Genomic DNA, 230,686 nt, shown 5'->3' with positions numbered 1-230,686 from the left:
CGCTTTGATTCATTATTGACCGATGTATTTGATAAGCACCTATCAGAAGCTCAAGAGCGCGATAATCCACATACGCTCGAAAACGCTGTCAATCAACTAACAAACTATGCAGAGCTAAAAAAAGAAGCAAAAGACAAAAGTAGCGTATCGACTGACGGTGAGATGCCAGTCACGCATGAGTTAAATGATACGACAAATACAGAACCACAGACTGGTGATGCCAATCCCAATCACGGCTATGAGAGCGATGGTGATGTAGAAATGGTCAGTGAGCAAGATACTGTGCAAGAAGTTAAGTCACAGGCGAATTTTGAGAAATCAAATCCTGAAGCCGAAGCGCTTGATCATCGCTACCGTGATGCAGAGTCACACCTCAATGAGCGTATGAGTAACAACCACAGTCGCCACATTGCTCCACCTGATGAAGTCGACGAAAGCGCAAGTGATAAACACCTCCAAACCTCAGATGATCAGACGCATCTACCTCGCGAAGAAGATGACAAGGTATAACTAAAAGGTCAATTCAAACGCGTAAACTCATGAGTGTCGTGATTATTCATGACGATAAATATAAAACTTCAAAAGCCAGACTGTCCACACGCGACAGTCTGGTTTTTTTTGGATTTGCCAAAATGCAAACGTATTTTATAACATCAAAGTGATAACACTGGTTTAATATCAATAGTTTGATATATCCATTTACCCTAAAAACTCTTTCATGAATATATTGTTTCATATCAGAAACAAACCGTTTACAATAAATAATCACTATTTTATGGGCACATAGTTGTGACAGGGATTGTTCTCTTGGAATAAAATGATAAAAAAAATCTTGCAGTGCCCTTAACTATTCTTTTATATTGTCCTCGAAAATGTGACATCAAGCGACAATCACAAGAACTTAATAGTCATAACACGCATTATAGTTAGATTGGCAAACACGGTCACATAGATTTGGGTGACGCTGACTATAGCGCTGTTATGCACACAAAGGATATGGATATGTGGAAAAATATGGGACTGACAGGCAAGATTATCGTTGCCATGGTGCTCGGTATCATACTGGGTCTATTTTTAAACTACTCAGGATTAAATGGCGAAGGCAGCTTCGTTAATACTTACATCACAAATGGTGCCTTTGCTATTATCGGCAAGCTATTTGTTAACTCGCTAAAAATGTTGGTCGTACCTTTAGTACTTATCTCACTGATTTGTGGTGTGTGTGGCATTGGTGATATCCGTCTGCTAGGACGTATCGGTACCAAAACATTTATGATCTATATGATGACAACCGCGCTTGCTATTGCAACGGCGATTGGATTGGGTGTGCTATTTGGTATCGGTAAAGGCATGAATATCGAATCTGAAGCCACGTTTGAAGCCGCATCAGCGCCACCACTGCTTGATGTGTTCTCAAACATTATTCCCTCAAATCCCATAAGTGCGATGGCGAATGGCGACATGCTATCGATTATTTTCTTTGCCATTCTAATCGGTATCAGTATTTTGATGGTGGGTAAACCTGCTAAAGGCTTGGTTCAAAGTCTAGAGCTTATCAATGAAGTCATCCTAAAGATGGTGACCATCATTATGAACCTAGCCCCTTATGGTGTATTTGCGCTGTTAGCCAAGGCGATGTCTGAGCTAGGCTTTGAGTTAATTTTGTCACTGCTAAGCTATATGGCAGTATTGGTTGGGTCTTTGGCCTTCCACTTCTTCGTTACTATGATGATTGTACTAAAAGTCTCTTCAGGTCTATCTATCAAAACCTTTTTGGCAAAAATGCGCGAAGTACAAATCTTTGCATTTAGTACGTCAAGCTCAAACGCGACCATTCCGATTACCTTACGTACCGTTACCAAACGTATGGGTGTGAATAACTCAGTGGCTTCGTTTACTGTTCCTTTTGGTGCCACAATCAATATGGATGGTACAGCCATCATGCAAGGGACAGCGACCATCTTTATTGCCAATATTTATGGTATTGATTTGGGCGTGACCGAATATCTAACCGTTATCTTGATGTCAGTACTGGCCTCTGTCGGTACGGCTGGTGTCCCTGGTGTCGGCTTGATCATGCTGTCTATGGTATTTGCTCAAGTTGGCTTACCAATCGAAGGTATTGGTCTGATTCTAGGTGTGGATCGTATCCTAGACATGCTACGTACTGCCGTGAACGTTGGTGGTGATGCAGCAGTGACTGCTATCGTAGCAAAATCAGAAGGCAAAATGGATCTTGCTATTTATAACGATCCTAATGCTGGTGCCAAAGACGTGTTTGACGGTCATATCGATGAAGACAACGAGCGTGAATTCTCTAAAGTCATGAATGATGGCATCATGGGTAGTGAGTACGATGACGTTGATCGTCGCCACTAATCACCTCTGCTAGATAGACCTTCATAAAATAAAAAACCTCAGTCACATTGGCTGAGGTTTTTTTTGAGGTAGATCATGAGTGTGGTTACTCTCATTAGCCAAAAACGTATTTGGTCAACATTGCCAAACACACCAGTACAATCATCGGACGAATCAGCTTACTACCGCCTTTGACGACCATATGTGAACCAAAATAGGCACCGATGGTTTGTCCCACCATCATTGCTAGCCCCACTTTCCACAGTACATTGCCACCCAAGATAAAGAATATTAATGAGCCAATATTGGTCGATAGATTCAACACTTTTGCTGTGCCTGTCGCTTCAATAATCTGACGACCGCGCAATGCCACATTACCCAGCGCAAAAAACATCCCTGTGCCGGGACCAATATACCCATCATAAAAGCCAATCAAAGGTGCTACTCCTTTTTGCCACTTACCCTCTGATATACGGGGAGCGGCCTCTACCTCACCAAGCCTAGGGGCAAATAAGGTATAAATACCGATAGCGGCAATCAAAAAAGGAATCAGTTTTTCGAGCAAATCTGGCGGCGACATCTGCACCGCTATGGTACCCAAGACTGATCCGATAAACGCGGCAATAATAGCCACTTTAATACGCTGCGGTTTGACGACGCCCTTTTTTATCATAGTAATGGATGCGGCCAATGCGCCAGAAGCAGCTTGTAGCTTATTGGTGCCGAGCGTGAGCACTGGTGGGATATTGGCCAATAGCATCGCAGGTATGGTCAACAGACCGCCGCCGCCAGCAATCGCATCAATAAATCCTGCCAATGCTGCGACAGCCGTAAGCATCAAAATAATCTCTAGTGAGAAGGTTAAGTCCATAATGCTGACCTACAAAATATGGTGATAAGAGAAAAGGAAGCCTCAGATACTAGGCTAAAAACTTACTAATGACACTACTATCGTTGGTAATAGCTGTTATTGGTAATAGTAGTGATAAGACGATAAATTCCCTGAAAACTTCTTAAGACATGAGATAACGTCATAATGCGTCGATCATTATAGATATAAAACTGCAAAAAAAGCCAAAAACGTCACAAAGTCTGCTAGATTTAGCCAATAGTGTTCTAAATCTCTCATATAACGGACAGTTTGTTAAAAAGATTTAACGACTTACAACTATTTTGCTCATCACATCGCCTTTATAATGTCACTGTCATTGAGACGATATAATGGGCTAATGGCGTTATTTCAGCGTATTTTGTTGTCTATATTAATAAGAGTGTGAGAAACTGTTTTTATCTGCTTGCTATATCGTCATGAATAGTAACGTGGATATTTGAGATTATTTAGTAAATTGTACTTAGGAGATGAGGATAATATGGCAATACGAAGGATTAAGGCATTTTTTGAATTTGAGGCAGCGGGCGGTATCGTCTTAGCATTGGCTGCCGTTGCTGCAATGATCATTGCCAACTCCCCTCTTAATGTTTGGTACGAAGGTTTTATTCACGCACCAGTTGCCATTCAAATTGGTGAGTTTGCGATTGCCAAAGATGCTCACCACTGGATCAATGACGGTCTAATGGCTGTTTTCTTTTTCTTGGTCGGGCTTGAGCTCAAGCGTGAAGTATTGATTGGTGAACTGTCCAACGTCAAGCAGATTATCCTGCCAGCTGGTGCAGCACTGGGCGGTATGATCATGCCTGCGATTGTTTATCTACTCTTTAACTACAATGAGCCTGAATTTTGGAAAGGTTGGGCCATTCCTGCGGCAACGGATATTGCCTTTGCGCTTGGTATTTTGAGCCTTCTTGGCAACCGTGTACCCAACTCTCTAAAAGTCTTTTTGGTCTCTATTGCTATCTTTGATGATATCGGTGCGATTTTGATTATCGCTCTGTTTTATACTAGCGATTTATCATTAGAGTCGTTAGCATTGGCTGGCCTATGTCTGCCATTCTTGTACCTTCTTAATCGTCGTAACGTCACTAGCATCACGCCTTATCTACTTATTGGTATTATCATGTGGATTGCGGTGCTCAAGTCGGGTATCCATGCAACATTGGCTGGGGTGGTCTTAGCACTATTTATTCCTATGTTTGATCGCACTGACCCTGAGCACTCTCCGCTTGAAGAGCTAGAGCATGACCTACATAACACCGTTGCCTTTGGTATTTTGCCGATATTCGCTTTTGCAAACTCAGGTATCTCACTCGAAGGCGCAGGTCTAGCCGAATTATTCCATTCAGTACCACTAGGTATTGCCGCAGGTCTGTTCATCGGTAAGCAGTTGGGCGTCATGATTATGTGCTGGTTAATCTTTAAGCTTGGTATCTCAACCATGCCAAAAGGTATGAACTATAAGCAAATCTACGGCGCTGCGCTATTGTGCGGTGTTGGTTTTACCATGAGCTTATTTATCGGTGGCTTGGCGTTCGCTGGCGACACCACTATGTTTGATGAGCGCTTGGGTATCATCATGGGTTCTATCGTTTCTGGTATCGCAGGTTACATCATGCTCAAAGTGAGCTTGAAAGATAATGTCAGCGGCACATCAGTCGATTTGACTCGCTCTCATTAATAACAAAACGAGCGACTTATGAGCCTATTAGCTTATAAGTCGCTTTTTATTATCTGCAAAACCTGTTAATGAAAAATAGGTATTTAGCCAAGGTTGATTATTGTTAATGAACCAGCTGTAGCATTAGCAATAATTTTCATGTCGGCAGACGAGAATATCCAATGCATCATGTCTGCCCTATCGTTAGTATGAAAGACGCGCGTGCAAGACTGCTGTTCTTATCTGATGAAATACGTGACCTAAAATCTCGTATCAGTACGATACAAAGGCAACGAGATTCATTGAGTCCATCAATTAACGCTTATAAGTGATGGTTATGGATCGCTTATGCGATACGAATGTTGTTTTATAGCTGACTTATAAAGGTGTTTGATCATATGGATAAGAAAATCACCAATACTGCAAATATCCCCACCAATAAGACGCAGCATCCATCAACAGCGTCTTATTTGCGTCATGGGCGTACGACTGCTATCGATGACCATAGTGATTTGCAAGTGTTAAAGCGGATTAAGCGATATCTACTGCCAAAAGATTTTGCTATTTCGCCTGCGCTACTAGAGGAGATAGTCGCCGGCTACGATATTGGCGATCCACTCGCAGATGACTTGGCCGCTAACAATATCCGCTTTGCAAAGCCCCTACAACAGATTATCAGCGGCGATGGTCTAGACCTAAATAGCGATCTCGCAACCAATGCCTCATTTAACGCATTAACTGAGCAATTTAGCAGTCATCCTGATTGGTTCGACCCCAAACTCGCGCAAATCGGTGCGGTCGCCTATCGACGCTATCCGCTGATGCTCATTTGGCTATTGCGTAATGTCGCGCTGATGGCAGGTTATAGCATCCCAGCTCTATCACTACCACTCATTCAAACTGGCGCGTTGATGCACGATGCGCTACCACGGCTCATGCGTACCTATGCCTATATCTTGGCGGTGTCTGAGCATCCACAATCAGATATGAGCATGCGCAATCACTCTCAACCTGTCGATCAAGTATTGGCGATTGGCTCTGAGGGCTGGCGACAATCCATCAAAGTACGTCAGATTCATACATTGGTACGGCAAAACCTGCTCAAAGGTAAGGGCAATGCGGCAGCTGGCGTGATACCAAACGCCGACCAACATCATAATCCTGATGGTAGCTGGAACATGGCATATTGGGGCGTGCCGATTAACCAAACTGACATGATTGCCACCCATTTACAGTTTTCATTATTGATTATGCGCGGCCTACGACTGCTCGGCGCCCGTATTAGCCCTGAGGAAGCGGAAGGTATTTTGCACTTGTGGAATCTTGCCAGCTACTGGATGGGCGTTGATTTAGCGCGTCTGCCAAAAGATGAAGCGGCTAGCTGGGAATGGCTGTATACCTACCTATCGATACAGCAACTAGACTTTAAGATGGGGCAACCACTGGCGAAAGCCTTGCATGATCTGCCGCGTCAGTTAATGGGCGAAGACAATCGACGTGGACGTTTTGTGGAAATGGTCAATGCCAGTGTGACGCGCACCTTGGTCGGTGATGATATTGGTGACGGCTTAGCTTTACCAAAATCAAAGATACGCTTTGGCGTATTGTCTTCCGTGCCGATTCTGTTTGCCCTTGATACTGCGCGGCAGCACAATGCAACGGTCGCCCAAAAATTAGAAGCATTTCGTGCCAAGCGCCAAGACAATATGAACTGGTGGCTTAAGAAAAATGATGATTATTATAAGTAGATGATATCTATCAGCGTTTGTTTTCTACGCGGTAATACCATTCTAGCTGACGATCAAACCCTGTTTCTAATAAATTGGCAATGACGCGCCCTGTCAGTCCCCATACTGTCTCACCATCCACTTGCCAACTCGGCGTCAGTATGGTCGCGGTTTGTTCTTGCATTTTATATTCTACCGCATACTCCACCGTTGGCTGGTTAACTAACGACTCTAAATCCGCCCAAAAAATACGCGATATCTCTCCCACTTCAGGAACTAACACCAGACCTGGGGCGATGAGTGCGACAATTGGACGTACGCTCATACCGCTTTTGGACGTTTGGATCGGTAGTTGTCCCAGTAATTGCACTTTATTAGGTGGTAGCGCCGTCTCTTCACAGGCTTCACGTAATGCGGTTACGACGTTGTTGCCATCACCTATCTCGTGTTTGCCGCCTGCACAGGAGACCTCTCCCGCATGGCTGTTCATATGAGCGGCTCGGCGCGTCAATAATATTTTTGGTTTACGCTCATGAGTGATCGCGACCAATATCGATGCATCAGCAATGGGTGTCTGATATAAGCTGTCCAAAATGCGCGTGCTTTGTGAGGTGTTGCCACTCTCGTACATCGCCGGACTCGTAAGCGCGTTCAATGTCTCATGTTGTACTCGCTCGGCCAGTTTTCTGAGTGTGGGATGACGAATAAAGCTTGGGACAGCGACGCTAAACTTATTAAAAAAATCAATATTTTCGGGTACGGTCATTATCAAATCCTATGAGTGGTCATCTTCATATTACTCATGAAAATACCAGTGCCAGCATACTAGTATAACCTGTCTCTAGTATGGCAGCCTTTCTTATTAATCAGATTATCGCTTTTATAGATATATCTCATATTTATGCTATTTCCGACAAAGTGCGATTTATTGATTCATCAGCTGATTGCTATGCATATATGCGGCCACTAGGATAAATATAAAGCGGCTTACCGCTTGTGTATAAGCTTTGTTATGTAGACTGAGTCTCTATCCGAGTGAGCGTTTCAACTAAATGCCTATTTTTTGCCGCGTCTTTACACCTTTTTAAATTACTCAATATCTTGTACCGTCTGTCTTAGACGGTGATCGCTTTATTAATTAATATTTTCTCAATATCCTTTTTGCTTGGTATTTATTCATGATAGTAAGTATCATAACTGCATCTTTAAATTACCAAACATTAACCGAGTAATATTTCAAAAAATGCATTTGGGTATTATGATGACTGTTAGCAAGACTATGAGGCGGACATCCTAAAATAGCATTATAAAAATACTGATACCAGCGTCATAGGCTTGCTGTAATAACAATAAACAATACCTCAAAAGAACAAAGGATACAGATTATGACAGACCAGATCGACAACATGATGCCACCTGCTGAATATATCAATGATAACTATAAAGGCTCAGGAAAACTGGCTGACAAGCGCGTTTTGATCACTGGAGGAGACAGTGGTATCGGCCGTGCAGTGGCTTTTCATATGGCACGCGAAGGTGCCAAAGTTGCCATCCTTTATCACTCTGACGAAGAAAGCGCAAATGAGACACGTAAAGGTATTGAAGCAGAAGGCACAGACGCGTTGGTATTGCAGGGTGATACGGCAGATAGCAGTAGTTGCAAAGAGGCAGTAGAAGCTGTCGTGGCACAATGGGGCGGCATTGATGTGCTAGTCAATAACGCTGGTATGCAAAAACCGTATCATGATTTGTCTGAGGTCAGTGATGAAGACTGGCAACAGCATTTTGATGTCAATATGGCAGGGATGTTTTATGCAACCCGCGCCGCCCTTGAGCATATGAAAGAAGGCGATAGCATCATCAATACCACCTCAGTGAATGCGTATGTCGGCAACGATGTATTGGTGCCGTACACCGCGACCAAAGGTGCTATCGTTGGCTACACCCGCGCGCTATCGCAACAATTACTTAGTCGCGGTATTCGCGTTAATCAGGTAGCACCAGGTCCTGTGGTAAGCGAGATTCAACTGGTATTTAAAGACTTTGATAAAGATATTTTAGAATCCATGTCCTCACCAATGGGGCGTATGGGTCAGCCACGTGAGATGGGTGCTGCCTATGTATTTCTTGCTTGCCAAGACAGTAGCTTTGTGACTGGGCAGACCTTACACATAAACGGAGGCATGATTACCAATGGCTGATATCATGGATTCTCCTGACTCCTCTGATTTGCTATCTGTCTGTTGGGCAGATAGCAGTACTCATCGCCGTTGGTTGCTCGCTGAAGGGCAACGTTTGCTCGAACATTATGCCAAAGCGCGCGTGCTATCAGGGTTTGCTACTCTCGGTCACGATGGGAGCATGGTAGATGACACTGCAAAGAGCATCATCACTGCGAGGATGGTGCATTGCTATGCGCTAGCGGCACTAATGGGCATACCGGGTGCAGCAACACTTGCTGACCATGGCTTAGATGCGTTGCTCGATGGCCCATTACGAGACTCGGTACATGGCGGTTGGTTCAGTGATGCTTCTTCAACTCATGAAAACCCATCACGCAAAAACGCCTATCTGCATGCCTTTGTTGCTCTCGCTGGCGCGTCTGCCAGTATCGCAGATCGTCCGCGTGGTACAGAGCTGATGGAGGCTGCAATAACAATCATTGATCAGCATTTTTGGTTAGAAGATGAACAATCGATGCTGCCCTCTTTTGCGGCTGACTGGTCTGATCCTGAAAACTATCGCGGCGCCAATTGCAACATGCATACGACCGAAGCCTGCTTAGCACTGGCAGATGCCACGGGTGAGACGCGCTGGCTAGACCGCGCACTACACTTAGCCAAGCGTTTCGGTCATGATATTCCTAGTACTTACGATGGTCGCCTACCTGAACATTTTGATGGTGAATGGAATCTGTTGCCCGACTACGATGCGAATGAACCTTCTGATGATTTGAGGCCTTGGGGACTCACACCTGGTCATTTTGCAGAATGGGCAGGACTGCTAATCAAGGCTGAGTCTGCTTGTATCGCGCATGGTTATGACGTACCTGATTGGCTGCTACCTGATGCCGTTGCATTATTTGATAGCGCTATCGATCGCGGCTGGGCACCTGACGGTCAGTCCGGCATGGTCTATACCATTGGTTGGGATGATGAGATTTCAATACCAAACCGTCCTTATTGGGTACAGGCTGAGATGGCCAATACCGCACTGATGCTATCGCGCCGTACGGATGATCCACGCTTTGAACATTACTACCGCTTGGCTTGGGATTATATTGCCAGTACTTTGATTGATCTTGAGCACGGCGGCTGGCGTCATGAGGTAGATGCAGATGGCAACTTAAGTACGGTCGTGTATCCGACGCGCGAGGATCTTTATCATGACTTTCAAGCCACTGTAACGCCATTGATTCCTATCTCTGCCTCGGTAGCTGGTGGATTACGCACACAGATGCTCGAAACAAAAACCCAATTCCTATGACCTAATTTTTATAACCTAATTCCTATGTAGGATATACTCGATAAGATAAGAACGCTCTGATGGCGATTAAAATGTGCTTTCAGAGCGTTTTCGTTGTAACCATAAAAATTAAATAAAATAGCTTTTCTCATTAAAAGTAAAAGGATACCCTCAAAAGTATTTGTCACTATCGCTGCTGTATACAAAAGCAAACATCAGAACGGCAAAAAAACTTTTAAGATAAGTGGACACACAATATTTACTAATAAAGGTAGTTGGTATGAGCTATTGTCTCCAATGCGGTCATAAAGCAGAACGAAAAATCCCACCTACAGATAATATGCCGCGCTTGGTGTGCCCCAATTGTCACTATATCCACTACGAAAACCCAAAGGTTATCTGTGGTTCGCTAGTCGTACACGAAGACAGAGTGCTACTGTGCCGCCGGGCGATCGAGCCGCAATATGGGCTATGGACGATACCTGCAGGTTTTATGGAAAACGGCGAAACCATGGCTGAAGGCGCCGCACGCGAGAGCTACGAAGAAGCTGATGCCATCGTACTGAATCCGCATCTATACTGCATTTATGACCTACCAGATATTGGGCAGATCTACTCTATCTATCTAGCCGATCTAAAAGATGGTGCTTACGGTATTGGCTCAGAAAGCCTTGATTGTGCGCTGTTTAGCGAAGACGATATTCCATGGGATACGCTCGCCTTTGAAGCCATTCGCCTTACCTTAAAAAACTATTTTGCTGATCGTAAGCAGTACAACGAGTTGTCAGAATTCCCGATCCATCAAGACAAAATCGGTAAAGATTTGAGTATCAAAAGGTACTAAGCAAATACTACATACAAAAAAGCCAAGCATCATGCTTGGCTTTTTATATTTAACTTTTAATCAAGAACAAACCTAATTGTCTTAGCTCTTAATTCTACATACTTCAAAACCAAGACCTTTCACCGTCTCTTCTTTATCATAAGGTGCTAATACGGCACGTACATGGTTTTGACCTTGTAGATATTGCTTAGCAACGCGCTGCAAGTCATCGATAGTCACGGCTAGGATAGCGGCGCGCATTTTACGTTGCCAGTCAGCACCGCGATGATGCAAGTCGGCAAAGCACGCCTTAATCGCCTCCCCTGCAGGCGAGCCCGGTTTATCCATGCCTGAAATAATACCTAAAATGGCTTCTTCTAATTGCTCATCGGTTTGTGGCTCGTTTAAGATCCACTCGATACTGGCCTCAAAATGCTCAAAGGTTTCAGCGCACTGCGGGTCGCGGTAACTAAAGAACTTAAACGCACAAGCATTGGCGTCATAACCAGCACCGCCGCCATAGGCACCGCCGCGCTCACGAATGGCACTGTGCAAGTAGCCATTACGTAGGTAAGGCGCTAATACCATTAATGCGGCAGTATCAGGATGGTCAGCCGCTGGTACGGTATAAGCGCTGGCATTATGATAAACGTTGGTCGGTACTAACCATGCTAGATCTGCAACATCAAGTGCAACCCCACTTTCTAATGCTTTGACCGCGTCTTTTTCCCCATTTAGCGCGCTATCTAGATGTAGATTTGCAAATTCGCTAGGGATATTTGCTTCAGTATTGGTTACTTTTTCAGCAGAGGTTGCTGCTTGATTGTCTTTCCAACTATCGACGATCAGGCCACTCAAGCGTTCCGTTTGCTCTGATTCACAAATGATGACGGCATGCTTAGGTAAGCTGATTAAACGTTGATGCAAGTCCATCAAACTGGTCGCTAATTGATCCCACTGTGCATCATCGGTACTGGCATGACCCAAGAATGCTTTGAGTACATTTAGTGCTGGTAAACCGCTACGTACATATTCTAGCTGCGCTTGACGACTCATACCGCGGCTGGCCGTTTGCATCGCATATGAGTGACCAGAACCTGCCAAATTGGACTGCCAGCTGGCTTGACGCTGCTGCAAGATTTCTTTAATACGATCATGCTCAGTAAAGATACTGTGTTCCATCACTTCTTTGAGCAAATCAATCGCTTCAGGCTTGCGGTTGAGCGCACGCGTTGCCACGACAAAGTAGCTGCTAATCGATTGACTATCATCCACATGGGTACGCTGACTGATACGCGCGGTCACACCCGAAGAATGCGCTGCTTGCTTGGCCTGCATCTCATGAGCGCTGAGCGAGTCTGTACCCAGCTCAGACAGCAAGCTCAGATAGATAGGCAAGAGTGGATGATTGATCACATCATTCACTGGTAGCTCATCTGCGTTGCCGTTACCAATGGCTTCAGTGAGCGGTACAATCACCTGATAGTAATAAATACCGTTAGTACCTGCTTCGTACTCAAATAGCGTACTATCTTGCCCGCTTAAACGTACTTGTTTCTGCACACCTTCTTTGAAGCTAATATCTGTTGGTACGTCTTCTAGACCTACCTTTGGCAATAAGCTCAAATCATCAGGCGCTGCTTGGCGTGCGGCCAAATCTAGTGCTTGCTTGTGCAAGATGTCTTTGTCATCAGCAGTCAGATCCATCTCAATGGTATCTAGACGTACTTGCTCCGCTGCCGCTTGGCGCGCTGATTTTTCGCTATCTGGCGTCATTGTCACGCGCACACGGTGCTGATTATCCAATAAATGCGTTTTGATCAAGTTCGGTAGCCACTGCGGATCGACCACTTGCTCGCGCAACCACTGTAGATGCTCATCTACTTCCCACACATCGATAGGGTTACCATCATGAATAGCGGTACTAAAGCCTTCTAACATCAGGTTTAGACCATAAGGAATACTATCACCGCCGATATGACGCTGATCAATTTCAATCTGATGTAGAATGGTTTCGATCGTTTCATCATCAACTGGCGAGTTTGCCACCTCAGTCAGTAGATCAATAATGCCCTGCTCTACCGCCTCGGCATGCTCTGGATTGGAGCCACGCAGACCTGTATAAAAGACCATTTCGTAATGGCTGTCATCCAGTCCCAATAGTGGGCTTGGCGCTTTACCCAGTGGGTGACTGTCAAGATAAGCACGCAATGGTGAGCCTGAGTGCTCAACCAGCACCCCTTCTAGCAAACGTAATGCCAAACGCTGCTTAGGATCGGTAATCGCTGGCAGCAACCAAGCCACCACGTGATGGGTCTGATCGGGACCTGCTTCATCAGCCGTATACGTATCGACTGCACTGATGGGCGCAGACAAACGCTGCTCTGGGCGCGACACGTGTTTTTTACCTGCTTCAAACTGAATTAAGGCATCTTCATGTATTTTGGCCTGTGTCTCGGCAACAGGAATATTACCAAAGCTCATGATGACACTGTTTGAGGGGTGGTAATGACTCTCGTGAAAGGCCGTCAGCTCGGTATGCGTCAGGTCAGGAATCTGGGCAGGATCGCCACCTGAATTATAGTGATAAGTCGTCGTTGGGAATAGGTGATGCGCAACTGTGTGATAGAGCTGGTCGATCTCGCCACTCATGGCGCCTTTCATCTCGTTAAAGACGATACCTTTAAACTGTGGCTTATCGTTTTCGTCCAGCTCTACGCGGATGCCTTCTTGCGCAAAATCAAGCGGATGAATATTGGGGAAAAACGAGGCATCAAGGTACACTGAGAGCAAATTAAAATAGTCATTTTTGTTCTGCGTGGCATACGGATACGCCGTCCAATCTGCTGCGGTCATTGCATTCATAAACGTGTTCAATGAACGTTTGATCATTGAAAAGAACGGATCACGTACTGGGAATTTTTTAGAGCCACACAATGCTACATGCTCTAAAATATGCGCCTCACCTTTTGAATCCATCGGCTGGGTGCGAAAACCTACCAAAAACGCATTTTCATCACTCGGGTGCGCTAAATGATAATGCATCGCGCCTGTCTTCACATGCTGACTGATCAGCACATCCATCGATAGCGCCTCAATATGGCGATGCTCAAGCAGCTCAAATGCTGGATGCAACGTGAGATCAGCAGTAAATGGGGTATCAGTCATAGTTATCCTTATCGCTTACAATGCGTATCGTGTGCCCTGACTATCAGGGTAAATAGAGTGGTAAAAGTTATTGAACTATCAGTCGTAAAAATGGCTATTAAAACATTTTGACTTACAATTTCTGAAAAAACTGAATGCTAAAACCCGATATTGGCTTTTGAACTCAATTATGCAGGTATTTATAGTGACTATATTGGCTAAAAAAGAATTGGCTTAGCGCTATTAGTGGGGTTTGGTCGTTGATAAGTCAAGTCAGCAATCAGGCAATACTCTATAGCGTAGTCAACTTTGATATTTTGATCACCAAACATAATTCCAACAAAAGCCACATTCAAATGATGGTCATATCGCTTAACAGAGACCCTTTGCACTGCTACCATGAAGTTCACTACTAATAGGAGCACCTCATGAGCTACCAACATATTTTACTGGTTACTGACCTATTATCCGATGCGGACAAGGTTGCTCTAAAAACCAAACGTATACTCGCAGGCTCTCCTGAGGCCAGATTGTCTGTCCTGCATATTGTGGAAGACGATATGGTGCGCTTCGGGTATGAATTAGTACCTTCCTCTAGCCTATCAGGCGATGTCCATAATGAAAAATGGCAAAAAGCACGTGCTAAGCTGGCGCAGTTTCTGGAGCGTAACGAGCTAGAAGCAGTCAACTCTGAGGTGACAGCTGCTATTTCTAATAGTAAAGGCATTGTTGACTACTGTCATGAAAAAAAGGTTGACTTACTCATTATTGGGCGTCATGAACGTCACGGTATCGCTGCTTGGCTAGTCGGTGCAACTGCCGATAGTATCTTGCCAAACGTCCCTTGCGACAGCCTAGTCGTCAAGCTTGATGAGCCAGTATCAGAATAAGCGGTCTGGCCCAGCATTCGAGTTAACCTGTTATTTGTTAGCGCTGCACTAGAGTTTTATTCTATATCAAAGTCTATGTCGTAAAGATAGACAAGCATTACTTAACAGCGCTCTATAGTAGTGCTATAGTAAATACTATCTGACATGAGGAAGACGTTATGAGTTACGAACATATTTTACTGGTCACCGACTTACTCTCTGATGCGGATATCGTCGCGCAAAAGGCCAAGCGCATCGTTGAAAACCGTCCTGGTTCTAAGTTGTCTGTACTACATATTGTCAAAGATACCATGGTGGGCTTCGGCTACGAGCTGGTTCCTGCGTCAAGTCTTTATGATGAAATTGACGACGAACGCTGCCAAGAAGCACGGGCAAAACTGGCGCAATTCCTTGAACGCAACCAGCTAAACGCGGCAACGTCAGAAGTCACTACCGCTATCTCTAGCAGTGAAGGTATTGTCAGCTACTGTCATAAACACGACGTCGATCTGTTGGTAATCGGTCGCCATAAGCGCACGGGTATTGCCGCATGGATCAGTGGCGCAACAGCAGATAATATCTTGCCTAACGTGCCTTGCGATAGCTTTGTGGTGAGACTGGATAAACCGGTTTCGACGTAGTAATTTGCTTTGGCTATATGGAATTATCAGTTAACAAAAAGCGCCCTATCATGATTGATACGGCGCTTTTTTATTTCTCATATTTTGACATTGTCTCAGTTAATCTTGTTGGATAATATCTATAAAGGTTTGCCAAATGGGGCTTTGATGACGGGCTTTGTGCCAGACCAGCCACCATGTCCGCGACAGATCAATACCTGCAACGCTTACTTGCACCAGCTCCCCAGTAGCCAATTCTGTCTCAATCACGTGCTGTGATAGACAACCAAGACCAATATCTGCACTCACCATATGCTTGATGGCTTCTGATTGGTGTATGGCCTTTACCACTTCTGCATTGGGCAAATACTTTAGCAGCTGCTCATCGATAATCTGCCGTGTGCCCGACCCTGCCTCACGTACAAGTAGCGGCAACTGCGCTAACTGATTAATAGTCAGCTGATAGCAGTTCTCATCTTCGCTATAGATAGCGACGTTCTTTAGCCATTTACTATCACGTTTGGCAAATATCATCAACGTATCCGTGCGCCATTTGTGCTGCTCAATGGCTTTCATATCTATTGGACGCGGCATTCCTTCTACTAGCGCGATATCGATATTTAGTTGCTCAACCTCACTCACCACCTCCTGAGTATTAGCAATATACATATCGACATTGGCATCTGGTAGCGCCTTATATAACTTGCAAAGCAATGATGGCAGTACGTAATTACCAATCGTGGTGCTTGCACCGATATGTATCTGCCCCGCCTGATATTGGTGATAATGTTCAAGCGTGAGCGATTGCCCCAAGATAGCCTGAGCTTGTACATAGATAGGATGTGCATTGGGATGCTGATTAAGCCTGCGACCGACGCGCTCAAACAACGGCATCTGTAATCTAGACTCAAGCTCTGTCAGCGCACTACTGACCGCCGACTGTGACAAATGCAACTCCTTACTGGCGCGGCTGGTGCTACCTGTCTGATAAATACTGACAAAAACAGCGAGCTGCTTGAGTGTAATCTTTGGCAATGTCTGTACAGATTTTTTCATGTTATCGATGGTGCCTTATGTCAGTTTTTTAACCTGCTCTATCAAATAGACTTGTCTCTAACCGATATTAATGCTTTGAGCATAGACTATCACAATGATTGTTAACCTAAAAAATCGATAGTTTATATCTTATTAATCTGTTTTTATTATAAATGTAGAGGGCATATACTGTCTATTCATAAGCTTATGCTTATTTTAATATCAGCAATAGGATATGCCCCTTATGCATACACTAGCCAAATCAGTCAGTCGCTCAGTGAGTAACTACATTCCAAGTCAACGCCACTTGGCGGGATTGGCGATAGTTCTGATCGGTGGTTTGTTTTGCTTATGGTTAAACACGAGTTTGGATGTGTGGTCAAACGGGCGTATCGTTGGCTTATCCTCTTTAACGCTCGCGATCTTGCTGGGTATGATATTGGGTAATACCATTTATCCCAAATTCACTGAACGTTTAAATGGCGGTGTTTGCTTTGCCAAGGGTCAGATCTTACGGCTTGCCATTATGTTTTATGGGTTTAAGCTGACTATGATGCAAGTGGCGAGCGTCGGTATGCCAGCGATTATAACTGATGCGCTCGTACTGACGTCGACCTTTCTGCTGACCTATTGGTTAGGTACTAGATGGTTAAAAGTCGATAAAGAAACCGTCATACTCATCGGCTCGGGCGCAAGTATTTGCGGTGCTGCCGCCGTCATCGCCGCAGAGCCAGTGGTCAACGCGCAAGCCCACAAAGTTACCATCGCTGTGGCAACGGTCGTGGTATTTGGTACTATCGCGATGCTACTCTACCCTTTTTTATATCAGCTTGGTTGGTTACAGCCTTGGCTCAGTGCCCAGCAGTACGGCATGTACACGGGCTCAACTGTACATGAGGTGGCGCAAGTCGTGGTCGCAGGCAATGCAATCAATACTGAGATTGGCGATACGGCGGTCGTGACCAAAATGATACGCGTTATGATGCTCGCGCCTTTCTTGCTCGTATTATCGTTTGCGCTAACCAAAGATCGCACCGTAGATAATGCCGCTATAGAAGATGAGGGCAGTAAAAACGAGACAGCGTCATTTATGACCCGCGTCAAACAAGTCAAAGTGCCATGGTTTGCGTTTATTTTTATCGGTATTGTATTTCTGCATACTTGGATACCGATGTCTAAAACTATCGAGCATAGCATGATTATGCTAGATGATATATTGCTGACAATGGCGATGTTTGCGCTAGGTCTGACTACTCATCTAAGCGCGATTAAGCAAGCGGGCGTTAAACCTTTGATTTTAGGAGCGGTGATGTTTGGCTGGTTAATACTGGGCGGTGGTCTGATCAATATCGGTATTAGCTTTATATGATAAGCCGATTGATTACGCTTATTTACTTACATCAGCACCCAATACAAAAATGCCTCTAACTATCCATATAGTCGGAGGCATTTTTGCATCTGTCGTTTCATTCAACACCTAACGACAGACGAAAAAAAACGAACCCAAAGGCTCGTTTTTCTACATCTTTTCATCTATCTGTCTATAAAGACAAATTAGATAGCAACGATGTTATGTGCTTGTGGGCCTTTTTGGCCTTGAGTTACAGTGAACTCAACTTCTTGGCCTTCAGCCAAAGTTTTGAAACCTGAACCAGTGATTTCGCTGTAATGAGCAAAAACGTCTGCGCCAGTTTCTGGAGCGATAAAACCAAAGCCTTTAGCTTCGTTGAACCACTTAACTGTACCTTTTTGAACGTCTGACATAGTATAATCCTACTTTTAAATTTATTAATGGTCTAGTGACCGGTAACGCTTGCAAATAGCTACTGAACGATAAATATTAAAACGAAGGATTATAACTAATACTACGAGGTAATGATTTGGTGCAGAACTGCTCTTAAGCTTGGGCGTATTATAAGGGGTACATCCTAGTATCGCAAGCCTTATCTCATGTTTCGTGTAACCAACGTGGTTTATTGAGTGGATTTGGCTCAAATTGCAACCATTTTAGGCATTTGGCAAGCGGAACAAATATATCGCTACTCCACTACAAACAACGGCTACCAGCCATGCCACCCACATCATATCGGCAGATAAACGATAAAACAACATAATAGTTGACGCGGCCATCATGACCGTTGCCAAAACCTTGGCATACAGCGGCACGGCATGATTGTTTTCCCAATCGCGGACGAATTTTCCAAAGTATTTGTGATTGATAAGCCAAAAATGAAACCGCTTAGAGCTGCGCGCCCAGCAGCCTGCCGCTAGTAGTATAAAAGGCGCAGTCGGCATGACGGGCAGTAATATCCCAATAATACCTAAAATAAAAAATACCCAGCCAAGCGTCACAAAGGTCCAGCGTATCATCGGACTTCTGGATTGATTGGTCTTGGGCCTATGATAAAACGTTTTTTTATTATGGGTCATATAAATGATGTCATTGGACGGTATAGTAAATGGTTTGATTAGCCATTGAATGCGTATGCTTGGCTACTTGTATAAGTAACCAAGAATGCAATACCATTAAAGATTGCACAAGACTATTTATATAGGCTTTTTGCTATCGATCAGTATATTTGATTAGTGATCAGGTAAGTGCTGTCATAAGCTTATTTTAGCGTTCCAATGTCTCATTTATAAAACCTTATCAATAAGGCGTTGATCCCTCATATCTTTCTGATTTGGCAGTCCGATTCGCATATTTCAAAATCCAATTTATAGCGACCCCTCAATATCTCTATTCCCTTTCTTCTGAGCATGGCGTCATCTGTCGGCGAGAGAATAACTCTAGTAATGCTTTTCAAATCTATATGAACGGGTATATACGGAATAATCACGCCTGATTTCGACCGAAATTCAATCGACTTATCATGCTTATTGATGACCGTCAGTATCAGTCTTTTTTCTTTTTCATCAGAGAATTCTGGATTCTTTATCAGTGCAAACTCAGTCAACGCTTCGAGTATCGATGAAAATAATAAATCGGCCGTCGCGCTGTATCTATATTCTGCACTGGTTTTTCTGACAGCGCTATGCTCTCTGATACTTCTTACATTATTGACCAATGCCTGTTTTCTACTTAAAAAAACCTCTCTTAGTTTATGCTTATCAAAATACTTTTTTATGCTATTGGAGTAACTATAAATGATACTGTCAAATCGATGATGCGCTTGTGAGTGCCTATTAAATTTATTGAATTTAAAGCTATCTGACAGTAGGTGCTCATCAAACTCTATGCAGATACCGTCATTGTGCTCGCAATAAGAGGTCCATTGCCGCAGATAGTCTTTGTTATGAGTGAAAGATGCGACATAAAACTGCTGACTGAGTACCACCAGCATCTCTAGTAGATAGTTGGTGAGCGATATTTCACTATTAGGACTTAGCTCATAGTGATCGTCAAATATATCCTGTAGTTTTTCGATGATTTTTTGATAGTCCTGCGACATAGAGGGAAATAACTTTTCGTCTTTTAGATTGTTTCTGACGTAATCAATACCTTTTTTCATTTCTTGATAATCATTCAGAAAAAAGATATTGGTCGCCCATATACTTGAGTCGTTGACTATACCCAAAAATCCAGCAGTACTCGTATAATGATAGACTTTACTCATAGCTTAACTCATTAGGTCTCACGTATAGATGACAGAGCATTTCTATCTGTAATAACAAAGACAGACAAACTTTATTGTTATATTGGACTTAAGTTTACTAATAATACCTTTTTTTGCCAAGATTTTCGATCGCTTATCAAAGGTATAACATATAACAACTGCACAAAGCATACCAACTTATGATCCAATCCAACACCTTGCATTACCGCTCATAGGTCGTCTATGATGAGGCAGTAGCTATTTGGTAGTAACTATCGATAATAGCCGTTAGCAGTACCGATCAAAAATAGTAGTACTGATCAAAAATAATGTAACACCACTCAATCTTGTCGGGGTGCTTTGATTTGACGCTGTAAACACAGCCGACGTCATCGCTGAGATAGACCCGTGAACCTGAAGCAGTTAGCACTGACGTAGGAAACAAGCGTGACACGTTTTAATAAATCTTTTGGTGATGTGTGCTTATGATGGCGCATCTAATCTCAGGATTTTACCTTTCTTGTTTTGCCTTTTTTGTTTTATTTAAACAGCATCAGTCTGATTGTTTTCCATACCCAAAAAGGAAACAACCATGCAGTCGACCACCAAACTGACCCTCACTCTCGAATGGTTCTTGAACCCTGATCACCTGCCCTTTATCGCTGGTGTGACCACGGGCGCGTATGAGCAAGCAGGGCTAGATATCACTATCATTGAGCCTAATGACCACTATGATGGCTTTGCTGAATTACAGAATCAAAGTATCGATCTGCATGTGAATGAGCCAATTCATTTATTTGAGCATTACGCGCCTAACCTGCGTGCGCTGGGCTGCTTTTTTGAGACCGACGGCGGCATATTGATGCAGCAGTCCAGTATGGATAAGTTAAAAAACAATCAGCCGATTCGCATCTGTACCCCTGCCGCTGAAGAAAAGACCAATCGTATTGGCTTTGAGATATTGGCTCGCTATGCCAAGAAGAATGGCTTTAGCATCAGCCATGATAATGTGACCTTTGTGCAAAAAGACTTTTACCATGTAAAAAACCTGCAAGAAGACCCAAGCCTCGATGGCGCATGGCTGTGCTTTTATAATTTTGAGGGTGTTGAGGCAACTCATGAAGGATTGGACTTTACGTTTATCGATCAGCATCTGTCACCTTATCCGAACTTTTCGGCGTTAGAGATTCTCACGACGGATGAGATCTATAGCGCAAAAAAAGACGCGATAGATACCTTTATCCAAGTGACCAATCAGATGACAGAGCTGTGTAAAAATGATCCAGAGACTGCCCACCATATGTATTACAACTACAGTAAGACCGATGCCGATGCGCTGATGGATGCTATCATTGATAATACGTTGGGCAGATTGATCACGCCAATCACACCTGACGCAAATAAATGGCAAGCACTGCGCGAGATGCTAGCCGAGATCGATATCGTGACGCTGACGGATGAGCAATATCAGTCGCTGTGGGCGCTATAGACATTTTAGAAGTTAAGATATTTTGAATAATAAAAAACCGCCATAGTGTCCCTGTGGCGGTTTTTTTATTTGGTAATAATAGAATAATAGGACTATTGCTGCACGATACCAAGCTGCTTGGCTTCTTCTAGCCACATTGGAAACTCTTCTAGCATGTTCTCATATAAGGCTTCTTCGCTGATATCATCCAAATCATCTAATTCAAAAAAGTCGCAATTATCAATCACGCGCCCTGTCATGTCGTCTAGTTTTTTTAGGATGCCATAACCACGACCACCCAAGCCCACAAACTGCCAAAATATCGGCAGTTTCGCCGCTTCCGTCATGACTCTGGTGATACCACGATTGTCATTTACCCCGCCATCACTGATAAATAGCACGTAGACAGGCACATCTAAGCCGTCCTTTTGATAAAAATCCGTCACGGCTTTCATGACCTCTGCTTCGTTGTTGATACGCGGACCAAGTGCCCATTTGCGCCAGCCGCCATGAGCATTGTCAATGAAACCGTCATAGTTGCTCAGCCCAATCTCGCCCAAATACTGCGGATCTCGGGCAAACGCCCAACAGTCTAACGCTTGGTCGTCATCGAAGTTCACTGCCAATGGCAATATGCGATTGACTACCTCTTGCACGCGGCCTTTTTTGTACTGTCTGTTCATTGAGCCTGAAGCATCTAGCACCAACGCTACCTTTGCGGTTAATTGTTGTAGTTGGCGTTTCTCAAGCGATATCGTGGCTTTTTTGGCCAGATTGACCAGTTTTGGTGCTTTGTCTAGCATAACTTTTTCTAGCGATGGTTTTGTTTGAACTGGCGTTGCCGTTACGTCTGCTGTTTGCGAGCTGCCCTCTTCTACATCGCCACCGAAGTGCTGCACAATGGCGGCAAGTCCACCATTAAAGCCTTGCGCGACGTTAGATACTCGCCAAACGCCACCCTTACGATAAAGCTGCATCAGCATACTGGCTTGCTGCTGGGCAAAGTCGGCGGCTTGATACTCTGCTTGCGCTTTTTGCGATTGCTGCCAAATGCCAATCTCTAACGATTGAATTTGATTGAGCGGGGTATCGGCTGATAACACAAAAAACAAGCTGTCGACATTATCTGGCAGTTTGGATAAATGAACGTCAAACTCGGCTTGGATGCCTTTACTCACCGTTGGCTGCGACTCGTAATGGGTGAGCTTGATTTGCCCGCACGGTGAGGTTGGCTGATTATAAAACACCATGTAATCATCATTGATCAGTTTGCCCGCTGCGTCTAAGGCAAAGCAGCTGATGTCCATCTCTATCGGGCTTTGGCGAGTGAACTTGAGCGTGATGGGTGCGGTATCGTTGATAGCAAGGTTGCTTAAAGGCGCGCGTTGTCCGACGGTAAGATGGTTCATGGTGTTCCTTACGTTAGCGTGTTATTCCTTTAAAGATAATAGACTAATTACTGGCATTAAAAAACCGCTACAGCATGAGCTAGGGCGGTTTTTTAATGCCAGTAAGCTGGGAACTCAATGTTATCTATTAAGAATAAATTGCCATCTAATCAAAATAACTTTACATATACTATGCAAATTTGCACAACGCTTTATTCATGCATTAAATAACTAATTAGCTCGGCTGTTTCTTTTTCATCCAATAATGACCTATTCCAAACCTAACTTCATGAGCATGACAGACATAAACAGTCTGACATAGCGTACATCGACATTCATAGTCAGTTTCAGGATAAGAAACATGTTGGACTTTCTGTAATATCTCTATTAGTCCCAGACTTTCTTGCCCTTCTGGTGTAGGTTTAACATATCGATATTTTGAACATCGACAAGCACCCTCAGCAATATTATTTAGAAAAGTATTAAGCTTATCCATTGAACCTAAAATGTACTGCCTTGAACTGTCTTTTGGCCACGTTTCAGTCTTTTTGAGAACCTCAAATTTATCAATATGCTTTGCTATATCTTTTAGAATACTCATATCTGAGATACTCATTATCTCATAAGTATTTATTTCACTAGGCACAAGCACTTTATCATCAAATGTCTTATTTTTTATAGATTTTATGATGTCATCAGTTTCCATAGTTGTCTCTACTGTACATACAACTGATTAATTGTGTCACTCTATATACTATCAAATTTAATATTTTTTCTATAAAAATACTCCTAAGGAACTTTCTACAGAAATAGCCTTAGCTATAAAGTAATCGTGAGATTGCTTTATACTGAGCGCTGTCCGACAGTTAGATGGTTCATAATGTTCCTTTGATCTATTTGAGAGATTAGAAAATTTAGCTAAAGTTGAATGCGTAATCATTTAGCCTATTAAAATACCTTTTTAGAATGCTTATAAATTCAGATACATCTATGTAGAAGTTCGGAAAAGCCTTTCTCAAGTTAGTTAAATTTGTAATTTCAACGAATAAGACTTGAATTTGATCTGTATAATTCAATTCTTCTTCTAATCTAATATAAAGGTCATTAACAGTTTTAGATGCCGCTTTAGGATAAGTTCTCACTACACTTTCTTTTTTAATGTAGTCAATAAATATAATTGCATAGTCGTTCTTGGAAGTTTCATTTAGCTTATAGCTTATATCGGAGGTCATGTTATTAAGAAGCGCTAGTAGTTCTGTTATTTTTAACTCTAGCATTATCTCTTTAAGCCTTATAGAACCTCTAATTACTTCTTCCGCGTCATCTATAGTAAGGTGCTTACGACCACTTTCAAACTTCTCAAACCATGAAAATATATAAGAAGACTCCTTAAAAAAACTCTTCCAGTCTTTTTCGCCATCGCCCCCTTTGAAATCTACTCCCATATAGGTCCCTATAGTTTCTACCACAGTAGACCATGCATGCTGTGACTTCGTCCTAACTTGTAACTCAAATAATCTTTTGTACTCTACACCTTTATGGTTATTCGTTATTTCGAAAGTTATATGGTAACTTCTATATCCATCTTCTTTAGGTTTTTTTATATAATTAAACTCTCTAACGAGAGAAATATTTTTACCTAAAATTTTACCTTCTTGCAATAACTTAACTACTTTTGCTAGCTCTTTTAAATCATTGACTACAAGTCTTACACCTACGATATCCTGCATTTTTGTAAGTCTCATACCTTTACTTTTGACTAATTTCTGTTTTATTGACACTAGTCTTTTTAGTCGTTGACCTATGTAGCAATTCTTAAGATTTAGATTTTTGACAATTCTTTCTAATAGTTTTGAAGCTATATCCAATGTATAAATGTTGTGAGATCGCCATTCTCTTATCACTTCATGAGCCTGTCTGCTATTAAAGTCTTCAGATATAAGCTTATATACGTTGTTGTAGTATGTGTTGGACTTCATTCGAAGGTACTCACTATCGGATATAAATCTTGTTGTATTTTAAAAATACTAAGAAAGCTGTATTTATCACTGATTTCGGAAAACATTATTTACCGACTTCGTGTTAAATAACAAAGTAGTAGAAACATACAGTATGATGAATCATAACACACAGATGTTTATCAATAGCATATAGATGAAGTCTGAAGTAAAGAACTAACCAATAGACAATAAAAAACGCCATCACAATTGTGACAGCGTTCTTTGCTAATACAGATATCTACTTTTAAATTACAACGCTTTTAACTGCTCCATCTGCGCTGTCATCGCCGTCAACTGCCCTTCTAGCTCAGCCAGTTTCGCCTTCTCAGCATCGACCACGTCCGCAGGCGCTTTACTCACAAAGCCTTCATTACCGAGCTTACGCGCGATACCTTCGGCTTGACCTTTCAACTTATCATATGACTTACCCAAACGTGCCAGCTCAGCCGTTGGATCGATCAGACCTTTCATCGGTACGAGTACACGTAGCTGACCGACCATACTTGATGACGATAGTGGCACTTCATCGCCTTCTTTGACGATCTCTAAGCTCTCGACTTTGGCAAGCGCTTTGAACTGGTTTTTGATACGGGATAGACGCGCATCTTCATCATGAGAGACGTTCTGTAGTAGCACTGGCAGACGTACCGCATTACCCAGTTTCATCTCACCACGGATGTTACGGACGCTCGCGATTAACTCCTGTAGCCACGCCATATCGGCTTCAGTCTGCTCACTGATTTGGCTATCATCGGTCTGTGGATAGTCAGCGACCACGATGCTGTCGGTGTTTTTACGACCCAGTAGCGGCGCGATGGTCTGCCAGATTTGCTCAGTCAAATACGGCATGATTGGATGCGTAAAGCGTAGCGCCGTCTCTAGCACATGCAGCAGCACATAGCGGATTTGCGCTTTACGCTCGTCAGACACTGAGTCATCATTTAGACTGGCTTTGGCAAGCTCAACGTACCAATCACAGTACTCATTCCAGATAAACTCATAGATATCTTGGCTGACCATATCGAGACGATACTGGGCGAAATGCTGGTGAATGTCTTTGATGCTAGAGTTCAGACGACTCATGATCCATTTTTCTGGTAATTCCCACACGTCAGGGTTGGCCGCTTGGTCGATAGGCTTAGCATTGCTATCACCATCGACACAGTTCATCAGTACAAAACGGCTGGCGTTCCAGATTTTATTACAGAAGTTACGATAGCCCTCGACCCGCTTTAGATCAAAGTTAATATCGCGACCAGTACTGGCTAATGAGGTAAAGGTAAAGCGCAGTGCATCCGTACCATATGCTGGGATGCCTTCTGGGAACTCTTTACGCGTTTGCTTCTCAATCTTGGCCGCGTCTTTTGGATTCATCATATTGCTGGTGCGTTTTTCGACCAGCGCTTCTAGCTCGATACCGTCGATCAGATCGATCGGATCTAAGACGTTACCTTTTGATTTTGACATTTTTTGACCATTACCATCACGTACCAGACCATGCACATAGACAGTCTTAAACGGTACTTGCGGCGTGCCATCTTCGTTTTTCACGAAGTGCATGGTCATCATGATCATGCGGGCAACCCAAAAGAAGATAATGTCAAAACCTGTCACCAGCACGCTGGTTGGGTGAAAGGTATCCATCACGCGTGGATCAGCGTTGACGTCTGCCCAGTCAAGCGTACTAAACGTCCATAGACCCGAGCTGAACCACGTATCGAGCACGTCATTATCTTGGCGCAATACGACATCATCACTGAGACTGTACTTACTACGCACTTCGGCTTCGTCACGCGCGACATAGATCTCACCCGTCGCATCGTCATACCATGCAGGGATACGATGTCCCCACCACAGCTGGCGGCTGATGCACCAGTCTTGTAGATCGGTCATCCACGCCATATACATGTTTTTGTATTGGGCAGGGACGAACTCAATGCTGCCGTCTTCTACCGCGTCAATCGCAGGCTTGGCAAGCTCTTTGACCGCGACATACCACTGATCGGTCAACCACGGCTCAACGATAGCACCGCCACGCTCAGCACGTGGGGCTTTTAGTGCGTAGTCCTCGATGTCTTCTAGCCAGCCCTGTTCGCCTGCTTGCTCTACAAGAAATTTACGCGCAGCAAAACGCTCAAGTCCGGCGTATTCGCTAGGCGTAGTCTCTAGCTCTGGCTCACGCGTTTGCAAATCAGGATAGACTTCCATCGCGGGTAAGATATTGGCACGCTCATCAAGGATGTTGATCAATGGCAAATCATGACGACGACCCAATTCATAATCGTTAAAATCATGCGCTGGTGTGATTTTCACACAACCCGTACCGAAGTCTTTTTCGACATAGTCATCAGCGACGATAGGCACGACGCGACCAGTGATTGGCAAGGTAATGGTTTTGCCGACCAAGTGTGCATAACGCTCATCGCTAGGATTGACGGCGACAGCGGTATCACCAAGCAAAGTCTCAGGACGCGTGGTGGCTACGACCAGATAGTTTTTACCATCTTGAGTCAGTAGCTCTGTATCCGTGAAATGATAGCGGAAATGCCACAAGCTACCTTTTTCGTCGTGGTTTTCTACTTCTAAATCAGATAGCGCGGTTTGGAACTTTGGATCCCAGTTGACCAGACGCTTACCACGATAGATAAGGCCATCATCGAACAGACGCACAAACACTTCTTTTACCGCATTGGACAGACCATCATCCATGGTAAAACGCTCACGTGACCAGTCAACCGAGCTGCCCAAACGACGAATTTGGCTAGTGATATTGCCGCCTGACTCTTCTTTCCATTCCCATACTTTATCGATGAAATCTTCGCGCGTCATGTCACGGCGTTTGATGCCTTGCGCCTCCAAACGACGCTCAACGACCATTTGAGTCGCGATACCAGCATGATCCGTACCTGGTTGCCACAACGTATTATCACCATCCATGCGATGATAACGGGTCAGCGCATCCATAATAGCGTTGTTAAACCCATGCCCCATATGCAGTGAGCCTGTGACATTTGGCGGTGGTAGCGCAATAGAGAACGACTCGTCTTTGTCAAACGTCGGCTGAAAATAGCCGCTTTCTTCCCAGCCTTGATACATACCTGCCTCAACTTGTGCAGGGTTATAGGCGTTTTCTAATTGATTTAGTGCCGCTTGAATAGAGGCAGTTAGGTTGTGGTTACTCATAATGGCATTATCTTTTATTGATTGAATGTGATCAAAGTTAATTGAATTAAAGAGAATATAAAAATTAGGAAAATAATGAATAGAGTGATTTTAACGCAGATAGGCAGATTTTGTTAGATGGTAAGGCAATTTATAAAGCCTGAAGGTCATTTTTCATGCCGTTATCGAACAATTAATAACCCCAATCGGTTAAATGCTCAACAGAACCCGTCACTGTCATGCGCTAAAATAGTGCTGATATCTCTATATTAAAAATACTAAAAACGTTATCTAATCAATAGTGAGCCAACCTTGTCCCAAGATACCAAACACAACCAACAACATAACCAAAAGCATAGCGACAACGCTCAGGATACCCTGTCAGACAGCGAGCGCTTGCCCGCGAGTACCACAAATCATGTCCAGCAAAATGATGATGCGAACGATACGCTGAATGGTAACCATGAAAAAGACAACATGGAGCACAATCACACGCTACAGCACAGCCACTCTCCAGAAGACAGTCACGCCAACCCTCATGTGGACAGCCATCATCCAGACGATCATATAAAAGCCACCGAAGAGCTGGATAATGATGACCTACCAGAAGAAATCAGCGACGAAGACAAGGAAACCATTAAAAAAGTCGCCGGTGATGACAATCTAAGCCAGGCGAAAAGCTATGCCAGTATCTTGGTCGAGCAAGTCATCCATGCCAAAGAAACCTTTGAGCGCTCGCTTGGCTCGCTGTTTACCAGCGCCTTTACAGCGGGGCTTGAGATTGGTATTAGCTTTTTTGTGATTTTATCCGCATTTGCCTTACTTAATGACGTGCTGCCGAGTCGCTATGCGATGGTGCTGTCATCCCTGCTGTATCCGATTGGCTTTATTATCGTCGTTATCGGTCAATCGTTGTTATTCACTGAGCAGACATCCCTACTTAGTCTACCTGTGCTAAACAAGATTGAACCACTGCATAAGCTGCTGCGACTATGGGGCATCGTTATCGCTGGCAATATCGTCGGTGGCTGTTTGTTTGCTGCCTTGATGGTTGGCTTAGGGCTGCATATGCATCTGTTTACCGACCATGCTATCGATGCTTACGCTGAGCATATTTTGGGGTTTGAGTGGTGGGTCATCTTTGGTAGTGCGGTACTAGCGGGTTGGATGATGGGCGTGGCGGCATGGCTAGTCACATCCGCACGCGATACCTTTAGCCGTATTGTTTTGGTTTCCATTATCACTGGTAGTATCGGGTTTTTGGGCTTACACCACAGTATCGTTGGCAATATTGAAGTGTTTTCAGCATTGCTGTATGGCAATACGGTCAGTCTATGGCACTATTTGATATTTTTAGTCGTAGTATTGGTAGGCAATACGGTAGGTGGCGTGGTATTTGTCGCGGTGCTCAAAAACCGCACGTTCTTGTTTGAAATTGAAAGAGTCAAAGAACAAGCAGCCGAGGCACGAGCAGAAGTAGACAGGCGTAGATTTTAGCGTTGAGCAATGCTATCCGTATTGAATCGAATTACCCACTCTAAGAAACGGTGATAAACATAAAAGCCCACGATAACTCTCATCATAGAAAGTATATTGTGGGCTTATTTCATTGAGTCGTGCAATGCATACTTAGCAATGCACTGCGGCTTACATTCTGATTAAATTACATTCTCCGTGCGGCCAACACGCTATTTTCTCTTTCGACTCTATTCGCTTTATTGTGTTGCGCGGTAAATACTCTGACCATGATACCTGCGGTTAAGAACATGATTAATGTATAAATAGCTGGGGTTAACGACATCTTATAGTTAGCGAGCAGCGTCAATGCCATAAACATCGACAGCGTACTGTTTTGTAGACCCACTTCCATGGTGATTGATCTTCTCTGCGCAGGATTTAGACCGAACCATTTACTGGTGTAATAACCAAGCGCCATTGTCGATACGTTCAATATGAGCGACACAGGACCAGTGGCAACTAAGGCCTCGACCAAAATATCTCTTTGCACATATCCTAAGAAAATTACCAAGAAGCTCAAAAATATCACACCAAAACGAGACACCATAACCTGTGCTTTATCTGCGAAGCTCGCCGCATAGCGTTTGATGAGCATACCAATACTAACTGGCAGTATTGTTAGAGCAATCAAGCTGATCATGGTCTTGGCGACTGGCAACTGAAACTCACTACCGGCACCCATGAAGTACACGAGCGAAAAACTCAGTACGATAGGAATGGTAAATACGGTGATAACACTGGCAATCGCAGTCATCGTGACCGAAAGCGCGACATCCCCTTTTGCCAAATAAGTAAATAAGTTAGATGTCGTGCCACCAGGACACAGTACTAGGAGCATGACCCCGACGGCATACTCAGGCTCGAGTGACATAAAGGTTGCCAAGGCAAAACCCACCAGTGGCAAGAATAGTAGCTGATTGGTCAGTCCGATCGCGACTGCTTTGGGATATTTGACGACTCTTTTAAAGTCATTGGTAACTAAGGATAACCCCATTCCCATCATGATCAAAAAAATACTAATGGGAATGACTTTTGAATTTACAAACGTGACTAACTCCACACCTTCCATAACTACATCCTTGTAGATAGAACCCTTACACGGGCAGGTTTATGACAACGTTATGATGCTCAATCAGCCAATCCTGCTGATATCTTGGGTAAAAGCCACCGACATTGTCAGCGTTTTTATACGACACTTTGTACACAACATTTTTTGGAATCATCACTACTGACATACACCCAAAAAATGTCGAAACATTGAAAGTCAGTATATCGTTGTAAAAGTGTATGTATTTGATTTTTCTGACTACTGGTCAGTCAGCGTTGGGGTTTGTGCTGCGACAACCACAGAGGAGAATCTAAATAGCAGTACTACGAGGTACTAAGAGATGCTAGGAAGCGCAGAAGATACACGTGCAGGCGGTGTGTGTGTAGCAGAAACGATAGGTGTATGATCAGTACTGATGACTGCCGTGCCATAAGCAATGGCTTCTACCATACTGCCTAATTGGTTGATGTTAGTGACTTCTAGACGTACACCATAAATATGAGTGTAGCCTTTGACTTTCGCTTGTGTACGCATACGGACGATTGCCTCACGGCGCGCGCGATCAAGCAGGGTCTCATAGGTGGTTAGGTTTTTGCCAAAGAGACTAAGCACGCGAGCAATGATCATTTTAAAGTAATCTTGAGCAATAACGACGCTGCCAAGAACTAGCGCGCCCTCACTACCGACAGCCAGCTCAGGACGGTAGAAACGCTCGCTTGAAACCGTAATATCCCCCAATGCCTGCTCTGCTACTTTGAGCTGTGCCAAATGCTGACGCTCATGACGCGACCCAAAAAACCAACCAGCGGCGAATAAAAAGATAAACGGCCCATAATTGATAAGCACTTGCGTGAGTGAGTCATTCATGGCACGTTTCTCATAATAAAAAGTATTACGGTTTTTAGCATTGTTGTTTTTAGTGCTATAGCTTTTAAAGCGCTAAGATCAACCAAAAGGATTAAAACGCGGTAAATCATCTGACGCAGTTTGGGCTTGAGGATTTGGTGTTTGACCGGACGGATAGTGATTATCGCTTGGTGGGTTCTGGAGCTGCTGCGATACTGGTACCGCTTTGACCGCTGTCCCATACACAAACAGCTCAGACGCCCCTTGGGCGATACTAGAAGTAGAGAAACGCAAACCGATGACAGCATCAGCACCTAATGCCTCCGCCTTGACAATCATGCGATCGATCGCTTCTTGGCGTGATTCTTCCAACAGCTCAGTATAGGCGGTCAGCTCGCCGCCAACGATGTTTTTTAGCCCAGCAAACAAGTCTTTGCCCACATGCTTTGAGCGCACCGTACTGCCATACACAACATCAAGGCGCTCGGTAATTTGATAATTAGGTAAGTGTTCAAGATTGGAGAGTTGCACAGCCATAGTAAGACCTTATCGGTGACTTATAAAGTATCTAAAAGAATGACCAGAGCTGCGTGATGCAGTATAAATAAAAGACAGTACTACTAGCAGTACTGTCTTTTAGAATGACTAGTCATTGGTATGAAACAATAAAAACAGCTCGGTCAAATTGCCTTCGATGCTATTGGCCATTTGTACCATCTTATCTTCATCGCGACGCATTGCTTCTAGCTCTGGATCTTCATCATCAATGCCGCTCAGAACAATCATTGGCAAGGTCAATACAGCCACGTCTTCTGCTGTCTCTTCGTCTTCAAACCAATCACTTGCTTCATCGCCATACATAGCATCGACAAAACCAATCGACCAAGCCACAATATCTGACTCATCTGAAAAATCAACCGCCACTTCTTCGTCACCAGCATCTTCACCAAATGGCAATTCAATCGGTGTCTCATTTTTTAGCTCAGCCATGATCGAGTCACGCCAGCGCTTGATACCATCGATGACGTTTTCTGGGATTTCACTCACATGACCTTCAAAAAGCGCATCCATCCAGTTAGGGAGTGGACGACCGATGACCGTCGCTGTCAAAAAACCATGCGCCGCGACACTATCGAGCACGAACTGGCTCTCTTGGTTATCCAAATAATCTAGTAATTCATCAAAACTTAGTTGGTTACTCATGGCTTGGTAGTCCTTGAAAGATAGCTATCGTCAATCGCAGTGATCGATTGGTTAATGGCAAGATATTATGTTGTTTTAAAACAAAGGCTGCTTGAATAACCGTAACCAAGCAGCCTTTATAAAGTAGGTATTATTGAATAGAGCAGATTGCGAGCCATTGTAAAAAATAACAAACAGCGAGCAATCGGTACAACTGAGTAGATGATTATCAATTATTAAAGCACTTTAGTCAGCTGAGATGACTGAAGCCTATCAATTAAAAATCATCATCCCAATCGTCACCGTCTTCATCAAAATTGTCTATATCATCTAGATCGTCTTTTAACTCTTTAGCCAAACGCTTTTCTTCTAGCAAATTATCGATTAGCCGACGCTTCTCAAGACTACTTAAACGCGTACGTACACTTGTCTCAGCTTCTTCAACCATCTTTGCATCGTCATCGTCGACAAAATCATCATCAAAATCGTCGTCAATATCAGCGTCACTCATGACAAACTCCTATCATTTTTAGGCATGGGTATTAAAAATACATCAATATATATATGCCTTATAAAGTCTCTGTTGAAAGTTGTCAATCCTTTTTCTTAATATGTCACATTTAGCCCAAAGTGCCAAGACGAAGATATGAATTATCTAGCGGACAATTGTAGTATAAATTAACCAAAATAGTATCATTAAAAACAGCACTATTAAATAAGCGACTCATCTTCGTCTTCAATCATAAGAACGGCATTACGGACATCAGCTAAACGCTGGATGAGCGAATCGTTACCACCGTCGAATATCGCACACTCGCGCTCGTAGACAGTGGTTGGACGCATAATGCTGTGTACTTGTACATGGTTACTGATTTGTTTGAGACCAGCAGTTGGCAGTAATATCAACAGTTGCTCTTTTTTGCCGATGCTCTGTAGCAGATGAGTCATTGGCTCTGACTGTGCGTCATCGCTCACGCCTGCTTTTGCTGGTAGTGCAAAGCGCGAGAGCTCAATATGCTTATCATGAATGATTTTATTGAGCATCAAGTACAGCTTGGCAAGCATCACCCCTGCCAGCGCCACTTTTGCATGGCTATTATCTGCTTTTAGCACCACGCTTGCACCATCGTCCTCAAAGTGTGCTTCATTAGTCGCACTAACACCCAGTAGTAATGGCTGTTTGAGTAGTTCGGTCACGGCTTGATTGAGCAGTTGCGTACATAGGGCTAGATAAGGCAGGCGCTGCGCCGGTGCAAGGCGCTCAAGCATGTTGAACTCATCATGAAAGACGATTTGCACTCTCACACTATCGACTGCGCGTGTGGCAGACAATTTAGACGTCTGACCACCAGACTGCGAACTATGACGCTTCGCGGTACTAACAACCTTGTCTTCAGTATCTCCTTCAGATGCAGCTGTTAGACTACCAGTTTCATCCCCAGTCTCTTGGTTCTGCTGATTTCTAAGATATTCGTTGACTTCGTTGTGTACATTGAATGTGCGCGCGTTCGTTACTTTGTTCTCTGTAACGCTTTCAGAAGCACCACCAGATAGTTGACCATCAGCCGGGTTACCAACTGTGCCACCTGTGCCGCGCTCAAGGTCACGGCTGTAGCCGCGTTGATCGCCCTGATTGTACTGCTCGCGATACAAGTCCTGAATATTACGGCTCAGCGCACTGATTTGCTCTTTGGTAGGACGAGCAAGATAACCATAGATTAGCCAAAGCAATAAATGCAGCAACATAGTGCCAATCACAAACGGCCACTGCATCGCGATGATTTCACCTTTACTAACGTCTTTTAACGTCAATGCAACACTACCAATCACCGCATCGCCGTTGGTTGCGATTTGGCGAATTGTATCGCCTTGCTGCATCGGCGCGTTGCCTACAGGCACCAAAATATCGTCGTTGTTGTCTTTAATCAGTATCCGTGTCACGTCTTGCTCGCTAGTATAGCGATTGGCAATCACACTGAGACTGACACGGTCTTTGTTTTCTAAAGATAACCTTGCTTCATCAATCAGCTGGGCGACCATCTGCTCGCCTTTTAACGCACGACTTTTGCTCAGCTGTTGGTCGGTACTGATGACCAATAACAGCGTCTGCAAACAAAAACTAACCAGAAGAATAATGGCAAACAACCCTTGCCGCGGCGCTAAATACGTCATGATATGTTAAACTTTTTTGGAGAAAAGAAATTAAAAAACGAGTCTGTTGCTCATTTTTTGGCTAATTTTTAAACAATTGTAATGTGCGAATATTGATCGATATTCACGGAAAATCGATAGTATTTCATTGAAATCAGTCATCATATAAAATGCTACTACGTAGAATGACACTCATTTATTTAGCTAAATTTGAACGATGATACTATCGCGCGCTGCCTCATGATTATCGCTGCTATTTTTGCCACAGCATCGTTACCAAGTGGTCAGTTTAAGTCATCTACTATATCACCATAATAAGTCTTATAGCGTTAGTCGATTTATAAATTTATCATAATAACTTTGTTGCATTTCAGCAGACTTTACGCGCTGATAAGCATTTTTGGACACCCATGATACTTTGCATGTCATCTATAGGCGCTGCTCAGTAAAACTGTTATTATTCCCAATCTTATATGAGCATACAAGGGACAATTGAGCCATGCCAAAAAATACATCTTATTCGTTACCAAAAGACAGCAAAGCATGGCAACAAGCCGTCGACTCTATTGCAGAATTATTACCTGATGATACCAATCTGCGAGATTTTGATGCGCTACAGTCGCTGCCTGTTTTTGCGCTTATCGTCGTGCTGCCTACTCAAGTATCAGCGATGGACATTCATCAATATGTTCAGTCTTGGGTCGATGAACAGCCAAGCTGGCATTTGGTGACGGTCGCTGAGGATACTGAGGCGAGCTTTGTTAATATTACGGTTTCTGATACAGAGCCAACGGCAGCCGATGCACAGCGTCTACCCTTTACCAATGCTCAAGTATACCGCTATTTGTTGGTACCTGTGACAGACACGCTGATGCACCCTGGCAAAAAAACCGCCGCTGCTCACATCATTGATGATCAGCTGACCACTCGTCTGCGCCATGACTTATCTGAAGAATACAACCGCACGCGCAGCGCGGATAGTACAGGCAACCTAGATATCGTCGATTGTCACATCCTATCGGTCGGTCATATGCTACGTACTCACAAGCTTGCCTGTTTTGACATGGATTCGACGTTGATTGAACAAGAGGTCATTGTAGAACTGGCAAAAACGGCTGGTATTGGTGAGCAAGTCGAGGCCATTACTGAAGCGGCGATGCGCGGTGAAATTGACTTTGATGAATCATTTGCTCAGCGCGTGGCCTTATTAAAAGGTATCTCTACCGATGTGCTTGATGATATTTGCAACCGCTTGACGTTATCAGTCGGTGCCCGTACCACCATCAGTGCGTTAAAAGCATTGGGCTATCATACTGTACTGGTGTCAGGTGGTTTCACCTACTTTGCCCGCTATATCGCTGAGCAATTGGGCATTGACGAAGTTCATGCCAATGCCTTAGACATCGAAGAAGGCGAAGTGACGGGTCACATACAGTTGCCCATCATAAATGGTGCCAAAAAAGCCGCTATCGTCGAGCATACTGCTGAGCGCTTAGGTATTGAGATGTCTCAAGTGGTCTGTGTCGGTGATGGGGCTAATGATTTGCCGATGATGGCGCTTGCTGATTTAGGAGTGGCCTATCATGCCAAGCCCATCGTGCAAGCACGTGCCGATGCGGCGATCAATGTGACAGGACTTGAAGGAACGCTTTATGCGCTTGGCTATCCAGCGCTCGCTCCTACTCAGTAATCGTTAAGTATTCTAGATTATCCGCTAAGCTGGGTTAATGTCTGCTCATTAATCCAGCTTTTATGCGTTAGCGCATGTTTCATAAAATGATGTTGCTTTAATTTTTAACTACGCTCAGTTGAAATAACGCCAAATATTTATTTTTAGATAACACTTACTCTCAAATAATAAAGGACTGTTCATGACGGCACCACAATCTCCACGGCCAAACCAGCCGTCAGCAGCGCAGCCATTAGACGCAAGCACGGTCCCTGTCCCTGCCTCTGTTCCTGCGCATACGGATAACCCAAAAGAGCTGCTTGGGGTTTATGTCAAAGGCATGGCGATGGGCGCTGCTGATATCGTCCCGGGTGTCTCTGGTGGCACTATTGCACTGATTGCAGGGATTTATGAGCGCCTGATCAATGCACTCGGTAGCATTGGCCCCAACCTTTGGCAGATATTTCGACAAGACGGCGGAATCAAAGGACTGATTGCGGTTTGGCGACAGGTTGATGCGACATTTTTATTGTGTTTGATACTTGGTATTGCGACGAGTTTTGCTACCTTGGCCGGCATCATTAAATATTTGCTGGATAATCAGCCGCTGCTTATTTGGTCATTCTTTTTTGGATTAGTCGTCGCAACGGTATTTATCTTATTAAGTGAGATTACACGCTGGAATATAGGACGTGTGGCATTGTTTGCTGCGGGACTTATTGCTGCTGTGGTCATTAGTAGTCTGCCATTACTCGCGGCGACACCTAGCTTACCGTACTTATTTTTTGCAGGCGCGATTGCGATTTGCGCCATGATATTGCCTGGGGTCTCAGGGTCTTTTATATTGTTGTTACTAGGTGCCTACGACACCGTATTGGAAGCCGTACATACTCTCAACTTTACAGTACTATTGACTGTGATGGCGGGCATGGCAACTGGATTGTTATTGTTCACCCGTGCTCTAAAATGGTTATTAGCCCGCTACTATCAAGCCACCTTGGCATTACTGACCGGTTTTATTGCCGGCTCTTTGGTCAAGGTATGGCCGTGGAAAGTAGATGTATTAGGTGCTCTTAACAGCGAAGCGGTCAATAACGTTATGCCATGGCAGTATCCTACTGGTCCGCAGTGGCTGACCACAGTTGGTCTTATGCTACTCGGTGCTATTTTGGTGTCGTTACTATCTTGGTGGGGCAGACGGACCAATAAAGCTTAACTGTTGGTCACCCCTGTATAAAAACATCTGATTAAAAAGCTTTTGTTTAAACCATTATAACGGCTCCTACCCTCCCCAAAATAAGCACCCTTTTTTGTGGCGCTTAGCCTACCAGCTAACGATCAAAAATTGTAAAAGCTATCCAAAAAAAAGCAACTTTAATCTAAAAAATCAAACGTCAACGGTTGTCGCAAAGTCGCCTAGCGCCTCTTTAGCTTTGCTCAGCAACCTTTCATAATAGTCTCATTGGAGTTCACCTTATGAATAGCGAGATGAATGATGGCAATGACTATTTTTTCTTTTATTGGCGTAGAGACGTGGAGTAACGCGGCATGGCTAGGCTATAGCTTGCTAGCAGGTATGATCGTGGCGCTCGCTCTATCATCGCAGCGCTGGCTGTTGCTATATCTGTTTGGTGGTATGGTCTACTGGTTGGCTGTTGAGATGATACAGAATATCTTGGTAGGTCGTCCGATGCTGTCTGCGCTTTCGGAATGGCATCGTTATGTCATCGCGATGGGTATCAGCTGGTTACCTTTGGCAGGCTGGGTACTATACCGAGCATTACGCTACGAGGATGTGAGTCATGCAGTCAGTCGGCAGCGCGAGTTGGAAGCGGCTCGCTATGTCGAACATACACCTGTTTACGATGATGATTATAAGCCGCGCTTTCATTGAAATTGCCATATTGATATGAATACCCTATCCATAACAGTGACATTTAATGTTACAAGATACTTAACGCTTTCTACTTAAATCCTAAAGAGTTGAAATCACTCAGTAGTTTATAATCTAGTTATATATTTATCATAAAAACTGGTATAAAGTACGCTTTATTCTTATGCCCTACCTTTAGGAGTTCCACTATGTTCACTATTCCTGTATTAGATATCAAATCTGACCCATTAGACGCGTTGTTGGCCGTGGTTGGCTATCGTCTGTCGATGCTCGCTGATAGCGATAACGAAGACGTCAAAGCACTCTTTGCTGATCGTAATGTCACGATTGAGTTTGCCAGCACCGAATCTGATATCGCGCGTTCTTTTCGCTTTGATAACGGACAGTTTAGTCAACAAAGTGGTCATGCAAAAGAAGCAGATTTGACCATTACTTTCAAAGATTCTATGACGGGCGTCAAGCTATTAACCAAAGGCAGCCTGCCTGCATTTATGACTGCCGTGCAAGAAGGCAAATTAAGTATTGAGGGTGACTATAGCCTAATGATGTGGTTTAACAAACTTGCTAAGCATATCGTGCCAGCCGTACCAGAAGAGTGTAAACCATACCTCCAAAAAGCCAAGCCTTATGCGTACAAAGCACAGAAGTTTGCTGAGCATTGGGTGGGTTTTGCCAAGCATAAATTGGGTAAGTAAATAGCTGATCCTTTCTTATAAACGAGTAATGCATTGCATGATATTCACTGGTAAAATGGTTGAAATAGGATCAAATAGATAGTTACTATTTATATGCGCTATTGTGACATTTATACATACTCTCTAGCAGTGTTCTGATTTTCTAAAAAGGTTGCGGTATACTATACGGCAACCTTTTTTATTACCTTATAAATGACAATAGACAAATACATTGATATTACCTGATACCATTTAATTTTATAAAAGGATTTACCTTATGGCAGGATTGCTTAGCATCTCTGAACCAAACGCCGATAGCACAACTGACCTACTTAACCAGCCTGATACTCACACATACAGTCGTGACGACATCGCTCAGTTGTTTGATTTGCCTTTGATGGACTTGTTGTTAAAAGCCCAAACCATTCACAGAGAGCACTTTGTCGCCAACGAAATACAAATTAGTACGCTACTGTCTATTAAGACAGGTAACTGTCCTGAGGACTGTGGCTATTGCTCACAATCAGGTCATCATCGCGATACGACGAAACTGCAGGCAGAAAAACGCATAGAAGTGGATAAAGTCATTGCTGCGGCCAAACGTGCCAAGGCAACCGGTTCATCAAGATTCTGTATGGGTGCTGCATGGAAACACCCAAGCGCCAAAGACATGCCTTATGTGGTCGAGCTCATCAAAGAAGTAAAAGCGTTAGGACTTGAGACTTGCATGACGTTAGGTATGCTCGATACCAATCAAGCGACGCAACTCGCGGATGCAGGACTGGATTATTACAATCATAACCTAGACACCTCACGCAGCTATTATGAGCAAGTCGTCAGCACGCGTAGCTATGATGAGCGCTTAGATACCATCGAAAACGTACGCAACTCTGGTATCAATGTTTGTAGTGGTAACATCGTCGGTATGGGTGAGAGCCGTGATGACCGTATTGATTGGGTGCATGAGCTCCTAAAAATGCCTAAAGCCCCTGAGTCGATTCCTGTTAACCTGCTAGTCCCGATTAAGGGCACACCGATTGGTGATAAAGTATTGGCAGAAGGCCAGTTATCAGTGCTAGAGTGGATTCGTACCATTGCCGTGGCGCGTATTTGCTGCCCGACTAGTTATGTGCGTTTGTCTGCTGGCCGTGAAAGCTTATCAGATTCAGAGCAAGCCTTGGCATTTATGGCGGGTGCTAATTCTTTCTTTTATGGCGACAAATTGCTAACCACTGGTAATGCCAGTCAATCAGGCGACGATAGACTCATGCGTGAGCTTGGTCTCACCAAGCAGTTTGCCGCACCAAGAGCGCCCAAAGTATTGCCTGTGATGGATGCGATGAGCGGTCATCAATCGCAAATGGTATTGGCCGATTAGTTCGACTGTGCGCGGCTAACAAGAATGTATGAAAATAGCCTAATATTACACGGCTGATAATAAGAGATTAAATGATGGCAGATTATTTTAACTGGATTAAAGCTGCACACATCATCTCGATGGTATGCTGGTTTGCGGCGATATTTTATTTGCCGCGTCTGTTTGTGTATCATGCGATGAGTGACGATAGCATCAGCCAAGAGCGCTTTACTATTATGGAGCGCAAGCTGTATCGCGGTATTATGACGCCATCGATGATAGCGACATGGATATTCGGTCTATGGATGTTAGGACTGGGCTGGGATGTTTATAAAACCCAAGGCTGGCTACACGTCAAGCTATTATTGGTCGTACTGCTATCAGGCTATCATGGCGCTTGCGGATTTTATCGCAAAAAGCTGATTGATAACCCTCATTATAAATCTCATAAGTTTTGGCGCTGGTTTAATGAAGTGCCTGTTTTTGCCTTAGTGATTATCGTCATTTTAGTGGTCGTTAAACCATTCTAAAATCCAGCCGAAATGCTTATAACTGATGACATACCAATAAAAAGCGTCCGCCACTTCCATAAGTGACGGACGCTTTTTTATTTGTTTTTTGGACTTTCTACCAAATATTATAGATCAAACACTAGGGCGCATGATTTGATAGACATTGCTCAAATCATAAACACGATAACGCGCCGGCTCACGACGGTTTTCACCAGCATAGCTTAATATCAATGCTTGCTTAGCACGCTCATCGACCCAACCGACAAATAGTCCACTGTGCTCAATGCCATTGTAGCCATGATTGATATAATAAAGCCAGTCACCTGCCTCAATCTCACTGCTACTAGCATAAGGGCCTTGCGCATACGTGCCTTTGTGTATGGTATTACGCGAAACTCCCGCTCGATTAAACACCGCATTCAAATAATCCCAGCAGCCGCCTTTGATAATCGTCCGCTCGTTCAGTGCCATTTTACGTGCCATGCTGACCACTTCGCGGGCAGCCATACTGCTTTGCGTCTCCGCACTACTCAGTAGCGGTAAATACTCGCTATCGACATTGTCGTAACTCCCTGATAAAAATGCTGGCAACACGGTAGGTGACTGACGCTGGATTTCAGGGTAACGATAGGTGCTGTTCATCGTTGATTGATTGCCATCATTGCTCGTATTAGAGTAATTGTTATACGTTGGCGAAACTTCTGCATAGCTTCGAGATGAGTTAGCACGTTGAATGGTAGAGTGTGTACTGACTTTGACTGAGGGAACTGCTGGATAAGAAGATGTATAGCGCGCACTAGAGTTAGACTGGACGGACTTTTGAGCGATAAGGGCACTCATACTATCTGCATGGGCTTGTCCGATGATGCTACAAGTGAATAATAATAAACTGCACGACGCTGCGACTGACGACATAGGCAAACGCGACATGACTAACTCCTGATCAAAAAAGTATCAATGACAGTATGGATAATAGTAAAGACTGAATTTTGCAATCTTACTTATAAACCATTTAGACAAGCATCTGCAAGAACTATTCACCTTAGATTGGCGATAGACGGTATAAAAATCATGACGAATGGTCATAATAAAGAAGAGCGTTCAGAAGAGTCAAATAAGATAAAGCGCAGTAGTGTTAGATAGGATAGAGACTGGAGTGACTTTCTGATGAATCAAGCGACTGGGGCGTAAAAATACTAGTCACTACTCATTTTGATATTTACGTGGCGTTTTGTCAGTGCTTGCCCTTCTAATATGGCTTTAGTTACTTTCGCCTCTTGGGCACTCTCAAAACCAGTAATATGATATTTGCGTGCATCACTGCTATCGACAATCTGCAGCCCATCACCGATAAGCATAACTTTATCGTCGTCAGTCAAGTGAATATGTTCACGTTTGCCTAGATTGTCATGTACCAGCTCATCAGCTCGCACCCACAATGTACCACTGCTAATCATGCCACTCATGGCTTTTTTATGCTGCTGACGTTTTTTGTTAAAAATAAAACTACCGACGATAAGCAGTGCCAGCGCACCAATAGCCAATCGCTCAGACAATAAGCTCATTGCCATAGCGACTGCCACCGCCCCTATCAGTAATGCAGATCCAAACCAAAACATACCGTTGTCAGCATTATTTGGCTGACCCTGTAAGGTGATTTTAGCGCCATCATCAGTCAGCTTGAGCATGCATTGTTACCTATTGCGAAATGTAAAAAGTATTTTTTATGAAAAAACTGCCTATCAGAGACTAACAGGCAGTTATTAAAACTAAAAATAAAGACAGCAAGTTTTATCTAAATACTAGACTACCAGCCAAGTGCAGTCTGCTGCATTTTAATCAATTCAGCAATGCCTGTCTCAGCCAATGACAGCATAGCGTCTGCTTGAGCGCGAGTGAATGGCTTTTCTTCAGCAGTACCTTGAAGCTCAATAAACTCACCTTTTTGAGTCATCACAACGTTTAGGTCGGTATCACAGCTAGAGTCTTCTTCGTAGTTCAGATCCAGATAGGCTTCACCATCTTTCATACCAACAGAAACCGCAGCAACCAGTCCAATCAGCGGATCTGCTTTGAGTTTTTTGCTCTTTTGGATAGTCTCTAATGCATCAATCAGCGCAATTGCCGCACCAGTGATACTGGCTGTACGAGTACCACCATCCGCTTGCAACACATCGCAATCAAGATAGATGGTGTTTTCACCAAGCTTACTTAAATCAATCATGGCACGTAAGCTACGACCGATCAGACGCTGGATTTCTTGCGTACGGCCTGACTGCTTGCCGCGAGCCGCTTCGCGTTGATTGCGGGTATTGGTTGCGCGTGGCAGCATGCCGTATTCGGCGGTTATCCAGCCTTTACCTTTACCTTTGAGCCAGCGTGGTACACCAGATTCGACACTGGCCGTACATAGCACTTTGGTATCGCCAAAACTGACCAATACTGACCCTTCAGCATGCTTAGTATAGTGGCGCTCAAAGCTGATAGAGCGAAGTTGGTCAAGCTCACGATTGTCAATACGCATAAAAATTCCTAGTACAATATTATAAAAGCAGTGTCATAAAAGTACGCTATCAGTGGCTAATGAGCAGACCGACAGGTATTTGGTAGACTAAAATCTTAAGATATCCTAACGTGACAGCGGCGCAATAGCAAGATTCACACCCGCCATCGCGCCGTCAGTTAGGCAATAATGGACGATAGAATCTATTCTAATCCTTCCATCTTACGCAATTCTTTACGTAGGATTTTGCCAACGTTCGACTTTGGTAATTCGTCGACGAACTGTATGTGACGCGGACGCTTATAGCCAGTCAGTTGTTTTTTGCCGTACTCAAGCAGCTCTTTTTCGGTGACATCGCCTTTTTTGACTACAAATAGTTTTGGCTCTTCACCGCGCTCATCATTAGGCACACCAATGGCACCGCACTCTACCACAGCTGGATGCTCACTCATGGCTTCTTCGATTTCATTTGGATAGACGTTAAAACCAGATACCAAAATCATGTCTTTTTTGCGGTCAACAATTTTGATAAAGCCTTTTTCGTCCATGATGCCAATGTCACCGGTTTTTAGGTAGCCACTAGCGGTAAAAGACTCGGTCGTTTCTTCTGGACGGTTTTGATAACCAATCATCACTTGTGGACCCTTGACGCATATCTCACCGCGATCACCCAGCGCTACGACATTTTCTTCTTCATCGATGAGCACGACATCGGTGCTAGGTGCAGGAATACCAATCTTGCCAGTAAACTCTGCGATGGTCATTGGGTTGAAAGCGACTACTGGTGACGTCTCAGATAAACCATAACCTTCAACGATAGGTAGACCCGTGATTTTATGCCACTCTTTGGCAACGCTCGGCAATACGGACATACCACCGCCGATAGAAGCTTTTAGATTAGAGAAGTCTAGGTCTGCAAAGCTGTCTTTGTGCACCAAGCCATTAAATAGCGTATTCACAGCTGGGATAAAAGAAGGTTTGTATTTACCCATCTCTTTGATAAGCCCATCGAGATCGCGCGGGTTAGGAATAAGCAAGCCTGTATAACCCTGGTACATACTACATATACCGCATACCATAAATGAGAACACATGATACAACGGCAGTGCCGTCAAGATGACATCTCTACTGTCTATGTCATCTTCGAACGCACTATTCATCAGTGCACTAACCTGTAGCATATTGGCGACTAAGTTGCCATGAGACAGCATTGCTCCTTTCGCCACGCCTGTCGTTCCGCCTGTATATTGTAGTAATGCCACATCACTCAAGTTCAACTCAGGACGTTCATAATTACTGGCAGAGACTGCGCCCAATGCCTCCTTAAAGCTCACGCTATTTGGGATTCGATAAGGAGGAATCATTTTTTTGATATGACGAGCGACGAGGTTGACCACGACCCCTTTGACCGTACCCAGCATATCCCCAATTTTACAGACGACAACATGCTCAATCTGCCCTTTGTCTTCGGCATCTTGATAGGTTTTCGCAAAATTCTCAACGATAAATAAGGCTTTGGCACCACTGTCATGGAGCTGATGGGACAATTCGCGACTGGTATATAAAGGGTTTACATTGACGAGTATCATACCGGCTCGAATGACGCCTAACGCGATGATTGGATACTGCAAGAGGTTGGGCATCATGACCCCAACTTTATCGCCTTTAACCAACCCTAGCGATTGCAAATAACTGGCAATCTGTCGGCTATATAGGTCCAATTGCTTAAAACTAATCGAGGCGCCCATGCAGATATAGGCCGTTTTTTGGCCATAACGGCTAAAGTTACGCTCAAACACATCAAGTAAAGAGGTACTGTCCTCTGGCATCTCAATCGTAGCATCAATGCTATAACGCTCATAAGCGCTCAACCATGGACTATCACTGGCGATGCTCGGCATAGTAGGAAATGCATTGTCTTGATAAATATACTCAGATGCATTGCCTTTATCACTGGTGCCAGCGTTATTGTCTGTTGTCTCTTTATTGATATTGTCCGTCATAATTTTCCCTAAATATTACTGTTAAAAACATAGAATACTGTATATAAAAACTCTGTTTTTTTGATTGTGTAATGTTTGATACAGCATGGTGAAATCGTATTAAATGAGCTCACAGGTCAGCGTAGCTATATCATTTTTATCATAATCGCTTTGCAAGTCATATTGAGTAAAATCATCACTCTATTATAAATAAATGCAAAAACCTCTTGGCTGGCACTATAGCAGTTTTACTAAAAATTCTCTATCTATACTCCTTATGCCCCACTATTCACAACCAGCACAAAGACAAAAAATGATAAGGCAGCACGAGGCAACCTTATCATTTTGGTTATAACAATAACTAAATCTGTTTACTCGGCATATTACAAGTACCAATCAATCATAGAGGTATTTATAAATAGCCAGTGATAAAATCCTATCTAAAGATAAGCCTTCGTAGATTAACCGTGGTTTTTTTCTTCGAGTGCTCGTAAGTCTTTACGTAAGATTTTACCGACGTTAGATTTTGGTAGCTCGTCAATGAACTCAACATGGCGAGGACGTTTGTAGCCAGTCAAGTTTTCTTTACCGTAAGCGATGACTTCATCAGCAGTCAGGCTGGCGTCACTACGTACCACGTAAATTTTCGGTACTTCACCGCTCTTCTCATCATTAATACCGATCACACCACATTCCAAAATCTTTGGATGTGTCGACATGGCGTCTTCTACTTCATTTGGATAAACGTTAAAGCCAGAGACCAAGATCATGTCTTTTTTGCGATCGACAATCTTAAAGTAACCGTCTTCATCCATCACGCCAATATCGCCAGTACGGAAGTAACCATCCGAAGTCATGACTTCAGCGGTCGCATCTTCACGCTTCCAGTAGCCTTTCATCACCTGCGGGCCACGGATACTAATCTCACCACGCTCACCCAAGGCCACTTCATTGCCTTCTTCATCCAAGATAGCCATATCAGTGGCAGGCATTGGCAGACCGATGTTTCCTGAGAACTCGCCCGTACCATGTGGGTTTGCTGAGGCAACTGGCGAGGTCTCTGACAGACCATAGCCCTGAACGATGATATTGCCCGTGACCTGTTCCCATTTAGTCGCCGTGTCTTTGAGTACTGCCATACCGCCACCCATGGACATCTCAAGCTTGCTATGATCTAGCGATTGGAATTCTTCGTTATTGGCAAGCGCGGTAAACAAGGTATTTACTGCTGGGAAAAACGCAGGTGGATAGTCTTTATATGCTTTGATCAAGCTTGGTAGATCACGTGGGTTTGGTACTAGCAGACCGATACAACCACGATATAGGCCAAACATTCCGCAGACCGTAAACGAGAAAATATGATACAACGGCAGAGCCGTCATAATCACTGGCTGCTCATTACTCTTCTCAAACTTGTCAAAAGCATCGCCTAAGTAGGTATCGCTTTGGATCAGGTTAGCCACCAAGTTACCATGCGTTAGCATAGCGCCTTTGGCCACCCCTGTCGTACCGCCCGTGTACTGAAGTACAGCGACATCATCGAGGCTGATGTTATTAGGACGTTTATAGCTTTTAGCAGAAAAACGGTTCATTGCTTTTTTGAACTTGACGCTGCCTTTGATATGATAATCAGGCACCATTTTTTTGACGTGACGTACCACGGCATTGACGATAAAACCCTTGAGCGGGCTCATCATGTCACCCATTGAGGCAACTACGACATGATCGACGAGGTCTTGACCAATATCTTCATAAGTTTTGGCAAAGTTCTCAAGTAAAATCAAAACTTTGGTATCTGAATCTTTTAACTGGTGTGACAGCTCTTTGGTGGTATAAAGTGGGTTGACGTTGACCAATGTCATTCCAGCACGTAGCACCCCTAGCACCGCAACTGGCAGCTGTAAAATATTAGGCATCATCACTGCCACTTTATCGCCTTTTTGTAGTCCTAATGACTGAAGGTAAGCGGCAACTTGTTTACTATAGAGATCCAACTCTTCGAAAGATAGCTTAACATCCATACAGACAAACGCCGTTTTTCCTGCATGGTTGATAAAGTTTTGCTCAATGATATCAATCAATGAGGTGTTGGCTGGTGGCATATCGATATCATACTGAATGCCAAGTTTTTCGTATGTTTTGAGCCATACTTTGTCGTTGCGACGAATAAGGTTACCTTGATTTTCCATAATCTTTTCTCTCCTAGTAATAATACATTACCGTTAACTCATACAAATCACAGTGTGATAAACAGACGAAAAATCAGAGCGCAGTCTCACCATCGTGATGGTAAGTAAGGCTGCGATATAGTCGTAGGGTGATGAGCAAACAATATAGTGGTAAATAGCCCTTTGTTCATTAACATACACACTTTATATAGACTACTCAATACAAAAGATTGTTACACGAGTTCTCAAACTGGCTTGACGACTGATATTTTCATTAATATCAATTATTTATATTAACAAAAACTGGCCGTGTCACGGAATTTTACCCACGGTATCTCTTTTATTTTAGTCACAACATTTACATAATAAAACTCCGCTCATGTGTGTCTCTCAAGGGCATTAACTGGCTCAGTGAGCGGCGTAAAGTTATGGCAAGCTCCCTCTTTGTCACTGCTCGGTCGAGATGCGCTCATTCTTGTCACTAATTTGGCACTGTCACTCTGAGATATTTATTAAAAACAAAAAAACAAATGTTAGGTTTACTATACTTAACTTTATCTATAAAAGCCACGTACGAGAACATAGTAAGTAAAGTCTATAAAAGCCAGCATAAGCACGTCATGAGCTGTCGTATATTCTGATACATGTCTTTTTAATTGGACCAATATCCTTTACGATAGCACTATCTTATTTTTACGTGAGTATCGCGCCGAACCTAAATGAGCATACGGTGCGGTTCACATTCATACTATGCCTGACTATACAAACCATACTAATTAAAAACTCATAAGCGAAGTCTATTTTATGTCCGATGTTATTGATCCTACTGTTGCCCCAATCATTCCTAATGAGCCGATGGATACTCGTTCAGTGGCAGAGTTCACTGAGCAGGCCTATCTCAATTATGCCATGTACGTCATCATGGATCGGGCGCTACCAAATATCGCTGATGGCCTAAAACCTGTTCAGCGCCGTATTGTCTACGCCATGAGCGAGCTTGGGCTAAAATCCTCTGCTAAGGCGAAAAAATCTGCGCGTACGGTAGGTGATGTGCTCGGTAAATACCACCCACATGGTGATAGCGCGTGTTATGAAGCCATGGTACTGATGGCACAGCCGTTCAGCTATCGTTATCCACTCATCACAGGCCAAGGTAACTGGGGTAGCCCTGATGACCCTAAGTCCTTTGCGGCCATGCGTTATACCGAAGCCAAAATGTCAGCTTATGCCAATACATTGCTTGCAGAACTCGGTCAAGGCACGGTAGATTGGCAAGATAACTTTGACGGTACGATGCAGGAGCCAACCACTCTACCCGCCCGCTTGCCCAATATTTTATTGAACGGTACCACAGGTATCGCAGTCGGTATGGCAACCGACATTCCGCCGCATAACCTTAACGAAGTGGTACGTGCTGCCATTCGATTACTGAAAAATCCAGAACTATCGGTTAAGCAGCTCACTCAGTCAATACCAGCGCCAGACTTGCCAACGCCAGCTGAAATCATCACTAGCAAAAAAGACTTGCAAGCGATGTATGAGACAGGGCGTGGCAGTTACAAAATGCGCGCGACTTTTTATATCGACCCCAAAGAGAAGAATTTAGTCATTATCGATGCGCTGCCTTACCAAGTCTCAGGCAACAAAATCCAAGAGCAAATCGCCAAGCTTATGACAGACAAAAAACTGCCTTGGATTACCGATATTCATGATGAATCAGATCATGAGAACGCTTGTCGTATCGTATTGGAATTGCGATCAACGCGCGTCGATGTCGATCGCGTTATGAGCCATCTGTTTGCTAGCACTGATCTTGAGAGCAACTATCGCGTCAATATGAATATGATTGGCCTAAACGGTAAGCCGCAGGTCAAAAACCTAAAAGAAATCTTAGAAGAGTGGCTCATTTGTCGCCGCTCAGTGGTCACGCGCCGTCTGCAATATCGCCTCGACAAAATCGATAAGCGCTTACACATCCTTGCAGGCTTATTGATTGCGTATCTCAATATCGATGAAGTGATACGCATCATTCGTGAAGAAGACGATCCAAAAGCGACATTGATGCAAGACTACGACCTGACTGACATTCAGGCCAATGCTATCTTAGATATTCGTCTGCGTCAGTTGGCAAAATTAGAGGAAATTGAGCTACGCCGCGAACAAGATGAACTCGCTGCCGAACGCGCCATTATTCAAGAGTACTTGGACAATCCAGATAGTCTGACCAACTTGATGATTGAAGAACTCACCGCCGATATGAAAGAACACGGCAATGAGCGCGTGTCGCCGTTAGCAGAACGCGAAGAAGCACAAGCACTAAAAGAGTCAGACCTCGTACCGAGCGAGCCTGTCACCGCTATCCTGTCTAAAGCAGGCTGGATTCGCGCGGCCAAAGGCCATGACGTCGATGCCGCTGGTATGAGCTATCGCTCAGGGGACAGTTACCAGGCGCACGTGCGCGGCAAGTCCAATGAAAAAATCTACGTCCTCGATAGTACGGGACGTAGCTATAGTATTGATGCGCACAATCTCGCCTCCGCGCGTGGTCAAGGCGATCCACTGACCAGTGTGTTGAAACCGCCAGCCGGTGCGAGCTTTGAGCAGTTATTAACGGGTGACAACAATCAGCGCATTATCCTTGCCAGCTCCGCCGGTTATGGTTTTATCAATATACTGGGTAATCTTGATAGCAACCAAAAGGCGGGGAAAAATATCATTAACCTAGCAGCGGATAGTCGTCTACTTCCTGTCGCGCGCATTGATGCTCCAATAGATACGACTGTCAATGCCGACGGTGAAACGACTAATACAAATGTAGCGCCTGACCATGTCGCTGTGGTGACCAATGCGGGATATTTATTGATATTTGCCCTTGATGATTTGCCTGAACAGGCTCGCGGTAAAGGTAACAAACTGATCAAATTAAAAGACGATGAAGAAGTGCTCGCTATCACGCCACTCAGTTTACAAAACAGTCTCGTCATTACTGCGGGCAAACGCCATGTGACGCTAAAGCCAAATGATTTGGCTAACTATACGGGCACTCGTGGTAATCGCGGTGGGCAGTTGCCACGAGGCTTTCAGAATGTGACGAGTGTTGAAATAGCAGGATAATTCATAAGCTCAGTTCAGTAGAATGAATTAAGGAGTAGCAAAACATGACTTTAAACAATTATTCAGTCTACCTGCTTTATAGGTAAATCAAACACAGTTCATTCTCAGCAAAAAGCCGCCCATACACAATGTATAGGCGGCTTTTTTACGCTAATCAAAATAGAGAACCTACTTAAAACTTATTAAATTCGGTATCTTCAAAGATCGTTTTTAGGAAGCTTGTAATCTGAGTACTTTTCATGAGGTAAGGATTGAAGTCAGCACCTGCTGAGAAGCTTTTTAAGGTATATTCCTCATCTTCAGTGTTTGATGTTAAATATTTGATCAAAAACCCATTCCATCTTCGCACCTCTATCTCCTCAACTCCAATGATATGAGGCAATAAATGAGGATAGTCATTAATCAATATTGCTAAGACTTCATTGATAATAGGCCTTGAGCCTTCAATATTTTGAATTAAGTAATTATCATTAATAACAAGTGCAGAGGTTATATCACTTTTCTCATTGTTTCTGCGCCATCGCTCAAGAACTCTAGTTAACTCTATTCCGTTATTTTCTTCGCTATTTCTTCCGATATAAGTGAGACTGAGAAGAATATGCTCGCCATTTCTATTATTATTTTTTGAAGTATGGCTCGTCGTTATATGCATAAGCAACCTTATTTGCAAAACATTTTTCTAAACTAAAACAAATTTTAAACTCAAGTTATTCATCTCCAAATCTTGCTGATCGATCAGAATTACAATAACAGCTCACTCACATCAATTAAGTGCTTTTTCCATTGCTTAACAAGCCATTAATGACAGAAAATCAAAGTCAAATAACATCATGAATTCGTGGTTTTTTCTCATCAAAAATTGCTTTCAGAAAATTTTCAATCTGCGCACTTGTCATTAGATATGGATTATAGTCAGAACCTGCTGAGAAGCTCTTTAAAGTATATTCCTCATCTTCAGCGCTTGAGGTGAGATGTTTGATTAAAAAACCACTCCATTGGCGCGATTCTATTTCCTCTATATTAACGATATTTGGAAAGATGGTTGAATGCTCGTCAAATATCTTTGCCAAGGCAGTATTGATAGCAGGCCTTGTCCCTTGAAAACTTTGAACAAAATAACCTTCACTAATAACTAAAGCTGAAACGATATCATTTTGTTCAAAATATCTGCGCCAATACTCAAGTGCGCGAGTCAGCTCGATTCCTGAATTTAGCTCGACGTTTTTGGCGATATATGTCATGTGAATAAGAATATGCTCGCCATTTCTTTTCTTATTTTCTGGAGTATGGCTTGTCGTTATAATATTCATAAGGAACCCTATTTGCAAAATACTTATCTAAATTAAGATACACTTTATTATAAAATATAATCAATGAAATTGTTACGTTTTGAGCAGGTTTTTATTATCTGCCCTGACTTTCTATGGTTATGATATGAATATATTAATCAGATGCATATCAGCATTTTATCGTTGGATTTTACTACAACAGCTGATAAAAACTACATGACGCCGTTATTCCAATATCTTAAAACTCTAATCTATATTAGCCTATAACTTCTACTAAATTCCAAAATCCACATGGCTAAGTTTTTTCTATCAAGGCGGATGTTGCGAGAGCCTTTCATTGGATTTGATCTAGACAGTTCAAAATCAAATGCTGCTATCAATATCAGCTTAGGATTCTTTCTCCTCAAAAACTGCTTCTAAGAAGCCTGTAATTTGCTCTTTCTTCATCACATAAGGATTGAAATCAGTGTCTGCTGAAAAATGTTTTAGAGCATATTCCTCATTTTCAGTACCTGATGTTAAGTATTTGATCAAAAACCCATTCCATCTCCGCGTCTCTATCTCCTCAAAATCAATAATATGAATTAAGAGGTGTGGTCGCTCATGATTCACTCTAGTGATAAGCTCATTAATAGCAACTCTTGAGCCTTCAATGTTTTGAATAAAATAATGATCATTAATGACAAGCGCTGAAGTGATACCGCTTTTTTCATTATTTTTTCGTGCCGTCTCAAAGGTGCGAGTCAGTTTTATGCCATTATCTTTCTCACGATTTTTACCGATATATGTGAGGCTAACCAGAATATCTGCACCGTCTTTATTTCTACTCTCTAAAACTTCGGTACCAGATCCTGAGGTGTAGTCAATAACCTTATGCATAAAAGAGTCCAATGATCAAAAGCCGTTTTAAATTAAGATACCCTTTAACCTAAAGTACAATCAACAACATTTTGTATTTTTTAGTAGGTTTTTACCCGTTATCACTCTTTTATAGAGAGGCAACGTTGCAGTTTCACTAAGATAGCGTACTCTCTTCTCCTATCGCCACATCGTAGTACTACAGATTCTAGTACATTCAGTACGGTAGTCCTATCTGATAAAAAATAAAGCTAAACTATTTTTTTCTATAGCACTAATTCAGTCCCAAAATAGGAATCACCAAGTCTTCTTCATCAGTGAGGTGTTGCGACAGTAGCTCACTGGCATCAATTAAACGCTGACGCAATTGCTCACCCAGTGCTTCATCTTCAGTATTGTTTGATGCTAACCTACCATTTAGCACTTGCAACTCATTAAGTAGTGCATCCAAATGTACGTGGTCACGATCTAATATCTCAAACCCTGCTTTTAATTGAGGGTACATGCGAATGAACTGTGGAAAGTAGCCTGTATCTTCAATATTATGGTGCTGATGTAATTTAAAAATATATTGATTAATCCGTGGTGAGATTTGTGAGCGGTATTCTGACCATTCGATGTCACCAGCATGATAGGCGTCACTGATTTGGGTGAGAACGTGTTGGCGTTTACGTATATCAGCGTGAATACTTAGCCAAAATGATGTCTTATAAATATAGTCTGCACTGAACCATTGATTAGGCGGTAGCTTCTGGTATAAAAACAGCCAATCAGCCTCTAACCGACTGTCAGGATGACGTGGAGTCGGAGCAAGCAGCCCCTCGTCTGCTCTGTCTTGAGCGTTTGAGTTTTGAGCGGAAGCAGTCATAATATTGTCCCCATAAATTATTTTGCTTATTCAGTTTTCTCTATGAATGGTTAAGTCGTTATCAATAAACCCTCTTTAAAAATTGAGTTCAGAAAACGAAATCGTAATTCACTAGATACAACTCATTAGATAAACTAAAAAATATTTAATTTAAGTGTAGTCTATATATAGTGTAAACGTAAAATATCAACAGTATCTTCGGTAATACGTTAGCAATTTTATGAATCATTAAAGTTAATAGCGTAAGACCAATGCGTTACACAACTTAGTCAAAACTCTCATCGTTTTTGGCTGATGAGCCTGTAGGATAAAACGAATAATACAGTCGCTCAGGTATTAGTAATCAGCTACTATTAGCTTTAATAGTAGCGCTTAAAATGTAAAGGACAACCATGTTTATCGAAGATAAAATTGCTCAAGAAAGTATGAATACCAAAGTTTCTACACCTAAAATCATCTTTTTTGATATCGATGATACCTTGAGCCGCAGCGGCATCATCGCCGAACATAACAAAGCAACCCTTGAGCAACTGGCAGACACTGATATCAAGTTGGTGATTTCAACTGGTCGCTCCAAAGCCATATTGCCTGAGGATATTTTAGCACTGCTTGATGCAGATATATTGGATGCCATTATTTGTATGAATGGACAGTATAGCTTTGATAAAAATGGCCGTATCAGCCACTATCCATTGTCTGGTGAGCAAACAGATAAAATCGTGCGTCTGTGCCAGCAGAGCGACTTGATTCATAAGTTTGACTCTGCCACTCATATTGCTTGGTCAGGTGAAAATGATCGTTTGCGTGAATTCAATGCTGTCACACCCAACTCCATTCTTGACCCTGAGTATTACAAGTCAAATATCGTCTATCAATGCTCAGTATTTTTTAATAATCAACAAGAAAAAATGCAAGATATCGACTTTGCGCAGTATGATTTAAAACTGGTGCATTGGCATCAAATCGGTGCAGATATATTGCCAATAGAAGCATCGAAAGCGCGCGGAATCAAAGATGTCTGCGAGTACTATGCGGTAGATGTCAGCGAGTGCATGGCGTTTGGCGATGGTATGAACGACTTAGAAATGTTTGATTTGGTGGGGTTTGCCGTGGCGATGGGTGATGCGCAGCCTGATCTGATAGCGCGTGCTGATTTCGTCACTGGGACGATCGAAGAGTATGGCATACAGACAGTTCTTGAACCGTTCTACGCCACCTCGTCAACCAAATAAAAATCTTATTTGAGCATGTATTAAGTACCTACCAACATTCTGTTAAAGCATCGTTGAACTACCATCAACAGTCATTGAATCTTCGGTGATAGCGGCGCTCAGTCATCGCGCCGCATCCTTTGCTGTTCTGATGTGGCTAATTATTATCTTAAGTTCTAAGTTCTAAGTTCTTGGCGCTTGAATCTTCTCTTATCCTTACACTTGTAATAGCATAGGTCTATACGGCCATTATCTGCCTCATACTTGGCAATACTCTAGAAAACCCACTCAGTACTGACTGTCTTTAAACCAATTTTTATCACTCATTTGATTAGTATTATTAGCATAACTAAGCATCGTCTTGATAATAGCCCTTTAAATTGTACAAAGTAATAACCATAATAGTTTTATTAGCGACATTAGGCATTGACTGCCTTATTATTTTTGTCAACTTTTTGATTTGCATTATTTTTATTTAGGAGAGATATTTTGACCCATTTATCATCGTCCCATCCAGACAATCCAGCTCGTATCGGCCGTATGGTGCCAAAAGCATTATTAGCGGCAGCTATTGGCTTAGCTTTAGCTAGTTGTAGCAACTCTGACAATGCGGCAGATGGTAGCGCTGCGGCGAGCAATGAGACGCTCAATTTGTATAACTGGTCAGAATATATGCCACAAGAGATTTTGGATGGTTTTGAAGAAGAAACTGGCATCGCGGTCAATTACACGACGTTTGACTCAAACGAAGCGATGTACGCCAAGCTCAAACTGCTCGATGATTCGAGCCAGTATGATTTGGCAATTCCATCGACTTATTATGTCGAAAAGATGGCCAAAGAAGGGTTACTTCAAGAGTTAGATAAGTCTAAATTAAGTAACTTTAAAAACCTCGATACGTCATTTACTAACACCAAAGTCGACCCTGACAATAAATACTCTATACCGTACATGTGGGGTAGCACCGGTCTTGCGATCAATGGTGATAGTGTCGATCCTGCAACTGTGAATAGCTGGAACGACCTATGGGATCCTAAGTATAAAGGTCAGGTGATGCTTACCAACGATGTGCGTGAAGTGTTCGGTATGGCGTTACTGACGTTAGGCTACTCGGGCAACAGCAGCAATCCTGACGAAATAAAAGCGGCTTATGACAAGCTTACAACGTTAATGCCAAACGTCAAAACGTTCAACTCTGATGCCACCCGTATGCCGTACATCGAAGGTGAGACATCTCTTGGCATGACGTGGAATGGCGAAGCAGTCATGGCGAATGACGAAGGTCTAACGAGCCTAGCTTATAAATACCCAACTGAAGGCGCTATCTTGTGGATGGACAACTTTGTCATTCCAAAAAATGCCAAACAAGTTGATGCCGCACACAAATTTATTGATTACTTGCTACGTCCTGAAAACGCCAAAATCGTGAGTGAAGAAATTGGCTATGCGTCACCAAACCAGGCAGCACGTGAGCTGATGGATGAAAGTGTTCGCAACAATCCAACGATTTACCCATCTAAAGACGTGTTAGCAAAAGCGGAATTCCAAGAAGATGTGGGTGATGAGGCACTACAAGTGTATCAGCAATACTGGGATAAGCTAAAAACGGGTCGCTAATAGGCATAGTTTAATATTTTTAAAATAAAGTAGATATTTAAGAAAAAAAACGCTGATCCTAAATGGTCAGCGTTTTTTTGTGCGTTATAAATGCAAATCTGTCTCGCCGCCCTGCTCTTTCATCCGGCGCTGCTCACGGCGCTGATAACCCAGCCCAGATGCAGCAAACCAGTGTAGCTTAGAGGTTTGTAACAGATCGCTCAATTGCTGCAACTGAGTTTGCAACGTCTGTGTTAACCAAAAATACCCCTGCCACTCAAATGCTAAGTGCTGTACGCTTGGATATTCTGAGACAGCAATACGAGTAATCGGGCGGAACACTTCATCGCTTGGACTACGAAGTACCGCCGCCATATGCTGCATGGCTTGCGTCAATTCGTGCTGATAATGTATCAGTAACACATGGTTTTCTTCATCGATTTCGATATTCGCCAAGCGCGGAGCAGCACTTAATAATAAGTCAATCGTTCCGATAATATTACGATGGGTACGTTGAATTGTCTCTAGTGTCTCTTTTTCGATTCCTGACTCACTTGCTGTCGCAGCGATGTGTGGTCGCACAGCCAGCAGGCGTTTATTAATCTGTTGTAGCGCTGTTACCAACTTCCTATCAACAGGTACTTCTTTAATAGGAAAGTCGATTGGGTTTGATTTTTGAGTAGCGTTGTCCATTACCCCATCCGCTGCATCAATATGATGACCCACACTTGCATAGAGACTGCTACAAGCATCAAGGTTGCTACTCAATAAAAACCGCCACATCAACGTTGATTTGAGCGGTAAAATCAGTGTCACTGCTACCGAAACGCCCGTACCCAGCAAGATATTTAGCGCGCGATAGATGCCATCCTGGCCGATGCTGTTGTGACCCAAATCAGAGACAATCATCAACATAGTGATACCCGTTAGCAGCCCTATATACCCAAGCTTTCTAACGGCTAAATAGCCAATGATGCCACTGAGTAGACCAATGAGCGCGTAGTCCACCCATGGCCATGCACCTGCATTTTGAATGAACCACAGCACCCCAAGGGCCGTACCTATACCTAGTAGAGTACCCAAGACACGCTCTTTGGCTTTGGTATAGATAGCGCCTTGATACTGCAATAATCCCAAGATAATAAAAACCGTAATGGTCGTCCACTCCCCATGTGGCAGGTTGGTGAGTTTATTGACCAGTAGCGCCAGTATGACAGCCGTTCCTAAGCGAATGGCGTGCAAGACATCGGCATGTTGATAGCGAACATAAGGCTCAGTAAATGGAGCAGTAACACGCTGGTAAAGGGTTGATTTCACGCAAGGCTACTCTTTTTGGTTAATAAGCGAGATAAATGGTAATGCACATAGGTTACGCACAAACATGCTAGCAGTCGAGCCTCGATTTACAAAGTATTAATCAAAAAAAACGCCTTCTGTCTATCAAAAGACAAAAGACGTTCAAGCTCAAACCCTACTGATGAATAGCTAAGTTTGGAACAATCTCACTAAACCTCTAGAAAGTCTAGTATACCTTCCGCTGCTTCGCGGCCTTCCCAAATAGCCGTCACGACCAAATCAGAACCACGTACCATATCACCACCTGCAAAAATTTTGGGATTCTGGGTTTGGAACTTAAAGGTTTGTTTTTCTGCAGCCAACACACGACCAGAGCTGTCCATTGCCACTTGCTGCGACTCGAACCAATCAGCAGGACTTGGTCTAAAGCCGAACGCCATAATCACAGCATCACATGGGATGATTTCTTCAGAATTAGGAATCGGCTCAGGACGCTGGCGACCACGGTTATCTGGCGCACCTAAATGCGTCGTGACTACTTTTACCCCATTGACCTTGCCATTTAAGCCAATGATTTCAGTAGGCTGACGATTGAATAAAAACTCAACTCCTTCCTCACGAGCATTGACTACTTCGCGGCGTGAGCCAGGCATATTTTCTTCATCACGGCGATAAGCACAGACGACTTTTTCAGCACCTTGACGAATACTGGTACGGTTACAGTCCATCGCTGTGTCACCACCTCCTAGTACGACCACTCTTTTGCCTTTAAAGTCGATGTACTCTTCGGCATCTTTTTCCCAGTCATTGCAACGGTTGACGTTGGCAATCAGGTAATCTAGCGCATCATAGACGCCTGTCAGCTCTTCACCAGCAAAGCCGCCACGCATATAGGTGTATGTACCCATACCCATAAAGACCGCGTCATACTCAGCCAACAGCTCATCAATGGTGACGTCTGTACCGATCTCTGTCTCTAGACGGAATTCGATACCCATGTCTTCAAAGATCACACGGCGATTGCGCATGACGTCTTTTTCCATTTTGAACTCGGGGATACCAAATGTTAGTAAGCCACCAATTTCAGGACGTTTGTCAAAGACGACAGGCTTGACACCATTTCTGACCAAGATATCCGCGCAACCTAGACCTGCTGGCCCTGCACCAATGATAGCGACTTTTTTGTCTGTCCAAACGACTTCAGACATATCCGGACGCCAGCCAAGCGCAAACGCGGTATCGTTGATGTACTTTTCAACATTACCAATCGTCACTGCCCCAAAGCCATCGTTCAATGTACAAGCGCCTTCACATAAGCGATCTTGTGGGCAAACTCGTCCACATACTTCAGGTAAGGTATTGGTGCGATGGCATAACTCAGCGGCTTGGAATATCTGGCCTTCGGTGGCCAGTTTTAGCCAGTTAGGGATATAGTTGTGTACTGGGCATTTCCACTCGCAGTACGGGTTACCACATTCAAGACAACGATGCGCTTGCTGGGCAACAGCTTCGTTTTCGAAAGGTTTATAAATCTCAACAAACTCTGTTGAGCGCGTTGCAATGTCTTTTTTGGTTGGATCAAATCTCGGTACATCTAAAAACTGAAAATTATTTTCTAAGCGTTTTGCCATGGTGCTATCTCTTTTATATAAGGCTCTTTTGCAGTGGGTGGTGACAGTCAAGCGATGTGTTGTTTGTCTAAAATCTAAGACATATATCGCTGCTGTCACGTACCTGCTGAAAACCTGTGAGTTAAAACGTCTCTAAAAACGGAACGCTGGCTACCCTAATTAAAGTCATTGTCGATTCCTCAATACGATCTCTCAAGACAATTTATCGATACGACCGACAATGACAAATCGGCTACTGTGGGTCGGCCATGGTAGTTTTAAGAAGACTTGCAATGTTCGCCGCTTTTGGCTTCACCAAATAGAATTTACGAACATAGTGCTCAAAGTCGTCCAATATCGTCTGACCCCACGCACTGCCTGTTTTATCTACATGAGCTTCAATCACTTGTTGTAAGTGAATGCGATGCTCTTCTGTTTGCTCGCTTGAGATACGGTTGAGATCGATCAGCTCATGATTGCAACGATCAAAGAAGTCGCCTTCCATGTCGAGTACATAAGCAAAACCACCCGTCATACCAGCACCGAAGTTGAGTCCAGTACGGCCAAGAATCGTAACGATACCGCCAGTCATATATTCACAGCAATGGTCGCCTGTACCCTCGATGACTGCATGCGCGCCAGAGTTACGAACGCCAAAACGCTCACCTGCGGTACCGGCAGCGTATAACTTACCGCCCGTTGCACCATATAGGCAAGTATTACCGATGATAGCGGTTTCTTGTGCCGTAAAGTTTGAGTCTTTAGGTGGATAAATGACAATCTCACCGCCAGCCATGCCTTTACCCACATAGTCATTGGCATCGCCTTCAAGCTCGATGTTTAAGCCGCCAGCATTCCACACGCCTAAACTTTGCCCTGCAGTACCTGTCAGACGAAGCTTGATCGGCATATCACTCATGCCAAGGTTGCCCCATACTTGCGCAATCTCACCAGAGATCCGAGCACCAATAGAGCGGTCACAGTTGCCAACGAAATAGCTATAGTCGCCACCTGAGCCTTGGCGAATGTTCACAATCATATCGCGAATCATCTGCTCAGCAAGCAAGCCTTTATCAAACGGCTCATTACGCTCTACCTGACACGTTTGTGCCTTACCCACGCTGGCTGGGTGACTAAATAGCAATGGTGTTAAATCAAGATGACGCTGCTTGTCTGTATTACCTTCTAGAATATCTAGCAAGTCAGTACGACCGACCAGCTCTTCCATACTACGAACACCTAGCGCTGCTAACCATTCCCGTGTTTCAGTTGCGACAAACTTAAAGAAGTTAATCAGCATTTCTGCTTCGCCAATGAAATGCTCATCACGCAGTTTGGCTTTTTGAGTAGCAACCCCTGTTGGACAGTTGTTCAAATGGCAGATACGTAGATATTTACAACCAACCGCAATCATTGGCGTGGTACCAAAGCCAAAGCTTTCTGCACCAAGAATGGCGGCCTTGACGACATCCAATCCTGTTTTCAGACCACCATCAGTCTGGACACGTACCTTATCACGTAATCCATTCACTCGTAGAGACTGATGGGTTTCAGCCAGACCTAGCTCCCATGGCGAGCCTGCATGATGGATAGACGATAGCGGAGACGCTGCTGTACCACCATCATAACCTGAGATCGTAATCAAATCGGCATAGGCTTTGGCAACGCCTGTCGCGATCGTACCAACGCCCGGACGTGAAACCAATTTAACGGATACCAATGCATCTGGATTGACTTGCTTCAAATCAAAAATCAACTGCGCCAAATCTTCGATAGAGTAAATATCATGATGCGGCGGCGGTGAAATCAAGGTCACGCCTGGCACCGAATAACGCAAGCGGGCAATCAGCGCATTCACTTTACCACCAGGTAGCTGACCACCCTCGCCCGGTTTTGCACCTTGAGCCACTTTAATCTGCATCACTTCTGCTGAGCGCAGATATGCAGGTGTCACCCCAAAACGACCAGAGGCCACTTGCTTGATCTTTGAGTTACGCAACGTGCCATAACGCGCAGGATCTTCGCCGCCCTCACCAGAGTTTGAACGTCCACCGATGGTATTCATCGCCATTGCAATCGATTCATGCGCCTCAGGAGACAGCGCGCCTAGCGACATGCCAGCTGAGTCAAAACGCGTCAAAATCTCAGAGATATCTTCAACATCATCGACATCGATACTGTTGTCAGTCTTTAGTTGCAACAAGTCACGTAAAGTCGCGACTGGGCGGCTATTGACTAGATTGGCATAATTCTGATAATTCTCATAATCGCCCGTACGTACGGCCGTATGCAGGCTGTTAATCACGTCAGGGTTAAAGGCATGGTACTCTTTATTGAAGACGAACTTGAGCAAACCGCCCTGATCTAATGGCGCACGACGCTTGAACGCGTTGGCAGCCAGTTGCGCTTGGTCAGCGGCAAGATCTGCAAAGGTAGCGCCTTTGATACGGCTTTGTACACCTTTAAAACATAAGCTCACGACTTCTTCAGAGAGACCAACTGCTTCAAACAGCTGCGCACCGCGATACGACACAATGGTAGAGATACCCATTTTTGATAAGATTTTTAGCAAACCTTTATCCAAGCCTTTGCGGAAATTAACGCGAGCTTGGATCGGATCACCAAGCAATTCACCAGTAGCCACCAAATCATCGATGACATCATATGCTAGATACGGATATACACAAGTTGCACCAAAGCCAATCAATACCGCTATTTGATGCGAATCGCGCGCCAGACCTGTTTCAATTACCAAGTTAGCATCGGTACGGATGCCTTCTGCAATTAGATAGTGATGCACGGCTCCTGTGACCAGGATGGCATTAGCGGGTACTTTTTCTGCATCGATATTTTTATCAGACAGTACAATCAATGTGTTGCCTGAGCGGATGTTATCTGCCACTTCCTCGCAAATAGCGACGATAGCATCAGATAGCTCTAGAGTACGGTCATAGTTCAGATCAATGCGAGCCATCTTGAACGCTGGATCATCCAAGGTTTCAAGCTGCTGCATTTTGCTAGCTGACAATACTGGCGATGACAAAATAATACGGTGAGCATCTCTCGCAGATGGTGCAAATACGTTGGTTTCAGCACCCAGGCAGGTCTGCAATGACATCACGATTGATTCACGTAATGGATCGATTGGCGGGTTGGTCACCTGTGCGAATTGCTGACGGAAAAAATCACCGACATGGCGGATTTGCTGTGATAGCACTGCCATTGGCGTGTCATCACCCATCGAACCTACTGGCTCTTGACCGTTTTCAGCATTAGGACGGATGATCTCTGTACGCTCTTCATTGGTGATGTGATACATCTTTTGTAAGGCTTTGAGCTTATCGCCACGACAAGCTTGCGCTGCTAAGGTTTCCTCTAAGCGCTCATCATCACGGACACGTGTCGCTTCTTCACGCAGCCACTTTCGATACGGATGCGCATTTTTCAGCAACGTTGCAACAGCAGTCGTATCCATCACTTGACCTGTCAACGTATCAATAACCAGCATTTGACCTGGGCCGACACGACCTTTTGCCAACACATCTTGTGGTGAGTAGTCCCAAACACCAACCTCTGACGCAACCGTGATATAACCGTTCTTGGTCGTCACCCAACGTGACGGACGCAGACCGTTTCTATCAAGCATACAAACGGCATAGCGTCCATCTTGAATCACAAGCCCTGCAGGACCGTCCCACGCTTCCATATGCTGCGAGTAAAACTCATAAAACGCTCGCAAATCCATATCCATGCTATCGACGTTCTGCCACGCTGGTGGAACCAAAATCGACATCGCATGGAACAAGTTCATGCCGCCAGACATTAGCACTTCAAGCATATTATCTAGACTTGATGAATCAGAACCCGTGCTATTCACAAGCGGCGTCAATTCATTCAAGTTCGGCAGTTTGTCTGATTTGAGCTTTGGCGTGCGTGCTTTAGACCAGTTGCGGTTACCTGTAATGGTATTCAATTCACCATTATGAGCCAGATAACGGAACGGCTGTGCCAATGGCCAACGCGGCAAAGTATTGGTGGAGAAACGCTGATGGAAAACCACGATATGTGACGCCAAGCGCTCGTCTTGAAGATCCAAGAAAAATGCTGGCAGGTCTGATGGCATGACCAGACCTTTATAAATAATGGTCTGGCAGCTTAATGAACATACATAAAACAGCTCGTCATCTGTCAGGCGCTGCTCTGCTTTTTTACGTGCAACAAACAGCTTACGGTTAAAATCGTCAGCTGCTAGATCATCTGGTGCATTGACAAATACCTGCTTAAAATCTGGTAATGTCTCACGGCCGATCTCACCCACAATACTCAAATCAAGTGGCACATCACGCCAGCCAGCGACTTCTAATCCTTGGGCGGTAATCTCATCGCTCAATACTTGCTGGCTATGCTTGGCTTTATCATCATCCAAATTGACGAACACCATACCAACGGCAAAGTTGTCTGTAATTGCAAATTGCTGCTCATCAGCGATCTGTTTAAAGAAGTCGGTAGGGGTCGCTAATAGTAGACCGCAACCATCACCAGTTCTACCATCGGCCGCCACACCACCACGGTGTGTCATGCAACTTAAACTATGAATGGCGGTTTTTACCAAATTATGGCTGGCTTCACCCTTAATATGAGCAATTAGACCAAAACCGCAATTATCAGAAAAATCATCTGGCGTGGCCAGGTGTGTTTGCGAGGAAATCATTGACATAGCTTGTCCTTTTAAGTAGACGGGCAACTTACATCTCCAATGCGGAGCATAAGCTGGTACCCGTAAGCAGAACGGGCTGATAGTGGATATTCGGATAGTTGAATTAGTAAATGGTGCGAGGCTCAATCGACATCATGCTCTAAAAGCAAGTAAACCTTTGACCCTCCTGGTCATTAGATAATGTCGTGACATATACGTTGTATATTAGAGATAGTGAATGACAGCCCTTTGAAACAGAGTAATTTATACCCCTAAATGCCAATTGCCCAATCAGTAATACGTTATGTCGTTCGTTTAAGCATCGTTTGTTATGTTGTTATATCTAGCAATGAGAGCTGGACATCCAACCATTTAATAACCATGCATGTGGTTCGTCTTGAATATCTGACGCTCTGTATTCAAGCGCCTTATTCACTCTAAAAAGAGTGACAATAAGAGAGGTTGCGTCACTTACAAGCACTTTAACATAGCCAGTAAGTAGCCGCGCTTGAGACAACAAACCCTAGTAACACACCTTATAAATCATTGATTTGCTACTAAATGCTTGTTTAATAATAGTTTTTTACGATAACTATACAGAACGTCGCCCACAGTTATATTAGTTAATGATTCACAAAAAATCTAGTCTTTTCTATCGATTCATCAGCCATAATTTGTATAAGGTCTCATTACTATTCGTTATAGGACGATTAAAAACACATTAGAAATATGATGTAAAGCGCCTACGTAGGGTTGCATAAGGCAGTGGATGAGTTGTGTCTACCTTGAATACTTTGCCCCAAAATAGCGACAGTAGCCACTAATATATTGAAAAACGAAGTATAAAAAAACCCCACTAACCAATTAGCTAGTGGGGTTTTCGATGACAGAAAATGCGTATCAGTTGCTTTTATCTTCTATGAGCGCTTTTATACTGTCACTATTATTGTTTTTAGGAGTATTTGCATTATTACTAGCACCATTGTTACTTGTGCTTGGCGGTTTTGGCGCAGGTACGACGGGTGGTTTTTTGATACTGCTATTGTTATCCGTTCCCGATGCTACTGGTTTTTTATTATCCAGTTTGGGCTTGTTGGCATTGCCTTCGTTTTGAGTTGGTGCTTCAGAGACTGACTGTGACTCATTACCAACCGTCCGCTCTTCAGTAACGGATAACGTTTCAGAAGTATCAGCGGACTGGCGAATACTCTCCTCTGAAATACTTTCGTTAAAGCTTCCTTGACTATCGCGACTGGTATTACTATTGGCAGCTTGGTCATTGGCTGTATTGTTGACTGCTTGGGCTTGCTGACGTGCTGGTATTTCACGCTTAGTCGGTTTTAAATTGACAGCGCGCGTGCGCTTCGTACTTAAGTCTTTTACCGGATCAGGACGCTCGTAGTTATCGATAATACTGACGTATCGATTGATCTCCTCCGGTAGCACACGCACATTGGCAGGCAGTTTAAAATCTATGAGCTTTGCTGCCCCAACAGCCTCCTGTGGACTACTCATAATTCCGTAAGTCAGCATATAACGAACTTGATTTTCACTATCAAGATAGCGGAAATAAGCGAACTTATCACGATCTTCACGGCCCTCTAAATAACTGACAATCACGTCATTTTCAGCGACATTCATCACCTGCACAGTCCACTTACCCTTGTTGGCAAGTAGATAGCGCTTGTCTTTAAACTCGTCAGGATAATTACGCAAGTCACGGACAGTCGTATCAAAACTAATCGGCTGTACATCGGTATCCAGCTCGTGAAGTGACTCGATTTTTAAGGGTTGCTCAAACTCATCAGCCAGCATTTGCGGTGCTGATACTGGTTCGTTTTCAATTTTGGCACCCATCGCTGGCGTTTGGCTTAGCATCCAGACTAACGCTGTCACAATACCTAATAGTAACGTCGCGACCAGCCAGATCAAGGCTTGACGACTGTATGATTGGCCAGCGGTACGCGTCTTCGATTTTGATGCTGCCATGGGGAGGTCCTTGGTAAAAACATATTTAAGAGCATTACATCAATGCTCATTCAAATAGAAGTGCAGTCTGTGAATCTGCTGTACATATCAAGTTTTAGTACAAACACTCACTAAAATTTTGATACATTATGCGCTGTGTTGTGACAATACTTCGAGCAACAGATCGTTATCGAAATCATTGGTCAATACTGCACTCCCTATTGATTTTAACAAAATCAGCCGGATTTGTCCGTGTTTCACTTTTTTATCGTGCCCCATCAAGTTCAGAGCAGTTTGTACATCAATGGCAGGCGGTTTGGTTGGCAGGTTACCTAGCATTAAAACACGCTTAATGCGCTCAACCTCATCAAGGGTCAACCAACCAATTTTTTGGGACAGTTCCGCCGCTTGCATCATGCCCGCTGCTACCGCCTCACCATGCAACCAATTGCCGTAGCCTTGATGGGTCTCGATCACATGACCAAAAGTATGCCCAAAGTTCAACAGAGCACGCACACCTGACTCTCTTTCATCTTGAGCGACCACATCTGCTTTGTATTGACAGCAGCGCTTCACCGCTTCGCCAAGTACTGCCAAATCCAACGCCATCATTGCAGGTAAATTCTCTTCAAGCCATGTCAGGAATGCTTCATCCATGATAAGCGCATACTTGATAATTTCAGCGACTCCTGCTGACAGCTCACGTGCAGGCAGCGTTTTGAGCGTACTCATATCAGCGAGCACCATTTGCGGCTGCCAGAATGCGCCAATCATGTTTTTGCCTTGCGCATGATTGATGCCCGTTTTGCCGCCAACGCTAGAATCGACTTGCGATAATAAGGTCGTTGGAATTTGGATAAAGTTGACCCCGCGCATAAAACTTGCCGCAGCAAAACCTGTCATATCACCCACCACGCCGCCACCAAGTGCGATAAGCGTGACATCACGATTGAAATGCTCTGCCATTAGCGCATCATATATTTGGTCAATGCTTGTCTGGTTCTTATATTGCTCACCATCTGGTAACACGCAAACTTTTACCGTAAACTGCTCTGCTAGCTCATCTTTTAAAGCTTGCAAGTATAGAAGTGCCACGGTATCGTTAGTCACGATCAATACTTGGCAACCCTTAATGTAAGGTGCGACTTGCTTTGCCATACTGCTATTTTTTGACGTCGCATCTTCAGTAATAATGATTGGATAATCATGACTTTGCGTACGAACTGTTAAGCTGTCATGAAACAGTGACGTTGCCATGAGACACTCCTTAAGCATTTATAATTGGGTAAAAGTAGCTGAGTATACCTACCGATAATATCAATAGATAATATCGGTCTACTCTTCATTGTCTTTTAGTGTTGTGTCAGTACAATCAAAAAATGCGTTTAGCTGCTGCATTAGTTGGCTGACCATATGACGCGGATAAGTGTGGCCAGTGGGCATAATAATATGCGCGACCTGACGATATAATGGATCGCGAATACTATATAGATCTTGCAGTATTTTTCTAGGATTAGGCTGTTGTAAAAGAGGCCGTGACTTGTCTTTAGAAGTGCGGGCCATTTGCACATCGACTGGGGCATTGAGATAAACCACGATGCCACGCTGTCTTAAGAACTCTCGGTTTTCAGCAGCCAATACTGCGCCACCGCCAGTTGCCAATACAATTTGAGGGGTTTGAGTCAGCTCATCAATGGCACGCGTTTCACGCTCACGAAAACCCGCTTCACCTTCTTTGGCGAATATCCAAGCAATATCAGCACCGGTTTGCGATTCGATATACCAATCACTATCTACAAAAGTGCGACCTAACTGCTTGGCCAGTAACTTACCGATCGTCGTCTTCCCCGCTCCCATCGGACCCACTAAAAACACCGACGGCAATTCCTGCACCATAATACTCACTCAGCTAAATTAGCTATCATACAACGTCATTGATATTCTGGCTAGTAATGCGCTGTGATTATTGTTAGTAATATTTAGAGCTTATCGTCCATTAATCCATGCATATAGCTAGCAATATTAAAGATGCTAAGTTTATGCACAAAAAAAAGTAAGCACTAAGGCTTACTTTTTTAGTGAATAATCAACAAATTTATGATTAATTCAAGCGACTTGTACCATCATTGATCAATTTTGGTGTGACAAATATCAACAGCTCTTCCTTGTTGTTATTGCGCACATCTTTACGAAATGCACGGCCGATGTATGGTAAATCGCCTAAAAACGGCACTTTGTCCACGTTATTGTTAGTGCGGTTTCTAAAGACCCCACCCAATACTACCGTTTGACCATCTTCAACGATCACATTGGTTGAGATAGAATCCTCAGAGATAGCCACCTGATTGTTGATAATAGTCGGCGTACCATTTGTGATTACCAATTGTAGACCAATTTTGCCATCAGGGGTAATATTTGGCGTCGCCTCTAAACTCAGTGCCGCTTCTCTAAAACTGGTTGTGGTTGCGCCACTGGCTGAGGCTTCCTGATAAGGAATCTGGGTGCCAGAAGAAACTTTTGCGGTTTGCTTGTCGGCCGTCAACACTTTCGGGGTTGAGATGACTTCACCGCGGTTGTCTGCTTGTAATGCTGACAATTCAAGATCAAGCATCACATCAGAAAGGCTCAGTAAACCAAAGGCGATACTGCCAGCTGGATTAGCAACCCCTAAGTCAACGTTTAAGTTATCCGGACGACTGATATCATACGAAGGATAAGAAACCGTTTGCCCGTTGACAGTTGTCGTTTCTATATCAAAATCTTTAAGGTCTGCCAATGTCTGGTTGCTACCCCCAACTAACAAGCTACGGTTATTGGCTGCACCATTTGATAAGATTCCCCAGCGAACCCCAATCTCCTTACTAAAGCTGTCAGTTGCACTCACGATACGCGCCTCAATCATAACCTGACGTACAGGAATATCAATCTTGCCAATTAGTGTACGAATATTTTCAATACTATTTGCCACATCTTTGACGATTAAGGTATTGGTACGCTCATCAATCGTTACGGTTCCACGATCCGACAGCAACGTATTATTGTCATTTCCACGATTTGTAAGCCCGCTCGTGCCGCCTATACCGCTACTACCAGATGAGCCGCTTCCTTGAGAAATCAGAGTCAGGACATCTTGTGCTTTTGCATAGCTCAAACGAATATATTCAGTACGTAATGGCGCATAAGATTGAACGGCTTGCTGCGCTTCAAGCTCACGTGCTTCTTGTTCAGCGAGTTCAGTAGAAGGCGCAACCAAAATCACATTACCATTTTCGCGCTTGCCTAAATTTTTACTTTTTAGAATAATATCAAGTGCTTGATCCCAAGGAACATTGATCAAACGCAAGGTGATGTTGCCAGCGACTGAGTCACTCGCAACGATATTCATCTCGGTAAACTGCGCTAAAATATCTAACACGCTGCGAATTTCAACGTCTTGGAATTCCATGGATAGTGGCTCGCCGCTATATACTTTCTCCTCAAGAGTCGGTTCACGTAGCAGTTCAGGCTTGTTGATACTAATATTTAACTGATTGCCCGATTGGTAAGCTTGATACTCGTAATCATCAGACATGTTAATGGTGATGACACCATTTTGTCCTTGGTTTTTAGTATCGATGCTACTCACCAGACCACTATTAATATTTAATCGACGTAGCAAGTTTCTTGGGACCGTACTGCCTGTTAAACGTACGACAAGCTTATTACCTTGGCGTTGTACATCTACCGGAATAGCTTCGTTGGCAAGTACCATGCTGACGTTACCGCCACCATCATTACCTGCCGAAAAATTGACTGCACTGAGACCATCATAGCTGTACTGTTTACTTACTTGTGCAGAAGCAAGCTGTGGGTTCAACAATGGATTAACTCTCACCACCATCGTGTCAGCTGGCACGTCGTTTTTTACGACTGTCGTACTAGTGGTGCGAACAGCCGCAACAGGAACCGTACTAGTCTCGACGATTGGCGTGACGACTGCAGTGGTGGTGATGCCGCTAGAGTTATTAAGGACATCTTGTATAGGGTCACTAGTAATCACTGGGCGATCAGGATCTGTAATGGTCAGTAGTAGATCGTTACCCTCAATCGCTGTTGTATAATTGCCTGACTGCTTGAGGCCAACGATAAGACGCGTCGTACTATCGCTACTCAACGTGGTGACATCATTAACCATCCCGATATTGTATTCGTTGAAACGACTGGCAAGACCGTTTTGTACTTGTTCAAAATCTAATACCAAGCGGCTAGGATCATCAAGCTGATAGGCTGCAGGCAATACTGGTAAACCTGTGAACCCCAAACGCATTTGTGTCACTGCTGGTGCAGTTTGCACTACAGACACATTATTGATGCGCTGTGCAGCGTGTGCGCTACTACTTACTGCCACCATGCTGACTGCCAGTGCTGAAATGGCAAAAGCAGAAGAAACGCGGTTGCTCATCATCATTACCTTGTTATTGCGTACTGTCATTATTTATTCCTCAAAAAATCTGCCGACTTAGCTTATAGGGGATACCAGCGACTGGGGTTTTTCAATAAACCCAGCGCGGCTGTCTGGCACAATTTCAATCAAGTTGATCTGGGTCGGCGTGATTTCAACAATACGGCCGTCATTCAATCCAAGATAATCACCCACCTTCACACTAGCAACTGAACCATCAGGACGTTGTACCAGTGCGTATCGCTGACCTTCAGGCGACACTACCACGCCTCGAAAAACCAGTTGCGATAACTCGTATTGTTCAAGTGGTTCTTTTACACGTGTAATGTCTGGTCGCACGCCATCAATAGAAGTAGTAGGACCCTCTACATTCACCAAGCTCGGTGGTAAAAATGGGCTGCGCTGTGAGCTTGCACTATAGACGAAGTCTTCTACCAGTTCAGCTTTGGGTGGTGGTTCGATAGGCTGCGCTGGCTGGTTACGGATGTCAGTCATCGCTTGCTCTGCCATACCGATACGATCCGTACAACCAGTCATCGCTAGCGCTGCGATACTTAAAGTCAACAGCATGGGTAGTTTTTGCATACTCATTAGTTACCTCCTGCATTTGCATCAGTAGCGGCAGCATCACCTGCAGGAGCTGCTTCATCTTCAGGAGTCGCTTCTTTTGAACGATAGGTTTTGGTTTGCAAGACTAGATTAAGCTCAGGTAAAACGTCTAAGCTCGGCTGTGGATTACTCACCTCAAAATCATGCATAGTGATGATACGAGGTAGCGCTGCAAGGCCACTGATAAAACTACCAAACTGATGATATTCACCTAAAGCAGCAATGCGAATCGGCTGCTCAATGAAAAATTCATTTTCAATTTCAGGTTCGACAGAGATGTCTTGAAAACGAATATTACTGCCGACACCTGTCATATTGATACCTTCTACCAGCTCTGACACACGCGTATCTTTTGGCAACTGGTCTAACAAGGTATTAAACTCCGTTTCCATCTGAATGACCTGTGCTTGATAGGCTTCTAGGTGACGCGCACGCGATTCCTTTTCGCGATAGCTTTCAAGCAAGGTCTGTTGCTGACTTTCAGCAGCATTAATCTCATCGATTTTGCTACTAATCGGTAGCGCCCATGATAGGGCCGCTATAAAGGTAATAATAAGACCGATCACCGTCACCTTCACTGGTAGCGGCCAGCTGCCATAGTTTTCAGAGTCTAGTGACTCAAAACTGCGACGAAATTCATTAAGATCAAACTGCTTCTTTGGTTTTGAAGCACTTTTTTTGGTCTTAATTAGGCTTTTTTTACGGACAAGCTTCATAACTCCCCTCCCACACTATCTTCCGCAGGGACAGGCGTCTCTGATTGTACTTTAGTCGTCACCACGAACTGTACATAACTGTCTTCAGGATAAACTGGACGCGGTGGCTCACCAGCCGTAGTGACTGTATTATTCAGTACAGGGGCCGCTTCATAAGCGCTAATGTTCTGTTGAATATTGCTAACTGCTGAGTTACCCATCCATTTACTACTGTCCAAATTACGAATCAAGCTAGATACAATATTTGGGTTATCAGCCAGCCCAGTCAACGTTAATACATCGCCTTCGCGTTTGAGATTGGTTAGATAAAGCGCTGGTGGAATCGCTCTTGCCAGATCATCCCACAAGCGTACTGGTACAGGACGACGACCTTGCAAATCTTGAATGACCTGCATACGTGAGATAATATCTTCACGGCGCTGCTCTAAACTATCAATCTCAGTCAATGCGGTGTCTAAACGTGCATTTTCTTGCTCAATCAAGGCATTAGCATCAAGCTGTTCATCAAGCTCATTGTTAAAATAGCTCCATGAAGCAAAAGCCGCCAATAAAGTGAGCAAAGTCACTGCAACTATTAGAGTCATAAACTCTTTGTTGCGACGTTCGCGCTCTTCTTGTCGCCAAGGTAAAAGGTTAATACGAGCCATTAGTCAAAGCTCCTTAACGCAAGACCGCATGCAGCCATTAAGCCTGGCGCATCAATGGTCAGTTGCTCATTATCAATGTTAGGCGCAATGGTCATATTGGTAAACGGATTGGCAACACTAACGCTCACACCGAGTTTTTGCTGTGCCATCCCAGCAAGACCTGCAATGGAGCTACTACCACCCGCAAGTACCACATGGTCAATACTACTATACTGACTTGATGAGAAGTAAAACTGTAAGGAACGAGTGATTTGCTGAATGGTATTTTCTATAAAAGGGGTCAAAACTTCAGGATAGTAGTCATCAGGCAATGTGCGCTCACGTTTGCTCAGCGTTGCTTCTTCAGCTGACAGCCCATAACGGTTTTGAATCGCTTCTGTTAACTGAACACCGCCAAATAATTGCTCGCGACTATAAATGAACTCACCATTTTTTGCGATATATAAAGTGGTTTGATTATGGCCGATATCAACCAAAGCGACCAGCTCAGGCATATTTGGTAGATTGTCTGCCATCAGTCCAAAAGCACGCTCTATTGCATGTGACTCGATATCCATAACCTTGGTTTGCATGCCACCGAAGGCCAACGCATCAACACGCTGATCAACGTTTTCTGAGCGAGAGGCCGCAAGTAGTACTTGTACCATGTCCTCACTCACTAAAGATGGGCCTAGCACCTCAAAATCTAAATTGACATCTTCTAATGGATAAGGCACATACTGATCAGCATCCAAACGTATTTGTGCTTCACGCTCAACATCGCTTAGCATCATATCCATATCAATAATTTTGGTAATGACGGCAGATCCTGATACGGCGGTTGCAGCATTACTGCCCGCAACTTGGCAACGTCTTGCTAGACTCGCTATAATGTTGCCAACCGCCTCTGTATCAACTAGGAGTTTGTCGACGACTACACCTTCCGGTAGTCTCTCAATACCGTAGGATTTTAGGTGGAACATGCCTTGTTGACGTTGTATGTCCACTATTTTTACTGAAGTGGCACAAATATCCACACCAATCAAATGTCGACTTTTCGAAGTAAATAGCCTCACAAACTCTATACCTTATATTAAGTGTACAATCTGATAGTTATTTGTAATAATTGAATACAATACTTTACTTAATTGATAGATTCAAGCGTTTAAAAATATATTAAGGCCTACTTACACATTTATTATGACCTGTTGATTTTGTTCAAGGTATAATAAGTTATCCGCTACAAATTCTAATGAATAAGTCTTATTATGGCCAAAAAAAATGCTACCGCTCGTCTCATTCATTTCTTGGTGGGACTTTTTGTCGCTTGCCTAGCATTGGCAGTTATCTTAGCGCTTGCTGTACCTATTGGTTTTTATGGTATGGCGATGTATTTATCGCCAACTTTGCCAAGTATTCAAGAGATAAAAACTGCCAATTTAGAAATGCCATTGCAGATTTATAGTAGCGATGACAAATTAATCGGCCAATACGGCAATCGTTTATCGTTACCAGTCACATTTGATGAAATTCCTGAAGATTTGACTCATGCTTTTTTAGCGGCAGAAGATGCTTCTTTCTTTCAGCATAGTGGCATCAGTATTAAAGGTCTTGGGCGCGCAGTCACTGAAGTGGTGACTGATGATGACAGTCAGACTGGTGGCTCAACTATTACGATGCAGGTCGCCAAAAATTACTTTTTAAGTCCTGAGCGTACTCTAAACCGCAAACTGACAGAGCTGTTTGTAGCGCGAAAAATGGAAGATGAGCTCAGTAAAAATGAGATCCTTACTCTCTATGTCAATAAGATTTATTTGGGTGAAGGCGCTTATGGTATCCGCGCTGCTGCCAAAAAATACTATAGTAAATCACTAGATAATCTCACCATTGCTGAAATGGCAATGCTTGCTGGTTTACCAAAAGCCCCTTCTAAATACAATCCTGTTGCCAATCCTAGCCGCGCGTTGACTCGGCGAAACTGGATTATTGGCCGTATGCATGAGTTGGGCTATATCACAAAAGCTCAGTATGATCAGGCCGTCAACTCCCCTGTTGGCATTAAGCTGTATCAAGAAAAACTCGACGTTAATATGCCCTATTTGGCAGAAATGACGCGTGCGACTCTAGTCGAGCGTTACGGTGAGCAGGTGATGCATGGTGGTTGGCGTGTTCGCCTGACTGTTGATAGTAAGGCACAAACCGATGCAGAAGCTGCCATATTAGCAGGCTTAGTAGCTTATGAGCATCGTCATGGCTGGCGCGGCGCAGAGGCAAATGACGAGCCTCTTGAAAACTTTCAGCGCTATAGCAATATGTCTCCTGCCAAAGTCACTAAGGTCAACTCTCGTAGTTTTGAAGCGACATTACAGTCTGGTGAAAGTGTAACGGTCAATTGGTCTGGCATGAGCTGGGCACGCAAATACATCTCTGCCAATCGTATCGGTTACTACCCTAATAATGCTAGCCAAATAGTGAGCAAAAACGATATTGTCCGCGTGATACCTACCGCAAATGGTAATTGGCAGCTAGGGCAGATACCCAAAATACAAGGTAGTCTGGTTTCATTAAATCCAGAAACTGGCGCGGTCAATGCATTAGTAGGCGGTTTTGATTTCAAACATAGTAAATTCAACCGAGCCTTACAAGGATGGCGCCAACCTGGCTCAACCATCAAACCATTAGTCTATACCGCCGCTTTGGAAAAAGGCTATCATCCAGACAGTATTGTTTCAGATCGCCCTATTCAAGTAGGCGACTGGAAACCTAAAAACTCTGATGAACGCTTCTTAGGTGACATTACCTTACGTCGTGGTTTGTATTTATCTCGCAACTTGGTGTCTATCCGTCTCCTACAAGCTATTGGCATTTCTGATGCGCGTAATCTATTAGATGAGTTCGGCCTAGATAAAGAAAAACTACCCACAACTTTATCCTTGGCTCTAGGGGCAGGACAAGCAACCCCATTGCAAATGGCAACGGCGTATTCAACCTTTGCCAATGGTGGTCACCGCGTACAACCTTACTTTATTGAGCAAATTTATAACTATAAAAACGAGTTATTATTTCAGGCCAATCCACTTCAGGCTTGCGCCTTATGCTTCAATGAGCAACTTGAAGCGGTTAATAAAAATCTGATAGAAGAATATAATAAGTCATTAGAAGACGAAAACAGTACTACTGATAAATCAGCTACCGAAAGCACAGAACTAGAAAATAGTGAAAATGTAGAAGAAACGGATGAAGCAATCGACCTTACTGTCTATGACGCTGGTCCACAATCAGATCGCCTAAAAGCACCTGCCGTACAGTACATAGCAGCCAAACAAGCACCAAGAATATTAAAGCCTAGAGTAGCATTTGAAATGGCAGATATTTTACGTGATGTGGTGCAGCGTGGTACTGCAGTACGAGCAAAAGCCTTAGGCCGTGATGATATTGGCGGCAAAACCGGTACAACCAACGAAGCTAAAGACGCTTGGTTTGCAGGGTTTCATCCTACCAATGCAACGGTTGTATGGATGGGGTTTGATCAGCCAACATCTATGGGTCGCCGAGAGTATGGTGGTGTGGCTGCCCTGCCCGTCTGGATGGACTTTATGAAGGCTCAGCTCAAAGACACGCCAAACCAATGGGTATCTATCAATAACCGCTCAAAATCTAAAAAGCAGCAGCAGCAAATTATAGAAATGACCGATGATGGTATTATAACTGATGATGACGACATCTCTGACAACAACGCACCAGCAAAACCGGTCAAGACTCAAACTCAGCAGCGCAAACCGGCAGCCCCCGAGCCCACTGCAGACACTAGCAGCTCATCAGTAGCTCAAACAAGTAGCAGCCGTAGCAATGATAGTGTGCCGCAAAATCCTTTATCGGTCACACCGGTCCAGCGTATGCCCCCGATGCCAGAATAATCTACCAGTATCTCTAATTACCGATATAAAAAAAGGCTTGTTCAGTCATCACTGAGCAAGCCTTTTTTGTAGATATTATATTTCAGACAGACTCATCTTGCTAAAACTCAACCATCCCTGCACGTAGTTGCTCGATCAGCTCTAAAAGCTGATTACGCCATTCTCTTATCGTTGCCTCATCAGGTAACCATTGATTTGACAAAGTAACGACATTCACAATAAGGTCGGGCGCGGCTAAATCGCTACTTGGTTTTTCATCCACAACCGTATCTGGTGGTACCGCATAAAGACAACGCTCATAAGCGCGCTCTATATTTGCAATAAAGCCTTGCTGCTGCAATTGCTGCAAGCGCTGAATCTCAGGAGATACCTGTGTGCGCTCGCTTAGTGCTTGCTCAATATCTGACAAAGTTGGTGCGGTCATATTTAAGCTATAAAAATGACCCAGCTCTTGAGTAAATGCCAGCAGCGCACCATGTAAATGAAAAATAGCGGTTTCGCAATAGGCTTGATATAGCTGCTTATCGCTAGTATTGCCTGCTGTTTGGCAGGATAGACGACAAAAATACAGTTTTTGATTGGTACGATCTGCTTGATATTTGGCAACGCGAGTTTTACCTGCCATTTGCGACTTATCCTTCTATAGATAGTAAATTGAGGCTTGTTTTCCAGTGTACTATTTTTTTAGATAATAGCACCATGCCTTTCTCAGTTTTTATACACACAAAAAAGCCAGCGACTTAGGCTGGCTTTTTCTTACATTGGGAATGAATCAAAATACTCAATACGATTAATTATTTTGATTTAACTCTTGAGCAAAGGCTTCATCAAAGCTTGCAAAGTCTTTGCTATCAGTGCTTGCTGTCATATCAAACGCTGCATTAAGATCATTGTCTTGTAGCTTCTGATCCGCTTTCTCTTTGCGTGCCTTATGATAAGCAAGACCCGTACCTGCAGGAATCAAGCGACCAACGACCACGTTTTCTTTCAGACCACGTAGCTCATCCACTTTACCAGTCACAGCAGCCGCAGTTAGTACGCGGGTTGTTTCCTGGAAAGAAGCGGCTGAGATAAAGCTTTCAGTTGCCAGACTTGCCTTAGTGATACCTAGCAATTGACGCTCGAACTGTACTGGGAATTTATCTTCCGCTTCTAGTTTCGCATTCAACGCTTTGATATCTGCATACTCGACCTGATCACCTTTGAAGTGGCTTGAATCGCCGCCATCAGTGATTTCAACTTTACGCAGCATCTGACGAATAATAACTTCGATATGCTTATCGTTGATTTTTACACCCTGCAAGCGATAAACGTCCTGTACTTCGTTGACGATATAATCAGCAAGTGCAGTCTGACCTTTCAAACGTAAGATATCATGTGGGTTCTGTGGACCATCAGCGATCACTTCACCACGTGCTACCGTCTCGTTTTCAAAGACGTTGATTTGACGCCATTTCGGGATTAGCTCTTCATGTACTTCACCGTCTTCATTGGTAATAATGAAGCGGTTCTTACCTTTAGTCTCTTTACCAAAGCTTACGACACCAGTCATTTCTGCCATGATGGCGTGATCTTTTGGACGACGTGCTTCGAATAGATCAGCAACACGTGGTAGACCACCGGTAATATCTTTTGTACCAGAAGATGCTTGTGGTACACGGCCTAGAATCGAACCTGCTGCTACTTTTTCACCATCGCTCACGCGGATGATGGTTTCAGCTGGTAAGAAGTAAACCACTTCTTTACCTTCGTCAGTGTTCAAGATAATCGCAGGACGTAAGTCTTTTGCTGAGCTTGAACGGTCACGAGTAGCTAGAATCTCAAATGAACTCATACCAGTCGCATCATCAACTTTCACGGTGGCAGTCATACCGTCAGTGATGTCACTGAAGCGTGCTGTACCAGCAAATTCTGTGATGATTGGATGCGTATGCGGATCCCATTTAGCGATAGTTTGACCGCCTTCAACCTGCTCTTCGTCTTTTACAAGTACGCTTGAACCATACGGTACTTTATAGCGCTCACGCTCACGGCCAAGCTCATCGGTCAACGCGATTTCAGCTGAACGCGACACGATGACTAAGTGACCATCGGTATGCTGTACTGTTTTCATGTTTTCAAAGTGCGCTTGACCAGCATTACGTACAGAGATGCTGTTGTCTACAGATGCTGAACTCGCAGCCCCACCTACGTGGAACGTACGCATGGTCAACTGAGTACCTGGCTCACCGATAGACTGAGCGGCCATAACACCAACTGACTCACCAATGTTCACTTTATGACCACGTGCAAGGTCACGACCATAACACTGTGAACAAACACCATGCTCAACATTACAAGTAATAACTGAGCGTACCCAGATATCATCAATTGCATTGCTGTCAAGGACGTTAACCCAATACTCATCAATCAAAGTACCAGCTGGAACCAATACTTTATCAGCATCATCGTTATACGTCACATCACGTGCAGTCACACGACCAAGTACTAGCTCACCTAGTTTCTCAATGATTTCACCACCTTGGATATGTGGCTTCATGAGTAGGCCTTCTTCAGTACCACAGTCATCACTCGTGATAACCAAATCTTGTGCCACATCAACCAGACGACGAGTTAAGTAACCCGAGTTAGCTGTTTTTAGTGCTGTATCTGCTAGACCTTTACGTGCACCGTGAGTTGAGATGAAGTACTGTAGTACCGTCAAACCTTCACGGAAGTTCGCTTTAATCGGAGTTTCAATGATTGAACCATCTGGTTTCGCCATCAAACCACGCATACCAGCCAACTGGCGAATCTGTGCCGCACTACCACGAGCACCAGAATCCGACATGATAAAGATCGAGTTGAATGATTTCTGCTCGTCTTCTTCGCCTTGCGCATTGATAACTTTATCTGTTGCCAAGTTATCCATCATCGCCTTAGCGACTTTGTCATTGGTACGTGACCAGATATCGACTACTTTGTTATAACGCTCACCAGCAGTTACGAAACCTTGCTCGAACTGATCTTCGATTTCGCGAACTTCGCCTTCTGCCACTTCGATGATTTGCTTTTTCAGTGGTGGAATAACCATGTCGTCGATACCGATAGACACGCCAGATAGCGTCGCTTGTGCGAAACCAAGATACATCAATTGGTCAGCAAACATAACGCTTTCTTTGACGCCAACTTTACGGTAACAAGAGTTGATCAAACGAGAGATATTTTTCTTCGTCATCTCTTGGTTACACTCATCAAATGTCATACCTTTAGGCATGATGTTCCAGATAAGCAAACGACCAGCAACCGTATCTTTAATACTGGTTTCTTTGGTCTCGTTACCGTCTTCATCAATTTGCGTCTCAGTGACACGCACTTTGATCTTGGCGTTTACATGTAGGTCGTTTGAACCAATTGCACGCAATGCTTCATTAACGGTCGCAAAAATCATGCTCTCGCCTTTGGCATTGATAGACGAGCGACTGATGTAATATAGACCTAGTACAACATCCTGTGATGGTACAATGATCGGATCACCGTTCGCAGGTGACAAGATGTTGTTGGTAGACATCATCAACGCGCGTGATTCAAGCTGTGCTTCTAGGGTCAATGGCACGTGAACGGCCATTTGGTCACCATCGAAATCGGCGTTGAATGCAGTACAAACAAGCGGATGCAACTGGATGGCTTTACCTTCGATCAATACTGGCTCAAATGCTTGCAGGCCCAAACGGTGAAGTGTTGGCGCACGGTTAAGAAGTACTGGATGCTCACGGATAACCATGGCCAGCATATCCCACACTTGTGGTTCTTCACGCTCTACCATCTTTTTGGCAGCTTTAATCGTCGTTGCCAAACCATGAGACAATAGTTTGTTATAAGTAAATGGCTTGAATAATTCTAGTGCCATTTTTTTAGGTAGACCACACTGATGTAGACGTAGCGTTGGACCTACAACGATAACCGAACGACCAGAGTAATCGACACGCTTACCAAGTAAGTTCTGACGGAAACGACCTTGCTTACCCTTGATCATATCTGCCAAAGATTTCAATGGACGCTTGTTACTACCAGTGATGGCACGACCGCGACGACCGTTATCAAGCAACGCATCCACTGACTCTTGCAACATACGTTTTTCGTTACGTACGATGATATCAGGCGCGCTCAGCTCAAGCAGACGCTTAAGACGGTTGTTACGGTTGATCACACGGCGATATAGATCGTTTAGATCTGACGTCGCAAAACGGCCACCTTCTAGCGGTACTAGCGGGCGCAAATCTGGTGGTAGTACTGGTAAGATGTTCATTACCATCCACTCAGGCTTATTATTAGAATCACGGAATGCTTCTAATAATTTAAGACGCTTAGACATCTTCTTAAGCTTGGTCTCAGAACCTGTTTGCGGAATCGCTTCACGCAGCTCATCAATCTCAAGATCCATATCGATATCTTTCAATAGGTCTTGTACAGCCTCAGCACCCATTTTGGCAGTGAATTCATCGCCAAACTCTTCAAGGGCTTTGTAGTAATCTTCATCATCAAGCAATTGGTACTTCTCTAAAGAAGTTAGACCAGGCTCAGTCACGATATAGCTTTCAAAATATAGAACGCGCTCAATATCACGTAGCGTCATGTCTAGCAATAGACCGATGCGGCTTGGTAATGATTTTAGGAACCAAATATGCGCCACAGGACTTGCTAGGTCGATATGACCCATGCGGTCACGACGGACTTTAGCAGTGGTGACTTCAACACCACATTTTTCACAGATTACACCTTGGAACTTACGGCGCTTATATTTACCACATAAACATTCGAAATCTTTTACTGGGCCAAAGATTTTGGCACAAAAAAGACCGTCACGCTCAGGTTTGAACGTGCGATAGTTGATGGTTTCAGGTTTTTTTACTTCGCCGTGCGACCATGACTTGATGACGTCAGGTGAGGCTAAGGTAATTTGGATGCTATCAAACTCTGTATTACCGTTGCCGGTAGGGCTTTGCATGATATCGAGTAAATCTTTCAAGTTGCTTCTCCGTTATCTTTATAATCATCTGACAGCGTACCATTGACGCAGATAAGATGAATGAAGGCAATGAATAGGGTTGAGACAAATCACTAAAAGCAGCAGCAATAAAGCAGACTGCCTTTAGTGGACAACTAAGTTAAACAACGGGCTAGTTGCTTTGTTTTAACTCAATATTGATACCCAGTGATTTGATTTCTTTGGTCAGTACGTTGAACGACTCAGGCATGCCTGGATCCATATACTGCTCACCATCAACGATGTTTTTGTACATACGAGTACGGCCTTCAACGTCATCCGACTTCACCGTTAGCATTTCTTGCAACGTGTAAGTCGCGCCGTATGCTTCTAGTGCCCATACTTCCATCTCACCGAAGCGCTGACCACCAAACTGAGCTTTACCGCCGAGTGGCTGCTGCGTCACTAGAGAATAAGAACCTGTTGAACGCGCATGCATTTTGTCATCAACCAAATGGTTAAGCTTGAGCATGTACATGTAGCCGACGGTTACTTTGCGGTCAAACTTCTGACCTGTACGACCATCATATAACGTCTGCTGACCATCGCGATCCATACCAGCAAGCTCGAGCAAGTCTTTAACTTGGCTTTCTCTTGCGCCGTCAAATACTGCTGTGCCCATCGGTACACCGCCACGTAAGTTGTCTGCTAGCGCCATGATGTCATCATCACTTAAGCTATCAAGATCAACTTGCTCACCGCCTACTTGGTTATAGATTTTGTCCAAGAAATCACGTAGCTCTTTGATCGCTGCTTGAGATTTGAGCATACCGTCAATTTTCTCGCCCAAACCTTTCGCTGCCATACCCAAATGCGTCTCTAAAACCTGACCGATGTTCATACGAGATGGTACACCAAGTGGGTTCAACACGATGTCAACGGTATTACCATTCTCATCATAAGGCATGTCTTCAACTGGCATGATGCGCGATACAACACCTTTGTTACCATGACGACCGGCCATCTTATCACCAGGCTGAATACGACGCTTAACGGCTAGATATACTTTAACGATTTTTTGTACGCCATGTTGCAAGTCATCACCAGCAGTCAATTTGCGTTTTTTCTCAGCAAACTTCACATCGATGTCTTTTTGCTTATCAACCAAGTAATCAGCGATTTGCGTTAGACGCTCAGAGATTTCTTCTTCTACTGGTTGGATATCAAGCAAGGTCTCAAGGCTCATATCTTTCATATCAGCCAATGCCATAACTGTACCCGCTTTTAGACCAGCACCGCCGCTGACTTTTTGACCATCTAATAGATTACCAATACGGCCGCGAGCCGCTTCTTCAAAGATACGTAGCTCTTCTTTTAAATCTTTGCGATAGCTATCAAGCTGCGATTTTTCAATCGCTCTTGCGCGTGCGTCTTTTTCAACGCCATCACGGGTGAAGACCTGTACATCAATAACCGTACCTTTACTTGAAGTCGGTACGCGTAGTGACGTGTCTTTCACATCAGCCGCTTTTTCGCCAAAGATAGCCCGTAGTAGTTTCTCTTCTGGCGTTAGTTGCGTTTCACCTTTTGGCGTCACTTTACCAACTAGAATATCACCAGCATCAACTTCAGCACCGATATAGACGATACCTGCTTCATCAAGACTTGATAGTGCTGCTTCACCAACGTTTGGAATATCAGCCGTGATCTCTTCTGTACCTAGCTTGGTATCACGAGCCACACAAGTCAATTCTTGGATATGAATAGTAGTGAAACGATCTTCTTTCACGACTTTTTCAGATAGCAAGATTGAATCTTCGAAGTTGTAACCATTCCACGGCATAAATGCGATGCGGATGTTTTGACCAAGTGCTAGCTCACCAAGATCCGTTGATGGACCATCAGCCAAGATATCACCCAAAGCAATTTCGTCACCTTGGTTAACGATGATACGTTGGTTGATACAAGTGTTTTGGTTAGAGCGCGTGTATTTGATCAAGTTATAGATATCAATACCCGCTTCACCAGCAGTCATCTCGTCTTCGTTTACACGAACAACGATACGCGATGCATCAACATCTTCAATCACACCGCCACGCTTGGCAATCACACAAACACCAGAGTCACGAGCAACGTGACGCTCCATACCAGTACCTACTAACGGCTTATCAGCACGTAGCGTAGGAACAGCCTGACGCTGCATGTTCGAGCCCATCAAGGCACGGTTAGCATCATCATGCTCTAGGAACGGAATCAGACCTGCTGCAACCGATACTACCTGACTTGGTGATACGTCCATATGCGTTACTTTTTCTGGTGGCATACGAACAAATTCACCATAGCTACGTACACTGACCATCTCGTCAGATAACGCGCCATCTTCAGTCATCGGAGAATCAGCCTGTGCAATCACAGTACCTACTTCTTCGATTGCTGATAAATACTCAATAACGTCTGTTACTTTACCATCAACCACACGGCGATAAGGCGTTTCTAAGAAGCCAAAGCTGTTGGTTTTAGCAAAGGTCGCTAATGAGTTGATCAAACCAATGTTTGGACCTTCAGGAGTCTCAATCGGACATACACGGCCATAATGCGTATCATGTACGTCACGTACTTCAAAGCCTGCACGTTCACGAGTTAGACCACCAGGTCCTAACGCTGATACACGGCGCTTATGGGTAACTTCAGACAACGGATTGTTCTGATCCATAAACTGTGACAACTGGCTTGAACCAAAGAACTCTTTAACCGCAGCCGCTACCGGCTTAGAGTTAATCAAATCTTGTGGTGACAAGTTGTCTGATTCTGCTGAGCTTAAGCGCTCTTTAACCGCACGCTCAACACGTACTAGACCAACACGGAATTGGTTTTCTGCCATCTCGCCCACTGAACGAATACGGCGGTTACCCAAATGGTCAATATCATCCACATCGCCGCGGCCATTACGAATCTCGATCAGCTCTTTTAGAACATTAACGATATCGTCGTTGGTTAACACACTGCGTTCGCGCTGTACGTCTGGATCATCGGTGTTTTCAAATGGCAGACCAAGACGACGGTTGAACTTCATACGACCGACATTAGATAGGTCATAGCGATCTGCGTTGAAGAACATGCTCTCAAACAGTTTCTCAGCAGTTTCAACCGTTGGTGGCTCACCTGGACGCATGACTTTATAGATTTCGATCAATGCTTCTTCACGGCTTGAGGTACTATCAGCACGTAGCGTATCGGCAATATAACTACCTTGGTCGATATCGTTAGTGAACAGAATGCTGAACTCTTTGATGGCACCACTGGCTTCAAATGAGTTCAATTTAACCAATAATTCATGGTCAATTGGCGTGTTTGCTTTAGCAATGATTTCGTCATTAACAACGATATCTTCCGCTAAAATACGCTCATATAGATACTCATCAGGCACAGCAATTTTCGTCATACCTGCTTCTTCAAGCTGACGGATACGGCGTGCGTTGATACGTTTGCCCTGCTCTACAATAACGTCACCTTCAGGTGATACGATATCAAACTGAGCCATCTCGCCACGTAGACGATCAGCAACTAGATCAATCTCGAACGTCTCTTCAGCTTTATAAACAGCGACTTTATCAAAGAACAAATCTAAAATTTCAGATGTGGTCAGGCCAAGTGCACGTAAGATGATAGAAGCCAGTAGTTTACGGCGACGGTCAATACGAGCAAAGACTAAGTCCTTTGCATCAAATTCAAAGTCTAACCATGAACCACGGTAAGGGATGATACGCGCGTTATAAAGCACTTTACCACTTGAATGCGACTTACCTTTATCATGGTCAAAGAACACACCAGGTGAACGATGTAGCTGAGAGACGATAACACGCTCAGTACCATTAATAATGAAAGTACCGTTAGCTGTCATCAAAGGCATCTCGCCCATGTAAACGCTTTGCTCACGGATATCTTTGATAGCGGCTTTGCTATCTTTGTCTTTACTGTCTTTGTCTTTGATGATCAAACGGATTTTGACACGCATCGGCGCCGCAAACGTTGAACCACGTAAGATACACTCACGCTCATCAAATTCAGGCGTACCTAAATAGTACTCAACAAATTGCAACTCGGCGTTACCAGAGTGACTCTCAATTGGGAAAATAGAGGAATACGCAGCTTGCAAACCAGTATTCTCACGAGCTTTTGGCTTTTTGTGCTCTTGCAAAAATTGCTCATAAGAATCTACTTGAATAGACAGTAAATAGGGAACGTCCATTACAGTGGGCAATTCAGCAAAACTTTTGCGAATACGCTTTTTTTCAGTATAAGAATATGCCATCGAGAGTCCTTACAGTAAACGTGGAAACAAATTAAAAGCGTGGCCAGTATGCATAAATACGATGCAAACATGGCGACGTAAACGATAATATAAAACGGGTTTTCGTGTTCAGTTCATGTCTTTTCTGTCAATTACTACTTTACTCATCAGTGCTTACCTAGCACACTTCACTTAATCTCGTCGTTGCTTACTAAATTCATGGTAAGTGAATCAATCTATATGACTGTTGCAACCAAAAAATTCAATATTATATAATCTATAATGCATTGCCTATGAGGCTTAATTTACAAATACATTGCTGGAAAATAACGTCTATTAAGATTGCATATAAACCACTTGCCATCTAGACTGCTTATTACCGAACTATGTTCCCTACACATGCAAACTGTCTATAAGACTAAATATCGACAGTCATGCCACACCAAGTAGGCAACTTATAATCAACAGCTTTTTCAGAATACCGCTTTTTTCAGGATTAATAATCGGGGTAACTATAACTTTAAGAATCAGTATAAACTATAGTGTTGATAGGAAAGCATGCAGACACAAAAAAATGCCAAACATCTACAGACGTTTAGCTGATATTAACTGATTTTAAAAACTGGTATGTGTACTTGCATGTATATCGTCTGTCCTTTTGATGGGTATCCACCGTTAATGCATACGTATGTTGGCAGACACAAAAGGTCAAGCTACGAATTATAATAAAAAAAAGCTGGCAATGCAAGGCATTACCAGCTTTTTTTCTGTACAGTATTAAACTTATTTTAGTTCAACAGTTGCACCAGCTTCTTCAAGTTTCTTTTTCAACTCTTCAGCTTCAGCTTTAGATGCGCCTTCTTTGATTGGTGCTGGAGCACTTTCAACCAAATCTTTCGCTTCTTTTAGGCCAAGACCAGTAGCTTCACGTACGGCTTTAATTACGCCAACTTTCTTCTCGCCAAAGCTAGCAAGAACTACGTCAAACTCGTCTTTTTCTTCAGCAGCAGCAGCAGCAGGACCAGCAGCAGCAGGTGCAGCAGCAACAGCAGCTGTTACGCCGAATTTTTCTTCCATGTCGCTGATTAACTCAACGATATCCATTACTGACATTTCAGCGATTGCATTTAACACGTCATCTTTAGATAGTGCCATGAGAACTCTCCGTTATCTGATAAAAATTAATTGATTCTAATATCGCTTTGATTGATTGCCGAATATGGCAATAAAATTCAACCAAAATTAGCGATGTTAAAGTTACGTTAAAACAAGCAATTAAGCAGCTTCTTTTGCGTCTTTGATTGCCGCTACAGTGCGAACGAACTTGCCAGGAACAGCGTTCATAGTCTGGACAAGCTTGGTCACTGGTGCATTCATAGTAGCCATCAAGATAGAGATTGCTTCGTCGCGAGTTGGTAGCTTCGATACGCGCTCTAGCTCTTCTGGACCATAAACTTCACCACCGACTGATACTAATTTGGTCTCTAAAGCTTTGTTATCTTTGCTAAAGTCGAAAACGACTCGTGCTGCAGATCCCAAATCTTCCATAGAGAAAGCCAAAAGTAGTGGACCAGTCATACGGTCTGACATGCTCTCAAACTTAGTGCCTTCAAAAGCGCGTTTTGCAAGGGTATTTTTTACCACTTTCAAAACAACACCTTTATCACGAGCTTGTTCGCGAAGCTGAGTAAGCTTAGCAACACCAATTCCGTGATACTCGGCAGCTACTGCTGAGTAAGCATTAGCAGCAACTTCAGACACTTCAGCCACAACTTGTTGTTTTTGCTCTAGCGTTAATGCCATAAGTTGACTCCTTTAATCTTATCAATCTGCTTATCATAAAAGCACTAAAAATCGAAATTTTCGCAGGCTTAAATTTTAAGCTGGGACTGACTTGATACGACACATTACCAGCGGATTCAATTAATGAAAAAAGCATCTACTGGTAACGACTGATTACGGCACCGTTATCAGAATGACGTTGAGTAATAGTTTGAAGATTATATAAATAACCTTACCGCCCTATTCGCTCGTGTCTTAAACTGTGTGGGCCACCGTCTGCGTAGGACAACTAAGATTTTCATCTGTCGTCGATTAACAAAAGTGACTCAGTATCATATTTAACCATTCGAAAATTGTTACTTATGACACTAAACCACTCTCTACCTACGGTCTTAGACAGCGTAGCAAATACTACGCTGACCTAATTTTTAAATATAGTATGTGCTCATCATTCAAAATACTTGAAGTTCAAGTACTCAAAGATAGAGACTTTAATTATTTTGCAGTACGATAAGGAACAGCGTCGATCGTTAGACCAGGGCCCATCGTGCTAGACAAGGTAATTTTCTTGATGAAAGTACCTTTAGAAGTAGCAGGCTTAGCACGCTTTAGATCAGAAAGAATCGCTTGCGCGTTCTGCTCGATTTGCTCAGCAGTGAAACCAACTTGGCCGATAGTTGCATGGATGATACCAGCTTTATCAACACGGTACTGTGCTTGACCTGCTTTCGCGTTAGTCACAGCTTCAGCAACGTTTGGCGTTACCGTACCAACTTTTGGGTTAGGCATTAGGCCACGTGGACCTAGGATCGTACCCAATTGACCAACAACACGCATTGCATCTGGAGCTGCGATAACAACATCAAAGTCCATGTTACCAGCTTTGATTTGCTCTGCTAGGTCTTCAAAACCAACGATGTCTGCACCAGCTTCTTTAGCGGCTTCAGCAGCAGCGCCTTGAGCAAATACAGCAACGCGTTTGGTTTTACCAGTACCCGCAGGTAGGTTAGTTGCACCACGAACCACTTGATCAGATTTACGTGGGTCAACGCCCAAGTTTACTGCGATATCAATAGACTCTTTGAATTTTAGCGCTGGCAAATCGTTTAGGATTTGAACGGCTTCTTCAAGAGTGTATTGCTTTTCGTTATCAATACGGCTTTGGATTTCTTTTTGACGTTTGGTTAGCTTAGACATTATACACCCTCCACGGTAATACCCATTGAACGTGCAGTACCAGCGATGGTACGAACAGCAGCGTCAAGATCAGCTGCAGTTAAGTCTGCATTCTTAGTTTTAACGATTTCTTCTAGCTGTGCACGATCAACTTTACCGACTTTAGCAGTGTTCGGTGTACCTGAACCTTTAGCGATGCCAGCAGCTTTACGTAGTAAGTACGCAGCTGGTGGTGATTTCATGATGAAGGTAAAAGATTTATCGCTATATACTGTGATCTCAGTTGGGATCGGTAGACCTGGCTCTTGGCCTGAGGTCGCAGCGTTAAATTCTTTACAGAACGCCATGATGTTCACGCCTTTTTGACCCAAAGCTGGACCAATAGGTGGTGAAGGATTTGCTTTGCCTGCAGGCACTTGCAGTTTGATGTAACCATCAATCTTCTTAGCCATGATACTCTCCTAAATGGGTAATAGCGCCAAATCAATGTGGTATATACCTAATTGACTAACAGCTCCCCGGTTGATGAACTTTTTGCTGATTTAGTCTAGCTTTTCAACTTTACTAAACTCAAGCTCAACCTGTGTAGGTCGATTAAATACGTTTACCGTTAGATGTAATTTAGACTTCTCATAATCCACTTTTTCTACCAACCCTTTAAAGTCAGTGAATGGACCATCGATAACCAACAACTCTTCGCCTGGCTCAAATAGCGTCTTAGGACGTGGGTCAGTTTCAGTCTGGTTCAAACGGTTCAAGATGCGATCAGCTTCTACTTGCGTAATTGGTGCAGGCATCTCAGGCGTACCGCCGATGAAGCCCATAATACGCGGACAATCCTTTACAATATGCCAAGTATTGTCGTTCATTTCCATCTGGATCAATACATATCCAGGAAAGAACTTACGCTCACTCTTACGTTTTTTGCCGTCTTTCATTTCGACGACTTCTTCAGTAGGAACCAATACATCACCGAACGACTCAGTGAAGTCACTACGGTTAATACGATCAGTTAATGAACGTTGTACTTGTTTTTCATATCCTGAAAACGCTTGGACAATATACCAACGCATATCACGCTCCTGATCATTATAAATAAGTCGTTATAAGTAAATCTCTCGTTAATAGTCACTAATACGCGCTATTAACCGATAAAGATACCAACGAACCAATTAAAAAAGTTATCTAATAGCCAAACAAAGAACCCAGCAATCGCAATCACAACAATGACTTGCCATGTGTACTGAAAGGTTTCGTCTTTACCTGGCCATGTTACTCGGCGAAGTTCAACACCTGCGTCTCTTAATAATATTTTAAAAGCACGGCCTTGATGCGTCAGCGCCAAGCAAATTAATGCAAATACAATAAGTGCGACAATGATACCAATACGTACCCAGACATCGTTGGCAGGTTGCCAATAGCCTGGTAGATATTGATTAACGAGAGTCGCACCGATCAAAACAATTGCGGCAAGTAGCCACAAAATCAAATCTTTGATTGAGCCAGTCTTAGCAACTTCAACAGCCGAAGTACCGTTCGCTGAGATGTGCTTATCTTTAGACAGCATTCCACCAGCAACCGCCTTGGCATCAGATAACTTAGTCTCGAGGTTATCTTGATTATTGCTCATAAAGAACTCGCTTCGGAGATGGTGGGGTACAACAAAGATGAGATAAGAAGATGGCAGGCGATGTAGGACTCGAACCTACAACCCTCGGTTTTGGAGACCGATGCTCTACCAATTGAGCCAATCGCCTATGGGTGTAAAGGACAGCATTATACAATATTTAGCATAGAATGCAAGCCTTTGGCGGTAAAATTGTTAATTTTTACCTGATATTGCATTTACCAAAAGTCACTATATTAATTATAGGCTTTCTCATTATGGTTTAGATTAACCATACACGTTAAATGCAGCGCTAATATAGCAAGCTATGCGGCAAATTACAATACTGTGTATTATAAATAAATAGCCCGTATCAAAAGCCATGCTATCAAAAGCCATGCTATCAAAAGAACCATTCTACCAAAGCTTAGATCTAATTCTGCAAATACCTCTATTTCAACACTCATAAAAAAAGCCACCCTAGATAGGATGGCTTTTTTATGACTAATTCATAATCTCATTACTGAGACTTAAGTCTTAGTTCAATACGTTAGCAACAACACCAGCGCCTACAGTACGGCCGCCTTCACGAATTGCGAAGCGTAGACCTTTGTCCATAGCGATTGGGTGGATAAGCTCTACGCCCATCTCAACGTTGTCACCAGGCATTACCATTTCAGTACCGTCTTGTAATTGGATTGCGCCAGTTACGTCAGTGGTACGGAAGTAGAACTGTGGACGATAGCCGTTTAGGAATGGTGTGTGACGACCACCCTCTTCTTTTGACAGTACATATACTTCTGCGTCAAACTTGGTGTGAGGCGTGATTGAACCTGGCTTCGCTAGTACTTGGCCACGTTGTACGTCTTCACGCTTAGTACCACGTAGTAGTACGCCACAGTTCTCACCAGCACGACCTTCGTCAAGCAGTTTACGGAACATCTCTACACCAGTACAGGTGGTTTTTTGAGTGTCACGGATACCAACGATTTCGATCTCGTCACCAACTTTTACGATACCAGATTCAACACGGCCGGTTACTACGGTACCACGACCTGAGATTGAGAATACGTCTTCGATTGGCATTAGGAATGCTTTGTCAACGTCACGCTCTGGTTCTGGGATGTAGGTGTCTAGTACGCCTAGTAGTTCTACAACGGCTGGTTGGCCGTATTTTTCTTGTGAGCCTTTTAGGGCTTCAGTAGCAGAACCGTGGATGATTGGGGTGTCATCACCTGGGAAGTCATAGTCGTTCAGTAGTTCACGAACTTCCATTTCTACTAGCTCAAGTAATTCTTCGTCATCTACCATGTCACATTTGTTCATGAATACGATGATGTATGGTACGCCAACCTGACGTGACAACAAGATGTGTTCACGAGTCTGTGGCATAGGGCCGTCAGTTGCTGATACAACTAGGATTGCGCCGTCCATCTGAGCGGCACCGGTGATCATGTTTTTAACATAATCGGCGTGACCTGGGCAATCTACGTGTGCATAGTGACGGCTGTCTGTGTCATATTCTACGTGTGAGGTGTTGATGGTGATACCACGTGCTTTTTCTTCTGGTGCTGAGTCAATAGACGCGTAGTCTTTGGCTTCGCCACCAGAGGTGATTGCAGCTACGGTTGCGATTGCAGCGGTAAGGGTGGTTTTACCATGGTCAACGTGTCCGATGGTACCGACGTTGACGTGTGGCTTGCTACGTTCAAACTTGGCCTTTGCCATGGGTATTTCCTCTTTTTTTTGGTTCCAAGGCTTAATTCATATAAATATGACAATTAAGAAAATCTTGGTCACCTTAAGATAATTGTTAAAAGGTCGCACATACTAATGTGCAGATATTATAAGAAAATTGCGACCAATAACAAGTCTTTTAACAAGTTATTGGTCTATTCTTTAGTGACAATACACAGAGATACTCTATATTGTCACCTTCAGTAAGTTTTATTTACTCGTCATCATCTTTAGAGTTGAACTTAGAGATGATTTCAGCAGCAACTGATTTTGGAATTTCAGCGTACTTTTGGAATTCCATTGAGTAAGTTGCACGGCCTTGTGACATAGAGCGCATTTGAGTGGCATAACCAAACATTTCCGCTAATGGTACTTCAGCACGAATCTGTTTAGTACCGCCAGGTAAATCTTCCATACCCTGTACCAAACCACGACGACGGTTAAGATCGCCCATGATATCGCCCATGTAGTCTTCAGGTGTTTCAACTTCTACTTTCATTACTGGCTCAAGTAGTGCTGGGTCAGCGGCTAAGAAACCTTTTCTGAAGGCCATAGAACCTGCCATTTTGAACGACAATTCATCAGAATCGACGTCATGGTAAGAACCATCATACAAGGTAGCTTTTACGCCAACGACTGGGTAACCAGCAAGTACGCCGTTTTTCATGCGCTCTTGGATACCTTTATCAACAGCACCGTGGAATTCTTTTGGTACCGTACCACCAACAACTTCTTCAGCGAATTCGTATTCAGTGTCGCCAGCTGGATCAAGTGGCTCAAGACGTAGCCAAACGTGACCAAACTTACCACGACCACCAGTCTGACGTACAAATTTGCCTTCTTGTTCAACCGTGTTACGAATCGTCTCACGATAAGCAACCTGCGGCGCACCGATGTTGGCTTCAACGTTGAATTCACGCTTCATACGGTCAACAAGAATCTCTAGATGTAGCTCACCCATACCACTGATGATCGTCTGACCAGACTCTTCGTCAGTGTGTACACGGAACGATGGATCTTCTTTTGCCAAACGGCCAAGAGCGATAGACATTTTTTCTTGGTCAGCTTTGGTTTTTGGCTCAACTGCTAGAGAGATAACTGGATCTGGGAACTCCATACGCTCAAGAGTGATCACGTTGTCTTCGTCACATAGTGTATCACCAGTAGTCACATCTTTCATGCCGACTAAAGCTGCGATATCACCAGTACGAATTTCTGCAAGCTCTTCTTGAGAGTTTGCCATCATCTGTACGATACGGCCAACACGCTCACGCTTCATTTTAACTGGGTTATAAACGCTGCTACCCTGCTTCATGACACCAGAATAAACACGTACGAAGGTTAAGTTACCAACGAATTTGTCGTTCATGATTTTGAACGCTAGTGCTGAGAAAGGTGCTTCATCTGATGCTTCACGGCTGCCTTCGCTTTCGTCTTTGTCATCAAGAATACCTTTAATAGCAGGTACGTCGATTGGTGCTGGTAGATACTGGATAACCGCATCTAGCATCTTTTGTACACCTTTGTTTTTAAAGGCAGTACCACAAAGAAGTGGGATGATTTCGTTATCGATAGTCAACTGACGAATAGCACTGTGGATCTGGTCTACAGTCAATTCTCCGTTTTCTAGATATTCGTTCATCAACTCTTCGTTGGCTTCAGCAGCGCTTTCTACAAGATATTCGCGGTACTCTGCTGCTTTGTCTTGTAGTTCAGTTGGGATATCACGCTCATCATACTGCATACCTTGAGACGCTTCGTCCCAATAGATAGCTTTCATGGTCACTAGATCAACAACGCCTTCGAAGTCATCTTCTTTCCCAATTGGAATAACCAATGGTACTGGCTTGCCGCCAAGACGGGTTTTGATCTGTTCGATAACACGATAGAAATCAGCACCAACACGGTCCATTTTGTTTACAAATGCAAGACGTGGTACTTTATATTTGTTCGCCTGACGCCATACGGTCTCAGACTGTGGCTGAACGCCGCCTACTGCACAGTAAACCATGCAAGCGCCATCAAGTACACGCATAGAACGTTCAACTTCGATCGTGAAGTCAACGTGACCTGGGGTATCGATGATGTTAATGCGGTGTTCGTCAAACTGTTTAGCCATACCTGACCAAAAACAAGTTGTTGCTGCTGAGGTAATAGTAATACCACGCTCTTGTTCTTGCTCCATCCAGTCCATAGTGGCTGCGCCATCATGTACTTCGCCAATTTTGTGGCTAACACCGGTATAGAATAAAACACGCTCAGTAGTGGTAGTTTTACCAGCATCGATGTGCGCTGAAATACCAATATTGCGATAGCGTTTTAGGGGAGTTTTACGAGCCATAGTGTTTTCCTAGGAAAAGTCGTGTATATAATAATGTATTGTGTCTCTACCTCATACTCTATGACAAAGCGTTCAGCTTCGTAATATTACTTACTGATTATTGAGCCTAATACGGACAAAAAAAGAGCAAATACTAAGAATAGTGTGGCATCAAATTTGGGATGTTCTCTAATGAAAGGATGAAAGTCATACTTGTTAAGAGAGACATCTGGATAGATGTCCGCCACCCCAGTCATTAATAAATAACATTTATATATGACCGAATGATGATGGCGGCAATCAATAGAATAAACAACAATGTAAGATTAATGAGTATGAGCCACTAATCTCAAGCTACTGTTAAAAAGTAGCTTAGAAACGGTAATGAGAGAATGCTTTGTTAGCATCTGCCATGCGGTGAACTTCGTCACGCTTTTTCATAGCAGCGCCTTTGCCATCAGCAGCATCATTCAATTCGCCAGCTAAACGCAAAGCCATTGATTTTTCAGAACGCTTAGCAGCAGCTTCGGCTAACCAACGCATAGCCAAGGCAGTACGACGGGAGGGGCGTACTTCCATTGGTACTTGATAGGTTGCACCGCCAACGCGGCGAGCTTTTACTTCTACCATTGGGCGTACGTTTTCAAGCACTTCTTCGAAGAAAGATACTGGATCTTCAACTTTACGCTTCTCACTTACTGTCTCAAGTGCACCGTAAACGATACGCTCAGCAGTAGATTTTTTACCATCACTCATTACATGGTTGATGAATTTTGCAACAGTTTGGCTACCAAACTTAGGATCCGGTAGGATCTCACGGGCAGCAACGACGCGACGTCTTGGCATAATAAATTTCCTTATCTTCAGGAGTGTCTAACATTCACAACATCGACTACTTATCATTAGAATGTAGCAGTGAGTTATCAGTTAGCCTTACTGCATGGTGGTATGTTTTAAGAGCAAATCACAGATATATTTATATAAAAGTGATATTACTACTGACACCAAACCCATGCACAGTTATTGGGTAGTGCAAAAAGCTTATCTAATAACGTTTAGTTATTAAACTTTAGGCTTCTTAGCACCGTACTTAGAGCGACCTTGCTTACGGTCTTTAACGCCTGCGCAATCTAATGCACCGCGAACAGTGTGATAACGTACACCTGGTAAATCTTTTACACGACCACCACGGATTAGAACAACACTGTGCTCTTGTAGGTTATGACCTTCACCGCCGATGTAGCTTGATACTTCATAGCCTGAAGTCAAACGTACACGACATACTTTACGCATGGCAGAGTTAGGTTTTTTTGGCGTGGTAGTATATACACGAGTACATACACCGCGACGCTGTGGGCACGCTTCCAACGCAGGAACTTTTGACTTTTCCTTGATGGTTTTGCGACCTTTACGAATCAATTGGTTAGTTGTTGCCATAAGGCATCCTTCTCCCGTTTGGTATAAAACAAAAAAATGGGCCAATGCACCATCTATCTGGCAATAATTGCAGATTTCTGGGCACCCATTTTTAGGACAGTGTATTATAAAGAGTTGTTGCTGCTATTTCAACCACTTATGAATGGTTTCGCTTTACAACATTTGATAGATATGCATTCAGCCTCACATTATATCACTTTATCGTTTTTTCGCCGAAAAATAGCGTCATAAATAAAGTAAACAAGGTAAGCTCAAGCACCATTAAGAAAAGATATTCGAATATAAATGCTACTTGATAGTAACTAAGTGGTGGTATTTATCCTGATTTCAAGTCACTCTACTCAATCAGACCAAGATAAATACCATTGTGCTATTAATATACGTAGCCAAGCGAATAAATAGTATTTCTATTACTTGGCTTTTTTATCAGACGTTTGCTTGTCTGAGTCTTTTTTGCTGCTGGTTTCTTCTGTATCGCTATTTTCTTCTGTGTCCTTTTGCGCATCGTTATTGCTGGCTTTTTTTACTTCAGCTTCGCTACTACTGTCATCAGTAATGGCACGATTGGCAAGTTTTGCCTCTGGCGCGAAAGTCGCTTGAGCAACGCCAATCACTTCATCAATCAACTGACTGTTATAATGTACGCCGATGGCTACTGCTGTAACGGGAATGAAACGGCGAACCCATAATAGGTTTATTTTATCCAGATCAATCCCTACTTGGCTAGCAATACTGTCTATTTGCTCAGCATAGTAGTTTACGTTTTGATTTTTTAGACCCAAGTTCTTCAGCTCGCTATGCAGCCCACGGCTCTGAGCATTATCAAGCAAACCTTTACCGATACCCATACCTGCTAGCAATGCTTGTTTTTCTTGCATTTTGCTTAGGTCTGCATTCGAGAGCAATTCGTATGCCATCTTCACACCTTGTTTACCTGTGAGCGGCTTATTATATATAGCTGCAATTTGGTAAACAGTACGTAGAGATACCAATAATAGCCATAAGGTATCAGCGAGTAGACCTGGCAGCCCTGCTAGACCCGTCAGGCCACCCATTGCTGCAAGTGCACGGTTTTGGTTAGCAATATCGGTTGCAAGTGCATAACGCTCTTCATCATCTAAAGTAGCAATATTGGCAAAGCGATGCTCGTTCGGTAAGTCTAATTGACTCCAGTTTGATGCAAGTTTCGCAACTTGAGCAAACGCGCTGTCTACTGTCGATTGAAAAAAGCTGTTTGGCACGACTTTTTTGGCATATTTGCCATAAGTAGCAAAACGTGGACCTAATAATTGCTGCGTAGCCTTTAAGGTTTGCTCACGAAATAAGTCTTGTTGATAATCCTCATCGCCTAGATCTACCGCTTTATATTGGCGCGGTTTGCCTGTTTTGGCGTTCATGCTATCAATCATGGAACCTACGCGCTCTAGGTTGTTGCGTGTGAAAGAGCCAATAGTATTGATACTTTTTGAAAGAGTACTACGCTTTGCCATCGTGATGTCCTTAATGTGATGATTGGTTTTATTCTAATATTAGTAATCTTAAGCAATTATTTTAGTCAATCGCTATAGTCTTTGTCAGTGCGAACAATGTTATCGCTATCACAAATTTTGTATCTAAAAGTATAACTTAATTTTTGTCTAACTTAACCATAGCCTTTAGGTTACACACATTGTCTTTTATAAATAGACAAGCGATTGCTTGGATAAAAGTGCTTCATAGCCACTCAATTTCTCATTACCTTGTAGCGATAGAGGCTATTTCGCCATTATTTTACACTTGTCCAAAGATTTTCAACGCTTGATACGTTATCATGTGCCGTAAGTTAGAGCATAATTGTACACTGAATTGATATCGTCTTTAATAGGCTGTAGTTGTCTTAATTCATGCTATCGTTATCTACATAGACTATTTTTTCACTATAATGCTCAAATTCATTCATCGTTAAACCTCATATATAGATTTACAACGATTATTGCCTGTCAATAGCGGCAAATCGTTACTTACAAGGAATAGAATATGCGTCGCGTCGTTATCACTGGAGCAGGGATTGTCTCTTGTATCGGACATGATTTAGCCACGGTCACTACTGCTCTTAAAGAAGGAAAGTCTGGTATTACGTTTAATGATTCTTATGCTGAGCACGAGTTTAAATCACACGTGAGCGGCAGTATTAATCAATCGGAACTGGATACTAGTGGTATCGATCGTAAGCTCAAACGCTTTTTTAGTGATGCCAGTCTGTACGCTTATGTCAGTGCACTAAACGCCATTGAGCATTCAGGACTGTCACTTGACACCATCAATAACAATCCACGCGTGGGCGTCGTCGCAAGCTCAGGCGGTGCATCAACAGAAAATATCGTGAACGCTGTGGATGCCATGCGTGAAAAAGGTCTACGCGGTGTTGGTGCGATGGCGGTACCTAAAACCATGGGCAGCTCAGTATCAGCAGCCCTAGCCACTGGTCTAAAAATCCAAGGTGTCTCCTACTCGCTTGCCTCTGCTTGCGCGACTTCGACTCATTGTATCGGTCATGCCGCTGAGCTTATCCAACTGGGTAAAGCTGATGTGATATTGGCTGGTGGTAGTGAAGCTGAGCATTGGACACAGTCTTGTATGTTTGATGCGATGGGTGCAGTGAGTACTCAATATAACGACACGCCAACACTCGCTTCAAGAGCTTATGACAAAGATCGCGATGGTTTTGTGATTGCTGCTGGTGGCGCGATGGTTGTGGTAGAAAGTTTAGAGCATGCTCAAGCACGCGGCGCCAATATCTTGGCTGAAATCGTGGGTTACGGTGCTACCTCTGATGGTGCTGAGATGGTTGCGCCAAGTGGTGAAGGCGCTGTACGCTGTATGCAACAAGCCTTAGCTGAGGCTGGCCTAGAAAGCGTTGATTATATCAATAGCCATGGCACCAGCACACCGCTAGGCGATATCACAGAACTCAAAGCGATTGCTAAAGTTTTTGATAACGATGTCAGTAAAGTACCGGCTATCAGCTCAACCAAATCGATGACTGGTCATAGCTTAGGCGCTGTTGGTGCGCAAGAGCTGATTTACTGCCTACTTATGCTACAAGATGGCTTTATTGCCCCAAGTATCAACGTTGATAACCTAGATCCTGCAGCTGAAGGTTTCGATATCGTCACCGAAATGCGCGAATCAAATCTTGAAACCTTGATGAGCAATAGCTTTGGCTTTGGTGGTACTAACGCCACGCTAATTATCAAAAAGTTTGACGCTTGAACCATGGTCGCACCAAATCAAACGATAACTGAGCAGACAGATTCTGCGCCATCGCCAGCTAGTAAATCTAGCTGGCGTTTTGGTGATTTGTCAGCGGCTGAATTAATGCCACCGCTAAGACGCCATTTACTCAATCAAGATGATGCAGCAAATTGGCAATTGGCTTGGTTAAATAACGATGGACGACCAGTGATTGGCTTGCTGCCTAAAGTCAGCTGGTCGGTTTATGCTACTGATCAAAAACCTTTTAAAGATTCAAACCCTGTCTATAGAGTGGTTAAAAACTGCCGTGATAACTGCTCTACTCATAGCGAAAATACCACGACAGCCTATATGAGCTATATAGAATGGCAAAATAAGCTTATTGCTTACAGCAAAGCTTATGATACCGATAGTAATAGCTCAAATAACATAAATTCGAAAAGCACAAAACCTAATTATCATCATGGTCTGATTGGTTTTATCAGTTACGATATCGCTGCTTATGAGTTAAGTCCTGCAGACAGAATCGAATTGGCAAATCAGCCTTGCGCCTCATTAGGGCATTATGATATCTATCTAACACCTGCTGCAGATACTGATACCGGTTGGGAGCTAAAAAGCATTCAAACCGATAATAGCTCTGGAGAAACTATCGGCAACAAGTCAAAAGATAAGTTCATAGTTGATCTGATATCCTACCTAGATGAACTGGATAAAAAGCTATCCGACAGATATCTTAATCAAGCACAATCTAAGAGCACATCACATGCTATACCTATCGTCCTAACGGCACGATGGAGCAAGCGTGATTATCAGCAAGCATTTGATCGTACCCAAGACTATCTACAGCAAGGCGATTGCTATCAAATCAACCTAACGCAAAAGTGGTCTGGCTATCTGCCATATAAAAACGATACAACTCAACCAACTTCAGCACTTATCGATTATCTTCCTTCACTGCATCACAATACGCAAGCGCCTTTTGCAGGCTATCTTAGCGTTGATGGTGCAAGCGTTGAGCACGTTGACACCCTTAACCACAGTTTTGAGCTATTAAGCTGCTCCCCCGAGCTGTTTTTTACTTTTACCAAAGACAAGGCTACTAATAAACATCATATTCTGACCAAGCCAATCAAAGGCACTATGCCTCGTGGCTCCACTGATAAGCAAGATAAATCGTACAAGCAACAACTGGTCGATAGCGAAAAAGACCGTGCCGAAAATGTGATGATTGTAGATTTGCTACGCAATGATTTGGGTAAATATGCCAAGATCGGTAGCGTAAAAGTGCCGCAACTGTTTGCGATTGAAAGCTTTAGTAACGTGCACCATATGGTCAGCACTATCACTGCTGAGTTAAAAACTGATACTCACCCATTGGCTGTGCTGTTTGGTAGCCTGCCTGCTGGCTCTATCACTGGCACACCAAAAAAACGCGCTGTCGAAATTATTGCCGAACTCGAATCCACACCGCGCGGTGCTTATTGCGGCACCATGGGTTATATGAATTTTGATGGCAGTGGTCAATGGAATGTGTTGATTCGCACGCTACAAGCCAATGCGTTATCGCATGATGAATCCATTAAGGAAAGGCAAATCAATCTATGGGCGGGTGGCGGTATTACAGTGGCATCAGATTGTGATGCTGAATATCAAGAGTGCCTAGATAAGGTAGGTAATCTACTGGCGGTGTTGGCGGAAAACTATAAATGACTGAAGTACTATTTTGTGCTGGTCTCTAGAAAGAAAAGCCTGCTTAACATTGCGTTAGCAGGCTTTTTTAGTACTTATCGATAGCATCTACTACACAAGCAGGTAAATCATTAATCAGCAATCATGCTAGTCTCTGTGTGCAGCTCTTTTAGCGCATTAATCAAACGCTCATGCTGATCTGAAGTGCCAACAGTGATACGCAAATACTCATTAATGCGCGGCTTATCAAAATGGCGAACGATAATCCCTTGATCACGCAATGTACTCGCCACAGTATTTGCATTACCATCTTTTGGACGGGCAAAGATAAAGTTGGCATGCGAGGGCAATACTTTATAGCCTAGCGCTGTCAACTCTGATGTCAATGACGTGCGCAAATCGATGACCTGTTGGCGCGTTTGCTCAAAATAATCCACATCTAGCACACTTGCCGTCGCACCAGCTTGCGCTAATTTATCAAGCGGATAGCTATTAAAGCTATTCTTCATACGCGTTAATGCTTCAATCAACGAGGCACTGCCAAAGGCCATCCCAACACGTAAACCAGCAAGTGACCGTGATTTTGAAAAGGTCTGCGTCACGATAACGTTGTCACACTCATTGATTAGGCTGACCGCTGAGACTTGCGCGTCTGTACTGTCTGCATCAGTCTGAGCAAAATCAATGTATGCCTCGTCAATTACAATCACGGCGTTAGAATGCTCGCTGGCTAGCTTACGAATATCAGCAAGTGATAAGAGCAAACCTGTTGGCGCATTCGGATTGGCAATAATGATACCGCTACAAGGCTGGCGATAAGCGTCAGGATCGATACTAAAGTCTTCTTCTAGTGGGATCTTGACGAGATGTACGCCAAAAGTCTGCGCATATACTGGATAAAAGCTATAGCCAATATCAGGTGATAAAAGTGGACGCTCTTTTAGGAAAAAACTGGCAAATATAAGCGCCAACACTTCATCTGAGCCATTACCGACAAACACTTGGCTGACATCAAGGTTATATGCTTGTGCCAATGCAGCACGCAGGTCATTAGACTCAGGTGCCGGATACAAACGAAGCTCTTGCGCTTGCTGGGTAAGTACTTTAGCGATTGCCTCCGCGACTTTTGGTGAGGGCGGAAATGGGTTTTCATTGGTGTTCAGTTTGCATAAATTGTCGTGCTGTGGCTGCTCACCCGGCACATAAGGTGACAAGTTGCGTGCTTTAGATGACCAAAGTCTGGTATCTATCTTTGACTCACTCATAAATTATCCTACTAATTAGCCATATAGACTATTAAAAATATCTATCAAAAGTAAAAACGAAGAGACTCAAAATATCTTACTGATAACGATAACGGGCTGAGCGCGCATGGGCTTCTAGGTCCTCACGTTGCGCTAAAATATCCGCCGTCTCAGCCAATGGCTTGCTGCCGGATTCACTGCAATAAATAATTGATGATTTCTTCTGAAAGTCATAAACACCTAACGGTGAAGAAAAGCGCGCAGTACCGGATGTTGGTAGCACATGGTTCGGTCCTGCACAGTAATCCCCAATAGCCTCAGGCGTATGACGACCCATAAAGATAGCACCCGCATGACGAATATCATCTAGCAGTGCATCAGGGTTATCAACGGACAACTCCAAATGCTCAGGGGCAATACGATTAATCAGTGCCATACCCTCGCTACGATCTTTCACTAAGATAAGTGCACCACGATTTTGTAGCGAATCGCGTGCGATATCTGCTTTTGGTAGCTCAGCGAGTGCTCTTTCTATCTCTAACGCGACTTCTTTTAGCTGCTCTTCACTGGTCGTCACAAAGATAGCTTGAGCGATACGGTCGTGCTCTGCTTGCGACAATAAATCCATCGCGAGCCAATCAGCTCGATCTTGCGCTTCACCCTCTGCATATACCAACACTTCTGAGGGGCCTGCAATCATATCAATGCCGACTTGTCCAAATACTGCGCGTTTGGCTGCCGCGACATACTTATTACCCGGCCCTGTGATTTTATCCACGGCTGGAATGGTCTCAGTGCCATAGGCTAAAGCTGCTACCGCCTGCGCGCCGCCAATGGTAAAGACACGGTCGACTTGGGCCAAATGCGCTGCTGCCAATACCAAAGGATTGAGCACCCCTTTCGGCGCTGGTACGACCATGATGACTTCAGCGACGCCAGCCACTTTGGCAGGGATGGCATTCATCAATACTGATGATGGATAAGATGCCAAGCCACCCGGCACATAAATACCAACGCGATCAAGTGGCGTAACTTTTTGACCTAAGCGATTGCCTAGCTCATCTTCATATTGCCACGTTTCTTGTACTTGGCGCTCATGAAAGGTCTGTACCCGGGTTGCGGCTGTGGTCAACGCCGTTTTTACATTTTCATCAAGATTGGCAAATGCATCGGCAAGTGCTTCTTTAGACAGCTCTAACTCTTGCATCGTTGTCGCTGGATGCTGATCGAATTGCTGAGTTAATACCAATACGACGCTATCACCATCCGCACGTACTTGTGCGATGATATCGTCAACGGTATGCAATAATTCAGCATCATTGACGGTTTCAAAGGCAAGCAGTTGTGTCAATTGATTGTCAAAATCGGCATCTTGGGTACTTAACTGGCGCATGACCTAATCCTATATCTGAGCATAAAATACTGCTGAAAATAAACGGCGTGAATATAGCTAAAGTATGCTTATTATTCACAAATATGGCGATTTACTCGCTGTTTTCTTGTCTAAATTTTACGGTGATTTTATTTTTTCGCAAGCTAAGACAATAAAACCAGTTTAGCACGCTATATCACTCATAGCCTGCTAAACTGGTTTAAAAATTCGCATCATCATGCTTTATATTACCAATGATTGACACCGGTTTACTAGGCATTGGCAATACTGTTTTTAAAGCTATCTAAGATGGGTTCTAGTAACGCAAATTTGCGCTTGTAGCTGACTTGATTGACGATAAGACGTGATGACACATCACAAATATGATCGCGCGCTTCAAGTCCGTTCGCGCGTAATGTATTACCTGTATCAACCACATCGACAATCAAATCACCCAAGCCTACTAATGGCGCAAGCTCCATTGAACCATAAAGCTTGATAACATCAACTTGCTGACCTTGACTCGCAAAATAAGCGCGCGCTACATTGACATATTTGGTCGCGATACGCAGACGACGATTGGGCAGTGGTGCATCTTTTACGCCAGCGGTCATCAATTTGCATTGAGCGATTTTTAAATCAAGCAATTCATACACGTGGTTCGCGCCATGCTCAAGCAGAACATCTTTGCCCGCAACGCCAAAATCAGCTGCGCCGTGTTCGACATAGGTCGGTACGTCGCTCGCACGCAAGATTAATACACGTACATTTGGGTTTGATGTTGGAAAAATAAGTTTGCGCGAGGCTTCAGGGTCTTCTAAAAGATCGACACCCGCTGCACGTAGCAGTGGCATCGTTTCTTCTAAAATACGGCCTTTTGATAACGCCAAGGTCAGACCTGAAAACGCATCGTTTACTTCGTTTAGTAGACCGTCGGCTGGTGCAGGTTTGCTTGTCTCAGTCATAATGACATCATGTCCATGTGCAGTTAGTTTCCCCATTCAAGGGAAGTTTTAATGTATAACGTAATTCATATATAAACTACGGTTGACCTATCAATATTAGCCGTTGGTATTGACACGCTGGATATTAACACCAAGGCTACGCAGCTTTTCTTCAACATGCTCATAACCGCGGTCAATATGATAAATGCGGTCAATCAAGCTCTCGCCTTCTGCCGTTGCAGCCGCCATTACCAGTGACATAGAAGCACGTAAATCTGTTGCCATAACTGGTGCCGCCGTAAAGTTCTCGACGCCTCTGATCACCGCAGTATGGCCATCCACTTGGATAGATGCACCCAAGCGGTTTAGTTCAGGTACGTGCATATAGCGGTTTTCAAAAATATTTTCGATAATGGTACTCGTTCCATCAGCCAGACAGCAAATCGCCATCAACTGAGCTTGCATATCTGTTGGAAAACCTGGATGTGGCTGAGTGCGGATATCTACTGGCTTTGGACGCCCTTTCATTTGCGCGCGAATCCAGTCATCACCTGTCGTAATCACTGCACCCATCGCTTCAAACTTCTCAAGTACCGGATACAATAAAGATGCCGTAGTATTTTTGGTCAGCACATCACCTTGAGTCATCAAGGCACCAGCGAGATACGAGCCTGTCTCAATACGATCCGGTACCACTGAATACTCACAACCGTGTAGACGTTCTACCCCTTCAATGGTCATGGTAGAAGTACCGATGCCGCTGATTTTGGCGCCCATCGCAACCAGCATATTGGCTAAATCGACTACTTCTGGCTCTAATGCACAGTTAGCCAAAACTGTTGTGCCTTTAGCCAATGCTGCTGCCATGATGACGTTTTCCGTACCGCCAACTGTCACCATATCAAATGAGAAGTGGCAACCAATCAGCTTACCACCTTTGGGCGCTTGCGCTTTCACGTAACCATTCTCTACGCTGATTACCGCACCCATCGCTTCAAACGCTTTTAGATGCTGATCAACAGGACGTGAGCCAATCGCACAGCCACCTGGTAATGACACTTCAGCTTCGCCAAAACGTGCCAATAATGGACCTAATACCAAAATTGACGCGCGCATGGTTTTTACCAAATCGTACGGCGCATAAAAATTATCGATGCTTTTTGTATCGCAAGTGACCGTATCGCCCTGCTTTTGGATATCAATCCCCATGCCACCGATCAATTCAATCAATGTACGCACGTCTTTTAGCGACGGTACATTGTGCAATGTCGTTGGGGTCTCGGCCAGTATCATAGCGGCAAGTAATGGCAAGGCGGCATTTTTGGCGCCTGAAATAGTAACTTCCCCTGCGATACGACTACTACCAGTGATTAAAAATTGATCCATAAGGGTGACAACCTAGCGATGAGTATAAAAAATAATGAAAACCAGATGGATAGAATTCATCTATTGATATGACGAATTCTATATTGTCTGGTCGTGTAGAGAGCTGTTTAATTAGCCTTTTGATTGAGCGTCCCATTCAGCAGGCGTTAGCGCTTGAATATTGAGGGCATGAATATCGCCACTCGCAATCTTATCATTGACTAGCGCATAAATGGCTTGCTGACGTTGAACGGCTCGTTTACCTTCAAAGCTTGCATCAACCACGCGCACATCAAACTTGTTACCTTGATTGGCAGCTTGGATAAAAGCGTCTGGGAAGTGAGTCTGTAAAAATGCGATCAAATCGTCAGCGTTCATGCTCATAGAATAGTCTGCCTTAAAGTTTAGAATAGGGTATAGATTTAAAGTGATGACATTATAACAAGAGTTTGCATATCTTACAGTACTGTCTTACCCAAGTGTATTTGAGGACTGAGACAATATGAAACATCAAGCAACTCTCAGCCACTCATACGGACACGGATAAGCTATTTAAGCATTTTATCCAAGTACGTTAACACTTGCGCGCGTACGTCATTGACCCAGCCTAACGGCGGTGCCATTGCTCCAATGCTAGTTGCGTGACTCGCGCCTTCGATCTCACCAGTTTCAACGGTGACGCCTGCTTTTTTGAATGCTTCTGTCATTTTGATTGCGTTTGTCGGATGTACGACTTTGTCTTTTTCTGCTGTTAATAACAAGTACGGTGGCTGTGCACCCTTAATCTGACGATCGGGCATCACTTGATCAGGCGTCGCATCTGGAGCAAAGGCTGTCGCACTATCGAATTTACGGAAATCGTAGCTATAAGGCCCTGCAATACCAATGACGGTTGCAACATCTGTTGGCTTAATGCCATAAGGCGCCAAAAAGTCTTCATTTGATACTGCGGCAACGGCATTGAACGCGCCAGCAGAGTGTCCCATGACAGCGACACGTGATGGATCAGCATGCAAGCTGGTCGCATTCTCAATACTCCAAGCAATCGCTTGTGCGGCATCTTCGACATAATCGGGATAGACGTGCTCAGGTGCTTTGCGATAATTAATCACTGCAGTGACATAGCCTGCCTGCGCTAAGCTTTGACCGACAAAAGCATACTGCTCTTTATTACCACTCTCCCATGAGCCGCCATGAACAAATACCACCATAGGATAGTTGCTATTGATAGCGCTTTGGGCTTTCATTGCTTGCGCCAAGGGCTTTGGATAATAAACATCCAAATCTTGCAAAGGCTCATCACCGTATAAGATGTCTTTACTCACCCCTACACCGCCACTAGAAGTAATACCATTGACGATAGCGAGTGGTGATAATGCCTGTGCACTTTGCGTCGCGAGCGCAATACTCCCTAATGCCAGAACTGCCGCCCCTGTGAATCTCAGCGTGCGTACTTTTTTACCAGTGTAAGAGCCGATGCTATTCATAGCATCTCTATTAATGTCTTCACTCTCTTGTATACGGTTTTTTGAATCCTTCATTGCCAGTATCCTATTATATTTATTAATCAATAATGAGTAGCGTTATAGCAGCTATGCTGTTTCGTTAATTGGTCAAGGATATACTTTCACTTGAAAATATAAGTGACCAACTTGCTGCTTCTACTACTTTTCACTATTGATATAGTACTCACTGGCTGAGGATTTCTCGTGCTTTTACTGTTATATCTATTTAGGCTTATTGTGATTAATATCAAAAAAAGCTACTAGCATCATATGATGTGACTGGTATCACATATAGCTAAGTAGCCATTATATAGGCTCTTATTTATCGTCAATCATCGCTTGGTAGACTCAGCTTAGCAGACTCAGTAGTTTTACTGATTTTGATAAAGGTCGATATATGGGCTTGATGATGGTTGCACCGTAGTGTCCTCTTCTTCCGTTATCACTATCGGCGTTGCGGTACTGACAGCGGTATCTTGGACAGTTGGTGCGACCGCAGGATTGGCTAGATTGTTCTCGTACATAATATCATCATCGTTTATCTTTACGCCTCTATCATCGACAACTGTCGTCAGCAGTACCAGCTCGGTCACCCCAACAGTGCTGTTCGCAACATCAATTAAGTTGCTTTGCTGGGTGGGTGTCATGCGACCCATGATATAGACCACGCCATTGTTGGTGACTGCTTTGATCTGCGAGGTTTTGACGCCATCACTGGCGGCTATTTTTGCCAGTAGTTTTGATGTGATATAACCATCATGAACCGTTGAGCTATAGCCTTTTGAGGCACTCACTTCCATCTCGTTGTAGACGCGGCGCACATCTGGCATAGAGCTGACGACCTTTTCTACTTCTGCTTTGAGCGCTTCAGACGGTACTTCCCCTGTGAGCAACACTTCGCTATTGAAGCTATCGATACCCATACGGCTGGTCTGCTGCAAATCTTCTTTTAGCCCATACACGTTGATTTTGGCAGTATGCTCGATACTACGATCTAGTAGACGCTGCGGAATGGTGCGCTCAGTCATTGGCACACCGTAAGTTCCTTCTGTACTGTTGGTCAGATAGTTGGTGGCACAGCCTGTACTGACCACACAAGCAGCAAGCATAATGCCCGTCGTAATACAGCGTGATGAACCAAAAATAGCAGTGCGCAAATGCATCCGTGTCATTGTTTACCTCTTAGAGCATGGTGGTGACGGTGTTATAAACTCAATGAATTGAGTCAATTTTCATCTAGCAGTGATAAGACAAATTTCGTTAATAGCTACTTTACTTAATTTTGGCCAGCAGCGGTTAGGTTTTTGGTAACGAGTATTGCGCGCTAGATTCAGTCAGGCGCGCGAGTCATCCAGTATTGACGTTATATATTTACTACCATGCACTGGCTACAAAGGCACCTTTAAGCCATTCCGGCTCATCACTCAACGGATTCTCTTTTGAGCTGAGCTTACCCGCTGTATTATAAGCAATGACATCAAATCGGCAGTCATAATGAGCATATTCAGGATGCTGCTGCAAAAAATATTGCGCCGCTTTAATCACTTTGCGTTGCTTACTGGTCGTCACGCTGAGTGCTGCATCGCCATAAACCGACCGCTTGCGTTGACGAACTTCGATAAATACTAGCGTTGACCATGCAGGTCCTGCTTCCATCATGACCAGATCCAGCTCGCCTATTTTTGGCTGTTGCCAGTTTTGCACCACCAACCGTAACCCCTGTGCTTGTAAATACTCACACGCCTGCTGTTCAAACTGACTACCTTGGCGTTGTTTCGGTGAGGTTAAGCTCAAGGGTTTATGATTCGCCATAAGGTTAATTCGTCTGCTTAACATTTGAGAATTATCATAGCACAACATGCTAAACTAGCCACTTCTGCGCGTTATGCTCTCCAAATCTATCGATTTATTCACTCATTATTTGGCTGAAAAACCATAGATAACGACTGGATATAATAGCGCACTATTATTGTTAATAACCCGAGGTTTTCATGTCTACCCCTACTGCGATGCCAGCTTGTCTCTATATCGTTGCCACGCCGATTGGCAACTTGACCGACATGACGCCACACGCGATTGATGTCTTAAAGCAGGTCGCGATCATTGCCTGTGAAGACACTCGCACTTCAGGTAAGCTGTTGTCGCATTTTGGTATTGATACTAAAGGAAGCAAAACGGATGAGGCAAAAAGCTCAGAGACCCGTCATGCCACAAGTAGTGTAGAAGATGATGAGACCACAACGAAGCAAAAAGGCCATAATAAGCTATGGGCTTATCACGAACACAATAGCGCTATTCAAACGCCTAAAATCATTGAAATGATTGAGCAAGGTCATTCGGTTGCCTTGATTAGTGACGCTGGTACGCCACTGGTCAGTGACCCAGGTTATCAATTGGTACAAGCCGCACACGAGGCAGGCGTGACCGTATCACCTATCGTTGGGGCTTCTGCTGCCATTGGCGCATTGTCAGTGGCGGGGTTGCCATCAGATCGATTTAGCTTTATTGGGTTTTTACCAGCCAAAACTCACGGCCGTCAAAAACAACTGAACGACTTGCTCGCACGTACCGAAACCCTGATATTTTATGAAGCACCGCATCGCATCGTAGCTAGCCTGGAAGATATGGCGACGGTATTTGGTGCAGACCGTGCAGTGACTTTTTGTCGCGAATTGACCAAAACCTTTGAAACGGTACATAAGAGCACCCTTGGCCAGTTGGTCGAGTTTGTCAAAGCAGACGACAATCAGCAACGCGGTGAGATCGTCGTGGTCGTCGCTGGTGTCGGTGTCGCAAAGGATACTGACGACATCAGTACTCATGATAAATTGCTACAGCGTTTGCTAGAGGATCTATCGGTCAAAAAAGCAGCCGCGCTGGCCTCTGATATCACTGGTGTAAAAAAGAATGCACTTTATCAGCGTCTACTAGAGTTACAAGCTGACTAGTTTTTAGCAATAAAAAAGATAACCGTTTATAAATTAATTGAAGAGAGGTAAGCAATGTACGATGTAATGGCGATAGGTAATGCGTTGGTTGATCACGAATATGTGCTGTCAGATGCCGCATTAGAAGAGACCGAGCTGACCAAGGGTAATATGACACTAGCAGAGTTTGAGGAGCAGCAGCAACTACTGGCTTATTTTAAGTTGGCTGAGATTGAGCCATCAAAACAAGCCGGCGGTGGCTCAGCAGCCAATACGATGTTTACCTTTGCCAGCCTCGGCGGTAAGCCGTTTTATGCTTGCCGCGTCGGTGATGACGATCAAGGGGCGTTTTACCTCAGAGACTTGCACGAAGCAGGCGTCGCAACCTCAGACAAATCTATCCATGAAGGCGGCGTGACCGGCTCCTGCGTGGTCGCTGTCACCGAAGATGGCGAGCGTACCATGCAGACCTATCTTGGCACCTCAAGCGAAATCGCAGCCGACAATGTTGATTTTGATGCGTTGACGCAAGCAGACTGGCTATATTTAGAAGGTTACTTGGCCATGTCTGAAAGCATCCAACCAGCAATGACGCAACTGCGTCAACAAGCCGGTATTCATAATGCAAAAATCGCCGTGAGCTTTGCGGATCCTGCTGTAGTAAAATTTGCCAAAGACGGCCTACGTAATATGCTCGGCAATAAAGTCGCTGTGATATTCTGTAATAGCGAAGAAGCAAAGCTATTCACCGATAAAAAACAAGTCAAAGCCGCTGCACGTGCCCTGCTTGAGCATTGCCAAACAGCGGTCGTCACTGATGGTGCCAACGGCGCGGTCATTGCCCACAAGCCTGATGACGAGTCGGAGATTGAAGTTTACGACGTAGCAACGCCAGCAGTAACCAGTGTCATCGATACCAACGGTGCAGGTGATAACTACGCGGGTGCTTTCTTATATGCGCTATCGCAGCATTATAGCTTGCCAGAGTGTGGACGTCTTGCCAGCGAAATATCGTCACAAGTCATCCAGCAGTTTGGACCACGTCTTGCCTCGCAGGAGTACCGAGATATCGCTCAGCGTGTCCTATCTGCTTAAATGCTGAATATATATATTTAACGCAAACAAAAAGCCCATATCAGGTCGACATGGGCTTTTTTGTTTATGGATTATAATCACTCAAATAACTTCCCTAAATGAGCATGCTTCTATATTAAGCAGTAGCTAATGCTTGCGCAAGATCGGCTTCGATGTCTTCAATATGCTCGATACCAATAGATAAACGTACCATATCTTCACTAACGCCAGCTTGCTCAAGCTCTTGCCCATTTAACTGACGATGCGTCGTCGAGGCAGGATGACAGGCCAATGACTTGGCATCACCGATATTCACCAAACGCGTAATCAGCTGTAGTGCATCAATAAAGCGCGACCCTGCCTCCAAACCGCCTTTTACCCCAAAGGTCAAAATAGCAGAAGGCGTGCCTTTCATGTACTTTTGGGCAAGCGCGTGTTCAGGGTGGTCAGACAGGCCAGCATACTTTACCCAAGCGACCTTGTCATGGTCGCGCAAGTATTCCGCAACCGCTTGTGCGTTCTGTACATGACGCTCCATCCGTAGGCTCAGCGTCTGCATCCCTTGCAGAATACTAAACGCATTGAGCGGACTAAGCGCCGCACCCGTATTGCGTAACGGTGCGACACGAGCACGGGCGATGAAGGCAGGCGCGCCCACGTCTTTGACAAAGTTCACGCCATGATAACTGGCATCTGGCGTGTTCAGTAATGGGAAACGCTCAGGATAATCACCCCAAGCAAACGTACCGCTATCAACAATCGCGCCACCAATCGACGTCCCCGTACCGCTCATATACTTGGTCAATGAATGAACCACAATGTCCGCACCAAACTCAAACGGACGGCATATCGCAGGCGTGGCAACGGTATTGTCAATCACGACAGGCACACCATACTCGTGAGCAATATCACTGAGCGCCTGAATATCTACGATATTACCTAGTGGGTTACCGATACTTTCGGCAAAGACCATCTTAGTCTTGTCATCGATTAGATCACGAATCGCTTCTGGGTTTTTGTGATCAAAGAAACGCACCTCAATTCCTTGACGCGGCAATGCATGCGCAAATAAGTTGTAAGTACCACCATATAGCGTCGATACGGCGACGATATTGTCACCTGCTTCACAAATGGTCTGGATCGCATAAGTGATGGCAGCCATACCAGAGGCGACCGCAAGCGCACCGATACCGCCTTCAAGCGCAGCAACGCGCTCTTCTAGCACTGCATTGGTCGGATTCATAATACGCGTATAGATATTGCCCGCGACCTTTAGATCAAACAGATCAGCACCATGCTGAGTGTTATCAAACGCATAGGAGCTGGTATGGTAGATAGGTACGGCGACTGCTTTGGTCGTTGGTTCAACACTATAACCAGCATGAATCGCCAATGTCTCAAGACGCTGGTGGTTCTTTAATTCTTGGGCTGCTTGTTCATCACTCATTGTACATTCCTTTGTATGGATCAAAAATTACTGATTCAAGAGTTAGCATTTAAAAGCCATCTCAAAAACCTGTCTGCTAAATCATAGCAATAAAAAAAGCTGAGTTCATCATAACTCAGCTTTTTCATTAAAAGAATAGCAAAATACTAATCGCTTAATGACAAACATACATAAGCATTTTTATAATCGCTATGCTACTTTTATTAGTTTTTTGCATTTATTTATAATAAGCATTCTCTGTGCGCGTATGATCGGTATCATCAACCACTTGCGTCAGCTCTGGTATTTGCTGCTTAAGCTGTACTTCAACACCTTGACGCAGTGTCATATCGACGGCTGAACAGCCTTGGCAACCACCGCCGAATTTTAAGACCGCAGTCAGGCCGATGCCTTCTTCATCAATCAACTCAAGCAACTGTACATCGCCACCATGCGCCGCTAAGCCAGGATTAATCTCTGACTGCAAGACATAGTTAATACGCTCTTCGACACTGGCGTCAGCGCCTACTTTCGGCACTTTAGAGTTTGGTGCGCGAAACGTTAGCTGACCACCAAAACGATCTTTATTGTAATCGATGACCGCATCTTCTAGATAAGGAACTGATGCCGCTTCGATAAAGGCCGAAAAGTCATCATAAGTAAAACGTAAATCAGCGCTGTCTTCTTCGCCCGGCTGGTTATATGCCATGCAGCACTCTGCGCGCGGCGTGCCTGGATGCTCAACGAAGATACGCACACCAATACCATCAGTGTCTTGCTTGGCTAACAAGTCTGCCAAATAGCCCTGTGCCGACTCAGTGATGGTGATATTGCTTTTTGCTTCAACTTGCTCAGTATCTAATGCTGACTCATAGTCAGCGGCTTGATTTTGCTCACTCATAATGTTTCCTATGCGTTGTGACACAAGCGCAATATCTATTATGGCTACTGTGTCGTGAATTTGAATTTTTCAAAATTTTTACGGCTTATATCAGTTTGCAGGCCATCAGTGCTTGAGGTTTATTATTGTAATGCACCGGCAGCAATAGTCATAAAATTTAATCCGTCTATAATGGCCATTATACCTGAATTGAGTAGTAATTCCGACCGCGCTACTGTGAATTGAACCGTGACCGCTGCAAATGGTTGTCATTGGTTTTTTTAATGACGTCCCTCAGCGGTGAATTAGATAAAGTTGGCATAATTATCGATAAGATACCCTCTATATAAAGACAGCTGCACTATTTATCAAGCAGACTAAATACAAATAATGCTTACTAAGGATACACCCCTAAACATCTTTCCACTTGTCAGAAAGTCACAGGCTGTGTCAGTATTAGCGTCATTAATTTTTTATCAATAAAAATAAGTTGTAGGAAATTGGCGTCTATGAGTGAATTATCAGAGCAAGCTTCAGATAAGCAAAACCCCGATCAGAAAAACAGTACACACTACCGTTATTTGATTTTTATCGGGCGTTTTCAGCCATTTCATTGTGGACACAAGGCAGTCATTGACGAAGCGCTCAAACGCTCTGATGAAGTGATTATGCTGATTGGTTCGGCCAATCTACCACGCAGCTTACGTAATCCGTTTAGCGTCGCTGAACGCGCTGCGATGATTAAGGGCGCTTACTCAGCAGAAGACGCCGCTCGTATCCATTGCGTCGGTCTAGACGATGCACTATACAACGATACGCGCTGGCTACAATACGTCCAAGCAGGCGTGAAATCGGTCACAGGTGACTTGCAAACAGATATTGGCTTGATTGGTCACTCAAAAGACAGCTCATCATATTATTTATCGCTATTCCCTAACTGGGCATCGGTGTCAGTGCCTAATTATCATAATCTATCAGCCACGCCTATTCGTGACAGCTATCTGATGGGCGCTACGCCAACGCCTGAGCGTACGCCTGAGTCAACACGTAACGTCCTCGATGAATTTAAGAAAACTGACGACTATCATCAACTGCACGAAGAAGCAGACTTTATTGATAAATACAAAAGACAGTGGCAATCTGCCCCCTATCCGCCGACCTTTATGACGGCTGATGCGTTGATTGTACAGTCGGGGCATATCTTACTAGTCGAGCGCCGCAGTATGCCAGGACGCGGATTGTGGGCATTACCAGGTGGATTTTTAAACCCAAAAGAGACACTATTCGACGCTTGTATTCGCGAGCTGCGTGAAGAGACGCGCCTCAAAGTCCCTGAGCCTGTATTGCGCGGTTCTTGCCACAGTCAGCATACCTTTGACGATCCGTATCGCTCAGCGCGCGGACGCACTATTACCCAAGCGTTTTATTTTCAGCTAAAAAACGACCCAAAAGGGTTGCCAAAAGTAAAAGGCGGCGATGATGCGACCAAAGCATTTTGGCTGCCATTGGCAGAGCTTGATGCCAAAATGATGTTTGAAGATCATTATGCGATTATTACCAAAATGGTTGGGTTGTAGTTTCTCGTTATTAGACGGATGAGCAGGTCATGGTCAAATCAACCCTCACTGATATCCACACCATGTATTTTTTAACTTTCTATACCAGTGCCGATAGACGGCACTCAACCGCCGCCACTGTTCTTTCAACGCAGCTGCGGCATCTCAAAGCAGAGGAGTTCTGTGATGTACACCAATAATCTAAACAATTTAATCTTAAATAGTGATAGTTATAAAACTTCACATTGGGTGCAATACCCAAGTGGTAGTGAGTACTTGTCCAGCTACATTGAAGCGCGCAAAGGCGACTATGATGTGGTGTTCTTCGGCTTACAAGCCTTTATTAAAGAGTACCTAAGCATCCCTATCACGCACCAAGATATCGACGAAGCCGAAAAAGTGGTTAGAGCGCATGGCTTGACTTTTAATCGTGCGGGCTGGGAGCACTTGATTGAAAAACACAATGGCTACTTGCCACTGCGTATCCAAGCTGTGCCTGAAGGTAGCATCGTGCCAGTATCCAATGTGGTGTGCCAAGTTATCAACACTGATCCAGAGTTTTATTGGCTACCAAGTTATATCGAAACAGCGCTATTACGCGCGATTTGGTATCCATCAACGGTCGCTAGTGTCTCTCGCTATTGCAAAGAAATTATCCGTCAAGCGCTAGAAAAGTCAGCAGACAATACAGAGTCGCTGCCTTTTCGCTTACATGACTTTGGCGCGCGCGGCGCATCCAGCCAAGAAACGGTTGCCCTTGGCAGCTTAGCGCATTTGGTGAACTTTGCTGGTACTGATTCAATGACAGCACTCATTGCGGCCAGTCGCTGGTATCAAATGGGTGATGACATGCCTGCGTTTTCCATTCCAGCGGCTGAACACAGTACGATGACGGCATGGGGACGTGATGGCGAAACCGCTGCTTTTCGCAATATGATTGAGCAGTTTGGCGGCGAAGATAAAGCTTTTTCAGTTGTGTCTGACAGTTACGACCTATGGAATGCGATCGACAATATCTGGGGCGACACCTTAAAAGATGACGTCAAAAACATGGGTGGTACCTTGGTCATTCGACCAGACAGCGGCGAGCCGACTAAAGTCGTTCGTGAAGCGCTAGAGCGCTTGGCTGTGAAGTTTGGCACTACGGTAAACAGCAAAGGCTATAAAGTTCTACCTGATTATGTGCGAATCATCCAAGGCGATGGCATCAGCTCACAAAGCTTAAGCAAAATTATTGACGTGATAATCAAAGCAGGCTTTAGCATAGAAAACGTGACATTTGGTATGGGCGGTGGTTTATTGCAACAAGTTAACCGCGACACCATGAGCTGGGCGATGAAATCGAGCGCTATCTGTATCGATGGCACATGGAAAGATATTTATAAAGACCCTATCACCAGCCGCTCAAAACGCTCGAAAAAAGGACGACTAGCACTGGTACAAGACGATAGCGGTCAGATCAAAACCATAAAAGAGCAGGCATTGGGTGCACCATCAGACAACCTATTACGCGATGTCTATGTTGATGGTCAATTATTAATTGAGGACAGTCTCACGATTATTAGGGAACGTGCAGGATGGTAGACACTAATAAACTAACATCTATCGCAAAAGATGTATTATTTGCGCCTGTTTATCTGTATCAAGGACGCAAAATCAAGCGTGAAACCGTTCGTTTGCCGGAACCAAACGGCGAAAGACATGGTATGGTTGAGCTATCAAAAACAGATGATGGACTATCATCTAAAAGCCATGAGACGCTCAATTTGATGGTTGTGGGTGACTCAGCAGCAGCAGGTGTCGGTAGCCAAACTCAGCAAGAGGCACTAGTTGGTAAGCTGATTCCGATATTAGAACAAAATGCCGTTATTCGATCGAACTTTGCACAGCTCAATTGGTCATTACAAGCGACAACTGGTCATACTAGCTTTGATATTTTGCGCAGATTATATGTCCTCCCTACTCCTGATCAACCTATCGATGTGATGTTGCTGAGTGTTGGGGTCAACGATACGACGTCCAACGTCTCTGTGCATCAATGGCAGCAGCAGATCGAAGATATCATTAATATTGCACAGCGTAAATTTGGCGTACGAGAGTTGATTTTTTTGAGCTTACCACCGATGGCGCAGATGCCTGCAATTCCTTCCCCACTCAATAATTTTGTTGGGGCAAAAGCCTCAATACTTGATGAGATATTGCAACAAGTCTGTGCTGCTCATGACGGTGTCAATTATATGGCGACTGACTTTGCGCGCATGATATCAGAGCATGGTAATGGTCAGCCTATTGATATTGCTGTGATGTTTGCTAGTGATGGCTTTCATCCTAGCAGCCTCATGTACGGTTATTGGGCACAGCAGATCGTAGAGAACATGACCCAACTGTTAGACTCACCCACCACTCAGACAGATTGCTAAAAACACGCAAGCATTGATTTATCGACACAAAAAAACCGCTGAATAATCAGCGGTTTTTTATTGCTTAGCAAAATATATTTACACCATAAGTGTAAATTATTCAGCAGCGTCAGCAGCTTTTTTGCTACGGCCACCAAATGCACCAAAGCGTTTGTTGAAGCTTGCAACACGGCCTTCAGTAGAGGTTTTACGTTGCTCACCAGTATAGAATGGATGCGACGCACTTGAGATATCAAGTGGGTAGTATGGGTATTCTGTACCTTCGTATTCGCGAGTTGCTTTAGTCTTAACCGTTGAACGAGTCAAAAAGAACACGTCAGCGTTAGTGTCATGGAATAAAACTTCTTGGTAATTAGGATGGATATCTTTACGCATAATAAACTCTCTAGGTCCGATGTATGTATGGCAATTTGCATCAACATCATGAGCGATGTCTCAAACAAACGAAAACATACGTAACTGAGGCACTAAGGACATTATAAGTATGGCAACTGCGTCACTGGCTTATTCCAGCACAAAGCACCACTCTTCTGCTCACTTAGCCTTTCCCCAGCGGGAAAATTAAACCGCGATTTTAACGGTTTTTGTCACCCAACGCAAGCCACAGTTATGATAGATATATGTGATAAGTTGTCACTAAGAGGGAAATAGTGTTGAGATATACGAGTTAACCCAGTACAATATTTTGGTTAGTTAAATTAATCAATTATACAGATATCTGTAGTTAATCTAACGAGATTTAGCTTTTCTCTGTCATTTATCTATCGTACTTTTAGGCGATATGGCTAGTCAGTTTTCTACAAAAAAGATCGCACTATTTATTCATCGGTAAGCACAACTTCCCTAACACTAAATAAGGACTATTCAATGATAAACACTGCAATAAGAACCACTACTAAGGCATTATTAATCAGCTCAGCACTTGCTGTTACGACCATGGCAAGCGCTGCTCTACCAACTCAGTGGCAACTAGATAATTCACATACTCGTGTCGGTTTCTCTGTTGAGCATATGGGATTTTCTACGGTTATGGGTCACTTTAGTGATGTCGACGGTACGGTTCAGTTTGACCTAAAAAACCCAAACCAAACACAGCTTAACTTTGTCATTGATACAGACAGTATCGATACTGCTTGGGCAGCCCGTGACAAGCATCTAAAAACCGACGAGTTTTTCAATGTTGAGAAGTACCCTACCATGAGCTTTAAATCGACTCAGGTTAATTTTATCAATCCACAACAAGCAAAAGTCACTGGCGACTTTACTTTACTTGGTCAAACCAAACCATTAACACTTAACCTAACGCTAAAGAAAATCGATAACAGCCCTCTTACTAAAGAGCCTGTGATTGGTTTCCGCGCTACAGGTAATATCGATCGTACAGCTTATGGCATGGATGCGTACTCGCAAGGCGTTACCACCAATGTGCCTATTCAGATAGACGGCGAACTGGTAGAGAAAAAGTCAAAATAGACGTAATTCGCTATTAATCATTTTTACTAATAACAATAAAAAAGCAGCCTCCATAAAAGGGCTGCTTTTTTTGTCTAACAATAGCGTTATAAGATACTATTTGGTTGGGATAACATGCCAAACGTCAAATTTGTCGTCGCCATCTTTGTCGCCCATTTTTGTATCATTAGCATAGAAGTATAATGGCTTACCATTCATTGCCCATTGATACTTACCATCTTCACGCTTGAACGCAGCAAACTGACCAGAAGCTTTAGCATTGCTTGGTGCTTGGAATATTGGCCACACAACTTGACACGCTGCGCCGCAATCTGACTTATTCATTGAATCTTTGTCATAAGTATAAAGCGTCATGTAATTGGTTGCATCAACCAACACGCCATTTTTGCTAGCGACAGGGGCAGTGTTTTTATTGGTCGCTTGGACTTCGTGCGTGCCTGACATGTCATTTCCAACGACACTTTTCAACGTTGTACAGCCCGTTAATGCTAATACGCCAGTTAGTGCAGATAACATCATGATATTTTTCATAGCAACTTCCTTGTCATTTTGATAATTGTAATAGTAAATTTTATGAGCCGTTTTTATTTTTTGATGTGAAAGCGATAAAAACAAAGCTTCAACCTCACTTGAGCGAAATAAATATAACACACAGTTTTTAGCGATGATGGCCATCAATATACAAACTTACAAAAGTGGCTGAATTTTACAAAATGCTTAAACACAAGCCTTTTTGGCTACAGAAAACTGACCTTATCCCCATTCTCCAGATGTTGCACTCGACCTCGCCTATTAGAAACTGCCTAAGACCATCTCGTTGACAAAACTCATGCATCTACTTACGTATTTGCCATCATATTGTCTGTAGTTCTTCGTAAAATGAACTTATAGAAATGAAGTATTACTACACAATGGAAAATCCCTCTATTGTGGCTTATAAATAAATATTGAACTTAGCGGCCTTCGCACGCATATCAATAGTTACAAGACATTTAACGATTACACCGAGCATGGCCTGATGCAAATGCTACTAAGGATATAATGACGACAATGACTCAGTCTTCTAATAAAAATCACGCTCATTCTGTCAAACAAGATGATTCTTCTAAGGTGCTGTCTTATGGAGATTATCAAAACTCGCCAATCAAACGTCCTACTAAACGCGTCGGTATTTTGGGCGGCGGTACTGCAGGGTCAACGATTGCTATTCGCCTTGCGGCATTAGGGCTTGAGACTTACTTGTTTGAGAAGAAAAAATCACTCATTGATGGTCCACCAATGTGTCACTTGCATGCTGGCGGCAACTTGTACCGCGAGATACCTGATGAAGATTGTGTGGCGCTCCTCAAGCAATGCATTGATATATTACGTCTCTATCCTTATACCATCGATGTTCGTCCTACTGTATTTGCGGTGCCGACACGCGATGAAGGACTGCCTGAAGACTTGCTACCGCGTTTGGATATTTTGACAGAAGCTTATCAAGAGCTCATCGAGCAGGATGCCAACAATAAAGTACTTGGCGAACCTGAAGATTACTATCAGCTTTATAGCCATGATCAGTTGCTTGAGCTGTCTGAGCGTGAGCAAGTTGCGGTGCCAAGTACGGTCGATGAATGGGTGATACCAGTGGCCAAATACTTAGACTTAAATAAAGTTAAATTTCCACTGATTGTCGTACAAGAGTACGGCTGGAATATCTTTCGCTTGGCGGCTTCTGCGCAGTTGGCGCTTGAAGAATATGACCATGCCCATGTCTTTACTGACACCACAGTACAAAAAGTAGTCCCTGTGGATTGTGAAAACTGTACCAATGCCGATCACCATGTCACCAAATGGCGTATCGATTATCAGCAAGCAAACGACTCTCAAGCTGAATCTATCGAAGTCGATTATTTGGTTAATGCTTGCGGTTTTCGCACTGGTGTCATCGATGACATGGTTGGTGTTGAAGTCACACGCATGGTCGAGTTTAAATCCTCTTATGTCACCCATTGGGGCGATGCAGGCGGGCAGATACCTGAGATTATCGTCTACGGTCAACGAGGTACGCCCGAAGGCATGGCGCAGTTAACCCCCTATCCGGGTGGGTATTTTCAGATACATGGCATGAGTAAAGCCATTACTTTATTTGATGATGGCCTGGTCGCATCTAGCACAGACAGCGCTCAGCCCAAACTACCACAGCAATACGTACACTATATCGAGGATGGCTGGGATAAAGCGCCGCTACAAGCGCGTAGCCAGCAAGCGATTGAATATGTGGCTGAGTTTGTACCGACATTCAATAGTGCACGCACTGTTGGCAATGCGTTATATGGTGGGCAGCAAATTCCTGGAGAAGACGATACGTTGCGAGTAGCTGACGTAAGCTTGTATTCTAATATACGCTACGCCCGTGCAGAAAACGTCAAAGCATCTTCAACCTTGATCGCCGCTGATCAGATAGTGATTGAGCTGACGACGCTGGGATTGATACAAAACGATACGCCAATGAATCGTAGCCGCTACGCACACGAATGGTCGTACTTGACACATAACGACGGTCTGGCTGTTGATAAGGTTGCACGTGTGCTCGCTGAGCAGCGTGGATTCCCAGTAGCGATGGCAGATGTCAATCATAGTATTCGTGAAGCAGCACTGGATGATCTCTCACCTGCTGGTGTATAGTAAAATTGTTTATTTCTAAATTTTGATAGCCAGCACACTAGCCATATAAAAAGGAGCAGACAACCGATATTTGGTTACCTGCTCCTTTTTTACGTGATTGCTTTTAATTGCTCGATTTTACAAAGCTTAGCTGTTGCTACCAGCCATTTTTTCTGTATTTACATGATCATTGATGGTCACGACGGTCTGTAGCATCTCGATTGCCTCGTTGATGGTATTGCACACCACCAAACGATCTAAATCTTGCTGCTTCATAAACCCTTGCTCGGTGGTATATTTTAGATGCTCAATCATACGGTCATAAAAACCATTGATATTGAGAATAATCATCGGCTTTTCGTGCTGATACAGCTGACGCCATGTGGCGATTTCCATGATTTCTTCTAGTGTGCCCAGTCCGCCCGGCAAGGTAATAAAAGCATCGGCGTACTCTGCCATGACTGTCTTACGCGTATGCATGGTATCGGTCAAATGCAAGCGAGTCAGCTGCTCATGAGCGATTTCGTGTTTGAGCATAAAGGTTGGGATGACGCCCACAGCTTCAGCGCCGCCTTTGATGACCTCATCTGCGACCGCGCCCATGAGACCGATGCTAGCACCGCCATATACCAGCCCCATGCCATTATCTGCCAACGCACTACCAAGCTCGCGTGCTGCCTGCTCATACACATCATTGTTGCCCAAGCGTGAACCGCAATATACGGCCACTAGCGGCATCGTCAGTGTTGATTTATCCACGGCTTTTTCTATATTGGTGATGTCTTTGCTCGTGATTACATCATAAGTGTCATCGTTAATTTTCATTTGCATATAGTTTCCTTAATTTATCGATCATTTTTTATTGAGTGTTTGTTATTAGTAAAGGTCAAATACCACACGTTTCATTTATAGTGTTATGCACATCATTTATAGAATGAGTTCAACCAAGTTATACAAAACTTGAAAGTCATATTTGAGTACCTGTCTCGCTAGTATTTATCTTAACATAAGCAATGCTACCACATAGTCACAACGATTTATCACTACGCAACAACTACATTTTAAAGATGGGAATTGGTGACTCATCGCAGTTTAATAATCACTATCTACTCATAAAAAACATGAAGGTATCACGATGGATAATCACAACGCTGCTTCTGCCGCAGAGCATGCAGAAAGTATTATTAACAATCCTTTGATTAGTCCTAATATTGCTGATGGTGCAACCAATATCAACACGTACTCGTTGAGTATCATGACCGATCGCAATCAAGCATTGGCAGCCACTGTCTATCGCCCTAAAGAGGAAACGACAACAGCGATCATGATCGCGCCCGCCACCGGTATCAAACGCCATTTTTACCATAGTTTTGCCCTGTATTTAGCAGAGAGCGGATTCGGCGTACTGACTTTTGATAATGAAGGGATTGGTGAGTCGCTTTCGACCCATCTGGCCAAGTGTGATGCTTCACTGATAAGTTGGGGTCGCCACGATATGCCTGCCGTACTTGATGCACTGCAAGATGAATTTCCTGAGGCGTCTTATCACCTTGTCGGTCATAGCGCAGGCGGGCAGCTTATCGGTTTGATGCCAAACTATCAGGCGATTACTTCCGTATTCAATGTCGCATGCTCTTCAGGCCGTATCAAAAACATGGGTATGCCTTATAAGCTCAAAGCCATGGGATTTATGGATGCGTTTATCCCATTCACCAATTTAACACTAGGCTATACGCCTTCAGACAAGATTGGCATGGGCGAGCCACTACCGCGCGGCGTGGCTCGTCAATGGCGTGAATGGTGTAATGGCGCAGGCTATATCAAAACTGCTTTTGGTAAAAGTATACACACCCATTTTTACGATGCACTCAACATGCCAGCATTGTGGCTTGGCTTTAGTGATGACGATATTGCCAATAGCGAAAACATGGATGACATGATACGCGTATTTACGAACATGCCCGTCGAAAAGCGGTTTTTAAATCCTGAAGATTTCGGATTAAATCAGATCGGCCACATGCGCTACTTTAGTAGTAAAACCAATGCTAAAGCGCCAGAACTTTGGCAAATGGCAGTAGATTGGTTTAGTAAAGGTGAATAGCGTTGTTCGTCCATCAGTATAAGAAGCCATAGCGACTGATATCATTTATTTGCATCAATACACAAAATCGGTGAATCCGCTTTTATTACTCAGCATTGTTTGTTTTTTCTGCTTCTATCCGCTTCTTCAGGGCAGAATACAGTGACGGCTGCATATTATGAATATTGCCTATCATCCATTTGACATAGTTGATAGGCACTTCTTTGATTGGCTTCCCTTTATGCTTACCAAATGGCATCTTGCTCACAGGCGTCGCTTTATTTGAGATAGCATGTGCCGCGGCAAAGTCCGTCGGCGCAATCTCTAAACGCTCACAGCAGGCCTGATAAAGCAAATAACACATCCGTGCATCCCCTAGCGCGTCATGAGCGGCAATCGTCATTGCACTCGCCTCACCCTTACCCAATAACTGTTCGATACACTTGGATTGACCATAAGCGTGCCACTCTGGAAAGGCAGCACGCGCGAGTCTCACGGTACAAATGAGCTTAGCAGAAGGACTGCCAATCACTCGCCAATCAAAGCGTACATTATGGCCAATCAAATACTCTGGCAGCTCAAACTGATCCAACTCAAAACGCTCAAGACCAGCCACATCAGCATCAGTAATGCCATGCACCTTGATGACGACAGGCGATATAGAGCGGCCGCTATTGAAGTACTTCATCCACTCAAATCCAGTTGCCACGTTGATAGTCGCCACTTGAATCGGCCTCGGATCACGGCCTTGATCGGTTTCAGTATCGATGACAAGCGCCGTTTCAGCCATAGTAGCCGTATCTGTAATGTCAGCCGTGTTCAAAGCATCATTCATAAAAAGTTAACCATTCGTAGCACCATCATCGCTCAACCGAAGCGTTAAGTAGACAAAATTATATTTGCTGTGCTTGTATTTAACTACATCTGTATTTATGGGGATAAAAGTCATAGATAACAATGCTATACATACCTTAGCAGATAGGGCTTTTATAATATTAGCTCATATAACATCAAACAGATAAGAGACATCAATGCTAGCAGATGGAAAAAGCCAACCACCGAAGCCTTCTTTTGTCAGTCGTGTACTTGGCGTACTGATTAAAGCGGTTGTATTGATAGGATTCTTATTTGTCTTTGATAAGCTGCTACCCAGCATTAGCGAGCAGACCCAATCATTTGTGGTCGCCAAGTGGCAACAGCTGAGTCTATTACAGCAAGAGCTGCCCACAGAAAACAGTCTCCCCAGTCCACTGCCAGAGAAAAACCTAACAGACACTTGGGGTGCGGCACGCAGTCAAGGACGCTCACATGAAGGCATCGATATCTTTGCAGAACGTGGCACGCCGATACAATCGACCACGCAGGGAATTGTGAGTAAGGTTGGTGAGAATAACTTGGGTGGGCGCGTGGTCGTTGTTGTAGGGCCTGGCGGTGCTGGTCATTATTACGCGCATCTAGAAGAATATGCCGATATTGCGCCCAATGATTGGGTTAATCAAGGCGATATTATCGGTTATGTGGGTGATAGCGGTAACGCAAAAGGGACACCGCCACATGTGCATTACGGTATTTATATTAATGGCAGTGCCGTAAATCCTTACCCGCTTTTGCAAAAAGACTAGGTATACTAAATTAGTCATGCTAAATAAATGCGCATGACGAGTCTAAACAATATGGGGCAAGGCCTGTACTAATTTGTCGCAGCCGACCTTACATACGCGGCTGGAAATACCACGCTAAATGTCGACCCCTCTCCCTCTACTGAGTCAATCTGTAACTGTGCCTCATGCTGATGCAAAACGTGCTTCACAATAGCCAAACCTAAGCCCGTACCGCCTGTGGCACGACTACGCCCTTTATCAATACGATAAAAGCGCTCTGTCAAACGCGCAATATGCTCTGGTGCAATACCAAGCCCATCGTCCTCAACCGCAAATCGGCACCCATCCGATGTCTGTGTCCAGCTGATGGTAATATTACCGCCTTTTGGCGTATATTTAATCGCATTGATGACCAGATTGGACAAAGCGCTGATCAAGTACACCTCCGACCCATATAACCCGTCATAAGTATCTATGTGCAAATGAATGGTGTGCTTGTACGCTTGGTTATATGCCTGCGCATCATCATAGATATTGGTGAGAAGTTTGGTCATATCGACATCATTAAACTCATGCGTCTCTTCGATTTCAATCTTGGAGAGCAGTAGTAAGTCATTTACGATTCGATTCATACGGGCTGTTTGCTGGGTCATCAGCTCAAAACCGCGACGCCACTGTGGCGGCATATCTGGCTGGTCAGAGAAGTTCTCCAAATAGCCCATCATCACTGTCAGTGGCGTGCGTAGCTCGTGGGAGACATTCGCCACAAAGTCTTGGCGCATTTGCTCTAAATGCTGTACGCGGGTCACGTCATAAATAAACAATAGCTTCTCATTACCAAAAGGCGTGAGCTCACACTTTAGATAACGGCTAGGATCGCGCCACGATTCTATATGGACACCATCGTTCGGCAGGGTGGTATTTTGATAGTACTGGCGAAACTCAGGCACGGTGATAAAGTCAAAAATACTTTGTCCTTTGTCAGCTGGCTGCAGTGATAGTAGATCCTGCGCTGCCTGATTCCACCACTCTAACCCATCCTCTTCATTCAGTAAGATGACCGCATCTCGCAATGCTCGCAGCGCACTTCTGATTTTCTCCAGTTGCTCCGCCGCATTTTGGCTAGCGATTTGTGCTGGCGCATCTTGCTGGTCATTATTATAGTTATGGTCTTTTTTCTTTTTTGCTGGCGCTATCTTGTTCATTTCTTATCCTTACCACTATCCGCTATTTTATTTATTGTTATGGTGGCATTGTTCGTACAAGATCAAGTTATAAAAAATCAACTCATAAAAGATTAGCTTGGCTCAATGAGACTAGAGAACCGATAGCCTGTACCGCGCACCGTTTGTATCAATGTATCACAATCATAAGGGCGCAATAGTTTACGTAGACGCTTGATATGTACATCAATGGTTCGATCTTCGATATAAACGTTACCGCCCCAAACCTGATCGAGCAGCTGCGTTCTTGTGTAGGCGCGCTCTGGGTGACTCATAAAAAATGCTAACAAGCGATATTCTGTCGGGCCGACCTCGATGACTTTTCCTGCGGCTGTCACGCGCTGGCTTTTGGTATCGAGACTCAGCTGACCAATTTCGATAGGCTTGTCGCTACTCATCGCGCTACTACGGCGCAAGACGGCTTTGATTCTGGAAATCAGCTCACGCGTCGAAAAAGGCTTGGTCATATAGTCATCTGCACCTGCGTCAAGGCCGTGAACCTTACTGTCTTCTTCGCTTTTGGCCGTTAGCATAATGACGGGGATCTCAGAGAGCATCTCATCGCTTTTGAGCATACGACAAAAATCAACACCGCTCTTGTCTCCGGGCAACATCCAATCTAATAATATTAATGACGGTCTATGATCGACCACTTGCTGATGCGCTTCTGATACGTCAGCCGCTTGTAGGCTATCAAACCCAGCCATTTCTAGCGTCATCACAACCATTTCACGAATCGCAGGTTCATCTTCAACAATCAAAATTTTCTCATTATACATAGGACATTCTCGGTGTTAGCGGACAAAATCTGGCATATAAAAAGGCGATAAATACTCACCAGTCTCTATCTATTAAACGGATTAATTATGACAGCCTGATGACACTCTGGTGTCAGATCTCCAATAGAAAATTAAGTGGTCCATCATTGACGCTTTCAACTTGCATATCAGCGCCAAACTGACCAGTGGCTACATTTGAATACTGGGTTTTGGCATAATCGATGAGTTGCTCGAACAGCGCTTGTGCCGCATCAGGTGCCATCGCGCCACCAAAGTCAGGGCGGCGACCTTTATCCGTTTTTGCCATCAGCGTAAATTGTGACACTAATAACAATCCACCATCAACTTGCTGGACGTTTTTATCCAGTTTACCAAATTTAGCAGGGTCGTCATCATTTTCAAAAATACGATAGGTCAAGATTTTGTCAATCATCCGCTGGGCGGCGGCGAAATCATCATCATGACCCAACCCAATATAGGCCAATACCCCATGATCAATTTTGCCAACACAATGCTCATCGATAGTGACGCTCGCACGGCTCACTCGTTGTATCAGTGCTTTCATTTACGACCTTCTTTATTTATAAATGGCTTACAGTTTATGGTCAGACAATAATACGCTGTCCATGATAAAATATGACCATTAACTTGCCTATGCAATAATGACATCACATCCTATTTTGGTAGCCTTATTATGAATGTATTTACCACCTTACAACAGCTGGTACCGCAGCAGCAACTCAGTAAAGTCGCTGGACGTTTGGCCGCCAGTCGTCATCCTTATGTCAAACGTACCTTTATCCGTGGTTTTGCCAAAGCTTATAACATCAGCTTAGATGAGTATGAGCGCCAGAGCCTCAACGCTTATGAGAGTTTTAATGACTTTTTTACCCGTGAGCTAAAAGAAGATGCTCGCACCATCGATACCACTGCAAACGGCATCGTAAGTCCTGCTGACGGCATTATCTCTCAGCTTGGACAAATTAAAGATCATAAAATGCTACAAGCCAAAGGTCGTCATTATGACGTTGGCCAATTGCTTGCTGATAGCGAAGATGGCAGTTATTTTGCCGATGGTAGCTTTGCAACAATCTATCTAGCACCTAGCAACTATCATCGTGTTCATATGCCATTTACTGGTACGCTAACCAAGACTCGCTACGTCCCTGGTACACTGTTTTCGGTCAACAATACCACGGCAGCTAATGTGCCGGACTTGTTTGCGCGTAATGAGCGTCTGGTCTGCATGTTTGATACCAAGTATGGCAAAGCAGCCGTTGTCATGGTAGGCGCGATGATTGTCGCTGGTATCGAAACTGTCGCGACAGGTAAGATTGCTCGCACGGATGATATACAGGAAGCGGATCACGATATGCAGTTTGCGGCAGGCGAAGAGCTTGGTCGTTTTTATTTAGGCTCAACGGCTATCGTAGTGTTGCCAAAAGCAGCAAAAGCTGACTGGCTAGATAGTATGAATGCCAATAGCGTGGTACAAATGGGCCAACTATTGGGAATGGCAAACGCTCAGTAGCATGACTGTGTAAAAGCGCCCAAGAATATCAGCCCAGTGAAGCATAGATCACAATGCTCAACTGGGCTTTTTTATGCCTAGCGTTTTTATAGATTTACGCGTCGATCAACCATCCTTGCTCGGTGGCATATTCGATATTCTGTGATAGCCAATCATGAATGGGAGGAAAGCTGTCTTTGATAAAAGCAAGCGCCGCCGCCACTTGCGAGCGCGTCACCTGAGACTCAATCCACGTTTTTCCCTCAGTATTGAGATTAAGTAAAAACGGTAATAAACGATCAACCACTCTGAGCAACTGAGTCTCTTTACTACTGCCCGTTTCTTGCTCCTCCCAAACCTCACTCAAAGCCGCGATGCCGTTACCACGCTCTGCTTGCAATCGGGCGATGCCAACGCGTTCTTCAATATGTGCGTCGCTACGACTGTTTGCAAACAAGAATGTATCACCAGCGTCAATCTCACCCAAATCATGTACCAGTGCCATTTTGAGTAGTTTCTCGTGATTGACATTTAGCTCAAACAACTCAGCAATTGACCAGCACGCCATGGCTAAGTGCCAAGAATGTTCGGCAGAGTTTTCTCTGCGTGTGGTATGGGTCACGTAACTACGGCGATTTACGCGTTTGAGCGCATCTAGCTCTAGTAAGAAATGAGTGACATCCTCTATGTCGATAGTTGCAGCAGATTTTTGATCGGTCAATGACGTCAGTGTGTTTGAGGACATATTTCTCTCTGATTTTTTGATAATTTTACACATTACGGTGTGGCTAACAACAAAATAGCGCTGATGTTATCAAGCGCTATCTTTTACAAGTAATTGGGTTAAATGACTGAGTACCCTATTATATAACCATCTACTTAATCAAATTCAGAATGGTTTTGAAGGCAGGATCTTCACTGCTACGGCACAGTTCAAACAAAATGGTTTCTACTGTCGAGATTATCCCACCTGCACGGCGAATGCGACGAATGGCTTGTTTTTTGTCGTATGGAAAACGCGAGCCAACAGCATCGCCAATAATGACCGGTTGCATGCCATTGTCTAGCAAATCAAGCGCGGTCTGTAACACACAGACGTGCGCCTCAACTCCGATAAGCAATACGGTACTACGGTTTTGCTGCGCTAAATGATGCCATGTGTCATTGTTATCGCAGGCACTAAACGTGACTTTTTCAAAGCTCTTTGCATTGTCGCCCTCTAGCACATCACGAAGCTCTGGCAAGCTATCACCCAATCCTTTTTTGTACTGCTCGTTGAGCATGATGGGGATACCGAGCGCTTGCAGTCCTTTGATTATGGTCACTGTTTTTTTGATGATATTCTCGTGATCATAGATATGTGGCGTGAGGCGTTCTTGTACATCAATAATCATCGCTTGGGTGTTTTCACGAGCAATTCGGTAAGTACGATCAGTAATCATCGTAGACATAATACACTCCTTGTACGGCTGATATTTATTATTAAAAGCTATTTTAAAATGACCATCATTAGAATTTTCATCAATAATAGTCTTAGCTCAGCTCACCCTTATTTAGTCACAGTTTCTTGAATGCGTCAATGGAGATAATTTTCATCAGTACCTATGTGCTCTTGACTACGCCAAGCATTGACTCGCTCATTATACTCACAAAAAACCCCCAGCTATCACGGCTAGGGGTCATTATTAGAGCGTTCTTAATCAACAAATGTTACAAACTGGCTACCGATTTTAAAATTAAACACGCTCGATAATAGTCGCGATGCCTTGACCCAGACCGATACACATCGTCGCTAGACCGATTTCAGTATCTGACTGCTCCATTGCATTGAGCAAGGTAACTGTAATACGAGCACCTGAACATCCGAGTGGATGACCCAGAGCAATCGCGCCACCGTTGATGTTGACGATGTCTTGCTTGTCGGTCAAGTTCAGTGCTTTTAGGACTGATAATCCTTGCGCGGCAAAGGCTTCGTTTAGCTCGATGGTTTGCATGTCACCGATATTCATGCCAGCACGTTTCAGTGCTTTTTGTGTGGCAGGGACAGGACCATAGCCCATGATGGCTGCATCACAACCAGCAACGGCCATGCTACGGATACGGGCACGCGGTTTGAGACCAAGATCTTTTGCTTTTTGTGCACTCATCACTAGCATCGCTGATGCACCGTCAGATAGTGCAGATGACGTTGCTGCTGTGACAGTACCGCCTTTTGGATCAAACGCTGGACGTAGTTTTTGCATTTGCTCCATGGTCGCGTCTGGACGGATGACTTCATCCACGGTACATAGTTGCAAGCGACCATCAGCATCATGACCTTCGATACCGATGATTTCATTGTCAAAACGACCCTCAGTGGTCGCTGCCCATGCACGGCGATGCGACTCAAGACCAAAAGCATCTTGCTCTTCACGCGTAATGCCATTCATACGACCTAGCATCTCAGCAGTCAAACCCATCATGTTTGAGGCTTTTGCATAGTGCTTAGAGGCGGCAGGGTTTAGATCAATACCATGCATCATGCCAACGTGACCCATGTGCTCAACACCGCCAATGATAAAGACATCACCTTGGTTGGTCATGATTTGTGCAGCTGCGGTATGTAGTGCCTGCATAGATGAGCCGCACAAACGGTTAACCGTTTGTCCACCAGCGGTTTTTGGAATACCCGCCAAGAGGCCAATGTTACGACCGATGTTCATGCCCTGCTCTAGTGTCTGGTTGACACAGCCCCAGATAATATCTTCGATGTCATTGGTATCGAAGTCGTTACGTTCGACCAGCGCACGTACCAGTTCAGCTGAGATGTTATCAGCACGTACATGGCGGAACATACCGTTTTTGGTTTTGCCCATTGCCGAGCGTACGCCATCTACGATGACCACATCATTTGGACTTAAAGTTGTCATACTATCTTCCTTTTCAATTTTTATTGTCAGTGTAGAGCGTTCACGTCAGTGTTATGATTTATTTATCTTACGCTATACATCATGTGCAATATGCGTTGACGTTGAGTATCATTTAGCACGCTGTCGTGAATCAGCTAAAACAGCACGTCTGTCATGAAAAAATAGTGATAAATCCATTGCTATCTTTGTTTTGACAGACGTACCACACTTATCCTAATACGGTATGTTCATTACTCAACTGAGTAAAAAGTCTCGCCTGCGGCTGCCATATCGCGAATCTTTTGCGGGGCTTCATATGCTTTGCCAAGATGAGCGTACTTTTCACATAGTGCCAAGTAATTATCTAGACCCATTTGGTCGACATAACGGCAAGGGCCACCGCGGAATGGCGGGAAACCGACGCCCATAATCATCGCCATGTCGGCCTCGCTTGGAGTGCTCACGATGTTGTCTTCTAGGCAGCGAACGGTTTCGTTGCAAAACGCTAGCATAGTGCGGTCGATGATCGCTTGATCGTCGAACTCTTGCTTGTCACTGTCAGTCGTGGTTTTTAGCAACTCATAAGTGGCTTCGTCAGCAACTTTCTTTGGCTTGCCGCGCTTGTCAGTTTCATACTTGTAGAAACCTACGCCGTTTTTCTGACCGAGACGCTCGTTCTCATATAGATGCTGAATCGCGCCTTTATAGTCTGGTTTCATGCGATCTGGGAAACCATCCGCCATGACTTCTGCGCCATGTACACCGGTATCTAAACCGACCACGTCGATTAGGTATGCAGGGCCCATTGGCCAGCCGAATTTTTCCATGACTTTATCAACATGAGCAAAGTCAGCACCTTGCTTGAGCAATAAATCAAACGCGCCAAAGTATGGGAACAATACGCGGTTGACCAAGAAACCTGGGCAATCGTTAACCACAACTGGCACTTTACCCATTTTTGAGGCGAGTGCTACGGTAGTCGCGATGGCTTCTTCAGAAGATTTTTCACCGCGGATAACTTCAACGAGTGGCATGCGATGTACTGGGTTGAAGAAATGCATACCAACGAAGTTTTCTGGACGCTCAAGCGCTTCTGCTAGGAACGTAATGGAGATAGTCGAGGTGTTTGACGCTAGGATACAATCGTCTTTTACTAGGCCTTCTACTTCTTTTAATACCGCACGCTTCACGTTTGGATTTTCTACGACCGCTTCGATAACGATATCAGTCTCGCTAAAGTCACCGTAGTTCAAAGTAGGACGGATACGGCTTAAGGTTTCACCCATTTTCGCTGGGGTCATCTTCTTACGTTCAACCATTTTACCAAGCAGTTTGCTGGCTTCGCCCATACCAAGGTCTAATTGCTCAGATTTGATATCTTTCATGATGATTGGCAAGCCTTTGCTGGCTGCCTGATACGCGATACCGCCACCCATGATACCAGCGCCTAATACAGCCGCTTCATTGATGTCATGTGCAAGTTTACTGTGTTTTTTGGCCAGTTTTTTGACCAGCTGATCGTTTAAAAATAGACCAACCAAGCTCTCTGCTTGTGGGGTTTTAGCAGCTTTTGCAAAACCGGCGGCTTCAACTTCAATCGCTTCGTCACGCGATAGATTGACGTGTTTTTCGATCGCTTCAATCGCGAGGGCTGGTGCTGGGTACTGCCTAGGATTGGCTTTAGCGAAAATAGCACCTTTGGCACTGTTAAACGCCATGGCTTGCTCAAGCTGGTTTAGCTTAACAGGAGCCAGTTTTTCTTCACGCTTCGCTTGCCAATCAAGCTCACCTGAGATACATTTTTTGACCAGATCAATGGCTGCATCTTGCAAGTCATCAGCTGGTACGGTTGCATCAACCAAGCCTAACTTTAGCGCATCAAGTGGTTTTTTTGGTGTACCAGTAGCGATAAGCTCAAGCGCATTATCGATACCGATAATACGCGTACTACGAACCGTACCACCAAATCCAGGGAAGATACCCAATTGGGTTTCTGGTAGACCGATGATCGCTTTGTCACTCATGACGCGGTATTCACAAACTAACGTCATCTCACAGCCGCCGCCCATTGCCGCGCCATTGATGGCAGCCACTTTCGGGAATGGCAAATCTTCAAAACGATTGAACGCGTCATTGACATGAACGACCCAATCTTTGATCTCGCTTTCTGACTTTTTGAAAGAAGCCACAAACTCTGTGATATCAGCACCAGCGATAAACACGCCTTTGCCTGAAGTGACGATAAGACCTTTGACGTCGTCCGCTTTTTCTAAAGCGGTAACGGCTTCACCAAACTGCTTGTTGGTTTCGGCATCAAATTTGTTCACGCTCTCATTTTCGGCGTTGTAGTGCATGTTGGCGATGCCATCCTCTAGCATTGTCACCGTGATGCGATTTCCTTGGTATACCATTTGAAACTCCTTTCTATATAACGAAAGCTACGTTTTGAATTAAAATAAATAGCCAGTTACTGTTAGTAAAATGGGTAATAGCACTGTGCGCCTGTGATGTCGTAAAGACAAACACATAGAGGGCGCACGAGTGAAAATGTCTTTATTATCCAACGCTCATGATGTGATACCTATTTTGACGTCTCTTGTACCCCATCACACGGCGCTTTATTTATATGTTGCAAATACTGCTATTAAAATACTGACTGAGACATGGTCTAACACTGACAATTGATTACTGAATACGCTGAGTAAAAACCCATTACAGTCAACATCAGACCATTTTCACGTCAATTAGTGTAGGGGATTATGCCCCTAACTGTCACAAGCTAATGCCATACTCGCAAGTCACTCTTAAATCACCTGTAGGCATTTACCTTATGCGCAAAGTGTTTTAGTGAATACTTGTATACTGAGTTGCTATTTTGAATATATTCCGTCTTGCTCTTCTTTACTGTATACCACCTCAAGGGTGATAAACCGTTGGTGTAGCCCAATTAATATGACTTACTTAGCTTGCGCTTTTATCAAAGCATATTCAACCAGCAAGTGACATCAGCGATACGTAACCAAGACTTGTTGTAAGGTTACGATTGTACTGCTTCATTTTTGAACAGATGACAGCCATAAAATGCAAAAAACAAACGATTGATACGGTGTCTCACACGAGCAATATGACCTATCATGCTACACTAATACCGTTTTTACCTTGTCCTTAATAAGTTTTCATTGTATCCCTGATAAATGGTTGGATTATGACGGTTTCCCTTATTTCTAGCGCTACCTCTTCTGGCTTTACCCCTTTTAACGCTGTCTCTTTTCAAAGCACTAAGCAATTTCATGGTGCTGTGCGAGCGCAATTGGCGCAAGATATTGAGGTCTTGTTTGCTTATGCCAAGCTCCCTAGCCCACTGGTAGATGCCTGTCGTTATGTGATGACTGGACAAGGTAAATTGGTGCGCCCATTGATGGTTGCCAGTGCTTTTGCCAGTATTAATAGCGGTAATAGTGAACGTACAGACGAGCGCAATGACGACATCGACATGCTCAATGCTGAACTAGACTCATTGCTAGAAAATGACTCGGACTATGATATGTCGCGCCGTGCTGCATTGGCCGTAGAGCTACTACACACTTATTCGTTGGTGCATGATGACCTGCCGTGTATGGATGATGACGAGCTGCGCCGTGGGCAACCGACTGCTCATATTGCCTTTGATGAAGCGACGGCACTGCTAGCAGGAGATGTGTTGCAGACACTCGCGTTTGAAGTATTGACCGCAGAGATGCCAACCTTTGCGCCATTCGACGCGGATATCGCAAGTCAGCTATTGGCCATATTTGCCCCGCGCGCACGACGCATGGTGTCAGGTCAAATGCTAGACCTTAATGCCGAAGCCAGTGCCAGTATCGCGCAGGATGATTTAGAAGCCATCCATCGTGATAAAACAGGGGCGTTGATTGAAGCGGCGATGCTTATGGGCGGCGTTTGTGCGGGCGCAACGGCGCCACAGCGCATGGCGTTGGAAGAATGCGCCCAACATATCGGTCTTGCCTTTCAAGTTCAAGACGATGTATTGGACGTCACGATGACGACTGACACGCTGGGTAAACCTGCGGGTAGTGATGAGAAATTAGATAAATCTACCTATGTAAAACTGATGGGTGTCGATGATGCGACCAAATATGCGCAATCGCTTTTCAATGACGGACGCGCGGCTATCAGTCGCGAACTCAGCGATAATCAAGACAATGACGCACTACTGGCGTTGATTGAATGGCTGTGGTCACGTAAGAAATAGCTAGTGAATAGCCGCTGAATAAAAACAGCTCAGAAAGTTTTATCACCTCAAACGGCAGTGAGTGGTCAACATGGACAGTTCCCCTACCCCGCGTATTTATCTTGGCACTGGTGGCTATAGCGACACCGACTTGCTCGGTACGCTGTATCCTACTGGCACCAAAAAGACCGACTTTCTACGTGAATACGCCAAACAATACGGTGCAGTCGAAATCAATAGCACCTTCTATGCGCCAATTGGGCAAAAAGCCTTTGCAGGCATGATTGATAAAGCCTATGCCCAAGCCGACAGTCAGCTCAAATTCGCCGTTAAACTGCATCAAGACTTTACCCATGCACGCAAGGGTACTGCCGAGCACGCACAGGCATTTTTAAATGCCCTATCCCCACTTATTGAAGCGGATGCGTTAGCGCCTTTATTACTACAATTCCCACATGGTTTTGATCGTACTCGCGAGCATCGTCTGTATCTTGCCAACCTTGTAAGCTGGTTTAAGGACTATCCGCTCGCCATCGAGTTTCGTCATAACGGCTGGCACACCCCGCAAGTAATTGATAGCTTTGTACAGCAAGGACTGATTTGGTGTAGCGTCGACTATCCTAAAGTTGGCGGGCTACCACCATCACGACTGATATTTACTGAACGTACGGGATATCTGCGTATGCATGGTAATAACCTAAACTGGTGGGATGCGATGAGCGCGGCCGATCGTCATGACTATCGCTATAGTGAGGCAGAGATGCAGGGCTGGGCACAGGCGATTGCCAATCAGCGCCAGCATTTTGATGTGCTTTATATCTTCTTTCAAAACACGGTCAATGCGCATGCTTATTATAATATTGCAATGCTTAGAGAAGCGTTGACGGCGCACAACTTTGACGTATTGTAATTAATCTAAACCCAACCCTTAAATTAATAAGAGCGCTATGGATTCACTCAGTCAAATCGTCTTAGGTGCGAGCGTCCAAGGGACAATACTTGGTAAATATCAGGGTCGTAAAGCCTACCTATACGGGGCGATACTGGGCACGCTACCTGACTTGGATGTGCTTATCAGCTACCCCGATCCCATCAGTGACATGACCTACCATCGCAGCTTTAGTCACTCCTTATTTGTCCTGAGCGCATTAGGTATCGTCGGCGCTTGGCTCATTAGCCGCTATCATCACTGGCGCGATATGCCGCTACCTTATTCAACGCGGCGCTTAGCACTCGCCATGACGTTAGTTTTGACTACCCATCCTATCTTGGACAGCTTTACGGTCTACGGCACACAATTATTTTGGCCATTGCAAGATCCTTTGCAGATAACCCCAATCAGTATTGCCTCCGTCTTTATTATTGATCCACTCTATATCCTTCCGTTACTTATAGCGGTAATCGTGGGAATTATTAAAGGGTGCAAACTTGCGGTATTCAAGGCAGGCCTGCTGGTCAACTGTCAACGCATTGCCGTTTGGATGCTACTACTCAGTAGTAGTTATTTACTGCTCGGCTTAGGATTAAAATGCCACGCACAGTCCCAAGCTAAGCAAACTTTGGCAGCGGCTAAGGTCAATACCACACGCCTTAAAACAATGCCCGTGTTGCCAACGATACTCATGTGGCGTACCGTTGCCGAAGACGATCAAAATAGATTGATCGAGTTGCGCGGTAGCGTTTTGGATAGCCGCTTACCTGAATATCGCTACCTAACTCAGTACGACAATGCGCAAACGCTACGGGCAAACATACCAGCGCAAAGCAAACCCTACGCCCAGCGGCTAGATTGGTTCTCTGGTAACTGGACAGGGTATCGCGTCCAAATGTTACCCGCCGCTTCTACTACTAGCGATGCAACCGAACAACTGGTCGTCGATGATTTGCGTATGATGGCAGGTGACACTGCATTCTTTAGTTTTGTATTAGCAGACAAAGCCAATACAAATGCGCAATGGCAAGCCATCACCCCAATAGACGCACCTGTTATCGCAGTAGACAACGAGCCTACACTGTCACGTTTTGAGCTGATTCAGCAAGGCTTTGCACGGGTATTTGATGAGTCGATTGTAAGTGGCGATGGTTGGAAAGTGGTTGAATAAGGAATGGTGCTCCAAAAAGGAAAGTGCTAATACATTGGTATTTTCTATACATACTTGCAATATTAAGGTAAGTCATTATGCAAGAACTTCAAAATACAACAAACAACATTGTGATAGCTATCAAGGAGTTCACTCGCTCAATCGACTCTAGCAACGATTATAGAGGAGATATATCCTCACTAATTCAAGTCACTTCAAATCTCGAATTGGTAAATTTAGACTATTGGGAGCGTCTGATTCGTAGTGAAATTAATAACAACCTACACTCTGCTATTCGGTCAAAATGGGAAATCTGGTTTCAACCAAGCGTGAAATTGACTTGGTTGGGCATCGTACATGGAGATGGCTATAAACGAGAAAAAAGTTTACGAGCGCTATCGGAAGGTGCACCTAACGCATTTTTCCTTGCTTTATTCGTTCGCAGATTGAATGATTGGGTTCCACAAGTTCGTAAAGCTGCAAGAGAAGCACTTCCTTCATTAATCAAAAGCACGGCACCCGAGCATGTTGCAGAAGTACTCTGTATGCTTCTTTTAAGCTGGCATTCATGGGGGAAAATGGAAGAAACAGACAAGCAGATATTTTTGGACATGGTTATTTCTGAAGAAATTTCCTTATTACTTAAATCTCGTCTGATATCCTCTACATCAGGACCAATGCCTTTACTGCTTTCACAAACTGGTCGTACCGGTATTCTCGATAATCATCTCAATGAAATTGCTAGTGCTGCTGTCCAACCTTACGTGAGAGCCAAAGCGTATCGTAGCTTATTTGAAGGTCGTATAACGTGGGTTGAGAGTCGAAAATGGCAATGGATTGATAAATACTACGGCGAGAAAAAGTTAATACCAATTATTGCTGAAAGAAAAATTGACGTGCAAATACCTTTTCTTGAATTATTAAATAAATCAGCTGTTGACCGTTCTCCTATTGTCAGACAAGTTTCTGCCGAATTTCTTATTAGAAATATTGAAAGCTTAGGTATCCAAGCTAGAATTTTTGCAGAAAAATTTGCAGCTGATAAGTCCAGTAATGTCGCAGAGCAAGGGAAATTTGTACTAAGAAAACTAAATGAAAAAGCTTTAGAAAACGATATAAAGAATTAACTAAGCCCAATAAAAAAAGGATACCTAATCGTATCCTTTTTTAACTCCCCAATATAGCGATCACCATTAACATTGTCATATCTATATGAGTTGCGGAGACAGTTTGTGGATTTTATTACATGGGCGCAGACTTAATATACCAACCTACACTCGCAAACAGCAGTACCGCCAGCACCGCACCAAATACTTCTACTGCAAACAGCATTTGCCCCATCGGTTCTGCCGAGCGTGGGAAGATATTAGTGATACCTAGTACATACACCACAAAGTACTCCACCGCGAGCAGCAGTAGTATTTTGCCGCGCATCGCGTGACCGTCAATACCCGCGAACAGCTGCCAAATGCTCAACAGCCCAAGTGTGATCAAAAACACATTAAATAGCGTCATCACCATCGGTGAGTAGTCAGGCAGCACCCGTATCCCGATCAAATTGCTAAATATCATAAAGCACAAATTGATGACCAAGAGTGTCAATATGGCAAGTACTGTGATGCGCGCTTTATTCACCGTGCCCTCGTTTTATTCTCATGGTTGATAGTGCGTATTATAGCGCTGGTGGGGTCATTTTTGCCGATATCAGTTAGCTTGCAACGTCACGCTTTGCCTGCCATTCCTTTTTTAAGATGGCATATTGCAAAGTGTCTTCATACTTTGGCGTGCCGTCTGCATTTTTGATAAATGAGATAAATTCCACAAAGCGCCCTTCTTTACGCATACCCAAGCGCTCGCACAGTTTTTGTGAGGCAACATTGTCTACTTCGACATAAGCATAGACCCGTCTGGCATCGTCTTTGTCAAACAAATAATCAATAAATGCCTGCGCGCTCTCGCTGGCGTAGCCTTTGCCGTGAAATCGCTCATTAAAGTTCCAACCGACAGAATAGGTGTCGGGCTCTTCTTTAACATAGAATATCTCGCCAATCACTTTGCCCGTCTCACTCAGACACACGGCGAGATAGTCACCCTCGTCTTTTTGTCGTTTGGCGATTTTTGCCAGTGCCTCATCCATCGAGGTGATTTTATCGCCTGCAAAACAGCTGGGAATGGGATTGGACAAATAGGCAAATAAGTCAGCAGCATCGTCAGCGGTAAAGGGGCGCAGATTTAGGCGCGGTGTTTGTAAGGTTATCATTATATTTTCTCATTATTATTATCTGGCTAGGTCATGCTTTATCAAAGTCAGAAAAGTAACTATAAGGCATCGCTATCTTACCGTGGTATTTTTATTGTCCTATTAATTTTTATCAAAATACAAACCAAAAAAAAGGACACCTCGCGGCGTCCTTTTTTCAAATCAAATACTTGGTTGAATATTACGCTTCAACGCCAGCATCTTGACCTTTGTATTTTGCGTTTGCGTAGTCCCAATTCACTAGCTTGTCTAGGAACGTGTCAACATAGTCAGGACGACGGTTACGGTAATCTACATAGTACGCGTGTTCCCATACATCACAAGTCAATACCGCGACTTGGTCGTGTGCCAATGGGGTATCAGCGTTAGTAGTTTTGGCGATTGATAGCTTGCCACCGACTTTATCAGCGACTAGCCATGCCCAACCTGAACCAAACTGAGTCAATGCTGCGTTTTTGAACTCTTCACGGAACTTATCATAGCTACCGAAATCTTCTTCGATTTTTGCTTTTAAGTCGCCAGTAGGTTCGCCGCCGCCGTTGGTTGGCGTCATGCAGTTCCAATAGAACGTGTGGTTCCATACTTGGGCTGCTTGGTTGAACATACCTTGCTTGCTTTCATCTTTAGCAGTGGCTGTGATGATTTCTGGCAATGTTTTGTCTTCTAGACCAGAACCTGGCAGCATGTCTTTTAGCTTGTTTACATAAGCGGCATGATGCTTGTCATGATGGTACTCTAGCGTCTCGGCGCTGATATGCGGCTCTAGCGCGTCTTTTGCATATGGTAGGTCTGGCAGTGTAATGTTTGACATAATTATTTTATCCTTGCTTATTTAGCCACTCATACTATTGTCTCTCTAAACTTAGGCAAACCTAAAAGTAGATACGCCTTATGAACAGAAACACTTAGTATCGAGCTAAATTGACTGAGTTTATTGTTTGAAGTGAATGTTATCGCTTAATACACGTTATTGCGTAACACAGTATCACGTATTATTATGAATCCAAAATTAACCTAGCTGTTATTCTTAGTCCACGAGTCAAGTCTTTGACTGCATAGACCTTTATTAACTTAATATTCACAAGCTATAAGATATATTTCACTGTAGCTTGGTATCTATTATAGCAACAGCAACCAATAATATCAGTTACCAAATGTTATAGCTCGTATATTCTGCATCGTCACTGGTTATTTATTCAACGATGACCTTTTACCTCGTCAAACCCTATGCCATTAGTACTAACATCGTTATCGAGATCGATCTATATAGCACTTATAAAAATACCAAAAGTTAAAGCTCGGCTAATTCATTCATTTTTTTTATATAACGGAACGACCCTATGAGTACTACTGATACCTCGTTAAATGCTACCCAATCGACCTCTGATAACCAGTGGGTGCTCGCCAGTAATAATAAAGGCAAATTGGCTGAGTTCAAAAGATTGTTTGCCGAAGCGAACTTGGACGTGACGATCATCCCGCAAGGTCAGCTTGATATCGACGATGCGATTGAGGACGGGTTGAGCTTTGTCGAAAATGCCATTATCAAAGCACGCCATGCCAGCCGTATCAGCGGACTTCCTGCGATTGCTGATGACTCGGGGCTGTGCGTGCCTGCACTCGGTAATGCCCCCGGCATCTACTCGGCGCGCTATGCTGGCGAGCACGGTAACGATAGTAAAAACAACGCCAAACTCATTGCTGACTTACAGCCTATTCGCGCAGCAGAGCCTGAGACTCCTATTAAAGGTATGTTCGTTTGCGTATTGGCGATGGTGCGTCATGCCGATGATCCATTACCGATTATCGCTCAAGGATTATGGCATGGCGAAATCTTGGATACGCTGCATGGTGACGGCGGTTTTGGCTATGATCCATTATTTTGGTTACCTGATTTGCAAGCCAGTGCGGCAAGCCTAAGCGCTGCTGATAAAAACAGCATCAGTCATCGTGGTCAAGCGATTCAGCAGTTATTGGCACAGTTGCCTTTATAGGCTCTCTTGAAAAATAAGTGCGCTTGTAATAGCAAAAAACCTCAGAAACCCTGCCGTCAAAGAGATAATTTTTACTTTAATAAGCAGATAGATTATACTGTTCTACTTTTAAAATTTTGTTGAAATCCGTTATTTGGCTGTATAATTCACCAAAAAGCGTTATTATGCGGTGCATTAACGGTTTATGATTGATATTTGATAGCACTAACAACTTGGGCAAATTTGCCTTTTGGTATCAGCGGCGATTGCTACTGGTGCTGATTTTGAAGTTGCAGCATTATCACTATCCCCTATTTATTCCAACGGCAGCCGTCGTACATGCCCGTAATTTGAGGCACGGTTTGTCTATTACCATTTAACCCTAAGTACTACTCAATCAAACGTACTATTTAATCTTAAAGGTGTAATTAACATGGCTACAGATTTACAAGTCACAACCAACAAGCTATCTAATAAAGAAACTCAGCTAACGGTTAAAGTTCCTGTTGAAAAAATTCAAAACAAAGTTGAAGGCCGTATTCGTCAAGTAGCGAAAACTGCCAAGATTGACGGTTTCCGTAAAGGTAACGTCCCTATGTCACACATCCGCTCTCAGTACGGCGCTGGCATTCAACAAGAAGTTATCAACGATGTGATCCGTGATACGGTTTTTGAAGCGATCAAATCTGAAGACATCCGCGCTGTTGGCATGCCTAACATCGACGACGTAAAACTTGAAGACGATTTCTTGGTATATCAAGCCACTGTTGAAATCTTCCCAGAAGTAGACGTACAAGGTATCGATGAGATCGAAGTTGAGCGTCACACGGCACAAGTGAGTGAAGAAGACGTTGACACCATGATCGAAAACTTACAAAAGCAACGTGAAGAATTCGTTGAGAAAAAGGGCATGGCTGCGAAAGACAACCAAGTGACTTTTGATTTTGAAGGCTCTATCGACGGCGAAAAATTTGAAGGCGGCTCTGCTGAAGACTTTAAACTAGTTATCGGTAGCAACCAGATGATTCCTGGCTTTGAAGCTGGTATCAAAGGCATGAAAGCTGGCGAAGAAAAAGTCATCGACGTCACGTTCCCAGAAGATTATCAAGCTGAGAACTTAGCTGGTAAAGAAGCTCAGTTCAAAATCAACGTAAAATTGGTTGAAAAATCTAAGCTACCTGAAATCAATGAAGAGTTCCTAGAGCTATTCGGCGTAAAAGAAGGCGGCGTTGAGAAGTTGAAAGAAGACGTACGCAAAAACATGGAACGCGAAATCAAAAACGCTGCACGTAGCCAAGTTAAGCAAGCGACTTTTGATGCGTTGCTAGAAAAGAACGAGTTTGACGTACCAAACGCGATGCTAGAGCAAGAAATCGAGCGTCAACGCAACATGATGATGCAACGTTTTTCTCAGCAGTTCGGCGCGAATGCTGATAGCTTCGATAAAGACATGCTGCCAAATGAGCTATTTGAAGAGCAAGCGCTACGTGCTGCTCGTCTTGGCATCATCGTTGCCCGTGTTATCGACACGAAAGGTCTAGAAGTAGATCAAGAGCGTGTTGAAACCTTCATCAAAGAAGCCGCTGAAAACTACGAAGATCCAAGCGAGGTCATCGAGTACTACACCAATGACAAGCAGCAGCGCGCTAACATTGAGTCTGTAGTATTAGAAGACCAAGTAGTAGATTACTTGATCAGCCAAGGCAAAGTGACTGACAAAGAAGTCAGCTACCAAGACTTGCTAGCGGCTCAGCAACAACAGCAGCAAGGCATGTAATTTAGACTGAGCGCTGTGTAGTGTTAAACTATAATACTTAGATAGCGCTCTTTTTCCACATGTCAAAAAATACGGCTCCGATCATCGATCGGGGCCGTATTTTTTATGGACGCTTGATAACCGCTTTATTTAGTAAATCATCATAGAGTTTACTTTATACAAAAGCAGGAACAAACACTGCACCCAGTCCAAGCACGACTAGCCCGCGCTGTAACCATAAATTATCACCGAGGCGTTGCTGTAACTGCTGGCTGACCAATGTACCAACTACATATAGCGCCAACATCGTCACTAGCATCCCTGCATAAAATCCTAGCTGACCACTCACGCCAGCATTTGCTGGTACTTCCAGCGCATGTGCCAACCCATGAAAGACGGCCAAACCACCAAAACCAAACAATGATAGCTGCTGAATACTTGGCGTGTGCGTTGGTTGAGTACGCGCTGAAAATGTTTCTTGTCGACTCTTATCACTCATCAAAATCAGTGCCAATACGACCACCGATAATGATATAACGACTTCAATTGATCCAGATGATGCAGCAAACCCAACACCGCCAATCAGCACACCAATAGTGCCCAAAACAGCCCCTAGTGATAACCCTGCCGTCAATGACATCATACCTAAGCGCTGCTTCTGTAGACCATAAAACAACATGCCCATACCGACTGCCAAAAACAAATGATCAAGGCCGGTCACTGGATGCATCAGTCCTGCTTGCAATGTGCCCAAAAATGACGGCGCTTGCATAGTAGCCGAGTGAATATGTCCTGAGTGTGCTTGTGCCAATGATGGTAGCATTAGCGATGTCATCATCACAGCCGAACCAGACACGATATGACGAGCTGAGAGCACTGGTGAAAAGTGAGAGTTTTTTAAAGTCTTTATCATGCGATTTTTCCTTATTATTACTATTCTAATTGTCGATGTGGGCGACTAGCTAAGCCAGCATGCCATGTTCTTTAATAAAGGCGATAATCTTATTTAGCCCATCACCTGTTTTCATGTTGCTAAATACAAAAGGCTTGACGCCACGCATTTTTTTAGCATCGCGTTCCATCACTTCCAGTGAAGCACCAACCATTGGCGCAAGGTCGGTCTTATTGATAATTAATAAATCAGACTTTGTGATACCCGGGCCGCCCTTACGAGGTATCTTATCGCCTGCAGAGACATCAATGACGTACAAGGTCAAATCAGACAGCTCTGGACTAAACGTTGCGGCTAGATTGTCGCCACCTGACTCAATGATAATCAACTCCAACCCTTCAAAAGTTGCTTGTAGCTCAGCAATCGCAGTCAGATTAATAGAAGCATCTTCGCGGATAGCCGTATGCGGACAGCCGCCCGTCTCCACGCCGCGGATACGTTCAGCGGGCATGGCATCATTGCGAGTCAAAAACTCTGAATCTTCTTTGGTATAGATGTCATTGGTCACGACTGCCATATTGACCGTATCACGCAAGTTTTGGCATAGTCGTAATGTCAAAGCAGTCTTACCACTACCAACTGGACCGCCAATACCAAGGCGTAAGCACGATAAGGCAGGCTGATTTGCGTTTTCACTATCGATATGTGAGTCAGGGACGGCTTGAGTATTTTTTGGTTTTATTGGGGTTAGAGACATCGTAAGCTCCTTAGAGGATTCATATAGAAATAATTATAAATAGAAATAAAGGTAAAACTATGAGCGGAACAACCGACTGTATTGCTCCTCATGCATACTCGAGAGGATAGCCAAATTGGGCAAGTTATTAGAGATATTAAGCGATTCATAAAGGTCTTGGCATAGCTGCTGACAGTCTGGTTCTTCACTTTTATCTACAGTATTGGTAGTGTTTGTCGACATGACTAAGGCATCAAAGGCTTGCTGTACGTCATCGCTCAATGCATCAACTTGAGAGCCCAAATCGCTTTGTAATTGCCATAAGATACGCTGACCCGCCATTTGCCCTAGCGGTACGGTCTTGACAGCAGCGAGTACCATATTCTCTAATTGCGCGAATCCATAGGTCGTCATCGTTTGCACTAGTGGTATTTGCCAATACTGAGCAATGTGAGCGAATAGTGGTAAATAACCATCATCAGGTATCTCAGCGGGTATACCAAGGGCAAGTACTTCATTAAGCCAAGACACCATCGCCTGTGCCAATTGCTGCGACTCGAGTACAAACTCTTTACTCTCTAGACTGGCATGATAGTCATGTGCTAGGTTGCTCGCCAGCGACTCATGACCTTGGCTAAGTGCGCACATGATTAATCCCAATACAGGTAACTCGTAGCCAATCACCGCAAGCTCTAGGTAATCCTGCATAAATGCAAGCGTACTGGCTTCGTCAAAGATAACGCCTGACTCAATTGCTGACTCTACTCCTTGCGAATAGGTATAACTACCAATCGGCAAATTGCTCGATGCCAGCATCAACAGCTGTCCAAGTTGGGTAGGCTGAGTAGGCTGAGCACTGGTATTAACCATCATTTGAATGACCTACATGCGCATCATGATGACTATAGCTATGTCCGTGGCTGTGGCTTTCATCATGGCTATGGTCATGACTTTCCTTATGACTATGAGAGTCACTATGCGAATGTGCATGTGAGTGAGAGTGGCCATGCGCATGCCCTTGGCCCGTTTGATAAGCGCCCGTCTCAGGCTCAAATGGCACTGAGGTAGACTCGATATGCAAACCAAGGTTTTCTAACATCTGTGCAAGTACATGATCATTTTCAAAATACAAGGCATAGCCTGCATCACCCTGATCAAAACTGTGGTCAAACATCAATGGCACATGACGGTTGCCCAAATGATAAGCGCCTTTCATTAGTAGAAAATCATCGTCAGCCGTTACCTTAGTCACGGCTTGTGGCTTGGCGATGACTTGCATCAACTCCCCTAAATCATTGATGAGGACATCGTCGCCTTTTAGTACGCCTGTACGAGGCAAGTCAACACCGACCGCCTCACCTGAGACAGTAATGGCTCTAAAGCGGGAATGCTGACGAGTATCAAAATCCAATAGCAGGTAATCGTCGGCTTTATACTGTTCTGCCAATTGCGCTTTTTGGGTATCGCTAATCGTACTTAAACGGGTATTAAATATTTTCATTATTATTCTCTGGCTGTTGTTGCTCAAACTATTGGTCAATAGTATTGATGGTAAAAATGTTAGGAATAAAGATAAGATATCACTCAAGAAACCAACTGACCATTGGCATACATGGTTTATGCCTCACTGTCTGTCTTAGAGATCCTATAAACGTGCATCATAAGCTCTAAAATAAAAAATAACGCTGTGCCATCGGCAGTACATCAGCAGGCTCACAAGTGAGCGTCTTGCCATCAGCACGCACCTCGTAGGTCTCAGGATTGATATCCATATCTGGGCAGTAGCTATTAAAGCGCATATCGCTTTTGCGAATCTTACGGATGCCATGTACTGGCTGAATGACTTTGGTCAATCCAAGCTGTTTATCCACTTGTTTATCGATGGCGGCTTGCGACATAAAAGTGATACTGGTTTGGGCGACTGACTTTGGATAAGACGCAAACATAGGACGATAATGTACAGGCTGAGGGGTAGGAATAGAGGCATTAATATCGCCCATCGGCACCGCAGCGATGAGTCCACCTTTGATGATGCACTCCGGCTTTACCCCAAAAAATTTGGGCGACCACAGTACCATATCTGCCCATTTACCCACTTCGATAGATCCAACCATATCGCTAATACCATGAGTAATCGCAGGATTTATTGTGTATTTTGCGATATAGCGTTTGATACGGAAGTTATCGTTGTCCGCGCTTTGGTCATAGTCTGTCAAAGTGATGTACTGCTGCTCATCCTCAATGGTCGCTGTTGCATCTGGCGCTAAATGACCACGTTGAACTTTCATTTTGTGCGCGGTTTGCCATGTACGAATGACCACTTCACCCACTCGACCCATCGCTTGTGAGTCACTACTCATCATCGAGATAGCACCCAAATCATGCAATATATCTTCTGCGGCGATGGTTTCTTGACGAATACGGCTTTCGGCAAAGGCTACGTCTTCTGCGATAGCAGGGCTTAAATGATGACAGACCATCAGCATATCGAGATGCTCATCAATGGTATTGACGGTGTATGGGCGCGTTGGGTTGGTTGAAGATGGCAGCACATGCGACTCGCCAATGGCCTTTAGAATATCGGGCGCATGACCACCGCCGGCCCCTTCCGTATGAAAGGTATGAATACAACGGTTTTTAAATGCGCCTAGTGTGCTCTCAAGATAGCCACTTTCATTTAACGTGTCAGTATGAATCGCGACCTGCACATCATAATCGTCAGCGACGCTCAGACAATTATCGATGGCTTGCGGCGTTGTACCCCAATCTTCATGTAGCTTGAGTCCCACGGCACCTGCTTCGATTTGTTCAGCAATGGGTTCCGGTACACTTACGTTACCTTTACCCAGTAGTCCAATATTCATAGGAATGCTATCAGTAGACTTTAGCATCGAGGCAATATGATACGCCCCTGGTGTACAGGTGGTGGCGAGCGTTCCTTGAGCTGGCCCTGTGCCTCCGCCCAGCATCGTGGTCACTCCTGACATCAGCGCGGTCTCACACTGCTGAGGCGCGATAAAATGAATGTGGCTATCAACACCGCCTGCGGTAAGAATTTTGCCTTCGCCAGAGATTATTTCGGTCGCACCGCCAATAGGAATGTTAATGGCTGGCTGAATATCAGGATTACCCGCTTTGCCAATGGCACTGATACGACCATCCTTAATACCGATATCAGCTTTGTAGATACCCGTATAATCAACAACCAATGCATTAGTAATCACCGTATCAGCAACCTCAGCACCCAGCAGTTGCCCTTGACCCATACCATCACGGATAACTTTACCACCGCCGAATTTGACTTCTTCACCTTTTATTTCAATAGGTTTATTGCTACTTTCACCACTTTGCGACATATCCGCTTGATCAACAGCAGTATCTTTATGACTGGTTAAATCTGCTTCAACTTGTAGCCAAAGCTCAGTATCAGCGAGACGCACTTTATCGCCGGTAGTCGGGCCAAAATGCTCAGCATAAATACGTCGACTCACTCGCTTCTGCGAAGTAGCGGTTAGCTTATTATCGGTAGCGCGCTCTGATATTTTGTCTGAATGAACTGCGCCCATGGCTCGACCCGCGAAGCCGTACACTTCCTGCTTGCCCGCGTAAGCCACCAATTCTACTTCTCGCGACTGTCCCGGCTCAAAACGTACAGCGGTTCCGGAGATAATGTTGAGACGAAAACCCCGAGTCTGCTCTCTCTCAAAACTCAAGGCATCATTGACTTCATAAAAGTGATAATGCGAGCCAATTTGGATCGGTCTATCCCCAGTATTGCTGACACTGATGGTTTGTACCTGCCGTCCTTGGTTTAAGATAATATCGCCATCTTGGATATGGTATTCGCCTGCTTGCATGGGAGCCGCCTTATTTTGGAGTGATCATTTAGTGATAGACAGAACTATACGATGGGATTGTGTACCGTGACCAATTTGGTACCATCAGGGAAGGTCGCCTCAATTTGCACTTCATCCACCATCTCAGCTACCCCTTCCATGACATCATCCGCAGACAGGTAAGTAGCCCCTTCACTCATTAATTCAGCCACTCTTTTGCCATCTCTTGCCCCCTCCATCAGCAGCATACTGATATAAGCGATGGCTTCGGGGTAATTGAGCTTAACGCCGCGATTTTTTCGGCGCTCAGCCACCATGCCAGCGGTAAATAGCATGAGCTTGTCTTTTTCTGTTGGGGTCAGATGCATGGCAAATCCTTATTTTATTATGAAACTGATAGCAGACCAGCAGGTTGTATCGCTTAGTTATTAAAAATCGTAACCTAGGTGTCCCAAATACGTGGACGACAGGGCTCAAGTTGCCACCAATGATCTCTCAAGACTTCTCTTAGATGATAAAACGCCTCAAAACAGCCGCGCACATCTGCGCCAATATACCGAATATTGACCGCCTGACCGTTATGAGTGCAGTAGACAGGCAATTCTGCCTGAGCAATGGCTTGACGTAAGGCCAAGATAGTACTGTCTAAATAACGAGTTAAAGCCTGTTTGATCGTGGCGAGTGCCGTCTCAGTCGATTGTGTGGTTTGAGATGCGGACAATGCGCGGTTGTCATGTACGTCGCTCAAACTTGGTACGGCCCAAAACGACCCATAAATATGCTGACCTGCCAGCCCCAAATTTGAGGTGAACCAGCGACTACCAGCAGCCTGATCTACACGTTCAGCAACGATGACCTTACCTTCTCGGTAGATATTTAATCCAGTATGATAACGCCCTTGCAAAAACTGCTCATCATATGCTTGCCGCCCAAATACGCTAATCTCCCATGTCAGCAAGCTAGAGGAATCAGCTAAATCAAAGCGACTCACTGCATGCATATTGGCTTCGTTATAGATAATACTCTCTTGTGGCAGCCATTCTAAACGGGTATGTGCCCCGAGTTTGGCTTGCAGATGTTGGCTTGCATAGGCAGCTATCTCGTCTTGGCTCATACTTTGGTGCGTGTCGTTATCGTCCAACCGAGCTTTATGTTTTTGGCTAACACTGTCTTTACCATACCACTTGCCAGCCCCTGGTGTGGTGATAACAGCATGGCTGCCACTGTCTAAATGCAACTCTATCGTCAGCGTATCACCGCCTGCGATACCTGCTGGCGGATATAACATCAATATATGACAAATGGCTTGCTGTACACGTGGCTCAGGATATAGGGCACGCTGTACCATAAGCGCGCCCGTGTGCTTACGATGAGATAGCCGTGTTTTAGCGGTAGCAGCCGCAATTTTGGCAGTATCTGTGCGCTTAACAGTGTCAAAACTCAATGTTAAAGAAGAAGCCCAACTCATTTTATATACTCATTTGCTCATTTTTCTCATTAAACACAATCTAGTAATCTGATTCCTGACCAAAAAGTCAGCTAATCTCACTGTCTATACAATCATTATGCCAACTCATATGCTCACGATATTGCATAAAGTAAGCTTATACATCCAACATAATGATTTTACTTTGGTTTTGACTGTATATTTTTTCTTACTAACACGACAAAGCTGGTTTAGCTATTTTTTAATCAGCTTTTTACCACTGATAATTCATAAATAAGTAGTTATTTGCACCAAATTGTGGCATTTTTTAATAATATGCACCATTTTTTAGCATTTAAACTTGGACAGTCAACACACTAGTTTACGCTGCCCTTTCTACTTATAAGAATGATTATGAATAAAGTGCGCTCAATGATCGATTTGATAATAAACCATTTGCACAATTGAGTAGTAAGATAGGTAGATTGCAAGGCGGTTAATCAGGTATTCTATGTTAAAAAGCATGGTGAGACACTGCTCTATGATATCTATAACAGGATAAGCTTCTATAGAATGCACCTAATTTGCGGATATTTGGGTCAGTATCTATCTTTTATATTGCTTTTAGATTTTTAAAAAGCCCAAACAGATAGGATGCTCACTTTTTCACCTATTTTATGCACAAACGGGTTTTATAGGCTTGAATAGTGAGCATGGCCCCCCTATAAACTACCCATTAGCTCAAAACCTACTAGACAATAAAATTACTCAAGCTATTTTTACTTTATACCTTTATCGATAGGACTCTTCTATGACAGATTATGAACGCATCACTGCTAACCCACATTTTGATATGCTGATGAGTGCGCACAAAGAAGTACAAACCACACAAGCGGCATTAGTACCAATGGTTGTCGAGCAGTCTTCACGCGGTGAACGCTCATTTGATATTTTTTCACGCCTATTGCGTGAGCGCGTTATCTTTTTGACAGGTCAAGTCGAAGACCATATGGCCAATCTTATCGTTGCCCAGTTACTATTCTTAGAAGCTGAAAACCCAGACAAAGACATCCATTTGTATATCAATTCACCAGGCGGCTCAGTAAGCGCAGGTTTGGCGATCTTTGATACCATGAATTTCATCAAGCCAGAAGTATCAACCATCTGTATGGGCGGTGCTTATAGCATGGGCTCATTCTTGTTGGCCGCTGGTCAAAAAGGTAAGCGCTACTCACTCGCCAATGCTCGCGTGATGATTCACCAGCCATCAGGCGGGGCGCAAGGTCAAGCAACAGATATCGAGATCAATGCTCGTGAGATTCTAAAAACTCGTGCACGCTTGAACCAGATCCTGTCTGAGCGTACTGGTCAGCCACTCGAAAAAATTGAAAAAGACGTCGAGCGCGATTTTTGGTTAGATGCACAAGAAGCCAAAGAATACGGTTTGGTTGACGAAGTATTAGAGCGCCGCCCTGATTCTTTATAATCAAAGCATAAGCGCTATGCCTCTCAACTGAGAGTGTCATCATAAGAATAGTTATAGTCTATTTGCAGTACAGAAAAGCAATCTATTTGTCATGGCTGACTTATCGAATAATAAAAGAGATAAGCATTTAACCGATAAAGTGATTGATATGCCACAAATAGACTAACCAGTTTTAAACTTTAGGAGCGCCTTTTATGGCAGAAGATAATACCCCGCATTGCTCGTTTTGCGGTAAAGCCAAAAGCGATGTCCAGCAGCTGATCGCCGCTGACGATGCCAACATCTGTAATGAATGTATCGAGCTATGTACTGATCTAATCGCAGATAGCGCAGAATACAGCGATGATGACAGCGAAATAGATACTTCTTGGGTCAATAAAAAGCTACCAACGCCAAAAGAGTTACGTGCCAAGCTTGATGAGTACGTTATCGGTCAGGACGCTGCCAAGAAAGCCTTGTCTGTCGCTGTCTACAACCATTACAAACGTCTAAAAGTTAGCCAAACACTCGCCAATGACAGCAAAAAAGCCAAAATCGGCGCTGATGATGCCATGGTAGAATTGGCTAAGAGTAATATCTTGCTAATCGGTCCGACTGGTTCTGGTAAGACATTGCTAGCGCAAACCTTGGCCCGTCTGCTAGATGTACCTTTTGCAATGGCCGATGCTACCACCTTAACCGAAGCAGGTTATGTGGGTGAAGACGTCGAGAACATCGTGCAAAAGCTATTACAAGCGTCTGACTATGATGTAGCAAAAGCTGAGCAAGGTATCATCTATATTGATGAGATCGACAAAATCAGTAAAAAAGGCGATAACCCATCGATTACCCGTGATGTATCGGGCGAAGGCGTGCAGCAAGCGTTGCTAAAGCTGATCGAAGGTACGGTTGCTGCGATTCCGCCGCACGGTGGTCGTAAGCATCCACAGCAAGAGCTGATCCAAGTTGATACCAGCAACATCCTAATTATCGTCGGCGGCGCGTTTGCTGGACTGGATAAAGTCATTCAGCAGCGTACCGAAAAAGGCGGTATCGGCTTTAACGCTGATGTTAGCTCAAAAGACGACAGCCGTCGTAGCTCAGACTTGCTACAAGAAGTTGAGCCAGAAGATTTGATTAAGTTTGGTTTGATTCCTGAGCTAATCGGTCGTCTACCTGTGCTTGCTGCGCTAAAAGAGCTTGATGAAGAAGCATTGGTGCAAATCCTCACCGAACCGAAGAACGCACTGGTCAAACAGTACAAGTATTTGTTCGATATGGAAGGTGCTAAGATTAGCTTCACGCAAGAAGCACTTGATGCCATTGCCAAAAAAGCCATGGAGCGTAAAACTGGCGCGCGCGGTCTACGTTCTATCGTAGAAAACGCCCTGCTTGAGACCATGTACGAGCTGCCTTCTATGGAAAATGCCAAGACCGTGATGGTTGATGCAGAAGTCATCAATGAAGGTAAAATTCCTAAAATTGCTTAATGCATAGTGAGACTTAGATGACTCGTTATTAGTAATGAGTTATTCAAAAAAGCGTCTGGCCTTATACGCCATGGCGCTTTTTTTATGTCTATCGATTGCCTAAATTATTTATCAAAAATTCGATTAATTTTTATATTCTAATAACAATCAGCGGCATAGCGCTTTAGAGATAATTGACGCTCCTTATCACAAAATGACAGCCGCGTTTATCAATCACAAGTAGACCTCATCGCAAATCATGCTAATGTAGATAGTCTATTGCGACCTTTATTTTACTGCTGTATGCCACCGTCTATGGCACCTATGAATACCCACTCTTAATAATACAAAGGATTGTTTATTATGCTTAACAATATAACCACGATGGCGTCCTCATTACGTCAGCACCTGCCCTTTTATACACCCAGCGATCAAGATAATGATATTGCGCCTTATTATCAGAACCATGTCGCCGCTATCACTGGTGCAGGTTCTGGTATGGGACGCGAGCTTGCGCTTCACTTAGCACAAATGGGCTGTCATGTTGCACTCTCTGACATCAATGCAGAGCAACTGGCACGAACCAAAGAGATGCTGGTTGGTTATGACATTCAAGCAACAACAACCGTGCTCGATGTGTCAGACAATGACGCTATGCAAGCGTGGGCGGATAGCGTGATGAGCGATCATGGTAAAGTCAATTTCATCTTTAACAATGCAGGCGTGGCGTTCTCTTCGACGATAGAAGGCGCCAGTATTGAAGAGCTTGAATGGGTGATGGATATCAATTTCTGGGGCGTGGTTTATGGCACCAAAGCTTTTTTGCCATTGATCAAAAATAGCGTCAAACAAAGCGAAGTGACGAGTGATAGTCAAGACGATCAACTCCGCCAGTTTAAAGAACACGGTCATGTTATCAATATATCCAGCCTGTTTGGTTTGACCGCTCAGCCTTCTTACTCTGCTTATAATGCCAGTAAGTTTGCGGTACGCGGCTTCACAGAGAGCTTGCGTCAAGAGCTTAACATTCAGAAATGCGGTGTATCAGCGACCTGTATCCATCCAGGCGGCATCAAAACCAATATTGCCAATAGCGCACGTGGCAATGATAGTACCAGTACAGTCGGTATGCCTACTGGTGATAAAGCCATTAGAAGCTTCAATAAACTGTTGAAATTCGATGCCAGCGAAGCGGCTTGGATTATTTTACATGCCGCTGCGACCAATCAGCAGCGTTGCTTAATTGGGAATGATGCCAAAATGGTTGATGCCATTCAGCGGGTATTCCCATCACATTATAGTGAGGTGATAAACGACATCACTCAGTTATCGCGCAAACTAAAGCCGCGTCGTCATAAAAAATCAAAGTCAGCTACATAACTGATCACTGTCATAAATATTTTGTAGTATCAGCCAGAACAGATAATTCATATAAAAAAGCCCAGCTATGAGCGTAGCTGGGCTTTTTTAACAAATAGTATTAATAAGGCCGTTGATAGTGCTTTTAAAACTAATATTAAAGCATTAAGGCAACTTCATATCACCAGCAACTAACCAACCCATACGGCGCATGATGTAAGCGACTATACCGGCAATCACTGCAGGCAATAAAAACATCAATAGAATAATCGCTGTCCATAATTGAGTCGTACTCATGATTTCTTGTGATGCTTCAATAACTCCAAACACACCGACCAAACCAGCGGTACCCATACCAGCCCCTGTCGCTGTACAAGCCAAACCAAATCCGACAGTCGCGATAGGGCCAACGATCGCGCTCGCAATAACGGCAGGTAGTAGAACTAATGGCTTTTTTAGCACATTAGGGATTTGCAGCATGCTGGTTCCCAATCCTTGAGAGATGACGCCACTGAATCCATTATCCTTAAAACTGGCCACGGCAAAACCAATCATATGCGCCGCACAGCCAACAACTGCGGCACCGCCCGCCAAACCACCAAGGCCAATCGCAATACAAATAGCAGCGCTCGATGTTGGTAGCGTCAATAAGATACCAACGACGACTGCAATCACGATACCCATCAGCAATGGCTGTAGCTCAGTTGCCGCGTGAATCCCTTGCCCAATCGCATTAACTGCCGCAACGACAGGCGGATTGAGTAGCGCACAGACCAATAGCGCGATACCACACACTGCTAAGGGTACTAATAAAATATCGAGCTTGGTCTTGCCTGCGATCCACGTACCAGCACGATAAGCGAATACAGACGTCAGATAAGCGCCAATTGGATTGCCAGGTAATGCCACAAAAGTTGCAGGCCCACCCACTTGCGGCGTAAAAAGCGTGCCTGCCATTAATGCTTCGGAATGGGCACCAAGCATACCTGCTACAAGGCAGCTAAGCATCACGAGTGTTGGCGCTTTTAAATAATAAGCGATACCCACCCCGATGCCCGCTCCCATTAATATTGAAGCAAGCTTACCGACCGCGACCAATGCTGGCAAATCTAACCAGCCACCGATTTGCGAGATAATCAAGCCAGCAATTAGTGTGACAAATAGCCCTAAAGCCATGCCCGTAAAGGCATCGATAAAGTATTTTTGAAAAAATGCTTTGATAACGCCTGCTTGCGGTGTTACTGAGTTAGATACGGTCATAGCCATACTCTTAATGGATGTTTTGATAGGATAAAACAATTAGAAAGCATTTGATAAAATCAAGAGATAAAAAAAGCGTCATGACGACGCTTTCTTTCTTATTTATAAATACAGCTATTCAAGACGATTGAATCTAAATCTAGCGACGCTGTTCAACGATAATAGAGTCTATACCATTGTTCTGTAGGCGCTGCTGTGCTGTTGTCACTGCCTGACGGTTATTTAACGGACGCGAGATTACCTGATAGATAGGTAGGCCATTGCCTGTCGTGTTTTTGACTACTCTGGCATCAACACCCGCCATCAATACTTGGGCTCGGCGACGATCTGCTTCATCTGCATCACTAAAGCTATTGATCTGCAAAATATAGGTCGCAGCAGGTTTGGCAGCTTGAATACTTGCCGTACCTGCTCCCGCATTGTTGCTACGGGTCGTAGAATTGCTGGTATTAGCAGGTGGCGTACCATCATAGGTTGCGTCCTCTTCAACAACAACGATATCGTCGCCCGCAGCAGTATTACTACCGCTACTGGTCTCGCCTGCAGGATTTTCCGCATCACCAAAGCTACCAACATTCTCTATACCATTAGCTGCCGTACCATCCGGCTGGGTCACGACGACATCCGGCTCAAACGCGCCAATATCTCCTATCTGATCGTTATCAATCTCAGCGATATCTTCATCAGGAATGGTTGCCATCTCTTGATTGGGCAAAATATCGTAGAACTCATAATCGCCATTATCGGTATCAGTATCTACGCGCGGCTGCACCTGCCGATCAGGATCATTCTCGGCGCTACCATCAGCGGGACTAAAGTTAAATAATGGTGAAAGGTAGATAAACACCCCGATCATAAGGGTCAATACGGCCCCAACAAACATCCACAATAAGCCCGATACGCTACTTGATTTGCGCTTTTCTGTTGCGCCTTTCGGTTTTTTGGCTAGCATGGATCTCGTTCTCCCTACTGAATTTAACGGTCATCATCGAATTAATGCTATTGGCTGTCTATACTCATGTCACATGTTAGAACATTACTACATAGCAGAAGGTGCAGACAAGCCAAGCAAACCCAGGCCGTTCGCCAATACCTGTCTAACTGCTTTAGACAAACGCAAACGTGCTTGCATCAATGCCATCTCATCTGAGCTTGGTGTTTCACCTGACGTGAGACTCACAGGCAAGATACGATTGGTGTCATACCAACCGTGGAACAATGCAGCAAGCTCTTTTAGGTAGTTAGTCAAGACATGTGGCTCGTAGCCAGTCGCTGCACGTAATAGTGTCGCTGGATAACCTGCTAATAGTTTAATCAACTCGTCTTCATTTGGCGCGCTAAGCAGGTCTTGATGTGCCAAACCAACAGCATCATCTGCTGCCAAATCGTAGGTTGCCAGTTTTTCTAATACACGGCAAACGCGCGCATGAGCATACTGAATATAATATACTTGATTGTCTTTGCTTTGTGATTTGGCAAGCTCTAAATCAAAGTCAATGTGCACTTCAGGCTTGCGCGCGACATAGTAAAAACGCGCCGCATCATTGCCGACTTCTGCACGCAAATCACGCAAAGTAACGAACTGACCTGAGCGTGAAGACATTTGTACTTTTTCACTGCCGCGCCATAACGCCACAAACTGTACCAGTACGACATCAAGACGTTCAGCATCAATACCCAACGCGAGCAGCGCCGCTTTTACGCGTGGGACATAACCGTGGTGGTCTGCGCCCCAAACGTTAATCACTTTATCAAAACCGCGATCGAACTTGTTTTTGTGATAGGCAATGTCCGAGGCAAAATACGTCGACTGACCATTAGCACGGCGAACCACGCGGTCTTTTTCATCACCAAAATCGGTCGATTTGAACCAGATATTACCGTCTTTTTCGTACAAATAACCTTTGTCATCGAGTATTTGTAGGACAGGCTCAATCTCGCTATCAATCGATCTTTCACTGAACCAGCACTCGTAGCTCACACCAAAGTCATTCAAATCGTCTTTGATATCTGCCAAAATACTGCTTAACGCCGCATTCAAAAATAGCGCATAGCTATCACCAAGCAAGGCTTTGCTATTCGCAATCAAACCATCAATGTGCGCTTCTTTATCACCAGACACTAAGGTTTTTTCACCGTCAGCATTGATCTCAAATTGCGCGTCAACTGGCGCATCCTTGGCAACCTGTGCAAACTCGTGTACATAACTGTCGCCATGTTGCGTTTTTAATGTCTGCGCGATATCACTGACATAATCGCCTTGGTAGCCGTTGACTGGGAACGTGATTTGCTCACCATTTAGCTCCAAATAACGCAAATAGGTACTGGTCGCTAAGATGTCCATTTGGCGACCAGCGTCATTGACATAGTACTCGCGCGTGACGTCGTAACCGATGGCTTCTAGCAAGTTTGATACGCTCATACCAAACGCCGCACCACGTCCGTGACCGACATGCAGACTTGAGGTCGGATTGGCAGAGACAAACTCGACTTGTACCTTTTGCCCATCAAACTGATTACTCAGACCAAAACGATCTTGCAAGGTAAAGATATCGTCTAGTACCGAAAACTTAGCCTCTGAGTTTAAAAATACGTTAATAAACCCAGGACCGGCAATTTCTACTTGGCGAATGTCTTGGTTCTCAGGCAGCGCGCTGACGATTTTTTCAGCGAGTTGACGCGGATTGGCCTTTGCCGCTTTGGCCGCCGTCAGTGCGATATTGCTGGCAAAATCACCGTGGCTAAGGTCTTTAGTACGCGTGATTTGACTGTTATTCTGCCAGTCGCTTGGTAACGTACCATCTGCTTGTAGGGTTTGAATCGCATCATTGAATAGGGATGCAAGCGTATCAATTTGGGCTTGTGACATAGGGATTTGAACTCAATTAAATAAACAACAAAACGGTGCGAATGCGAGCAGTCGATAACTGCTTATTATAATGTCGACCGACATTGCAGGGATAAAATAATGCAAAAAGATAAGTAATCTGTAAATATAACAATCTTTGCGCTTTATTGCACCATTTGCGCCAAAATTAGCACTAAAATCTTACCGTTATGACAACTAAGATTGATAATTGGGATTAATATAAATTTTGTTCGCTCGTTTGCTGATGCTTAGTAAAATAAATCTGGTAAAAATAATATAACATTGATAAGCGAATGACTTTGTCAATTGTAGCGTTCCTGTTGCCCGATACTGAGCAGTCGTTTATACGCAACTGCTTACACGTTATAATGGTGGTTTATATTTCGCTTCTATGACGCTTCTACGCCATAGAAGACGCGTTATTACCCTATAGGATTACGCTATGTTTGCTATTGCTGCCAGTACGGTCACCAGTTGGGGCTTGTACGTTTTACTGCCGATATTCATCGCTTTCTTATTCTTTATCATGTGGGATATCTCTAAAAAGTCTGATGCTGGACGCGCGGGTACCTTTTGGATCTTTTTGGCCCTTGGCGCAGGCTCTGTTGGCTTCATCCTTAAAATAGTCATGGAAGTCGCTTTCAAAAAATGGCTGATATAATCAGTCATTTTTCGTCATTAAATCCCAAATATTTCTTATTGAGCCTTACCATTACTGTCTATGACTTTACTCACATAGGTGGGTAGATCCCATGCCCCACCAGCAAAACCGCGACACAAACCTGTGCTCGCCTCTGCGCTCTTAACGAACGTTTTACCATTCCACGTCCATGTCGCACTATTCCAGCAATCACCGATGCCGCGATCTTTGTTAGCGGCGCGGATGTCACCTGCATCATACTCATTACCTGCTGTCGTGATGAGCATAGGATTGCTAGGCTTGTCGTTATTAATGAGCCAATAACCCGTGCTTGAGTTGTAAGGGCCTGACCAGCAGAGATGCGTGGCTAACGTATGCGCTTTGTCTACTGGTATAAAGTCCCAGCCAAGCATAGTAGAACCATACTCTGACATCCGTTGGTATGTTTCCGTTTTTGGATTGACCAGCTCACAGTCGCCCATTGTATTTCCAGATCCGATGAGCTGCTTGGAGTCAATGTCGACCCATTTATTTATATTTTGCTGAAAGTATTTAAGTTTTGATGGGGTGAGCGTCTTTTTATCTTTTGCCGAATACGCAAATGCTTTATTGATGGTGGGAATTGGCAATGCCGCTTTTGGCGTTTGTTGATTGCGCTGGTTTTTGCTGATCAATGCTATCGATGTCCCTACTCGGCCCTGCACGTCATCAAGCTTGAGCAATACCGATGATATTCCTTTGTCGCTGATACGCCAGCGATTGTTACCCGCTCTGACTTCTATCTTGTTCGTGATACGAGCCTTATCTATAATTGCTTGTGTTTGCTTAGCAGATAGATCATATAATGCAGGGTAACTTCCAACGGGCTGCAACGTCCCATAGTTTTTATTATTTAGCCAGAGCTCAGCCTTATCTTTAGACGCTTTTGATGCCAGCTGAATTTGTGCTTTTGGTGTGGCAATTTTTGGCGATACGGTGAATAGCACTGAAGCAGGCTTATCTATTGAGGCGTCACTTGAGTAGCCAGCCACTCTACACGTCCGCGTATTATCACAAACCACTTGCCAGTCGTCTTGTACAAAGCCCCAGCCTTCAGACGGTGTGCCATATCCAGCGAGAGCAGGTAGCGATAGCGATAGCGATAGCGAACCGATCGTAGCCATCATTAAAGCAGCTGACATTTTCATTATTACTTCCTTGTATTGTTATTCTACTCAACGCTATTTTTTTGCAATCAAGGTTGCACGCATAGGTGCAGGATAGCCTTCAATAGTCTTTGTGGCATCACTAGGATCTAAGAAGTCTGCTAACGAATGATAGGTCATCCATTCGGTTTTTCGTTGTTCCTCAATCGAGGTAACGGCGACATCGACGCAGCGTACGTCTGAGAAACCTGCTTTTTCTAGCCAGCCTGTCAATGCAGCAACTGACGGTAAAAAATACACATTATTCATCTGCGCATAGCGGTCATGTGGCACCAGTACTGTATTGGCATCACCTTCGATAACTAACGTCTCAAGCACTAGCTCACCGCCTTTAACCAACTGCCCTTTCAGCTGTTGTAAATGCTCAAAGGGTGACTGGCGATGATAGAGCACACCCATACTAAATACGGTGTCGAACAGTTGGCTATACTCAGGCAATGCTTCAAGTGGGACAGGGATATAATGCGTACGGTAACGGCCCGTCTCATGAGCATCCGCGCTACCGATAAAATGACGAATCGCCATAAACTGATGGTAAAATAAGCACGATGGATCAATGATAATGACGGTATCTGCTCCCGCCCCTGCCATACGCCAACCGTGATAGCCAGAGCCGCCGCCGACATCTAATACGCGGCGACCGTCAAGCCTACTCAAATGCGGCGCAACACGTTGCCATTTCCAATCACTATGCCACTCAGTATTAATCTTAATACCTGACTCATCATCGCCAATCTGAAATGGCCCTTTGCGCCACGGCATCAACTGCTTTAATAACGCCGTTGTTTGTTTATGCTGAGACTGATTCAGACTTGCCTCTATCGCCAATGTATCGCTGTTTAGATCGACGTGATTGACCGTCAAACTTGGTAAACGCGCCACAGATGCTTGATAAGCAGGTGCATGCGCATAGTTGGCTTTGTCTTTTATATCACCTAACCATGTTGGCAGTCGCGTCAGCCATTCGTAAGCACTTGGATACTGCTGAGCCAGTTCTAGTAGGGTTAGATATAGTTCGCGTTCGGCGTGGGTGATGGTGTCGTTAAGCATAAAAGCAGGTTACCGTATTGATTAAGAAATAACTGTGTTAAAAGTAAGGATTATTTAAACGCCACCACAGAAACAAAGTTCAAAAACTGAAACCACGTCAGATGACGCTTAAAACCAACTTGATCTAGCCGTGTATGATGCTCATCTAACGTATCCGTAATCAGCACATTTTCTAATGCATTACGCTTACCGCTGATTTCCATTTCGGTATAGCCATTAGCACGTTTGAAATCATAGTAACGCTCAACCAACCACGCATCGTATTGCTCATCAAAGGCGTGGGTTTTTTCCGTCAATACTAATATGCCGCCTTCGCTCAAGGCCGCATATATCTTCTCTAATACTGCGACTCTATCGGCTGCTGGTAAAAACTGTAGCGTTAGATTTAAAATCACCATGTCGCATGGCTCAAGCTCAATATCGCGGATGTCTGCAGTGATTACTTCGATATCATGCTCAGGATAGTTGTCACTCAATAACGTCGTCGCTTCCGTCGTCATCGCAGGCGAAATATCAATCGCTTTGATCTGCAAATCTTGCGGATCAAACTCACCAGCCAGCGTCATACTGGCGGCACCAAGCGAGCAGCCCAAATCATAAATACGGCTAACGCGCTGACCACTATCGCTCTGCTGACGATACTTGCAGTGACGGCGGGCAAAGATGGGCAGCATAGCCAATACCTGACCATAACCGGGTACGCTACGACGAATCATATCGGGAAAACAAGCCACCACTTGCTCATCAAAAGAAAAACGCCCCGCTTTATCGAGTGGCGTGGTAAACGGTTTATCAAAAAGGGTATCATGTTTGATAATGGCAGGCTGGGATTGGCTCATGGGACGACTCGTATTCTGTGATAATAGAACGTAAATAAGAAAGTACTTGGCAGTTTTGCTCGCGCTATTCATCGATAGCAAATCAACGTAGCAAAAGCCCATTATAACATTACTGTTTGTTACTTATCGCCACCAGATGCCCTGCTAAGCTAAACGACATTGTTTGATAGATAACACTTAGACAAACAACGATGATTTTATATTTATAAAAATAGGAAAAAATTATGCAAACAATCGTATTAGGCGGTGGCTGCTTTTGGTGCACCGAATCCGTATTTTTATCCGTAAAAGGCGTGCAGTCTGTCGTTTCAGGCTATATGGGCGGCGATGCAGTATCAGCCAATTATGAAGCCGTATGTAGCGGTGACACTGGACACGTTGAAGTCATCAAAGTCGAATTTGATGAGACGACTGTTCCGTTAGAAGTCATTCTCGACGTATTTTTTGCCACGCATGATCCCACCACGATGGATCGTCAAGGCAATGACGTTGGCAGTCAGTATCGCAGCGTGGTCTTTTATACCGAGGAAGACCAGAAACCAACGGTCGACCGTACCATCAACAAACTGCGTGACATGGGCGTCAATGTCGTCACAGAAGTGCATCCTGCTGTTGAGTTTTACCAAGCAGAAGATGCGCATCAAGACTTCTTTAACAGAAACCCAGGGCAGGCTTATTGTAACTTTGCCATACCACCAAAACTCGCTAAATTGCGTAAAGAATTTAGCAATTACATGGTAAGCTAAATGATAGATTAAATAATGTATGGTTCATTCAGAATACATTTGACATGATGGTCAATACTAGCTAAATACCTAAGCCAAACACTTATCATATAGGTGTTTGGCTTTTTATTGCTGTCCACTATTTGAGTATCACTCATCAATATTTACAGTAAAAATCCTTTATATAAACAATCATAATGAGAGGTCACCGCATGAACCCTGAGTTTTGGCACAAACGCTGGCAAGAAAAACGTACCGGTTTCAATCAGTCAGCTGTTAATCCATTATTAACTGAGTATATTGATCACTTAGATTTAGCAGCAGGTAGCCGCATCTTTGTTCCTCTTTGCGGTAAGTCTATTGATATGGTTTGGCTAGCGGCACAAGGGTATGATGTAGTGGGCGTTGAATTAGTCGAAACAGCGGTGCAAGAATTTTTCGCTGAACAAAATATCCAGCCTACTATATCCCAACATAAAGAAAACCCAGATATTAAATGCTACCAAGGTCAATTGAAAAACGAAGTTTTAGGGCAACCTTCAGCGCAAACCATTACACTCTGGGTCGCGGATATCTTTGCACTGACCGCTACTGATATCGGCACCATCGATGCGGTATACGACAAAGCGGCTTTGATTGCTCTGCCAGCTGATATGCGTCCCGACTATAGCGAACAGATACGTAAAGTTAGCGACAATGCGCCACAATTGCTAATAACGCTTGATTATGATCAAAGCAAAAAAGAGGGGCCGCCGTTCTCTATCAATGGCGAACAGCTACAGCAATATTATGGCAGTCACTATCAGCTCTGTGAGCTAGCAAGTGAACCCGCCTCTATAGGATCTGCACCTGATCTAAAAGTCACAGAGCATATTTGGCTTTTGAAGTGAGTAGTCAATCGATCAATTTGTGCAGCGATGAGTTAGTACTCAATCACAAGGAAAAAGTGAAATGAAAATACTCGTTGGTCTGATAAGTTTGATCGCTGTCTTACTGGTCGCGCTCGCAGGGCCACTTTATAAATTTAGCATAATTGAGTTAGCGACTGCATTTACAGGGTTTAAATTTGGGGTATTTGCTGGTATAGCGGCATTAATACTACTAGCCATACAGCTATTGTTTAAACGAAACACGGCGAGTATTGGTAGCGCGTTAATCTCGGCAGTGCTTGCTATCACTGCCATTGCCATACCGCTTAGCATGATGAATACCGCCAAAAACGTACCTCCCATCCATGATATCTCGACCGACTTGGTGAACCCACCTGCATTTGTCGCCATTGCCCCATTGCGTGCTGATGCACCTAATCCCGTCGCCTATGATGGCATTGAGACAGCAGAGCAACAACGCACTGCCTATCCTGACCTACAGACATTACGCTATGACCAGACGCAACCTGAACTGATTGCGGCAACCAAACAAGCCATTGAGAACTTGGGCTGGGAGCTGGTCAATATTGATGCAGACAAAGGCATTGTAGAAGCGACGGACACCACTGCTTGGTTCGGTTTTAAAGACGATGTCGTCGTACGTGTCACGGATAACGAGAATGAACGTTTAGTCGATATACGTAGTAAGTCACGGATTGGTGGTAGCGATCTGGGTAAAAACGCAGCGCGGGTTCATAAGTTGATTGATGAACTAGATAGCATATTGGCTAAATAGTTCGTTTTGAAAATTTTTATAATTTATCTAGTCAATTTTTTGACAATATATTCTAGCTCATGCTTTTGATTTAGATCAGGGTAACTATTTAGAATTAATTCTAGAGTTTCTGGATTTTGAATGCCAATTGGTGGAATACTTGACTGAGTCGGATCAAAGACGAAACTAATCGTGTCAATTAAGCTTTTTCGCCAATTACAGATTTGACGGTTATTCAATTTGAGTATTTCGATAGATTCAACGCCTCTCTCACTATCAGAATCCAACTCTCCAGCTAAATTCAAATTAATCTCACTTTCACATTCATCCATAAGCGGCGTTAAAGGTAGTTCTTGACTACCTTTAGCATTGTCACATTGCTTAGGCGTTCTACAGCTTAATAATAAATTGTCATAGTCAAAACACTTATGTGGATAGTCATTACGACTTTGTAAATGTTCGATAGTAGTGCTCTCTTTGCCAAGGCTTTTACAGCAATAGCAGCAGACTCCATGCTGTTCATCATACAGCTGCTGACGCAGAGGGGCTTTGATATCCTCTGGAATATTGCCCCAATTCTCAGTTTTATATTTTCTGAAACCCTTTGCTGTCTCAAGAGGTATTGAACCTAACTTATCAATCTTCTGCATGATTAGACTCATCTTTATGGTTATTTGCCAATTTAGATTGAGCCAAGAGCAAGCGACATTTCAATAGTTCTAAATGGTCAGATGGCAGTTTTTCAGCTAGCTCTGTTATACAATTCTCTGCTGTCATGTAATCATGTTTACTAATAGCACGGCGAATCACGTTAAATTGTTCCTCTACCTTACTATCACGAATATCTACATCGAATATTTTGGTGAGTACTGTATTGGCATCTTCGCCATATACGTTAGGCATTTCTGTCAATTCACCATCATCCAGTGAGTATAATAAAATATCGTTACGGTCACTGATAACATGCGGCGAATGAGTGGTTAAAATAAATTGAACGTTTGGAAAAGTAGCGACTAGCTTGTCAATCAAGTCATGCTGCCACTTTGGATGAAGATGCAAATCGACTTCGTCGATCATTACCACGCCTTCACCTTCTAACGGATTGGTAAGGCTTGGATTAAGCAATGCTAAACGGCGAGCAATATCTCCAACTAAGGCTAATAAGGATTTTTCGCCTTGTGATAGTTGGTTAAGACTAAAAACTTTATTATCCTTCAGTACGTTCATTGTTGGTGGTTCAGTAGCCCTATCAATCCAGACATCGTTGAAATTATTAAGGAAGATGCTGATGGCGTGTATAGTAGACCTAAGCTGAGTATCTTTTTTTTCATTGATTGAATTATCTTTTGATATTAAACCTAAGACTTTACTAACAAGTACTTCCTTACTTTGGGACTGCTCTTCGTATTTGATATTTTGAATTAAAATATCAAAAGCTTTTCTTACTTCAGCATTCTCAATATCTTCTCGGTATCTGAACCATGAAAAAAAATCATCAAAGTCAATACTAGCATTTAATGAGTTTTTGTAGGCGCTTAACTGGCTGTACTGTGTTGTATGATTAAAATCAAGATTTTTACCCATTACTACTCTTTCAGTGGGGTAAAATACAATCAAAGGTAATTTATATTTTAGACCTTTCTGATCCAAATGATTATAGCTATCTATCACTAGATCGAGTTCACTCATATCAATGCCAAACGGTTTTAAATTACCGTTTTCATTATGCTCACTATCTACTGAGTATAATGTAGACCAAGATATCTCATTTTCAGAATTAATTGACTCTAAATTTTGAAACCCATTATCAACTACTGTTTTGAGTGTAATAACTTGATCTTCTCTAAAGAAACGAATAGGTATAGTTGTAGTTCTACTCATGGATCTCATAGACCAATCTTGTTTTCTATCTCTGTAACTTTCAATAAATAAGCCGAAACTCGTCGCTAAAGCTTGCAAAATTTGCGATTTGCCCGCGCCATTATTACCCACAATTACAGTGACATTACTTGTCTTCTCAGCCGTTGGAGCAAAGTCGATGTTTAGGTCTTCAAATCGACCGTAGTTTTGTAGATGTAAGCGTTTAACTTTCATTATTTACCTTATTTTTATAGGTAGTAAATATTTAAGGATTTTATCAATTTCTGTAGCAGTTTTAATAGCCAGTATAACAACTTAAAACATAGATAAGGGATGCTATTGCTTTGAGAACAAATTACCACTCATCTCAAACCCTCTCCCAACCTCACGCCATCGTCAATTTATCGTAACCATTCATAATCTTAGTACTTCGACAGCTTTTCTTTACTGTTTAGATTGGTTACTCTACGTTAATATCGTTTTTTGCCCTTTGCTTTTTCTCTCAATAATCACTTTGACGTTTATAGGATATTTTCATGCGTTCGACTCCCCTCTCTACCTTGTCGCTGCTTAGTGTTGCGGTCGGCATTAGTCTCGCTAGCACCGCTCAAGCCGCGCAGCCACCAGCACCGGATCTATCCAATAGCGAATTTCAGCAATGTTTGGATGGTCTACAAAACTCGAGTAAATTTAGCGGTGTCAATAGCTACACCTTCAACAACTATCGTCCAAGCCAGCCTGACCCTAGTGTCATTCAATCACTGAACTATCAGCCAGAGTTTCAAAAAGATGTCTGGGATTATCTATCCGCGCTAGTAGACAAAGAGCGTGTCGAAGATGGTATCCGTGCCAAGCGCCAGTGGCGTGACACGCTGCGCCAAATCGAATCGCGCTATGGCGTAAAAGCGGAGCATGTGCTTGGCGTGTGGGGCGTAGAGTCTAACTTTGGTCAGACGTTAGGTAAAAAACCGTTGTTTGAGTCTTTGGCAACGTTGTCTTGTTTTGATCGTCGTCAAAGCTATTTCCAAGGTGAGTATGCCAATGCGCTAAAAATTGTACAAAACGGCGATATCGCACCTAATGACATGACAGGATCATGGGCGGGTGCGTTTGGACAAACACAGTTTATGCCCAGTACGTTTTTAGAGTTGGCAGTGGATGGTGATGGTGATGGTCGTCGTGACCTCGTTAATAGCGTGCCTGATGCGCTCGCCTCTACTGCAAATTTCTTGGACAAACGTGGTTATCGTACGGGCGAGCCTTGGGGTTACGAGGTCAAACTACCTGATGGATTTTGGGCGGCTTCTAACCGCAAAGACAAAAAGTCTATCAGCCACTGGCGCAATCAAGGTCTAACGCTGGCTAACGGCAGTCCGCTGCCTTACGACTTGAGTAATGCGGGTTTATTGCTACCTGCTGGTGTCGATGGTCCTGCATTTTTGGTCGGTAAAAACTTTGATACGTTCTACTCGTATAATGCGTCAGAAAACTATGCCTTGGCTATCGCCCATTTATCAGATTTGATCACTCGTGAAGACAGTAGCAAAACGGACTTTATCACCGCTTGGCCAACAGACGATCCTGGTATCAGTCGCCAACAAGCAAAAGATATTCAGCAAGCTTTGCTAAATGCAGGCTATGATATTGGCGGTGTTGATGGCATCATTGGGGACAATACCCGTACCGCTATCCAGCAATACCAATCTAGTCGTGGCATTTTCCCAGCAGATGGACGTGCAGGTCAGAAGTTCTATCGTGCTATCGTTGGTAATGCAGCACCAAGTCAAGTCCAGTACGGTCAGCCAGCAAATAGCCGACCTTTGAACCCTGCGCCTGCCGATCGCATGGGACAACTGATTCAGCAGCAGACCACCACGCCTAATAGCTATTCTTCTCAACTATCGATAAGCCCTTCAACTTCTACCAATACGCGTTATCGCCGTGTTGCTAGTGCTGATGGTACGATCAAGTTAGTTCGCATTGACGAAGGGTCTTAATATAGTCTTATCGTAAATCATTAAAAAAGCCACGCTATGATTAGCGTGGCTTTTTCGGGTTTGATGCCTAGTGAAGACCTTCACCTATTACATCGATATTTAAAGAAAGATTTAGACAATGGGTGGCGGATTTGGCTTACCGTTGTCACCGTCCCAGTTTTCACGAGCGTTATCATCTAGATCAGCAGCCGTTTTTGGCTCCCACTTGCCATTTTCTTTCCAAGTCGCATCACCCCAGTCTTCATCTTCTGCTTTTCTATCCAAATCCTTGTAAGCTTGGCTTGGATCAATGCCGCGGCGTTTCATATCTGCCACTTGTTCTTCTAGTGTATGAAATTGATCAGCGTCATGCATGCTTTTCTCTAGACCATCAAGCTCTCTTAATAACTCATCATTTTTAGCGTTACTCATTGTGTGCTCTCCTTAATCGGTCAATATTGTAGTACGTTTTATGCATTTTTAATTTTAATACAATTTTTTGTCTAAATAAGATCAGTATCTGATGGTTCTTATTATCACGAGTCTTGAGCGGATTCACAACCATTGCCGCGTATGCTTTGTATTACAAAACGTAGTCATGGTCACCGTAAGCATTTTTGCAGAGAATTTTTGATGATATTAAAGGGTAGCAGTCATAAGGATTGACCTTATTCAGACGTTTGAGAACCTTCATTTTCTAATAGGTTTTTTGCATAAAAAGTGAGCTTCCAAAGCTCTTGTGACAAACGCGTACCGTAGGTCGTCAATTGTATCCAGTTTGCGCTTACCAGCTGACGCTGTAAGTGATTGAGATCATCTTGAGAGATTTGGCAGCGTGAGACAGCATGAACGTTTGGCATATCGTTTTTGATATCTATTTCAGCTTTTGGTGCGATTAGGCGATTAATAGCATTTTGTAGCCCATAGCTCGAAAATGTAGACGGTATTTTCACTAAAGCCGCTAATATTTCTTGCCAAGATAGCGTTATGCTTCTAGTGACATCTTTCAAGTTCCCACCTTCATAAGCTTGAGCACTGTACTGAATATCGAAAGTCTCTGTCAGTATGATCGGCTTGCTAACATTGTCAGCCCCAAAATCTTCATCAACAGAACTTTCTTTCTTGGTATTTATGTTTATATTCTTATTCTTAGATAAGAGATCCGCAAACCTTTCAGCGATGGTTTGATTACTAAACTTAATCATCTCCTCGGTCGCTCTCACCCAGCCACCTGTCACTTTATGACTGGCTACTGCGTTGTAGTAGGCTTGTACGAGTAACGCTTCGATATCGTCCTCTGTATCGTAATAATATATTTGATTGTCTTGCTTAGATACTAGTTTGACAAGCTCTTGTAATTGACGACTGATACCAGCCTCTTGATAGTGATTTTTGACTAAGATCAGTAGCGGCTTGAGTTTGGCTTTAGCATTCAGATAACTCAAATGCATTTGACTAACGCCTGTCTTTTGTACTGTTCCATAGCTGTCACCAATGATCATCAATGCATAATCACAAGAGTCAATGCATTGTCGACCATATAGCGAGGCTTTTGGCAGCTTACTGGACACGTCATAAGTCAAAAACGCCCGTGCCTGAAAAAATATCGCTACGCTGTCCAACACCAATAATTGATCGTTGTCAGCACATATAACATGAATATGATAGCGGCGATGTGGCACGATTACCTCTGAGCTTAGGTTGCGGCATAAAAGGGCATGAGATGAAATAGAGCACAAATATCTTGTTTGGCGTAGTCTTGATTAGTCTTACAAAAATGCATCTGATCTATTTTAATCAAATCCATGCTGTAGACAAGGTATTGGTGCAAATAACTTTATTAACAATTACTCAGGATAGTATTGCAATACTGTCTCTTTAACAAGTAAACGCTCAATCAAAGCGCTTAGTCTATCACTATATTTGGTAGCATGGAAAGTTAATGGCAGCCTGATATCAACATTTGTCTTATTAATCGCACTCAAGTCCTGAGTACTTGTCTCATTATCAAGAGTGGCTGACATCTGATTTGCGACCAATAGCTGCTTGACTCGCTCAGCGATTGCTTGCCCAGAGTCAACCACCTGTATCGATAACTGCTGCTGTGCAATTTCGTCTAATAAAAACGATTTAAAAAATGGATAATGTGTACAGCCGAGCACTAGCTGGTCAATACCTTCATTAGCAAATGCCTGTAGCTGTTGGCGTAGACGCTGAGCCGTCTCATCTTCAACTGGCATGCCAGCCTCTACCCAAGGCACCAGTTGTGGATCAAAATACTTGGTAACCACTGTGCTATTAGGATTGGCAAAACTGGCAATGACATCATTAAGTAATGACCCATTTAAAGTGGCTTTGGTAGCCAATACCGCCACATGTCCACTTTTACTTGCCAATACAGCAGGCTTTAAAGCAGGCACCAAACCCACGATAGGTAATTGCGGATAACATTTTCTTGCTGTATCCAAAGCATAAGCTGATGCGCTATTACAAGCGATAACAATGAGTTTGCAGCCCTGTTGGTATAACCATTCTATTGCTTTTAAAGTAAGCGCTTCGATATCTTCACTTTCACGATTGCCATAAGGAACATTTAAGGTATCAGCGTAATATATATAGCGTTCATTAGGTAGTTGCTGGGCTAAATGCAAATAGATCGATAAGCCGCCAACGCCGGAGTCAAACAACCCAATGGGAGCACTGCGAGCGGTATTACTCGCGGCCGTATCGATAGCCATCGAATGGATACTTGCTTTATGAATGGCAGGATTTTTGAAAGCGCTACCATCCAAAATATTTGCTCGCATTGTCGTCACTTTCATCATGTGATTTGCAGTAATAGCCATCTCTACGCTACCGCCATTTTTGTATACATATTATCTTCACGCCGCTTATGTCTCTCGTTATCCCGTTAAATCTCTTGTAGCTTATCCATATCGTGGTATCGGTTAGTAACCCAGCAGCTCACATTATAACAATCAATAGCGTACTATTTATTGTTACTTAATTGACTGGCATCGATAATGAATAGGACTCACTGCCGCTTTGTAACGTTAGTATTGTCTCACCATTATGCTCTGTTAGCTCACCAATCTCTGTCAGATGATAAAAGGTATTGCGCCCAATCAGCGCCATCAAGCCATTTCTGACAAGCATATAAGGGCGTACTTGTATTTGAGTTGCTGAGTCTAGAGTATGCTCAGTACTGACAGCGTCATTTACCGTATCATTACTTTGAGGATTATACGCTTTTAATATAATAGGATGCTCATTATCCAAGCGTACCACATCACCGGTCGTCGTCGTGAACTCCAACCAGCTCATGTCATCTTCCTGCACGATACCAACATCGTTAATCAACAGTGGTGCATCTTCTACTTGAATACGGATTTTTTGTACTGGGGTTTTCAAAAAGTATTCGATAACGCCATTATTTTCTTCTTTCCACAAAATAGTCGCAAATAAACTGACAAGTGACTCTCTGGTCATTTGCCCACCCTCATGCCACCACTCCCCATTTGCTTTGATAATTAAGTCCATATCAGCGATATCTTCAGGATGCCATTTTTCGAGTGGCGGTATTGCGCGGCCTTCACGTGCCCCAGCTGTAGACTTAAGATAGTGACTTAGTGCATCCATATTATTCAAACCAGAGCCCTTGCCAACTGGAGCTTCTACGTTATTTTCACGACTGCTATCAGCATGATTATTGTCATTATTCATCGCTCAATCCTTTATTTAGTATTCAAAGTTTGGCAAATCTATTATTACTATAAATTTTTGTTTCAGGTATGATGAAACTTTATCGCCCAAATACCTTCATTGCCTTGATATAACCTTAACACCGTTGCTCATAAATGCGTATCGTGTTTGTAGGACTTTTCTTTTATAATGAGTAACGATTTTTTATTGAAATGGTCAAGTGGGTTTTGTATTGATGACACATTTTTATCGGGCAGCCATATGTCTGAGTGACGTTAGCACCGCAAGTCTATTATTCAGTTGTTAAGCTAATGATGCCCTGAGATAAGCCACTAAAAGTTTAGGAGTAGGTATGCAAGAGCAAGACAATCAAACGCCAGTTATTGATAGTAATACTGTGAACGCTGACGCACCAGTAGCAACAGAGACCGCAACGCTAGATAAAGCAGAACCAGTGGTAGAGCCTGTGGCAGCAGAACCTGAGATCGAACGTGAATCAATGGAATTTGATGTAATTATTGTGGGCGGCGGACCTGCAGGTCTCTCTGCTGCTATTCGCCTGCGCCAGCTCGCTATTGAAGCCGGTAACGATGAATTTATGGTGTGTGTGGTCGAAAAAGGCTCTGAGTTTGGTGCCCATACGTTGTCTGGCGCTGTCATTGAACCCCGTGCGCTCAATGAGCTGATTCCCGACTGGAAAGAGAAAGGCGCGCCGCTAAACGTACCAGCGACAGAAGATCGTTTTTACTATTTAAACTCTGCTACTCGCTCAACCAAAGTACCTCATTCGTTGATTCCGGGGCCTATGCATAATGATGGCAACTATATTGTCTCATTGGGTAATGTCGTTCGTTGGTTAGCTGTGCAGGCAGAAGAGCTTGAAGTCATGATGTTCCCAGGTTTCCCTGCCGATGACATCTTATATAACGATGACGGTTCGGTCAGAGGTGTGTTAACGGGTGATATGGGCGTGGCCGCTAATGGCGAAGCGAAGCCTAGCTTTGAGCCTGGTTATGAGCTGCTTGCTAAATACACTATTTTTGCCGAAGGTAGCCGTGGTCATTTGGGTAAACGCTTAATCAGCCGTTTTGATCTAGATAAAGAATCTGATCCTCAGCATTATGGTATCGGTCTAAAAGAGCTATGGGAAGTTGCCCCTGATAAGCATGAGCAAGGCGTTGTCATGCACGGTCTTGGCTGGCCGTTGACTGAAACTGGCTCGACTGGTGGCTGGTGGTTGTACTTTGATGAAAACAACCAAGTAAGCTTTGGTCTTGTGGCCGATTTATCTTACCACAACCCTTATGTCTCTCCATTTGATGAAATGCAGCGCTTAAAAACGCATCCTGTCATCAAGAGTGTCCTAGAAGGCGGTAAGCGTATTTCTTATGGCGCACGTGCTTTGACAAAAGGTGGTCTAAACTCACTACCGAAGTTTACCTTCCCAGGTGGCGTATTGGTCGGTGATGATGCTGGATTTTTGAACCCAGCAAAAATCAAAGGCACACACACCTCGATGAAGTCAGGTATGCTCGCCGCCGAAGCGATCTTTGAGGCACTACAAGCTGAGCGTCAGCATGACGAAGTCGTTGCTTATACCACTATGTACAAAGAATCATGGTTGTATCAAGATAACTACGAGTCGCGCAACTTCTCACCTGCAATCCATCGTATGGGTCTGTTCATGGGCGGTGCTTTCACCTTTATCGAGCACAACTTGCTAAAAGGTAAAATGCCATTTACCTTGCATGACAATATCCCAGATTATGATCAGTTAGAGCGTGCCAACCATGCTTATCAACCAACCTATCTCAAGCCTGATGGTAAGTTGGTATTTGATAAATTGTCGTCGGTATTTATCTCTAATACCAACCATGCAGAAGATCAACCAACGCATCTAAAACTCACTGACCCTACGGTGCCTATCTCTATCAACTTACCTTTGTATGCTGAGCCTGCACGTTTATACTGCCCAGCAGGTGTATACGAAGTGGTTAAAGATGCTGAAGGCGCTAAGTTTGTTATCAATGCTCAGAATTGTGTACATTGTAAGACCTGTGATATCAAAGATCCTTCGCAGAATATCACTTGGGTAACGCCAGAAGGTGGCGGTGGTCCTAACTATCCAAATATGTAAATCAGGATAACTCTGGTTTAGCATAATATATGTATCGTTATTAAAAATCATACCTCCATAAAAACGCCCTTTTTTCTTAGAGAAGGGCGTTTTTTGTGCCTATCACAAGCAATCTTGCTTCATCAGTACCGCTTAATCTGTCCAAGCATCACGATTGCCATCAGACCCATCGACAAGTTTGCAAAGTTCCAAATAATGACGAAACTAAATAAATCATGTGCACAATATAGATATCAAGCGGTGTGCGACCATCACATTTGATTATTGATTCTCTATATCTATTTTTGAAATAAATAATCTTTGCAATTTGCTTTTTATAGAATATATTAAGTAATAATTCATCAGCATAAACTGGATATTTGTCGTATAATTTTAGCATTGCTCATATTCAGCGCTATATTTACCAAACCGATTTTTAGTAGATATACTTCAGTCTATGCTTTGTTGGTTGTAACTATCGCTGTTGAATCGTGCTAAGATGAAATTCGAATGATTCTATGCTGGCCTCATAGCTACTAATAAGGATGAATCGGCATAAATATTTGAAGCGTTAAAGTATTAAGACTCTTGTCAGGAAGACGAGATTGTGAAAAAGACACCGGATAGTCCTACCCTTCTGTCTTCCTCAATGAACCCTGTTTTGCTATTTGATAGTTTTTATTTAAGGGATCAATGTAATGTCCACAATGATATTTATTTTTGCTAAATAATTGCTGATAAATAGATATGCGTCTGCGCATCTTCATTGTCACTATATAAAGTAGTATCTGTCTATTTTTTATCATGATATTCATCGTAAAAAGTAGCCCAAGCTCTTCTTGTATGGTTGATATTTTTTAGGTAAGACAAAAGGAGTTGTCCTATGAAAGCTCATAACGATCCATCTGGATATTGGCGCGCCAATATTCGTCTGATTACAGGTAGTCTAATTATTTGGGCGCTATGCTCATATGGCTTTGCTATCTTGTTACGTCCATTATTAGCGGGCATCAAAATCGGTGGTACTGATTTAGGATTTTGGTTTGCGCAACAAGGCTCTATCGTAGTCTTTATTATTCTAATTTTCTTTTACGCTTGGCGTATGAATAAACTAGATAAACAATATGGCGTAGACGAGGAATAGATCATGAGTCAATTTGCGATTAATATTATTTTTGTAGGTCTATCTTTCGCGCTTTATTTCGGGATTGCGATTTGGGCACGTGCTGGTTCAACCAGCGAATTTTATGTTGCGGGCGGCGGGGTGCATCCGGTCGTCAATGGTATGGCAACCGCTGCTGACTGGATGAGTGCCGCGTCATTCATCTCAATGGCAGGTCTTATTGCTGCTAGTGGTTATGGCGCCTCCACCTACCTTATGGGCTGGACAGGCGGTTACGTTCTACTTGCTATGCTTTTAGCACCTTACCTACGTAAATTTGGTAAGTTCACGGTTCCTGATTTTATCGGTGACCGTTTTTATTCCAAAACAGCAGCCATGATTGCTGTGGTTTGTTTGATTATCGCCTCAACTACCTATGTTATCGGCCAGATGACTGGTGCTGGCGTTGCATTCTCACGCTTCTTAGAAGTTGAAAACACAACGGGTCTGCTCATTGCGGCTGTCGTTGTATTCTTCTATGCGGTGTTAGGCGGTATGAAAGGGATCACTTATACGCAGGTTGCGCAATATGTCGTATTGATGGTCGCATATACCATTCCTGCTGTGTTTATCTCACTTGAATTAACGGGTAACCCAATTCCTGGTCTTGGTCTATTCTCAAACCATATCGAATCTGGCGTTCCTATTTTAACTAAGCTTAACCAAGTCGTGACTGACTTAGGATTTGCCTCTTATACGGCGGATGTGCCTAACAAGCTAAACATGGTGTTATTTACGCTATCACTGATGATTGGTACAGCTGGCCTACCACACGTTATCATTCGCTTTTTCACCGTTCCTAAAGTGGCCGATGCACGTTGGACAGCGGGTTGGACACTAGTATTCATCTCGCTATTGTACTTTACTGCGCCAGCGGTAGGTGCGATGGCTCGTCTCAACCTCATTGATACGGTCTATCCACAAGGGGTTGCAGAAGCGCCTTTAGAGTATGATCAACGTCCAGACTGGATGGCAACATGGGAAGACACAGGACTTATCAAGTATAACGATCTAAACAATGATGGTCGTATCCAGCTGTATAACGACAGTGGACTTGGTGCCGCTCAAGTAGCGCTTAACACCGCTGAAGCGGATGGTGGCGATGTTGCTGCAGCTACCGCAGCGGTAGAGGCGGCGCGTGCTGCACATGATGCAGAACTGGATGGTCGTTTTGCTAATGCTGGATGGGCAGGTAACGAGCTGGATGTGAACAATGACATCTTAGTACTCGCTAACCCAGAAATCGCTAATCTTCCATCATGGGTTATTGGTCTTATCGCTGCAGGTGGTTTGGCAGCAGCGCTCTCAACAGCAGCAGGTCTACTACTTGCGATTTCCTCAGCGATTAGCCATGACTTGATCAAACGTAACCTAAACCCAAACATCACTGATAAACAAGAGCTAAAATATGCTCGTATTACGATGGGTGTTGCAATCGTAGTAGCGACTTATCTGGGTATTAATCCACCAGGATTTGCCGCACAGGTGGTTGCATTGGCCTTCGGTATTGCAGGCGCCTCATTGTTCCCTGCCCTAATGATGGGGATTTTCTCTAAGCGTATTAACAACCTAGGCGCTATCGCTGGGATGTTAACAGGCTTGATTACTATCCTAGTTTATATCTTTGTCTTCAAAGGTTGGTTCTTTATCAGTGGTACTGCTAATTTCCCTGATACTGAAGAGTACTGGTTATTTGGTATCTCACCGCTATCTTTTGGTGCGGTTGGCGCCTTACTTAACTTCATCGTGGCATTCGCGGTATCTTATGCGACTGCTCCACCACCAGCACATATTCAAGAGCTGGTTGAGAGCGTACGTTCTCCACGTGGTGCAGGCGGTGCAATCGACCACTAAGCTCACAGTTGAGGATATATCTTCTGTTACTATATATCACTCACAGGCAGCAGCTGCTTGTGAGTGATTTTTTATTTTATACTTATAATAAAACCTAATTAATTCAGCTTGATTGAATACACATACCCCATTAAGGAATATTTTATGCTTTTTGAGTTTATCGCCACGATGGCTGCCGCGTTTGGGATGGCTGGACTAGCACTGATCATAACTCACTTCAGCAAATTGGCAGGCAAACGTACCCCTAAATGGCTAATCCCATTGTTTGCAGCAATTGGTATTTTTGCCTTTCAGATAAACCAAGAATATAGCTGGTATGGTCAACAAGTGCGAGAGCTGCCAGAAGGCGTAGAAGTTGTCAAAGTAGCAAAAAGTACGCAATGGTTCCGCCCATGGTCTTATATCAAGCCACAAATATTACGTTTTATCGCGGCAGATATCGGTAATGCTAGCGTACAAGTAGACAATCCAGATGTGCATTTGGTCAATTTATACTTATTTGAAAGACGAAGAAGTGTCGAAAAAGTTGCACAGGTGATCGATTGCAATGCGCCTGCACGTGCAGATTACGTCATACCAGAAAAAGGTAGTAAGCTCACGATTGATGAGCATGTCAAGCAAACCACCGCATGGTATAAGCTAGCAATAGATGACCCACTGTTTATCAGCATCTGTACTGACCAAAATACCTGATACGACAACAATCATAGATATAGTGACTGTATAAAAGGCTGTTGTATAAAAATTGCCAAAAGACGAACTATTAAATCAATAACGTTGAGCCGTGGCTGAATAAGTATGTTTTGAATTGGCTCCTAGCAATAGCCCAGCACACAAACCACCAAAATGTGCTGCAAACGAGATTCCTTGTTGCGGCATCAGTCCTTGCTTAATGGTTAGCCAATAGCCAGTGCCCATGACAATACAAGCAATCAGATAACCCCAACGCCGAGCAAAAATAGCGCCACCTATCATATAACCAAACATCGCAAAACACAGTCCTGACGCACCAATATGAATAGAAGATGGCGACCCAATCACCCAAGTAACCAATCCTGAAGCGATGACCAACTTGATAATCGTGCGATAGGCATTTTTTTCAAATAATCCGAACAAAAACAAAATTTGTAATAGCGTCACCGTGTTGCCAATTAGATGTGACAAATTGCCATGCATCGTCCATGAGGCGAATACTCCGATCATACTGCCCACATCTAATGCGCGCGGTACAATCCCAAAGATATTCCACAGTCCAAATAGCGCCACTTCATTTAAAAAAAACATACCCCACATCGGTATGAGTACAAAAGCGTATAAACCAACAACCTGCTTTATTCGCACCACAATCAAGTTGAGCAATTGCTGCCAATTCATATACCATCCTATTGTTTAAATTTCGCTTATCTGTATATGCTTCAATGATTTACTGCAAATAGTGGGCGCACAGCAGGCTTGAATGACAATAATGTTGCATCTTTATCAGTAGTTAGATAGCTATCACCGTGCAGTAACGACGTTGAACGATAAGGAACTAAGGCCGTAGGTATAAATCGACGTGCTGCATCGATATGCTTAATTGAATCATCAAAGAATATATGCGGTGCAAACGTTCTAAGCACTGCTGTTTTTTCCAACCCTCCTAAAAAAAATGCCATATCGACATTTACGCCCCACTCTCGCAGCGTTTTAATCGCGCGCAAATCAGCAGGTGCATTACGAGCGGTCACAAGCGCAATTTTGATTGGAGAATATTGCAAACCAGCTGGTAAACGTTCCTGTAAGTTTGACAGTTTAATCAATAGCTCAGCGTAAGGGCCTTTTTCAATCGGTAAATCACGCATTTTTACTTCACGATCATGAAAAGCTCGTAGCCCCTTTTGCTTATATAGTAACTCACCCGAATCATCAAACAACACCGCATCCCCATCAAAGGCAATACGTAGCTGATCAGTATCTAACTCATAGGTATTGACAGGAGTAGCGTCTAATATGGCACAGGCACAGATATTGGCATCCGCCACTTGCTGCGCATCTTCGCGATTGGTGGTCAAAAACAGATCCACATTGAAGTCTTTGATATAGGGCGCCACAGGACTGCCTGAGATAAATGCTGAGCGTGAAATATTGATACCATGTTCTAAAATAGCATTGAGCACTTGAATGCCTGTATCTGGACTACTTTTTGAGACAATAACGACTTCAACCAAAGGTGTTTCAATGTCTGAATCCTTACGCTCGTTATCATCACAATATTCATTTAGATTTAGCAATGCTTTAATCAGTGGGTAGCCAGCGCCAATATTTAGAGCGTCATTCTCACGCTCTATCATATAGTCTCGAAACTCTTTGATGGCGCTTTCGGGTCTCTGCGCTAGTAGCTCTAGCAAATGGTTTTCTGACTCTGTTAAATCAAAAAGTGCCGTCGCAGAAATCGCAACGATGAGCGTATTAGTAAAATCGACAGCCATGACTATCTCTACTTATGAAATTATACAAAGGAATGAATGCAGACCAGTTTACTACATTCACAAGCCTTTATAACACTAAGAAAAGTTACCATAATGCAGCGCCGCAGATCATGAATTTGTAAGATATTCTGCTCTTTATTTTTGGAAAAAGTATTAGCCAGTAAAAAAGCCACACTGCTGTATTAGCAATATGGCTTCTTAACGAGTAGAAAATCTGCTGCACCAAAATACAATGACTTTATACGCTTGGGTTTAGACTCAAACTACCCCAATAGTACCAGCGAAATCACCGGGAACATCACTAAGATAACCAATCTCACCAAGTCCGACACAATAAATGGTGCCACCCCGCGGAACATATCTGACAGCTTAATGTGCGGGGCCATCGCCTTAATCACAAAGATATTCATCCCCATTGGTGGCGTAATCAGACCAAGCTCCACCGTCAACACTGCAATAATACCAAACCAGACTGGATCAAATCCTAATGCTAGAATGATCGGATACACCACAGGAATCGTAATCACCAGCATCGCTAGCGCATCCATAAACAGACCCAGCAAGAAGTACATGATCAAAATACAGATCAGCACAATCATCGGACTGACCGCCAAGCCACCGATCCAGGACGCCAGCGTATAAGACAAGCGCGACACCGAGATAAAGTAACCTAATGCTTCTGCACCCAGCAGCATAAAGAACACCACCGCAGACAGCGCCAAGGTCTCAATCAATGACTGCTTTAACCCATCTAGACGCATGCCTTTGGCAAACGCATAAGCCCAAGAGACAAAAGCACCGACAGCTGCCCCTTCTGTTGGCGTGAATAGCCCAAAGAAGATACCTGCAATAATCACAATAAAGATAAAGCTAAAAGGGATTAGGCCAGTCAATGATACAAGCTTGGCTTTCCAAGAGGTTCTCTCACCACGCTTTGCCAGATGCGGTTTCCAGCGCACCATGATCATCACCGTGATGGAGTACATCACCATGCCAAGCATCCCCGGTAAGAAGCCCGCGATAAACATGTCACCGACCGATTGCTGGGTTAGGATGGCATAGACCAGTAAAGCAATACTGGGCGGGATCATGATACCGAGCGTACCACCTGCCGCTAAAATACCGCAGGCAAAACCGGGTTGATAGCCATACTTCTCCATTTGCGGTAGAGCTACTTTGGTCATGGTTGAGGCGGTGGCGAGGGAGGAACCTGAGATAGAGGCAAAGATACCGGACGAGCCAATACCCGCAATACCCAGACTGCCCCTTACCCCACCAAAGATGGTACGGGTGGCTTCAAACAGCTTTCCTGCCATACCAGAATGGGTCGCAAACACGCCCATTAAGATAAATAAAGGAATGGCACTGAAATCATATTTAGCTAAGACATCAACGGGGATGTCTTTGAGCATTTGCAATGCGCCGCTCGGCGCAGTGACTGCACCAAAACCCACGAGGCCTACCCCTAGCATGGCAAGGGCGACGGGAACACGGATGACGACGAGCAAGATCATGACTACTAGGCCAATGGCGCCGATAATTTCTGGACTCATGCGCCTGTCTCCTCGGCGTCAAAGAATTCGCCTGTTTTAAAAATGTTGATAGATTCGATCAGTGAGCGGATGGCCAGTAAGGCGCTTAATAAGGCACTGATGAGGTAGATTGGCATCATGGAAATGCGCAAATCTTGGGTGACTTTGCCAAATTCCATGGCGTCAATAGCGCTCTCATAGAGTCCCCAAGCAAAGACGATGCCGATGGCAAAGAAGCCAAGCATAAAGACGCCCATCATGTAGCCTTTGATAGACTGGGGCATCTTCTGGGTGAAGACGTCGACGATGATTTGCGAGCGTTCGACAAAGGCAGCAAAGGCAGCGAGCAATGCAAAGAGCATGAAGTAAGAGACGATCTCGACCGAGCCTTTGACAGTAAAACCAAACTCACCACCCGTAAGCTTAAAGATATAACGGGCGACGACATCAGTCATGGTGGTGAGGACGATGATAATAAGACTGATGCCGCCAATAAGCTGGCACAGTCTGGAGATTAGGGCGCTGAGCTTGATTAGTAGTGGCATGTTGCACCTCCAATGGGTTAGACCACTTTACAGGCAGCACTAGCAGCTTTTGCTTTTTCATAGACACCATCAGCATCCAGACCCAAAGCATTAACATCTTTCAGATATTTTTGCGTTCCTCTTTCGAGTGGACCTTTCCAATCTGGATCGTTTAGCGGATCAGGGATTTCAACAATTTCATCACCTTTATCTTTAGCGGCTTGTATTGCCATCTGATCATGCTTATCAAATACTTCCCCAACCTTATTGGCCATGGCCATTCCTGAGTTTTTATCTAATACTTGTTTTAGGTCATCAGGCAAACTGTCATATTTGTCCTTATTCATAGTGACCATAAGCGCCGAACTATAAAAAGGAATGTTGGTATGATATTTGGTAATCTCGTCAATTTTAAAAGCCGTTACTGCCTCCCAAGGGAAGCTCAAACCATCGACAACGCCGCGCTGTAAAGAGGTATACATATCGTTTGCAGGTAAACCGACTGGTGACGCACCAGCACTTTCTATAATATCGCCAGCGACTGCAGAAGGTCGACGAATACGCATCCCTTTCATATCTTCAGGCGTTCGGATCAATTTATCTGTCGTGTGAAGTGAGCCAGGCCCAGCACCATACATAAATAAGAGATGTGAGTCTTCGTACTCACCAGCAAGTGTGCCATCGTCATACAAAGTTTGAAGCATACAACCCATTTGCGTGGCTGAATTTGATAACCCTGGTAGCTCAGTAATCTGAGTTAATGGGAAACGACCATTGGTATAACCATGTGCTTGTGAGCCGATATCGATCGTACCTTTAGTGGCAGACTCATAAGTTACATCTGCTTTAGCAAGACCTGCTGAAGGATATAATTCAATTTTTAGGCGACCATCAGAATCTGTCTCTATTTGTTTGGCCCACGGCTCAAAAACTTCAGTACTAATAGATGACGTTGCTGGCCAAAAATGTGAAAAACGTAAGACAGTGGTTTCTTGAGAAGTTGCTGAAGAACCATCAGTGGTGTCAGCAGATTGGTTAGAACAGCCGAAAAGACTAATAGCGGCTAAAGCGCCAATTGAAAAAAGAGGAGCTAACTTCATTATCAATTCCTTTTGATAATTGTGAGGATAGGAGTAGATCGCATAAGTAAATAACCTAAACCATACTAGGCTTAGTCATTTACAAAAGATCAATATATTCTTTACGTACCTGTAATAAAAATATAGTTTAAAATTAGCAGCTATAATGATAGAAGTCAAATCATTTTGATGACATATGAGAACAGTTGATTTATGTTTTCAAGTATCTTAGAAATGACTGATCTAGTTATTAACAGTCATTGCTACAGGGGCACACAACATTTTCATATAGACAAAGAAAAGCCCCCTCCGCGTTAGCGAAGGGGGCTTTTACTTTAGAATAGAGAGCTGACGATGACCTACTCTCACATGGGCGAACCACACTACCATTGGCGCAACGATGTTTCACTTCTGAGTTCGGGAAGGGATCAGGTGGGGCCATCGCGCTATTGTCGTCAGCAAAGGGGGTTAGATATGAGTCTGTTGTTGTTTTACTTATTGACTAAGTATCACTTAACCTAACTGAATCAAGGTCAAAGGTGATATCGAAATATTCTTTCTTTATTCTATAGCGTAAGCTATACAAGATAGATTAATTAGACTTGTATACAAACCACTTGGGTGTTGTATGGTCAAGCCAAACGAGCAATTAGTACAGGTTAGCTACACACATCGCTGTGCTTCCACACCCTGCCTATCAACGTCCTAGTCTTGAACGGCTCTTTAGGGAAATCTAATCTTGAGGTGGGCTTCCCGCTTAGATGCTTTCAGCGGTTATCCCATCCGAACGTAGCTACCGGGCAATGCCACTGGCGTGACAACCCGAACACCAGAGGTTCGTCCACTCTGGTCCTCTCGTACTAGGAGCAGATCCTCTCAAATTTCCAACGCCCACGGTAGATAGGGACCGAACTGTCTCACGACGTTCTAAACCCAGCTCGCGTACCTCTTTAAATGGCGAACAGCCATACCCTTAGGACCTGCTTCAGCCCTAGGATGAGATGAGCCGACATCGAGGTGCCAAACACCGCCGTCGATATGAACTCTTGGGCGGTATCAGCCTGTTATCCCCAGAGTACCTTTTATCCGTTGAGCGATGGCCCTTCCATACAGAACCACCGGATCACTAAGACCTACTTTCGTACCTGCTCGACTTGTGGGTCTCGCAGTTAAGCGCGCTTTTGCCTTTATACTCTACGACCGATTTCCGACCGGTCTGAGCGCACCTTCGTACTCCTCCGTTACTCTTTAGGAGGAGACCGCCCCAGTCAAACTACCCACCATACATTGTCCTCGGTATTGTTATACCTGAGTTAGAACCCCAACATGACCAGGGTGGTATTTCAAGATTGGCTCCACCAAGACTAGCGTCTCGGCTTCAAAGCCTCCCACCTATCCTGCACAAGTCAGGTCAAAGTTCAATGTAAAGCTGTAGTAAAGGTTCACGGGGTCTTTCCGTCTAGCCGCGGGTACACAGCATCTTCACTGCGATTTCGATTTCACTGAGTCTCTGCTGGAGACAGCGCTGCCATCATTATGTCATTCGTGCAGGTCGGAACTTACCCGACAAGGAATTTCGCTACCTTAGGACCGTTATAGTTACGGCCGCCGTTTACTGGGGCTTCGATCAAGAGCTTCGCTTACGCTAACCCCATCAATTAACCTTCCAGCACCGGGCAGACATCACACCCTATACGTCCACTTTCGTGTTTGCAGAGTGCTGTGTTTTTAATAAACAGTTGCAGCAGCCTGGTATCTGCGACTGCCAACAGCTCAAGGAGCAAGTCCTATCACCATCAACAGCGTACCTTCTCCCGAAGTTACGGTACCATTTTGCCTAGTTCCTTCAGCAGAGTTCTCTCAAGCGCCTTGGTATTCTCTACCTGATCACCTGTGTCGGTTTAGGGTACGATTCGTTTATAACTATTGCTTAGAAGCTTTTCCTGGAAGCATGGTATTTGCCACTTCGCTGTACAAGTACAGCTTGCTATCAGATCTCGGTATAAAATAGCCCGGATTTACCTAAGCTATAAACCTACATCCTTTCACCTGGACAACCAACGCCAGGCTGACATAACCTTCTCCGTCCCTCCATCGCATTATAAACAAGTATCGGAATATTAACCGATTTCCCATCGACTACGCCTTTCGGCCTCGCCTTAGGGGTCGACTCACCCAGCCCCGATTAACGTTGGACTGGAACCCTTGATCTTCCGGCGTGCGAGCTTTTCACTCGCATTATCGTTACTCACGTCAGCATTCGCTCTTGTGATACCTCCAGCATGCTTTACAACACACCTTCACAGGCTTACACAACGCTCCCCTACCACTTGAAAACAAATTCAAATCCGCAGCTTCGGCTCCTAGTTTGAGCCCCGTTACATCTTCCGCGCGGGCCGACTCGACTAGTGAGCTATTACGCTTTCTTTAAAGGATGGCTGCTTCTAAGCCAACCTCCTAGCTGTCTATGCCTTCCCACCTCGTTTCCCACTTAACTAGGAATTTGGGGCCTTAGCTGGCGGTCTGGGTTGTTTCCCTCTCCACGATGGACGTTAGCACCCACCGTGTGTCTCCCGGATATCACTCATCGGTATTCGGAGTTTGCATCGGTTTGGTAAGTCGGTATGACCCCCTAGCCGAAACAGTGCTCTACCCCCAATGGTGTTCGTCCGAGGCGCTACCTAAATAGCTTTCGGGGAGAACCAGCTATCACCGAGTTTGATTAGCCTTTCACCCCTATCCACAAGTCATCCCCTGGCTTTTCAACGACAGTGGGTTCGGTCCTCCGGTGCCTGTTACGGCACTTTCAACCTGCTCATGGATAGATCACTCGGTTTCGGGTCTATACCCTGCAACTATTCGCCCTATTAAGACTCGGTTTCCCTACGGCTCCCCTAAACGGTTAACCTTGCTACAGAATATAAGTCGCTGACCCATTATACAAAAGGTACGCGGTCACCCAACAAGTGGGCTCCCACTGCTTGTACGCACACGGTTTCAGGTTCTATTTCACTCCCCTCACAGGGGTTCTTTTCGCCTTTCCCTCACGGTACTGGTTCACTATCGGTCAGTCAGGAGTATTTAGCCTTGGAGGATGGTCCCCCCATCTTCAAACAGGATTTCTCGTGCCCCGCTCTACTTAATATGTTAATGCTAATGTTTCGAATACAGGACTATCACCTACTACGGTCAGCTTTCCCACGCTGTTCTTCTACATTAGTACTAATCGGCTTCTCCCCGTTCGCTCGCCGCTACTAGGGGAATCTCAATTGATGTCTATTCCTAAGGGTACTGAGATGTTTCACTTCCCCTCGTTCGCTTCCTAATAAATTAGGATACCTACCTTATGGTAGGTGGGTTTCCCCATTCAGAAATCTCCGGATCACAGGATATTGCCGCCTCCCCGAAGCTTATCGCAGGCTGTCACGTCTTTCATCGCCTCTGACTGCCAAGGCATCCACCATGTGCGCTTCATTACTTGACCATACAACCCCAAGTAGTCTTTCGACTTCTAAGTGTCATACAATCTAATTATGATAACGATATCACCTATGTTTATACGCTTGATTCAGTTCTCTTTACTTTTTTTAATAACTCACCCCTGGGATAACAACTGATGTCGTTAAGAGGTGAGTTATTAAGGTTAGGAAGTGCGCGTGAACACGCGCTTCCTAACCCAGACTCATATCTATGTTTTTAAATAGTTCCTGTATCCTCGTCGAATAACAGGTTCTGTATAAAACAGAAAGAAGTAATCAATCACAATCACTTGTTTCTATTTATACTCTTAGCACTTAAAGCTTACTGACCGTCTTAGTAGTGGTGGAGCCAAACGGAGTCGAACCGTTGACCTCCTGCGTGCAAGGCAGGCGCTCTACCAACTGAGCTATGGCCCCATTATAAAATGGTGGGTCTAAGTGGACTCGAACCACTGACCCCCGCGTTATCAACACGGTGCTCTAACCAGCTGAGCTACAGACCCTAATACGTTTGTTAAAAACGTAAGCTTAAACTAAAGAACAACTTGTTGTGAATTCTTGCTGACCGAATGCGTCTATAAGGAGGTGATCCAGCCGCAGGTTCCCCTACGGCTACCTTGTTACGACTTCACCCCAGTCATCAACCACACCGTGGTGAACGCTCCCCCTAAGGTTAAGCTATCCACTTCTGGTGCAATCAACTCCCATGGTGTGACGGGCGGTGTGTACAAGGCCCGGGAACGTATTCACCGCGGCATTCTGATCCGCGATTACTAGCGATTCCTACTTCATGGAGTCGAGTTGCAGACTCCAATCTGGACTACGATAGGCTTTTTGAGATTCGCATCACATCGCTGTGTAGCTGCCCTCTGTACCTACCATTGTAGCACGTGTGTAGCCCTGGTCGTAAGGGCCATGATGACTTGACGTCGTCCCCGCCTTCCTCCAGTTTGTCACTGGCAGTATCCTTAGAGTTCCCGGCTTAACCCGCTGGTAACTAAGGACAAGGGTTGCGCTCGTTGCGGGACTTAACCCAACATCTCACGACACGAGCTGACGACAGCCATGCAGCACCTGTATTCTAATTCCCGAAGGCACTCCCGCATCTCTGCAGGATTCTAGATATGTCAAGACCAGGTAAGGTTCTTCGCGTTGCATCGAATTAAACCACATGCTCCACCGCTTGTGCGGGCCCCCGTCAATTCATTTGAGTTTTAACCTTGCGGCCGTACTCCCCAGGCGGTCTACTTATTGCGTTAGCTGCGTCACTAAGTCCTCAAGGGACCCAACGACTAGTAGACATCGTTTACGGCGTGGACTACCAGGGTATCTAATCCTGTTTGCTACCCACGCTTTCGAGCCTCAGTGTCAGTATGATGCCAGGAAGCTGCCTTCGCCATCGGTATTCCTTCAGATCTCTACGCATTTCACCGCTACACCTGAAATTCTACTTCCCTCTCACCTACTCTAGCCTAACAGTTTCAGATGCAGTTCCCAGGTTAAGCCCGGGGATTTCACATCTGACTTATCAAGCCACCTACGCTCGCTTTACGCCCAGTAATTCCGATTAACGCTTGCACCCTCTGTATTACCGCGGCTGCTGGCACAGAGTTAGCCGGTGCTTATTCTGCAGCTAATGTCATCGTCTCCGGGTATTAACCGAAGAGTCTTCTTCACTGCTTAAAGTGCTTTACAACCAAAAGGCCTTCTTCACACACGCGGCATGGCTGGATCAGGGTTTCCCCCATTGTCCAATATTCCCCACTGCTGCCTCCCGTAGGAGTCCGGGCCGTGTCTCAGTCCCGGTGTGGCTGATCATCCTCTCAGACCAGCTACAGATCGTCGCCATGGTAGGCCTTTACCCCACCATCTAGCTAATCCGACTTAGGCTCATCTAATAGCGAGAGCAACAAGTTGCCCCCTTTCTCCCGTAGGACGTATGCGGTATTAATACGAGTTTCCCCGTGCTATCCCCCACTACTAGGTAGATTCCTAAGTATTACTCACCCGTCCGCCGCTCGTCATCTTCTAGCAAGCTAGAAATGTTACCGCTCGACTTGCATGTGTTAAGCCTGCCGCCAGCGTTCAATCTGAGCCATGATCAAACTCTTCAGTTTAATCTTGCTATGAAGCTCTTTAAAGAAGCTTCTAAACTTGGCTCATCTAATCTGGCAAAATCGCTAAAAATTATGTTCGTAATGAATTAACTTTGAGTTTTTCTGCTGTCTTAAATGATAATTTTTATAGTTAGTGTTCTACCGAAAAGATAGTCGACCAACTTTATTTTTTAGCATTCTGAATCAGCAAAAATCCACACAAGTTGTTCTTTAGTTATGCTTTTAAATAGTCTCAATCACTGTCGTCCAGTCATCGATATATAGGGTAAATCTTTTGCTTTCCAGCTTTTCCGTCTCCGGTTAAGCTATCTAGCGAGCCGACTATCTTATCATATAGATTAGGTTTGTCAAGCTTTATTTTAATTTGTTTCAACAGGTTAACTGGGTTAGTAATATGTAATTCACATATTCGTTGCCGCTAGTCCGTCTGATGAGGGCGTATTATAGAGGGTTTAATTTTTGTGTCAACCTGTTTTATTAATGTTTTTAATCTTATTTTAGAAAAATATGAAAATGGTAATTCTTTCAATGGGTTATATATTTATATGATTTGAGATAATTGATGGGTAGTTGGAGATGCGCTCTTAACGATAGACCTGTTAGATATGTTATTGGGTTTTATTGAATAAATACATAAGCTTCTCTATTTATAACATCCATCTATAAGGAATTATCTTTTATATTACAACTTCCCCACTTTTTCAAAAAACGCCTTATACGCAGCGACTTTCTTATCCAACGATAACGGATAGGCACGTGAGGTCGAAGGCAGTCTATATAAAGTTAGGTCATTAACATCTATTTTTTTATTATCCGTATCTTGCCATTGATAAGGGTAATCTATACTTTGATTGGTTTTTGGATGCTTTGATTTGGCAATTGGCTCATCTAATAACCCAAGTAGCACTTCGGTCGCCTTACCGCCAGTCGTAAACAAAGTCTCTACCTTTGGCACTTGCGGCAAAATACTATCTAAATCAACAGGTGTAACTACCGTTAGATTTTTATCCGAAGCATTGCCAGTCTCTCGAATAGCTTGCTTGACTGTCGGACAAGAAGCGATGCCACGCTCGAACATAAAATCTCGAATACGCTCAGGGTCAAAGCACTTCTCATCGCCGACTCTAAAGTAATTAGCGTCATCAAAAAATACTCGACCATAGATACGCCACATATCATTATAAAAATTGGGATAATGAAAGCTCATTGCCCATTTATCAGCCGTCGGTGGAAAAGTACCCATCATCATGACCGTTGCATTAGGCGGTAAGACAGGCTCAAAGGGGTGATTTTCAAGCTCTGTGGCTTTGTCATTAAATGATGTCGATTTAGTATCAGCAGTTTTTGGGGTGCTTGGTGTTTTTATAGTCATGATATTCTTCATCAGAAAAGCGGTTTTTTTGGTATCATAGCAAGTCTAAACACTACCTCACTTATAATCACATTATACAGTCAAACTTAGTCGGTTTAATGAGTTGGCTCAAATAGCGCAGTATCACTTTACCTAGCCTGAATTGCTTGAGCTTTGATGGCAGCTGTGAACGCAAATATTGTCATCATGATAAATGAGCACTGTCGTAAAGTAGTTTATTAGCTTGATTGTGAATGATTTAACTTTACTATTTATGAGCTAAAGATATGGTTAAAGTGCGGTAGGTGTTTGTATCTTTTATACTAATAGCAACCGCAGTAACTGCGCAAGCATCAGACAAGAAACCAAGAGAGTACTTATGAGTGACTTAAACAGCGATTTAAAAATTACGGTAATCGATCATCCACTAGTCCGTCATAAACTCAGCCTTATGCGCGAAAAAGACTGTAGTACTTATAAATTTCGTACATTAACCAAAGAGCTTGCGCGCTTGATGGCTTATGAAGCAAGCCGCGATTTTGAAATTGAAACTTTCCCAATGCAAGGCTGGTGCGGCGAAATCACGGGTGAGCAAATCATTGGTAAAACGGCAACTATCGTACCAATTCTACGTGCAGGTATTGGCATGCTTGATGGGGTGCTCGATTTGATCCCTACTGCTAAGATTTCTGTGGTCGGCCTACAACGTGATGAAGAAACCTTGCAGCCAGTACCATTCTTTGAAAAATTTGTCAGTCACATGGACAAACGTCCTGCGCTTATCATCGATCCAATGCTGGCCACGGGCGGCTCAATGGTAGCAACCATCGAGATGCTAAAGAAAAACGGCTGTACGAATATTAAGGCATTGGTACTCGTGGCTGCACCTGAAGGCGTACGTTTGGTCAATGAAGCGCATCCTGACGTGACTATCTATACCGCTGCATTAGACAGCCATTTAGATGAGCATGGTTACATCATCCCAGGTCTAGGCGATGCTGGCGATAAGATTTTTGGTAAGCAGTTATCTAATAGATAAACCGTCTTAGCATAAAAAGCAGTCATCAAGATTACGGTAAAAATCTAGCACATCAATAATAAGGACAGACAATGAATGTATTGATTACAGGAGCAAGCGCAGGTTTTGGTAAAGCACTGGCAGAGCGTTTGGTGGCTAATGGTCATCGCGTGGTTGGGTGCGCTAGACGTATCGACAAACTGAATGCTTTGGCAGATACTTTGGGTGAGAACTTTTTACCTGTGGTGATGGATGTGAGCGATACGGATTCTATCCCGCAAATCATTGCTGACTTGCCTGATGACTTTAAACAAATTGATGTCTTGGTCAATAATGCAGGATTGGCACTCGGTACAGAGCCTGCCCACAAAGCCAGTCTCGATGATTGGATGCGCATGACGGATACCAATGTTAAAGGTCTAATGGCATTGACTCATGCCGTCTTGCCAGCGATGGTTGAGCGTGACAGCGGCTATATCATCAATGTTGGTTCCATTGCGGGCAACTGGCCGTATTTTGGTGGCAATGTCTACGGCGCAACTAAAGCGTTTGTCAAACAATTTAGCCTAAATTTACGTGCTGATCTTATCGGTACGCAAGTGCGTGTGACCAATATTGAACCGGGCGTAGTCGCGGGTACTGAGTTTTCAAACGTTCGCTATCACGGTGATGACGATAAAGCAGCGAAAGTCTATGATGGCTTTAAGACCATGACAGGTGAAGATATCGGCGATATTTTGTTATGGCTAATTGAGTCACCTGCTCATATTAACGTCAACCGTCTAGAAGTAATGCCAGTGGCGCAAACCTATAATGGTTTGACGGTGGCTAAAAAAGACAGTTAAAAGCGCATCTATTTAACAATCAACGTAACTCGTAAGACCGAAGCAATATAGATGACTCTATATTGCTTTTTTTTGTGTCTTCAATCGTCACCTCATTGACCAAGCGCAAATCCTGAAAGTCCATAATCAATACTTCATTACGCAGGCGCTCGCTAGTGCGCTTATTGTGACGTATGGGAAACCCTAATACTTGCCTACCGACGATGGTGATTTGATTAACGATTACCTTTGAATGAGAAACCTGATGAGTTGCCATTTTTTGCGCGTTAATGATTGCCGTGGCAGGATTTACGGTGGTGGTGAGCAGCTTTGTTTGTCGTACCACTTTGGGCATCTCTCCTGCAAAGAATAGTACCTGACCTAATGGCATATATTGCGCATGGCGGGTCAGCTCTTGACGAAACAAGGCGGGCATTTCTACATTAAAACTGTCTTCTGTTTGTTGATAAAACGCGGTAAAGTTGCGATGCAAATACCGTCCAAATACCGTGGCATTAATCCATTCTTGATAAATATCGTTCGCCAGTAGTCGATTAGTAAAAGTATTGGCATCTATCGTGACTTCACTATTTAGCATCGATAATAAAAGCGCTTGTGAGCTAGTAAATGTCTGCTGCTCCCAAACTTGTGGATACAAGCTACTATCCAGTGACGACAATATCGATTTGCTCATACCCTTCTATCCTTATCAGTTATCACTACTGCTTTTACCATTAGCCAAATTCTATGCTATGGTCAGATGAGTGCTTCAATATAACAGTCTTTTATTCGCGGTATGAATACGTTTGTAAAAATACATCTTGACCACTCAACCAAGATGGCTTGATAACTAAAAGTGATGTCATTCTATGAAAAAAACTCTTCTTTCCCTACCCGCGTCCTATCAATTACGAACAATCAGTATAAAGACAGCTGATGGTAAGGCGCTACCCGTGTCTGTCATTGGGAATGGCAAACCCGTCATGATGATGCATGCTTATGGCATGGATGCGCGTGAGTTTTTACTTTTTATACTGCCACTGATAGGTAAATATGAGTTTTACTTGCCGCATTTTCGAGGTTTTGGGGCGGCAAAAAATATTGAGTTGACGCAGTTTGATTTCGTGCATCAGTATGCTGATGATATTGATATAGTGATTGAGCATGTCTGTCTTGAACGGCAGATAGAGTCGTTACCTGTGGCCGCCATTTCTATGGGTGCATTGGTGATGTGGTCTTATTTTGAACGTTTTAGTTCATCACGGGTGAGTCGCTATCTGAATATTGATCAAAGCCCTGTGATTCACAATCAACCAGATTGGCAAGGCGGATTGTTTGGGGATCGACAAAAAGAGATGTTTGCCGTGTTTCAAGACATTGTCGATAGGACACTACCCTATGCGCAAGTTGAACACTTTACGCACTTGCCGTTTTCTCTCAAACGCCATGTGACCGATGTCGAAAGATTGTTTTCTTTACTCTCTGTCAGCCGTCCACGCTCGAAAGCTGTCGTACAAGCACTTACTCATCAAAAAGATCATAAACTGGCATTTTATAATCACCAAACATGGCAACATAAAATGCGCTGCCTGCAAGCATATCTGGCGATACCTTACGATTTTCGTGCAGGTATAGAGAACGTCACCATCCCAGTGGTCAGTCTCATTGGTGGACAATCAAAACTCTATGACCCCAAATGGCAGCAAGAAATCACACGTATGCTGCCCAATGCTCGTGATGTCATCCTGCCGCGCTCAGGACATGCCGTGCCAATAGATGAGCCGTTGCGATTTCATAAGATACTAAAAGAATTTCTACAAGATTGACTAGGATTTTACACAACCGCTTTATAATTACTACTATAACTTTACAACCTGTCATAGCAATTAACTTGGGCTGATTCTATACTAAAAAGCTGATGCAAATCCTTGATGACTCACTATGAACGACAGTCACCGATAAGCATCAACACAAAAATATATGAATATAATAATACCAAAAGGATAAGATCATGCCCTACGCTACCGTTGCGACTCAAGACGATCAACCGGTCGAACTCTATTACGAAACTCAAGGTACTGGCAAACCTGTTGTACTCATTCATGGCTGGCCACTTAGTGGACGCGCTTGGGAGGCACAGCTACCTGCGCTAGTCGAAGCTGGCTACCAAGTCATTACCTATGACAGACGTGGCTTTGGTCAATCGTCCAGACCATGGAACGGATACGACTACGATACCCTAGCCCAAGATTTAAAAGGGTTGATGGAGGCGCTCGATTTACAAGACGCGACCATCGTTGGATTTTCTATGGGCGGCGGTGAGGTGGCTCGCTATCTGGGTAAATATGGCTCAGAGCGTGTCAGCAAAGCGGTACTTGCCTCTGCTGTTCCGCCGTATCTGTTTAAGGCAGATGATAATCCTGATGGCGGTCTTGAAGAGTCAGACATTCAAGGATTTTTGGACGGTGTCAGCGATGATCGTATTGCCTTTTTGAATGACTTTACCAAGAATTTCTTTACGCCAAAAGACGGTAAGTCGTTGGTCAGTAAGCCTATGCGCTTATACAACCGCGATATCGCAGCGTTCGCTTCTGCCAAAGCAACCTTTGATTGCGTCAAATCTTTTAGCTACACCGACTTCCGCGATGACTTAAAAGTATTTGATGTGCCAACCTTAGTGATACATGGTGATGCCGATCAAATCGTCCCGTTTGAAGCAAGCGGTGAACGCTCTCACGATATGATTGCAGACAGTAAACTGCATGTCGTTGAAGGTGGCCCACATGGTATCAATGTGACCCATAGCGAAGAGTTCAATAAAACATTGATTGCATTTTTAAATAGTTAATTGACTGTCTAGATAAAACGTAGATATAGAACAAAAAAACGACCTTAACGGGTCGTTTTTTTTTAAAGATTTTGGGTAGGATAATTATTAACCTAGGCTAGCGTTAAAAGGACTTACCAATCCATGTGTAAAAGACAAGTACACTTGCAATAACTAAGGTATAGGAAAATATTGTCTGCAATAGACCTTGAAAAATTGATTGTAAAAACTTATGAGAATAATAATAAGACATTGAAGTGTAGATAAGCCAAGTAATAGGTACTATTACTAACCAAAAAAAATTGTCTAATGATGAATTAGGTGGCTTTTGATTAAGATAAACATCTAACCAATTGATAAATAAATAAATGCCAAATTGAGTTAAAATCACTATGAACTGTAATAATAAAGGCACTGAATATCTTTTTTTATTGTCTAAACGCGCCATTTCAATCTCATTTTTACTAACAATCAATCAGCTAATACTTTGATGAGTTCAAATCGCGGAATCTCTTTGCCATCAACAGTGACTGTCTCAATAAACATGGTAAACGGGCGTACCCACACGCCATATTCACCATAAAGACAACGATATACCACGAGCGACTCTTCGGTCTCTGAGTGCCGCGCGGTATGCAGCACTTGATAAAGGCTGCCTTTGTAATGGCGGTAAATTCCTTGGGCTACCGTGTTTTGACTTTTTTGAGACATAAACCACTCATTTATATTAATAGTTAAAAGATTAATAAACGCTTTGTACTTTTGTTGCAAGCTTGGGCTTTACATCTGCCCATTCAGAGCTAACGATACTGTACATAACTGTATCTGAAATAACGCCATCACGGCGTACTCGATTGCCACGAATCACGCCATCTTTTTTGACACCTAAGCGTTCGATAGCCTGTTGTGAGCGGTAATTATCAATATCTGTACGCCATCCTACGGTTTGATATTCTAGCGTTTCAAATATATAAGTGAGCAGCATAAGCTTACAGGTGGTATTGACATGCGTGCGCCAATACGACTTGGCATACCATGTATAGCCAATCTCTAAGCGTTTGCTGGCTAGCAAAATATCATGAAAGCTCGTTGACCCAATCGCTTTACCAGTACGCTCATCAATGACGGCAAAAGCTTGCCTATCAGGCATTGCATCTGCAACATTAATGTAGTCAATGACGTTATCTGGCTCAGGTACAGATGTCACGTTTATTTTCCACAGCTCGCCATCTTGGCAAGCCTCAACCAAGTCAGCTGTATGAGTTAGCGTTAATGGCTCAAGGATAATGCCATTACTCGATAAGGTAACCTGTTCTAGCATTTATCTCTCCTCAAGCCATTATTGATGTGAGCAAGCGCTTAAGCAACCGTCACTTTTGCATAGGCTTTCTTGCCTGCTTGAATCACAACCGTTTGACCTGAGCTTAAGCTAAAGCCAGCATTGACCTCTTCGCCATCGACTTTGACTGCATTGCGCTTGATCATGTCTTTTGCCGCTGCACTATTTTTAGTCAAACCTGCTTGGTTTAATATCTGTGTGATAAACAAGGCCTCTTGACCTTCTTCAAGCGTTAATGTCACTTCTGGCAAATCAACGGGCAACTCACCATCTGCTAAGACATTGCCCGCTGATTTGTGCGCATTTGCCGCTGCTTCTGCATCATGGAAACGCTCGATTAGCTCTTCGGCAAGGATACGTTTGATTTCTTGTGGGTTGCGCCCGTCTTTCATTTCGCGCATTAAGCCTTCGACTTCTTCCATTGGCTTAAAACTTAAAAACTCAAAGTAACGATGGATCAAGGTATCTGGCATCGATAGAATTTTTTGGTACATGGTGCCCGGTGCATCATAGATAGCGACATAGTTACCCAATGATTTGGACATTTTATTGACACCGTCTAGCCCTTCCAAAATTGGCACAGTGATACACACTTGCTGCTCTTGGTCATAGCGTCCTTGCAACGTACGTCCCATCAATAAATTGAAGGTTTGATCAGTACCGCCCAGCTCGACATCGGCTTTTAGCGCAATAGAGTCATAGCCTTGCACCAATGGGTAGAGAAACTCATGGATTGAGATAGGCGTCTGCGAGGCATAGCGTTTCGAGAAGTCATCACGCTCAAGCATACGTGAGACCGTTTGCTGACTGGCAAGCTGAATCATATCAGCGGCGCTCATGTCATTGAACCACTCAGAATTGAAGACTACTCGGGTTTTTTCTTTATCCAAGATTTTGAATACTTGCTCAGCGTAGGTTGTTGCATTGGCTTTGATTTGCTCATCAGTCAATGGTGGACGCGTGCTGTTTTTGCCAGACGGATCGCCAATCTTGGCCGTATAGTCACCAATCAAGAAATAAATCTCATGTCCCAAATCTTGAAAGTGCTTGAGTTTATTGATCAATACCGTATGACCTAAATGCAAATCAGGCGCGGTAGGATCAAAGCCTGCCTTGATACGTAGCGGACGGTTGAGCTTTAGCTTAGCCACTAAGTCGTCTTCAGATAAAATCTCTTGCGTACCGCGCTGAATAAGGGCCAGCTGTTCTTCTAGTGTATAAGTTTGATTGGTCATGGTTCTCTCTATATGTCGCTTTAATTAGGATTTTTATAAATGACTGTTACTGGCTCAACACCTTATGACGTTTAGAAGCTCAAAGGGTCAGAAAAAATGCTAGAATTTGACGGATATACTAGCGTTTTTTAAGGTAAATTGCCATGACCAACCCCGCATCGATTGCTGATACTGACCATAATGCCCTCGCAGACTTGCTTATGAATAATAGTTTGGATAATAGCTCAGACGATATTGATGATTTGTCTTCTGATAATTCGAACTATGCCACACTGACCGATGCGCTTGAGCAAACGGTGTTTGAAAGCTTTGATGACGGCTTATATATCGGCATGATGTCAGGCACCAGCTTGGATGGTATGGATGCGGTTGTTTGTCAGTTTAATCATGACATGAGCGATACAGAAAATACCAGTGATAAAGAAAACACCCAACCGCCGATGCAGCTGCTGGCGACGTATAGTCAAGATTTTCCGCCACGTCTGCGTGAGGTCCTATTGGCATTATGTCAGCCCAATGGTGTGAATCAACTCGTACCAGAGGCTGATGAGCCAAATAGCGAGCTTGACTGGTTTGGTTGGGCAAGTCGCGAATATGCGGAATTTGCCAGCGAAGTGGTCAATACCTTATTACAGCAAGCAAATATCGATGCTGAATCAGTGCTAGCGATTGGCTGTCATGGGCAAACGGTACGCCATCGTCCGCAGATGGGTTTTAGCTTGCAATTGGTCGATGCCAATATCATCGCTGAGCGTACAGGCATTAGCGTTATCAGTGATTTTCGTCGCCGTGATATGGCCGTCGGTGGTCAAGGTGCCCCTTTGGTTCCTGCCTTCCACCAAGCACTGTTTGGCACATCTGATAACACACGCGTGATATTAAATTTGGGCGGTATTGCCAATATAACCGTCTTGCCTGCTGATGGAAAAGATCAGGTTGTTGGCTACGATACTGGACCTGCAAACTTACTATTGGATGCGTGGACAGCATTGCATACTGATAATAGCTATGATGCGAGCGGTGCTTGGGCACAGTCTGGAATCATCATTGAACCGCTATTACAGCAACTGTTGGCACATCCATTTTTTGCGCAGTCTCATCCCAAAAGTACGGGCCGCGAAGATTTCAACTTGGCTTGGCTACAGGATGAGCTACAAACATTCGATCAGACTTCTGTCTATACCCGCTACTCATCTGCAGATGTACAAGCCACATTGACTGAGCTGACAGCCATCAGTGCGAGCACGCAAATCAGTACGTTTATAAAAACTGAAGAAAACAGCTCAGTGTCTGTCTGCGGTGGCGGTGCACTAAATGACTATTTGATGACGCGTCTACGAGCTCACTTGCCCTACTCTACAGTGATGACCACGGATCATTTAGGGTTAGCACCAACATGGGTAGAGGCAGTCGCTTTTGCATGGTTAGCCAGACAAACACTGATGGGTGAAACGGGTAATTTACCCGCTGTAACTGGCGCCAATAAAGGCGTGGTATTGGGGCAAGTTTGTTTTGCCTGACCAGTTAGATTTTAGTTTACATACGTGCACCTATGTGTTTTATAATAACTTTAAAAACGCCATCCTCTTAGGACCCGTAAGTATAGGACATATCGCATGAGCCAACACAGCACTTCACCTATCGACCAAGCCACCAATGATGACACAAATAATATGACCGCAGCTCCTGTATACAAATCGCGTCAAAAACCCCCTCATTACGAGCGCTCTGATGATACGCGTGTGGTCGTGACAGGTATGGGTGCCATTACACCGCTTGGTCTAGATGTTGATAGCTCATGGACCAAACTGCTCAATGGTGACAGTGGTATCTCACCGATTACGCATTTTGATGCGACTGGCTACCGCGCGCAAATCGCAGGTGTAATCAAAGACTTTGAAGCCAAGCAGTACATGAGCGCCAAAGATGCGCGCCGCTATGATGAGTTTATACATTACGGGATTGCAGCGTCCTCTATGGCACTACAGCACGCTGGCCTTATCGATGAAGTCAGTGCTGCTGATGCACCAGTACAAGGGGTTGATCAAGATCGCTTTGGTATTATCTTGGGTTCAGGTATTGGCGGTATCCAAACCATCGAAAACAGTCGCGATACCCTACACGAAAAAGGTGCTGCCAAAGTCTCACCCTTTATCATCCCAGGCTCTATTGTCAATATGGCAGCGGGACTGGTCGCGATTAAACACAACTTAAAAGGGCCAAATCTTGCGACATCAACGGCCTGTACTACCGCGACTCACGCTATCGGTCTTGCAGCGCGTTTGATCGCCTACGGTGATGCCGATGTGATGTTGGCTGGCGGTAGTGAAAAAGGCTCAAGCCCACTTGGTATAGCGGGCTTTAGCGCGATGCACGCTCTATCTACACGCAACGATGAGCCAACCAAAGCATCACGTCCGTTTGATAAAGGCCGCGACGGCTTTGTACTTGGTGACGGTGCGGGTATGGTCGTATTAGAAAGCCTTGCCCACGCTAAAGCGCGCGGTGCCACCATACTGGCAGAGCTGGTCGGGTTTGGCATGAGCGATGACGCTAGTCATATTACCGCACCACCAGAAGACGGTAGCGGCGCTGCAAAAGCCATGCGCAATGCACTCAATGATGCTGGGATTGAACCTGCAAGCGTCGGTTATGTCAATGCGCACGGTACCAGTACACCTGCAGGTGATATCGCCGAATCAATCGCTATCGAAACCGTGTTTTCGCCAGTGAAAGACAGTATTTTGGTGAGCTCAACCAAATCTATGACAGGACACCTGCTTGGTGCAGCTGGCGGTGTGGAAGCTATATTTACCGTACTTGCCCTACAGCATCAGCACGTACCACCCACGATTAATCTAGAAGAGGTAGAAGACAACTGCAATCTCGATTACGTGGCCAACCAATCACGTAAAGTCGATAACCTGCAATATGCTGCATCCAACAGCTTCGGCTTTGGCGGTACCAATGGATCCTTGATATTTGCACGCTGGCCTATCAACCAATAATAGCCAAAAGCGTATCGTGCGATGTGATACCGCGTTGTTGCATAACCGCGTTGTCAAATTGTCACTTTGATACGTCTGAACATTGTAACGTTGTTGTCAGATTGGCTACGTTTGTCCACTTGCAGCCCCTTATCGTACTTGCGTATGATAAGGGGTAATTTTTGGAACATTTATGGAAGATACCATGTCAAGCTACTCATTTTCCCATCAATTTTATCAGCGCTGGACGTGTGCACCGGATCCAGTACGCGCTGCAATTACTCAAGAGCTAAAAGACATCACCACCCTACTGCAAGCAGATACCGTATTTGAAAGCTTCACTTTTCATACACATGACTTAGATACCCATGTGGACGAGCTGTATGACAACTATAATGCCGAGCAAGCCATCGCTAAGGCAATCATAGACAAGCAAGAACAAGAACGCGCGGCGGCTGAAAAGCAACAGTTAGAAGAAGAACAGAAAAAAGAGGCCGAAGAGACTGCGCGTAAAGCAGAAGCTACGCGACGTGAACAAGCAGAAACGGCTCAAAAAGAACAAGAAAAAAATGAGCAGCGAGCAGCCGACCAAAACAATATCGATGAAAAAGCCATTTCTGATAAAGGCGTCACAGAGAACGATCCTGATGACAACTCAAAAATCGAAAAGACTGACTCTGAAGTAGCCAATAGTGAGAGTGAAACTAGCGATCATAAAAACGCTGATGGCAAAACCATGAGCGATCAAACTCATGGGCTGGTCAATCATCATATCAAAGACATTAATAATAACACCAGTGCAGCCATCAACTTGGTGTTAGAAGACAGTGAGCTGGATCCGGCGGATCAAACGCTAATTCGTGAGCTTGAAAACCAAATCGACGACTACTTGAGTGAGCAAATGATGCTCATGTCTGAAAATCTGAAATCTTGGCTACGTGCTGAGATGACTCAGCATTTCAGCGAGCAAAATACGTCAGCTACTACTGAAAACGCGGCTAAGAAAAATATTCACTAACCGCAACAACCCCTATTTTCTAAAAAGGCCTGTAGCACAAACATTAAAAAGCCCCGTAAATAATTTACGGGGCTTCTTAGTACTTTTAGTTAATGTTTTGAGCTTGGTATTAAATGGCTTTGGTACGTTCAGTCAACCACTCAAGGGCGGCACCTTCCACACGATCATTTAGCTCAGCATAGACTTGGCTATGATAGCTATTTAACCAATCAATCTCGACTTGATCCAATAATGATGGCTCGATCAGGCGCGTGTCGATTGGGCAATAAGTGATGGTTTCAAAGTGTAAGAATTGACCAAACTCTGTCTCAGTAGGATTGGCAACTGGTGTATTCACGACCAAGTTCTCAATACGGATACCCCATTTGCCCTCGCGGTACAAACCTGGCTCATTACTTGAAATCATACCGACTTTCATCGCACGCTCTTTTGGTGTACTGGCGCTATAAGCGATCACTTGCGGGCCTTCATGCACGTTTAGGAAATAACCAACACCGTGACCAGTACCATGACCATAGTCCATCTGAGCCTGCCATAATGGTGCGCGGCAAATCGCATCAATCAATGGAGAGGCGATACCATCAGGGAAGTAAGCACGGGCAAGCGCAATATGGGCTTTGAGTACGGTCGTAAAGTCGCGTTTATGCTCAGCGTTAACTTGTCCAATACCGACCACGCGGGTGATATCTGTCGTACCGTTTTGATACTGAGCGCCTGAGTCAATGAGTAGTAAACCACCTTCACCTTCGTTGACATCTAAGTAGCTAAACTTCTCTGGCGTTGCGCGGTAATGCGGCAATGCACCATTTTCATTGAAACCAGCGATAGTTGGAAAGCTTGGCGATACATAATGCGGCTGACGGCTACGCACTTCTATCAGCATACTATCTACATCCAGCTCACTTAGGCGCTCGCCTGTTACTAAACGCTGCTCAAACTCAGAAAAAAACTCCGCTAAAGCCGCGCCGTCTTGACGCATTGCCTCACGCACATGATCGATATCTGAGTCAGACTTGACAGATTTGAGCAGTGTACTTGGTGCCATCTGCTCAATAAAGCCAACATCATCTGCCATTTTGGACAAGGTACCGACTGCGACTTTACTTGGGTCTAACAGTAATAAATCTTCTGGTGTTAACGAACTCAATGCATCTTGTACAGCAGAATAATCAGCCAATGTGATACCGCTATCTTTTAGACTTTTTGCAATATCTTCGCTTACTTTATCGGTATCAACAAATAACGTTGCGCTGTCTGTATCAATCAGTATATGTGCTAAGAACACTGGGTTGTAATCAACATCAGCACCGCGCAAGTTCGTCAGCCAAGCGATGTCATCTAAGCTTGAGAGTAGATGATGGGTTGCGCCAGCATCCTTCATGCCTGCGCGTACTGCCGCGAGTTTTGAAGTCGCAGACTGTGCAAGAAACTGCTCATCATGTGCATACAATTTGGCATTAGGCAGTGCTGGACGATCTGTCCAAACGCTCGTCAATACGTCACGCTCAGTGATTAAGGTAATATCATTGGCATCAAATGCATTCAATAGTCGATCTTGCTCAGCGATAGAGAGCACATTACCATCTACTGCCACGCTATCTCCTTCTTGCAAATGATCGGCCAGCCAGTCGATATGATTTGGTTGACCAGGTGCCAGCTTCTCCAAAGTGATACCCGTACCCTCTAGTTGCTCAGCCGCATGTACCCAATAACGGCTATCCGTCCATAGACCAGCAAAATCAGCAGTCACGACAAGCGTCCCTACTGAACCCGTAAACCCTGATAGCCACTGACGGGTTTGCCAATACTCTGGCAAATACTCAGACAGATGTGGATCGGCAGAGGGTACGATGATCGCAGTGAGGTCTTGAGCCACTAGCGTTTTGCGTAGCATATCGATACGCTCTTGGATGATTTGTTTATTCATGATAGGTGTCCTTATTTATTTTAGATAAATTATTTAGAAATCGAGAGGTGAGTAGCAACTATGAATAGTCGTCTTATTAGATGCTGCTTGATAGTATTGCAGCAGAACATAACTAGATGTTTGGGCAGAATGTAGGCTTTCAATAGCCTAAAAAAATATCTCACTGATTAAAACAATAAAACGTGCTGCCAGTTATGGTAACACGTCTTATCATGGGTTATGGACTGATTCTATGGGCATGATAGAGGATTTGCATACACCAATTATCTGTCTTTATTGGCTTACCTCGTCAGCATGCTCGCTTTTTTGCAGCATATTATTGATAGGCTTAGCCAATACCAACAGTATCACGGCAGAGACTACCAAGAAGATCGTCATAGTGGTAAACAAAGTCGGCAAACCTTCGATTTTATCCGCTGAGACATGACCACCAAAGAATGCCGCAACCAAGTTACCCATCGCAATAGAAGCAAAGAAAAGCCCCATCATCTGACCTTGCATGCCTTTTGGTGCAAGCTTGGTCATTGATGACAGACCTACCGGGCTAAGTGCTAACTCACCAAGGGTCAATAACAGCAGACTTCCCACCAACCATAAAGGCGACGCTAAGCCAGCACCAGGCGCTAAGATACTTTTTGATGCAAAAATCATCAAAGCAAAACCAGCGGCGGCGAGTAACATCCCAAGTGCAAATTTCGCCATACTGCTCGGCTCAAGACCTCGGTTACCCAGCTTGACCCAGATAATACTAACGATAGGCGCCAATATTAAAATAAATAGTGGGTTCAACGACTGAAACCAAATGCTTGGTATTTCAAACCCCATAACATTTAGATCCGTATAACGATCGGCAAATAAGTTAAAAGAGGTTGGCTGCTGCTCAAAACTTGACCAAAACAGCGTCGAGCCAATGATTAAAATAAAGCAGATCAGCAAGCGCAGTTTGTCCGTCTTATCCAAGCGCGGTGAAATAAACATAATAGCAAAGTAAAGGATGACGACGGCAGCAATGATATAAGTCATATACTCTGCGACCAGCTCAGGGTTGAACGACACCATACCCGTAGAAACTAACAGCACAATGGCGACTAACAGAGCAACAAAACCACCTACCCAGCGGCCAATGTTTTTGTAGCGGCCATTGGAGTGTTCCCACTCGGCATCGATACCTTTGGCTCGCGCAAAACGCGTCAAATTCTTTTGGGCGACAAAACGATAGATGAGCAAGGACACTAGCATCCCCAAACCACCGACGCCAAAGCCGACGTGCCACATGCCTTTTTCTTTAAACACACCAACGATAAGTGCAGCCAATAACGCGCCGATGTTAATACCCATATAAAACAAGGTAAAACCGCCATCACGGCGAGAGTCACCTTTAGGATACAAAGCGCCAACCATCACTGAGATACAGGTCTTAAATAGCCCTGACCCCAAGACGATACAGATCAAACCAACGAAAAATAACGCCATCCCGAACACAGCAGAGAGTGCAATACATAAGTGACCAAGGGCAATCACAATACTACCCCACCACAGTGCGCGCTCTTGACCCAGCCAGTTATCTGCTAGCCAACCGCCCGGTACGGCTGCTAAATATAATGAACCAGCAAAAATACCGTAGATAGCAGAAGCCGTGACTTCATCAAACCCAAAACCACCACTACTCACTGTTGCTACCATAAATAGCACGAGTAGCGGACGGATACTATAGTAAGAGAAACGCTCCCACATCTCAGTAAAAAACAACGAGCGTAATGGCGCAGGGTGTCCCATAAAGCCATTGTCTAGTGCTTGCAGCTCAGCCGCACTAGATTCTGATTTTGATTGTGTACTCACAACTTTATTCCTTTAAAGATTATTTTGGTAATGACCAAATGCCTAATTATTCCGATAAGCGGTCATATAGGCGGAACATTGTTTCACTTGGTTATAACCAAGTAAAGAAAAAGTTGGCTAAAAATTACACAAATACCCACAAAAAAGCTCGCTCTCAATCGCTGAGAACGAGCTTTTTTGTGGTCTTCAATGCAGTCCTATCATGTTGATATTACTGCTAGTAGAGACTTTGATAGCCACTCATTTAAGAGTCGTTTTTTGCTACATAAACAATCAATCGTAATATCAAAAATTACTGCGCTACTGCTGTGTCATCAGCGGCGGTGCCAGCACCCCCAGCATCTAAGTCACCATCCGCTTGCTCAGCAGTTAAATCAGCATCGGCAACTGCCGCTTGGCTGACTGTACCAGAAGCGGTCGCTGTACCTGCTTCTGCAGTGACGACTGCACTATCTGCATCTGTCGCTGGTGTGACGGTTGCATCTGCAGCTGTATCAGGTGCTGCTGCATCTGCTGGTGCTGTTTCAGCACTTGCTTCAGCTGGGGCAGCAGCGTCTTCGGTAGCAATGGCTTCTGCTTCATCAGCGGCCTCTGATGCTTCAGTTGGCTCAGCCGTGATATGCTCACCGGCTGGACGCAAAAATGCAGAAATACCAATAAGTAAAACAATACCTAAAAATAAGGCAATGCCACCTAGAGTGTATAACAGCTCTTTTTTTGGATTGTTATTGACGATACCTTCTGACATACCTTATCCACCTTGCACAAAATATTTGAAATATTGACCTATTATATCGCAATTTATACTGATTTGTGAAAACCCTTAAGTATTTAAAGGGTTTATTATCGACAATTTTACTATCCGCTTTTAGCGTTGATGACAGCTATTTAATCAAACGTACTGACGTCTTGGGACGCTTACCTAAGTAACTCAGTATCAGCAGCAGCGCCATAATAAACAAAATAGGATATTGGCCAAAACGCATAAACGGCGTATTACCAACGCGTGCCTGTATATTACCGCGTAGTACAGTGCGCTCAAACTGCGGAGCACGCGCTACGATGCGACCTTTATGATCGATGATAGCTGTCACCCCCGTGTTGGTCGCACGCATAAACCAACGACCATTTTCGAGCGCGCGCATCTGTACCATTTGCAAATGCTGTAGCGGGCCTGCCGACGTACCGAACCACGCATCGTTTGAGATGGTCAATAAAAAGTCTGTGCCAATCGCGTTTTTGCGCGTGGTATCTGGATACGCGACTTCATAGCAGATAGCCGCACCCAAGTTGTGGCCTCGTACACGCAGTGGTGACTGATGATCACTGCCGCGACTATAGCTCATGATATCTTGGCTGCCTGCCAGATTTGGCAGGATATCAAGCACACCTTCAAACGGAATATATTCACCAAAGGGTACCAGACGTTGTTTTTTATACAAACCATCTGCCTGAGCCCCTAGCGCAACCACACTATTATAAAATGGCGCATATTTATCTTTACTGGCATCAAATGCTGCTTCGTCCTTATAAGGAATGCCCGTCACCCATGTCGTGTCAGTCTCTTTGGCCATTTTTACCATTTCATTGATAAAACCGACCGCTTCTGTCTGAAACATCGGAATCGATGACTCAGGCCACAGCACAATGTCACGCCCCCACTCATCGCGAGTCAAGGTTGCGTAGATTTTTAGGGTTTCTATTTGATACTCGGTAAGCCATTTTAGATCTTGCGGGATATTGCCTTGAATCAAAGACACTGATAAATCAGGCGTGCCTTTTGGTTTGGTCCACTGCGGATTGATCAACCATAGCGAGCAGCTAACAACCAACAAGGCTATCGACGGAATCATATAGCCTGCGCGGCGACGCAATAGCTCAACGATACTGGCAGCCAGTAGCACCGCCACAAAAGAAATCGCGAAGACACCCGCAACAGGCGCCAAGGATGACAACCAATATTGCTCAGTAAATGCATAACCGACGAATAGCCAAGGAAAGCCGGTGAATAGCCACGTTTTCATCCACTCTTGGAGTATCCAAAGCGCAGCAAAAGATAGTGGCTGTTTGCCAACCACTCGATTAAAAATCAGCGCCAAAAAGCCATGGAATAACCCCATGCCGAGACCCATCAGCGCAATCATAATCAGCGCAAGCCATACGGGCGTCGAACCATACACATGGATGGAGGTGTACAGCCAAAACGCACCCACACACCAAAGCCCCGTACCATATGCCTGCCCAATGAGGAAGGCGCGGCGACCTGTCATCTCTGGCATCAACAACGCATATAAAATGGCAGGTGATAGCAACGCAACTGGCCAAATACCATAAGGCGCGAGCGCAAGTGTGAAAGCGCCTCCTGCCAACAAAGCGATCAGTACCGCCAGTCCCAGATGTAAGCCTTTTGGCTGTTCAGGGTTCAGGCGTTTTTGTAAATCAACAGTAGACAGACGCATAGCAGTTATCCAAGACCATATTTTTCAAAATTTTACAGCTCAGCACTGAGACAAAACCCAAGCAAAAACTGACTGCATAATGCTTTATGCAGGACCACAAATAAAATCCACCCATGATACCAGCCAAAACCGATTAATGGGTAAATTTGCGTAGCGAAAACCTCATACCAAAATGCAAAAGGCAGAAAGCAAAAAAACACGATGGGTCATCGTGTTTTTTATTGAGCTTATTAAGAATGTTTTATCACTAATTATTGATTATGGGAATACATACAAATTAATGGCTGCCTATCAGTATCTGCTGATCCCCATTGGTTTTGGTAAGCTCTAGATTTTGGATAAATCGTCCTTCCACATCAGTGATAGTGATTTGCCAATCATCTATCACCACGCTCTCACCCTCCAAATCACCAACGAAACCAAGTGCTTGCATGACCAGACCACCCATCGTGTCGACATCGGTATCATCAAAACGACTGCCAAGCTCATCATTACAGTCCTCAATCACCGTAGATGCTTGGACACGCCATGTGTTTGGCTTTTCAGGATCAGCGACGATGTTATTAATATCGCTGTCTTCATCAAAGTCATCATGCTCATCAACGATGTCACCAACGATTTCCTCTAACAAGTCTTCCATGGTAACGACACCACCAAAGTTGCCAAACTCATCGACGACGATCGCCATATGCACTTGCGTGCGCTGCAATGAGCGCAGCAGGGTATCAGAACGAGCTGTTTCACTGATATATAATGGCTGGCGCACCAAGTCTTTTAGACGTTTGCTATCGATTTTGTCTTCTTGGTCACGCACCATATGAACCAAAATAGGAATTAAATCTTTGGCCAGTAAGATACCAATAACGGCATCATCATCTTGACTGTCAAAAACAGGATAGCGCGAGTGCGTGGTCTCAAGAATAATATCCATCACTTCGTCAAGGCTAGTGCTTTCGTGAATACCAATCACTTGCGGACGTGGCGTCATGATTTCGCGCACTTGGGTTGCTGGTAGATCGAGTACGCCTTCTAGCATATCGACCGTATCAGGCTCTAAGAACTGGCGCGAGTCTTGTACCAGACGAATCAATTCGTCACGGGTCTCGGGGGCGGTCGATAGCCAGCGTTTTAAGCCGCGCATCGACCAACTACTCGGGCTGGGAGTGTCGTCAGACATGGTGGTGTGATTTAACCTCTTTAGTTAATGGCAATTAAAATAATCGTAAATAAAAACAAGTAGCGCCTAGATGGGGACAGAAGTAGTAAATAAAATGGCTGATTGATCATTAGTTGATGTTTCAATCATAAATAGGTCAGCACAAATTAGCTTCACTTTATCGTAAGGCTCACTGACATTCAACGACAAATTCACTCAAATTGTATTGTCAGCGTGTTATAAACTTTGCTATGGTCAAAGCCTTTATTTAGCAAAATAAACCTTATGTCGCTACGTTCCCTTTTTTCTCGCTTGCTCTCGTCGCGTTCACGCAGCCATCCCAAGGATCGTAGCGTGAGCAATAGCGTGGCAGATAGCAAACAGCCAAAATCCACATGGCGACATCGGCTCGTGTCTTTTTTGATTGCCGTTACCCTACTCTTATCGGCCGTGGGGTTACTGCTAGCGATTTGGTACCAGTACGGGATAGGCTCTATAGTGACCTGGCTTTCCACTATTGTCATCGTAAGTCTATTAGGGGCATTGCTGAGCACCCGCTATTGGCGTGCTGTCACAAAAATACTGTATCGCCATAAACCAACTGACAACACAGTGATTCATAAGGCCACCGCCAACAAATGGCTCATCGGACTATATGGCGTAATTTGGTTTGTAGGTGTGGGCTGGTTTTTCTCTATTGAGCCCAAACAAGATCGTGACTGGATGGCTGAGGTCGACCAGCAAGTTACTTATAAGCGCGATGCGACCAATCCTAATTTGATTACTCTAACCAATGTCCGCAATTTTGATTGGCACACAGATACAGAAGCAACCGCGCACTGGGATACCCGTACGATTGACTTGTCAAAGCTCTCAGGCATCGATGTGACCAATTCTTATTGGATGGGACCACTCATCGCTCATACTTTGGTCAGCTTTCGTTTTGAAGACGATAGACCACTTGCCTTCTCCTTTGAGATTCGTAAAGAAGACGGTGAGTCGTTTTCAGCCCTTGCTGGGTTTTTTAGACGTTATGAGCTGAGCCTGATTGCGGCAGAAGAGCGTGACATTATCTATACCCGTAGCAACGCGCGCGGTGAGCAGGTCTATCTATTTCCCATTAGCAACTTGCAGCAGCATGAAGTCAGATCATTATTTGAATCTTACCTGACTGCCATTGATGAGCTAAATAACCAGCCAGCTTGGTACAACACATTGACGAGCAACTGTACCAATATTATCTTTTATATGGCGCGCATTATCAGTGGCGATCGCTTGCCATGGGATTATCGGATTTGGGTCTCTGGGTGGTTACCCAACTATCTATACGATGTCGGTATGCTCGATGCAGCGCCAGAACAGCCCGATCAACCTTGGTCGATGGATACATGGTATGAGCGTACTCATATTAATCCAAAATCGCTTGGTTTTGACAATCTGCACTCCACTGGCAATAGCCGTGCGTTCTCACAAAAAATTCGTCAAGACATTCCACTACCGCCACTCGCCCACTCTCAATCTGGTGCCGAGGCAAAAGCTAAGTCTACTGCTCAGGCATCTGACCAAACATCACTTAATGAATAAATGAAGAAATAAATAAAAGTAGCGTGGTATTTTGCTAAGGGTTAATCCAATTAATAACCCGTGTCTCCATCTCTTCATCAGACATACTGGTTTCAGACACACAGCGCCCTGCAACGCCGACATTAGCAGCGCGCATCTCGTGTTGCGTCACCACTGCATCCTGAGTCAATAATAAATGCCAGCTTGGCAGACTCTGTCCTTTATATAACCGCTTATAAGCACAGTGCGATGGTAGCCACATCATGTTGGGCAAGTTGTCCATCGTGAGCTGAATGCAATCTGGGACATACTCTTGACGCGTTGCATAATGGCTACAATACCCCGTCGCACAGTCCATTAGCTGGCACGTGACATCGGTATATTCAACCAACTCTTCGTCTACATTGCCATTCTCATCTTCATCGATGTATTTGATCAAACAGCAACTGCCGCAGCCATCACATAAGGCTTCCCATTCGCTATGGTTTAGTTCTGTTAATGCAAATCGCGACCAAAACTGCGCGCGTAGGGGCTCAGACTTAGAGCCAGTATTAGAATCGACATTAGAGCTATTAGGTAACAAACTTATCGATTGCATAGGCTGGGTATCTGAATCAATACTTGAGTGCAAGTCTGGTTTATCATCATTTTTGTTTAACAAATTTATAGTCATAAGGTTGCAGTAGCATTTTGATAAAGAGCGTTACAGTATTATAGCTGTTTTTGCTAGACATGGGCGTTAAGGTAGTAAGAGTTAGGAACACGAACCATCACAGCCACAAACAATTAAAACTCATAACATAAAAAAGGACAATAATATGTCAATTAAGACTTTTGAATTAATCAGCACGACCGAGAACGGTATCGAACTTGTCAGCTATGTCGCACTGCCAGAAAACGCTTCAGATGATAACCCAGCAGCAGGTATTTTGGTTGCACCAGAATGGTGGGGCGTGGTCGACCATCCAAAATCAGTAGTAGAGCGTTTGGCGGAAGCAGGTTATGCGGCTGTCGCTATGGATGTCTACGGCGAAGGCAAACTAACCACTGATGCCGCCATGGCCAATATGTGGATGGAGCAAGTACTGGCTGATCAGGACATGCTCATGTCACGCTGCCGTCTGATTCTAAATGACTTTAGCGATCAGTTATCAGTTAATGGTGACAATCTAGGCGCAATCGGTTACTGCTTCGGTGGTAAAGTTGTCCTTGATATGGCGCGCGAAGGCATGCCGTTAAAAGCTGTTGCCACGTTCCATGGTAACCCAACGCCAAAACAGCCAGCAGACAAAAACTTTGCCGCAAAAGTACTCGTCGCTCATGGCCGTGAGGATTCGATGGTATCGATGGATGCCATCGAAGGTCTGAAGTCAGAGCTAGATGCTGCTGATGTTGATTACACTATCGATGTCTATGACAACGCTAAGCACGGCTTTACCAACCCACATGCTGATGAGCGCGCTGCCAACAATGAAGTAGACCTTGGCTATAATGAAGCAGCGGCTAAACAAAGCTGGGAAAACATGATTGAGTTTATGAAAGCAAACTTGGCATAAAAACAATTTGGTATAAAACTTATCAAGAAGGACAGCTTAACTATTTAAGCTGTCCTTTTATTTTGCGTATATTTTAACTACCATTTCTGAGGCGCGTTATCAGACCAGTCTTGTACTTCTTATCAAATCGCGTCATTATCATCTTACTATCCGTTGGCTTGAGTGACGAAGATGTTATATCTATTAGTGACCCAGCTCGGTTGGCTGGCTTTTACGATTCTGTTGATTGTAGTAGTCGCGTTATATACTAGGATAGCTCAAAAAATCGAGCATCTACGCCGCGACGTCACAAAATTACAAGCTGAGCTTGAGCGGCAAAAATACCTCAGAAAAGACAATAGTATGACCGCCTCATCTACCGGTTTGGCTGATGACAGTGTTCATGTGCGCAGATCTTTTACTGAAGATATCGCAACTGAAAACAATGCGCCTAAAAATAACGCGACTGAGCCCTCTAATATCGTTGCGACAAACAGCGCTAATGAGAGTAAAGCTTTTGATTCACAACATCTGTCAACAGCAGATACCTTACCATCCACATCATCATTTACGTCGCCATCCACGTTACCGCCGCCGTTGCCAACGTCAACCAAAAATATCATATCGAGCGTCGCTAATGATGACCCTATAGATAATCTCCACTCAAAAACAACCGCGCATAGCGTACCAGCCGCTCCAATTGAGCCTGATGAACGCTCACTGCCTATCGTCACATCGCTTATTCATTCCATCAAAAACTGGTTTTTCGGTGGCAATCTCGTTGTGCGTGTCGGAGTATTGGTACTACTCATCGGTGTGGTATTACTACTGCGCTTATTAAGTGAGTATATTGAGATTTCAATTGCCACAAAGCTGATAGCCATCGGTATCATAGGGCTAGCATTGTCAGCACTTGGATTGAAGCTCACGGCAAAACGCTTCTCGTATGGAATTACGCTACAAGGTGCAGGCTTAGCGATTGCCTATCTGAGCACTTTTTTTGCCTATAGCGTCTATCAGATCATTTCGAGTGTACCGAGCTTTATTGGACTAGGGTTATTGTCTGCGATTACTATTGCTTTAGCCGTACGCCAAAACGCTTTTCCTTTAGCATTGCTGGCATTGTCTGGTGGATTTTTTGCACCGATTCTGACCAGTGAAGATACTGGCAGCTTGGTCACGTTATTTAGCTATTACCTACTGTTAAATGTCACGATTGCGGTTATTGCTCATTACCGCCCATGGAAAATATTGAATTTATTCGGCGCATCGGTGACGTTTGGTTTGGCCTACTACTGGGGCATCAGTGAAAATCTAACTGCTGTCATAGAGTCGCAGCGTTGGGCATTAGTGGCACTGGTTGCGTTACATTTACTGCTTTATCTATTTGTCGTCATTCGTTATGCGCAGCAGATCATTACTTACAATGCGCTAAATGAAAAAGACCTCAGTCATGCTGACAATGCAGATGACACAAAGCACTTGGACAGAACCAATGTAGGCAGCTCCTATGTATTTCCCATTGATACGGGTTTACTGTTTTCGGTACCGATTCTGGCTTTTGGCTTATTTGCCGCCTTACTCGATGACATTCCCAACGCCCTAACCTTTACTAGTACGATGTTGGCAGCGGTGTATCTCGGACTAGGCTGGCTGTTTGTCCAGCGTAGTGGGCGCTATGCACTCATCACTGAAGGTATGCTGGCATTAGGATTTGGGTTTTTAGCGCTGGTGATACCATTAGCGTTGGATGCTGAGTGGATTGCTTTTGGGTGGTCAGTACAAGGGCTTGCATTAGTCTGGTTTGGCAGGCGATCCTTACGATCATGGTCAGTGTTATTTGGCTTGCTTTTGCAGCTCGTTAGTATCGGCATACTTTTGACCACCGCGATATTCTCTAGCAAAGACTATCCCGTCTTAGCCTTTAGTATCTCAGCGATTGCTTATCTGACGACTGTCTTTATCTTACGAGCCAGCAACTCCCCTACCATGCTCATGACTGCACTCGATAGTAGCGATACTGATAAAAGTAGCAATCAGTATGACGCGGCAACTGTCCCAGAGTCGGTTACTCGTTACGCCCGTACACTTGGTGTCAGTACCCAAGCTGCCCAGCAGTGGCTAATCTCTATCGATAATCAAAGCCGCGTATTCAGGCTTGTCTGGCACAGTCCTAGAGTAATAAAGTTTCTGACAGTGACTACTATGGCGTGGGTACTACAAGTGCTTATGCTTGATGTTCATCATTGGTTTGATATTTGGCAGTTAGAGACCACGGTCATTGCGCTAGCCGCACTCATTAGCCTCACGACCTACTGGATAATCAATCGCTATCGCCCATGGGCAGAGGTTCGGCAGTTTAGTCGTGGGTTGCTACTGTTGTTTTGTCTCATGCTAGTGATACAGCTCCCGCAAAAGTTTGAGCTCAATTTGACATGGATGACAACAGAATGGCTAGTATTCTTAGGTTTGATAATTGGCTGGTTACTGATAGGCCAGCTATGGCTAAAAACATGGTCTGACAATAAAAATACTTCACGCTATACGGCTACTAGCTGGCTCGGTACAGGGCTGTTACTGATTGCTGCGGCTGCGCATTATGGCCTACCAGACTCTGATGGCGTGATGGCTATCTTGTTTTCAGCGACACTCATATTGTTTGGGTTATGGCTCAATCATCGTTATCTTAGTCAAAATAAAAAAAATACATCGACTAATAAAGTGTTAAAACAAGGTCTGCTGTACTGGTTTAATTGGCGACAGGCATTATTAGGTTGCGCCGCCATCTTTGCTCCCATCGCTTTACTTTGGATTGTCCTGACCAATTGGTCTTATGACGGTATAGTTTGGGACATGTCTTATTTCCCACTATTCAACCTGTATGACATCACCTCGTGGTTGACGCTATTGGTTGGCTTTAGTCTTTATTATATAAGCCAAAAAAACCGCGACGGGACACTTATCGCAATAAGTGAAGCTGCCAAATCTAAGCGAGTATTCACCGCTGAGAACCTGCTAATTATATTAGGATTGATCAGCTTTTGGCTGATATCTAGCATGTTAGTTAGAACGCTACACGCCTTTATCGGTACACCACTTTGGGACGGTGCTCAGGGCGGTGCATGGAGCAGCGAGCAAGTACAAACAGGATTGACGATTTTATGGACGCTCTTAGCCTTGGTCGCCACCATCCTCGCCAGCCGCTATTGGCAGCGCGCGCTTTGGTTTATGGGTATTGGGTTGTTAGGTATCGTCGTACTCAAGCTGGTCTTGGTAGATTTGTCACAGACTGAGGCTATTTGGCGAGTCATATCCTTCCTTGGCGCAGGCAGTTTAATACTATTAATTGGTTACCTTGCCCCATTACCACCCGCGCACGAGGGAACAGAGAAACAAAATCAAGCGTAATGACAAAGCTGGTTGGGTGAAATTGTGCCGTGAGCAAGGTGGTTCTGTAGTAAACTGGACACCATTAGAAAGTAGACGTTGATTGTTTTACTTTTAGCATTTTTTATAAAAGGTTATAAAAGCAGATGGATAAGAGAGCAAGTATTCAGTGGTTCCCTGGGCATATGAACAAAGCCCGCAACGAAATCAAAGAAATCATGCCGCAGATGGATGTGGTCATCGAGGTCATCGATGCGCGTATCCCCTATAGCAGCGAAAACCCAATGGTCGCAGCCCTACGCGGCGAAAAACCTGTCATCAAAATCTTGAACAAAGCCGATCTTGCCGATCCTGAATTGACTCAAATCTGGATGGATCATCTTGAGCAGCAAAGCCAAGTCAAAGCCATCGCCTGCGATACTGACAAAGCCAATGACGTCAAACGCATCATTGCCATCTGCAAACACCTCGTCCCCAATAAAGCAGGCACTGGTCGTCAAATAAAAGCAATGATTATGGGTATTCCAAACGTGGGAAAATCAACGCTGATCAATACGCTGGCTGGACGCGCGGTGGCAAAAACAGGCGATGAGCCAGCGGTGACCAAGTCGCAGCAGCTGATTAAACTCGACGATGACATCATGCTCTATGACACACCCGGTATGCTATGGCCAAAAGTTGAAAACGAAAACTCTGGCTATCGTCTAGCAGCGACAGGCGGTATTCGTGATACCGCGTTTGATTTCGCTGATGTGGCAAGCTATACCGCTGAGTATTTGATGCACGCCTATCCTGAGCTGCTAAAAACTCGCTATAAAATTGACGAGTTACCCAAGACCGATTGGGAGTTTTTTGAAGTGGCGGGTCGTAATCGCGGCTGTGTGCGTTCGGGCAACCAAGTCGATACCTACCGTATGTCTGAGATTCTCATCAACGAGCTGCGTAGCGCCAAGATCGGGCGTATCACGCTTGAAACACCCGCTATGATTGAGGTAGAAGAAATCGTCGTCGCAGAACAGCGACTCGCTGCTGAAGAAAAGAAAAAAGCGAAAGAGGAAGAAAAGCGGTTACGTCGTCTAAAAACGCGGAAGAATCGGAAGTAAGTTTAGATCAAGGCTCATTACTCAAAAAATAATTGCCTATATAAAAGCCCTTGTGGGCTTTTTTTATGCCTTTATTCTCTGTATAACATAAGTATCGTATGTCAAAAATACAAATATAGAGAATAAGTAATGACAGATTACAACTTAATGAAAGATTTCACATTTGATGAAAGAGATGAGTTTACACGTAAGCCTATTGCCGAAAAAATCATTAAGTTATTAGATTCAGCTATTGATGTGTCACCACTTATTATTGATGGTAAATGGGGGACAGGCAAAACCGAGTTTTGCTTCAAACTTAAAAATCTAATTGAAGCAGATAATACGAATGACTATAAAGTTGGCTATGTAAATGCTTTTCAAGCTGATCATGCCAACGAGCCGCTCTTAACACTTATAGCTGAGGTGGCTAGTTTCTACGATGAAAAAGACGACAAGCGAAAGAATTTTATAAAAAATGCAGTGCCTTACCTAAGGCTTATTTCTGGTATAGGTCTCAAAGCAGGATTAGGATTTGCATTCGGTAGATACGCGGCAGATATTCCTGATGCACTAGCAGATGGAATGGAAGAAATAAAGGATGGGTCAAAATCTCTTATCGACCAGTCACTTGAGTCTATGATTAAAGATCAAGCAGAAGCGGAAAAGAATTTATCGACATTGCGTGATGCTCTATCAGATATTGCTTACACCAACCCTATCATTTTACTCATTGATGAGCTTGATCGCTGCCGACCAGATTTTGCAGTGGCAATGCTTGAAACCATTAAGCATGTTTTTGACGTTGAAAACGTGCAAATTATCCTCGTTACCAATGCGGATCAACTAAAGGCGACTATTAAACATAGCTATGGCAACGAGACCGACTCGAATAGCTATTTATATAAATTTTTTAAGTATCAAATTAACCTACCTACGACTAGTAAAGGTGCGGAGAATCAAGCGATTGACAACAACGACACTTACTTTAGAAAAGTAGTACAAGACAGCAAGGTGATTCCACACACACTTAAAGACAACCAGTTCATCTATGAGATTCCAAAATTTTTAGATCTCGGTGAATTATCACTTCGTAATATCGAACAAGTTGTACGTTGTATTGAAACATTGATTGTTTTTGAAGATAAAGACAAAAGTAAATCTCCCATTGCTGAGGAGATTTTTATGGTCTTTCTATCTTTTGTTTATATGATGGATAAAGAGCTACTAAACCAAATCGTAACAAGACATATAAACTCTACTAAGTTTTCAAATTTTACTAATAGTTCTAGGTTAGATATAAGCCATCCACATTCTAGGTCTGACATTCTTAATGACTTGTCCGTTAAGCATCTTTTCTTGTTCGTATTTGATGGGTATTTTATAAACTCTTTTTTAGATCTGCCAAGTAGTACTATTGAACGACAAACAATGCAAAGGCATATTAAGATTAGTTTAGGCAAATATGATTATGTCAGCGATATACATAATGATGAATATATTAAGCAGGTAATCAATAACCTCTTACTCTTCGACATTATTAAGTAGTTATTTTTATTACATTATTTAATAGCATTACGTTAAAGTTGGGTCGTAGCAAATACGCCTATCAGGTATAATTACCTACCTTCAAAAAACCAAATAATAAAGCCTATGACCCAGCCAACTGCCAATTCTGAATCTTCTAACACGACTTTTAATCACACCACCTCTTCCCTTAACGCCTTCGCCCCGCGCCTCCTAGATTGGTTTGCCGAAAATGGCCGCCATGATTTGCCGTGGCAACAGCACCAGACCGATACGCCCAATCCTTACATCGTGTGGCTATCCGAAGTCATGCTCCAGCAGACGCAAGTGACTACTGTGCTGCCCTACTTTGCGCGGTTTATGGAGACGTTTCCGACCGTGCAAGATTTGGCCGCAGCCGACTGGGATGTGGTTGCTGAGCATTGGGCAGGACTTGGCTACTATGCGCGCGCCCGTAATTTACATAAAGGCGCGAAGCAGCTGGTTGCAGTAATCGAGGAGACGGGCGAGTTCCCGCAAACGCTCGCAGGCTGGGAGGCGATTTCTGGCGTTGGGCCATCGACCGCAGGCGCAATTATGGCGATGGGATTACACCGTTATGGCGTCATCTGCGATGGTAATGTCAAACGAGTGCTGACACGTTGGGCCGCTATCGACGGCGACATCACTAAATCTGCTACCAACAAAGATTTATGGGCATTGGCAGAGCGACTGACACCGACAGAGAACTCAGGACTATTTGCGCAAGCTATGATGGATATGGGCGCAACGTTATGTACGCGTAGCAAACCTGCTTGCCTATTATGCCCGCTACAAGAAGATTGCTTGGCACATGCTGAGGGGCGCGAGACTGATTATCCTGTCAAAGCGAAAAAACAGCCCAAACCGAGTAAGTTTAGTGATGCGTTACTGATAGAAAATATAGACGGTGAGATATTGTGGCTACAACGCCCTGATAACGGTATTTGGGGCGGATTGTGGAGCTTGCCTTTACAGTTCGTAGAAAAAGTTGACGGTAAAACGAACAGTAATGCTACTGTTAAAAAGACGCTAGCTAGCGATGATAAGTCGTCAAATGTGGCAAGTGGCGTGCGCAGTAATGAGAAAGTCTATGAGACAGAATTTACCACGGCTGAGCAAATTGTCCATGAATGGCTGATAACAAATGAATTGGTGACCGAATCCGTCAGTAAGTCATTGCTCGATGACGCGCCTATTAAGCACTCATTGACGCATTTCCACTGGTATTTGACCCCGCGCAAACTCACTGTCGATACTGCGAAAATGCTAGAACTCAACGAGAAATTAGCAGCAGCCGAGATTGATTTTAAATGGCTCACCGAACAAACAGCGCAAGACAATCTAGGGTTGCCTCGTGCGATGGAAAAAGTTATTGAGCGTTAAATAGTTCTATCCAAAGATATTTTATATCTATATATGGAAGTCATCTATGAGCAAGCCTAAAAAGATTAAAGACAATCCGTCGTTTGTTAAAGTAACAAATCAAATAAAAGGTATAGAAGCTCTATACAAGATTTCTCCACTTTTAAAAGTATTCTCTCCAAAGATCAGTAAAGCCTTTGAGAGCTTCCCTGAAATTAAAGAGCAATCTAAAATCTTTGAAATACCTGATAATTTTAACGAGCGATTTTCAGAATTGGGCTGGGTTGCTTATGAATCGATGAGCTTAGAAGTTATGAAGGAAGCTATTGCTAAATATGATACCGAAGGCGTAAAAGTCGCTGAGCAGTTTCTTACTGATTCGTATGATGCCGATTGTCTAAAATATGGGATACTTAGGTTTCAAGGTAATCAAGAATTTCGACGTCGTATCCGCCTTATTGAACTTGCAAAAGAAGATTACTTAGCAAAACGCTATCATGCCTGTATTCCTCTACTACTTAGCTTACTTGATGGTATCGTGAATGATATCTCAAAGCATGTAGGTTTTTTTGCCGATTCAGCAGATATGACAGTGTGGGACTCTATGGCTGCTCATGAGACAGGATTACAAGTAGTAGCGTCTTTATTTACTAAAAGCAGAAGTAAAACTAATGAAGAAGCTCTTACTATTCCTTATCGACATGGAATTCTACACGGTAGAGAGTTAGCTTTTGATAACAAGTTAGTAGCAGCTAAGGTATGGGCAGCATTGTTTGCAACTAAAGATTGGGCAGACGCACGAATAAGTGAGAAAAACTCTGAACCAGAAGAAGAAAAGAGCTGGAGAAAAGTTTTAAAAAGCTTTTCAGACACCCAACGACAAAAAAAGCTAATAGAAAACTGGACACCACGTTCAAGCGAGAATATCACTTATCTTCCTTTTGTAGGTAAAGCAGAAGAGTTACCTTTAAACACTCCAGAGCGAGCCGTAGCCGAATTCATCGAAAACTGGATAACTAGGAGGTATGGGTTACTATCAGAATCGCTTGTATATTTTGTTGATAAGCCTAAAGGAAAAAAAGCAGGGTTAGCCAAAAAGGATTTTGGAAATCACACACCTTTATCATATAAGCTAATTTCTATCGAAGATAGAGCAGCAGCCATAACCCTTGTAACAGTTGAATTAAAGTTTGAAGACAACAATCAAAGGATTAGTAAAATAGTTAATGTATCCACTAATTATCTAGATAGCGAAAATAATGTCCGAGTAAGAACAGAAGATAATGGTCAGTGGAAGATCATGCAAAACTCTTTTACAAGTATCTTATACGCCTTTCACCTTCAATAGAGAAATAATAAATCTGTCTTAATGTTTACAATAAAGACAGATTTATTATTCAAAAAGAGAGCTAAGACTTAAGACTTTGGTACACGCAAGCGCATCAAGCCTTCTTGTTGCACGGTGGCAACCAGTTTGCCATCTTGCCAGAACTGCCCATGGTTTAGCCCTTTTGCATTGGACGTGGTATCACTCCACATGTCATAGAGCAGCCAATCATTCAAATCAAATTCACGGTGGAAGTGCATAGAGTGATCGATACTGGCCGCTTGCAACCCACTGGTCATAAAGCTCACGCCATGTGACATCAGGCCTGTACCAACCAAGTAAAAATCAGACGAAAATGCCAATAGCGCTTGCTGAATAGCCACTGGCTGATTGCCAAGCTTGTGGATGCGTAGCCAGTTGGCTTGCTTGGGTTTCATCGGTTCTGGATTGATCGGATTGCGCGGTTTGACAGGCTTTATCTCGACATGACGGCGACGCATAAACCGTGCTTTGAGTGCGTCTGGTACTTTGCCCACGTACTCTTCTTTTAAATCTTGCTCGGTCAATAGATCTTCTGGCGGCGGATAGACAGGCATGTCTTCTTGATACGCAAGGCCGTCCTCCATGGGAGAAAACGACGCAATCATCGAAAATATTACTTGCTCAATCGGTGGCTTACCGCGTACTTCTTTGTATTGAATAGCCGTCACTTCACGCGCAGATAAACTGCGACCATCACGCAGACGGCGCACTTGATAGATTACTGGTTGATTGATATCGCCGCCACGCAAAAAATATCCATGCAAAGAGTGACAAGGCTTGTCTTGATCTAAGGTGTGCGCTGCTGCCATAATCGCTTGGGCCAATACTTGCCCACCAAATATACGACTACCCACATAGTCATGACTCTTGCCCTCAAATACATCGGGCGTAACCTCAATAAGCGCGATCGTAGCCAGCAGCTCATCAATCAGTTGTGAATTATCGGACATGACGGTAGGTTTCCTTATTTTTATCAAACACGCCCAGCATCCAAAAGTAAGCATCTCACAATATCGATGCCATATAGCCGCTGCGCTTGAATTTAAAATAATATGAGATCGCTTGCTAATATACACAAGAGAGACTTTAGAATAAATATACAGCCGTAGCCAATAGGACTACCGATGCATATTTATTTTAGGTAGAAAAGGTGAACATCTTAACCAATATTGTTGGCTTTGACTAGCTACTGTCGGCTTACTCGTAAGTATTGCTTAACGATTTGCGATAAAAAATCGCATCTACTTTACTCGTCCAAGCGATCTCATTCATAAAAAAACGAGATGCTTACTAACATCTCGTTTCTACCAACTTTCTCAGTGCTTACGGCTTCACCGCCACCAGTACGCGTATAGAGTCTGGCACTAGCGATAAGTTGCCAAGTGCTTGCTCCCCTTGGGCTTTGAGCTGCTCTAAGCGTTCAACCTCTTCAGGACGTACATTTGGATTGATGGTCTGCAAGTGCTTGAGACGTTTGATCTCACGTGACCACTGCTGGCTAAAGCGTGCACTTGCTTGTTCACCAATCTCCACGATTTGCTCGCGTGCGATGTCTTCGGCTTCATAATAACGCTGCTCTATCACATCACCGCGCACTTTAATCACCTGACGAGCACGGTTTTTATCCAAGCGCTCAACATGCGGCATGATCATATCAGCACTGATACGAGCCGACAAATCACTGCCCTGCTCACTGATAAAGACACGAATATTTTGCGTGGTCAAGGTCGCTGGCAGATTGAGCACTTTTGGCGCGATGGCTTCGACACGGAAGTTTACTTCTAGCAGTACCATCCCTTGCGGCACAGCGGCACTTTTCAGCATAGCCACTGTCGTATTCCCAAAGGTGCTGGTACTGGCCAACTCATAGATAGCGCGCATCAATGGATGCTCATGCGTGATGAAATCGATATCTTCACGCTGAAGCGCTTGCTCACGCTCAAAAGTCAACGTCATACCGTCTTCATCGCCGAGCGGCAAGCCATCGATATAGTCACTGATCTCAGTGCTATCGATCGGTGCGATGACCCACGAGCCATCACGCTGGATATTATGATCGATATTGGCAGAGGCAAAGAAGCGCTCAATGAAATGCGGCAACAAATTATTGCCATCAAAGTCACGCATGGCATCCGCAATACGTCCAGCGACACGCGGACGACACGAGTTGTACTCTAGCAGACGATCACGGCCCGCTTGTAGCTGCGCCTCTAGGCCCAAACGTGTCTGTAGCGCCTCATCAATGATGTCTTGTAGGATAGCATTGTTATCCGCAGTATCCGCGCCTTCAAGTACAGGCTTGAGCTCTTGGATATACTGCTCTTGCACGCTTTGTGCCGTTGGTGATATTTGGTTAAACATATTCAGCGCATCGTTATACCAATGGTATAGACGCTCTTGCGCTGTGCCCTGTACATAAGGCACATGCAGCATGATCTGCTGTGTCTGACCGATACGGTCTAGGCGACCGATACGCTGCTCCAAGGTATCTGGATTGGCCGGTAAGTCCCAGAGTATCAGCTGGCTTGCAAACTGGAAGTTACGACCTTCAGAGCCAATCTCTGAGCATAATAATATTTGTGCGCCTTCGCTATCCGCGAAAAATGCTGCTGCTTGGTCACGCTCAAGCAAAGTCATCTGCTCAGTAAAGATAGCAGTTTTGATGCCTGCATGCAGACGCAATACCGCCTCTAAACTCTCGACCGTTGCCCCACTACGAGCGATTAGCAGTACTTTTTGTTGCTTAAGCTCGCCGCGTAAGATATCAACCAACCAAGAGACGCGTGGATCATCTTCTAGCCAGCCGCCATCAGGTTGGTTTTCTTCACCCCATAGCTGCTCACGCAATTTGCCATTGGTTTGATAGCTGTCTTTCCATGCGTCAGGGAGTGGCAGTGGGTGCGGCTGACTGCTACGGCCATAGAACCCTTTGACACTCTCACGCGTATTGCGGAACAAAATACGACCGGTACCGTGACGATCTAATAGCTCGTTGAGTGCATAGGTGCGCAGTTTGTCGTCTTCATTGATCGTGGACAGCTCATCCATACTGATGTCTAATAAATTGCTCAGCGCAGCGATTTGACCGTTATTGAGCGGCTTATCCTCTATCAACACACCAGCGACTGCTGCCGTCTCTGCAAAGGCTTCTTGACCATCGATGAACTCATCCAAATCATCAAAACGATCTGGATCAAGCAGACGCAAACGAGCAAAGTGACTTTGCGCGCCAAGCTGCTCTGGCGTTGCTGTCAGTAGCATCACGCCTGGCGTCTCTTCTGCAAAGTCTGCCACCAGATCATATTTATCATTGCCGCCTTGCGCTTCATCCCAATGTAGATGATGCGCCTCATCAACGACCAATAGATCAAATCCTGCATCCATCGCTTGATCATACAAATCTGGATGGTCAATCAATAAATCCATACCCGCGATGATGCACTGCTCAGTGGCAAAGACGTTTTGCTCAGGATCATGTTCTTTGATCGCAGCTGTGCGCACCAAATCAAACAATGCAAAGTTTAGATTAAAGCGGCGGCGCAGCTCAATCATCCACTGATACTGCAAGCTGTCTGGCACCAAAATCAAAACACGCTCAGCTTTACCCGTTAGCAGCTGCTGATGGATAATCATGCCCGCTTCAATGGTTTTACCAAGACCCACTTCATCAGCCAATAGCACACGCGGCGCGATACGCTTACCGACTTCGTGTGCGATATAGAGCTGATGCTCGATGATATCGACACGTGCGCCCATCAACCCTTTGAGTGGATGGCCTGCCAACGCTGATTGCATACGTAAGATATCTTGGCGCAGCTCGTACCAATCACCACGCTCAATACGACCAGCAAGCAAACGCTCAAGCGGCTTGGCTAGGGTAATGTTAGCCGCAAGGCGGGTTTCCATGATACCGCGCTCATGCTCATCGACGCCGTATTTGAGTACGCCCATGACTTCATCGACGGCATTGACCGTATAGCTTTTGCCATCTTGGTCATAGATAGTATCGCCAACCTTAAACACCACGCGCGATAATGGCGCAGAGTTTTTTGCGTAGACGCGCGTCTCTTCACTTTGTGGAAATAAAATATGCACACATCGATCATCGACATCGATAACCACACCTAAGCCAAGCTCAGACTCCGTATCAGATAAATAACGTTGGCCAACGGCGAATTCAGTACTGTGCAATGAAGCAATAGAGATAGTCATAAGGCGATGTCTTTTGTACTCAGATAATTAAAAATTAGATAGCAATGGTGGCTTGGGATAGCAGTCAGGTAAAAAACGATGCAAATCGTCAATAGATGCAAACGTAGTGTCATAACCTGAGCGAAACCGACAGCCAAGCCGTACCATTATATAACGTTAGCGGCTAGATGAGTGCGTTAAGTTCAATTTTCAAGAGGCGGCTTATGATACCCATGACTTTATAAGGTCTATGGGCCCAATCATGCTAAGTAAATCCACTCATGATATAAATTACTTTGTTTTTAAACGCTTATCACTAATGAGCTAATATTTAATGGATTCGTTTTTGACTAAAAACCCCAACGTGCTACATTAAGTCGATAACGATTCATTTGACAACTATTTCTATCTATAGGACAACAATAAATAAGGAATCATGATGCAAGCCGTTTTTTTGGATAAAGGCACTTTTTCTGATGGTATTGACTTACCCGCACCAGCAGGCGTAAGCGATTACGTCACTTATAACGACACGCCAAAAGACACAGACCTCATCATTGAGCGCTGTAAAGATGCCGATATTATCATCACTAATAAAGTGCAAATTGGTGCGGAGGTCATCGCTGGTCTACCTAAGCTAAAATTGATTCAACTGACCGCCACTGGCATGAATAACGTCGATCAAGCCGCTTGCGATAAGCATGGCGTAGCACTTTATAATGTCGCAGGCTACGCGGTCAAAAGCGTGCCTGAGCATACCTTTATGCTGATGCTAACCGCCATGCGTGCCGGTATTCATTATCACCAAAAAGTCGCTGATGGCACATGGCTAGCAAATGGGAATTTTTGTCTGCTGGATATTCCGCTGATAGATCTGGAAGATAAGACGCTAGGTATCATTGGTATTGGCACCATTGGCAAGCGTGTAACCGAAATCGCGCGCGCATTTGGTATGACAGTTCTATGGGCCGAGCATCAAGGGCGCACGCCTCGCAGCGATGACTATACGGCATTTGATGAGGTATTAGCTCGTGCAGATGTGATAAGCCTGCACTGTCCATTGAATGAGCAAACCGAGCACCTTATTAACAAAGACACGTTAGCAAAGATGAGCAAACAACCACTCATCGTCAACGTTGCTCGTGGCGGTGTCGTCGACAGCCAAGCATTGACCGATGCGATCAATAACGAGCAAATCATCGGTTATGCCAGTGACGTGTTCGAACAAGAACCCATCGCTGATAATGACCCACTACTCAGTCTCAGCGACCATCCGCGCGTCATATTTAGTCCTCACAATGCCTGGGGCAGCAAAAGCGCCCAAGAGACCTTATGGCAGATATTAAGCAAGCAAGTGGCTGATTTTATCGATAACCCGCAAACAACTAACGACTAAACCGCAACCAGTCGTCTTTTATTTTGCGGTATTTGAGCATCACACGGTCACTAAGATAGTTATTAGTCACGTACCACGGGTAGCGATCGCCTTGCTTGGGTAGTCTGTCTTTGGCACGTCTAACATATCCAGACGATAGCGAGCCCATCACCGTATCTGCTTGAGCATGTGCGGTAGCGTTCGCCGTCTGTGCCTGTGGCAGCGCGACTTGGTAGCGGTTTTTGTGCATATAACTCAGTAGCCGAACCAAATACTGACATGCCAAATCAATTTTTAGCGTCCACGAAGCATTGGTGTAACCAAACAAAGCCGCCATATTAGGTACGCCTTCGATCATGACTGCTTTATAAGTCATACGCGTGCCGATATCAATAGCCTGCCCGTCGACATATACCACTGACCCGCCTAACATTTGCAGCTTTAACCCCGTTGCTGTGACGATGATATCAGCCTCAAGATGCTCGCCTGATTGCAGCATGATACCTGTCTTGGTGAAGCGGTCTATCTGATCGGTCACCACTGCTGCACGCTCGCCGTGCAAAGACTTAAATAAATCACTGTCTGGTACAGCGCATACGCGTTGATCCCAAGGATTGTAATCGGGCATAAAGTGCTCGATATCAACGCCGCTACCTTTTAACTCTTTTGTCACGCCGCCTTTTAGGACGACTTTCATCAGCTTCGGCGCGTGAGTAGCTAATTTATACAGCCCTTGCTGCCGCAACACGTTGCGCGCGCGTAGTACTGTATAGGCCTGCTCTTTTGATAAAGGAGAAAACTTGCCCGATAGCCAGTCGATAGCATGATCATCGCCCGGTACGCTTGCCACATAAGTGGGCGTCCGCTGTAGCATCGTGACATGACGCGCACATTGCTCACTGTCTTCATCCACTAACGCCGGTAATAGCGTCATTGCGGTAGCACCGCTACCAATAATGATGATTTTTTTATCATCATAGTCTAGATTATTCCAGTGCTGTGGATGGACGATACGACCACGGAAATCGTCTTCTCCATCAAAATGAGGTCGATAGCCTTGCTCATAGTCGTAGTAGCCCGTAGCACCGACGATAAACTTTGCGGTTTTGACGAAAACTTCGCCGCTGGCATAATTTTTTATGGTTACTGTCCATAACTGATTAATACTCGACCATGATATTTTCTGAACTTCATGCTCATAGCGAATATGCTCAGTAATACCAAACTCGCGCGCCGTATCAGCGATATAACGCTTAATATCGCCACCTGCTGCCAGCATTCTATAATCTAGCCACGGCCTAAAGTTATAGCCAAAGGTCAAGGCATCAGAATCAGAGCGAATGCCAGGATAGGTAAATAAATCCCAAGTCCCGCCCAGATCAGCACGTTTTTCTAATACGACAAAGCGCTGCGAGCTTCTTTTCTTGTTAACTGGTTTGTTCTGCCTTTGTTTTTTTGCACCTTTATGACCAAACAAGCTTTTATGCTGTAGTTGCTGTAAGCGGCAGGCCATACCGATACCAGCAATACCTGCACCAATGATCAGCACTTCATAATCTACTGGCATGTTTGATGAGGATTTTTTCAGTTTTAAACGATCTTTAATCGCCTGTTTGGCAGAAGTCATATCAAGCATATTCATCATCCTTGTAGTGGCATACATCCTTGCCTTGCCTGATTTTGTTGAGCAATAACGTTTATATAGCCTATCAATTTTAAAAGAGTACAATTCTACTGGGATGAATTTTTTGAAACCTCTGTCACGCTTGCGAACAGCCAGTGAGAAAAATTTATACCAGTAGAACATCATAGCTGTATGTGCCACTTCTGTTCTGGATTGACTATTACTAACAACCTAAACCTACGAGTACTTATATCATGCTAAAAAGGGCACGGACTTTCCCAATCCATCCATGCGCCAAGCGTGGGATGTTTGAGGCGTAATTGCTGGGCGTGGAGATTGAGCCTTGGTGCAATTTCTAAAGCAACGCCTTCAGCATAAATAGGATCACCAATCATCACGTGACCTGCATGCACCATATGTACGCGTAGCTGATGACTACGACCTGTCACTGGTTTTAGCATCACTCGAGTGACGGTTTGACCATTGCATTGTTCATGGGCTATCACTTCATACAGTGTTAATGCATGCTTTGACCAGTCGTGATCGACGATATGACGCGGTTTGGTAGTCGGCTCATAGCGTACTGGCACGGATATTTTGCCCGTTGCGCCGACTTGCTCCCACGCGCCAAAGACGCGCGCTTGGTATTTTTTTTGTGGTAGACGTTCAATAAATTGCTTACTGATATTGGTTTGGGCAGCGGCATTTTTTGCAAAAATAATCAGACCTGAGGTATCCATATCCAGTCGATGAATCAGTTTTACCGCTGGATTGGCACGCTCAAGCCGAGCAAGCAGACTCACTTTGAGAGTCTTGCCATCGACGCTTAGCAGCCCTGCCGGTTTATCAACTACCCAAATATCATCGTCTTCGTAAACGGTAATCTCTTGCGCAAAATCCTTGAAAAATTCAAGCGGATAGGCATTTTCTTGCGCGTTAAGGGCATCGACTTCTTCATCAGTAAAAGGCATAACAGTAACTACTTATATAAATTGAATGAAATACGTGGATTTTTGACTGCTGGTGTACTTGGTACAATGGCGGATTTTTTATGAAACTCAAAATAGGCAAGTTCAATACCGCAAACGACCACCGAAGAGCTATTGAAATAATGCGTCAGAGCATTTTTTAGCAGAGCGCTGGTGTTAAGTAACAGAGAAAACCGAACCTGTGTCATTCTGTTTCGATTTATTGTGCTAATCGTAATTGTTAAACAATTTAACCAGCCTGAATCTGTCAAGACTGAGCAAACATGTTAATATAATGGCACATTTTCACCATTTCTAAACGATTCTTTGACCACTGACCAGCTTATTATTAGACCAATATGACTGCTTACTCGTGGTGACAGAATAAATAAAACAAGAGAGATAAAATTATGTCAGACCTTATTGTTAATACTACCGACACAAACTTTGACCAAGACGTTCTAGAATCAGATGTGCCTGTATTGGTAGATTTTTGGGCAACTTGGTGTGGTCCTTGTAAAGCGATTGCGCCTATTTTAGAAGATTTAGCGACTGAGTACCAAGGTAAAGTTAAGATCGTTAAAGTTGACGTGGATAGCAACCCACAAGCAGCGAGCCGTTTTGGTATCCGTAACATCCCAACGCTATTTGTCTTTAAAGATGGCGAAAAAGTTGACTCAGTCATGGGCCTACAGCCAAAAGCTGAACTAGCCAAAGTATTAGACAAGCATTTATAAGCTGAATCTACTCGTTTCAGATGACTTTAAATGGACGAGATAGACTCATCAAGAAAGCCATTATCTGACTATGATAGTGGCTTTTTTGCTTGTTTTTTGTGCAAAAAACTTGATTATATGACTTTTTTGGCAAAATTTATTGACAACGCTATTGTGAAGACCGTATAGTCTGCTGACAAGAGAAAACCAACTGTTTTCCTAGTATCTTGTCGCTATTCTCCTCGTGTTTATCAACAAAAACACAATCGTCATTATAAACACCATTGCTGAACAAAATGACTAAACGCAATTACTGATATTGGGTTTTTGACGCAGACTCTTATGTAGCCTTTTTTATCCTTATTTCTTATTACCTTGCATTCCATGATTGCAGTGCGTACATAAGCAGACATGCAAAACCACAACTACATAAAATACAGCGCTGTGCTCACACCTATATCATCATATTACCGTTATTTTAATCACTGTCGTGATTTGTGCTGCTAATGGCATCTCTCATCTGATCAATTGCTAATGACCTATCTATGAATCTTACTGAATTAAAGAAAAAATCAATCGCTGAGCTATTGGCTATCGCCAAGGAAATGGGTCTTGATAATATGGCGCGTAGCCGTAAACAAGACATTATCTTTGCTATCCTAAAAACCCATGCGCGGAACGGTGAAGCTATCTATGGTGATGGCGTACTTGAGGT

Annotated in this window: 185 protein-coding genes, 3 tRNA genes and 3 rRNA genes (2 of these 191 only partly in view); 70 read left to right on the top strand and 121 right to left on the bottom strand. The window is 44.1% G+C overall.

Features of this window, described 5'->3' with window-relative positions; genetic code table 11:
- Together ACTXGK_RS17575 and ACTXGK_RS17570 are read left to right on the top strand one after the other, a co-directional pair.
- On the top strand, positions 1-510 hold the 3' portion of the coding sequence (locus ACTXGK_RS17575) for an acyl-CoA dehydrogenase (protein WP_443515933.1). 2,391 nt of this gene lie to the left of the window's left edge; 510 of the gene's 2,901 nt are visible here — the last part of the coding sequence; the start codon falls outside the window, past its left edge; it ends in the stop codon at positions 508-510.
- 492 nt (positions 511-1,002) lie between these two features.
- A complete protein-coding gene (locus tag ACTXGK_RS17570; RefSeq protein WP_201597847.1) occupies positions 1,003-2,379 on the top strand; it encodes a dicarboxylate/amino acid:cation symporter in 1,377 nt (458 codons plus the stop codon).
- Between the two features lie 94 nt (positions 2,380-2,473).
- Here the strand turns inward: ACTXGK_RS17570 and ACTXGK_RS17565 are convergent, their stop codons facing one another.
- Positions 2,474-3,229 carry a TSUP family transporter gene (locus ACTXGK_RS17565; RefSeq protein WP_238038848.1) on the bottom strand — a complete coding sequence of 252 codons (756 nt, stop codon included), beginning with the start codon at positions 3,227-3,229 and terminating at the stop codon, positions 2,474-2,476.
- Positions 3,230-3,728: 499 nt separating this feature from the next.
- On the opposite strand from ACTXGK_RS17565, the gene nhaA reads away from it, so the two are divergent.
- Both nhaA and ACTXGK_RS17555 read left to right on the top strand, forming a co-directional pair.
- Positions 3,729-4,931, top strand: coding sequence for a Na+/H+ antiporter NhaA (gene nhaA / locus ACTXGK_RS17560; protein WP_201597831.1), 1,203 nt, complete (start codon positions 3,729-3,731; stop codon positions 4,929-4,931).
- A 377-nt stretch (positions 4,932-5,308) separates the two neighbouring features.
- Positions 5,309-6,658, top strand: coding sequence for an oxygenase MpaB family protein (locus ACTXGK_RS17555; RefSeq protein ID WP_443515935.1), 1,350 nt, complete (start codon positions 5,309-5,311; stop codon positions 6,656-6,658).
- Between the two features lie 10 nt (positions 6,659-6,668).
- Here the strand turns inward: ACTXGK_RS17555 and ACTXGK_RS17550 are convergent, their stop codons facing one another.
- Positions 6,669-7,403, bottom strand: coding sequence for an NUDIX hydrolase (locus ACTXGK_RS17550; RefSeq protein ID WP_075106727.1), 735 nt, complete (start codon positions 7,401-7,403; stop codon positions 6,669-6,671).
- A gap of 619 nt (positions 7,404-8,022) precedes the next feature.
- Here ACTXGK_RS17550 and ACTXGK_RS17545 point away from each other — a divergent pair.
- The 3 genes from ACTXGK_RS17545 (at position 8,023) to ACTXGK_RS17535 (ending at position 10,946) form a co-directional block, all read left to right on the top strand.
- Positions 8,023-8,838, top strand: a complete 816-nt coding sequence (locus ACTXGK_RS17545; protein ID WP_443515937.1) for an SDR family oxidoreductase — start codon at positions 8,023-8,025, stop codon at positions 8,836-8,838.
- Positions 8,839-8,842: 4 nt separating this feature from the next.
- Complete coding sequence (locus ACTXGK_RS17540) at positions 8,843-10,123, top strand: AGE family epimerase/isomerase (RefSeq protein WP_443515939.1); 1,281 nt, start codon at positions 8,843-8,845, stop codon at positions 10,121-10,123.
- Positions 10,124-10,382: 259 nt separating this feature from the next.
- Positions 10,383-10,946, top strand: coding sequence for an NUDIX hydrolase (locus ACTXGK_RS17535; protein WP_443515941.1), 564 nt, complete (start codon positions 10,383-10,385; stop codon positions 10,944-10,946).
- An 81-nt stretch (positions 10,947-11,027) separates the two neighbouring features.
- Here the strand turns inward: ACTXGK_RS17535 and ACTXGK_RS17530 are convergent, their stop codons facing one another.
- Entirely contained in the window at positions 11,028-14,093 is a 3,066-nt protein-coding gene (locus ACTXGK_RS17530; RefSeq protein WP_443515943.1) for an insulinase family protein, read from the bottom strand.
- Between the two features lie 407 nt (positions 14,094-14,500).
- On the opposite strand from ACTXGK_RS17530, the gene ACTXGK_RS17525 reads away from it, so the two are divergent.
- Complete coding sequence (locus ACTXGK_RS17525) at positions 14,501-14,962, top strand: universal stress protein (RefSeq protein ID WP_201602938.1); 462 nt, start codon at positions 14,501-14,503, stop codon at positions 14,960-14,962.
- Between the two features lie 158 nt (positions 14,963-15,120).
- The gene (locus tag ACTXGK_RS17520) at positions 15,121-15,582 is read left to right on the top strand and encodes a universal stress protein (protein WP_058025444.1); all 462 of its coding nucleotides are present in this window, start codon (positions 15,121-15,123) and stop codon (positions 15,580-15,582) included.
- 99 nt (positions 15,583-15,681) lie between these two features.
- Here ACTXGK_RS17520 and ACTXGK_RS17515 read toward each other — a convergent pair whose 3' ends face one another.
- A complete protein-coding gene (locus ACTXGK_RS17515) occupies positions 15,682-16,617 on the bottom strand; it encodes a LysR substrate-binding domain-containing protein (protein WP_443515945.1) in 936 nt (311 codons plus the stop codon).
- Positions 16,618-16,840: 223 nt separating this feature from the next.
- Here ACTXGK_RS17515 and ACTXGK_RS17510 point away from each other — a divergent pair, with 223 nt between their 5' ends.
- Positions 16,841-17,965 carry a YeiH family protein gene (locus ACTXGK_RS17510; RefSeq protein WP_443515946.1) on the top strand — a complete coding sequence of 375 codons (1,125 nt, stop codon included), beginning with the start codon at positions 16,841-16,843 and terminating at the stop codon, positions 17,963-17,965.
- 185 nt (positions 17,966-18,150) lie between these two features.
- On the opposite strand, the gene ACTXGK_RS17505 is transcribed toward ACTXGK_RS17510, so the two are convergent.
- The 3 genes from ACTXGK_RS17505 to ACTXGK_RS17495 form a co-directional block, all read right to left on the bottom strand.
- A complete protein-coding gene (locus ACTXGK_RS17505) occupies positions 18,151-18,360 on the bottom strand; it encodes a cold-shock protein (RefSeq protein WP_045453470.1) in 210 nt (69 codons plus the stop codon).
- 243 nt (positions 18,361-18,603) lie between these two features.
- Positions 18,604-19,026 carry a YbaN family protein gene (locus ACTXGK_RS17500; RefSeq protein ID WP_443515948.1) on the bottom strand — a complete coding sequence of 141 codons (423 nt, stop codon included), beginning with the start codon at positions 19,024-19,026 and terminating at the stop codon, positions 18,604-18,606.
- A gap of 239 nt (positions 19,027-19,265) precedes the next feature.
- Positions 19,266-20,213, bottom strand: a complete 948-nt coding sequence (locus tag ACTXGK_RS17495; RefSeq protein ID WP_443515950.1) for a DUF2971 domain-containing protein — start codon at positions 20,211-20,213, stop codon at positions 19,266-19,268.
- 571 nt (positions 20,214-20,784) lie between these two features.
- On the opposite strand from ACTXGK_RS17495, the gene ACTXGK_RS17490 reads away from it, so the two are divergent.
- Positions 20,785-21,681 (top strand): ABC transporter substrate-binding protein, encoded by an 897-nt coding sequence (locus tag ACTXGK_RS17490; protein WP_443515952.1) that lies wholly within the window; start codon positions 20,785-20,787, stop codon positions 21,679-21,681.
- A gap of 92 nt (positions 21,682-21,773) precedes the next feature.
- Here ACTXGK_RS17490 and ACTXGK_RS17485 read toward each other — a convergent pair whose 3' ends face one another.
- The 4 genes from ACTXGK_RS17485 to ACTXGK_RS17470 all read right to left on the bottom strand — a co-directional run bounded on the left by ACTXGK_RS17485 (position 21,774) and on the right by ACTXGK_RS17470 (position 28,231).
- Positions 21,774-23,069 (bottom strand): VWA domain-containing protein, encoded by a 1,296-nt coding sequence (locus ACTXGK_RS17485; protein ID WP_443515954.1) that lies wholly within the window; start codon positions 23,067-23,069, stop codon positions 21,774-21,776.
- 214 nt (positions 23,070-23,283) lie between these two features.
- Positions 23,284-23,754 (bottom strand): hypothetical protein, encoded by a 471-nt coding sequence (locus tag ACTXGK_RS17480; RefSeq protein ID WP_443515956.1) that lies wholly within the window; start codon positions 23,752-23,754, stop codon positions 23,284-23,286.
- 208 nt (positions 23,755-23,962) lie between these two features.
- Complete coding sequence (locus ACTXGK_RS17475; protein WP_443515958.1) at positions 23,963-25,027, bottom strand: RelA/SpoT domain-containing protein; 1,065 nt, start codon at positions 25,025-25,027, stop codon at positions 23,963-23,965.
- 270 nt (positions 25,028-25,297) lie between these two features.
- Complete coding sequence (locus ACTXGK_RS17470) at positions 25,298-28,231, bottom strand: valine--tRNA ligase (RefSeq protein ID WP_443515960.1); 2,934 nt, start codon at positions 28,229-28,231, stop codon at positions 25,298-25,300.
- A 291-nt stretch (positions 28,232-28,522) separates the two neighbouring features.
- On the opposite strand from ACTXGK_RS17470, the gene ACTXGK_RS17465 reads away from it, so the two are divergent.
- Complete coding sequence (locus ACTXGK_RS17465; protein WP_443515961.1) at positions 28,523-29,707, top strand: formate/nitrite transporter family protein; 1,185 nt, start codon at positions 28,523-28,525, stop codon at positions 29,705-29,707.
- Between the two features lie 166 nt (positions 29,708-29,873).
- On the opposite strand, the gene ACTXGK_RS17460 is transcribed toward ACTXGK_RS17465, so the two are convergent.
- From ACTXGK_RS17460 to ACTXGK_RS17435, 6 genes are all read right to left on the bottom strand, one after another.
- Positions 29,874-30,797: a bile acid:sodium symporter family protein gene (locus ACTXGK_RS17460; protein ID WP_394211785.1), complete on the bottom strand. Its 924-nt coding sequence runs from the start codon at positions 30,795-30,797 to the stop codon at positions 29,874-29,876.
- 312 nt (positions 30,798-31,109) lie between these two features.
- Positions 31,110-31,643, bottom strand: a complete 534-nt coding sequence (locus tag ACTXGK_RS17455; RefSeq protein WP_443515963.1) for a YbjQ family protein — start codon at positions 31,641-31,643, stop codon at positions 31,110-31,112.
- Between the two features lie 78 nt (positions 31,644-31,721).
- The gene (locus tag ACTXGK_RS17450) at positions 31,722-32,159 is read right to left on the bottom strand and encodes a YbjQ family protein (RefSeq protein WP_443515965.1); all 438 of its coding nucleotides are present in this window, start codon (positions 32,157-32,159) and stop codon (positions 31,722-31,724) included.
- A gap of 108 nt (positions 32,160-32,267) precedes the next feature.
- Positions 32,268-32,825: a UPF0149 family protein gene (locus tag ACTXGK_RS17445; RefSeq protein ID WP_238038826.1), complete on the bottom strand. Its 558-nt coding sequence runs from the start codon at positions 32,823-32,825 to the stop codon at positions 32,268-32,270.
- A 256-nt stretch (positions 32,826-33,081) separates the two neighbouring features.
- The gene (locus ACTXGK_RS17440; protein ID WP_371532918.1) at positions 33,082-33,315 is read right to left on the bottom strand and encodes a PA3496 family putative envelope integrity protein; all 234 of its coding nucleotides are present in this window, start codon (positions 33,313-33,315) and stop codon (positions 33,082-33,084) included.
- A 200-nt stretch (positions 33,316-33,515) separates the two neighbouring features.
- Positions 33,516-34,976 (bottom strand): hypothetical protein, encoded by a 1,461-nt coding sequence (locus ACTXGK_RS17435; RefSeq protein ID WP_443515967.1) that lies wholly within the window; start codon positions 34,974-34,976, stop codon positions 33,516-33,518.
- Between the two features lie 478 nt (positions 34,977-35,454).
- Here ACTXGK_RS17435 and serB point away from each other — a divergent pair, with 478 nt between their 5' ends.
- From serB to hemJ, 6 genes are all read left to right on the top strand, one after another.
- Positions 35,455-36,645, top strand: a complete 1,191-nt coding sequence (serB, locus tag ACTXGK_RS17430; protein WP_443515969.1) for a phosphoserine phosphatase SerB — start codon at positions 35,455-35,457, stop codon at positions 36,643-36,645.
- Between the two features lie 181 nt (positions 36,646-36,826).
- A complete protein-coding gene (locus ACTXGK_RS17425) occupies positions 36,827-37,840 on the top strand; it encodes a DUF368 domain-containing protein (RefSeq protein WP_443515971.1) in 1,014 nt (337 codons plus the stop codon).
- Positions 37,841-38,125: 285 nt separating this feature from the next.
- Positions 38,126-38,518 carry an AciT family ciprofloxacin tolerance protein gene (aciT, locus tag ACTXGK_RS17420; protein ID WP_443515973.1) on the top strand — a complete coding sequence of 131 codons (393 nt, stop codon included), beginning with the start codon at positions 38,126-38,128 and terminating at the stop codon, positions 38,516-38,518.
- A gap of 188 nt (positions 38,519-38,706) precedes the next feature.
- Positions 38,707-39,213, top strand: coding sequence for an SCP2 sterol-binding domain-containing protein (locus ACTXGK_RS17415; RefSeq protein ID WP_075106708.1), 507 nt, complete (start codon positions 38,707-38,709; stop codon positions 39,211-39,213).
- 256 nt (positions 39,214-39,469) lie between these two features.
- Complete coding sequence (gene bioB / locus ACTXGK_RS17410; RefSeq protein ID WP_443515974.1) at positions 39,470-40,570, top strand: biotin synthase BioB; 1,101 nt, start codon at positions 39,470-39,472, stop codon at positions 40,568-40,570.
- Between the two features lie 74 nt (positions 40,571-40,644).
- Positions 40,645-41,079, top strand: a complete 435-nt coding sequence (hemJ, locus tag ACTXGK_RS17405; RefSeq protein ID WP_201602341.1) for a protoporphyrinogen oxidase HemJ — start codon at positions 40,645-40,647, stop codon at positions 41,077-41,079.
- Positions 41,080-41,193: 114 nt separating this feature from the next.
- Here the strand turns inward: hemJ and ACTXGK_RS17400 are convergent, their stop codons facing one another.
- From ACTXGK_RS17400 to ACTXGK_RS17380, 5 genes are all read right to left on the bottom strand, one after another.
- A complete protein-coding gene (locus ACTXGK_RS17400) occupies positions 41,194-41,991 on the bottom strand; it encodes a hypothetical protein (RefSeq protein ID WP_443515976.1) in 798 nt (265 codons plus the stop codon).
- A 266-nt stretch (positions 41,992-42,257) separates the two neighbouring features.
- Positions 42,258-42,749, bottom strand: a complete 492-nt coding sequence (locus ACTXGK_RS17395; protein WP_443515977.1) for a hypothetical protein — start codon at positions 42,747-42,749, stop codon at positions 42,258-42,260.
- Between the two features lie 119 nt (positions 42,750-42,868).
- On the bottom strand, positions 42,869-43,585 hold the full coding sequence (gene rph / locus ACTXGK_RS17390) for a ribonuclease PH (protein WP_201602350.1): 717 nt from the start codon (positions 43,583-43,585) through the stop codon (positions 42,869-42,871).
- Between the two features lie 182 nt (positions 43,586-43,767).
- A complete protein-coding gene (locus ACTXGK_RS17385) occupies positions 43,768-45,567 on the bottom strand; it encodes an AMP-binding protein (protein ID WP_443515979.1) in 1,800 nt (599 codons plus the stop codon).
- Between the two features lie 440 nt (positions 45,568-46,007).
- A complete protein-coding gene (locus ACTXGK_RS17380; protein ID WP_443515981.1) occupies positions 46,008-47,735 on the bottom strand; it encodes an AMP-binding protein in 1,728 nt (575 codons plus the stop codon).
- 783 nt (positions 47,736-48,518) lie between these two features.
- On the opposite strand from ACTXGK_RS17380, the gene parC reads away from it, so the two are divergent.
- On the top strand, positions 48,519-50,828 hold the full coding sequence (gene parC / locus ACTXGK_RS17375) for a DNA topoisomerase IV subunit A (RefSeq protein WP_443515983.1): 2,310 nt from the start codon (positions 48,519-48,521) through the stop codon (positions 50,826-50,828).
- Positions 50,829-51,000: 172 nt separating this feature from the next.
- On the opposite strand, the gene ACTXGK_RS17370 is transcribed toward parC, so the two are convergent.
- From ACTXGK_RS17370 to ACTXGK_RS17355, 4 genes are all read right to left on the bottom strand, one after another.
- Entirely contained in the window at positions 51,001-51,480 is a 480-nt protein-coding gene (locus ACTXGK_RS17370) for a BLUF domain-containing protein (RefSeq protein ID WP_443515985.1), read from the bottom strand.
- Between the two features lie 166 nt (positions 51,481-51,646).
- On the bottom strand, positions 51,647-52,138 hold the full coding sequence (locus ACTXGK_RS17365) for a BLUF domain-containing protein (protein ID WP_443515986.1): 492 nt from the start codon (positions 52,136-52,138) through the stop codon (positions 51,647-51,649).
- Between the two features lie 366 nt (positions 52,139-52,504).
- Entirely contained in the window at positions 52,505-52,996 is a 492-nt protein-coding gene (locus ACTXGK_RS17360) for a BLUF domain-containing protein (RefSeq protein ID WP_443515987.1), read from the bottom strand.
- 253 nt (positions 52,997-53,249) lie between these two features.
- Positions 53,250-53,843, bottom strand: a complete 594-nt coding sequence (locus ACTXGK_RS17355; protein WP_443515988.1) for a hemerythrin domain-containing protein — start codon at positions 53,841-53,843, stop codon at positions 53,250-53,252.
- A 392-nt stretch (positions 53,844-54,235) separates the two neighbouring features.
- Between ACTXGK_RS17355 and ACTXGK_RS17350 the strand changes: the two genes are divergently transcribed.
- The gene (locus tag ACTXGK_RS17350) at positions 54,236-55,075 is read left to right on the top strand and encodes a Cof-type HAD-IIB family hydrolase (RefSeq protein ID WP_443515990.1); all 840 of its coding nucleotides are present in this window, start codon (positions 54,236-54,238) and stop codon (positions 55,073-55,075) included.
- Between the two features lie 468 nt (positions 55,076-55,543).
- Positions 55,544-56,671: an ABC transporter substrate-binding protein gene (locus tag ACTXGK_RS17345; RefSeq protein WP_443515991.1), complete on the top strand. Its 1,128-nt coding sequence runs from the start codon at positions 55,544-55,546 to the stop codon at positions 56,669-56,671.
- 84 nt (positions 56,672-56,755) lie between these two features.
- Here the strand turns inward: ACTXGK_RS17345 and ACTXGK_RS17340 are convergent, their stop codons facing one another.
- The 11 genes from ACTXGK_RS17340 to pilM all read right to left on the bottom strand — a co-directional run bounded on the left by ACTXGK_RS17340 (position 56,756) and on the right by pilM (position 73,688).
- Positions 56,756-57,967, bottom strand: a complete 1,212-nt coding sequence (locus ACTXGK_RS17340) for an FUSC family protein (protein ID WP_443515993.1) — start codon at positions 57,965-57,967, stop codon at positions 56,756-56,758.
- A gap of 188 nt (positions 57,968-58,155) precedes the next feature.
- Entirely contained in the window at positions 58,156-59,577 is a 1,422-nt protein-coding gene (locus tag ACTXGK_RS17335; protein WP_443515995.1) for a glutamate synthase subunit beta, read from the bottom strand.
- A 232-nt stretch (positions 59,578-59,809) separates the two neighbouring features.
- Positions 59,810-64,273 (bottom strand): glutamate synthase large subunit, encoded by a 4,464-nt coding sequence (gltB, locus tag ACTXGK_RS17330; RefSeq protein WP_443515997.1) that lies wholly within the window; start codon positions 64,271-64,273, stop codon positions 59,810-59,812.
- Between the two features lie 879 nt (positions 64,274-65,152).
- On the bottom strand, positions 65,153-66,241 hold the full coding sequence (locus ACTXGK_RS17325; protein ID WP_443515999.1) for a hypothetical protein: 1,089 nt from the start codon (positions 66,239-66,241) through the stop codon (positions 65,153-65,155).
- Between the two features lie 126 nt (positions 66,242-66,367).
- Positions 66,368-67,477, bottom strand: coding sequence for a 3-dehydroquinate synthase (aroB, locus tag ACTXGK_RS17320; RefSeq protein WP_443516001.1), 1,110 nt, complete (start codon positions 67,475-67,477; stop codon positions 66,368-66,370).
- A 78-nt stretch (positions 67,478-67,555) separates the two neighbouring features.
- Positions 67,556-68,116 (bottom strand): shikimate kinase AroK, encoded by a 561-nt coding sequence (gene aroK / locus ACTXGK_RS17315; protein ID WP_443516003.1) that lies wholly within the window; start codon positions 68,114-68,116, stop codon positions 67,556-67,558.
- A gap of 205 nt (positions 68,117-68,321) precedes the next feature.
- Positions 68,322-70,691, bottom strand: coding sequence for a type IV pilus secretin PilQ (gene pilQ / locus ACTXGK_RS17310; RefSeq protein WP_443516004.1), 2,370 nt, complete (start codon positions 70,689-70,691; stop codon positions 68,322-68,324).
- A 27-nt stretch (positions 70,692-70,718) separates the two neighbouring features.
- Positions 70,719-71,252 carry a pilus assembly protein PilP gene (locus ACTXGK_RS17305; protein ID WP_371532942.1) on the bottom strand — a complete coding sequence of 178 codons (534 nt, stop codon included), beginning with the start codon at positions 71,250-71,252 and terminating at the stop codon, positions 70,719-70,721.
- Positions 71,252-71,986: a type IV pilus inner membrane component PilO gene (gene pilO / locus ACTXGK_RS17300; protein WP_443516007.1), complete on the bottom strand. Its 735-nt coding sequence runs from the start codon at positions 71,984-71,986 to the stop codon at positions 71,252-71,254. The genes ACTXGK_RS17305 and pilO overlap by 1 nt, the downstream gene beginning before the upstream one ends.
- The gene (locus tag ACTXGK_RS17295; RefSeq protein WP_394211738.1) at positions 71,983-72,633 is read right to left on the bottom strand and encodes a PilN domain-containing protein; all 651 of its coding nucleotides are present in this window, start codon (positions 72,631-72,633) and stop codon (positions 71,983-71,985) included. The genes pilO and ACTXGK_RS17295 overlap by 4 nt, the downstream gene beginning before the upstream one ends.
- Positions 72,633-73,688, bottom strand: coding sequence for a type IV pilus assembly protein PilM (pilM, locus tag ACTXGK_RS17290; RefSeq protein WP_071002928.1), 1,056 nt, complete (start codon positions 73,686-73,688; stop codon positions 72,633-72,635). The genes ACTXGK_RS17295 and pilM overlap by 1 nt, the downstream gene beginning before the upstream one ends.
- A 192-nt stretch (positions 73,689-73,880) precedes the next feature.
- Between pilM and ACTXGK_RS17285 the strand changes: the two genes are divergently transcribed.
- The gene (locus ACTXGK_RS17285) at positions 73,881-76,529 is read left to right on the top strand and encodes a penicillin-binding protein 1A (RefSeq protein ID WP_443516009.1); all 2,649 of its coding nucleotides are present in this window, start codon (positions 73,881-73,883) and stop codon (positions 76,527-76,529) included.
- Between the two features lie 100 nt (positions 76,530-76,629).
- Here ACTXGK_RS17285 and ACTXGK_RS17280 read toward each other — a convergent pair whose 3' ends face one another.
- The 15 genes from ACTXGK_RS17280 to ACTXGK_RS17210 form a co-directional block, all read right to left on the bottom strand.
- Entirely contained in the window at positions 76,630-77,154 is a 525-nt protein-coding gene (locus tag ACTXGK_RS17280; RefSeq protein WP_443516010.1) for a DUF6586 family protein, read from the bottom strand.
- Positions 77,155-77,319: 165 nt separating this feature from the next.
- Positions 77,320-81,537 (bottom strand): DNA-directed RNA polymerase subunit beta', encoded by a 4,218-nt coding sequence (gene rpoC, locus ACTXGK_RS17275; RefSeq protein WP_443516012.1) that lies wholly within the window; start codon positions 81,535-81,537, stop codon positions 77,320-77,322.
- A 151-nt stretch (positions 81,538-81,688) separates the two neighbouring features.
- Positions 81,689-85,807, bottom strand: coding sequence for a DNA-directed RNA polymerase subunit beta (gene rpoB, locus ACTXGK_RS17270; protein ID WP_238038795.1), 4,119 nt, complete (start codon positions 85,805-85,807; stop codon positions 81,689-81,691).
- A 762-nt stretch (positions 85,808-86,569) separates the two neighbouring features.
- Positions 86,570-86,941: a 50S ribosomal protein L7/L12 gene (gene rplL, locus ACTXGK_RS17265; protein ID WP_057761722.1), complete on the bottom strand. Its 372-nt coding sequence runs from the start codon at positions 86,939-86,941 to the stop codon at positions 86,570-86,572.
- A gap of 120 nt (positions 86,942-87,061) precedes the next feature.
- A complete protein-coding gene (gene rplJ / locus ACTXGK_RS17260; RefSeq protein WP_025652244.1) occupies positions 87,062-87,589 on the bottom strand; it encodes a 50S ribosomal protein L10 in 528 nt (175 codons plus the stop codon).
- A 474-nt stretch (positions 87,590-88,063) separates the two neighbouring features.
- A complete protein-coding gene (rplA, locus tag ACTXGK_RS17255) occupies positions 88,064-88,765 on the bottom strand; it encodes a 50S ribosomal protein L1 (RefSeq protein ID WP_087039615.1) in 702 nt (233 codons plus the stop codon).
- Entirely contained in the window at positions 88,765-89,196 is a 432-nt protein-coding gene (rplK, locus tag ACTXGK_RS17250) for a 50S ribosomal protein L11 (RefSeq protein ID WP_058025423.1), read from the bottom strand. Before rplK ends, rplA begins: the two co-directional genes overlap by 1 nt.
- Before the next feature lie 90 nt (positions 89,197-89,286).
- Positions 89,287-89,817 (bottom strand): transcription termination/antitermination protein NusG, encoded by a 531-nt coding sequence (nusG, locus tag ACTXGK_RS17245; protein WP_201599900.1) that lies wholly within the window; start codon positions 89,815-89,817, stop codon positions 89,287-89,289.
- Positions 89,818-89,888: 71 nt separating this feature from the next.
- On the bottom strand, positions 89,889-90,374 hold the full coding sequence (gene secE, locus ACTXGK_RS17240; protein ID WP_238038792.1) for a preprotein translocase subunit SecE: 486 nt from the start codon (positions 90,372-90,374) through the stop codon (positions 89,889-89,891).
- Between the two features lie 51 nt (positions 90,375-90,425).
- Positions 90,426-90,501, bottom strand: a tRNA-Trp gene (locus ACTXGK_RS17235).
- A gap of 386 nt (positions 90,502-90,887) precedes the next feature.
- Positions 90,888-92,078 (bottom strand): elongation factor Tu, encoded by a 1,191-nt coding sequence (gene tuf / locus ACTXGK_RS17230; RefSeq protein ID WP_201599904.1) that lies wholly within the window; start codon positions 92,076-92,078, stop codon positions 90,888-90,890.
- Between the two features lie 223 nt (positions 92,079-92,301).
- Positions 92,302-94,428 carry an elongation factor G gene (gene fusA / locus ACTXGK_RS17225; protein ID WP_201599905.1) on the bottom strand — a complete coding sequence of 709 codons (2,127 nt, stop codon included), beginning with the start codon at positions 94,426-94,428 and terminating at the stop codon, positions 92,302-92,304.
- Between the two features lie 351 nt (positions 94,429-94,779).
- Positions 94,780-95,253, bottom strand: coding sequence for a 30S ribosomal protein S7 (gene rpsG / locus ACTXGK_RS17220; protein WP_057761735.1), 474 nt, complete (start codon positions 95,251-95,253; stop codon positions 94,780-94,782).
- 216 nt (positions 95,254-95,469) lie between these two features.
- A complete protein-coding gene (gene rpsL, locus ACTXGK_RS17215) occupies positions 95,470-95,844 on the bottom strand; it encodes a 30S ribosomal protein S12 (protein ID WP_011281154.1) in 375 nt (124 codons plus the stop codon).
- A 410-nt stretch (positions 95,845-96,254) separates the two neighbouring features.
- Positions 96,255-97,334: an EcsC family protein gene (locus ACTXGK_RS17210; protein WP_443517663.1), complete on the bottom strand. Its 1,080-nt coding sequence runs from the start codon at positions 97,332-97,334 to the stop codon at positions 96,255-96,257.
- A gap of 526 nt (positions 97,335-97,860) precedes the next feature.
- On the opposite strand from ACTXGK_RS17210, the gene ACTXGK_RS17205 reads away from it, so the two are divergent.
- Complete coding sequence (locus ACTXGK_RS17205; protein WP_443517664.1) at positions 97,861-99,096, top strand: beta-ketoacyl-ACP synthase II; 1,236 nt, start codon at positions 97,861-97,863, stop codon at positions 99,094-99,096.
- 3 nt (positions 99,097-99,099) lie between these two features.
- Positions 99,100-100,791 carry an anthranilate synthase component I family protein gene (locus ACTXGK_RS17200; protein WP_443517665.1) on the top strand — a complete coding sequence of 564 codons (1,692 nt, stop codon included), beginning with the start codon at positions 99,100-99,102 and terminating at the stop codon, positions 100,789-100,791.
- 110 nt (positions 100,792-100,901) lie between these two features.
- Here the strand turns inward: ACTXGK_RS17200 and hisC are convergent, their stop codons facing one another.
- The 8 genes from hisC to ACTXGK_RS17160 form a co-directional block, all read right to left on the bottom strand.
- On the bottom strand, positions 100,902-102,035 hold the full coding sequence (hisC, locus tag ACTXGK_RS17195) for a histidinol-phosphate transaminase (protein ID WP_443517666.1): 1,134 nt from the start codon (positions 102,033-102,035) through the stop codon (positions 100,902-100,904).
- A gap of 76 nt (positions 102,036-102,111) precedes the next feature.
- A complete protein-coding gene (gene hisD, locus ACTXGK_RS17190; protein WP_443517667.1) occupies positions 102,112-103,407 on the bottom strand; it encodes a histidinol dehydrogenase in 1,296 nt (431 codons plus the stop codon).
- 251 nt (positions 103,408-103,658) lie between these two features.
- On the bottom strand, positions 103,659-104,351 hold the full coding sequence (gene hisG / locus ACTXGK_RS17185; protein WP_071002912.1) for an ATP phosphoribosyltransferase: 693 nt from the start codon (positions 104,349-104,351) through the stop codon (positions 103,659-103,661).
- Positions 104,352-104,447: 96 nt separating this feature from the next.
- Complete coding sequence (gene murA / locus ACTXGK_RS17180) at positions 104,448-105,716, bottom strand: UDP-N-acetylglucosamine 1-carboxyvinyltransferase (protein ID WP_238038995.1); 1,269 nt, start codon at positions 105,714-105,716, stop codon at positions 104,448-104,450.
- 111 nt (positions 105,717-105,827) lie between these two features.
- The gene (locus tag ACTXGK_RS17175; protein ID WP_058025509.1) at positions 105,828-106,079 is read right to left on the bottom strand and encodes a BolA family protein; all 252 of its coding nucleotides are present in this window, start codon (positions 106,077-106,079) and stop codon (positions 105,828-105,830) included.
- A 164-nt stretch (positions 106,080-106,243) separates the two neighbouring features.
- Positions 106,244-107,236 (bottom strand): alpha/beta hydrolase, encoded by a 993-nt coding sequence (locus ACTXGK_RS17170; RefSeq protein ID WP_443517668.1) that lies wholly within the window; start codon positions 107,234-107,236, stop codon positions 106,244-106,246.
- Between the two features lie 335 nt (positions 107,237-107,571).
- On the bottom strand, positions 107,572-108,372 hold the full coding sequence (locus tag ACTXGK_RS17165) for a BON domain-containing protein (RefSeq protein ID WP_443517669.1): 801 nt from the start codon (positions 108,370-108,372) through the stop codon (positions 107,572-107,574).
- Positions 108,373-108,574: 202 nt separating this feature from the next.
- Positions 108,575-109,060, bottom strand: coding sequence for a YraN family protein (locus ACTXGK_RS17160; protein WP_443517670.1), 486 nt, complete (start codon positions 109,058-109,060; stop codon positions 108,575-108,577).
- Between the two features lie 131 nt (positions 109,061-109,191).
- On the opposite strand from ACTXGK_RS17160, the gene rsmI reads away from it, so the two are divergent.
- Together rsmI and ACTXGK_RS17150 are read left to right on the top strand one after the other, a co-directional pair.
- Positions 109,192-110,148: a 16S rRNA (cytidine(1402)-2'-O)-methyltransferase gene (gene rsmI, locus ACTXGK_RS17155; RefSeq protein WP_443517671.1), complete on the top strand. Its 957-nt coding sequence runs from the start codon at positions 109,192-109,194 to the stop codon at positions 110,146-110,148.
- A gap of 54 nt (positions 110,149-110,202) precedes the next feature.
- Complete coding sequence (locus ACTXGK_RS17150; protein ID WP_443517672.1) at positions 110,203-111,222, top strand: adenosine kinase; 1,020 nt, start codon at positions 110,203-110,205, stop codon at positions 111,220-111,222.
- 115 nt (positions 111,223-111,337) lie between these two features.
- Here ACTXGK_RS17150 and ACTXGK_RS17145 read toward each other — a convergent pair whose 3' ends face one another.
- Positions 111,338-112,648, bottom strand: coding sequence for an O-acetylhomoserine aminocarboxypropyltransferase/cysteine synthase family protein (locus tag ACTXGK_RS17145; RefSeq protein ID WP_443517673.1), 1,311 nt, complete (start codon positions 112,646-112,648; stop codon positions 111,338-111,340).
- Between the two features lie 217 nt (positions 112,649-112,865).
- Positions 112,866-113,528, bottom strand: a complete 663-nt coding sequence (gene nfuA, locus ACTXGK_RS17140; protein ID WP_394213108.1) for a Fe-S biogenesis protein NfuA — start codon at positions 113,526-113,528, stop codon at positions 112,866-112,868.
- Positions 113,529-114,016: 488 nt separating this feature from the next.
- On the opposite strand from nfuA, the gene ACTXGK_RS17135 reads away from it, so the two are divergent.
- Genes ACTXGK_RS17135 through ACTXGK_RS17120 form a run of 4 tightly spaced genes read left to right on the top strand, consistent with a single transcriptional unit; the run spans position 114,017 to position 117,483 of the window.
- Positions 114,017-115,084, top strand: coding sequence for a bifunctional nicotinamide-nucleotide adenylyltransferase/Nudix hydroxylase (locus tag ACTXGK_RS17135; protein WP_443517674.1), 1,068 nt, complete (start codon positions 114,017-114,019; stop codon positions 115,082-115,084).
- Positions 115,085-115,113: 29 nt separating this feature from the next.
- On the top strand, positions 115,114-115,263 hold the full coding sequence (locus ACTXGK_RS17130; RefSeq protein ID WP_443517675.1) for a hypothetical protein: 150 nt from the start codon (positions 115,114-115,116) through the stop codon (positions 115,261-115,263).
- A complete protein-coding gene (locus tag ACTXGK_RS17125) occupies positions 115,250-116,647 on the top strand; it encodes a nicotinate phosphoribosyltransferase (RefSeq protein ID WP_443517676.1) in 1,398 nt (465 codons plus the stop codon). The genes ACTXGK_RS17130 and ACTXGK_RS17125 overlap by 14 nt, the downstream gene beginning before the upstream one ends.
- Positions 116,641-117,483, top strand: coding sequence for an SGNH/GDSL hydrolase family protein (locus tag ACTXGK_RS17120; RefSeq protein ID WP_443517677.1), 843 nt, complete (start codon positions 116,641-116,643; stop codon positions 117,481-117,483). The genes ACTXGK_RS17125 and ACTXGK_RS17120 overlap by 7 nt, the downstream gene beginning before the upstream one ends.
- Before the next feature lie 96 nt (positions 117,484-117,579).
- On the opposite strand, the gene ACTXGK_RS17115 is transcribed toward ACTXGK_RS17120, so the two are convergent.
- Complete coding sequence (locus ACTXGK_RS17115) at positions 117,580-117,858, bottom strand: type B 50S ribosomal protein L31 (protein WP_114701843.1); 279 nt, start codon at positions 117,856-117,858, stop codon at positions 117,580-117,582.
- Between the two features lie 492 nt (positions 117,859-118,350).
- Here ACTXGK_RS17115 and ACTXGK_RS17110 point away from each other — a divergent pair, with 492 nt between their 5' ends.
- Positions 118,351-118,956, top strand: coding sequence for a YceI family protein (locus tag ACTXGK_RS17110; protein ID WP_443517678.1), 606 nt, complete (start codon positions 118,351-118,353; stop codon positions 118,954-118,956).
- 96 nt (positions 118,957-119,052) lie between these two features.
- On the opposite strand, the gene ACTXGK_RS17105 is transcribed toward ACTXGK_RS17110, so the two are convergent.
- Positions 119,053-119,487: a COG4315 family predicted lipoprotein gene (locus tag ACTXGK_RS17105; protein ID WP_201599949.1), complete on the bottom strand. Its 435-nt coding sequence runs from the start codon at positions 119,485-119,487 to the stop codon at positions 119,053-119,055.
- Between the two features lie 510 nt (positions 119,488-119,997).
- On the opposite strand from ACTXGK_RS17105, the gene ACTXGK_RS17100 reads away from it, so the two are divergent.
- A complete protein-coding gene (locus tag ACTXGK_RS17100; RefSeq protein WP_443517679.1) occupies positions 119,998-121,626 on the top strand; it encodes an FAD-dependent oxidoreductase in 1,629 nt (542 codons plus the stop codon).
- A 126-nt stretch (positions 121,627-121,752) separates the two neighbouring features.
- On the opposite strand, the gene ACTXGK_RS17095 is transcribed toward ACTXGK_RS17100, so the two are convergent.
- A complete protein-coding gene (locus ACTXGK_RS17095) occupies positions 121,753-122,436 on the bottom strand; it encodes an LOG family protein (RefSeq protein WP_238039010.1) in 684 nt (227 codons plus the stop codon).
- A 304-nt stretch (positions 122,437-122,740) separates the two neighbouring features.
- Here ACTXGK_RS17095 and ACTXGK_RS17090 point away from each other — a divergent pair, with 304 nt between their 5' ends.
- Positions 122,741-123,706, top strand: coding sequence for an alpha/beta hydrolase family protein (locus ACTXGK_RS17090; RefSeq protein WP_443517680.1), 966 nt, complete (start codon positions 122,741-122,743; stop codon positions 123,704-123,706).
- Positions 123,707-123,791: 85 nt separating this feature from the next.
- On the opposite strand, the gene ACTXGK_RS17085 is transcribed toward ACTXGK_RS17090, so the two are convergent.
- Positions 123,792-124,520, bottom strand: coding sequence for a 3'-5' exonuclease (locus ACTXGK_RS17085; protein WP_443517681.1), 729 nt, complete (start codon positions 124,518-124,520; stop codon positions 123,792-123,794).
- A 196-nt stretch (positions 124,521-124,716) separates the two neighbouring features.
- On the opposite strand from ACTXGK_RS17085, the gene ACTXGK_RS17080 reads away from it, so the two are divergent.
- Entirely contained in the window at positions 124,717-125,307 is a 591-nt protein-coding gene (locus tag ACTXGK_RS17080) for a M23 family metallopeptidase (RefSeq protein WP_443517682.1), read from the top strand.
- A gap of 68 nt (positions 125,308-125,375) precedes the next feature.
- On the opposite strand, the gene phoR is transcribed toward ACTXGK_RS17080, so the two are convergent.
- From phoR to dtd, 3 genes are all read right to left on the bottom strand, one after another.
- The gene (phoR, locus tag ACTXGK_RS17075; RefSeq protein WP_443517683.1) at positions 125,376-126,491 is read right to left on the bottom strand and encodes a phosphate regulon sensor histidine kinase PhoR; all 1,116 of its coding nucleotides are present in this window, start codon (positions 126,489-126,491) and stop codon (positions 125,376-125,378) included.
- Positions 126,492-126,583: 92 nt separating this feature from the next.
- Positions 126,584-127,288 (bottom strand): phosphate regulon transcriptional regulator PhoB, encoded by a 705-nt coding sequence (gene phoB / locus ACTXGK_RS17070; protein ID WP_058025125.1) that lies wholly within the window; start codon positions 127,286-127,288, stop codon positions 126,584-126,586.
- 112 nt (positions 127,289-127,400) lie between these two features.
- Entirely contained in the window at positions 127,401-127,853 is a 453-nt protein-coding gene (gene dtd / locus ACTXGK_RS17065) for a D-aminoacyl-tRNA deacylase (RefSeq protein ID WP_443517684.1), read from the bottom strand.
- Positions 127,854-127,982: 129 nt separating this feature from the next.
- Between dtd and asd the strand changes: the two genes are divergently transcribed.
- Positions 127,983-128,819: an archaetidylserine decarboxylase gene (gene asd, locus ACTXGK_RS17060; protein WP_371532976.1), complete on the top strand. Its 837-nt coding sequence runs from the start codon at positions 127,983-127,985 to the stop codon at positions 128,817-128,819.
- A 94-nt stretch (positions 128,820-128,913) separates the two neighbouring features.
- Here asd and ACTXGK_RS17055 read toward each other — a convergent pair whose 3' ends face one another.
- From ACTXGK_RS17055 to fadB, 4 genes are all read right to left on the bottom strand, one after another.
- Positions 128,914-129,543 (bottom strand): HD domain-containing protein, encoded by a 630-nt coding sequence (locus tag ACTXGK_RS17055; RefSeq protein WP_443517685.1) that lies wholly within the window; start codon positions 129,541-129,543, stop codon positions 128,914-128,916.
- Positions 129,544-129,673: 130 nt separating this feature from the next.
- Entirely contained in the window at positions 129,674-130,249 is a 576-nt protein-coding gene (locus tag ACTXGK_RS17050; RefSeq protein ID WP_201599966.1) for an isochorismatase family protein, read from the bottom strand.
- A gap of 285 nt (positions 130,250-130,534) precedes the next feature.
- The gene (gene fadA / locus ACTXGK_RS17045) at positions 130,535-131,707 is read right to left on the bottom strand and encodes an acetyl-CoA C-acyltransferase FadA (RefSeq protein WP_443517686.1); all 1,173 of its coding nucleotides are present in this window, start codon (positions 131,705-131,707) and stop codon (positions 130,535-130,537) included.
- 230 nt (positions 131,708-131,937) lie between these two features.
- Positions 131,938-134,097: a fatty acid oxidation complex subunit alpha FadB gene (gene fadB / locus ACTXGK_RS17040; protein ID WP_443517687.1), complete on the bottom strand. Its 2,160-nt coding sequence runs from the start codon at positions 134,095-134,097 to the stop codon at positions 131,938-131,940.
- Positions 134,098-134,891: 794 nt separating this feature from the next.
- Between fadB and ACTXGK_RS17035 the strand changes: the two genes are divergently transcribed.
- The 4 genes from ACTXGK_RS17035 to ACTXGK_RS17020 all read left to right on the top strand — a co-directional run bounded on the left by ACTXGK_RS17035 (position 134,892) and on the right by ACTXGK_RS17020 (position 139,125).
- Complete coding sequence (locus ACTXGK_RS17035) at positions 134,892-135,938, top strand: polyprenyl synthetase family protein (RefSeq protein WP_443517688.1); 1,047 nt, start codon at positions 134,892-134,894, stop codon at positions 135,936-135,938.
- Positions 135,939-136,008: 70 nt separating this feature from the next.
- Complete coding sequence (locus ACTXGK_RS17030) at positions 136,009-136,827, top strand: DUF72 domain-containing protein (protein ID WP_443517689.1); 819 nt, start codon at positions 136,009-136,011, stop codon at positions 136,825-136,827.
- A 37-nt stretch (positions 136,828-136,864) separates the two neighbouring features.
- Complete coding sequence (locus ACTXGK_RS17025) at positions 136,865-138,019, top strand: metal-dependent hydrolase (RefSeq protein ID WP_443517690.1); 1,155 nt, start codon at positions 136,865-136,867, stop codon at positions 138,017-138,019.
- 77 nt (positions 138,020-138,096) lie between these two features.
- Entirely contained in the window at positions 138,097-139,125 is a 1,029-nt protein-coding gene (locus ACTXGK_RS17020) for a hypothetical protein (RefSeq protein WP_443517691.1), read from the top strand.
- A gap of 115 nt (positions 139,126-139,240) precedes the next feature.
- Here the strand turns inward: ACTXGK_RS17020 and ACTXGK_RS17015 are convergent, their stop codons facing one another.
- From ACTXGK_RS17015 to sodB, 3 genes are all read right to left on the bottom strand, one after another.
- A complete protein-coding gene (locus ACTXGK_RS17015; RefSeq protein ID WP_443517692.1) occupies positions 139,241-139,633 on the bottom strand; it encodes a DUF8051 family protein in 393 nt (130 codons plus the stop codon).
- A 73-nt stretch (positions 139,634-139,706) separates the two neighbouring features.
- Entirely contained in the window at positions 139,707-140,258 is a 552-nt protein-coding gene (locus ACTXGK_RS17010) for a GNAT family N-acetyltransferase (RefSeq protein WP_443517693.1), read from the bottom strand.
- Between the two features lie 181 nt (positions 140,259-140,439).
- Positions 140,440-141,069, bottom strand: coding sequence for a superoxide dismutase SodB (gene sodB, locus ACTXGK_RS17005; protein ID WP_443517694.1), 630 nt, complete (start codon positions 141,067-141,069; stop codon positions 140,440-140,442).
- A 529-nt stretch (positions 141,070-141,598) separates the two neighbouring features.
- Between sodB and rdgB the strand changes: the two genes are divergently transcribed.
- On the top strand, positions 141,599-142,252 hold the full coding sequence (gene rdgB, locus ACTXGK_RS17000) for an RdgB/HAM1 family non-canonical purine NTP pyrophosphatase (RefSeq protein WP_443517695.1): 654 nt from the start codon (positions 141,599-141,601) through the stop codon (positions 142,250-142,252).
- Between the two features lie 412 nt (positions 142,253-142,664).
- Positions 142,665-144,008 carry a trigger factor gene (tig, locus tag ACTXGK_RS16995; protein ID WP_371532991.1) on the top strand — a complete coding sequence of 448 codons (1,344 nt, stop codon included), beginning with the start codon at positions 142,665-142,667 and terminating at the stop codon, positions 144,006-144,008.
- 154 nt (positions 144,009-144,162) lie between these two features.
- Here tig and ACTXGK_RS16990 read toward each other — a convergent pair whose 3' ends face one another.
- The 7 genes from ACTXGK_RS16990 to ACTXGK_RS16960 all read right to left on the bottom strand — a co-directional run bounded on the left by ACTXGK_RS16990 (position 144,163) and on the right by ACTXGK_RS16960 (position 150,919).
- On the bottom strand, positions 144,163-144,900 hold the full coding sequence (locus ACTXGK_RS16990) for a HupE/UreJ family protein (protein WP_443517696.1): 738 nt from the start codon (positions 144,898-144,900) through the stop codon (positions 144,163-144,165).
- Between the two features lie 49 nt (positions 144,901-144,949).
- On the bottom strand, positions 144,950-145,636 hold the full coding sequence (ureG, locus tag ACTXGK_RS16985) for an urease accessory protein UreG (RefSeq protein WP_443517697.1): 687 nt from the start codon (positions 145,634-145,636) through the stop codon (positions 144,950-144,952).
- Between the two features lie 57 nt (positions 145,637-145,693).
- Positions 145,694-146,488, bottom strand: coding sequence for an urease accessory protein UreF (locus ACTXGK_RS16980; protein ID WP_443517698.1), 795 nt, complete (start codon positions 146,486-146,488; stop codon positions 145,694-145,696).
- Positions 146,478-147,116 (bottom strand): urease accessory protein UreE, encoded by a 639-nt coding sequence (ureE, locus tag ACTXGK_RS16975; RefSeq protein WP_443517699.1) that lies wholly within the window; start codon positions 147,114-147,116, stop codon positions 146,478-146,480. The genes ACTXGK_RS16980 and ureE overlap by 11 nt, the downstream gene beginning before the upstream one ends.
- Before the next feature lie 166 nt (positions 147,117-147,282).
- Positions 147,283-149,472 (bottom strand): urease subunit alpha, encoded by a 2,190-nt coding sequence (gene ureC, locus ACTXGK_RS16970; protein ID WP_443517700.1) that lies wholly within the window; start codon positions 149,470-149,472, stop codon positions 147,283-147,285.
- Between the two features lie 44 nt (positions 149,473-149,516).
- A complete protein-coding gene (ureA, locus tag ACTXGK_RS16965) occupies positions 149,517-149,819 on the bottom strand; it encodes an urease subunit gamma (protein ID WP_057761815.1) in 303 nt (100 codons plus the stop codon).
- 74 nt (positions 149,820-149,893) lie between these two features.
- Positions 149,894-150,919 carry an urease accessory protein UreD gene (locus tag ACTXGK_RS16960; protein ID WP_443517701.1) on the bottom strand — a complete coding sequence of 342 codons (1,026 nt, stop codon included), beginning with the start codon at positions 150,917-150,919 and terminating at the stop codon, positions 149,894-149,896.
- An 817-nt stretch (positions 150,920-151,736) separates the two neighbouring features.
- Between ACTXGK_RS16960 and clpP the strand changes: the two genes are divergently transcribed.
- From clpP to ACTXGK_RS16945, 3 genes are all read left to right on the top strand, one after another.
- Positions 151,737-152,363 (top strand): ATP-dependent Clp endopeptidase proteolytic subunit ClpP, encoded by a 627-nt coding sequence (clpP, locus tag ACTXGK_RS16955; protein WP_269117322.1) that lies wholly within the window; start codon positions 151,737-151,739, stop codon positions 152,361-152,363.
- 194 nt (positions 152,364-152,557) lie between these two features.
- Entirely contained in the window at positions 152,558-153,832 is a 1,275-nt protein-coding gene (gene clpX, locus ACTXGK_RS16950; RefSeq protein ID WP_443517702.1) for an ATP-dependent Clp protease ATP-binding subunit ClpX, read from the top strand.
- 342 nt (positions 153,833-154,174) lie between these two features.
- Positions 154,175-155,191, top strand: a complete 1,017-nt coding sequence (locus ACTXGK_RS16945) for an SDR family NAD(P)-dependent oxidoreductase (RefSeq protein WP_443517703.1) — start codon at positions 154,175-154,177, stop codon at positions 155,189-155,191.
- A gap of 144 nt (positions 155,192-155,335) precedes the next feature.
- Here the strand turns inward: ACTXGK_RS16945 and ACTXGK_RS16940 are convergent, their stop codons facing one another.
- The 3 genes from ACTXGK_RS16940 to argS all read right to left on the bottom strand — a co-directional run bounded on the left by ACTXGK_RS16940 (position 155,336) and on the right by argS (position 159,299).
- Positions 155,336-156,430 carry a PTS sugar transporter subunit IIC gene (locus ACTXGK_RS16940; RefSeq protein WP_443517704.1) on the bottom strand — a complete coding sequence of 365 codons (1,095 nt, stop codon included), beginning with the start codon at positions 156,428-156,430 and terminating at the stop codon, positions 155,336-155,338.
- A 139-nt stretch (positions 156,431-156,569) separates the two neighbouring features.
- Positions 156,570-157,382 carry an SPOR domain-containing protein gene (locus ACTXGK_RS16935; protein WP_443517705.1) on the bottom strand — a complete coding sequence of 271 codons (813 nt, stop codon included), beginning with the start codon at positions 157,380-157,382 and terminating at the stop codon, positions 156,570-156,572.
- Positions 157,383-157,469: 87 nt separating this feature from the next.
- The gene (gene argS, locus ACTXGK_RS16930) at positions 157,470-159,299 is read right to left on the bottom strand and encodes an arginine--tRNA ligase (RefSeq protein ID WP_443517706.1); all 1,830 of its coding nucleotides are present in this window, start codon (positions 159,297-159,299) and stop codon (positions 157,470-157,472) included.
- Positions 159,300-159,741: 442 nt separating this feature from the next.
- Here argS and ACTXGK_RS16925 point away from each other — a divergent pair, with 442 nt between their 5' ends.
- Positions 159,742-159,960, top strand: coding sequence for a DUF2788 domain-containing protein (locus ACTXGK_RS16925; RefSeq protein ID WP_057761830.1), 219 nt, complete (start codon positions 159,742-159,744; stop codon positions 159,958-159,960).
- 35 nt (positions 159,961-159,995) lie between these two features.
- Here ACTXGK_RS16925 and ACTXGK_RS16920 read toward each other — a convergent pair whose 3' ends face one another.
- From ACTXGK_RS16920 to cmoA, 3 genes are read right to left on the bottom strand one after another with little or no spacing between them, the layout of a single operon-like run.
- A complete protein-coding gene (locus tag ACTXGK_RS16920; RefSeq protein WP_443517707.1) occupies positions 159,996-161,126 on the bottom strand; it encodes a DUF1176 domain-containing protein in 1,131 nt (376 codons plus the stop codon).
- Positions 161,127-161,159: 33 nt separating this feature from the next.
- Complete coding sequence (cmoB, locus tag ACTXGK_RS16915) at positions 161,160-162,194, bottom strand: tRNA 5-methoxyuridine(34)/uridine 5-oxyacetic acid(34) synthase CmoB (protein ID WP_443517708.1); 1,035 nt, start codon at positions 162,192-162,194, stop codon at positions 161,160-161,162.
- A 50-nt stretch (positions 162,195-162,244) separates the two neighbouring features.
- The gene (gene cmoA, locus ACTXGK_RS16910) at positions 162,245-163,033 is read right to left on the bottom strand and encodes a carboxy-S-adenosyl-L-methionine synthase CmoA (protein ID WP_443517709.1); all 789 of its coding nucleotides are present in this window, start codon (positions 163,031-163,033) and stop codon (positions 162,245-162,247) included.
- A 224-nt stretch (positions 163,034-163,257) separates the two neighbouring features.
- On the opposite strand from cmoA, the gene msrA reads away from it, so the two are divergent.
- The 3 genes from msrA to ACTXGK_RS16895 all read left to right on the top strand — a co-directional run bounded on the left by msrA (position 163,258) and on the right by ACTXGK_RS16895 (position 165,423).
- The gene (gene msrA / locus ACTXGK_RS16905) at positions 163,258-163,779 is read left to right on the top strand and encodes a peptide-methionine (S)-S-oxide reductase MsrA (RefSeq protein ID WP_238039041.1); all 522 of its coding nucleotides are present in this window, start codon (positions 163,258-163,260) and stop codon (positions 163,777-163,779) included.
- Between the two features lie 191 nt (positions 163,780-163,970).
- Positions 163,971-164,648 (top strand): thiopurine S-methyltransferase, encoded by a 678-nt coding sequence (gene tmpT, locus ACTXGK_RS16900; RefSeq protein WP_443517710.1) that lies wholly within the window; start codon positions 163,971-163,973, stop codon positions 164,646-164,648.
- 61 nt (positions 164,649-164,709) lie between these two features.
- The gene (locus ACTXGK_RS16895; RefSeq protein ID WP_443517711.1) at positions 164,710-165,423 is read left to right on the top strand and encodes a DUF1499 domain-containing protein; all 714 of its coding nucleotides are present in this window, start codon (positions 164,710-164,712) and stop codon (positions 165,421-165,423) included.
- Positions 165,424-165,446: 23 nt separating this feature from the next.
- Here the strand turns inward: ACTXGK_RS16895 and ACTXGK_RS16890 are convergent, their stop codons facing one another.
- Complete coding sequence (locus ACTXGK_RS16890; RefSeq protein WP_443517712.1) at positions 165,447-166,052, bottom strand: retron system putative HNH endonuclease; 606 nt, start codon at positions 166,050-166,052, stop codon at positions 165,447-165,449.
- Positions 166,039-167,496 carry an AAA family ATPase gene (locus ACTXGK_RS16885; protein WP_443517713.1) on the bottom strand — a complete coding sequence of 486 codons (1,458 nt, stop codon included), beginning with the start codon at positions 167,494-167,496 and terminating at the stop codon, positions 166,039-166,041. Before ACTXGK_RS16885 ends, ACTXGK_RS16890 begins: the two co-directional genes overlap by 14 nt.
- A 302-nt stretch (positions 167,497-167,798) precedes the next feature.
- Here ACTXGK_RS16885 and ACTXGK_RS16880 point away from each other — a divergent pair, with 302 nt between their 5' ends.
- Entirely contained in the window at positions 167,799-169,259 is a 1,461-nt protein-coding gene (locus ACTXGK_RS16880; RefSeq protein ID WP_443517714.1) for a lytic murein transglycosylase, read from the top strand.
- Between the two features lie 111 nt (positions 169,260-169,370).
- Here ACTXGK_RS16880 and ACTXGK_RS16875 read toward each other — a convergent pair whose 3' ends face one another.
- From ACTXGK_RS16875 to ACTXGK_RS16860, 4 genes are all read right to left on the bottom strand, one after another.
- Positions 169,371-169,670 carry a hypothetical protein gene (locus tag ACTXGK_RS16875; RefSeq protein ID WP_114701879.1) on the bottom strand — a complete coding sequence of 100 codons (300 nt, stop codon included), beginning with the start codon at positions 169,668-169,670 and terminating at the stop codon, positions 169,371-169,373.
- A 236-nt stretch (positions 169,671-169,906) separates the two neighbouring features.
- Positions 169,907-170,920, bottom strand: a complete 1,014-nt coding sequence (locus ACTXGK_RS16870; protein WP_443517715.1) for a DUF4062 domain-containing protein — start codon at positions 170,918-170,920, stop codon at positions 169,907-169,909.
- A 165-nt stretch (positions 170,921-171,085) separates the two neighbouring features.
- Entirely contained in the window at positions 171,086-171,976 is an 891-nt protein-coding gene (gene murI / locus ACTXGK_RS16865) for a glutamate racemase (protein WP_443517724.1), read from the bottom strand.
- Positions 171,977-172,241: 265 nt separating this feature from the next.
- Positions 172,242-172,961 carry a DUF1285 domain-containing protein gene (locus ACTXGK_RS16860; protein WP_443517716.1) on the bottom strand — a complete coding sequence of 240 codons (720 nt, stop codon included), beginning with the start codon at positions 172,959-172,961 and terminating at the stop codon, positions 172,242-172,244.
- 478 nt (positions 172,962-173,439) lie between these two features.
- Between ACTXGK_RS16860 and ACTXGK_RS16855 the strand changes: the two genes are divergently transcribed.
- The 4 genes from ACTXGK_RS16855 (at position 173,440) to ACTXGK_RS16840 (ending at position 178,765) form a co-directional block, all read left to right on the top strand.
- The gene (locus tag ACTXGK_RS16855) at positions 173,440-175,077 is read left to right on the top strand and encodes an electron transfer flavoprotein-ubiquinone oxidoreductase (protein WP_443517725.1); all 1,638 of its coding nucleotides are present in this window, start codon (positions 173,440-173,442) and stop codon (positions 175,075-175,077) included.
- An 862-nt stretch (positions 175,078-175,939) separates the two neighbouring features.
- The gene (locus ACTXGK_RS16850) at positions 175,940-176,200 is read left to right on the top strand and encodes a DUF4212 domain-containing protein (protein WP_058024780.1); all 261 of its coding nucleotides are present in this window, start codon (positions 175,940-175,942) and stop codon (positions 176,198-176,200) included.
- Positions 176,201-176,203: 3 nt separating this feature from the next.
- Positions 176,204-178,072, top strand: coding sequence for a sodium:solute symporter family protein (locus ACTXGK_RS16845; protein ID WP_443517717.1), 1,869 nt, complete (start codon positions 176,204-176,206; stop codon positions 178,070-178,072).
- Between the two features lie 144 nt (positions 178,073-178,216).
- On the top strand, positions 178,217-178,765 hold the full coding sequence (locus tag ACTXGK_RS16840; protein ID WP_443517718.1) for a hypothetical protein: 549 nt from the start codon (positions 178,217-178,219) through the stop codon (positions 178,763-178,765).
- Positions 178,766-178,840: 75 nt separating this feature from the next.
- Here ACTXGK_RS16840 and ACTXGK_RS16835 read toward each other — a convergent pair whose 3' ends face one another.
- The 11 genes from ACTXGK_RS16835 to ACTXGK_RS16785 all read right to left on the bottom strand — a co-directional run bounded on the left by ACTXGK_RS16835 (position 178,841) and on the right by ACTXGK_RS16785 (position 190,520).
- Positions 178,841-179,446: a rhomboid family intramembrane serine protease gene (locus tag ACTXGK_RS16835; RefSeq protein ID WP_443517719.1), complete on the bottom strand. Its 606-nt coding sequence runs from the start codon at positions 179,444-179,446 to the stop codon at positions 178,841-178,843.
- A gap of 41 nt (positions 179,447-179,487) precedes the next feature.
- Positions 179,488-180,540 carry a 5'-nucleotidase gene (locus tag ACTXGK_RS16830; protein WP_443517720.1) on the bottom strand — a complete coding sequence of 351 codons (1,053 nt, stop codon included), beginning with the start codon at positions 180,538-180,540 and terminating at the stop codon, positions 179,488-179,490.
- Positions 180,541-180,803: 263 nt separating this feature from the next.
- Positions 180,804-182,093 carry a TRAP transporter large permease gene (locus ACTXGK_RS16825; protein WP_443517721.1) on the bottom strand — a complete coding sequence of 430 codons (1,290 nt, stop codon included), beginning with the start codon at positions 182,091-182,093 and terminating at the stop codon, positions 180,804-180,806.
- Positions 182,090-182,617: a TRAP transporter small permease gene (locus ACTXGK_RS16820; RefSeq protein ID WP_443517722.1), complete on the bottom strand. Its 528-nt coding sequence runs from the start codon at positions 182,615-182,617 to the stop codon at positions 182,090-182,092. The genes ACTXGK_RS16825 and ACTXGK_RS16820 overlap by 4 nt, the downstream gene beginning before the upstream one ends.
- 17 nt (positions 182,618-182,634) lie before the next feature.
- Positions 182,635-183,696: a TRAP transporter substrate-binding protein gene (locus ACTXGK_RS16815; RefSeq protein WP_443517723.1), complete on the bottom strand. Its 1,062-nt coding sequence runs from the start codon at positions 183,694-183,696 to the stop codon at positions 182,635-182,637.
- A gap of 325 nt (positions 183,697-184,021) precedes the next feature.
- Positions 184,022-184,135, bottom strand: a 5S ribosomal RNA gene (gene rrf, locus ACTXGK_RS16810).
- Between the two features lie 168 nt (positions 184,136-184,303).
- Positions 184,304-187,159 (bottom strand): 23S ribosomal RNA (locus ACTXGK_RS16805).
- 336 nt (positions 187,160-187,495) lie between these two features.
- Positions 187,496-187,571, bottom strand: a tRNA-Ala gene (locus ACTXGK_RS16800).
- A gap of 9 nt (positions 187,572-187,580) precedes the next feature.
- Positions 187,581-187,657: transfer RNA gene (locus ACTXGK_RS16795), tRNA-Ile, on the bottom strand.
- Positions 187,658-187,732: 75 nt separating this feature from the next.
- Positions 187,733-189,271: ribosomal RNA gene (locus tag ACTXGK_RS16790) — 16S ribosomal RNA — on the bottom strand.
- The 16S, 23S and 5S rRNA genes sit together here with 2 tRNA genes alongside, the layout of an rRNA operon.
- 682 nt (positions 189,272-189,953) lie before the next feature.
- A complete protein-coding gene (locus ACTXGK_RS16785) occupies positions 189,954-190,520 on the bottom strand; it encodes a uracil-DNA glycosylase family protein (protein WP_443517402.1) in 567 nt (188 codons plus the stop codon).
- 481 nt (positions 190,521-191,001) lie between these two features.
- Between ACTXGK_RS16785 and upp the strand changes: the two genes are divergently transcribed.
- On the top strand, positions 191,002-191,661 hold the full coding sequence (upp, locus tag ACTXGK_RS16780) for a uracil phosphoribosyltransferase (protein WP_201600324.1): 660 nt from the start codon (positions 191,002-191,004) through the stop codon (positions 191,659-191,661).
- 71 nt (positions 191,662-191,732) lie between these two features.
- The gene (locus ACTXGK_RS16775) at positions 191,733-192,485 is read left to right on the top strand and encodes an SDR family NAD(P)-dependent oxidoreductase (RefSeq protein ID WP_443517243.1); all 753 of its coding nucleotides are present in this window, start codon (positions 191,733-191,735) and stop codon (positions 192,483-192,485) included.
- Between the two features lie 19 nt (positions 192,486-192,504).
- On the opposite strand, the gene ACTXGK_RS16770 is transcribed toward ACTXGK_RS16775, so the two are convergent.
- Positions 192,505-193,158 (bottom strand): hypothetical protein, encoded by a 654-nt coding sequence (locus tag ACTXGK_RS16770; RefSeq protein ID WP_443517245.1) that lies wholly within the window; start codon positions 193,156-193,158, stop codon positions 192,505-192,507.
- A gap of 175 nt (positions 193,159-193,333) precedes the next feature.
- On the opposite strand from ACTXGK_RS16770, the gene ACTXGK_RS16765 reads away from it, so the two are divergent.
- Positions 193,334-194,290 (top strand): alpha/beta fold hydrolase, encoded by a 957-nt coding sequence (locus ACTXGK_RS16765; RefSeq protein ID WP_443517247.1) that lies wholly within the window; start codon positions 193,334-193,336, stop codon positions 194,288-194,290.
- 185 nt (positions 194,291-194,475) lie between these two features.
- The gene (locus ACTXGK_RS16760) at positions 194,476-195,312 is read left to right on the top strand and encodes an alpha/beta fold hydrolase (protein ID WP_443517249.1); all 837 of its coding nucleotides are present in this window, start codon (positions 194,476-194,478) and stop codon (positions 195,310-195,312) included.
- Positions 195,313-195,415: 103 nt separating this feature from the next.
- Here the strand turns inward: ACTXGK_RS16760 and ACTXGK_RS16755 are convergent, their stop codons facing one another.
- From ACTXGK_RS16755 to tyrS, 4 genes are read right to left on the bottom strand one after another with little or no spacing between them, the layout of a single operon-like run.
- Positions 195,416-195,739, bottom strand: a complete 324-nt coding sequence (locus ACTXGK_RS16755; protein ID WP_443517251.1) for a hypothetical protein — start codon at positions 195,737-195,739, stop codon at positions 195,416-195,418.
- 23 nt (positions 195,740-195,762) lie between these two features.
- Positions 195,763-196,002 (bottom strand): DUF1653 domain-containing protein, encoded by a 240-nt coding sequence (locus tag ACTXGK_RS16750; RefSeq protein ID WP_443517253.1) that lies wholly within the window; start codon positions 196,000-196,002, stop codon positions 195,763-195,765.
- A gap of 31 nt (positions 196,003-196,033) precedes the next feature.
- Positions 196,034-196,612, bottom strand: coding sequence for a GNAT family N-acetyltransferase (locus ACTXGK_RS16745; protein WP_443517254.1), 579 nt, complete (start codon positions 196,610-196,612; stop codon positions 196,034-196,036).
- Between the two features lie 38 nt (positions 196,613-196,650).
- Positions 196,651-197,865 carry a tyrosine--tRNA ligase gene (gene tyrS, locus ACTXGK_RS16740; RefSeq protein ID WP_443517256.1) on the bottom strand — a complete coding sequence of 405 codons (1,215 nt, stop codon included), beginning with the start codon at positions 197,863-197,865 and terminating at the stop codon, positions 196,651-196,653.
- A 143-nt stretch (positions 197,866-198,008) separates the two neighbouring features.
- On the opposite strand from tyrS, the gene ACTXGK_RS16735 reads away from it, so the two are divergent.
- The 3 genes from ACTXGK_RS16735 to ACTXGK_RS16725 all read left to right on the top strand — a co-directional run bounded on the left by ACTXGK_RS16735 (position 198,009) and on the right by ACTXGK_RS16725 (position 201,870).
- On the top strand, positions 198,009-199,385 hold the full coding sequence (locus ACTXGK_RS16735) for an anhydro-N-acetylmuramic acid kinase (protein WP_443517257.1): 1,377 nt from the start codon (positions 198,009-198,011) through the stop codon (positions 199,383-199,385).
- Between the two features lie 153 nt (positions 199,386-199,538).
- Positions 199,539-200,873 (top strand): beta-ketoacyl-ACP synthase II, encoded by a 1,335-nt coding sequence (gene fabF, locus ACTXGK_RS16730; RefSeq protein ID WP_443517403.1) that lies wholly within the window; start codon positions 199,539-199,541, stop codon positions 200,871-200,873.
- Between the two features lie 172 nt (positions 200,874-201,045).
- Positions 201,046-201,870 carry a hypothetical protein gene (locus ACTXGK_RS16725; RefSeq protein ID WP_443517259.1) on the top strand — a complete coding sequence of 275 codons (825 nt, stop codon included), beginning with the start codon at positions 201,046-201,048 and terminating at the stop codon, positions 201,868-201,870.
- A gap of 109 nt (positions 201,871-201,979) precedes the next feature.
- Here the strand turns inward: ACTXGK_RS16725 and ACTXGK_RS16720 are convergent, their stop codons facing one another.
- The 5 genes from ACTXGK_RS16720 to ACTXGK_RS16700 all read right to left on the bottom strand — a co-directional run bounded on the left by ACTXGK_RS16720 (position 201,980) and on the right by ACTXGK_RS16700 (position 209,272).
- Entirely contained in the window at positions 201,980-203,797 is a 1,818-nt protein-coding gene (locus tag ACTXGK_RS16720) for an aminopeptidase P family protein (protein WP_443517261.1), read from the bottom strand.
- Positions 203,798-204,070: 273 nt separating this feature from the next.
- Positions 204,071-205,573 carry a peptide MFS transporter gene (locus tag ACTXGK_RS16715; protein ID WP_443517404.1) on the bottom strand — a complete coding sequence of 501 codons (1,503 nt, stop codon included), beginning with the start codon at positions 205,571-205,573 and terminating at the stop codon, positions 204,071-204,073.
- Positions 205,574-205,928: 355 nt separating this feature from the next.
- Complete coding sequence (locus ACTXGK_RS16710; RefSeq protein WP_443517263.1) at positions 205,929-206,384, bottom strand: hypothetical protein; 456 nt, start codon at positions 206,382-206,384, stop codon at positions 205,929-205,931.
- A 136-nt stretch (positions 206,385-206,520) separates the two neighbouring features.
- Positions 206,521-208,095: an apolipoprotein N-acyltransferase gene (gene lnt, locus ACTXGK_RS16705; RefSeq protein WP_443517264.1), complete on the bottom strand. Its 1,575-nt coding sequence runs from the start codon at positions 208,093-208,095 to the stop codon at positions 206,521-206,523.
- A gap of 277 nt (positions 208,096-208,372) precedes the next feature.
- Positions 208,373-209,272: a CBS domain-containing protein gene (locus ACTXGK_RS16700; protein WP_443517266.1), complete on the bottom strand. Its 900-nt coding sequence runs from the start codon at positions 209,270-209,272 to the stop codon at positions 208,373-208,375.
- 333 nt (positions 209,273-209,605) lie between these two features.
- On the opposite strand from ACTXGK_RS16700, the gene ACTXGK_RS16695 reads away from it, so the two are divergent.
- Entirely contained in the window at positions 209,606-210,835 is a 1,230-nt protein-coding gene (locus ACTXGK_RS16695) for an Lnb N-terminal periplasmic domain-containing protein (RefSeq protein ID WP_443517268.1), read from the top strand.
- A gap of 34 nt (positions 210,836-210,869) precedes the next feature.
- On the opposite strand, the gene ACTXGK_RS16690 is transcribed toward ACTXGK_RS16695, so the two are convergent.
- Positions 210,870-211,412, bottom strand: a complete 543-nt coding sequence (locus tag ACTXGK_RS16690) for a YcgN family cysteine cluster protein (RefSeq protein ID WP_443517405.1) — start codon at positions 211,410-211,412, stop codon at positions 210,870-210,872.
- Between the two features lie 220 nt (positions 211,413-211,632).
- Here ACTXGK_RS16690 and ACTXGK_RS16685 point away from each other — a divergent pair, with 220 nt between their 5' ends.
- From ACTXGK_RS16685 to ACTXGK_RS16660, 6 genes are all read left to right on the top strand, one after another.
- Positions 211,633-212,370, top strand: coding sequence for a dienelactone hydrolase family protein (locus tag ACTXGK_RS16685; RefSeq protein WP_443517270.1), 738 nt, complete (start codon positions 211,633-211,635; stop codon positions 212,368-212,370).
- 171 nt (positions 212,371-212,541) lie between these two features.
- Positions 212,542-215,757: a DUF2339 domain-containing protein gene (locus tag ACTXGK_RS16680; protein ID WP_443517272.1), complete on the top strand. Its 3,216-nt coding sequence runs from the start codon at positions 212,542-212,544 to the stop codon at positions 215,755-215,757.
- Positions 215,758-215,882: 125 nt separating this feature from the next.
- Entirely contained in the window at positions 215,883-216,839 is a 957-nt protein-coding gene (gene ylqF / locus ACTXGK_RS16675; RefSeq protein ID WP_443517274.1) for a ribosome biogenesis GTPase YlqF, read from the top strand.
- 129 nt (positions 216,840-216,968) lie between these two features.
- Positions 216,969-218,366 carry a KAP family P-loop NTPase fold protein gene (locus tag ACTXGK_RS16670; RefSeq protein WP_443517276.1) on the top strand — a complete coding sequence of 466 codons (1,398 nt, stop codon included), beginning with the start codon at positions 216,969-216,971 and terminating at the stop codon, positions 218,364-218,366.
- Between the two features lie 105 nt (positions 218,367-218,471).
- Positions 218,472-219,749 carry an A/G-specific adenine glycosylase gene (gene mutY, locus ACTXGK_RS16665; protein WP_443517278.1) on the top strand — a complete coding sequence of 426 codons (1,278 nt, stop codon included), beginning with the start codon at positions 218,472-218,474 and terminating at the stop codon, positions 219,747-219,749.
- Positions 219,750-219,795: 46 nt separating this feature from the next.
- Positions 219,796-221,076, top strand: a complete 1,281-nt coding sequence (locus tag ACTXGK_RS16660) for a hypothetical protein (RefSeq protein ID WP_443517280.1) — start codon at positions 219,796-219,798, stop codon at positions 221,074-221,076.
- A 68-nt stretch (positions 221,077-221,144) separates the two neighbouring features.
- Here ACTXGK_RS16660 and ACTXGK_RS16655 read toward each other — a convergent pair whose 3' ends face one another.
- A complete protein-coding gene (locus ACTXGK_RS16655; RefSeq protein WP_075106420.1) occupies positions 221,145-222,047 on the bottom strand; it encodes an acyl-CoA thioesterase in 903 nt (300 codons plus the stop codon).
- A 373-nt stretch (positions 222,048-222,420) separates the two neighbouring features.
- On the bottom strand, positions 222,421-225,309 hold the full coding sequence (rapA, locus tag ACTXGK_RS16650; RefSeq protein WP_443517282.1) for an RNA polymerase-associated protein RapA: 2,889 nt from the start codon (positions 225,307-225,309) through the stop codon (positions 222,421-222,423).
- A gap of 418 nt (positions 225,310-225,727) precedes the next feature.
- Here rapA and ACTXGK_RS16645 point away from each other — a divergent pair, with 418 nt between their 5' ends.
- Positions 225,728-226,684 carry an NAD(P)-dependent oxidoreductase gene (locus ACTXGK_RS16645; protein ID WP_443517406.1) on the top strand — a complete coding sequence of 319 codons (957 nt, stop codon included), beginning with the start codon at positions 225,728-225,730 and terminating at the stop codon, positions 226,682-226,684.
- On the opposite strand, the gene ACTXGK_RS16640 is transcribed toward ACTXGK_RS16645, so the two are convergent.
- Together ACTXGK_RS16640 and ACTXGK_RS16635 are read right to left on the bottom strand one after the other, a co-directional pair.
- Positions 226,674-228,230, bottom strand: a complete 1,557-nt coding sequence (locus tag ACTXGK_RS16640) for a flavin-containing monooxygenase (protein ID WP_443517407.1) — start codon at positions 228,228-228,230, stop codon at positions 226,674-226,676. The two genes, ACTXGK_RS16645 and ACTXGK_RS16640, sit on opposite strands and share 11 nt — an antisense overlap.
- Before the next feature lie 314 nt (positions 228,231-228,544).
- A complete protein-coding gene (locus tag ACTXGK_RS16635; protein WP_443517284.1) occupies positions 228,545-229,258 on the bottom strand; it encodes an RluA family pseudouridine synthase in 714 nt (237 codons plus the stop codon).
- A 407-nt stretch (positions 229,259-229,665) separates the two neighbouring features.
- On the opposite strand from ACTXGK_RS16635, the gene trxA reads away from it, so the two are divergent.
- A complete protein-coding gene (gene trxA, locus ACTXGK_RS16630; protein WP_201600264.1) occupies positions 229,666-229,992 on the top strand; it encodes a thioredoxin in 327 nt (108 codons plus the stop codon).
- A 524-nt stretch (positions 229,993-230,516) separates the two neighbouring features.
- On the top strand, positions 230,517-230,686 hold the start of the coding sequence (gene rho / locus ACTXGK_RS16625) for a transcription termination factor Rho (protein WP_055125334.1). 1,099 nt of this gene lie beyond the right edge of the window; only the first 170 of its 1,269 coding nucleotides appear in the window; the start codon lies at positions 230,517-230,519; the stop codon falls past the right edge of the window.

The organism is Psychrobacter sp. T6-5, from assembly GCF_052258485.2.
Lineage (GTDB): Bacteria > Pseudomonadota > Gammaproteobacteria > Pseudomonadales > Moraxellaceae > Psychrobacter.
This window is presented reverse-complemented; position numbering and strand designations above follow the sequence as displayed.

Excerpts from the sequence above, each read along its gene's own strand:
- ACTXGK_RS16845 (WP_443517717.1), top strand. The coding sequence starts at position 176,204 with ATGAGTCAATTTGCGATTAATATTATTTTTGTAGGTCTATCTTTCGCG.
- ACTXGK_RS17020 (WP_443517691.1), top strand. The coding sequence starts at position 138,097 with ATGCAAGAACTTCAAAATACAACAAACAACATTGTGATAGCTATCAAG.
- ACTXGK_RS17480 (WP_443515956.1), bottom strand. The coding sequence starts at position 23,754 with ATGGAAACTGATGACATCATAAAATCTATAAAAAATAAGACATTTGAT.
- hisD (WP_443517667.1), bottom strand. The coding sequence starts at position 103,407 with ATGCGCCAGTTAAGTACCCAAGATGCCGATTTTGACAATCAATTGACA.
- ACTXGK_RS17090 (WP_443517680.1), top strand. The coding sequence starts at position 122,741 with ATGGATAATCACAACGCTGCTTCTGCCGCAGAGCATGCAGAAAGTATT.
- ACTXGK_RS16635 (WP_443517284.1), bottom strand. The coding sequence starts at position 229,258 with ATGCCTTTTACTGATGAAGAAGTCGATGCCCTTAACGCGCAAGAAAAT.
- ACTXGK_RS17355 (WP_443515988.1), bottom strand. The coding sequence starts at position 53,843 with ATGACTGCTTCCGCTCAAAACTCAAACGCTCAAGACAGAGCAGACGAG.
- ACTXGK_RS16775 (WP_443517243.1), top strand. The coding sequence starts at position 191,733 with ATGAATGTATTGATTACAGGAGCAAGCGCAGGTTTTGGTAAAGCACTG.
- rplA (WP_087039615.1), bottom strand. The coding sequence starts at position 88,765 with ATGTCTAAGCTAACCAAACGTCAAAAAGAAATCCAAAGCCGTATTGAT.
- ACTXGK_RS16700 (WP_443517266.1), bottom strand. The coding sequence starts at position 209,272 with ATGTCTGACGACACTCCCAGCCCGAGTAGTTGGTCGATGCGCGGCTTA.
- ACTXGK_RS16990 (WP_443517696.1), bottom strand. The coding sequence starts at position 144,900 with ATGATAAAGACTTTAAAAAACTCTCACTTTTCACCAGTGCTCTCAGCT.
- ACTXGK_RS17135 (WP_443517674.1), top strand. The coding sequence starts at position 114,017 with ATGAGTGAATTATCAGAGCAAGCTTCAGATAAGCAAAACCCCGATCAG.
- ACTXGK_RS17485 (WP_443515954.1), bottom strand. The coding sequence starts at position 23,069 with ATGAACCATCTTACCGTCGGACAACGCGCGCCTTTAAGCAACCTTGCT.
- ACTXGK_RS16890 (WP_443517712.1), bottom strand. The coding sequence starts at position 166,052 with ATGCAGAAGATTGATAAGTTAGGTTCAATACCTCTTGAGACAGCAAAG.
- ACTXGK_RS17280 (WP_443516010.1), bottom strand. The coding sequence starts at position 77,154 with ATGGCAGGTAAAACTCGCGTTGCCAAATATCAAGCAGATCGTACCAAT.
- ACTXGK_RS17555 (WP_443515935.1), top strand. The coding sequence starts at position 5,309 with ATGGATAAGAAAATCACCAATACTGCAAATATCCCCACCAATAAGACG.
- pilO (WP_443516007.1), bottom strand. The coding sequence starts at position 71,986 with ATGAAGCTTGTCCGTAAAAAAAGCCTAATTAAGACCAAAAAAAGTGCT.
- ACTXGK_RS17490 (WP_443515952.1), top strand. The coding sequence starts at position 20,785 with ATGCAGTCGACCACCAAACTGACCCTCACTCTCGAATGGTTCTTGAAC.
- ACTXGK_RS17125 (WP_443517676.1), top strand. The coding sequence starts at position 115,250 with ATGTACACCAATAATCTAAACAATTTAATCTTAAATAGTGATAGTTAT.
- ACTXGK_RS16830 (WP_443517720.1), bottom strand. The coding sequence starts at position 180,540 with ATGGCTGTCGATTTTACTAATACGCTCATCGTTGCGATTTCTGCGACG.
- ACTXGK_RS16940 (WP_443517704.1), bottom strand. The coding sequence starts at position 156,430 with ATGACCGTATCTAACTCAGTAACACCGCAAGCAGGCGTTATCAAAGCA.
- ylqF (WP_443517274.1), top strand. The coding sequence starts at position 215,883 with ATGGATAAGAGAGCAAGTATTCAGTGGTTCCCTGGGCATATGAACAAA.
- ACTXGK_RS17500 (WP_443515948.1), bottom strand. The coding sequence starts at position 19,026 with ATGACCCATAATAAAAAAACGTTTTATCATAGGCCCAAGACCAATCAA.
- ACTXGK_RS17130 (WP_443517675.1), top strand. The coding sequence starts at position 115,114 with ATGGTCAAATCAACCCTCACTGATATCCACACCATGTATTTTTTAACT.
- ACTXGK_RS16640 (WP_443517407.1), bottom strand. The coding sequence starts at position 228,230 with ATGCCAGTAGATTATGAAGTGCTGATCATTGGTGCAGGTATTGCTGGT.
- ACTXGK_RS17095 (WP_238039010.1), bottom strand. The coding sequence starts at position 122,436 with ATGCAAATGAAAATTAACGATGACACTTATGATGTAATCACGAGCAAA.
- ACTXGK_RS16880 (WP_443517714.1), top strand. The coding sequence starts at position 167,799 with ATGCGTTCGACTCCCCTCTCTACCTTGTCGCTGCTTAGTGTTGCGGTC.
- ACTXGK_RS17530 (WP_443515943.1), bottom strand. The coding sequence starts at position 14,093 with ATGACTGATACCCCATTTACTGCTGATCTCACGTTGCATCCAGCATTT.
- parC (WP_443515983.1), top strand. The coding sequence starts at position 48,519 with ATGTCCGATGTTATTGATCCTACTGTTGCCCCAATCATTCCTAATGAG.
- aroB (WP_443516001.1), bottom strand. The coding sequence starts at position 67,477 with ATGGCAACGTCACTGTTTCATGACAGCTTAACAGTTCGTACGCAAAGT.
- rpoB (WP_238038795.1), bottom strand. The coding sequence starts at position 85,807 with ATGGCATATTCTTATACTGAAAAAAAGCGTATTCGCAAAAGTTTTGCT.
- ACTXGK_RS17325 (WP_443515999.1), bottom strand. The coding sequence starts at position 66,241 with ATGGCAGCATCAAAATCGAAGACGCGTACCGCTGGCCAATCATACAGT.
- aroK (WP_443516003.1), bottom strand. The coding sequence starts at position 68,116 with ATGGTGCAGGAATTGCCGTCGGTGTTTTTAGTGGGTCCGATGGGAGCG.
- ACTXGK_RS17170 (WP_443517668.1), bottom strand. The coding sequence starts at position 107,236 with ATGAAGGATTCAAAAAACCGTATACAAGAGAGTGAAGACATTAATAGA.
- ACTXGK_RS17455 (WP_443515963.1), bottom strand. The coding sequence starts at position 31,643 with ATGAATGACTCACTCACGCAAGTGCTTATCAATTATGGGCCGTTTATC.
- ACTXGK_RS16855 (WP_443517725.1), top strand. The coding sequence starts at position 173,440 with ATGGAATTTGATGTAATTATTGTGGGCGGCGGACCTGCAGGTCTCTCT.
- rapA (WP_443517282.1), bottom strand. The coding sequence starts at position 225,309 with ATGACTATCTCTATTGCTTCATTGCACAGTACTGAATTCGCCGTTGGC.
- ACTXGK_RS17450 (WP_443515965.1), bottom strand. The coding sequence starts at position 32,159 with ATGGCTGTGCAACTCTCCAATCTTGAACACTTACCTAATTATCAAATT.
- ACTXGK_RS16980 (WP_443517698.1), bottom strand. The coding sequence starts at position 146,488 with ATGATGGTTAATACCAGTGCTCAGCCTACTCAGCCTACCCAACTTGGA.
- secE (WP_238038792.1), bottom strand. The coding sequence starts at position 90,374 with ATGAGCAATAATCAAGATAACCTCGAGACTAAGTTATCTGATGCCAAG.
- ACTXGK_RS17425 (WP_443515971.1), top strand. The coding sequence starts at position 36,827 with ATGACGGCACCACAATCTCCACGGCCAAACCAGCCGTCAGCAGCGCAG.
- ACTXGK_RS17510 (WP_443515946.1), top strand. The coding sequence starts at position 16,841 with ATGCATACACTAGCCAAATCAGTCAGTCGCTCAGTGAGTAACTACATT.
- rpsL (WP_011281154.1), bottom strand. The coding sequence starts at position 95,844 with ATGGCAACAACTAACCAATTGATTCGTAAAGGTCGCAAAACCATCAAG.
- fabF (WP_443517403.1), top strand. The coding sequence starts at position 199,539 with ATGACCGCAGCTCCTGTATACAAATCGCGTCAAAAACCCCCTCATTAC.
- ACTXGK_RS17080 (WP_443517682.1), top strand. The coding sequence starts at position 124,717 with ATGCTAGCAGATGGAAAAAGCCAACCACCGAAGCCTTCTTTTGTCAGT.
- pilQ (WP_443516004.1), bottom strand. The coding sequence starts at position 70,691 with ATGACAGTACGCAATAACAAGGTAATGATGATGAGCAACCGCGTTTCT.
- ACTXGK_RS16735 (WP_443517257.1), top strand. The coding sequence starts at position 198,009 with ATGACCAACCCCGCATCGATTGCTGATACTGACCATAATGCCCTCGCA.
- ACTXGK_RS17335 (WP_443515995.1), bottom strand. The coding sequence starts at position 59,577 with ATGGCAAAACGCTTAGAAAATAATTTTCAGTTTTTAGATGTACCGAGA.
- ACTXGK_RS16815 (WP_443517723.1), bottom strand. The coding sequence starts at position 183,696 with ATGAAGTTAGCTCCTCTTTTTTCAATTGGCGCTTTAGCCGCTATTAGT.
- ACTXGK_RS17385 (WP_443515979.1), bottom strand. The coding sequence starts at position 45,567 with ATGACGGACAATATCAATAAAGAGACAACAGACAATAACGCTGGCACC.
- ACTXGK_RS17145 (WP_443517673.1), bottom strand. The coding sequence starts at position 112,648 with ATGAGTGATGAACAAGCAGCCCAAGAATTAAAGAACCACCAGCGTCTT.
- rplJ (WP_025652244.1), bottom strand. The coding sequence starts at position 87,589 with ATGGCATTAACGCTAGAGCAAAAACAACAAGTTGTGGCTGAAGTGTCT.
- nfuA (WP_394213108.1), bottom strand. The coding sequence starts at position 113,528 with ATGAGTGAGCAAAATCAAGCCGCTGACTATGAGTCAGCATTAGATACT.
- ACTXGK_RS16710 (WP_443517263.1), bottom strand. The coding sequence starts at position 206,384 with ATGTCAGAAGGTATCGTCAATAACAATCCAAAAAAAGAGCTGTTATAC.
- ACTXGK_RS17010 (WP_443517693.1), bottom strand. The coding sequence starts at position 140,258 with ATGATAACCTTACAAACACCGCGCCTAAATCTGCGCCCCTTTACCGCT.
- ACTXGK_RS17210 (WP_443517663.1), bottom strand. The coding sequence starts at position 97,334 with ATGGCAAAGCGTAGTACTCTTTCAAAAAGTATCAATACTATTGGCTCT.
- ACTXGK_RS17470 (WP_443515960.1), bottom strand. The coding sequence starts at position 28,231 with ATGAGTAACCACAACCTAACTGCCTCTATTCAAGCGGCACTAAATCAA.
- trxA (WP_201600264.1), top strand. The coding sequence starts at position 229,666 with ATGTCAGACCTTATTGTTAATACTACCGACACAAACTTTGACCAAGAC.
- ACTXGK_RS17085 (WP_443517681.1), bottom strand. The coding sequence starts at position 124,520 with ATGAATGATGCTTTGAACACGGCTGACATTACAGATACGGCTACTATG.
- ACTXGK_RS17415 (WP_075106708.1), top strand. The coding sequence starts at position 38,707 with ATGTTCACTATTCCTGTATTAGATATCAAATCTGACCCATTAGACGCG.
- ACTXGK_RS17200 (WP_443517665.1), top strand. The coding sequence starts at position 99,100 with ATGGTCGCACCAAATCAAACGATAACTGAGCAGACAGATTCTGCGCCA.
- ACTXGK_RS16825 (WP_443517721.1), bottom strand. The coding sequence starts at position 182,093 with ATGAGTCCAGAAATTATCGGCGCCATTGGCCTAGTAGTCATGATCTTG.
- ACTXGK_RS16875 (WP_114701879.1), bottom strand. The coding sequence starts at position 169,670 with ATGAGTAACGCTAAAAATGATGAGTTATTAAGAGAGCTTGATGGTCTA.
- rpsG (WP_057761735.1), bottom strand. The coding sequence starts at position 95,253 with ATGCCAAGACGTCGCGTCGTTGCTGCCCGTGAGATCCTACCGGATCCT.
- phoR (WP_443517683.1), bottom strand. The coding sequence starts at position 126,491 with ATGAACAAGATAGCGCCAGCAAAAAAGAAAAAAGACCATAACTATAAT.
- ACTXGK_RS16645 (WP_443517406.1), top strand. The coding sequence starts at position 225,728 with ATGCAAGCCGTTTTTTTGGATAAAGGCACTTTTTCTGATGGTATTGAC.
- bioB (WP_443515974.1), top strand. The coding sequence starts at position 39,470 with ATGGCAGGATTGCTTAGCATCTCTGAACCAAACGCCGATAGCACAACT.
- ACTXGK_RS16690 (WP_443517405.1), bottom strand. The coding sequence starts at position 211,412 with ATGCAATCGATAAGTTTGTTACCTAATAGCTCTAATGTCGATTCTAAT.
- ACTXGK_RS16745 (WP_443517254.1), bottom strand. The coding sequence starts at position 196,612 with ATGCTAGAACAGGTTACCTTATCGAGTAATGGCATTATCCTTGAGCCA.
- ACTXGK_RS17055 (WP_443517685.1), bottom strand. The coding sequence starts at position 129,543 with ATGTCCTCAAACACACTGACGTCATTGACCGATCAAAAATCTGCTGCA.
- ACTXGK_RS17105 (WP_201599949.1), bottom strand. The coding sequence starts at position 119,487 with ATGAAAAATATCATGATGTTATCTGCACTAACTGGCGTATTAGCATTA.
- rplL (WP_057761722.1), bottom strand. The coding sequence starts at position 86,941 with ATGGCACTATCTAAAGATGACGTGTTAAATGCAATCGCTGAAATGTCA.
- ACTXGK_RS17395 (WP_443515977.1), bottom strand. The coding sequence starts at position 42,749 with ATGCTCAAGCTGACTGATGATGGCGCTAAAATCACCTTACAGGGTCAG.
- ACTXGK_RS16670 (WP_443517276.1), top strand. The coding sequence starts at position 216,969 with ATGACAGATTACAACTTAATGAAAGATTTCACATTTGATGAAAGAGAT.
- ACTXGK_RS17165 (WP_443517669.1), bottom strand. The coding sequence starts at position 108,372 with ATGACACGGATGCATTTGCGCACTGCTATTTTTGGTTCATCACGCTGT.
- ACTXGK_RS16655 (WP_075106420.1), bottom strand. The coding sequence starts at position 222,047 with ATGTCCGATAATTCACAACTGATTGATGAGCTGCTGGCTACGATCGCG.
- nhaA (WP_201597831.1), top strand. The coding sequence starts at position 3,729 with ATGGCAATACGAAGGATTAAGGCATTTTTTGAATTTGAGGCAGCGGGC.
- ACTXGK_RS17460 (WP_394211785.1), bottom strand. The coding sequence starts at position 30,797 with ATGGAAGGTGTGGAGTTAGTCACGTTTGTAAATTCAAAAGTCATTCCC.
- ACTXGK_RS17295 (WP_394211738.1), bottom strand. The coding sequence starts at position 72,633 with ATGGCTCGTATTAACCTTTTACCTTGGCGACAAGAAGAGCGCGAACGT.
- ACTXGK_RS16720 (WP_443517261.1), bottom strand. The coding sequence starts at position 203,797 with ATGAATAAACAAATCATCCAAGAGCGTATCGATATGCTACGCAAAACG.
- ACTXGK_RS17495 (WP_443515950.1), bottom strand. The coding sequence starts at position 20,213 with ATGAGTAAAGTCTATCATTATACGAGTACTGCTGGATTTTTGGGTATA.
- ACTXGK_RS17025 (WP_443517690.1), top strand. The coding sequence starts at position 136,865 with ATGGATTCACTCAGTCAAATCGTCTTAGGTGCGAGCGTCCAAGGGACA.
- tig (WP_371532991.1), top strand. The coding sequence starts at position 142,665 with ATGGCTACAGATTTACAAGTCACAACCAACAAGCTATCTAATAAAGAA.
- ACTXGK_RS16945 (WP_443517703.1), top strand. The coding sequence starts at position 154,175 with ATGCTTAACAATATAACCACGATGGCGTCCTCATTACGTCAGCACCTG.
- ACTXGK_RS16760 (WP_443517249.1), top strand. The coding sequence starts at position 194,476 with ATGCCCTACGCTACCGTTGCGACTCAAGACGATCAACCGGTCGAACTC.
- ACTXGK_RS16840 (WP_443517718.1), top strand. The coding sequence starts at position 178,217 with ATGCTTTTTGAGTTTATCGCCACGATGGCTGCCGCGTTTGGGATGGCT.
- murI (WP_443517724.1), bottom strand. The coding sequence starts at position 171,976 with ATGGCTATCGATACGGCCGCGAGTAATACCGCTCGCAGTGCTCCCATT.
- ACTXGK_RS16935 (WP_443517705.1), bottom strand. The coding sequence starts at position 157,382 with ATGCTAGCCAAAAAACCGAAAGGCGCAACAGAAAAGCGCAAATCAAGT.
- ACTXGK_RS17115 (WP_114701843.1), bottom strand. The coding sequence starts at position 117,858 with ATGCGTAAAGATATCCATCCTAATTACCAAGAAGTTTTATTCCATGAC.
- ureE (WP_443517699.1), bottom strand. The coding sequence starts at position 147,116 with ATGAAAATATTTAATACCCGTTTAAGTACGATTAGCGATACCCAAAAA.
- msrA (WP_238039041.1), top strand. The coding sequence starts at position 163,258 with ATGCAAACAATCGTATTAGGCGGTGGCTGCTTTTGGTGCACCGAATCC.
- ACTXGK_RS17175 (WP_058025509.1), bottom strand. The coding sequence starts at position 106,079 with ATGAGCATGAACGCTGACGATTTGATCGCATTTTTACAGACTCACTTC.
- ACTXGK_RS17365 (WP_443515986.1), bottom strand. The coding sequence starts at position 52,138 with ATGAATATTATAACGACAAGCCATACTCCAGAAAATAAGAAAAGAAAT.
- ACTXGK_RS17550 (WP_075106727.1), bottom strand. The coding sequence starts at position 7,403 with ATGACCGTACCCGAAAATATTGATTTTTTTAATAAGTTTAGCGTCGCT.
- phoB (WP_058025125.1), bottom strand. The coding sequence starts at position 127,288 with ATGTATAATGAGAAAATTTTGATTGTTGAAGATGAACCTGCGATTCGT.
- ACTXGK_RS16725 (WP_443517259.1), top strand. The coding sequence starts at position 201,046 with ATGGAAGATACCATGTCAAGCTACTCATTTTCCCATCAATTTTATCAG.
- ACTXGK_RS16850 (WP_058024780.1), top strand. The coding sequence starts at position 175,940 with ATGAAAGCTCATAACGATCCATCTGGATATTGGCGCGCCAATATTCGT.
- nusG (WP_201599900.1), bottom strand. The coding sequence starts at position 89,817 with ATGCGTTGGTATATTGTCCAAGCGTTTTCAGGATATGAAAAACAAGTA.
- ACTXGK_RS16835 (WP_443517719.1), bottom strand. The coding sequence starts at position 179,446 with ATGAATTGGCAGCAATTGCTCAACTTGATTGTGGTGCGAATAAAGCAG.
- ACTXGK_RS17370 (WP_443515985.1), bottom strand. The coding sequence starts at position 51,480 with ATGCATATAACGACGAGCCATACTTCAAAAAATAATAATAGAAATGGC.
- ACTXGK_RS16920 (WP_443517707.1), bottom strand. The coding sequence starts at position 161,126 with ATGAAAATGTCAGCTGCTTTAATGATGGCTACGATCGGTTCGCTATCG.
- ACTXGK_RS16770 (WP_443517245.1), bottom strand. The coding sequence starts at position 193,158 with ATGAGCAAATCGATATTGTCGTCACTGGATAGTAGCTTGTATCCACAA.
- tmpT (WP_443517710.1), top strand. The coding sequence starts at position 163,971 with ATGAACCCTGAGTTTTGGCACAAACGCTGGCAAGAAAAACGTACCGGT.
- ureG (WP_443517697.1), bottom strand. The coding sequence starts at position 145,636 with ATGTCTCTAACCCCAATAAAACCAAAAAATACTCAAGCCGTCCCTGAC.
- ACTXGK_RS17150 (WP_443517672.1), top strand. The coding sequence starts at position 110,203 with ATGTACGATGTAATGGCGATAGGTAATGCGTTGGTTGATCACGAATAT.
- ACTXGK_RS17120 (WP_443517677.1), top strand. The coding sequence starts at position 116,641 with ATGGTAGACACTAATAAACTAACATCTATCGCAAAAGATGTATTATTT.
- ACTXGK_RS17205 (WP_443517664.1), top strand. The coding sequence starts at position 97,861 with ATGCGTCGCGTCGTTATCACTGGAGCAGGGATTGTCTCTTGTATCGGA.
- mutY (WP_443517278.1), top strand. The coding sequence starts at position 218,472 with ATGACCCAGCCAACTGCCAATTCTGAATCTTCTAACACGACTTTTAAT.
- argS (WP_443517706.1), bottom strand. The coding sequence starts at position 159,299 with ATGTCACAAGCCCAAATTGATACGCTTGCATCCCTATTCAATGATGCG.
- clpP (WP_269117322.1), top strand. The coding sequence starts at position 151,737 with ATGAGTGCGCACAAAGAAGTACAAACCACACAAGCGGCATTAGTACCA.
- ACTXGK_RS17505 (WP_045453470.1), bottom strand. The coding sequence starts at position 18,360 with ATGTCAGACGTTCAAAAAGGTACAGTTAAGTGGTTCAACGAAGCTAAA.
- cmoB (WP_443517708.1), bottom strand. The coding sequence starts at position 162,194 with ATGCTTAACGACACCATCACCCACGCCGAACGCGAACTATATCTAACC.
- ACTXGK_RS17110 (WP_443517678.1), top strand. The coding sequence starts at position 118,351 with ATGATAAACACTGCAATAAGAACCACTACTAAGGCATTATTAATCAGC.
- ACTXGK_RS17285 (WP_443516009.1), top strand. The coding sequence starts at position 73,881 with ATGGCCAAAAAAAATGCTACCGCTCGTCTCATTCATTTCTTGGTGGGA.
- ACTXGK_RS17475 (WP_443515958.1), bottom strand. The coding sequence starts at position 25,027 with ATGAAGTCCAACACATACTACAACAACGTATATAAGCTTATATCTGAA.
- ACTXGK_RS17525 (WP_201602938.1), top strand. The coding sequence starts at position 14,501 with ATGAGCTACCAACATATTTTACTGGTTACTGACCTATTATCCGATGCG.
- ACTXGK_RS17565 (WP_238038848.1), bottom strand. The coding sequence starts at position 3,229 with ATGGACTTAACCTTCTCACTAGAGATTATTTTGATGCTTACGGCTGTC.
- dtd (WP_443517684.1), bottom strand. The coding sequence starts at position 127,853 with ATGAAAGCACTGATACAACGAGTGAGCCGTGCGAGCGTCACTATCGAT.
- ACTXGK_RS17570 (WP_201597847.1), top strand. The coding sequence starts at position 1,003 with ATGTGGAAAAATATGGGACTGACAGGCAAGATTATCGTTGCCATGGTG.
- lnt (WP_443517264.1), bottom strand. The coding sequence starts at position 208,095 with ATGCGTCTGTCTACTGTTGATTTACAAAAACGCCTGAACCCTGAACAG.
- ACTXGK_RS17100 (WP_443517679.1), top strand. The coding sequence starts at position 119,998 with ATGACGACAATGACTCAGTCTTCTAATAAAAATCACGCTCATTCTGTC.
- ACTXGK_RS16785 (WP_443517402.1), bottom strand. The coding sequence starts at position 190,520 with ATGATGATGGGTACTTTTCCACCGACGGCTGATAAATGGGCAATGAGC.
- cmoA (WP_443517709.1), bottom strand. The coding sequence starts at position 163,033 with ATGAGCCAATCCCAGCCTGCCATTATCAAACATGATACCCTTTTTGAT.
- ACTXGK_RS17435 (WP_443515967.1), bottom strand. The coding sequence starts at position 34,976 with ATGACGTATTTAGCGCCGCGGCAAGGGTTGTTTGCCATTATTCTTCTG.
- ACTXGK_RS17535 (WP_443515941.1), top strand. The coding sequence starts at position 10,383 with ATGAGCTATTGTCTCCAATGCGGTCATAAAGCAGAACGAAAAATCCCA.
- ACTXGK_RS17515 (WP_443515945.1), bottom strand. The coding sequence starts at position 16,617 with ATGAAAAAATCTGTACAGACATTGCCAAAGATTACACTCAAGCAGCTC.
- ACTXGK_RS16660 (WP_443517280.1), top strand. The coding sequence starts at position 219,796 with ATGAGCAAGCCTAAAAAGATTAAAGACAATCCGTCGTTTGTTAAAGTA.
- fadA (WP_443517686.1), bottom strand. The coding sequence starts at position 131,707 with ATGACAACTTTAAGTCCAAATGATGTGGTCATCGTAGATGGCGTACGC.
- sodB (WP_443517694.1), bottom strand. The coding sequence starts at position 141,069 with ATGTCAAACATTACACTGCCAGACCTACCATATGCAAAAGACGCGCTA.
- ACTXGK_RS17360 (WP_443515987.1), bottom strand. The coding sequence starts at position 52,996 with ATGCATAAGGTTATTGACTACACCTCAGGATCTGGTACCGAAGTTTTA.
- ACTXGK_RS17380 (WP_443515981.1), bottom strand. The coding sequence starts at position 47,735 with ATGGAAAATCAAGGTAACCTTATTCGTCGCAACGACAAAGTATGGCTC.
- ACTXGK_RS16755 (WP_443517251.1), bottom strand. The coding sequence starts at position 195,739 with ATGGCGCGTTTAGACAATAAAAAAAGATATTCAGTGCCTTTATTATTA.
- ACTXGK_RS17160 (WP_443517670.1), bottom strand. The coding sequence starts at position 109,060 with ATGTTGTGCTATGATAATTCTCAAATGTTAAGCAGACGAATTAACCTT.
- rdgB (WP_443517695.1), top strand. The coding sequence starts at position 141,599 with ATGAGTACTACTGATACCTCGTTAAATGCTACCCAATCGACCTCTGAT.
- ACTXGK_RS17305 (WP_371532942.1), bottom strand. The coding sequence starts at position 71,252 with ATGAGTATGCAAAAACTACCCATGCTGTTGACTTTAAGTATCGCAGCG.
- clpX (WP_443517702.1), top strand. The coding sequence starts at position 152,558 with ATGGCAGAAGATAATACCCCGCATTGCTCGTTTTGCGGTAAAGCCAAA.
- fusA (WP_201599905.1), bottom strand. The coding sequence starts at position 94,428 with ATGGCTCGTAAAACTCCCCTAAAACGCTATCGCAATATTGGTATTTCA.
- fadB (WP_443517687.1), bottom strand. The coding sequence starts at position 134,097 with ATGGTATACCAAGGAAATCGCATCACGGTGACAATGCTAGAGGATGGC.
- rsmI (WP_443517671.1), top strand. The coding sequence starts at position 109,192 with ATGTCTACCCCTACTGCGATGCCAGCTTGTCTCTATATCGTTGCCACG.
- ACTXGK_RS17540 (WP_443515939.1), top strand. The coding sequence starts at position 8,843 with ATGGATTCTCCTGACTCCTCTGATTTGCTATCTGTCTGTTGGGCAGAT.
- ureA (WP_057761815.1), bottom strand. The coding sequence starts at position 149,819 with ATGCATCTGACCCCAACAGAAAAAGACAAGCTCATGCTATTTACCGCT.
- ACTXGK_RS16885 (WP_443517713.1), bottom strand. The coding sequence starts at position 167,496 with ATGAAAGTTAAACGCTTACATCTACAAAACTACGGTCGATTTGAAGAC.
- ACTXGK_RS16960 (WP_443517701.1), bottom strand. The coding sequence starts at position 150,919 with ATGAGTTGGGCTTCTTCTTTAACATTGAGTTTTGACACTGTTAAGCGC.
- ACTXGK_RS17440 (WP_371532918.1), bottom strand. The coding sequence starts at position 33,315 with ATGAGTGACGCTGATATTGACGACGATTTTGATGATGATTTTGTCGAC.
- ACTXGK_RS17545 (WP_443515937.1), top strand. The coding sequence starts at position 8,023 with ATGACAGACCAGATCGACAACATGATGCCACCTGCTGAATATATCAAT.
- ACTXGK_RS17050 (WP_201599966.1), bottom strand. The coding sequence starts at position 130,249 with ATGTCTACGATGATTACTGATCGTACTTACCGAATTGCTCGTGAAAAC.
- hisG (WP_071002912.1), bottom strand. The coding sequence starts at position 104,351 with ATGACTGAGACAAGCAAACCTGCACCAGCCGACGGTCTACTAAACGAA.
- tyrS (WP_443517256.1), bottom strand. The coding sequence starts at position 197,865 with ATGACCAATCAAACTTATACACTAGAAGAACAGCTGGCCCTTATTCAG.
- aciT (WP_443515973.1), top strand. The coding sequence starts at position 38,126 with ATGACTATTTTTTCTTTTATTGGCGTAGAGACGTGGAGTAACGCGGCA.
- hemJ (WP_201602341.1), top strand. The coding sequence starts at position 40,645 with ATGGCAGATTATTTTAACTGGATTAAAGCTGCACACATCATCTCGATG.
- ACTXGK_RS16685 (WP_443517270.1), top strand. The coding sequence starts at position 211,633 with ATGTCAATTAAGACTTTTGAATTAATCAGCACGACCGAGAACGGTATC.
- serB (WP_443515969.1), top strand. The coding sequence starts at position 35,455 with ATGCCAAAAAATACATCTTATTCGTTACCAAAAGACAGCAAAGCATGG.
- ACTXGK_RS17350 (WP_443515990.1), top strand. The coding sequence starts at position 54,236 with ATGTTTATCGAAGATAAAATTGCTCAAGAAAGTATGAATACCAAAGTT.
- ACTXGK_RS16860 (WP_443517716.1), bottom strand. The coding sequence starts at position 172,961 with ATGAATAATGACAATAATCATGCTGATAGCAGTCGTGAAAATAACGTA.
- ACTXGK_RS17035 (WP_443517688.1), top strand. The coding sequence starts at position 134,892 with ATGACGGTTTCCCTTATTTCTAGCGCTACCTCTTCTGGCTTTACCCCT.
- ureC (WP_443517700.1), bottom strand. The coding sequence starts at position 149,472 with ATGCAAGCAGGCGAATACCATATCCAAGATGGCGATATTATCTTAAAC.
- rph (WP_201602350.1), bottom strand. The coding sequence starts at position 43,585 with ATGCGTATTGACAATCGTGAGCTTGACCAACTTCGCTCTATCAGCTTT.
- hisC (WP_443517666.1), bottom strand. The coding sequence starts at position 102,035 with ATGAGTGAGTCAAAGATAGATACCAGACTTTGGTCATCTAAAGCACGC.
- tuf (WP_201599904.1), bottom strand. The coding sequence starts at position 92,078 with ATGGCAAAGGCCAAGTTTGAACGTAGCAAGCCACACGTCAACGTCGGT.
- ACTXGK_RS17445 (WP_238038826.1), bottom strand. The coding sequence starts at position 32,825 with ATGAGTAACCAACTAAGTTTTGATGAATTACTAGATTATTTGGATAAC.
- ACTXGK_RS16925 (WP_057761830.1), top strand. The coding sequence starts at position 159,742 with ATGTTTGCTATTGCTGCCAGTACGGTCACCAGTTGGGGCTTGTACGTT.
- rplK (WP_058025423.1), bottom strand. The coding sequence starts at position 89,196 with ATGGCTAAGAAGATTGATGGTTACATCAAACTGCAAGTGCCTGCAGGC.
- ACTXGK_RS17520 (WP_058025444.1), top strand. The coding sequence starts at position 15,121 with ATGAGTTACGAACATATTTTACTGGTCACCGACTTACTCTCTGATGCG.
- ACTXGK_RS16750 (WP_443517253.1), bottom strand. The coding sequence starts at position 196,002 with ATGTCTCAAAAAAGTCAAAACACGGTAGCCCAAGGAATTTACCGCCAT.
- ACTXGK_RS16765 (WP_443517247.1), top strand. The coding sequence starts at position 193,334 with ATGAAAAAAACTCTTCTTTCCCTACCCGCGTCCTATCAATTACGAACA.
- ACTXGK_RS16820 (WP_443517722.1), bottom strand. The coding sequence starts at position 182,617 with ATGCCACTACTAATCAAGCTCAGCGCCCTAATCTCCAGACTGTGCCAG.
- ACTXGK_RS16715 (WP_443517404.1), bottom strand. The coding sequence starts at position 205,573 with ATGGGACACCCTGCGCCATTACGCTCGTTGTTTTTTACTGAGATGTGG.
- ACTXGK_RS17030 (WP_443517689.1), top strand. The coding sequence starts at position 136,009 with ATGGACAGTTCCCCTACCCCGCGTATTTATCTTGGCACTGGTGGCTAT.
- upp (WP_201600324.1), top strand. The coding sequence starts at position 191,002 with ATGAGTGACTTAAACAGCGATTTAAAAATTACGGTAATCGATCATCCA.
- ACTXGK_RS17400 (WP_443515976.1), bottom strand. The coding sequence starts at position 41,991 with ATGTCGCGTTTGCCTATGTCGTCAGTCGCAGCGTCGTGCAGTTTATTA.
- ACTXGK_RS16680 (WP_443517272.1), top strand. The coding sequence starts at position 212,542 with ATGTTATATCTATTAGTGACCCAGCTCGGTTGGCTGGCTTTTACGATT.
- ACTXGK_RS16895 (WP_443517711.1), top strand. The coding sequence starts at position 164,710 with ATGAAAATACTCGTTGGTCTGATAAGTTTGATCGCTGTCTTACTGGTC.
- murA (WP_238038995.1), bottom strand. The coding sequence starts at position 105,716 with ATGGATCAATTTTTAATCACTGGTAGTAGTCGTATCGCAGGGGAAGTT.
- gltB (WP_443515997.1), bottom strand. The coding sequence starts at position 64,273 with ATGTCAATGATTTCCTCGCAAACACACCTGGCCACGCCAGATGATTTT.
- asd (WP_371532976.1), top strand. The coding sequence starts at position 127,983 with ATGAATGTATTTACCACCTTACAACAGCTGGTACCGCAGCAGCAACTC.